The following is a 227860-nucleotide window of genomic DNA, read 5'->3' on the forward strand; positions in this document are numbered from 1 at the left end:
ACGACCCGGTCATGGGCGCGCGTCCGCTGCGCCGGACCATCCAGCGCGAGCTGGAGGACACGCTGTCGGAGAAGATCCTCTACGGCGAGCTGCGGCCCGGCCAGGTCGTCAAGATCGACATCGAGGGCGAAGGCGACGCGGCCAAGTTCACCTTCGTCGGCGAGGCGAAGAGCCCGTCGGTCCCGGACTCGGCGGCCTCGATCGCGGAGGCGATCCAGCACTGATCGGTCCGCGATAACCCGTTCCACCCGAGGGGCGCTCCGCAAGGAGCGCCCCTCGGTCGTTTCCGGCCTACCGTGTGCGATCACTGCGGGCCCGATAGGCGAGAACCGGTATCACGCCACCAAACGTAGTACTACACTGTGTAGAGTCAGCCGCGCGTCCGGCACACCGCGAGCGCGTGGGGACAGCCATGTCATCCCCGCGGCGTACCGGACAATCCGCTGCGGGGCGGACGCGCCGGACCGGGCGCACGGGGGAAGCTCGGTCCACCCGGGCGAGAGCCCGGTGGTAGGAGGACCGGAGTCCCGTGCGGTCGGGACACGCCCTGTGGGCGAAATGGCGGTCCGGAAAAGTGCACAAGCCTTGGAGGCAGCTGATGCGCCTGTTGCACGACGACGGGACGCTGGTTCACCTGGCCTACAACGCGGGCGTACATCCCGCCGAGGATCTGGAGAACCTGATCGCCCACCTCACGCGCTACGCCGTGCCGGTGCGCAGGAAGCTGGGAGTCGACCGGCTGGGGATCGGCCTGTGGCTCGCCCCCGCCGTGGCGGACCACCTCATCGCCGACCGCATCGAGCTCGTACGACTGCGCCGGTCGCTGGAGGAACGCGGCCTGGAGTGCGTGAGCCTGAACGGCACCGGCGGGCGCAACCAGGAGGTCCCGGGACCCGACTGGGCCAAGCCCGAGCGCTACCGCTACACCATGGCGCTGGCGAAGATCCTCGCGTTCCTGCTGCCGGACGACGTGCAGTCGGGCAGCATCTCCACCATTCCGATCGGCTGGCGCCGTGACTGGCCCGCCGACCTGCACTCCATCGCCTCTCGCCGGCTCGACCGGCTGTCGCGTGAGCTTCGCGGCCTCTACAGCGTCACCGGAAAGACGATCAGGGTCGGCTTCGAGCCCTGGCCCGGCTGCGTCCTGGAGACCACCGAGCAGGCCCTGGAGCGGGTCTGCGACATCGACTCCGATCACCTCGGCGTCTGCCTCGACGCCTGCCACCTGTCCTGCGGGGCGGGGGAGTCGGACGCGGCGCTGCGCGGGCTGGCCCTCGCCGGGGCTCCCGTGGTCAAGCTCAACCACGTGCACAACCACAGCCAGGAGATCCCCAGCACTCAGCCGGTGATCGCCGACACGCTCGCCGCGATCCTGTCCGGGGCGGTGAACGGCACCGCGCACATCGAGGTGGAGGCCCACGACGGGACCGCCCCCAAGACGAAGGGGCCGGCCGCCCTGGTGGCGAAGCTCGCCGACGAGCTCGACTGGACCCGCCGCAACCTCACCGCGCTCGGCCTCAAGCTCGCCGCCTGAGGAGGCGGCTCAGGAGGGCAACTGATAGGTGCCGTCGGGAAGGACCTCGGCCAGGCCGTCGTCCAGCAGGCCGTCCAGTGCGCGCTCACGCTGCACGTGGTCGGCCCAGACGGCGTCGAGCGCGTCCTTGGGGACCGGCCCGTGCGCCTCGCGGAGCACGGCGAGCAGGCGTCCGCGGCACTGCCGGTCGGTCCCCGCGTACGTCTGGCCCTGGCGCGCCGGGCCGTCGTGGGCCGGACGCCCGGCCAGCCGCCAGGCGCACTGCGCGGTGACCGGGCAGCGTTCGCAGCGGGGCGCCCTGGCCGTGCACACCAGCGCGCCCAGCTCCATCACGGCCACGGCCCAGCGCGGCGCGCCCACCGGGGGCACGAGCGACTCGGCGAGCCGCCGCTCGGCCGCCGTCGGCGCCTTCGGCGGGTACTCCTCGCCGCGCACCGCCCTGGCCAGCACCCGCCGCACGTTCGTGTCGAGCACCGCGTGGCTGCCGCCGTACGCGAAGCTGGCCACGGCCGCCGCCGTGTAGTCGCCGATCCCGGGCAGCGCCCGCAGTTCGTCGTACGTGGACGGCACGCGACCGGCATGGCCGGCCGTGATGGCCCGGGCGCACGCGTGGAGGTTGAGCGCCCTGCGCGGATAGCCGAGCCGCCCCCAGTGGCGTACGGCCTCGCCGGGGGACTCCTTCGCGAGCGCCTCCGGGGTGGGCCAGCGCTCCATCCACTCGGTCCAGATCGGCAGCACCCGCGCGACGGGCGTCTGCTGGAGCATGATCTCGCTCACCAGGATGCCCCACGGGGTCGCGTCGGGCCGCCGCCAGGGCAGGTCGCGGTTGTGCTCGGCGTACCAGTCGAGGATGGGCTCACGCAGGGAGGCGGACACGCACCGACTGTACCGGGCTGCCCGGGCTGCGAACGGGCGCCTGATTGCGCAAAGGTCCGGCGAGGCTCCGACCTGGGAAAGGGCAAGGTTCAGCGAGCCGTTCCCTCTGACCCGCCAGGGCTCTCCATACTGTCCGTATGGATCCGGACACATTCCGTGGCGACATGGGCGTCGAGGGGGCGGACGTCTACTGGCGCCGCCGCGTGTCGGTGCTCACGGGGATGCTCGTCGTGGTGGCGGTCGTGGCATGGGCGTGCAGCAGCGCCTCGGGACGGTCGGACGAGACCGCAGCGGCGGTCAGGGCGACCCCGTCCGACCGGCTGGTCGTCTCGCTGCCCGCCGGCCTGGCTCCGAAGACACCCGCCGCCGCCTCCGCCGCCGTTCCGGGGCATCCGTCGCCGTCCGCCTCCGCGGGCGTCTCGCCCTCGCCCGGCAGACCGCGGCGCCCCGGCGACCCCTGTGACGAGAAGGACCTCGTGCTCGCGCTGCAAACCGGCCAGGACGTGTACGGCAAGGGCGTCACGCCGAACTTCCTGCTGACGGTCGTGAGCACGGGCAAGGTCGAGTGCACCGTCGACGTGGGGCCGCGCACGCTGGAGATGCGGGTGCTGTCGGGCGGCGAGCGCGTGTGGTCGACGGCCGACTGTGTGGCGGGCGACGGCGTGGACAGGCAGTTGCTGCAGCGCGGCATCCCCTACGTCCAGAACATCCGGTGGGACCGTCACCGCTCGGGCAGCACGTGCGCGGGCAAGCGGTCGCCCGCAGACGCGGGGACGTACGTCGCGACGGCGCACGCGGGCCGGCTCAAGAGCCCGAAGATCGTCTTCCACCTGCGCTGAACGAGGTGCGCCCTCGTCAGAGATAGCGCTCCAGGATGGACGACTCGGCGAGCCGGGACAGGCCCTCGCGGACGCTGCGCGCCCGGGTCTCGCCCACGCCGCCGACGGCCTGGAGGTCGCCGGTGGTGGCCGCGAGCAGCTTCTGCAGGCCGCCGAAGTGGCTCACGAGGCGGTCGACGATCGCCCCGGGCAGGCGGGGGACCTTGGTGAGCAGCCGGAAGCCGCGCGGGCTGACCGGTGTGTCGAGCGCGTCGCCGCCGTGATGGCCGAGGACCTGGGCCACCTTCGACAGGTCGAGCAGGTCGCCGGAGGACAACTCGTCCAGCTCCCGCATGGCGTCGGCGTCCCCGTACGGCCGGGCGCCGAGCGAGCCGGGCGCGTAGTCACGGATGATCTGCACGCGGTCGGTCTCCACGCCCGCGAACAACTCGTCGAGCTGGAGGGACAGCAGCCGCCCGTCGGTGCCGAGCTCGACGACGTATCCCTCGATCTCACGGGCGATGCGCCGGACCATCTCCAGGCGCTGCACGACGACGGCCACGTCGCGGACCGTGACGAGGTCCTCGATCTCCAGGGCCGACAGGTTGCCGGCGACCTCGTCGAGCCGCTTCTTGTAGCGTTCGAGCGTCGCCAGGGCCTGGTTGGCCTTGGACAGGATCGCGGCAGACTCCTCCAGCACGTGACGGATGCCGTCGAGGTAGAGCGCGATGATCCGCATCGACTTGCTGATCGCGATGACCGGTAGCGAGGTCTGCCTGGCCACCCGCTGCGCCGTACGGTGCCGGGTGCCGGACTCGTCGGTGGGGATGGCCGGGTCGGGCACGAGGTGCACGGCGGCCCGCACGATCCTGAGATGGGCCGTGTCGAGCACGATCGCGCCGTCCATCTTGGCCAGCTCGCGCAGGCGGGTCGCGGAGAACTCGACGTCGAGCGTGAAGCCGCCGGTGCAGATGTCCTCGACCGTGCGGTCGTACCCGAGGACGATCAGGCCTCCGGTGTGGCCGCGCAGGATGCGCTCCAGGCCGTCACGCAGCGCCGTCCCCGGGGCGAGCGAGGCGAGCACGGCCCTTCTGCGGTCGTCGATCGCCTTGTCGTTGTCCAGCACATGCACCCCAGTGGGCTCGCCCGGTCGTATCCGTCAGATCGTCGTCCTACCGATCCCTTGTCGTGGCGAGGTCCGCGAGGCGCGCCGCGGACGGCCCTGTGAGAGCCCCTCGGGGGCGCGGGGGCGAGACCACGGCCGACGGGCAGGCAACAGAGTTTACCGGCGTAACGCCGTGCTCACCGGTGTCATGGCCGATCAGGGCGGCTACCGCATGAGGTTGAGCGCGTCCCACACGTTCTCCACCTCCGTGACCTCGAAGCCCGGAGCGAACGGCGTCGTACGGCCGGCCGGCGAGCGCAGCGCCACGAGACGTCCCCGGCTCGCCGAGGCCTCCAGGCGGGGGCCTTCCTCCTCGAGCGAGCCGGAGGGCACCAGCGCCTTGGTGAAGCCGAGCCGGGCCGCCTCGGCCAGCCGCCGCCGCACCTCCCGCACGGGCCGCAGCTCGCCCGCCAGGCCGACCTCGCCCAGCGCGACGAGCCCGGCGGGCAGCGCCTGGTCGCCGGCCGCGCTCACGACCGACAGCATCAGCGCCAGATCCACGGCGGGGTCGGTCAGGCGGATCCCGCCCACCGTCGCCGTGAAGACGTCGCACTTGCCGATCTTGGCGTGGAGCCGCCGCTCCATGACGGCGAGCACCATCGCCACCCGGTAGGAGTCGAGGCCGGAGGAGGTGCGGCGGGGCTGGGGAGCCTCGGTGGGGCCGACCAGGGCCTGCAGCTCGGCGGGAATGGGCCGGGTGCCCTCGATGGTCACGGTGACGCAGGTGCCCGGCACCGGCTCGGGATGACGGGAGACGAACAGCCCGCTCGGATCGGTGATCCCGGTGATGCCTCGCTCGTGCAGGTCGAAGCAGCCCACCTCGTCGATCGGGCCGAACCGGTTCTTCACCGCGCGCACCAGGCGCAGCCGTGAGTTGCGGTCGCCCTCGAAGTGGAGCACGACGTCGACCAGGTGCTCCAGCACCCGGGGCCCGGCGATCGTGCCGTCCTTGGTCACGTGGCCCACGAGCACCGTGGACATGGCCCGTTCCTTGGCGAGGCGCACCAGGTTGCCGGCGACCTCCCTGACCTGGGTCACGCCGCCGGGCACTCCGGTCGCGTCGGCCGAGCCGATCGTCTGCACCGAGTCGACGATGAGCAGGCTCGGCTGCACCTTCTCGACGTGCGCCACCAGGGCGGACAAGTCGGTCTCCGCGGCCAGGTAGAGCCTGTCCTCGATCGCGCCGATGCGGTCGGCCCGCATGCGCACCTGGGCCGCCGACTCCTCACCGGTCACGTACAGGACGGTCTCGCCCCGGGCGGTGCGGGCGGCGGCCTCCAGGAGCAGCGTCGACTTCCCGATGCCGGGCTCTCCCGCGAGGAGCACGGCCGCGCCCGGGACGAGGCCGCCGCCGAGCACGCGGTCGAGCTCGGGCACCCCGGTCGTCCGCGCGCTGACGGACTCGGCCTTCACCTGGCCGATCGGGACGGCGGGGGCGGAGACCGCGCCCGGCTTGACGACGTGGACGCCCTGCCGCGCCCCGGCCTCCTCGACCGTGCCCCACGCCTGGCACTCCCCGCACCTGCCGACCCACTTGACCGTGGTCCAGCCGCACTCGCCGCACCGGTACGCCGGTTTCGCTGCCTTGCTCACGTGCCGGAGGTTACCGGGCGCCGCCGACAATCCGCCTACTTCTCCGGGGTCTCCGGCTTCTCCGGCACGTAGAAGCCGGTGGTGCCGGCGACCGCGGCGGCCACCACGTCGTCCGGCGCGCCGGAGGCCCGGTACGCCTCGCCCCACAGGTCGCTGCTGAGCCGCATGAGCTCCCGTGCCTCCTCCGACTGCTCCCACGCCGAGGGGTCGTCGATCATCTCGCCGCGCAGATGCAGCCCGAGGCCGAGCAGCGCCAGGTCCCAGCCGACGCCCGTGGCCCCCGGCCCGAACCGGTCCCAGAACTCCGGCGGCACCACGGCGACGTGCTCCAGCTCGAACACGGTGCGCCCGTCGTCCTCCGCGCTCAGCCGCACCTCGACCTCGCTGAAGCCGGGGTTCTCACCGAACAGCCAGCTCACCCGCAGCAGCCGCGGCGGCTCGCAGGCCAGGATCTCCCCGCCCGCGTTGCCCTGGAGCTGGTAGTGCCCGCCGAGCTTCAGCTCGCCGCTCACCGGAAGGAACCAGCGGCCGATCCGCTCGGGGTCGGTGCAGGCGTCCCAGACGTCCTCGATGCCGGTGTCGTAGGTGCGGCGCAGCAGCACCGTGCGGGCCTCGCCCTCCGGCAGGTCGCGCCTGCCGACCGTGCGGTGGGCTTGGTTGATCAGGTCGGTGAAGTCGCTCATCGCCGTTCTTCCTCGTCGGTCCGCCCGTCGTGGGCTGTGTCATGGGCTGTGTGGTGGGCATCCCCGCCGCCGAGCCGCCGCTCCCGTTTTCCCCGCGCCAGCTCGGTCCCGAGCGCGTCGAGCCGCTGCTCCCAGAAGCCGCGGAACCGCTCCAGCCATGCGTCGACCTCCCGCAGGGGCGCGGGGTCGACGGCGTACAGCCGCCGCGTGCCCTCGGCGCGTACGGACGTGAGCCCGGACTCGCGGAGCACCCGCAGGTGCTGGGAGACCGCCGGCTGTGAGATCCCGAACTCGGCGCGGATGACCGAGGTCAGCGCGCCCGACGTCTGCTCGCCGTGTGAGAGCAGCTCCAGGATTCGGCGTCGCACCGGATCCCCCAGCGCGTCGAATGCGTGCACGCGCCCACTATGCCGAGAGCCACTTATAAAAGTCAATGCTTATATAAGTGGCTCTCGGTATCGGACGAGACCGGCTAGAAGTGGCCCGCGAGGTCGGCGAGCAGCAGGCGCTTCGGCTTGGCGCCCCTGATCTGCTGGACCACCTCGCCGTCCCGATAGAGGTTGAGCGTGGGGAAGCCCAGGATGTTGTACCGCTGCGCGATCTCCTGGTGCTCGTCGGCGTTGATCTTGGCGACCGTCAGCCGGTCGCCGTACTCGGCGGCGATCTCCTCGAGAATCGGGGCGATCATCTTGCAGGGCGGGCACCAGTCGGTCCAGAAGTCCACCAGCACCGGCTTGTCGCTGCGCAGCACCTGCTCGTCGAAGTTCTCCGCGGTCAGCGTGATCATGATTCTCCTCGTCGTGGCAAGAGGCAGCCGGGGCAGGCCTCGGCGAACTGGGCGGCCACCTCGGACCGGCGGGCCAGCAGGTCGCGGATCTGGTCGTCGATCTCGGCCAGCTTGCGCCGGTAGACCGCGACCGACTCGGGGCAGGAGCTCCCGGACGGATGGCCGGACCGCAGGCAGTCCACGAACGGACGGGCGTCGTCCAGCGTGAAACCGACCGACATCAGCCCCCGGATCTCGGTGACGATCCGGACGTCCGACTCGTCGTACTCGCGATATCCGTTCGCCGAGCGGCGCGACCGGATGAGCCCCCGCTGCTCGTAGTAGCGCAGCGCCCGGGTGCTCACTCCCGCGCGCCGGGCCATCTCGCCGATCCGCATCGGCCCTCCTCGGCCTCGTCCACCCGCTGCGGCCTTCGTACGAGACACCTCGTACGGGACACGACGGTAAAGCTTGACGCCAACGACAAGGTCAAGCGTGGCGCTCAGAATTCCCGCCAGCGCAGGACGTTCGGGTAGGCGATCTCCAGGCCGTCGATCTCGCGCAGCGCCTCGCCGGCCACCTCGGGCGTGAACTCGATGCGCAGCACCGCCTCGAGGTCGGCCCTGGACCGGAACGTCATCCGCAGGTCCAGCTCCTCGCGCCGCCAGCCCTGCCGGGACCAGAAGCGTTCCACGGCGTCGGGGGAGTACGACGGCAGCGACCGCCGGAACCAGCGGCCGAAGTCGCCGCGCGCGGCGTCCACGTCCACCACGAAGGCCGCGCCGCCCCGGCGCAGCACCCGCCCCAGCTCGCGCAGCCCCGGCTCACAGCCGGGCCCGAAGAAGTACGCCCAGCGCGCGATCGTCACGTCGGCCGACGCGTCGGGCAGGGGCAGCGCCTGGGCGGTGCCCGTACGGACCGTGACGTTGGGCAGCGGCGCGCAACGGTCGGCGGCCGCGGCGGCCAGGCCGCCGTGCGGCTCGACGCCCACGACCCGCCCGGCGGACGCGGCGAGCGCGGGCAGGTGGAAGCCCGCGCCGCAGCCGATCTCGACCACCGTCGCGCCGTCCCAGGGCCGTACGGCCCGCATCGCCGCCTCGGCCGCGCCCGCGGGTCCCACGGCGAGGTTCTCCAGCTCGTAGATCTGGGGAGTGTTCCAGATGTTCGGGCTGGGCACCGCCCCGCTCACGATCCGTGCCATGGCGCCCACATTAGTTCGCGACCTTGGGTAGTTGATTGTGGCGAAGCGGCGCACGGCGCGGGTGCGGCTTAGGCTGGATCCGTGAACGGGCGCAGGGAGCGAACGGACGGCCACGGCCACGGGACTGGAACGTGCCCGGGGGCCGCCAGGGGAGGCTGGCCTCATGAGTGACATCCGCGTGCCCAGCGGCAAGGTGGCGCTGTCGACGGCGTCGGTGTACCCGGAGCGTACGCCGGACGCCTTCGAGCTGGCCGCCAGGCTCGGGTACGACGGCGTAGAGATCATGGTCGGGCAGGACCCGGTCAGTCAGGACGTCGAGGTCCTCCAACGGCTGCGCGACCACTACCAGATTCCGATCCTGGCCGTGCACGCGCCCTGTCTGCTGGTGACCCAGCGGGTGTGGGGCCGCGATCCGTGGATGAAGCTGCGCAGGGCCCGCGAGGCGGCCGAGCGGCTGGGCGCGCAGACCGTGGTGGTCCACCCGCCCTTCCGCTGGCAGCGCGACTACGCCAGGGAGTTCGAGAAGGGCCTGGCGCGGATGCGCGAGGAGACCGACGTCGTCTTCGCGGTGGAGAACATGTTCCCGCTGCGGGCCAGGGGCAACGAGGTCGTGCCGTACGCGCCGGACTGGAACCCCGTCGACTACGACTTCCCCGACGTGACGCTCGACCTGTCCCACACGGCGGTGTCGGGCACCGACGCGATGGAGATGGCGACCAAACTGGGCGACCGGCTGGCCCATCTGCACCTGGCCGACGGCGTGGGCACCACCAACAAGGACGAGCACCTGGTGCCGGGCCGGGGTTCCCAGCCCTGCGCGCCGATCCTGGAGCGCCTGGCCGGCAACGGGTACCAGGGGCTGGTGGTCCTGGAGATCAACACACGCAAGGCCACGAGCCGCTCCGAGCGCATCGAGGACCTGACCGAGGCGCTCGCCTTCGCGAGACTTCACTTCGCCGCCTCGTCGACCGCCTCATGAACGAACGACTCGCCGACAGCCACCGGGTCTTCGACCGTGTCTCCCAGGAGTACGACGCGGCCAGGCCGCACTACCCGGAGGCTCTCTACCTGGCGCTGGAGACGCTGTCGGGGATCCGGCTCGCCGGGGCGACCGTGATCGACGTGGGAGCGGGCACGGGCATCTCGACCCGCGGCCTGCTCGACCGCGGCGCCCGGGTCGTCGCGGTGGACCGCGGGGAGCGGATGCTGGCGCGACTGCGTGTCCGTACGGACTGCCCGGCGTTGCTGGCCGACGGGAACGACCTGCCCCTGCGCGCGGGCGCGGCCGACCTGGTGACGTACGCGCAGTCGTGGCACTGGCTGGACCCCGCGCTGTCGGTGGCCGAGGCCGTACGGGTGGTGGGCGACGGCGGCGCGGTCGCGGGCTGGTGGAACACGGTGGACCCCGGCAAGGCGGACTGGCTGGCGGCCAACCAGGTGCGGCTCGCCGAGTCGTGCCCCGGCTACATCGGGCCCGTGCTGCCCGGATGGAGCATGCCGCCGATGGCGGCGGCGATGTCCGACTCGGGGCTGTCCGTGGCCGAGACCTGGGTCGACTGGACCAGGTCGGTGCCGCTTGAGGACTTCCTCACCGACCTGCGCTCGCACTCGTACATAGCGAGCATGGAGGGCGGTGTGGCGACGGAGCTGCTCGCCCGGGAGCGCGCCGAGCTCGGCCGGGTCTTCCCCGACGGGCGGCTGACCGTTCCCATGCGCGTCTACCTCGCGGTGGGCCGTAAGGGCCGGCGGGGAGCGATGTGACGACAGAGGTTCCCGAGGTCTCGGGGGGCAGGCGGCGGCCGGGGCGACGGCCCGGCCGGCGTCCCGGCGCGGCGGACACGCGCGGGGAGATCCTGGCCGCGGCGCGCCGGGTCTTCGCCGAGAAGGGGTTCGATAAGGCCACGATCCGCGGCATCGCCCGGGAGGCCGGTGTGGATCCGGCTCTCGTCCACCACTATTTCGACAGCAAGGAGGGGATGTTCGTCGCGGCCATGCGGCTGCCGATGGACCCCTCGTCGGCGCTTCCCCTCATCCTGTCGGGGCCGCGTGAGGAGGTCGGCGAGCGCCTCGTCCGCTTCATCCTGACGATGACGGCCGATCCGGCGGCCAGAGAGCCGCTGCTGGGGCTCGTACGGACGGCGATGGTGAACGAGCAGGCCGTCGGCATGGTGCGGGAGTTCTTCACGACGGCCGTCCTCGGCCGGGTGGCCGAGGCGCTCGACGTTCCGCCGCTGCGGATGGAGGCCGCCTTCGCGCAGTTGTTCGGCGTGGTGATGACGCGGTACATCCTCCGGTTCGAACCGATCGCCTCCGCCGACCTCGAGGAGCTCGTCGCGCTGCTGGCCCCGACCGTGCAGCGTTACCTGGCCGGATAAGTTGGGGCATCCCTCGCATACCCTCTTATAGAGCTTTGTTCTAGTATCGTGCCGTCGGCGGGAACCGCGGTGACCGGAACCACTCGCCGAGCGTGACGCAGGATAAGTTACTCGCCGGTACCATTCGGGAAGCGTAGGCGTTATCCACAGGGCGAGATCGGCCCGCCCCCCGCGAGGCGCCGCGCCCCTAGGCTGGCCGCCGACGTTCGACTTGGGAGGGACTCGTGCTCTGGGTAGCGATAGTGGGCCTCGTCGCGACCGCGGTGGCGGTCGCGCTGGCGGGCCGTCGCGTGCTGTTCCTCTACCGGCTCGCCCGCAGCGGCCAGCCGGCCCCCGAGCGGATCGAGTACGCCAAGGAGAACGCCGGCGCGGAGGTCAAGGCGCAGCTGGTCGAGGTCTTCGGCCAGCGCAAGCTGCTGAAGTGGACGCCGTCGGGCACCGCGCACTTCTTCGTGATGTGGGCGTTCTTCATCCTGGCCACGGTCTATTTGGAGGCCTACGGCGCGCTGATCCAGGGCGCGATCACCGGTAAGCCGGACTTCCACATCCCGCTGATCGGGACCTGGCCGGTGCTGGGCTTCCTGCAGGACTTCATCGCGGTCGCCGCGCTGCTCGGCCTGATCGCCTTCACCGTCATCCGGATCAGGAACTCGCCCAAGAAGCTGGGCCGCGGATCCCGCTTCTCCGGCTCCCACCTGGGCGGGGCGTGGTTCACCCTGTTCATGATCTTCAACGTGATCTGGACGATGTTCCTGTTCCGCGGGGCGGCGGTCAACACCGCCAACTTCCCCTACTCCTCGGGGGCGTTCGCCTCGGACGCGGTCGCGAAGGTCCTGCCCTCCAGCGAGGTGCTGGAGGAGATCGGCCTGCTGCTGCACATCGGCGTCATGCTGGTGTTCCTGGTCTTCGTGGTGAACTCCAAGCACCTGCACATCTTCACCGCGCCGCTGAACGTGCTGTTCTCCCGCCGCCCTGACGGCCTCGGCCCGGCCCAGCCGATGCGCAGCGACGGCAAGGTGCTCGACTTCGAGGAGGCCGACCCCGAGACGGACGTGTTCGGCCGCGGGAAGATCACCGACACGACGTGGAAGGGCTTCCTGGACTTCTACACCTGCACCGAGTGCGGGCGGTGTCAGTCGCAGTGCCCGGCGTGGAACACCGACAAGCCGCTGTCGCCCAAGATGCTCATCCTCGACCAGCGTGACCACGCCTTCGCGGTCGCGCCGTACCTGCTGGCCGGGGACAAGGAGAAGGAAAGCTTCCCGCAGGACGTGCTGGCCCTGCTGGACAAGCCGCTGGTCGGCGAGGACGGGGTCATCCACCCCGACGTGCTGTGGTCGTGCACCAACTGCGGCGCCTGCGTCGAGCAGTGCCCGGTCGACATCGAGCACATCGACCACATCCTCGACATGCGCCGCTACCAGGTGATGATCGAGTCGTCGTTTCCGTCCGAGGCGGGCGTGATGCTCAAGAATCTGGAGAACAAGGGCAACCCCTGGGGCATGTCCGAGATGAAGCGCGCCGAGTGGATCGAGGAGCTCGATTTCGAGGTCCCGATCATCGACGAGAAGATGCCCGAGGACGTCGAGTACCTGTTCTGGGTCGGCTGCGCCGGCGCGCTGGAGGACCGGGCCAAGAAGACCACCAAGGCCGTCGCGGAGCTGCTGCACATCGCCGGGGTGAAGTTCGGCGTGCTCGGCCCGATGGAGGCCTGCACCGGTGACCCGGCCCGCCGCCTGGGCATGGAGTTCCTCTTCAACATGCTCGCCCAGCAGAACATCGAGACCCTCAACGAGGCCGGGGTCAAGAAGATCGTGGCCACCTGCCCACACTGCTTCAACACCCTGGCCAACGAGTATCCGCAGCTGGGGGGCACCTACGAGGTCGTGCACCACACCCAGTTGCTGGCGCACCTGGTCGAGGAGGGCAAGCTCACCCCGATCACGCCGATCGAGGAGAAGATCACCTACCACGACCCGTGCTTCCTCGGCCGGCACAACAAGGTCTACGCCCAGCCGCGCGACATCATGGCCAAGGTGCCCGGCGTCCAGACCCAGGAGATGCACCGCTGCAAGGACCGCGGTTTCTGCTGCGGCGCCGGCGGCGCGCGGATGTGGATGGAAGAGCGGATCGGAAAGCGCATCAACACCGAGCGCGTGGACGAGGCGCTGACCACCGATCCCGACACCGTCTCGACCGCCTGCCCGTTCTGTCTGGTGATGCTCGGCGACGCGATCAACGAGAAGAAGAACGCGGGTCAGGCCAAGGAGTCGCTCGAGGTCGTGGACGTCGCCCAGCTCCTGATCAAATCCATCAAGCAGGGGTAAAGCCTTCTTTGCCATCAGTGTGAACTATTTGTCGAAATCCTTCGTCAAGGCGATGGAATGAACCGTGTTTCACGAAAGAGTGACAAAGGCTTTCTCCACATAACAGGAAAATCACGGTAACCTCAACGTTGGCTCAATCGACGGGGAGGGGGCTGGACGATGGGTGTGGTCGTCACCGACGCGGAGGTCACCCTGGCGGACGTCCTCTCCCTGCGTCTGTCCATCGCCGAGCCTCTGGCGGACGGCGCCCGCCTGGTCCTGCGCCGCCGGGGCTCGGGTGAGGAACGGCGGGTGACGCTCGGCGCGACCGGCGGGCGCACCGGGGACGCCAGCGTCGCGGTCTCCCTCGCGCCCCTCGACCTCGGTGCGGGACGCTGGGACGCCTATCTCGAACAGGACGGTGCCCGCGCCCGTATCCAGAGCGTCGATCCCGGGTTCTCGCTCGACCGCCTCGACGCGTACGCGCTGGGCCGGCGGACGCTGGCCTACCGGGCCTACCGCACGCGCAACGGCTTTCTGGCGCTGAAGATAGACCCGGCGGAGCCCGTGGCCGACGTCCGCGCGGTGTGGTTCCGCGAGGGGCGCTTCGAGGTGACCGGGCTGCTGGCCTACACCGGCCTGGACGACGACGACCAGCACCGTCGCGCCACCCTCGCACTGCGTCACAGCGATTCGGGTCACAGGGATCCGGGTCACAGGGATCCGGGTCACACCGATCGGGGCCACAGCGATCCGGCCGCGACCGTGCGGGTCGCCGCCACCGTCCAGGGAGTCCGGTTCCATGCCGCGCTCTCGCTGTGCGACGTGCTGGAGGCAACCCCCGACTCGCAGGGCTCCTGGGAGCCCTACCTGGAGGTCGACGGCGTCGACGGCGCCCTGCCGCTGGGCGCCCGGCTCGACGACGTCGAGGGTAAACGCCGCCGCGTCCACTATCCCCGGGCGCTCGTGGACGGCGTGCCGATCCGGCCCAGCTTCACTTCCGGCGACGAGCTGCTGCTGGAGGTGGGAGCGTGAGGATCGCCTTCCTGCTTCCCTCGGCGTACGGCATGCGCGGCGACGTGCGGGCGATGCTGAACCTGGCAGGAGGGCTGGCCTCACGGCACGAGGTGGAGGTGGTGAGCGTCCGGCGCACCCGGGAGACACCGTTCTTCCCGGTCGACCGCCGGGTGACGCTGCGCTGGCTCGTGGACGCCCGGCCCGGTGTCCATCACCTGCTGCCCCGTGGGCAGGTGCGCACCGAGGTGGCGCTCTGGCGGATGCTGCGCGGCCTGCGCGCCGACGTCCTGGTCACCAGCCGCCCGTCGCTGAGCGTCCAGGCCGCACGGTACGCCCCGCGAGACGTCGTCCGCATCGCCCGGGAGTGGGGCAGACCGTCGGTGCCCGCCCCGGTGCGCCGCTTCTATCCCCGCCTCGACGCCGTGGTCGCGAGCACCGCCGCCCGGCGGGACGAGTGGGTGCGGCTGCTCGACGACGACCTGTCGGTCCACGCCATCCCCGACGCCCTGCCCGCGGCGCCCTGGCCGCGCTCCCGCATGGACAACCGGATCGTCAGCGCCGGGGGCCGGCTGGTGGCCGGCAAGTCGTACGACCAGCTCGTGCGGGCCTTCGCGATCGTCGCCGACAAGCGGCCCGACTGGCGGCTGCGGTTGTACGGCGGGGGCCCGGAGGAACGGCGGTTGCGCGCCCTCGTCCGTGACCTCGACCTGCACAACCACGTGTATTTCATGGGCACCACCCCCGACCTGCCGGGCGAGTTCGCCAAGGCGTCCATCGTCGCGGTGCCGTCCCGGCACGAGGTGCTGGGCATGACCGTCCTCGAGGCGCTGAGCTGCGGAGTGCCGGTCGTGGGCTTCGCCGGGTCCCGTGGGCCAGCCGAGTTCCTCCGTCCGGGCCGCGACAGCGTGCTCGTACAGGAGGGGGAGGGCGGCGACGCCGAGTCGTTCGCCTGCGCGCTGCTCGGGCTGGTGGACGACGAACGCCGCCGCATGGAGCTGGCGGCGGGGGCGCTGGAGAGCGCGTCCGCGCACGCCGCGCCCGCCGTCGCGGTCCGCTGGGAAGAGCTGATGTACGGCCTGCGCTCCCGCCCCTGACGAGGAGCACTGACGAGGAGCACCCCTGAACGGGGTCCCGGCGCGTCCCGCCGGCAGCCGGCCATCCGCCCCGGACGGGGAGAGCAGCCGCGGTATTAATCGGATGCGGCGGCTGAGTGCGCTTTGCGAATCTTGAGGCATGCAGGCGACCCTGACCGTGACTCCCGCGCAGCTGCCGGAGGTGCTGCTGCACGTCGCCGTCGTGCGACCGGTCTTCCTGTGGGGCGCGCCGGGCATCGGCAAGAGCTCGCTCGTCCGGTCGTTCGCCGACTCTCTCGGTCTCGACTGCGTGACGCTCCTCGGCACGCAGCTGGCGCCGGAAGACCTGATCGGGGTGCCGCAGATCGTCGGGGACCGCAGCCGGTTCGCCCCGCCGGAGACGATCGCGCGCGACGAGCCGTACTGCCTGTTCCTCGACGAGCTCAACGCCTCGTCCCCGGAGGTCCAGAAGGCGTTCTACTCGCTGATTCTCGACCGGCGCATCGGCGCGTACGAACTGCCGGCGGGCTCGGTGGTGATCGGCGCGGGTAACCGCGCGGTCGACAACGCGCTGGCCAGGCCCATGCCGTCAGCCCTGGTCAACCGCATGATCCACGTTCACCTCCGGGCCTCGGCCGACGACTGGCTGAGCTGGGCGGCCGCGAACGGCATCCACCCGTGGGTCGTGGACTATCTCGTGCAGCGCCCCGACCACCTGTGGAGCGCGCCGCCGAAGACCGAGGAGCCGTTCTCCTCTCCCCGCGGCTGGCACATGCTGTCCGACGCCTTGCACTCCTACGGCGACCGGCTGGACGACGAGACGCTGGGCGTGCTGGCCTACGGCACGCTCTCGGCCGTGCATGCCTCGGGTCTGCGTGCGTACGTGAAGACCGTGCGGCACGCCTACGACCTCGACGCCGTGATCAAGGGGGACGCGGGGTGGCCGCGCCGGCCCGAGGACCGCGACCTGCTGTACTTCCTGTCCGAGACCTTCCGGGCCCGGCTGGTCAAGGAGCTGCCGCGGTCGAAGAATCACGCCTCGCCCGCCGGGCGGCAGCTCGCCTTCCGCGCCAAGAGCCTGCTCGTCGAGCTGGCGGAGATCTCGCTCGAATGCGCGCGGCTCGTCATCGCGGTGGGCGACGACGGCGCGCCGGTGCTGCCGTCGTGGTTCCTGGTCGAGGTCGGCCGGGACCTGCCGCGCCTGGCCGCCGCGCGGAGCTGAGGGGGCCGGGCGGCCGTGGCACGCGGGAAGCAGAAGGCGGACCCCCGGCGCGACGCCGTCGAGAAGGGCTGGGAGCTGGTGCGCGCCCACCCGCTGTTCCGCTCCCTCGGCGGATACCTGTACACGGCGGAGGACGGCGAGCTGCCGCACGACCGGTGGGCTTACATCACACCGGGCGGCAGCGTGCGTCACCATCCGCGCAGACGGGCCGAGCCGGACGAGTGGGCGTGGGTGTTCGCGCACTGCCTGCTGCACGCGGGGTTCGGGCACCTGGATCCCCGTGAGGCCGGGCCCGACGACCTGGGCAGGGAGGAGAGCCCCCGCGGGGGGCCGCCGCGGCGCGCTCCCCGTCATCCGTACCTGGCTGCCTGCTGCCTGGGCGTCGACCGGTTCCTGGCCACCCTCAAGATCGGCCGAGCGCCGGAGCCGCTGCCGCCGGTCTTCCCGCCCCAGGACGAACGCACTCTGGCCGCGATGTGGCGCACGTCAGGGGTGCCCGCGGAGTTCGACGTGCCGGCCTTCCCCGACTTCTTCGCTGGCAATGCCGAGACGGCCGACAACAGCGACCACCAGGGGGCGTTCGCGGTCGGGATCTCCGCCGCGGCGACGACGGCGATCGAGGTCGCGGGAGGCGTCCGCGCTTCGGCCGGGAGCCCGGTCAAGAAGCCGTGGGACCACGCCCTCGGCTGGTTCGTGTCGTCGTACCCCCTGCTGGGGGCCCTCGCGGCGGGCATGACGATCGTGGCGGACGTCGACCTCGCCCGGGGCTGGGACATCTCGGTGGCCGCGGTCAACGCCGAGGCCGCTGAGATCTACGTGAACCCGCTGGTCTCGATGACCACGGAGGAGTGGCGGTTCGTGCTGGCCCACGAGATGCTCCACGCCGCGCTGCGCCACGGTGAGCGGACCGGCGGACGGGAGCCCTACCTGTGGAACGTCGCCTGCGACTACGTCGTCAACGGCTGGCTGGTCGAGATGGGCGTCGGCGAGATGTCCGAGGGGATGCTGTACGACCCCTCGCTGCACGGGCTGTCCTGCGAGGCCGTCTATGACCGGATCGCGCACGACCTGCGCCGCCTGCGCAAGCTCGCCACGCTGCGCGGGCGCGGCCTGGGCGACGTGCTCGGCGAGCCGCTGCCGCGTCCCGGCGCGCCCGGACGCCACGTCGACCTGGACGAGTACTACCGCAACGCCCTCGTCACCGGTCTCGCCTACCACCACAACGGAGGCAGGGGGACGGTGCCGGCCGGGCTGGAGCAGGAGATCCGGGCCCTCGATCACCCGCCGCTGCCGTGGGACGCCGCGCTCGCGCGCTGGTTCGAGGAGCACGTGCCCGCGGTGGAGCGCCGCAGCACCTACGCCCGGGCCTCCCGCCGCCAGTCGGCGACGCCCGGCATCCCCCGCCCCGGCCGGCTGCGGCCCGAGGAGGCGGTGCGCCGCGCCACGTTCGGGGTCGTGCTCGACACCTCGGGGTCCATGAACGTGCGAGTCCTGGGCAAGGCGCTCGGCGCCATCGCCTCGTACGCGACCGCGCGGGACGTGCCGCGTGCCCGGGTCGTGTTCTGCGACGCCGTCGCCTACGACGCGGGCTACCTGCCCGTCGAGGACATCGCCGGCAGGGTTCGCGTGCGGGGGCGCGGCGGGACGATCCTCCAGCCGGGCGTCAACCTGCTCGAACGGGCCGAGGACTTTCCCGGGGACGGCCCGATCCTGGTCATCACCGACGGCGAGTGCGACGTGGTCCGGATCCGCAGGGAGCACGCGTTCCTCATCCCGGCCGGCGCCGTCCTGCCGTTCATCCCGCGCGGGCCGGTCTTCCGCATGACCTGACCGCGCCGTCGCTCCCCAGTGGGCCGCAACCGGGTCGCAAGAGCCCGTCGTGATGCTGGTGGCCGTACGGACGACCATGAAGATCGGGAGGAGAGCGGGATGACGAAAACGGCTGCGCGTCTGGGGCGTTCGGGGGCGGTGGCGGTCCTCGCCGTGGGCGTCGCGCTGGGCGGCGCCACGTCCGCGAGCGCGGCGGCGAGCGCCCCCGTGAATGCCCCCAAGAGTGCCCTCATGGATGCCGCTGTGAGCGCCGCCGGCAGGCTGGGGCCGTACGGCTACGGCGGCGTGACGCTGGGGATGAGCGCCAAGCAGGCCCAGAAGACCCGCGGAGTCGTCAAGAAGTTCGGCGGCGGCGGAGGCGGCTGCTCGGGCTGGGACCTGAAGGCGCATCCGACCGGCAAGGACGGGGCCGGCCTGTTCATCTCGAAGAAGCGAGGCGTCGCCGTGATCTTCGCGCCCAAGGGCGTCAGGACCCCCGAGGGCATCGGGATCGGCTCCACCCGCAAGCAGTTGGAGAAGGCCTATCCCCATCTCAGGACGGCCGCCAGCGGTTACCCCGTCACCACGGTCCCCGGCAACCGCAGGGCCGACTACGTCTTCCTGCTGTCGCGCGGCGGCAGGATCTACCAGCTGGCCCTGAGCCTCAAGACCCAGGACTGCGTCAACTAGGTCGTGTCCCGGGGCCGGGACGGGTGAGGTGTGCGGCGGCGTCGGTGGCGGTGTCGTGGATGGGCAGCTCCGAGTCGAGGCCGGTGATCCGGAGCATCCGGGCGAAGCGCCCGTGGGCGCCGCTGAGCGCCAGGCGCCCGCCGGCCGCCCTGACGGCGCTCAGGGCCCCCATGAGGACGCTCAGTCCGGTCGAGTCGCAGAATTTGAGCCCTTCGGCGTCGACCACGATGCGGGGCGGGGTGCGCAGCCCGACCGCCTCGGCCAGGCAGGCGCGCAGCGAGGGGGCGGCGACCAGGTCCAGGTCACCGAACATCCTGATGACCACGACGTTCTCGTCCAGAACGGTGAGCATGGAGAAGCTGTCGGGCTGTCCGTGCCTTCCCGGTTCCACTCGTGCTCGCCCCTGCTCACCTGGCCCTGCGATCCGGCCGTCACCGTACGGTGGGGGCCAGAACTGTCCGTCAATGATTGCACATGGCAAACGATGCCCCGGCCAGGCCGTCAGGGGCGTTCCCTGCGGACGAGCAGCATGGCCGCGTCGTCGGTGAGGGGCCCGCCGACGTGCGTGACCAGGTCGTGTTCCAGCAAGTCGAGCGTGATCTGCGGATCGTCGTCGGACCGCAGGAGGCGGGGTGCCCGGTCCTCAAGGGGATAGAAGGCGCCGTCCCGGTCCCGTGCCTCGATCACGCCGTCGGTGTAGAAGAGGATCCGGTCGCCCTGGCGGAACGCGCACCCGTACGGCCGCGGCCCGGCCGGGGCGAGCTCGACCAGGCCGAGCGGCGGCGTCTCCTCACGTGGTTCGAGCCGGCGGACCCGGCCGTCGCCCGTCAGCAGCAGAGGCGGCGGGTGGCCGTAGTTGAGCAGTTCGATCTCGTCCTCGCGCACCTCGGCGAGCACGGCGGTGACGAACTTCTCCCCGCCGAGCCGCCGCGTGAGGTGGTCCTCCAGGCACTGGCCGACAGCGGCGAGCGTCGGCTCGTCGTAGGCGGCCTCCCGGAAGGCGCCGACCACGGAGGCCGCCGTCTCCACGGCCGCCAGGCCCTTGCCCTGCACGTCACCGACGATCACCCGGACGCCGCCGGGCCCCCTGGTGATGTCGTACAGGTCCCCGCCGATGCGGGCCTCCACCGTGGCGGACGTGTAGGACAGGGCGACGCGCAGATCGCCCGCGTGCCGGGGCACCGGGCGCAGCAGCACGCGCTGGACCGCCTCGGCGACGAGGCGGACGTTCGCCAGCGTGCGCTCGCCCTCGGCGCGGAGCCGGCACGCCAGCGCGGCGGCCGCGGTGACCCCGACGATCGCGACCAGCGTGATCGTGATCACCGGGCCGCCGAGCAGACGGTCGTGGTAGGCCAGCGGCACGGACAGGGCGAGCGCGACCAGTCCGGCCAGCACCGTGTGGCGCGTGCCGCCCGTCACCGCGGCGAACGCGGGCCCGAGGGTCAGCAACGGCAGCAGGCCCAGGGTGGGCCCGGCGAGCAGGTCGAGCACCACCACCGCCGCCATGGCGGCGAACGGCAGCGTACGGAGGACAGCCTGTGTTCCCATCGCGACTCCAGCGCCGCTATGAGCCGGTCCATGGTGGCATTCCCGCGAGCGCCCGCCCTACCCGCCGGATCGGAGCGGCGCCCGCTGAATACCGGTAACGGGTATCGTTGAAGGATGCACGGGTACAGCGGGGACAAACAGGCCTACCTCACCCGCCTGCGCCGGATCGAGGGACAGATCCGAGGGCTGCAGCGGATGGTGGACGAGGAGGCCTACTGCATCGACATCCTCACCCAGGTCTCGGCGGCCACCCGCGCCCTCCAGGCGGTGGCGCTCGGCCTGCTGGAGGACCACATCGCCCATTGCGTCGCCGACGCCGTCAAGAGCGGAGGCCCGGAGGCGGGCGAGAAGGTGAAGGAGGCCTCGGCGGCCATCGCCCGGCTCGTCAGGTCGTGATCAGCGTTATCGATCATCGGCATCACCGCGCTTGAACGGATCGTCCGGTCGAGCAACCGTCCCGGGCCCCATCGGGTACCCGGGACGGTCCGTGCTCTCAATGCCTTCAGCGGCTCGCCGAAGTCCGCAATCCGAGCGCGTTGTCGAGCTCTTCCAAGGTCAGTCGGTTCTCCGTGATGTTCACGGCCTCCAGCACCTCGGCGTAGAGCGCGATCTCGTCCAACGCGACACGGTCGTGGACCCGAGAGTCCAGGTCGTCGTGCCCCACCGCGTCGTCCTTCCTTCCGCAGCCCACACCCATCACGAGGTTACGTCCGGGTACCTTCGCGCGACATGGCCCATCGTGACCATTCCGGCCGGCGTCCCTCGTCCCTCCGGGACCATTTCCCTGATACCGAGATCACGATTCGATGAAAAAGACGGTGATGAGGGGAAGGGATTGCTAAAGCGGAGGTAAGGACGAAATATCCGAATTAGAAGTTTCGAACAGCCAGCTCCCGGACTCCTCCAGGTCGCGCCTGTGCTCCGCCGCCTCCTGCGGGCGCGGATCGTCGCGCTGGTGGATCAGGCACTGCACGACCGCGGCGCACACCGGGAAGCCCACGGTGGGCGCGGGCGTGCCCGTCAGGGCGCACCAGGCCAGGCCGGTCGCATACGCGGAGCCGAGCAGGGCGGCGGCCGTCTCGCGGTCCGGCGGGACCAGCCCCGGCGGCAGCTCGCCGCCGGCCGGCCAGCAGCCCCGCAGCGGATGGGCGGGATCGGTGAGCGCGAGATAGAGCGACTGCCGGAGTTCGTCGTCCATCCACGGATACAGCGCGGTGACCACCTGCGCGGTCTGTGAACTGCCCGGCGCCGCCCAGGCGGGTTCGGACACGCCGCACACGCCCGCCACGTCGGCGGCGAGCAGCGCGGCCGCCACCGCCCGCGGATCCATTCCCCGGGCGGCCGTGTAGCCCAGGGCCTCGACGAGGTCGTACAGGGTGTGCCGGAAGTGCTCGCCCGGCGCCCACTCCGGGAGCGTGGCGGGGACGAGGTGCGGGGGGCAGCGCGCCAGCCAGGCCTGCCGTACGGCGCCGCCGGGCATGGCGTGCTGGTCCAGCCAGGGGCTGGTGAGCAGTGGCTCGGACATCGCGATCAGCGCGTCGGCCCGCGGGCGGAACCGGGGGTCGGCGCGCAGCACCGTGGCCGTCTCGGCCATCAGTCCGGCGAGGCGCAGGCCGGCGTCCCCCGCGCCGGAGCGCATCCGCTCGGCGTACAGGGCCACGAGCGCGTCGAGCGACCCCATGGGCAGCCAGCGCACCCAGTCGTCACCGGGCAGCGGCCGGGCCAGGAACTCGCCGAACATCGACAGCATGACCTCGTTGCCGTCGAAGGCGGGCGCGTAGGCGCACCACATGATCGTGCCCCACACGGTCGCCACCGTGGCGGCCACGTCGCGGGCGAAGATCTCCCGGTAGACGCTGTCGCCGAGGGGGAAGTCCTCCCGGCGCAGCCCGCGATGGGCCAGGAGCAGCGCACGGAGCCGTTCGGTGATCTCGTGGGGCACGTCCGGGCCGACGAAGGCCTGGGTGGACCCGCGGTCGTACGCGAAGTCGGGACCGGTGGGTATCAGCGCCGGCGGGATCGCGACCTCCGGCGGGTGCGGCCGGGCGGCGGTCCGGACGGCCGGGTGCAGCGGCGGCGCCGACAGGTGCCAGCGGCCGTCGACGCGGTCCAGGCGATACCAGCGGGCGTGCGCGCCGAACAGCCACCACACGCCGTCCGGGGTGACCAGCGCCCGCTGGGCCAGGGTGTGCGCCCGTGCGAGCGGCGGGAGCAGCGCCCACCGGGGGTCGCCGACGACGGCGCGCACGTCGCGCTCCATCGCCGTGAACCCGTCCCAGTACACGCGGCAGCGACTCCTCCGTCCTCTGGAGAGGACGGTCTCTCGCCTGCCCGGCCGGAGTGGGCGACGGCCGGACCCCGGCCGATGCCCCTCCGGGGCACCGATTGCCGGGACGATCTCCGGCGGTCCCCTCGCTGGATCCGATGGTAGCTCGCCGGTCCGACAGGCGGCGGGAGCCCGTGGCGCACCGGGGGGCCGTCGGTGAAAGTTTCATGGGCCGGGAGGCGTTGAGCAGCGCATATCCGTATTTCTAGGGATCGGGACGCATCCCGAGGGCGCCCGCCACTTGGCATGAACTGCCGTGGCGTATTCCATAGGTGCTCGTGACGGAGATCCAGCAGGCCGGGACCGCCCGGGAGCAGGGCGCGGACGAGGCATCGGAGAAGATGACGTCCGTGGACAGCTCTGGCGGCACGGCGACCGGCGAACAGACGGGGCCGCAGTCGGGCCGGACATGGCGGGCGGTGTGGTGGCTCGGCCGGCCGAGCGACCGCACGGCCCTGCTGATCTGGTTCTTCTGGCAGATCGCCTGCTACATCTACCTGATACTCGCGGCGCCCGGCCGTACGGAGGACCCGATCCTCGACCGGTTCAACCGGTACGACTCCTACAACTTCATGGACATCGCGCGGTACGGCTACGACGGCCGGCCGGAGGACCAGGACTCGCCGCGGCTCGTCGCGTTCTTCCCGGGGCTGCCGCTGCTGCTGCGCGCCGTGCAGTTCGTCATCCCGGACCTGAGGCTCGCCCTCGTCCTGATCTCGTTCGTCGCGAGTGCCGTCGTGGCGGTGGCGCTGTCGCGGCTGAGCGAGTCGTACCGGGAGGGCAGCGGCCACTGGACCGTGCTGGCGTTCTTCTGCAGCCCGTTCGCGGTGTTCCTGCTCGCCGGCTACACGGAGGCGCTGTTCCTCGCGCTGGCCATCCCCGCGTGGCTGCTGGCGCGCCAGGGCCGGTGGGAGGCGGCCGCCATCTGCGCCGCCTTCGCGTCGTCCATCCGTATCTCCGGGCTCTTCCTCGCCCTCGGGCTGGCCGTGCAGTTCCTCGTCGCGCGCAACGGGCTGCGTGCCCCGAAGGGGTGGCGGAAGGCGCCGTGGCTGCTGCTGCCGGGCGTGCCGGTGCTGGCGTACATGCTCTATCTCTGGAACCGCACGGGCGACCTGATGGCCTGGAAGGCGGCGGAGGCGCGGTATTGGGGCCGCTATCCCGAGGCGCCCTGGAACGTGTTCATCAACACCTGGCACCGGTCGTTCGACGAGCCGGCTCTGACGACGTCGTACCGCGAGGAGATCATCGCGGCGATCGTGCTGGTCGTGCTGATCCTCGCGCGGCTGGTCCGGCGCAGGTGGGCCGACTTCGCCTATCTGGCGCCGCAGGCGGTGGCGCTGCTGGCGATGTCGTCGTTCTACATGTCGGTGGGCCGGGCCTCGCTGCTGTGGTGGCCGCTCTACATCTCCGTGGGCGTCGTCGGCACCCGAAGGCCCTGGGTTCTCATGGCCTACATCGCGGTCGCCGCGCCGGTGATGGCAATCAATGTCGGAAATTTCACCACAGGCGCCTGGGTGGGTTGATCGCTGCTGACTAGCTTCTCCATGTATGGGGGCATATGTGGCAGTAGCGGCAATTGTGACGCTTGCGGTCGCGGGTCTTCCGTCGCCCGCCGACACCTACCGGGTGAGCGTGCTCACCTACAACGTCTGTGCCGCGGGCAACAGCGCCGGCACCTGCGTACGCGACCTGACGCCGCAGCGCCGCAGAACCTGGGCAGGCCAGGTCTCCGCGCTGATCCGGTCGAGGGACGTGGACGTCGCCTCCTTCACCGAGATGTGCTACGCGCAGGTCGGCCTGCTCCGGCGTGAGCTGCCCGGCTACCGCCTGGTCTGGTACGGCTACGCCAAGGGCGGCGGGCCGGGCCGAGAGGACCGGTGCCGCACGTTGTGGGGCGACCTCACCCCGGACACGGCGCCGCCGGACGGCAAGACATTCGGTATGGCGCTCGCGCTGAAGAACGGGGCCGAGGGTCCGCCGCCGCTGCGGCGGCTGCTGCGCGCCGACCACGCCCCGGCCGTGCCCGGCGAGACGATCCACCCGCGCGGCCTGCTGTGCGCCACGGGACGGGTCGGCCCGCGCCGCTCGGTCTGCTGCGTGACCCACATCTCCGACACCGAGACCCCGCGGCAGGTCACCGGACTGGTGGCGCGTTACGCCGGCGGCGCGCCGGTCATCCTCACCGGCGACTTCAACCGCGAGCCCGGCCACGACCAGCTCACCGGCGTGTACGGCATGGGCCTGGGCGACGGCGGCTACGTCGAGGCCGGCGCCGAGTCGTGCGGGCTCGCGCGCCGCGGCGGCGAACCGACCACGCGCGGCGGCCGGAAGATCGACTACATCTTCGCGACCGAGGCCGACTACCGGCCGGGCGGAGCCGAGGTCATCAGGACCGACCCGGAGCTGTCGGACCACCTGGCGCTGGCCGGCACGCTCATCGGGAGCGAACCGAGGCCGCGGCGTGACGGCGGGCCTTGGCGAGGTAGTTGTCCGGCGTACGCGCGAAGGAGGCGCGATCGTCGTCGGTGAGCTCACGGACGACCTTGCCCGGCACGCCCGCGACCAGCACGCCCGCCGGGACGCGGCGGCCGGGCGGCACGACGGCCCCCGCGGCGATCAGGGAACCGGCTCCGACGACCGCCCCGCCGAGCACGACCGCGCCGATGCCCACGAGCGCGCCGGTCTCCACGTGCGCGCCGTGCACCATCGCGCGGTGGCCGAGGCTCACCCGGTCCTCCAGGATGGCCGGCTCGCCGGGGTCGGCGTGCAGACAGCACAGGTCCTGGATGTTGACCTCGTCGCCGACCTCGATGCGCTCGTCGTCGCCACGCAGCACCGATCCGTACCAGACGTTCGCGCCGCGCCCGAGCCGCACTCTCCCGACGACCACCGCCCCCGGGGCCACCCATGCCTCCGGATGGATGATCGGCGCGGCGTCGTCGTCCAGGTCCGCTATGTACGGCATGCCGCCATGATCCCATGTGGCGCGTGCCGAGTTCGATGCGACGCCCCGTGATCCGCCCGGCGCCTGGGGCGTTCAGGTTGCGATGTGCGACGGATAGCAGGAAAGTCGTGTCCTGGCTGCGTTACCGTCGTTATCTCCAACCCCAGGGTTTCTCATGACGAATCAGACCGACAACTTCCCCGACCTCATGAGTGACGACTCCTTCGAAGTCGTGATGCGTGGGTACAGCCGCAGGCAGGTCCACGACTACATGATCCGGACCCGCAACCAGATCCGGGACCTGGAGGAACGGCTGGCGCGCACGATCGACCAGGCGGAGCAGAGCCGGCTGGAGCTGGCCGAGGCGCGGCGGAGGATGGCGGAGTCGCCGCAGAACCCCGACGAACTGGGCGAGCGGCTCAGCCAGATACTCAAGCTGGCGCAGGAGGAGGCGGCCGCCAACAAGGAGGCGTCCGAGGCGGAGGCCAGGAGGCTGCGCGAGAGCTCGGCGGCCGAGGCCGAGCGGCTGGTGACGTCGGCGCGAGAGCAGGCCGACGCCATCAGGACCGCCGCCCAGGACGAGGCCGAGCGCCGCGTCGCCGAAGCCACCTCCACGGCGGACCGGCTGCTGGCGCAGGCGGGCGCGAACGCGGAGGAGACGCTGGGCACGGCCCGCGCGGAGGCGGAGGAGATCATGCGCGCCGCCCGCGCCGAGGGGGAGCGGCAGCTCACCGCCGCCCGGATGGAGGCGGAGCGGATGCTCTCCGAGGCGCGCGGGCAGGCCGAGGCCATGCTGGCGGCGGCGCAGCAGCGCGTGAACGCGCTGGACGAGCACACCGGCCGCCGGGTGGCCTACCTCACCGACACCCACACGGAGGTCGTGCGGCGGCTCAACGAGATCGGCTCGGTGCTCGGCGACCTCATGCAGCGCGAGGCCGCGGCGGGACCGGTGATCGACGAGGCCGCCGTGCTGCCGCCGCCGCAGGTGCACGCCATCGCCGCGGGCGACCCGAACCAGCGGCACGAGCCGGGTGACGAGCCGCGGCAGGCTCTGGAGGCCGCGCCGTCCGGGCAGGAGGCGCACCCCGAGGACGCCACCGGTCAGGGACGGGCGGACGACGACGAGGACGACGCGGTTCTGATCGTGGACGACGGACGCCACCAGGACGGTCACGCCGTGGCGCCCTCGCCCGAGGACACCGACGTCAACCTCGGCCGCGTGCGGCGTGCCCTGCCGGACGGGCAGTCGGTCGGAGGCAACTGAGTCGCAGGTGCAGAAGTGGTAGCGGAAGCCCCCGCCCCCGATCGGGTCGGGGGCTTCCGCGCTCATGGATCGGCGGTGCGGGTCTCCTGCTCGCGCAGCAGCTCACGCAGCCCGTCGGCCTCGTCGGCGTCGATGGTCATCGCGCATCCCGCCGCACGCTGCGCCGACGTGAGCGGGTGGTGCCGGGTCGCCCACCACCGGCCCGCGTCGCTCCGCCAGATCGTCCACTCCGGAAACTCCCGGGCGATCTCGGCGAGGCGTCGGTCAAAGGACATCCGTACACCTTCCCTCGCCGTGTGCCCGGTGTTCTTGACGTCTCCTCCTCAAAGTGCGGGACATCTCTAGAGAAATCAATGATCGGGATGGTCAGGTCAACGTTGCCTCTTGACCTAGGCGTCCAAGTCGTACTGAAGTACATAGGACGCCGCGTCCAGGATCATCTCGTTGACCTCGACCGGCATGCCTCCCTCCGCGAAGGCCACCCGGGTGACGGAGATCACCGGCGTGCCGGCGGGTAGGTTCAGCGACTCGGCCTCGCCGGGCAACGGCATCCGCGCCCGCACCTCCTCGCTGAAATGGACGGGAGCCCGGCCGAGCTCGCCCAGCCGGGCGTACACCCCGCCGGGACCGGTGTCGGGCAGGACGATCGCCGTGCCCTCCACGAGATCGGCGGGAAAGCAGGAGGCCGCGAGCTGCACGGGACGGCCGTCCACGGAGTAGCGGCGCCGGCGCACCCACACCTCGCCCGCGCCGAGCACGCGGGCGACCTGCTCGCTCGCCGGCTCGCGCACGATGCTCACCTCGTCCACGACGTACGACCGGCCCCGGGTGTCGGAGTCCCAGATGGCCAGGCCCCGCGCCCACTGCTCACGGGAGAGCCGGCGGGACCCGTGGCGGCGGATGGGGCGGAACAGCCGCACGTAGACGCCTGATCCCCGCTTGGGCACGGCGAGCCCTTCGTTTATCAGTACGGCGAGCGCCTGCCGTGCCGTGGCCCGAGCGACGCCGTGCTCCTTCATGAGCGCGTTCTCGCCCGGTAGCCGGTCGCCGTCACCGAGCGCTCCGGACAAGATCTGATCGCGCAGCCTGTCGGCGATGCGGCGATAGATCGGGGCCTCGTGATGCACCGACGGGGATTCCGTCACGTTTGATCACCCTCTGTCACCAACGGGGGTTTGGCGTCTCCAGAGAACTTGCCCCGTCTTGTCCACGATCGCACAGAGCTTGGGGTGCGTCTTGTGCTTACTTTGCGCTGATCGTGCCGGTGTGGCGATCCCTGGGGGTTATAGCCGTCCGCATCCGTGGAACGGTCCTTTCCGGTATTGCCGGTACCGGGAACGCTCCGTCATCGCCATAACGACAACAACGGATATTTCGGTACATAATGCGGTGACGAAGGAGTTGCCGATGGTTCTCAGCCGTGCCGAATGCCAGGACCTCGACGCCAAGGATCCGCTCGGGGAGTTCCGCGACGAGTTCTCGCTGCCTCCCGGGGTCGTCTACCTGCTGGGCAACTCGCTCGGCGCGCTGCCCCGGCGGACGCCGGAACGGGTGGCCCGCACGGTCGAGACCGAGTGGGGGGTGCATCTCGGGGCCAGCTGGAACACGGCCGGCTGGTGGGACATGCCGCAGAGCACCGGCGACCGCATCGCGCCCCTGATCGGCGCGCGCCCCGGCGACGTGCTGGCCGGCGACTCCACCTCGGTGAACATCTTCAAACTGGTCACGGCCGCCCTTCCGCTGCGGCCCGGCCGCCGTGTGATCGTCTCCGACCTCGACAACTTCCCCACGGACCGGTACGTCGTGGAGGGCGCCGCCCGGGCGCTCGGCGCGTACGAGATCAGGGACATCGGCGAGGGCGGCCGCTCGCTGGAGGACGCCCTCGGCGACGACGTCGCGCTCGTGCTGCTGTCGCACGTGGACTACCGGACGGGCGCGGCCAGGGACATGGCGGCGGTGACCGAGCGGGTCCGGGCGGCCGGCGCGCTCATGATCTGGGACCTGTGCCACAGCGCCGGGGCGCTGCCCGTGCGGGTGGGCGAGGCGGACTTCGCCGTCGGCTGCACCTACAAGTACCTGAACGGCGGGCCCGGCGCCCCCGCGTACCTGTACGTCGCGCCCCGCCACCAGGACGCCGTCCAGAACGTGCTGTCGGGCTGGCACGGGCACGCCGCGCCCTTCGACTTCGAACCGCACTACCGCCCCGCGGCCGGTGTGCGGCGCTTCGCCACGGGCAGCCCGCCGATCCTGTCGTACGCCGCGCTGAACGCGTCGCTCGACATCTGGGAGCGGGCGGACCTCGACGAGGTCAGAGCCAAGAGCCTGGCCCTGACCTCGCTGTTCGTCGAGCTGCTCGACGACCTCGTCGACCCGGGGCTCGGGCTCGTCCTGGCCACCCCGCGCGACCCGGAGCGGCGGGGAAGCCAGGTCAGCTACCGTCACCCGCAGGGCTACCCCGTGGTGCGCGCGCTCGCGGACCGGGGAGTGGTGGGCGACTACCGCGAGCCGGACTTCGTCCGTTTCGGCTTCGCGCCGCTGTACCTGCGCTACGTCGACGTGTACGACGCGGCGGCCACGCTGGCCGAGGTGCTGGGCGAGGAGCTGTGGCGGGACGAGCGCTACGCGCGACGGCTCACGGTCACCTGACGTGCGTCAACGGCGGCGGCGGGCCAGCCCGGCGACGATGTCTCCGGCCAGCGCCACGCAGCGGTCGCAGATGCGCCCGCCCTCGCCGTGGACCATGTGGACGCGCGGGCCGGGCGGCCTGCGGCAGAAGGAGCAGGCGGCGTCGCGCTTCATGCGGCGGTTGACCAGGTGGCGGTGGGCGAAGGCGGGAGTGAAGCGCCGCCTGCGCGCGCTCCGCCTGATGTAGCCGAACCGCTCACCGATGGCGGTCCAGGACGCGCCGGCCTCACGGGCGCGGCGCACCGCCAGATCGAGCAGGGCGTCCGCCTCGCCGCCCAGTTCGGGAACCAGGGTGATCGCGGCGGACAGGATTTCCAGGGGATCTTCGGGGTCGCGTGCGCTCGAGCGGGCCCGCTCGAGTAAGTCAGATGCCTCCATGGCGGACACCATAGGCCGCCGTACAAAGACGATCAAGCGCGACCACGGTGCGTAGGCTGGCCTGGTGAGGATGCCCGAGGAGCGGGCCCGCGCCCTGTTCTCCGCGGCCCGCGTGGCCCGCCTCGCGACCGCCGGGGCCGAGGGGGCGCCGCGGCTCGTCCCGGTCACGTTCGCCGTGCTGCGGGAGGGTGAGAAGGGCGTCGTGGTGACGGCCGTGGACCACAAGCCGAAGGCCACCGCCGACCTGCGGCGGCTGCGCGACATCCGCGACAACCCCCGCGTCTGCCTGCTGGCCGACCACTACGAGGACGACTGGGAACGGCTGTGGTGGGTGCGGGCCGACGGGCGGGCCCGCGTCGTGGAGGGCGGCGCCGAGCATGAGCGGGCCGTGGCGGGGCTGGCGCGAAAGTACGCCCAGTATCGCGAGCGTCCCCCGGCCGGGCCCGCGATCCTCGTCCGGGTCGAGCGCTGGTCGGGCTGGTCGTACGGCGAGCCGTAGGCCGGCGGACGTGGTCAGGCGGGCGGGAAGGGGTCGTCTCCCCGGGCGATCGTGTCCAGCATGCGCGCGGTGAACGCCTGGGTCGCGCGGTGGACGCCGGGGCCGAAGCTGATCCTGGCCACGCCGAGGGCCGCGAGGTCGCGGACGGCCGGCACACCGGGCCGCATCAGCACGTTGATCGGTCCGCCGATCTCCCGGGCGAGCGCGCCGATCGCCTCGGGATCGCTCGCGAGGATCGGGTAGACGCAGTCGGCGCCGGCCGCGAGGTAGCGGCGGCCCCGGTCGATCGCCTCCGCGAGCCTGTCGCCGGGGCTGCCGGCACCGTGGATGAAGGTGTCCACCCGGGCGTTGACCACGAGGCCGGTCCCGGCCTCGGCCGCCGCCGCCCGCACGGCGGCGAGGAAGTCCGCCTGCTCGGTGGCGTCGATCATCGCCCCGGTCGCCGGGTCGGAGTCCTCCAGGTTGCAGCCCACGGCGCCCGCGGCGGCCAGCCGTTCGACGAGTTCGGCGGCCCTCAGCCCGTAGCCGCGCTCCACGTCGGCGGTGACGGGGACGGCCACGACCCGGGTGATGCGGGCCACGGCCGCGAACATCTCGTCCACGGGTGTGTCGTGCCCGTCCTCGTAGCCCAGCGAGGCCGCGACGGACTCGCTGCCGGTGGCGACGGCGGGGAACCCGGCCGCCTCGACGGCGCGCGCCGACGCGGCGTCCCAGGCGTTGGGCAGCACGACGGGGTCGCCGGGCACGTGGAGCGCGCGCAGGACCGCCGCCTTCTCGTGGATCTCAGCCATAGGGACACCCTAGAGACCCCGGCCGGTGAGAACGCCACCCGTCTACCGGGGAATGAGGGGAAATCGCCGTGAGTTTGAGGGGTCAAGTGTGGTGACGGTCGCGCGGAGCCCTCGGATACGCTCGCGGAACCGGCCCCCCGATCCCCCGACCATTCCCGTCAGGAGAGTTTCATGAGCGACATCGACAGCGCTGTCGACCAGGCCGGGGCGGACAGCCGTCCCAGGGTGGACTTCTACTTCGACCCCGTCTGCCCGTTCGCGTGGGTCACGTCACGGTGGATCCTGGAGGTCGAGAAGCAGCGCGACATCGACCTGCGGTTCCGCGTGATGAGCCTGTCCGTGCTGAACGAGGGCAAGGAGGACCTGTCCGACTTCTACCGCGAGGCGGTGCCCAGGTGGCGGGGCCCGGTCCGGGTGTGCGTCGCCGCCGCGCAGCACCACGGGGAGGCCGTGCTGCGCGACCTCTACACCGCGATGGGCACCCGCATCCACAACCAGGACAACAAGGACTACGGCGTCGTGGCCAAGGAGGCGCTCGCCGAGGTCGGGCTGCCGGTCGAGCTGGCCGACGCCGCCGGCACCGACGAGTACGACGAGGCCCTGCGCCGCATGCACCACGAGGGCATGGACCCGGTCGGCGACGAGGTCGGCACACCCACGATCCACATCGACGGCGTGGCGTTCTTCGGCCCGGTGATGACGCGCGTCCCGCGTGGTGAGGAGGCCGCCCGCATCTTCGACGGCGCCCTCGCCATGGCGAAGTTCCCGTACTTCTACGAGATGAAGCGCAGCCGCACCACCGACCCCGAGTTCGACTGACACAGTCCGGGCTGAGGGGCGCCGCTCACCTCGGCGGTTCCTCCGGGGACCGCCGGGGCGCCGCCTTGCCGGTGCTCCTGAACAGCGCACGCATGGTCGCCAGCGCGGGGGACCTGTCGTCGGACCGCCTGGCCAGGCTGATCGTGCGGTGCAGGCCGGGCGGGGCGAGCCGCCGTACGCCGAGGGGGTTTTCCGCTAGGTCGGCCACGGTCCTCGGCACGAGGGCGAGACCCATCCCCCCGCTGGCCAGAGCGCACGACATGCCGTAGTTGCCCGTCTCATACGCCACGACGGGCGGCGCCAGCCCCTCGCGGCGGAACAGCGCCTCCAGCGCCTCGCGGTTGGCCAGCCCGCGCGTGCCGCTGATCAGCGGCCGCCCGGCGAGCTCCGGCCACGGCAGCGGCTCGGCCGCGTCGGTGAGCGCGTGCCCGGGAGCGGCCACCAGCACCAGCTCCTCCACCAGCAGCGCCTCGACGGTGACCCCCGAGGGCATCGGCGGATCGGGCTGATGCTCGTAGGTGTGCGTGAGCACGAGATCCGCCTCGCCCGTGGCCAGTGCGGGCAGCCCGGACGGCGGTTCGTACTCCCTCACATTCACCTCGACGGCGGGGTGAGCCCGCCGGAACGCCGCGAGGACCGGCGGTAACAGGTGGATGCCCGCGGTTGTGAACGTGCCGATCGTGATGTGCCCGCCGGACAGGCCGGCGAGCGCGGCCAGCCCGTGGCGGGCCCGTTCCAGCTCGTCGAGCACCCGCCGGGCGTGCTCCACCAGCAGCTCGCCCGCCGCCGTGAGCGTGGCGCCGCGGCGGTGCCGGATCACCAGTACGGCTCCCGCCTCCCGCTCCAGCTTGGCCATCTGCTGCGACAACGCGGGCGGCGTGTAGCCGAGGCGGGCGGCCGCCCGGGTTATCGAACCCGCCTCGGCGACCGCCACCAGCGCCGCCAGGCGCGTGACATCGTGCATGAAGCAATGCTTAACACCACCTCGCCAAATGTGACATACCTCACGAAGACTCCGGTCCCGCATCCTCGACTCACGACAGACGGGAACTGGAGGAGCGGATGTCCACAACACGATCGACCCGGCCGTTCGAGGTGTGCGTGATCGGAGCGGGGCCGCGCGGCATGTCGGTGGTCGAGCGGCTGTGCGCCAACGCGCGGCGGCTGCCGCCGCGGGCACGGGTCCTGCTGCACGTCGTGGATCCCTACCCGCCGGGGGCCGGTCAGGTGTGGCGCACCGACCAGCCCGGCCAGCTGCTGATGAACACCGTCGCCTCGCAGGTCACGCTCTTCACCGACCCCAGCGTCGACATCCGCGGGCCGCTGGAGACCGGCCCCAGCCTGTACGAGTGGGCGCGCCACCTGGTGCTCTTCCCGGACGGCGTCGAGGAGGACGTGCTCGCAGAGGCGCGGCGGCTCGGGCCCGACACCTATCCCAGCCGCGCCTTCTACGGCCGCTACCTGCGCTGGGTGTTCGAGCGGGTGGTCGCGCGGGCGCCTCGGCGGGTGGAGGTGCGGGTGCACGCCACCCGGGCGACCACGCTCGACGACGTGCCCGGCACCGGCGCGCAGCGGGTGGTGCTGGAGGACGGCACCGTGCTCGGCTCGCTCGACGCGGTGGTCCTGGCGCAGGGGCACCTGCCGGTCGAGCCCACGGACGCCGAGCGGGAGGCAGCCGCGTACGCCGCCGCCCACGGCCTGGTCCACGTGCCGCCGGCCAACCCCGCAGACGCCGACCTGAGCGACGTGCGGCCGGGGGAGGCGGTGCTGCTGCGCGGCCTCGGGCTCAACTTCTTCGACCACATGGCGCTGCTGACGCTCGGGCGCGGCGGCCGGTTCGAGCGGGGTGAGGCGGGCCGCCTCGTCTACCGGCCCTCCGGCCGCGAGCCCCGCCTGTACGCCGGATCGCGCCGGGGCATCCCGTACCAGTCCAGGGGCGAGAACGAGAAGGGCGTCGAGGGCAGGCACGAACCGCTGCTGCTCACGCCGGGCAGGATCGCGTCGCTGGCCGTGCGCTCGGCCGCTCGCGGCGGGCTCGACTTCCGCGCCGACCTGTGGCCGCTGATCGCCAAGGAGGTGGAAACCGTCTACTACGCCACCCTCCTCGCGCGGCGGGAGTGCGAGTGCGTCGCCGCCCGCTTCCGCGCCGCCTACCTCGCCCGCCCCTGGGGCGACGCCGGGGAGGCCCTGGTGCTCGACGCCTTCGGCATCGGGCCGGCGGTCCGGTGGGACTGGGAGAGCGTGGCCGAGCCGTACCGGGGGATCGGCTTCACCGGCCCGGACGACTGGCGCGCGTGGCTGACCGCCTATCTGCGCACCGACCTGGCCCAGGCCCGCGCGGGCAACGTGAGCGGGCCGCTGAAGGCCGCCCTCGACGTGCTGCGCGACCTGCGCAACGAGGTCAGGCAGGTGGTCGACCACGGCGGGCTCACCGGGCGCTCGCACCGCGACGACCTCGACCGGTGGTACACGCCGCTCAACGCGTTCCTGTCCATCGGGCCGCCGGCCGAGCGGGTCGAGCAGATGATCGCGCTCGTCGAGGCGGGCGTGCTCACCGTCGTCGGTCCCGGCATGCGCGTCCACGCCCGCGACGGCGTCTTCGAGGCCGAGTCGGCCGCCGTGCCGGGGTCCGTCGTACGGGCCAGGGTGCTCGTCGAGGCGCGGCTGCCCGAGATCGACCTGCGGCGCACGGCCGACCCCCTGCTGCGCCACCTGCTCCGGACCGGCCAGTGCCGGGCGTACGTGATCGGCGGGCGGCGCGGCGAGGACGGCCACGAGACCGGTGGTCTTGCCGTCACCCGGCGGCCGTATCGGCTGCTGGACGCGGACGGGCGGGCCCACCCGCGCCGGTTCGCGTACGGAGTGCCGACCGAGTCGGTCCACTGGGTGACCGCGGCGGGGGTGCGGCCGGGGGTGAACTCCGTGATCCTGGGCGACTCCGACGCCATCGCCCGCAGCGTGCTGACGCTGACGCCGGCGCGGGCCCTCGCGGGTGGTCGCAGGGTCGCTCGTGTGGCCGCCGGACCGCGTACGGCTCTCGCCGCCTCCTGCGGCGCTACCCGGGCGGGTGTCCGGTGAACGACCTCGACGGTGACCTGGATGTGGGCCTGCTGTCCCCGGTCCGGGTGGGCACGGCGGCGGAGCGGGCGACCGGAGACGGCGCGTGGCTGCGCGCGATGCTCGACGCGGAGGCCGCCCTGGTGCGCGCGCAGGCCCGGCTGGGGGTGGTCCCCGTGGAGGTCGCGGAGACGATCGGCACGGTGATCGGCAAGGTGGCGGAGGGGGGCGGCCTCGACCTGACGGCCCTGGCGCTGCGCGCCCGCGAGGCGGCCAACCCCGTCGTGGCGCTGGTCGAGGACCTGACGGCCGCCGTGGCGGCGGTGGACCAGGACGCGGCCGAATACGTGCACCGCGGCTCGACAAGCCAGGACATCATGGACACGGCCGCCATGCTGGTGGCCGCCCGGACCCTCGACCTGATCACCGCCGACCTGGACCGGGCCGCGGCCGCGCTCGCGGGGCTCGCGGCGGCGCACCGCGACACGCTGATGCCGGGCCGCACGCTGACGCAGCAGGCGGTGCCCACGACGTTCGGGCTGAAGGCGGCCGGGTGGCTGCACGCCGTACGCGAGGCGGCGGCGCGGCTGCGGCGGGTGCGCGCGGAACTGCCCGCCGAGCTCGGCGGCGCGGCCGGCACGCTGGCGGGCTACGTGGAGTACGCGCGGATCGCCGGGGTGCCCGACCCCGAGGCGTACCCGGAGCGGCTGATCGCGGCCTTCGCCGCCGAGGTGGGGCTGGCCGAGCCGGTGGTCCCCTGGCACGTCCTGCGGATCCCGGTCGCCGACCTCGCCGGGGCGCTGGCGCTCACCTCCGGGGTGCTCGGGAAGATCGCCGTCGACGTGCAGTCGATGTCGCGGACCGAGGTGGCCGAGGTCGTGGAGCCGGCCGCCCCCGGCCGGGGCGTCTCGTCGGCCATGCCGCACAAGCGCAACCCGGTCCTCGCCACCCTCGTCCGGTCGGCCGCGATCCAGGTGCCCGCGCTCGCCGCGGCCCTAGGCCACTGCCTGCTCGCCGAGGACGAGCGCCCCGCGGGCGCCTGGCACGCGGAGTGGCAGCCGCTGCGCGAGTGCCTGCGGCTGGTCGGCGGCGCCGCCGCCGTGACGGCCGAACTGGCCGGAGGGCTGGTCGCGTTCCCCGAGCGCATGCGGGCCAACCTCGCGCTCACCGGCAGCCTGACCGTCACGGAACGGGCGGCCGCCGTGCTCGCGCCGGTCCTGGGGAAGGCCGCCGCCAAGCGGCTGCTCGGGGAGGCCTCCGCGGTCGCCGCCGCGTCGGGCCGTCCCGTGGCAGAGGTGCTGAGTGAGCTCACAGTCGTGCCCGAGGGGCTGGACCTGGCCGGGCTGTTCGATCCCGCCGGATACACAGGGGCCGCCGGAGCGCTCGTCGACCGCGTTCTACGCTGCTGTCACGACGAATGAGGAGGTCCCGTGACCGGTCGCGCCCTTCCCTTCGGGCCGTCGAGCCCGATCATCCAGGCGCCCATGGCGGGCGGCGCGTCCACCCCGGCTCTGTCGGCGGCGGTGTCCGGGGCGGGCGGTCTCGGGTTCCTCGCGGCGGGCTACCGTACGGCGCAGGACGTGCGCCGGGAGATCGCGGCGGTGCGCGGGCGGACGGACCGGCCGTTCGGGGTGAACGTCTTCGTCCCCGACGCCGAGGCCGCGCGGCAGGGGTCCGGTGACGACGCGGCGGTGGCCCGGTATCGCGACGAGCTCGCCCCCGAGGCCGGGCGGTACGGCGTGACGCTGCCCGAGGCGCCCGCCCGGGACGACGACGAATGGGACGCCAAGATCGACCTGCTGGTGGAGCAGCGGGTGCCGGTGGCCGGTTTCACCTTCGGCTGCCCGCAGCCCGAGGTGACGGCCCGCCTCCACGACGCCGGGAGCGTCGTCATGGTCATGGTGAACACCCCGTGGGAGGCGGTCGCGGCGGCCGAGGCCGGAGCCGACGCGGTGGTGGTGCAGGGCCCCGGCGCAGGCGGGCACCAGGCGGCCTTCCTCCCCCCGCCGCCCACCTGGAATGCGCCCGGCGACCTGCCGGAACTCGTGGCCCTCGTGCGGGAGGCGACCGGCGTGCCGCTCGTGGCCGCCGGAGGGATCATGGACGGTGCGGACGTCGCCGCCGTCCTCGCCGCGGGCGCGGTCGCCGCGCAGCTGGGCACCGCCTTCCTGCGCACCCCGGAGAGCGGGGCGCACCCCGTGCACAAGGCCGCCCTCGCCGATCCCCGGTTCACCCGCACCGCCTTCACCCGGGCCTTCTCCGGACGTACGGCGCGCGGCCTGGCCAACCGGTTCATGGCCGAGCACGAGGCGTCGGCGCCCGCGTGCTACCCCCAGGTGCATCACCTGACGAAGGGGCTGCGCCGCGCGGCGGCCGAGCACGGCGACCCCGAGGCGATGGCCCTGTGGTGCGGCGAGGGGTACCGCCGCTCCCGCGACCTCCCCGCCGCCGCCCTCGTCGAAGCCCTCATGAGGGAACTCGCGGCCGCCCGCGCCTGACCGCCCCTTGGATGTCCATGGTCGGAGTACTGACGTTGCTTCACGGCCTGGAAGAAGGGTGGGGACGACACGGCGGCGTAATGGGCGGGTAACCCGGAGATGCGACGGTGAAAGAGGTCGGCGGAGGGCACGGGTGCTTGTTTTCGCCTCTGAACTAAGATGACCGTGTCGACGGGGAGGTTGGTCATGGCGAGGCCTCAGCGCAGGACGGTGCGGGACATCCGCAGAGGCAACCGGGCCGTGTTGCTGCGCGCGCTCTACTTCTCCGGCCCGACCAGCCGCAACGACCTCACCGCGCGCACCGGCCTGAGCGCCGCCACGGTCAGCACGATGACCGCCGACCTGCTGGGCGAGAACATCGTGGTCGAGGCGGGCCAGGTGGAGTCGGACGGCGGCCGCCCCCGCGTGCTGCTGCGCGTCAATCCCGAGTACGGCTTCGCGGTGGGCGTCGACGTCGCCGAGACGCACGTCCGGGTGGGGTTGTTCGACCTGGAGATGACCGAGCGGGCCAAGGTGGACTACATGCTGCGCCCGGCCCGGCACGATCCCGAGCTGGTCGCCCGGCACATCCTTTCGGGCGTCGAGGTCGTGCTGTCCGACGCGGGCGTTTCCCCCGAGCAGGTGCTCGGCATCGGCGTGGGCGTCCCCGGCATCGTCGAGCCGGGCGCGGACGGTGTCATCCACGCCAAGACCTTCGGCTGGGACGGCGTCCCGCTTGGAGCGCTCCTGCGCCGCGGCACCTCGCTCCCGCTGTACGTGGACAACGGCGCCAAGACGATGGGCCAGGCCGAGCTGTGGTTCGGCTCGGGCCGGGGCGCCTCGGACGCCGTCATCGTGCTGCTCGGCGTGGGGGTGGGCGCGACGATCGTGGCCGACGGCACCACGTTCCGCGGGGTCAGCAGCAGCGCCGGGGAGTGGGGGCACACGAAGATCGTGGCGAACGGGCGGCCCTGCCGCTGCGGCGGACGAGGCTGCCTGGAGGCCTACATCGGGATCGAGGCCATCCTCGACCGGGCCGGGGTCACCTCGGGGGGCGACTGGGAGGAGGACCTCGCCCGCGTGCTCGCGTCGAAGTCGCCGGTGGTGGAGGAGACCGTCACCTATCTCGGCGTCGGCCTGGCCAATCTCGTCAACCTGGTCAACCCCGAGAAGATCGTGATCGGCGGCTGGGTGGGGGTCCAGCTCGGCGAGAGCCTGCTGCCCGGCATCCGCCGCGCCACCGCGGCCAACTCGCTGGCCGAGCCGTACGCCGCGACGTCTATCGTCTTGGGCCGTCTCGGTCCCGACGCGGTCGCGCTGGGGGCCGCCACGCTCGTCCTGGAGGAGTTCCTCAACGCGCCTCAGGTGGCCAGGATCACCGCGGCCGGCTGACGCCTCGGCCGAAATTCCCTCGATCTTGCACCCCCCTGCGAAGGTGGGGACCGATTCGCGCCCGGGGGGTCGCACCCGCGGGCGTTTCCCGTCTGCGCGGCCGTATCGGGGAGGAGGCGGCCGTGGGGAACGACCCGCATCGGCGGGGCGCGAATCGGTCGGGGACCGGATTGGAGAGCGCTCTCCCGGAGAGTAGCACCCGGAAGTCCATTTCAGTCAAGACATATTTCGCGGTGTGAACTAAGCATTGACATAAGCGGGTGAAGGAGCGCACTCTCGGTCCGCTGGACCTCTCTCATCCCCCAACCCTCGTCCGAGGGGCTCCGCACCCAAGGAGACGTGCATGCCTCCATCCTCATGGCCTCATTCCCGGCCCCGGCGCCGGCGGGCCGGCCTGGTCGCCGCCGGGTTCGCCGCCCTGACGACCTTCGCGGCCGTGGCCGGCGTCGTCCCCTCCACCTACAGCGCCGCGGCGGCGGCCTGCGGCACGACCAACGTCGCGCAGGGCAAACCGGCGTCGGCCTCCTCGACGGAGAACGCGGCGTCGCCGGCGTCGGCGGCCTTCGACGGCAACACCGGCACCCGGTGGTCGAGCGCGTTCAGCGACCCGCAGTGGATCCAGGTGGACCTCGGCAGCTCGCAGCAGATCTGCAAGGTGATCCTGAACTGGGAGGCCGCCCGCGCCCAGACCTTCAAGATCCAGGTGTCGGCCGACGGCTCCGCCTGGTCGGACGCCACCGCGACGGTGAACGGCGTGAGCGGGACGCAGTCGCTCGACGTGTCGGCCACCGGCCGGTACGTCCGGATGTACGGCCTGACCCGGGCCACCGCGTACGGCTACTCGCTCTGGGAGTTCGCCGTGAACACCACGTCGGGTGGCAGTGGGACCACGTGTGGCACCGCGAACGTCGCGCAGGGCAAACCGGCGTCGGCCTCCTCGACGGAGAACGCGGCGTCGCCGGCGTCGGCGGCCTTCGACGGCAACACCGGCACCCGGTGGTCGAGCGCGTTCAGCGACCCGCAGTGGATCCAGGTGGACCTCGGCAGCTCGCAGCAGATCTGCAAGGTGATCCTGAACTGGGAGGCCGCCCGCGCCCAGACCTTCAAGATCCAGGTGTCGGCCGACGGCTCCGCCTGGTCGGACGCCACCGCGACGGTGAACGGCGTGAGCGGGACGCAGTCGCTCGACGTGTCGGCCACCGGCCGGTACGTCCGGATGTACGGCCTGACCCGGGCCACCGCGTACGGCTACTCGCTCTGGGAGTTCGCCGTCAACACCACGGGCGGCGGTGACGACGGCCCCACCCTCCCGGGCGGCGGCGACCTCGGGCCGAACGTGAGGATCTTCGACCCCTCCATGTCTAGCGCGAGCATCCAGAGCACGCTCGACACCATCTTCAGGCAGCAGGAGTCGAACCAGTTCGGCAGCCAGCGGTACGCGCTGCTGTTCAAGCCGGGCACCTACAGCGGCCTCAACGCCCAGATCGGCTTCTACACCTCGATCGCCGGCCTCGGCCAGTCGCCGGACAACGTCACGATCAACGGTGACATCACCGTCGACGCCGGGTGGTTCAACGGCAACGCGACCCAGAACTTCTGGCGCTCGGCCGAGAACCTGGCCGTGGTGCCGGTCAACGGCACCGACCGGTGGGCCGTGGCCCAGGCCGCGCCGTTCCGGCGGATCCACGTGCGCGGCGGGCTGAACCTCGCCCCCAACGGGTACGGCTGGGCCAGCGGCGGCTACATCGCCGACAGCAAGATCGACGGCACGGTGGGCCCGTACTCGCAGCAGCAGTGGTTCACCCGCGACAGCACCATCGGCGGCTGGACCAACGGCGTCTGGAACATGGTGTTCTCGGGCGTCGTCGGCGCCCCGGCGCAGAGCTTCCCGAACCCGCCGTACACGACGCTCGCGACCAGCCCGGTCACCCGGGAGAAGCCCTACCTGTACGTGGACTCGGGCGGCGCGTACCGCGTCTTCGTCCCGTCGCTGCGGACGAACTCCAGCGGCGTGAGCTGGGCGAACGGCGCGACCCCCGGCACGTCGATCCCGCTCACGCAGTTCTACGTCGCCAAGCCGTCCGACAGCGCCGCCACGCTCAACCAGGCGCTGAGCCAGGGCCTCAACCTGCTGTTCACGCCGGGCGTCTACCACCTCAACCAGACGCTCAACGTGACCCGGCCCGACACGGTGGTCCTCGGGATCGGCTACGCCACGCTGATCCCGGACAACGGCGTCGTCGCGGTGAACGTCGCCGACGTCGACGGCGTGAAGATCGCCGGCCTGCTCCTCGACGCCGGCACGGTCAACTCGCCGGTGCTGATGCGAGTCGGCCCCGACAACGCCTCGGCGAGCCACGCCGCCAACCCCATCTCCATCCAGGACGTGTTCTTCCGGATCGGTGGCGCGGGTCCCGGCTCGGCCACCACCAGCCTGGTCGTGAACAGCGACAACACGATCATCGACCACATCTGGGCGTGGCGGGCCGACCACGGCGCGGGCGTCGGCTGGAACACCAACCCTGCCGACACCGGCCTGATCGTCAACGGCGACAACGTGACGGCGTACGGCCTGTTCGTCGAGCACTACAAGAAGTACGAGGTGATCTGGAACGGCCAGGGCGGCAGGACGATCTTCTTCCAGAACGAGCTGCCGTACGACCCCCCGAACCAGGCGTCCTGGATGAACGGCTCGACCCGGGGCTACGCCGCCTACAAGGTGGCCGACTCCGTCACCAGCCACGAGGCCTGGGGGATGGGCAGCTACTGCAACTTCAGCACCGATCCCTCGATCGTGGCCGAGCGCGGCTTCGAGGCCCCCAACAGGCCGGGTGTGAAGTTCCACGACCTGCTCACGGTGTCGCTGGGCGGCGTCGGCACGATCGCCCACGTCATCAACGACACGGGCGGCCCGGCCCAGGGCACGGCCACCGTCCCGGTCAACGTCGTCAGCTACCCCTGACGGCCCGCATCCCCTGAAAAGCCGGGCGCGGCGGGAGGCTCATCGCCTCCCGCCGCGCCCCGCATTCTCGGAAAGCCGCGCGTTCGCCGGGCTCACATCCGCAGGCCGGTGGGCTCGGGAGCGAGCGTGTGGATCCGCAGGGCGTGCCGTACGCGCATCTCGAGTTCGTCCAGCTCGGCCGGGGTGGGCGCGTCGATGAGGAACGTCACGGCGCGGTCGTCGGAGCTGTGCAGCGGGCCGAGCTCCGCGCCGCGGTCCTTGAGCACGAGCACCGCCCGCAGCGTGGGCGGGTCGTCCGGGGCGCCGGGCGCGATCTCGGGCCACAGGCCGCCCTCGCCCACCCAGACCGGCGAGATCCCCGGCCAGTCCACCGTCACGTCGCCGAGCCGCCCGGGCTCGTGCTCCAGGTAGACCTGCCGCGCGTACCGGCGCGGCGCGGGGTAGGCCGCGGGCTCCCCGAGGGCGATGCGGACGATCTCGGGCTCCATCGGAGCGCCGGTCGCGAGTGAGTAGAGGATCGACAGGCCGTCGCCGGGGGTGCGCGCGGCGACCTCCATCAGGTACGGCCGGCCCGTGCCGTCCACCCGCCACTCGGCGTGCGCGATGCCGCATCCGAAGGCCAGCCGTTCGAGCATGCGCCGGTTGGCGTCGAGGATGACCCCGTCCACGCCGTCCAGCTCGTTCGGGACCGAGTGGGACAGCTCGACGAAGGTGCGGGCGCCCGACTCGGTCGTCTCCTTGCGGGTCACCGAGGCGAAGACGATCCGGCCGTCCTGGACGAGGCTCTCCACGGAGAACTCCTGGCCCGTCACCTTCTCCTCCACCAGCACCGTCTCGTGCGGCAGGTACGCGTCGAGCTGGGCGCGCAGCTCGGCCGGGTCGCCCACGGTCTCCACGCCCGAGCTGGAGTGGCGGCCGGTGGGCTTGACCACGACGGGGAACGACACGCCGTCCGCGGGGAACGTGGCACGCGCGGCCGGCGGGACGACCGCCGAGGCCGGGCTGAACTCCGGCAGGTACCACCGCTGCAGATACTTGCTGCGGCAGGCGCGGGTGGCCCGCAGGCCGGGGGAGGGCAGCCCCAGGGCGTCGGCGAGCAGGCCGGTCGGCTCGACCAGCGTCTCGCCGACCGCGTAGACGCCCGCGATGTCGTAGCGGTCCCGCCAGGCGCGTACGCCGGAGATCACGCCGGCGGTGAACGAGTTCTCCGTGTTGACGTCGCCGTCGGTGAAGGCGATCTCCTCGATGACCGAGGCCGGGTGCGCGGGGTCGCGCATCTGGGCCATCGCCTGCTCCCGCCAGGACGCCGGGGTGACCACGAGGATCCGCAGCCCCCGGCGGGACAGTTCGCGCAGATATAGAGGGGCCCGGCAGATCACCAGGAATGATCCGGTAAGAACGAATGCCCGAGGTTTCACTTTCGCCACCGCCGTTTCTCTCACATGCTCACGCGACCGGAGGCTAGTTCCGTGGTTTCGGGCCGGTCAATAAAATTTCCCGATAATTCGGGACGAGTCGTTTCCCGATAGGGGTGAACCGGGGTCGCCGGCCACTCTTCCGCCGGACCGGGCCGGGGGCATCGAGAAGTCCGAGGTCACCTGGGATCGCCCGGCCGCGCTGTGGGGCCGTTAGGGGTTGTGAGAAATAGGCGCCAGATCGAATCCTGAATTAGCCCGACAGGGCCGGAACATCCCGTGCACCCCCGATTGGAGGGCTGTTCACATGGCTGGCAACGGCGCCGGAGAAGACGGTCTGGAGACGCTGCGGGCCTCGCTCGACCGTATCGACGCGTCGCTGCTCGACACGCTGCGCAGGCGTATCGAGTGCTGCGTCGAAATCGCGCATTTCAAACGCGAGCACGACGTCCCGATGATGCAGCCCCACCGCATCGGCATCGTGCAGCGGCGGGCCGCCTTGTACGCGCAGGACCACGGGATCGACCCCGACTTCCTGCGCCGGCTCTACGAACTCGTCATCGCGGAGACCTGCAGGGTCGAGGACCTGGTGATCGGCGATGTCGCCGCTCGGTGAGCGCGGCGCCGGCGGCTCACCCGGCTATTCCGACACGGCTTGGAGGAACCCCGGAATGAGAACGATCCTGATCGACAACTACGACTCGTTCACCTACAACCTCTACCAACTCCTGGGCGAGGTGAACGGGCAGCCCCCGGTTGTGGTGCGCAACGACGCCGACTGGTCGCAGGTGCCGATCCACGAGTTCGACAGCGTCGTGATCTCTCCCGGGCCCGGCCGGCCCGAGCGGGCCCGCGACTTCGGCGTCAGCGCGCGGGCCATCCGTGAGAGCGGGCTGCCCGTGCTCGGCGTCTGCCTCGGCCACCAGGGCATCTGCCACCTGTTCGGCGGGACCGTCACCCACGCCCCGCAGCCGATGCACGGCCGCGTCTCGCAGGTGCGCCACACCGGGGCCGACATCTTCGCGGGCCTGCCCTCGCCGTTCTCGGTCGTGCGCTACCACTCGCTGGCGGCCACCGACCTGCCGGACGAGCTGGAGGCCGTGGCCTGGACCGACGACGGCGTGGTCATGGGGGTCCGGCACCGCACCGAGCCCGTCTGGGGCGTGCAGTTCCACCCCGAGTCGATCAGCAGCGAGCACGGCCGCGAGCTGCTGGCGAACTTCCGCGACCTCGCGCTGGCCCATGGCCGCGCCAGACGGGAGGCCGCAGCGGCCGCCCGCTCGCCGTACCGGGTGCACGTGCGCAGGCTGCCGCTGCTGCCGGACGCGGAGACCGCCTACCGCGAGCTGTTCGCGGGCAAGGAGCACGGCTTCTGGCTCGACAGCAGCTCGGTGATCGAGGGGCTGTCGCGATTCTCGTTCATGGGCGACGGCTCCGGGCCGCTCGCCGAGTACGTCACCTACCGGGTGGCGGAGGGCGCGGTCACCGTCAGGCGGTCCGGCGGACCCGCGCAGCGCGTCGAGCAGCCGTTCTTCGAGTACCTGGACGAGCGGCTGCGCGAGCGCGCCGTGCCCGCGGGCGAGGGCCTGCCGTTCGACTTCAACCTCGGGTACGTCGGTTACCTGGGCTACGAGCTCAAGGCGGAGGCGGGCGGCCAGGCCGCGCACCAGGCCGAGGAGCCCGACGCGGCGCTGCTTTTCGCCGACCGGATGCTCGTGCTCGACGACGTGGAGGGTGTCAGCTACCTGCTCGCGCTCACGAAGGACGGGGGACCGGACGCCGGCGACGCGCTCGCCTGGCTGGACGAGACGGGCGCCCGGCTGTTCTCCCTGCCCAGGCGTGAGCCGTCCGAGCCGGCCGCCTTCGCCGGCGTCGGCATGACCGATCCGGCCATCGCGGACGCGGTGGAGCTGCGGCACGACAAGCAGGGCTACCTCAGCCGGATCGGCGACTGCCTGGAGGAGATCTACCACGGCGAGTCCTACGAGATCTGCCTGACCAACGCCGTCACCGTCCGCGCCGAGATCGACCCGCTGCGGACCTACAGCCACCTGCGGACGATCAGCCCGGTGCCGTACGGCGCGCTGCTCGACTTCCCCGACGTCGCGGTGCTGAGCGCCTCGCCCGAGCGGTTCATGACGATCGGCCCCGACCGGGTCGCCGAGTCCAAGCCGATCAAGGGCACCCGGCCGCGCGGCGCGACGCCCGAGGAGGACGAGGCGCTCCGCCACGACCTGCTCAGCCGCGAGAAGGACCGCGCGGAGAACCTCATGATCGTCGATCTGATCCGCAACGACCTCAACACAGTCTGCGAGGTCGGGTCGGTGCACGTGCCCCGGCTGTTCCACGTCGAGACGTACGCGCCGGTGCACCAGCTCGTCTCCACCATCCGCGGCACGCTGCGCCCGGAGGAGTCGGTGGTGAGCTGCGTGCGGGCCGCCTTCCCCGGCGGGTCGATGACCGGCGCGCCCAAGATCCGCACAATGGAGATCATCGACCGGCTGGAGGAGGGCCCGCGCGGCGCCTACTCCGGCGCGCTCGGCTGGTTCTCCCTGGGCGGGGCCGCCGACCTCAGCATCATCATCCGCACCCTCGTCGCCACCCGGGACCGGGTCAGCTTCGGCGTCGGCGGCGCGATCGTCGCCCTGTCGGACCCCGAGGAGGAGTTCGAGGAGACCGTCGTCAAGTCCCGTGCCATGATCACCGCGGTGCTGGCCACCGCGGCCCAGACCGTGGGGGCCTGACCATGACCCGCGGGGAGACGGACCTGCTGCGGCGCTGCGTCGTCGTGGGCGGCGCGGGCGCGGTGGGCGGCCTGTTCGCCGAACACCTGCTGAAGTCCGGCGCCGAGGTGGTCGTCGTCGACCCCGCGCCCAGAATCGACCAGTCCAGCGCAGAGCAGCCCGGAGCCGAGCAGCACAGTGCCGGGGAACCGAGGTTCCTGCGGGGCGACATCACGGACATCGGGCCCGATCTCGCCGAGGAGATCGGGCGGGCCGACCTCGTCCTGCTCGCGGTGCCCGAGCCGGTGGCCCTGGCGGCGGTGAAGCAGGTCGCCGCCGCGATGCGGCCGGGCGCGCTGCTCGCCGACACGCTCTCGGTCAAGGGCCCGATCGCCGAGGCGATCCGGGCGCACGCCGGGGACGTCGAGGCGGCCGGTCTCAACCCGATGTTCGCTCCCTCACTCGGCTTCGCCGGGCGGCCGGTCGCCGCCGTCGTGATCCACGACGGTCCCCGCACCCGGGCGCTGCTGCGGCTGGTCGACAGCTGGGGCGGCCGTGCCGTACGGCTCGGCGCGCACGAGCACGACCGGCTGGCCGCGGCGACGCAGGCGCTCACCCACGCGGCGGTGCTGTCGTTCGGCTTCGCGCTGGCCCGCCTCGGCGTCGGCGTCGCCGAACTGGCAGCCGTCGCCCCGCCGCCGCACGCCACGCTGCTCGCGCTGCTGGCCCGGATCGCCTCGGGCACCCCGGAGGTGTACTGGGACGTCCAGTCGGCCAACCCGCAGGCCGCCGCCGCCCGCGCGGCGCTCGCGGAAGGCGTGCGCACACTCGCCGGCCTCCTCGACGGCCCGGCGGACGGCCCGTCGGACGGGGAGGCGGAGTTCGCGGCGGCCCTGGGCGGGCTGCGCGATCTCCTCGGCCCCGATCTCGGCTTCTACCGCGACACCTGCGCCGAGATGTTCGGCGCACTGCGCCCGTACCAGCCCAACCCCTCTACGAGCACGTCACGCCCCGTCACGACCGACTGAAAGGTGAGACCGATGACCATCTCCCACGAGACCGTCCTCACGCCGGAGCAGCGCGCCAGGTTCGCCGCCGACCCGGACCTCGGCGGCGGCAACCTGCTGACGAAGGCCATCGCGGCGAACCCGCACCCGGAGCTGCCGTTCATCCACCTGGGCCGGCCGCTGACCAACACCCGGGGTGAGCAGCAGACCGAGTTCAGCCTGCTGGAGCTGGACGAGCTGGCCCAGAGCTGGTCGGTGTGGTACCTGCGCCAGGGCGTACGCCCCCGCGACCGCGTGGCCATCTACCTGGAGGACTCCTTCGCCTACTCCCTGCACTTCTACGCGCTGGCCCAGATCGGCGCGGTGGCGGTGCTGGTCAACAGCAAGGCGTCGCGGTACATCGCCACCGAGCTGTGCCGCCAGACCAACCCGGTCGGCATGTACACCGACATCGCCCACCTGGAGATCCTCGGCGAGGAGTTCCACCTGCTGCCCGGCCTGCGGTGGACGCAGGTGGCCGAGGAGCTGCCGGCGCCGCCGCACGCCGCGCTGCCGGAGGAGGCCCGCTTCCGCCACGTCGGCGAGGACCCGGTCTCGATCCTGCACTCCTCCGGCACCACCGGGCGGCCCAAGCCGGTCATCCAGACCCACCGCTCGTGTGTGGCCGGTCCCCGCTTCCGCCTCGTGGACCACCACGAGCAGCCGGGCGCCGTGATGATGACCGCTCTGCCGCAGTCGCACCTCGGCTGCATCGCCTACACGACGTACGCCGTGCTGGGCGGCACGCCCCTCGTGCCCTGGTTCGACACCAGCGGCCCCGAGCTGGCCAAGGCCGTGGAGAAGTACCGCCCGACGACCGTCATGGCCTTCGGCCACGCGTACGCCGAGCTGGCGGGCGCGGACCTGCCGGCCGGGGCGATCGACTCGGTCAACGTCTGGATCTCCATCGGCGACGCGGTCCACGAGAAGCACATCAAGGGCATCCTGGCCATGCGCGACCCGTCGCTGCCGCCGGCCGCGTTCTTCGACCGCCTCGGCACCACCGAGCTGGGCTGGGGCGTGCTGCTGAAGGTCCGCACGCTGGCCGACGAGCGCAACGACCGGTGCGTGGGCAAGCCGGTCGGCGTCGCCGAGGTCGCCGTGCTGCGCAGGGACGGCACGGTCGCCGACGTCAACGAGGTCGGGCTGCTCGGCGCGAAGGGCCCGGCGATCACCGCCGGATACTGGAGCGACTCCGACACCACCTACCGCAGCAAGCTGTCGGGCTACTGGCTGACCGGCGACATGGCGTACCGCGACGAGGCGGGCAACTACTTCCAGGTCGACCGGGCGGTGGACGCCATCGAGACCCCGAGCGGCACCGGCTACTCGGTCTTCATGGAGGAGCTGCTGCTCAACGACCTGCCCGAGGTCCTCGACTGCGCCGTGGTGGCGGGCATCCATCGCGGCCGCACGGTCCCGGTGGCGGTCGTGACGTCCAGCGCCGCCAGGCCGGACGCGCAGCGGCTGCTCAACGAGGCGAACGAGAAGCTGAAGGCCGCCGGCCACCCCGAGCTGACCATGCTGGAGGTGGCGCGCAACGACGAGGACTTCCCGGTCGGCGTCACCGGCAAGGTCCTCAAGCGCCGGCTGCGGGAGAAGTACAGCTCGCTGTCCACCTACATCCGCGAGAACGGCGGCAAGACGCTCGGCACGATCCTCACCGACGTCTTCGTCTGATCTCCCCGCACCCGGCGCCCGATCCCGCGATCGGCACGCGATCCGCACACGATTCACACCTGATCCGCGCCGCCGGGCCGGAGGTTCCCCCCAAGGCCCGGCCCGGCGGCGTGCACGCGGAAGCGACCGCCGGCCCGACCCCCATGACAGACCCGACCACACGGATGTGGAGAGGATTCCCATGACTGACGCCGAGCTGTTGCTGGTGTTCGACTCGACGATCGATCCGTCCGGCTTCGCCGGGTGGGCCCGGCACTTCGACTCCACCGGAACCACCGCCAGGACCTACCGGCTGGGCGGGGCGGACGTGATAGTGGCCCAGGGGCCCGCCACGTTGCTGCCCGCCCCGGCCGACCTGCCCCGGCCGCGGCAGACCGTACGGGCGGGCGGCGGCTTCCGGCTCGGCCGGCGTGAGCTGTTCCCCTCGGGCACGGTCGTCTCCATCGGCCCCGCCGTGATCGGGGACGGGGACATCGCGGTCTTCGCCGGGCCCTGCGCGGTGGAGAACCCCGGGCAGATGATGTCCACGGCCGCCGCCGTCGCCCGGCACGGCGCGGTCGGCCTGCGCGGCGGCGCGTTCAAGCCGCGCACCACGCCGTACTCCTTCCAGGGCCTCAAGTGGGCGGGCCTGGAGCTCCTGGCGAAGGCCAGGGAGGAGACCGGCCTGCCGATCCTCACGGAGGTCGTCGATCCCCGGCACGTCGACCGGATGGCCGAGGTGGTCGACGGCTTCCAGATCGGCACCCGCAACATGCAGAACTTCGAGCTGCTGATCGAGGTGGGCCGCAGCGGCATGCCGGTCGTGCTCAAGCGCGGCTTCGGCTGCACGGTCGACGAACTGCTCACCGCGGCCGAGTATCTCCTGGCCGAGGGCAACGACCAGGTCGTGCTGTGCGAGCGGGGGATCAGGACGTTCGAGGGGGCCACCCGCTTCACGCTCGACCTGTCGGCGGTGGCGCTGCTCAAGCGGCGCACCCATCTGCCGGTGATGGTCGACCCCAGTCACTCGCTCGGCATCCCCGAGCTGATCGAGCCGCTCACGCTGGCCGCCGTGGCCGCGGGCGCGGACGCCCTCCTGGTCGACGTGCACGTCCAGCCCGAGCAGGCGCTGTGCGACGGCAAGCAGGCGCTGCTGCCCGAGGACTTCGCCCGGCTGATGAACCGGCTGGAGATGCTGGCGCTCGGCGTCGGCCGCCGGATGGCCCCCGCCCCGGCCGCCGACTACTCCGAGATTCACGACGCCCTCACTCCCGACGTCGTCTAGGGAGTGTCCCGTGATCTTTTGCCGTAGCGAGGATCGTCCAGGTGGATGCCTCGCAAGGCCGAGGAGGAGGCCATAGCGGAGCTATGGGCGACGACGAGAACGCAGCGAGGCGCCATCTGGGCGACCGCAGTAGGCGAAAAAGATCACTGGACACGACCAGGCCCGGCTGCGTACGAGTGCCGGTCGAGGAGGTGGAGCGATGCGCGCGGCGACGAGCACGCGCCCGGCGGACGCCGCTGTCGGTGCCGTCGACACTCACTGCCCGTACTGCGCGTTGCAGTGCGGCATGACCCTCAGCCCGGCGGGCCGCGCCTCGGTCCGGGTGCGGCCCCGCGACCCGTCCGAGGGCGGCCTGTGCCAGAAGGGCTGGACCGCCGCGGCCCTGCTCGGCTCGCCGGCCCGGCTCACCACGCCGCTCGTGCGAGACGGCGGGACGCTGCGCCCGGCGAGCTGGGACGAGGCCCTCGGCCTGGTGGCCCGCAGGATCAAGGAGATCGTCGCGGCACGGGGGCCGGACGCCGTGGCGGTCTTCGGCGGCGGCGGGCTCACCAACGAGAAGGCCTATCTGCTCGGCAAGTTCGCCCGGGTGGCGCTCGGCACCTCCCAGGTGGACTACAACGGCAGGTTCTGCATGTCGTCGGCGGCGGCCGCGGCGCACCGCGCCTTCGGGCTCGACCGGGGGCTGCCGTTCCCCCTGGCCGACCTGGACGGCGCGGACGCGGTGCTGCTCGCCGGGGCCAACCCGGCCGAGACGATGCCGCCGTTCCTGTCGCACCTGCGCCGCGCCGTGGACGCCGGCGGGCTGATCGTGGTCGATCCCCGGCGCACCCTCACGGCCGAGCGCGCCGCGCTGCACCTCGCGCCGGCCCCCGGCACCGACCTCGCGCTGGCGCTCGGCATCCTGCACGCCGCCGTGGCCGACGGACACCTCGACCACGCGTACGTCGGCGACCGGACGACGGGGTTCGAGGAGGCCTGGCGGGTGGCCGCCGGCTGGTGGCCGGAGCGGGTGGAGCGGGTGACCGGCGTCGCCGCCGCCGACCAGCGCAGGGCCGCCGCGATCCTGGCCGGGGCCGCGAACGCGTACGTGCTGACCGGGCGCGGCGCGGAGCAGCACGCCACGGGTGTGGACACGGTCGGGGCCTGGATCAACCTGGCGCTCGCGCTGGGCCTGCCCGGCCGCCGGGGCTCGGGCTGGGGCTGCCTGACCGGCCAGGGCAACGGGCAGGGCGGGCGCGAGCACGGGCAGAAGACCGACCAGCTCCCCGGCTACCGGCGAATCGACGACCCGGCGGCCCGCGCGCACGTGGCGCGGGTGTGGGGAGTCGAGCCCTCCGCGCTGCCCGGCCCGGGACGGTCGGCGTTCGAGCTGCTCGACGCGCTCGGCACGCCGGACGGCCCGTCCGCGCTGCTGGTCTTCGGCAGCAACCCCGTGGTGTCGGCGCCGCACGCGGGCAGGGTGGCCGGCCGGCTGGCCGCGCTCGATCTCCTCGTGGTCGCCGACCTCGTGCTGTCGGAGACCGCCAGGGCCGCCGACGTGGTGCTGCCGATAACGCAGTGGGCCGAGGAGGACGGCACGATGACCAACCTCGAAGGGCGCGTGCTGCTGCGCCGCCGCGCGCTCGCCCCGCCGCCCGGGGTGCGCACCGACCTGGAGGTCCTGCACGACCTCGCCGTACGGCTCGGGCAGCCGCCCGGGCGCTTCCCCGCCGATCCCGAGACGGTCTTCACCGAGCTGCGGGCGGCCTCGCAGGACGGCCCGGCCGACTACTCGGGTGTGACGTGGGACCGGCTGCGGGCCGGGGAGCGGCTCCACTGGCCTGTCCCGACGGTGCCGGTCCCCCGGCAGCCCGGACACGAGGAGCAGGAACACGAGCGGCAGGGACGTCGGCAGCAGGGACATCGGGGGACGCCGCGGCTGTTCCTGGAGCGCTTCGCCCATCCCGACGGGCGGGCCAGGTTCGCTTCCGTGGACCACAGAGGGCCGGCCGAACCGCCGGACGAGGAGTTCCCGCTCTACGCCATCACCGGGCGGGTGCTCCAGCACTACCAGTCGGGTGCGCAGACCCGGCGCGTGGAGGAGCTCCGCGCGGCCGTGCCCGAGGCGTACGTCGAGGTGCATCCGGACACCGCGCGGCGGGCCGGGCTGCGGGACGGCGCGGCGGCGCAGGTCGTCGGCAGGCGCGGGCGGGTCCTCGCGAGGGTGCGCTGCGTGCCGTCGATGCGGCCCGACGTGGTCTTCCTGCCGTTCCACTTTCCGGGCGCCCAGCGCGCCAACCTCGTGACCAATCCGGCGCTCGATCCCGTCAGCCGGATGCCCGAATTCAAGGTCTGCGCCGTACGGCTGTCGCCGGCGGCGGAACGGGAGGCCGCGCGATGACCGGTGTCACCAAGGTCGTGATCGCCGGCTACGGCATGGCCGGCGCCCGGCTGGCGGAGGAGATCCGCCGCCGGGATCCGATGGGGGAGCGCGTCGCGATCGTCGCGATCGGGGAGGAGCCGCACCCGCCGTACAACCGGGTCCTGCTGTCGAACGTGCTGGCGGGCGCGATGTCCGCCGAGTCGGTGCGGCTGCAGGAGGAGGACTGGGGCGCCGGGCACGGCGTCGAGGTCCGGCGGGGCCGGACGGTCGTGTCGATCGACCGCGCCGGGCGCCATGTCGTGCTCGACGACGGCACACGGGTCGGCTACGACGTGCTCGTGCTGGCCACCGGCGCCCGCGCGTGGCTGCCGCCGGTGGAGGGCCTGCTCGGCGACGACGGCGGCCCGGCCCCCGGCGTGGCGACGTTCCGCACGCTGGACGACTGCGCCGCGATCACGGCCGGGGCGCGGGGCGGCGTGCGGGTGGCCGTGCTCGGCGGCGGCCTGCTCGGCCTGGAGGCGGCCAGGGGCCTGGCGGCGCGCGGCAACGCGGTCACCGTCGTCCACCACACCGGCCACCTCATGGAGCGCCAGCTCGACCACGGCGCGGGCCAGGTGCTCGCCCGGGTCCTCGGCGGTCTCGGCGTGCGGGTGCTGCTGAACTCGCGGGCGGCCCGCTACCTGCCGGGCGACGGGCTCAAGCTGGACGACGGCCGGCTGGTCGCCGCCGACCTCCTCGTCGTGGCGGCCGGGGTGCGCCCGCAGACCGAGCAGGCGTCCGCCGCCGGGCTCACCGTCGACGGCGGCGTGCTGGTCGACGACGACCTGCGCACGAGCGACCCGCTGATCCACGCCATCGGCGACTGCGCGCGGCATCCCGGCACGGTGGCCGGCCTGGTGCAGCCCGCCTGGGAGCAGGCCGCCGCGCTGGCCGCGCTGCTCACCGGCACGCGGTCGCCGTACCGCGGCACGAAGGTGGTCACCCGGCTCAAGGCGAGCGGGGTGGACCTGGCCGCGCTGGGCGACGTGCACGCCGCGCCGGACGACCCGCGCGCCGAGGTGCTGTGGCTGAGCGAACCGGCCCGGGGCCGCTACGCCAAGCTCGTCGTCCGCGACGAGCGGGTCGCGGGGGCCATCGCGATCGGCGTGCCCGACGCCGCCGCCGCGATCACGCAGTTCTACGACCGCGGGCTGCCCGTGCCGCCCGACCGGCTCGCGTTGCTGCTCGGCCGGGCCATGCCGTACGGCGAGGGCGCCGCCCCCGGCGAGGGGAACGCGGCGGCGCTGCCGGGGACGAGCGTGGTGTGCCGCTGCAACACGGTCAGCAAGGACGCCCTGGCCGCCGCGTGGCGGTCGGGGGCCCGTGACGTGACCGCGCTCGCCTCCGCCACCCGGGCCACCACGGGGTGCGGCACCTGCGCCGACGCGGTGTGCGGCATCGCCCGCTGGCTCGCCGAGTCCGAGAACGCCTGACCTCCGACAACGCCCGACTCCGACAACGCCCGACTCCGAGAACCGCCTGACGAGGAGACGCACATGAGCGCGCGAACCAGGGCCGCCCGGCGCGGCCGCGGCTGGATCGAGCACTGGAACCCGGAGGACGAGGAGTTCTGGGAGACCACCGGACGCCGGGTGGCCCGGCGCAACCTGATCCTGTCGGTCTTCACCGAGCACCTGGGCTTCGCGATCTGGGTGCTGTGGTCGGTGGTGGTGCTGAGCCTGCCCGCCGCGGGGCTCCCGATGAGCGTGTCGGAGTCGTTCTGGCTCGTCTCCGCGCCCAACCTGGTGGGCGCGGCGATCCGGATCCCGTACACGTTCGCGGTGCCGCGCTTCGGCGGCCGGGTGTGGACGACGATCTCGGCGGCGCTGCTGTTGATCCCGTCCTCGCTGCTGGCGTTCGTCGTGCCGAGCGGCTGGCTGGCCGCGCAGGACCACGACACGAGGTTCTGGATCCTGCTCGCCTGCGCCGCCGTGGCCGGCGTCGGCGGCGGCAACTTCTCCTCCTCGATGGCGAACATCTCGTTCTTCTATCCCGAGCGGCGCAAGGGCTTCGCACTCGGCCTCAACGCGGCGGGCGGCAACCTCGGCGTCGCGGTCGTCCAGCTCCTGGTGCCGCTGGTGGTCGTCGCCGGGGTGCCGGTGGCGGCGTCGGGCACGCGGGTCCACCTCGCGTACGCCGGGCTGGTCTGGATGCCGTTCATCGTGCTGGCCGCGGTCTGCGCCTGGCTGTTCATGGACGGCCTCGCCGAGGCCAAGGCCGACCCCCGGTCGTACGCCGCGGCGCTGCGGCACGGGCAGACCTGGATCGTGTCGCTGCTCTACGTCGGCACGTTCGGCTCGTTCATCGGGTTCTCCTTCGCGCTGCCGCTGGTGATCAGGACGACGTTCCCGGAGTTCCTCGCCCAGCACCCGTTCGTGCGCGACTACCTCGCCGGGCTCGGCTTCGTCGGAGCGCTGGCGGGGTCGGTCGCCCGGCCGCTCGGGGGCCGGCTGTCGGACCGGTACGGCGGCGCCCGGGTCACGCTGGCCGTCTTCGGCGGGATGGTGGTGGCGACGGTCGCGGCGGCGGGCGGGGTGATCCGCCATGACTTCGGCCTGTTCTTCTGCGCCTACCTAATCGTCTTCGCCTGCTCCGGCGTGGGCAACGGCTCGACGTACCGGATGATTCCGGTCATCTTCGGCGAGCTGGGGCGCAGGGAGGCGGCCGTACGCGGTCTCGACCCGGCGCTGACCGCGACGGACTACAAGCGCAGGGCCGCGGCCGTGATCGGCATCGCCGGGGCGATCGGCGCGTTCGGCGGGTTCCTGATCCAGCAGGTGTTCCGCCTGGCGAGCACCGAGGCGGCGAGCGCGATGAAGGGGGCGACCGGCGCCGCCGCGGCCCGCGTCGCCCAGGAGCACGCGGGCTGGTCGCTGCCCGCCCTGTGGATCTTCGTCGGCTCCTACGTGCTGCTCGCCGGGCTCACGTGGTGGACCTACCTGCGGCGCGGGCCGAGCCACGCGCCGAGCTTCGCCTACGCGCGGGTGTGAATTTTCGTAGCACTCCGGCGTAACCAAAGTTGTAGGCCGTGTGCCCCTTCCGTCATCCGGCCCGGTCATTAGGGTGCGCGGCCGTTGTGGCGGCCATGGGTGCGTGCCAACGTGCTGGTCATAGGGCCCGCGAAACAGGCTCGTACGGGGATTTGGAGGGATTTCGATGGCACGTCGCATCCGTGTGAGCAAGCCGACCAGGAAGCCCCAGTCGAACTCGCCCGATCTCCGCACGCCGTCCGGACGCGAGCTGCCCTACTGACCCCGACCGCCGCCACAGAAGAAAGGAGGATCCCGGATGAGCGACCTCGTCATGGTCATGCCCTACCGGGCGTTCGTCATCAAGGCCCGTGAGGAGGGGCACCGGATCTGCGCTATCTGGGATCCCACCCTGCAGACGCCGGACTACCTGGCCGGCATCGCCGACCTCGCCGACGCCCTCGTGCTCACCGACTTCGCCGACCCCGTCGCGTTCGACCGGTCCGTACGGCAGGCCGTGCGCGACTTCGGCGCCGACCTCGTCTACCACATCGGGGCCGAGGAGAGCATGCTCGCCACCTACCGCATCGCGGAGGACCTGGGCAAGGCGGTCAACCCGGCCAGGTCGGTCGAACTGCTCAACGACAAGCTCCAGCTGCGCCGGCTGCTCGCCGAGCACGACCTGTCCCCGGTGCGGTTCGCCCACGCGGCGCGCTGGCAGGACGTGCCCGGCCTGCTCGGCGGCTTCGAGCTGCCGGTGGTCGTCAAGCCGACCGAGCTGGCCGGCAGCCGGGGCGTGTACCTGCTGCGCGAGCCCGGCCAGGTCGCCGAATGGGGCGCGCTGCTCGACTCCTACGGCTACCGCGGCCCGGTCCTGGTCGAGGAGTATCTGCGCGGCCCCGAATACAGCGTGGAGTCGCTCAGCGACCACGGCCGCCACCAGATCGTGGGCGTCACCCGCAAGGTGCTCGGCCCGCCGCCGCTGTTCGTCGAGGCCGGGCACGTGCACCCCGCACAGGCCGGGCCGGACACGGCGGCGATGGCCGAGCTGACGGCCGAGATGCTGCGGCTGACCGGATACCAGACCGGCCCGGCCCACACCGAGATCATCTGGACCGCCGCCGGCCCCCGGATCGTCGAGTCGCAGGCGCGGCTCGGCGGCGACCAGATCCCGCGCCTGGTGCAGCTCGCCACCGGGCTCGACATCGAGCGGGCCGTCTTCCGGATCCTCGGCGGCAGGCCGCCGGGCGCGGTGGAGCGCCGGGCGGTCGCCCACATCTCCTACTTCAGCCTGACCCCCGGCGAGGTCCGCGCCGTGGCGGGCGTGGAGGAGGCCAGGGCGCTCGACTTCGTGGACATGCTGGAGTTCCCCTTCCGGCCGGGCGACCGGATCCCGGAGACGGTCGACTGGCGCACCCGGCACGGCTTCGTCGTGGTGACCGGGGAGACCGAGGAGCAGGCCGTCGCCCGGGCGCGGCACGTCCACTCGCTCGTACGCGCCGAGGTGGCCGAGCCCGTCGCGGCCGGGGCGGGCGTGCCGTCGTGAACCTGTCCGCGCTCCATCCCAATCTGAGGATCCGCATCGCGGTCGGGTTCCTGCAGCGCCTGCTCGACTCGATGGTCATGTCGTTCATGGCCATCTACCTCGCCTTCGAGTACGGCGTGGCGATCGCGGGCGTACTGGTCGTGACCGTCATGGTGCTCGGCGTCGTGGGCACGCTGGCGGGCGGGCACATGTCCGACACCCGCGGGCGGCGGCGCACGCTGCTGCTCGGCGAGACCGGCGTCTGCCTGACGTTCGCGCTGATGGCGGTCGCCGACTCGCCCGCCTGGCACAGCCCGGCGCTCGTCTACTGCGGCTACCTCGTCAACAAGTTCGCCGCGAGCTTCGCGATGCCGGCCAACGACGCGATGATCCTCGACGTCACGACCCCCGAGAGCCGCAAGCTCGTTTACACGATCAACTACTGGTCGATCAACCTCGCGCTGGCCTTCGGCGCGCTGCTCGGCGGTTTCCTCTACAACGGCCACTTCACGCTGCTGCTCGCCCTGGCCGCCGGGGGCACGGTCGCGATCGCCGCGGCCACGTACTTCCTGATCGCGGAGACCAAGCCGGAGCAGACCGAGGAGGAGACAGGCGCGGCGGCCCAGCCACGCGGCTCGATCCTGCGGGACTTCGCCTCCGGCTACCGGCTGGTGCTCCAGGACCGCGCCTTCGGCCGGTTGCTGGTGGCCGCCACGCTGTTCATGTCCATCGAGCTGCAGCTGATCAACTACATCGGCGTACGGCTGGCCAGGGACCTGCCGGAGCAGAACCTGCTGGCGATCGGGTCCTGGGCGGTCCGGGTGGACGGCGTCGAGATGCTCGGCATCCTCCGCGCGGAGAACACCGTGCTCGTCGTGGCGCTCGCGCTCGTCGCGCACCTGGTGCTGCGCCGGGTGCCCGACCGCGTCCGGATGTACGCCGGGGCCGGGCTGTTCACCGCGGGATACATGGTGCTGGCCGTCAGCGACACCGGCTGGGTCCTGCTCGTGGCCGCGCTGGTGCTCACCGTGGGTGAGCTCATGGACGTGCCGGTGCGGCAGGCCCTGCTCGCCGACATGGTCCCGGCCGCGTCCCGCACCCGCTACATGGCGGTCTACAACCTCAACATCCGGGTGGCCCTGGTCGTCGCGTCACTGTGCATCACGATCGGCTCGGTCCTCCCGCCGTGGGGCATGGCCGCGCTGTACGGCGTGTTCGGCCTGGTCATCATCTGGCAGTACCGCGCGATCCTCACCCCCTCCGCCGCCCGCGCCGAACTCGCGCGGGTGTGATCCGGGAGAGCCCCGATGAACCTGACCAGACATGAGACCGGCGCCAGGCATGGCACCGGCGCGGTGCTGCGGGCCGCGGAGCTGGAGTATCGGCGCCACGGCGACTGCTTCGTGAGCCCGGTGACCGGCCCGCACGCCGGCGCGCGGCACGCCGCCGTCGACGCGGTCCGCATTCCCGCGGGCCGCCAGTGGTCACCGCCCGGCGCGGCGGCGGCCGAGCAGATCGCGGTCGTGCTGGCCGGCGCGGGCGTGGGCACCGTCGGCTACGAGATCAGCCGGATGCGCGCCGCCTCGGCGCTGTACTCGCCCGCCGGCAGAACGTACTCGCTGTCGGCCGGCGACCGGGAGATGACCGTCTACGTCTGGAGCGCCGTGCCGTCCGAGGACGGCCCGGCCGGCACTGTCCGGCCCGGCGCCGGCCCGGCCCGGTTCCGCTCATTGTGGAACGGCGAGACCTGGCTGACCCCGCCTGCCGCGAACGTCCTGTTCCGGCCGGGGGCCGGCCGTGCGGGGCTCTGCCTGCGCTGCGGCATCATGCAGCCGGGGGAGACGCTCGGCGTCCGCCCGCACGAGGAGAACGAGGCGGCGTACTTCGTCTTCGAGGGAGAGGGACAGTTCTACCTGCACGACCGGTGGGTGGACCTGGGACCGGGCGACGGCGTCTTCGCGCCGCCGGGCGTCCGGCACGGCGCCCGCAACCCCCACTCGGGCCACCTCGCCAGCCGCTTCGTCGTGTTCGGCGGTTCCGTGGCAGGAATTCCGTCATATCTGGCCGATGATTTGCCGGATTTGTAGCACGAACGGTCGTAGCGGTGGGGAAAAATAGGGGTGGAAAATCCGCCTCATGCAATCCGAGAGGTATCGGGTGCATCCTCGCGTTTCTCATACCTCCATTACTTCCAGCGGTGTCCACGTGAATGACGAAGCGATATCGAAGCCCTTCAAGCGGTCACGGCCACGCCGGTCGCGGGCGGCGTCATGCGGCGCGTGAGCCTCGGCGGGCAGGGCCTCGTCGCCGCGAGCCTCGGGCTCGGCTGCACCGCGCTGACCGGCGCGTACGGCCCCGCCGACCCCGATGAGGCGCTGCGGGTCGTCCGGCGCGCGCTCGACGGCGGCGTGTCGCTGATCGATCTGACCGACGGCGGCGGCGAGGCCGAGCGCCTGGTGGGCAAGGCCGTCGCCCACCGGCGGGACGAGGCGCTGATCGCGGCCGGCCCCGGTACGGGCCCGGGCGGCCGCGTCTGCGGCCCCGAGGACCTCGGCAGGGCCTGCGACGCCTCGCTGTCCCGCCTGGGCGTCGAGCGGATCGACCTGTTCGTGGTGGACCCCGGCGCCGGCGACGCGCCGATCGAGGAGACGATGGGAGCCGCCGGCCGTCTCCAGGACGCCGGGAAGATCGCGCACATCGGCGTCCGCGGGCTGGACGGAAAGCGGTTGCGGCGCGCGCACGCGGCGCGGCCCGTCGTCGCGGTCGCGGTGGAGTACTCCCTGTGGCGACGCCGGGCGGAGCGCGAGCTGCTGCCGGTGGCGCGCGAGCTGGGAATGGGCGTCATCGCCGGCAGGCCGCTCGGCCGGGGCTTCCTGACCGGCAGGATCACCTCGCCGGTCCAGCTCGCCACGGGAGACGTGCGCCGCCGCGACCCGCGCTTCTCACCGAAGAGCCTGGAGACCGAGCTGCTGCGGCTGCGCGACGCCCAGCGGGTGGCGGCCGAGATGGACGTCGGCATGGGCCGGCTGGCGATCGCCTGGCTGCTGGCGCAGGGCGACGACATCGTGCCGGTGCCGAGCACGCGCGACCTGGTCCACCTCGAGATGAACCTCACCGCGACCGGCATCCTGCTGCCCGAGCCGGTCAAGGCCCGCCTCGCCGGGACGTTCCCCCTGGACGACGACTGAGGATCCCCGGCGCCCGCGGGTCAGGGGAACGACCGCTGCCCCCGCATGCCGGGGTTGGGCCGGGGCCGGGGCGCCGGCTGGTCGCGGCGCGGCGTGATGAGCGAGGCGGCCAGCGCCTTGTTGACCGCGTCGATCCGGGAGACGGCGCCGAGCTTGGTGAAGATGTTGTGCAGGTGCCGCTTGATCGTCGCCTCGGTGAGCGTGAGGCGGGTGGCGATCTGGTAGTTGCTCAGCGCCTGCGCGGCGAGCTCGAGGATCTCCCGCTCCCTGTCGGTCAGCACCACCTTCGACCCGCCCCCCTGCACCTGGGCGAACGAGTCGCGCGAGACGGCGAGCACGAGCCGGTCGGGCTCGGCCCTGACGCTCCTGACGGCCGACACCAGCTCCTGACGGTGCACGCTCTTGAGCAGGTAGCCGCGGATGCCCGCCGCCAGCAGGCGGCTGAGCAGCTGGGGGCCGTCGTACATGCTGAGGATGATGATCTGCGATTCGGGTGAGATCTGTCGCATGCGGGCCACCGTCTGGGTGGCGTCGTCGCCGGGGATCTCGACGTCCAGGAGGACCACGTCGGGCCGCTCCCGCTCGACCAGGGCCACGGCCCCGCCGGAGTCGCCCGCCTCGCCGACGACCTCGAAGTCATCCTGGGCCTCCAGGATCTCGCGCAGGCCCTCACGGAACAGCGCGTGGTCGTCGATGACGGCGATAGTGATCATGTTGTCCCCGATCGGGTCATGCGGTGAGCCCTGAGAAGGGCACGTACAGTTCGACGTGCGTGCCGTGGCCCGGCCTGCTCGTGATGGTGGTCGTCCCGCCGATGATGGCGGCGCGCTCCTGCATCGACAGCAGGCCCACGCCGTCCGACCGGCCGCAGCCCTCCGCGAACCCCAGGCCGTCGTCGTCCACGGACGCGCGCAGCTCGTGCGGGGCGAAGTCGACCCGGATCAGCACCTTGCTGGGGTTGCCGTGGCTGAGCGAGTTCCTGGCCGCCTCACGCAGGATGAGGAAGGACTCGTCGCGGACGGTGGGAGAGGCCCACGTCTCGTCCCCGCTGACCCGCAGCCGGATGTCCACCTCGTCCATGTCCACGGTCTCGAGGTAGTACAGCAGGGCCTTCTCCAGGCTGTTCATCGGCTCCTGCGGGTGCAGCTCGCTGGTGACCGCGCGCAGGTTCTGCATGGTCTCCAGGATGGCCTGCTGGGCGGTCTCCACCTTGGCGGTCGCCGTCGCGGGCTTGTTCGCCCGGTGCAGGTCGTACAGCTCGAGCTGCCGGTGGGCGACGCTGAGGCCGTGCCCGAGGCGGTCGTGCAGTTCGCGGGCGATCCGGCGGCGCTCCTCGATCTGGGCCTCGTGGACCTTGTCGAGGAGGAAACTCGAGTAGCTGGCCGAGGCCTCCCTGATCCGTGTCGTGATGCTGCGCTCCAGCCCCAGCACGACCAGCGTGAGCAGCCGCATCGACTCGGCGTCGCCGGGCATGCGCTCCAGCAGGCAGGTCACGACCGCCTGGAACCACACCGACGCCGCGCGGAGCGACTCGTCCGGGTGGACGCCGCTCGCCGCCCTGGTCGCACCCACCTCCCAGGCGATGATCTTGTGGGAGTCACCCACCCTGATGCTGCCGGACCGCAGCGTCTCCGCGACGTCGTCGAGGATCTGCTCGGCGTTCGCCAGCGCCTGCCGCAGGGCGGTCGGGTCGCGGCTGATCGGGCTGTCCAGTGCCGCCAGGTTCCGTGCGTACGCTTCCAGAATCTCGGAGCGATGCGCTTCGAGGAAACCCTCGAAGTCCGGGACCTCCGGTCCCAGTTCTCCATCTCCCGCCAATGGACCCTCCGAGAGGAAGCGGACGAGTGCCTCCATCCTGGACTAAGCCGCACGCCCAGACAATAAGAATTGTGACACCAGCGGGAGAAGAACAGCCAAATGCACAGCGTATTGCGTCGTCATGAACGCCCGGTAGGGCAGGCGGCGGCGCACCCGCGACCCCCGGGAAAGCGGAGTAAGGGTGACGACGGCGAGCAGCGTGGCGCCGGAGAGCATCGCGGCCGGGGCCATGCCGAGCGGCACCCGCAATAGCAGCGCGACCGCGCAGAAAGCGATCGCGACGGAGGCGGCGACGGCCGACAACAGCAGCCTGACCGGCCATTCTCCGTGGCTCACCGCGAACGAGGCGCGTCCGGCGGAGCGATCGCCCGCGATGTCGGGCAGGTCCTTCGCCGGTGTGCCGACCAGGCCCATCCACAGCGAGGCCGCGACGGCGAACGCGGGCAGCGCGATCGCCTCGCGCCCGGTGGGGCCGGTCCCGCAGGAGGTGTAGCCGGCGCAATAGGAGAGCAGTCCGGCCACGCCGCCGACCACGACGGTGGCGCTCGACCACCTCTTCAGCGGGAAGGGCGGCGCCGAGTAGAGGTAGCCCAGCACGAGCACCGCCGCGACCAGCCAGATCATCGCTCCGCCCAGCAGCAGCGCGCCGAGCAGGGCGGCCGCGGCGGCGGTCCAGGCGATGATCAGGGCCAGGCCGGCGTCGAGGTCGCCGCGGGCGATCGGCCGGTGTGAGCCGTTCACGCGGTCCTCCCGCATGTCCGTCACCCCGTTGAAGAGGTAGACGAAGAAGATCGCGCACTGCCACACCAGGGCCCCGGCCAGGAGGCGGAACGGATCGGCGGGGGCGAGGCCGGCGTCCAGCGCCGCTCCCGCGGCGAACCGCAGGAAGAAGATGGCGAGAACGGACGGGCGCGCCTCGGTCACGCACATTCCGAGGATTCGGAAAGGCGAAATCGAAATAGCCGGGAATACTGCTCTATTGATCGACATGATCCGGAGTATGTGTCCGATTCAGGGGGTCGTTAAGGGGGCCGCCCGGGAGGTTGTACCGGATCTACAACTTTCGATACCCCTACCGATCGTCCGGGTGATCCCGACCGCACTCTAGTTGCTTCTCTCTTGCCCCTTGACCAGCGCGCTTGTAGCTTCGGCAACGTACCGGTCAGCGAATCACCAGGAATTTCGGCGGCCCTCCGGAAGGGAGTCGGCGCGATTCGCGGACAGCTTCTCGGAAAACGGTCGGTCGCGAATTCGGTGACATGGTCGCCGATGAGAAAGGAATTCCTCATGAGCAGCTCTCCTTCCCGTTACTCGGCCTTCACCCCCGTCCGCCTGGCGGACCGGCGGTGGCCGGACCGGACGATCGAGGCCGCACCGCGATGGCTGTCCACCGACCTGCGCGACGGCAACCAGTCACTGGTCAACCCGATGAGCCCGGAGCGCAAGCTCGCGATGTTCGACCTGCTCGTACGGATGGGCTACAAGGAGATCGAGGTCGGGTTCCCGGTGGCGAGCCAGGACGACCACGACTTCGTGCGCATGCTCATCGAGGAGGACCGGATCCCCGACGACGTGCGGATCTCGGTTCTGGTACAGGCGCGGGACGAGCTGATCCGGCGGACCGTGGAGAGCCTGGCCGGCGCGCCCCGGGCCAACATCCACCTCTACAACGCGACCGCCCCGCTCTTCCGCCGGGTCGTCTTCGGCATGACCCGCGACGAGTGCCGGGATCTCGCCGTCGAGGGCACCCGGCTGATGATGAAGTACGCCGAGGCGACCCTGGGCGACTGCGACCTCGGGTTCCAGTACTCGCCCGAGCTGTTCAACGAGACCGAGCCCGAGTTCGCGCTGGAGGTCTGCGAGGCGGTCATGGACGTGTGGCAGCCGGAGGAGGGCCGGGAGATCATCCTCAACTTCCCGACCACGGTGGAGCGGTCGCTCCCGCACGTCTTCGCCGACCAGATCGAGTGGCTCGACCGCAACCTGTCCCACCGGGAGCACGTCTGCCTGTCGATCCACCCGCACAACGACCGCGGCACCGGCGTGGCCGCCTCCGAGATGGCGCTGCTGGCCGGCGCCCAGCGGATCGAAGGCTGCCTGTTCGGCAACGGCGAGCGGGCCGGCAACGTCTGCCTGGTCACGCTCGGCCTGAACATGTACACCCAGGGCGTCGACCCCGGCATCGACTTCTCCGACATCACCGAGATCCGCCGCACCGTCGAGTACTGCAACGAGATGCAGGTCAGCCCCCGCCACCCGTACGGCGGCGACCTCGTCTACACCGCCTTCTCCGGCTCCCACCAGGACGCCATCAAGAAGGGCTTCGACGCACTGGCCGTGGAGGCCGCCGAGGCGGACGTCAGCGTGGACGACCTGCCGTGGCGCATGCCGTACCTGCCGCTCGACCCCAAGGACGTCGGCCGCACGTACGAGGCGGTGGTGCGCATCAACAGCCAGTCGGGCAAGGGCGGCGTGGCCTACATCCTGAGCGCCTGGCACGGGCTGAACCCGCCCAAGGCCCTCCAGGCGGAGTTCGCCCGCGTCGTGCAGGCCCACGCGGACGGCTCCGGCGGGGAGATCACCCCGGGCGTGGTCCGCGACCTGTTCGACGAGGAGTACCTGTCGCGGACCGAGATCACCGTCCCGCTCGGGCTCGGCGGCCGGCCGTTGCAGACCACGTTGTACGTCGACGGCGCCCGCTTCGACGTCGCGGGTCCGCAGGCCGACGCCATCCGCACCCTCGGCGCCCGCCTGGCGGTCTGGAACGTGGACGTGCAGATGGTCCACCGCACCGGCGTCGAGGCCGCCGGCGGCGCGGGGGACCGGGAGGTGGCGGTCTACGCCGAGTGCGTGATCGACGGGCGGCAGGTCTGGGGCGTGGGCCTCGACCGCGACGTGGTCACCGCGTCGTTCGCGGCCGTCCGATCGGCGCTGGCCCGCTCGGGCGAAACGAGTGCGGACGGAACGCAGGAGCGAGCCGGCGGCGCCGTTTCCCCGCAAATGTCGCTGGTCGGCTGAACGACAGTCAACTCGCGATCTTTACTACTAGTCACGGCAATTGTGAATCCGGCCGCGCGGCCGCGTATCGAACGGAATTCGGGAGGCTCATTATGGCCCTGGTGGAGCGGGAAGAGGTGTTGGCCTCCCTTGAGGACATGCTGGCCGACGCCGTCACCGGCAGAGGAAAGATCGCGATCGTCGGAGGACCCGTCGCGACGGGGAAGACCGCACTGCTCAACACGCTCGTCGAGGACGCGCTGGAGCACGGCGCCCTGCCGCTGACCGCCACCTGCTCGCAGGCGGAGTCGGGACTGGCGCTGGCCGTGCTGTCGCAGATCCTGCACAACGCGCCGCTCACGCCCGAGGAGGAGGAGCGGACCCGCAACCTGCTGCACGAGGGCGCCCGCTGCGCCATGTCGGCCGACCCGCTGGCCGACTACGTCGACCAGGTGGACGCCCACATCGTGCACGCCCTGTGCATGGTGCTGCTCGAACTCGCCGAGCGGCATCCGCTGATGATCGTGGTGGACGACATCCAGTACGCCGACCGCGCCTCGCAGCTCTGCCTGGCCTACCTCGCCCGCAGGCTGCGCTTCGCCCACATCCTGGCGATTTTCAGCCAGTCGGAGGAGGCGTGGAACGCCCCGTCGCTGTTCCAGACCGAGCTGCTGCGCCAGCCGCACTGCCGCCGCCTGCCGCTGTCGGCCCTGTCCCGCCAGGGCGTCGAGATCATGGCGGCCGACGTCGTGGGCGACGAGGTCGCCCGGCGGTTCGCCGCGGACTGGCACGCGGTCAGCGGCGGCAACCCGCTGCTCGTGGGCGCGCTCATCGAGGACCACATCGCGGAGGCCGACGCCGCGACCGGCACCGCGGGCGCCCCGGCCGAGAGCGGACCGGCGGCGGAGGCGGACGAGGTCGCCACGGGCGACTCCTATCGCCAGGCGGTGCAGGCGTGCCTGCACCGCGGGCACCCGCTCGCGGCCCGCGTCGCGCGGGGCCTGGCGGTCGCCGGCGACCCCGGCCACCTCGACCGGCTGCTCGACCTCGACGCCGGCGTCGTCGTCCAGGCGCTCAACGCGCTGCACAACGCGGGGCTGGTCGGCGCCGACCTGCACCTGCGCCACCCCCAGGCGCGCGCCGCCGTGCTCGCCGACCTCGACCGGCACGAGCGGACGGACCTGCACCGCAGGGCCGCCGAACTGGCGTACGGCCAGGGCGCCCCGGCCGCCGTGATCGCCGAGCACCTGCTGGCCGCCTCGCACAACGGGGGCCCGTGGGCCGTGCCGATCCTGGAGGAGGCGGCCCGGCAGGCGCTCAGCGAGGGACGCGTCGAGCCCGCCGTCGACTACCTGCGGCTGGCCGACGGCGCGTGCACCGACGACCAGCGCCGGGCCACCATCAAGACGACGCTGGTGCGCGCGGAGTGGCGGCTCAACCCGAGCGCCCCCGCGGCCCACCTCGACGAGCTCACCGACGCCATGCACCGCGGCCACCTGCGCGGCTCCGACGCGGTCGTGCTGGCCAAGGCGCTGCTGTGGCACGGCCGCTTCGACGACGCCCGCGACGTGCTCGACCACCTGGGCAGGATCGGCACGATCATGGACGCCGAGACCGTGGCCGAGATCCGCGCCGCCCGGCCGTGGCTGCGCTGCTCCTACACGCCGTTCCTGGCGCACATCCCGCGGGTCACCGACGTGAGCACGCAGGCGCCGCCGTCCGCGCCGGTCATCGGCCGGCTGGAGGCCGCCACCGCGCTCGCGGCGGTGCTGACCAAGGGCCCGCACCCGCAGACGCTGGCCGACGTGGAACGCATCCTGCGCGGCTCCCGCCTGGACGACATGTCGATGGACGCCGTCGAGTGCGCCCTGCTCGCGCTCATCTACGGCGAGCGGCCCGACCTCGCGGCGCCCTGGTGCGACCTGTTCTTCGAGGAGGCCGCCAGCCGGCGCGCCCCCAGCAGGCAGGCCCGCCTCGCGGCGCTGCGCGCCGAGATCAGCCTCCGGCAGGGCGACCTGGAGGGCGCCGAGGGCCTCGCCCAGATGGCCGTACGGCTCATCCCGCCCACGAGCTGGGGGGTCGCGATCGGCGGGCCGCTGTCGGTGCTGCTGACGTCGGTGACCGCGATGGGCCGGCTCGACGAGGCCGTGCAGCTGGTCAACCAGCCCGTGCCCGAGGCCATGCTCCAGACCAGGTACGGCCTGCACTACCTGAACGCGCGGGGCCGCTACCACCTGGCGACGGGCGACCTCGGCATGGCCCTGCGCGACTTCCAGACCTGCGGCGAGCTGATGGGCTCCTGGAGCCTCGACACGCCGGGGCTCATCTCGTGGCGGACGGGCGCGGCCGAGGCGCTGATCGCCATGGGCCGCCCGGAACGGGCCCGGCCGCTGCTGGACGAGCACGTGACCCGCTGCGCCCCCGGCCCGGTCCGCGCCCGGGGGATCGGGCTGCGGCTGACGGCCGCCGCGAGCGAGCCACGGCAACGTCCCCCGCTGCTGCGCCGCGCCGCCGACATGCTGCAGGCGAGCGGCGACCAGTACGAGCTCGCCCGGGCCCTGGTCGACCTGGCCGACGCCTACCAGGCGGTGGGGGAGCTGCGCCGCGCCCGTACGGTCGCCAGGCAGGCGCAGCGGATCGCGGAGGAGTGCGAGGCCGTCCCGCTGGTCAACGCGCTCACCCAGGGCGGTCCCGGGCAGCCGGCCGAGCCGCCCAGGACCGAGAGCGGCTCCGGGGCGCTGAGCGAGGCCGAGCGCCGCGTGGCCTCGCTCGCCGCCGTCGGCTACACCAACCGCGAGATCGCCGACAAGCTGTACATCACGGTCAGCACGGTCGAGCAGCACCTGACCAGGATCTACCGCAAGCTCAACGTCACCCGGCGGTCCGACCTGCCCGCCAGCCTCGAGTTCAGCACCTCCGGCTGAAACGGGCGTGACCACCCCGGCCGGCCGGTCACCCCGGCCGGCCGTACCCCTGACCGGTCACGACTCCCTTGACCGGTCACGACTCCCCCGACTGGAAGGTGTACGCGAATGGCTCGGACGAGCGTCACATCCGGCGTCACCCCTGCCGTCACCCGTGCCGTCACGCCTGCTGCCACACCGGGTGCCGCCCCGGCGGGCCGCCTCACGGCGATGCAGGGCACCGCCATGTACGTCGGCGCGGTGCTCGGCACGGGCGTCATCGCCCTGCCCGCGCTCGCGGCCCAGGCGGCCGGGCCGGCGTCGCTGCTGGCCTGGCTCGGCCTGGTCGTGCTGTCCGCCCCGCTGGCCGCGGCGTTCGCCGCGCTCGGCGCCCGCCACCCCGACTCCGGGGGCGTGTCGACCTATGCCCGCCTCGCCTTCGGGGACCGGGCCGCGGTCGTCGTCGGCTGGTGCTTCTACTTCGCGATACCGCCCAGCGCCGCCGCCGCGGCGCTGTTCGGCGGCGAGTACGTCGCGGCGGCGGTGGGCGGCGGAACCGGCACCGCGACACTGACGGCGGCGGGGCTGATGGCGGTCGTGACCGTGTCGAACGCCTCCGGCCTCCGGGTGACCGGCAGGGTCCAGCTCGGGCTGGCCGGGCTGCTGGTCGCGTTGCTCGTCGTCGCCGTCGCGCTGTCGCTTCCGCACGCCGATGTGGCCAACCTCCGGCCGTTCGCCCCGCACGGCTGGACGGCCATCGCCCCGGCGGCGGCCCTGCTGGTGTGGAGCTTCGCCGGCTGGGAGGCGATCACGCACCTCGCCGCCGACTTCCGCAGGCCCGCCAGGGACCTGCCCAGGGCCGCCGCGGCCGCCGTCGTGCTGGTCGGCGTGCTGTACCTGTCGGTCGCCTTCGCCACCGTCGCCGTCCTCGGGCCGGCCGCCGGATCCGCGCGGGCGCCCCTCGGCGACCTGCTGGCCCTCGGCCTCGGCGGCAACGCGCGGCTGCTCGCCGCCGTGGCCGCGCTGCTGCTGACGCTCGGCGCGATGAACGCGTACTGGGCCGGGGCGGCGAAGCTCGGCGCGGCCCTCGGCCGCGACGGGGCCCTGCCCCCGTGGCTCTCCCGCGGCAGCGTCGCCGGGGAGGTGCCCCGTCGCAGCCTCGGGGTCGTCGCCGTGCTGTCCTTCCTGTCGCTCGCCGTCGTGTACGTGGCGGGGACGGGCATCCGTCCCCTGGTGCTGATGACCAACGGGTCGTTCGTGGTGGTCTACGCGATCGGCGTGGCGGCCGCCATCCGGCTGCTGCCGCGCGGCCGGGCCAGGGCCGCCGCCCTGCTCGCGCTCGTGGCGGTCGCCCTGCTGGTCGCCGCGTCGGGGGTCTACCTCGTCTGGCCGCTGCTGGTCGGCGGCGCCGCCCTGGCGTACGCGCGGTTCACCCGCCGGGAGGCGGCCGTCCCGGCCGGGATACGAGAGAAGGAGACCGTGCCGGCGGACCATTGACGAAAGTGAAGGGCCATCGGCGACTTTCCGCGAGTGCGCACCGGTCCGTCCGGTCCCTAGGGTCGAGGGGCCGGACGGACCGGCGGAACACGGCACGGAGGGGAAACGGTGGGCACCGAGATCGAGGACGTCCCGGACATCAGCGCCGAGTGGTACCGGGAGGTCACCGCGTTCGCCCGGGAGACCCCGGGGTGGGTGCGCGACGCGGCGGAGGTCGCGACGGACGCGGTTCCCGCGATCCTCTTCGCCCTCCTCGTCTTCGGCTGGTGGCGGGCGCGGCGCGGGGACGACCGCCGGATGGCGCTCGCGCTGCTCGCGCCGGTCGCGGTGGTGGTGGCGTACCTCGTGAGCGAGGGCCTCAAGAGCCTGCTGCGGCTGCGGCGCCCCTGCTGGGATCTGACCGACGTGGTCACGGTGGCGACCTGCCCGCCGTACGGCGACTGGTCGCTGCCGAGCAACCACGCGACCTTCGCCGCGGCGGGCGCCGTCGCGCTGGTCGCGCTGTGGCGCGGCACGGCGGTGGCGGCGCCCGTGCTCGCGCTGCTGGAGGCGTTCTCGCGGGTCTTCGTCGGCGTCCACTATCCCCACGACGTGGCGGCGGGGCTGCTGCTCGGCGCGGTGGTGGCGCCGGTGGTCCTGCTGGCCCTGCGGAACCCGGCGACCGCCCTGGTCGCCGCGCTGCGGCGGCGGCCCGCGCTGACGGCGCTGCTCGTTACGGCTCGCCCGCCAGCCCCGCCTCGTGGGCGATGATCGCCGCCCGGACGCGGTTGGGCACGCCGAGCTTGGCCATGATCGTGCTCACGTAGGTCTTCACGCTGCCCTCGGCGAGGTGCAGGCGGGCGGCGATGCCCGCGTTCGGCATGCCCTCGCCGACCAGGGCGAGCACCTCGCGCTCCCGGTTCGTCAGTCCCGCAACGCGCTCGCGGGCCGCGGCCGAGCGCGTCAGCCGGTCCCCGGCGAGCCCCCGCACGACCCGCGCGGCCACCTGCGGCGACAGGTACGCCCCGCCCTCGGCCGCCGCCCGGACCCCGAAAGGGAACTCGCGCGGATCCCCGGTCTTGAGCAGGAACCCCGCGGCGCCGTCGCCCAGGGCCCGGGCGACGTAGGCGTCCTCGCCGAAGGACGTCATGATCAGTACGGCGGTGCCCGGGGCGGTCCTGCGCACCTCGGCCGCGGCGGCGAGCCCGTCCAGCCCGGGCATCCGGATGTCGACCAGCGCGACGTCGGGCCGGTGCGCCAGGACGGCGTCCACCAGCTCGCGCCCGTCGGCGGCCTCGGCGACCACGTCGATGCCCGGGTCCGCCGCCAGGATCGCCCGGACCCCGGCGCGGATCACCGGTTCGTCGTCGGCGAGGACCACCCGGATGACGTGCACGACCCGATGCTACGGAACCGCTGCCACCGGGATCGTCCGGACCGGCGTCCGGGCAGCGTCGGACGGGGGGGTTCCGCTGTCCGGCGTACTGGCGCGGCCCGGGCTCAGGCGGGCAGGTGCGCCTTGCTCACCAGCCGGCCTCCGGCGAAGCACAGCCGATAGAGCTCCAGCTCGCGGAACGGGTCGGAATCGGTGCTGTAGTAGCGGCACCGCGCGCCGGGAGGGATCGGCGGCTCGGGCCAGGACGGGTCGTCGATCCGGGTCCTGACCGGCAGCACCGCCGCGACCTCGGACTCGGCCTGACCGGCTCGCAGCTTCGCGAACTCGGCCGGCGGCAGGACCGAGGTGGCCGCGTCGTAGACCGTGAACCCCAGCACGAACGCCGCCACGCCGGCCGCCGCGGCCAGGGCGACCAGCGCCGCGGCCAGCCGTGTACGGCGCACCCGCCGCCGGGCCAGCGCCAGATCCAGCTCCACGGGCCGCGCTCCGGTCGGCAGGTCGTCCGGCACACCCGGGTCCGCGCTGCCGGGCCCACCCGCGGCGACGGCGAGGCCGGTTCCCCCGGTGTCGCTGACTCCGGAAGACAGATCCACGGCGGCCATCGGGGCCCTGGACCACCACGGCGTCGGTTCCGGCCCCGGCCGTCGCGACCGCCTCCCGAAGGGTGTCGACCATGACGACAGCCCGGGAGCATGCCCGGCGGCGGGAGGGCAGGCCCGCGAGGGGACGTCGCGGCAGGACACGTCGTGGGGCAGACGGACGGTGAGAGTGAATCCGCCGTCGGCGCGGCCGCTCCGCAGGGACCCGCCCTGCAGGCGGACCCGCTCCGCGAGCGCGCGCAGCCCGTATCCGCCCGAGACGCTCGGCCCGGACTGTTCCGTGGCCTCGTTCAGGAGAGTCACCACGGTCTCGTCCGGCGTGTGCGCGAGCCGTACGGTGACCGGGGCGCCGGGCGCGTGCTTGGCCGCGTTGGTGAGCCCCTCCCGGACGACCCGCCGCACGGTGACGAGCGCGGGCGCGGGGATCCGCGCCTCCTCCTGCACGCCCTGCAGCGTGACCGGCATCCCGGCGGCCGAGGCGCGCCGGACCAGTTCGCCCACGGTCTCCACGGCCGGACCCGCGTGCGCGGCGTCCCGCTGTGCCGTGTCCGCGTGTGCCGTGTCCGCGTGTGCCGTGTCCGCGTGTGCCGTGTCCGCGTGTGCCGTGTCCGCGTGTGCGGTGTCTTCGTGTGCGGTGTCTCCGCGTGCCGTGTCCGCGTGCGCAGCGTTCTCGTGGGGGATGCGCGCGTGCGCGGCGCCGGGACCGTCGCCGTCTCTGAGCACGTCGACGATGTCGCGCAGACGCTCCGCCGCGGCCGTGACCGCCACGCGGGCCTCGCCCGCCGCCCGGCGGTGCGTCTCGGGCAGGCCGGCGGCGACCTCCAGAGCGCCGATCCGCAGCGCGACCAGGCTCAGGTCGTGACCGAGCAGGTCGTGCATGTCCCTCGCGATGGCGGCCCGCTCGCGCAGCCTCGCCTGCTCGGCGAGCATGCGCCGCTCACGCTCCAGATGCCCGGCGCGTGCCCAGCCCGCCCTGGTCAGGGCCAGGCTCTGGTGCCGCGCGTGGCCCGCGAGCCAGGGGACGAGGCCGAACAGCCCGATCCCCGTGACGGCGAAGAACCACGCGCCCGGATCCCACTGGGCCGCGAGAAGCCACCGTACGAGCGGGACGACGACCGCGGCGATGACGGCGGCGGCGGACAGGCCGAGCAGGGCGGGCCGGGCGCGGGCCATGCGCACTCCGGCCAGGTAGCTCATCACCACCAGGGCCAGGAAGAAGACGGTGGGGTCGCCCCGTACGGCCACCGAGCCCGCCCACAGGGCGGCCGCCACGAGCATCGCCCCGAGCGGCCGGGGCCGGGCGAGTGCGACGGCGGCGCCGATCGCCGCCAGCCCGGCGATCACCTCCGACCAGGTGTAGGCGTCGGCCAGGGTGTGGGTGAGGCTCGCCCACACCACCGGTACGCCGAGGACGGCCCACAGCAGGACGTCCTTGAGATATGCCGCTTTCCTCCCCACTCAGGCAACGGTATCCGCAGGTCGCGGGACCCGGACGAATCCGTGCAGGGTCCGGGCGCTGGCGTGGCCGGACAGGGACATCAGCATCGGCGCGGACCAGCCGTCCTCACCGAGATGCGCCAGGCGCGAGTGGCGCAGGCGGTGGAGCGTGTAGCCGCCGCCCTCCGGGTCGAGGTCCCTGGTGGCCCGTTTGAACAGGTACTCCGCCCGTTCGTACGACAGGCGGCCCCGGCCGGTGTGCGGGCAGAGGTCGGCCGCGGCCGGCATGCGGCCCGGTCCCGGTCTGCGGTCGGCGAGGAACAGCGGTCCCCGGCGGCGGTCCCCGACGAGGAGGGGCAGGAGCGCCGCCGTACCGGACTGCCAGCGCAGCCGGTGTCCCCTGGTCCTCACCTCACCGCGCATGCCGGGCAGGTCGAGGTCCTCCACGTCGAGCGAGAGCGCCCATTCGGCCGGAGCCGCACTCTCGTACAGCAGCAGCCACAGTGTGCGCTCGCGCGGCGGAATCTCCGGCCGCTCCCACAGGACCCGCAGCAGCGACCGGTCGATGGGGCGGATGCGGGCGCGGGGTTCGGGCCGTCGGTCGAGCGGGGCGGCGAGGCCGGCGGCGGCCCAGCCGCGCTCGGCCGCCCACGACGCGAACGACCGCAGCGCCGCGCGATGGCGGTTCCAGGTCGCGCCCGCCGCCGTGCCCCAGGCGGCGGCGAAGACCTCGGCGACCAGGCGGGACGTCACGTCCCGCAGCGGGACGTCCTCGCCGAGGTGCCGGCACAGCCGTGACAGGGTCTGGTTGTAGGAGCGGACGGTGTCGGCGCTCAGATCGGGACGCGCGAGGAAGAGCCGCATGGCTTCGCCGAGCGTGACTCCCGCCTCCGCCGCCCGCCTGCCGCTCGCCCGCCCGCCCGGCGTGGCGGGTGTGACACGCTTCCCCGAGTCCGCCGGCCCGGCCGCTGGGCTTGGCTGACCAGCGGATTCCACGGGCCCGGCCATCCCAGCTTCCCCGGTACGCACTATCTCCGCGGGTTCGGCCTGCCGGGTCCGGCCGGTCTTCACGGTCTCCGCGGTGTTCGCGGTGTTCGCGGGTCCGGCATCCTCGGCGCAGGTCGCGGCGCGGCGCAGCAGCACCGCCCGTTCCGCGGCGTTGCGGGTGAGGGACGCCGCGCGTTCGAACTCCGCCCGGGCCTCGCCGTGCCACCCGAGCCGGGCCAGCAGGTCCCCGCGTACGGCGGGCAGCAGGTGATACCCCTTCAGCGCGGGTTCCCCGGTCAGCGTCTCCACCAGCGTGAGGCCGGCGCGCGGCCCGTAAGCCATGGCGAGCGCGACCGCGCGGTTGAGCTGGACGACCGGTGTGGGCAGCACCCTCACGAGGGCCTCGTACAGCGCCGCGATCTGCGGCCAGTCGGTCTCCTCAGGCGTGGCGGCCCGCGCGTGGCAGGCCGCGACGGCCGCCTGCAGCACGTACGGGCCGAGGGGGCCGCCCGCCTCCCGGGCCCGCAGCAGCGCCGCGACGCCACGCCGGATGAGCAGCGGGTCCCAGCGCCCGCGGTTCTGCTCGTGCAGCGGCACGGGCTCTCCCGACGGGCCGGTGCGTGCGGCCGAGCGCGACTGCTGCAACTCCATCAGCGCGACCAGGCCGTGCACCTCGGCCTCGCCCGGGGCCAGCTCGGCCAGGACGCGGCCCAGGCGCAGCGCCTCCAGGCAGAGGGACGGGCGCATCAGGTCGTCGCCCGCCGTCGCCGCGTATCCCTCGTTGAACACCAGATAGATCACTTCGAGCACCGACGACAGCCGGGCCGCCCGTTCCGGCCCCGACGGAACCTCGAAGGGGACCCGCGCGTCGGCGAGCGCCCGCTTGGCCCGCACGATCCGCTGGGCGACGGCGCTCTCGGCGACGAGGAAGGCCCGCGCGATCTCGTCGGTCCGCAGGCCGCCGATCAGGCGCAGCGTGAGCGCCACCCGGGCCTCGGTGGACAGCACCGGATGACAGGAGACGAACATCAGCCGGAGGACGTCGTCGCCGACCTCCCCGTCGAGCGCGCCCAGCACGTCGTCCACGTCGCGGGCGCCGTCGTCCGCGCGGGTGACGAGATCGTGGGCGAGCCGCTCCTGACCGCGGTCGCGCCGCTCCTCCCGGCGCAGGTGGTCGACGGCGCGCCGCTTGGCGATGGCCATGAGCCAGGCGCCCGGATTGTCCGGGACGCCCGCCTCTGGCCACTGTTCCAGTGCGGCGAGGACCGCGTCCTGGGCCAGTTCCTCCGCCCGGCCCACGTCGCCGACCATCCGCACGAGGCCGGCCACGATCCTCGCGGACTCCATCTTCCAGACCGCGTCCACGACGCGATGGGCGTCCAGGGACGTCATCGGTCGATGACATCACCGGCCCGCCCGCCGCGCAACCCGGCGCGTACGTCAGCGGGAGTCGGGCCCGGGAACGTCCTCGGGGCCGAACACCTGCTGGACCATGCCCTCGCCGTCGCCGACGATCCGCCAGAAGCGGCGGGCCAGCTCCACGGCCTCCTCGCGAGAACGCGCCTCGATAAGGGCGAAGCTGACGATCGCCTCCTTGGCCTCGGTGAAGGGGCCGTCGGTCACGGTGATCTCGCCTGCCGCAGAGATCATCCGTACGCCGCCCGGCTCCAGCCCGCCGGTGGCCAGCAGCACGCCGGCCCTGGTCATCTCCTCGATGAAGGCGCCCATCTCGGCCATCATCGCCGCGTCCGGGTTCGGGTCGGTGCCCTTGGTGGTCATCAGGAACCGCATCGGTCGTTCTCCTTGTCTCCTGATCTGTGGCCGGCGGGAGCCGGTCGCCGGTTCCCGCCGTCACCTACACGTCGTAGGGGAGGGGCCGTGATCGACGGACTCCGATCCTGACACGCTCTGACCAGGGCCTTCGCCAGGATGTGACAGGGAATGCGCATGTGACAGGGAATGCGCGTTCCCGGCTCGCGCCGCAGGTCGGCAGGGGAGAGCAGGGGTGGACGTCACAGGTGGTCGAAGCGCGCGGCGGCCGTTCGACGCGTAAGCGAAGGCCGGACGACATGCCGGCCGGGACACCGAGCCGGCACGAGGGCCGGACACCGACGAAGGGAACGGCCATGACCACCACGCAGCGCACCGCCCAGCCCACCACGCAGCCCACCACGCAGCCCACCGCTCCGGCCACGCTCGAACCCGGCGCGGCGGCCTCGACGAGGTCGACGCGTGCGCTGCTCACCTGCGCCGTGCTCGCCACGCCCGTCTTCGGGATCGTCTCGCTGGCGCAGGCGTTCACCCGGGAGGGGTTCGACCTGCTCCGTCATCCGCTGAGCATGCTGAGCACCGGCGACCTCGGCTGGCTGCAGATCGCCAACTTCTGGATCACAGCCTTGCTGACGGTCGCCGGGGCGATCGGACTGCGCAGGGCTATGCGCGGCACCCCCGGAGGGATCTGGGCGCCCCGGCTGCTGCTCGTCGAGGGCGCCGGACTCGCGGCGGCCGGGGTCTTCGTCATGGACCCGGGGGACGGCTTCCCCACGGGCACCCCGCTGGGAGCCCCGGCCGGGATGAGCTGGCACGCGATGCTGCACATGGCGGCCGGGTCGGTGGCCTTCACCGCGCTCATCGCGGCCTGCTTCGTCCTCGGCCGCCACTTCGCCCGCGCCGGGCGGGGCGGGCACGCCGTCGCCTCCCGTCTCGGCGGCCTGGCTCTGCTGTTCGGCAACGCCTGGGCCATGTCCGGCGGCCGGGCGGGCTCCCTCACCCTGTGCGTCGGCGTGCTGGTCGCCATGGCCTGGGTCTCGGTGGTCGCCGCGGCCAGGCGCGCGGACCTCGCCGCCCGACGCTGACCTCCGCGACGCTGACCCTCGCGACGCTGAGGCCAGCCGTACGCGGGCCGGCCGATCTCGGTGGAAAACCACTGGGAGGTCCGCGAGGCCCGGTGGTACGTTCGGCGTCGCCGTGCGCCGCTGCGATCCGAGGAGGTGAGACCGATCAACGCTGTGACAGGTCGGGGCTCCCTCCGTCGCATGGTCTAGGGAGCGCCCGAAAGAAGGCATCCCGAAAGGCGTGGAACGCTTTGCGCTTCAGCTCCAGGACGTCGTCCGACGGCGTCACCGAACAGCTGTTCATCCTCGGCGAGATCCCCGGTGTGCTGTGGACGCCGGAAGGCGCCGCCGGGGCTCGGCCCCTGATCCTGATGGGTCACGGCGGCGGGCAGCACAAGAAGGCCCCGGGCATCGTGGCTCGCGCGCACCGCTTCGTCACCGAGGGCGGTTTCGCGGTCGTCGCGGTCGACGCGCCGGGCCACGGCGACCGGCCGAAGACCGACGAGTTCACCCGGGTCCTGGCCGAACTGCGGGCCGGCATGGCCGAGGGTGGGGACCTCGCCCCGCGACTCGCCGCCATGCACACGTTCCTGGCCGGTCAGGCCGTCCCGGAATGGCAGGCGGTGCTGACCGCGGTGCGGGAACTCGACGTCGTCGGCGCCGGCCCCGTGGGTTACTGGGGCATGTCGATGGGCTGCGGGGTCGGCCTCCCCTTCGTCGCCGCGGAGCCCCGGGTCCGCGCGGCGGTGCTGGGCCTGCTCGGCGTGGACGGGCTGGCCGAGGCCGCCGCCCGGGTCACCGTCCCGGTGCGGTTTCTGCTCCAGTGGGACGACGACCAGGTGCCCCGGGGCCGGGGCCTGGCGCTGTTCGACGCTCTGGGGTCGGCCGACAAGACGCTGCACGCCAACCCAGGCAAGCACGGGGAGATCCCCGAGTTCGAGACCGACAGCTCGTTGCGGTTCTTCACCCGGCATCTGGGTTAGCGCGGGCCGCCTGACGATTCCCGCCGCGCCGGTCGGGTCTCGTGCCCGGCCGGCGCGCCGGCTCAGCCCCGCGCCTGCCCGCCCCCGCAAAGGGAAGCGGCCGCTCAGCCGACGTCGCGGTGCTGGCCGCGCCGTTCTCGCAGCCGAACGGCCACGAACCGGACGACGACGAGCACGACGGCCGCCACGAATACCTTGGACACGATGCCCATGTACTCCTCGACGAGGTGCCAGCTCTCGCCGAGGAGGTAACCCGCCAGCACGAACACGGTGTTCCAGATCAGGCTGCCGAGCGTGGTGAACAGGAGGAAGGTGCCGATCGGCATGCGTTCCACGCCGGCGGGGACCGATATCAGGCTGCGGACAACCGGGACCATGCGCCCGAAGAACACCGCCTTCACACCGTGCCGGGCGAACCACGCCTCCGCCTTCTCGATGTCGGCGGTCTTGACCAGCGGCAGGCGCCGCGCGAGGGCCAGCGTGCGCTCCCGGCCGAGCAGCGCGCCCACGCAGTACAGCGCGAGCGCGCCCACGACGGAGCCCGCGGTCGTCCACAGGAGGGCGGCGACCAGGCTCATGTCCCCGCGCGACGCGGTGAATCCCGCCAGCGGCAGGATGATCTCGCTGGGCAATGGCGGGAACAGGTTCTCCAGGGCGATCGCTACACCTGCGCCCGGCGCGCCCAGGCTCTCGGTGAGCTCCATCGCCCACCCGGCGATTCCTCCGATTTCTGGCGTGTTCATGGGAGTGACACTAGAAGCCGGGAAGCCAACCCGCGTGAGGTGCGCCGCCGGGCCTGCCCCGGGGCGGCTCACCCCCTCCTGGCCGGCCGAAGGGCCGCATGGTCGTCCACAGGCTGTGGACAGCCGGTGCCGGTCCCGCGAGAACGCCTGCGGGCCGTACGCGCGTGCGCCCCTACCGGTCGTCCTTCGGCGTCTGGGTGAGCACCTGGTCGGCGGTCGCCGTCACCACCGCCGCGGCCGCCGAGATGTCCCTGACCTGCTCGGCGGGGAGGGCCCGGAGCACCTGCTCCAGCGCCTCGAGGTCCGCCTGGTAGGCGGCCGCCATCGCCGCCTGGGCCTTGGCGGTGCGCTGTGCCTGCTCCACCGCCTTGCTGAGGGCGCGGCCGGCGCGCTCGACGGCCCTGGCCGCCTCGATCGCCGCTTTCTCAAGATTTCTCGCCCACTCGGGCGGCTGGTCGCTCATCGATGTCCTCTGTGTGAGGGTGGGTCCCGCGGGCATGAGCCGCCCACGAAGAGTGCCGGATCAGGCCCTTAATGCCCGCCCTGCGGGCTCTACACCCCGCGGAGCCCAAGCTCTCAGAAATCTCTCAGACCCCGTGCGAGGGCCCCCGCGCGATGCGGCGCGCGGGGGCCCGAAGAAGATGCCGGAAGCGGTCAGCCGCAGTGCTCGAAGGGGCTGTCGTAGCCGGACGACCCGGCCTTGCCGCCCCACTTCACGCACTTGTCGGCCGCGGCCGCCCGTACCGGTCCGGCGTAGTAGCCGTAGGTGCCGGAGTCGGTCACCCGGGTTCTGCCCTGGACCTCCAGATACGCGCTGGTCGCGGTGGCCGTGCCCAGCGACGTCTTCTTCAGCGTCACCACGCAGTTGTAGCCGTTGCCGGAGTTGTAGAGCAGGTAGACCGTGCCCGCCGTGCCGAGGGCGGCCGAGTCGATCACCGAGTAACCCGCGCCGCACACCTGCTCGGGCGTGTACGGGTTGCCGGTCCCGCCGCCGCCCGTGACGTACTGCATGTACTTGTTCCAGTCCCAGTGCGGCCCGGGATCGGTGTGGTCGCTCCCGGGGACCTGGTTGTGCCCCACGATGTGCGACCGGTCCATGGGGATGCCGTAACGGGTGGCGATGGAGCGGACGAGGGCGGCCGAGGAGCGGTACATCGCGTCGGTGAACCAGGACGCGTCGTCCACGTAGCCCTCGTGCTCGACGCCGACCGAGTGGTGGTTGTAGTCGGAGTTGCCCGCGTGCCAGGCCCGGTCCTTCTCCCGCACCATCTGGGTGACCGCGCCGTCGGAGGACCGTACGACGTAGTGCGCCGACACCTGGGCGGCGGGATTCTGGAACCAGGAGATCGTTCCGGCGTACGAGCCCTGGGTGACGTGGATGACGATGCGGTCGATCGAGTCGCTCGCCGGCCGGTTGGACGCCGTGTAGTTGGCACTGCTGGCCGCCACCCACGTCGCGCCCGGATAGTCGACGGCCGCCGCGGCGAGCGTGCGGTTCTCGGGCCGGTCCAGGTCGCGGGCGCCCGCGAGAACTCCCCGGTCCGGGGTGACCGGGCGGGCGGCCACGGTGATCGTCTCGCCCGCCGGGGTCCGCGCGGTGAACCCGGCCGACAGCAGGTCGTAGACGGCGTCCGCGTACAGCCGGGCGACCTCGAGGGTGCTCGCCCCGCCGTACCGCGCGACGGCGGTGTACCAGCGTCCGGCGTCGGCGCGGGCGGCGGCGTCCAGGCCCAGGGCGTCGGCCCTGGCGCGCAGGACGGCCGCCGCGCCCGCGACGTTGGCCGCGTCGTCGGTCCTGAGCGAGGCGATCGGCGCGCCGGTGAGCCGCGCCGCCTCCTCCAGGGTGTGCGCCGTGGGGTTGCTGACCAGGTGCGCCACGCCGTACCCGCCGCTCGCACTCGGCCGGCCGTCGTGACCGTCGAGGTGGGTCTCGGCGTAGGCGAGCGCGACGAGCAGGTCGCGGGGGACGCCGTGGTCCGCCGCCGCCCGCGTGAAGGCGGTGGCGAGCGGGCCCTCGGCGGCCGAGGCGGGCCCGGCCGGGACGAGCCCGGCAGGAACGAACCCGGCAAGGCACAGCAGGAACGTCACGACGCCGGCGGCGGTCAGGGCCGTACGTCGGGACACGCGGACGACCAGGGGTTCGGTCATGACGGTCAGCCGCAGTGCTCGAAGGGGCTGTCGTAGACGGACGAGCCCGCCTTGCCGCCCCACTTGACGCAGGTGTCGGCGGCCGACGCGCGGACCGGTCCGGCGTAGTAGCCGTAGTTGCCGGAGTCGGTCACCCGGCTTCTGCCCTGGACTTCCAGGTACGCGCTGGTCGCGGTGGCGGTCCCGAGGGAGGTCTTCTTCATCGTGACCACGCAGTTGTTGCCGTTGCCGGAGTTGTAGAGCAGGTAGACCGTGCCCGCCGTGCCGAGGGCGGCCGAGTCGATCACCGAGTAGCCGCTGCCGCAGACCTCCTGCGGGGTGTAGGGGTTGGCCGATCCGCCGCCGCAGTTGTGCGAGGTCACGGTCTGCGCGGGGTAGCCGAAGGTGACCCCGTTGAACACCGCCTTCTGGATGTTGGCGGGGTAGGACGTGTCGGTCGTGCGGACCTCGTAGTGCAGGTGCGGCGCGATGTTGTTGCCGGGCTTGCTGGTGTTGCCGACCTCGCCGATCTTCTGGCCCTGGGAGACCTGCGCCCCCTGGCTCACCGACCGGACGCGCAGGTGGGCGTAGTAGGTGGACCATCCGCCGCCGTGGTCGATCTTCACGAGGTTGCCGAAGCCGTTGGCCGAGCCCTGGTGGGCCGAGATGACGACCGTGCCGGCCGCCGCCGCCACGACCGTGTCGCCCAGGTCCGCGTCGGCCGTGCCGCCCCGGTTGAAGTCGATCTCGTACGACTGGTGGGCGCTGCTGGCGCTCGAGTTGCCGGTCCACGCCTGACCGCAGGGGAACGGCATCTGGAAGTCCGGCCGCGGACCCGCCGCGGAGGCCGCCGGGGCGGTGGCGGCGCCGAACGCGAGGCCGAGGACCACCGCGAGGCCCGCCGTGACAAGCGATTTGAGTCTCATGACCCAAAAGAGTCGGAAACCGGTGCACAAAAAACATCAAGAGTCGGTACAAAGGGTGGGCGAGTCATGGCGAACCGGTCCTTCGAGGAGCAACGCGGTCATGACAGTCGATCAGCCCATGTTCAGCGTGCTCGGTCCGCTGGAGGTCCGCCTGCCGGGGGCGTCACCACGGCTCGGCGGCCCGAAACCCCGCATGCTCCTGGCCACCCTCCTCCTCCACGCCGGCCACACGGTCGGCGGCGGCGAGCTCGCCGAGGTGCTGTGGCCGGACCGTCCGCCGCGCTCGACGGCGGCCAACCTCCGCACGTACGCGAGCGCCCTGCGCGCGGAGCTCGCGGCGACGCCGGCCCGCATCCGGGCCGTCGGCGCGGGGTACGCGATCGAGCTGCCGCCGCACGAGCTCGACCTGCTGCTGTTCGAGGAGCGGGTGACCGCGGCGCGGGAGTGCCGGGCGCGAGGGCGGCCGGACGAGGCGGCGGAACTGCTGGCGCGGGCGCTCGCGCTGTGGCAGGGCGTCCCGCTGGCCGACCTGCCCGGCAGCCCGCTGTGGGACCGGCGGCTCGACCGGCTCGCCCAGGCCCGGCTGCGCGCCGCCGAGGACCTGGTCGAGCTGCGCATGGCCGCAGGGGAGTACGGCGAGGCGGCCGGGGAGCTGCGCGCGCTGCTCGCCGACCACCCGTTCCGCGAGGACCTGTGGCGCCGGCTCATGCTGGCCCTGCACTGGTCGGGGCGGCAGGGCGAGGCGTTGCACGCCTTCACGGCGATCCGCGAGCAGCTCGTTGACGAGCTCGGCATCGAGCCGGGGCCGGAGCTGCGCCGGGCCCACGAGGCCGTGCTCGCCGGGGAGCCGCCCCCTCGACCGCCCGCGCCGCCCGGCTTCCTCGCCGCCCCCGCGCTCGCGGCCGCTTCGGCTTCTCCCGGCGCCACGGGGTCTCCCGGCGAGTCCGGTCCGCCCGCCGGCCCGGCGCCGCCGGCGGTCCCCGCCCCGCCGGACGGCAGGGCCCTGGTCGTGCCACGTCAGCTGCCGCCGGACCTCGTCGACTTCACCGGGCGGGCCGCCGAGGTCGTGGCGCTGACCCGGGCGCTCGCCCCGGGCGGGGTCGCGGTCGTCACCGGACCGCCGGGCGTCGGCAAGACCGCGCTCGCGGTGCGGTGCGCGCACGCCGTCCACGAGGCGTACCCCCACGGCCAGCTCTTCCTGTCGCTGGGCGGCACCGCGCCGCCCGACGGCGCCGCCGGGTCGCCGGCCGGGCCGGGGGAGCTGCTGGCCGAGGCGCTGCGCGCGCTGGGCGCGGCCGAGCCGCCTCCGCCCACCGTCCACGAACGCGCCGCGCTCTACCGCACGCTGCTCGCCGAACGGCCGATGCTCGTCGTGCTCGACGACGCGGCCGGAGCCGCCCAGGTGCGGCCGTTGCTGCCCGGCGGCGCCAGTGCCGTCGTCGTGACCGGCAGGCGCCGCATCACCGAACTGCCCGGCGCCGCCCGGATCGACCTGGACGTCCTGCCGCAGGCCGAGGGGCTGCGGCTGCTGACGGCCATCGTCGGCGCGGAGCGGCTGGAACGCGAGCCGGAGGAGGCCGCCGCCATCGTGCGGGCCTGCGGCCGGCTGCCGCTCGCGATCCGGGTGGCCGGGGCGCGGCTCGCGGCCCGCCCCGGCTGGTCCCCGGCCGTGCTGCGCAGGCGGCTCGACGACGAGACGGCCAGGCTCGGCGAGCTGCGCGCCGGGGACCTGGAGGTGCGCGAGTCCTTCGACCGCAGCTACCGCCTGCTGCCGGACGACGCCGCGCGCACCTTCCGCGCGCTCGGCCTGCTCGGCACCCGGCCGCTGCCCGGCTGGGTGGTCGACGCCGTGCTCGACCGGCACCGCAGCGACGACGTGACCGACGAGCTGGTCGACGCGAACCTGCTGCGCCCGGTCGGGACCGACCCCCTCGGCCAGCCCCGCTACCGGCTGCCCGACCTGCTGCGCGTCGATGCCAGGGACAAGGCGGGGGAGGTGGACATGCCCGCGCTGGCGCGCGTGCTCGCGGGCTGGACGGCCGCCGCCGAGCACGCCACGGCCCGGCTGCCCACCACGGTCTTCCGCCTTACCTCGCCCGCCGCCCGGCGCTGGCGGCTGCCCGAGGACGCCCTGCGCCGGGTGGCCGCCGACCCGGTCTCCTGGTTCGGCGCCGAGCACGAGACCCTCGTCGAGGCCGTACGGCTGGCCGCGGACGCGGGGCTGTCCGGCGCCGCCTGGGGCCTGGCGGCGGCGCTCGTGCCGTACTTCGACCTGCGCTGTCATCCCGGCGCCTGGGAGGAGACCCACCGCGTCGCCCTGGAGGCCGCCCGCGCCGCCGGGGACCGTGCGGGTGAGGCCGCGATGCTGCGGGGGCTCGGCCAGGTGGCCCTCTACCGGGACAGGTACGCCCAGGCCGCGAACATGTTCCGCCGCTCCCGGGTGATCTTCCGTACGCTCGGGGACGTCAGGGGCGAGGCCGTGTCGGTCTGCGGGCTGGGCGCGGTAGGCCAGTTCCGGGGCGATCCGGCCGCCGCGTCCCGGCACTTCCGCAGGGCCCTCGGGATATTCGTGTCGCTGGACGACCGGTCGGGCGAGGCGTACGCCCGGCAGGCGCTCGGGCGCACCTGCCTGAGCACGGGCGACCTGACCGGCGCCGCCGACTGGCTCGGCGGCGCGCTGCGCATGGCGCGGGAGCTCGGCGACGCCCACCGGGAGGGCTGCGTGTCGCTGCAGATGGGCCGTCTGCACGACCTCGCGGGCGAGACCGGCCGGGCGATGCGCGCCCAGGGCCGCGCGCTGACGATATTCGAGGGGTTCGGCGACCGGCACTGCGCGGCGTACGCGATGCAGGGCCTGGGCGGGCTCCAGGCGGCCAGGGGCGACTGGCGGCACGGCTCGGCCCGGCTGGAGAGCTCGCTGGCGATCTTCCGGCAGCTCGGCGACCGGAGCGGGGAGGCCGCGACGCGGCGGATGCTCGGCGAGCTGCACCGTTCGTCGGGACGTCGTGCCCTCGCCCGCGGCTATCTGCGGGCGGTCACCTCCCGCCAAACCGGCCAATTCCCATGATTAGGGCGCGGCGGCCGGGGCAGGACAGGCGTCGTGGGTGGTGGATGGCTCTCCCGCTGGCCGGTGATCCGGCAGCTCAAGGGAGAGGACGGCAGGGGACGGGCGGCGCGCTCGGCGCGTACGGACGCCCTCCGGCCCCGGGTCGAGGACGCCGAGACCGTCGCGCGTTCCGTCTGCCCGTACTGTGCCGTGGGCTGCGGCCAGCTCGTCTACGTCAAGGACGGCAAGGTCACCCAGATCGAGGGCGACCCCGGCTCGCCGATCTCCCGCGGACGGCTCTGCCCCAAGGGATCGGCCAGCAAGCAGCTCGTCACCCACCCCGGCCGGCAGACGAAGGTCCTCTACCGCAGGCCGTACGGCACCGAGTGGGAGCCGCTCGACCTCGAGAGCGCGATGGACATGATCGCCGACCGCGTCGTGCGGACCCGGCGCGAGACCTGGCAGCAGACGCATGAGGGGCAAGAGGTCAGGAGGACTCTGGGCATCGCCAGCCTGGGCGGGGCGACGCTCGACAACGAAGAGAACTACCTGATGAAGAAGCTCTACACCGCCCTCGGCGCGATCCAGGTCGAGAACCAGGCGCGCATATGACACTCCTCCACCGTCCCCGGTCTGGGGACCAGCTTCGGGCGTGGCGGTGCGACGCAGTACCAGCAGGACCTGGCCAACGCTGACTGCATCGTCATCCAGGGCTCCAACATGGCCGAGTGCCATCCGGTGGGGTACCAGTGGGTGATGGAGGCACGTGAGCGCGGCGCCAAGGTCTTCCACATCGACCCGCGCTTCAGCCGGACCAGCGCGACCGTGGACAGGTACCTGGCGATCCGCGCCGGCACCGACATCGTGCTGCTCGGCGCGCTGATCAACTACGTGCTGTCGAACGGTCTCGACTTCCGGGAGTACGTCCTCGCGTACACGAACGCCGCGACCCTGGTGAACAGGGACTTCCGCGACACCGAGGACCTCGACGGCCTGTTCTCCGGCTTCGACGAGGAGACCGGCAGGTACGACCCGTCGACCTGGGCGTACGAGGGCGACGTGCCCGAGGAGGAGGAGCCGGTCGAGGGCGGCGAGCGCCATGCGGAGGCGGCGGGGTCCGACTCCTACGGCGCGCGCGGCGCGGGCGCGAGCGCGTCTCCGCCGAGCGACCCGACGCTGACCGATCCGCGCTGCGTCTACCAGATCCTCAAGCGGCACTACTCCCGCTACACGCCGGAGATGGTCGAGGAGCTGTGCGGCATCCTGCCGGAGCGGTTCCACGAGCTGGCCGAGGCGATCACGGCCAACTCGGGCCGGGAGCGGACCACGGCGTGGGTCTACTCGGTGGGCTGGACGCAGCACTCGGTCGGCGTGCAGTACATCAGGGCCGCCGCGATCCTGCAGCTGCTGCTGGGCAACATGGGCCGCCCGGGCGGCGGCATCATGGCGCTGCGCGGCCACGCCAGCATCCAGGGCTCCACGGACATCCCGACGCTGTTCAACCTGCTGCCGGGATACATCGCGATGCCGCACGCCCATCGGCACGACGGCCTCGACCACTACCTGGAGCGGGAGGGCGCCGACACCGGCTGGTGGGGCAACCGGCGGGCGTACATGGTGAGCCTGCTCAAGGCGTGGTGGGGCGACGCGGCGACCGAGGACAACGACTACCGCTTCGACTACCTGCCGCGCCTGACCGGCGACCACGGCCACTACGCGACGGTGATGGGCCAGATCGACGGCACGGTCAAGGGCTACTTCGTCGTGGGCGAGAACCCGGCCGTCGGCTCGGCCAACGGCAAGGCGCAGCGGCTGGGCCTGGCCAACCTCGACTGGCTGGTGGTCCGCGACCTCATGCTGGTGGAGACCGCGACGTTCTGGCAGGACGCGCCCGAGATCGAGACGGGCGAGCTGCGGACCGAGGAGATCGGCACCGAGGTCTTCTTCATGCCGGCCGCGAGCCACGTGGAGAAGGAGGGCACGTTCACCAACACCCAGCGGCTGCTGCAGTGGCGGGAGAAGGCCCTCGACCCGCCGGGCGACTGCCGCAGCGACCTGTGGTTCTACTACCACCTCGGCAAGCGGATCAGGCGGCGTCTCGGCGACGACGAGATCGACCGGCCGGTGATGGAGCTGACCTGGGACTACCCGGAGATCGGCGAGCAGCGTGATCCCGACGCCGAGGCCGTCCTGCGCGAGATCAACGGCACCGCCGCCGACGGCCGGCTGCTGGCGTCGCTGCGCGAGCTGAAGCCCGACGGCTCGACGAGCTGCGGCTGCTGGATCTACTGCGGGGTGTACGCCGACGGCGTCAACATGGCGGCCCGGCGCAAGTCGCACACCGAGCAGGGGCCGGTCGCCCTCGAATGGGGCTGGGCCTGGCCGGCCAACCGGCGCATCCTCTACAACCGCGCCTCGGCCGACCCGCAGGGCCGCCCGTGGAGCGAGCGGAAGAAGTACGTCTACTGGGACGCGGAGAAGGGCCGGTGGACCGGACCCGACGTGCCGGACTTCGAGGAGGACAAGGCGCCGGACTACCGGCCGCCCGAGGGGGCCAAGGCCGAGCACGCGCTGGCCGGCACCGACCCGTTCATCATGCAGTCGGACGGCAAGGGCTGGCTGTACGTGCCGGCCGGCCTGTCCGACGGGCCGCTGCCCACCCACTACGAGCCGCACGAGTCGCCGGTGCGCAACGCGTTGTACGGGCAGCGGGCCAACCCGGCCCGGCGGACCGTCGACCGGCCGGAGAACCCGTACAACCCCGCGCTGTCGCCCCGGTTCCCGTACGTCTACACCACGAGCCGGCTCACCGAGCATCACACGACGGGCGCCATGAGCAGGCCCCTGCCGTACCTCGCGGAGCTCCAGCCGGAGGCGTTCTGCGAGGTGTCGCGGGAGATGGCCGAGGAGATCGGGCTGGAGAACGGCGGCTGGGCGACGATCGTCACCGCCCGCACCGCGATCGAGCTGCGGGTGCTCGTGACCGGCCGGGTGCGGCCGCTGCGGCTGAACGGGCAGGTCGTTCACCAGATCGTCATGCCGTACCACTGGGGATACAGCAGCGGCGGGGTCGTCACCGGCGACGTCGTCAACGACCTGTCGTCGATCGTGCTCGACCCGAACGTCTACATCCAGGAGAGCAAGGCCGGCACCTGCGACGTCCTGCCGGGGCGGCGCCCGCGCGGCAGGGCGCTGCTCGACCTGATCGAGAGGTATCGCGATGGCTGAGCGGATGGGCTTCTTCACCGACACGACCATCTGCATCGGCTGCAAGGCCTGCGAGGTGGCCTGCAAGGAGTGGAACGACGTGCCCGACGACGGGTTCGTGTTCCGGGCCACCTCCTACGACAACACAGGCGCGCTCGGCGCGAGCACGTGGCGGCACGTCGCGTTCGTCGAGCAGGACGGCCGCTGGCTGATGATGTCGGACGTGTGCAAGCACTGCACGCACGCCGCCTGCCTCGACGTCTGTCCCACCGGCGCGTTGTTCCGCACCGAGTTCGACACCGTCGTCGTCCAGTCCGACATCTGCAACGGCTGCGGCTACTGCGTTCCCGCCTGCCCGTACGGCGTGATCGACCGGCGAGAGGACGACGGCCGGGCCTGGAAGTGCACGCTCTGCTACGACCGGCTGCGCGGCGGCATGGAGCCCGCCTGCGCCAAGGCGTGCCCGACGAAGTCGATCCAGTTCGGGCCGCTCGACGAGCTGCGGGAGCGGGCCGAGGCGCGGGTCGAGCGGCTGCACGCCGAGGGCGTCACCGAGGCCCGGCTGTACGGCGAGAACCGGGACAACGGGGTGGGCGGCACGGGCGCGTTCTTCCTCCTGCTCGACGAGCCGGAGACGTACGGCCTGCCGCCGGATCCCGTGGTGACCACGCGCGACCTGCCCGCGATGTGGCGCTGGGCGGGGGGCGCGGCGCTCGCCCTCGCCGCGGGCGTCGCCGCCTGCTTCCTCGGGAAGAGGAGCTGACGGGGTTGGCCGGGAAGCGGGCGAGTGCGATGCCGACACTGGGGAGGGCCTGATGCCGAGGCGCCGGGACGAGATGGTGCCGGACGCCGAGTTCCGGTCGTACTACGGCCAGCCGATTATCAAACGGCCCATCTGGCACGAGCCGCACATGCCGGCGTACCTCTATCTGGGCGGGCTGTCCGGCGCGGCGGGTGCGATGGCGGCGGCCGCCCGCCTCGCCGGCCGGGATCGGCTGGAACTGGCCGCCCGGGTGGCCGCCTTCGCCGGGGCGAGCGCCGGAACCGTCTTCCTGGTGGCCGAGCTGGGCAGGCCGATGCGCTTTCTCAACATGCTGCGGGTGTTCAAGCTCACCTCGCCGATGAGCGTGGGGTCCTGGACGCTGGCCGCCCACAGTGGGCTGACCGGCATCGCGGCGGGCTCCGCGGTGACCGGCCTGCTGCCCCTCGCGGGTGACGCCGCGACGTTGGCGAGCGGCCTGAGCGGGGTGGCGATGGCCACCTACACGGCCGTCCTGCTGGCCGACACCGCCGTTCCCGCCTGGCACGAGGGGATGCGCGAACTGCCGTTCCTGTTCTCCGGAAGCGCGCTCGCCTCCGCGGGTGCGACCCTGATGCTGACGACGCCCCGGGCGCAGGCGGCGCCCGCCCGCGCGGCCGCGGCGGCCGGCGCCATGGCCGAGGTCGTCGCGGGCGGGCTGATGGAGCGCCGCCTCGAACTGGTCGGCGAGCCGTACCGGCAGGGCAGGGCGGGCAGGCTCATGCGGGCGTCCCGCATGCTCACGCTGGGCGGCGGGCTGCTCGCCACGGTCGCCGGGCGCAGCCGTGCCCTCACCGCCCTGTCCGGGCTCGCCATCACGGCCGGGGCCCTGTGCACCCGCTTCGGCGTGCTGGAGGCGGGCCGGGCCTCGGCCGAGGACCCCAAGTACACCGTCGTCCCCCAGAGTGAGCGGGTGACCGCCGGCCGCCCCGCCTCCGTCCCCGGCCGCTAGTGCTGTGACCGCGAACGATCACCGGGTTCACGCGATCCGGCCGAGCGCGTGATCGTCTCGAACTGCGGCGGGTCGTGTGTCAGTTCGGCGTGACGGTCACCGGGGCGTCGTCGTCCCCGGCGTGCACGTCGTCCATGCCCTCACCGAGTTTCTTGGGCAGGGGGCACTTGGCGTGCGCCGGCTTGCCGTCGACGTAGATCTTCTCGTCGCTCGTGCCGAACTCGCCGCGTTCGTCGCCCTTGACGTGCACGACGCAGACGACGCCCTTGCCGGGCAGCCGGGGCTCCTTGCACAGGGTGCGCAGCTTGCCCTTCGGGGCCTCCTTGCCGTCCCGGAAGACCTTGCCGCCCCTGAGCGTGTCCCTTCCGAACGTGTCCCCAGTGAACTCGCCGTCCATGGCGGCCCTGCCGGCCTTGGCTTTCATGATGCAGGTGACCCCCTTGCCGGGCAGCGGGCGCTGCGTGCAGAGGATGCGCAGCTTGCTCTTCGGGACCTCCTTGCCGTCCACGAAGACCTTGCCGTCCTGGTCGACCCTGACGGTGGTCCTGCCCTTCTCCGTGGCCGTCGGCCCACCCTTCACGGCGCAGGCGACCCCCGGCTTCGGGGCGCCGGTGGCGGTCGCGGACGCGGCCGTGGCGCCGCCGATGCCGAGGCCCACTGTCATGACGACCCCCGCGAGGATCATGCTCCTCTTCTTCATTCTCTGGTCACTCCCTGGATCGGCTGCCCGTGGGGGGCTGCGCGTGATCGGTTGACGGAACGCTCAGCAGTTTGGGCTCCTACACCTGAAGCGATCCTGAAGAGGTAAGCGACGATCTTCATGTTTGCCTTAGGTGCGTACCTTCACCCTGTCGACGTGCGCTTACTTCTGGTGGAAGACGAACGCAGGCTGACCGAACTGCTCAAAGACGGCCTGACCAAAGAGGGCTTCGCGGTCGATCTCGCCTACGACGGGCGCGAGGGCCTGTGGATGGCGACCGAGCATTCGTACGACGTGATCGTGCTGGATGTGATGCTGCCGTTGCTGCACGGCTATGGGATCTGCGCGAAGCTGCGGGAGGCCGGAAACTGGACGCCGATCCTCATGCTGACCGCGAAGGACGGAGAGTACGACGAGGCGGAGGCGCTGGACACCGGCGCGGACGACTATCTGACCAAGCCGTTTTCGTACGTCGTACTGCTGGCGCGACTCAGGGCACTGGCCCGGCGCAAGGTGCGGGAGCGGCCGACGGTGCTGAGCGCCGGGGATCTCCGGATCGATCCGGCGGGGCTGAAGTGCAGTCGCGGGGACGTGCAGATCGCGTTGACGCCCAAGGAGTTCGCGATCCTGCACTGCCTGACGCGGCACGCGGGCGAGGTGGTGACCAAGGCCGAGCTGCTCGCCCAGGCGTGGGACTTCGCGTACGACGGCGATTCGAACGTCGTCGAGGTCTACATCAGCGCGCTGCGCCGCAAGATCGACAAACCGTTCGGACGGACGACGCTGAAGACCGTGCGGGGCGTGGGCTACCGGCTGGAGGGCTGACATGGGAGTCCGTCTACGCACGACGCTCACGGCCACCGCCGCGGTGGCGGCGGCCCTCTGCCTGGCCTCGATCGCGCTGTTCACCGCGCTGGACTCGAGCCTGACGGCCTCCACAAAGGAGTTGGCGGCGAACGACGCCAAGGAACAGATGCGACATCTGAAGGCGGAGTCGGGGCCGGGTAACGCGGGGAACGGAAAGGGAATGGTGCCGCTGCTCGAAAAGGGAGCGGTGCCGCCGGGCGGGAAGGGACCGATGCCGGGCTCGGCTGCCACCGGCGAAGACGACGGCCCTCCGTTACCCGACGAGGCCGTGTTCGTGGTCAGGCGGACGTTCGAGACCGAGGACGGCCCGGTCACCGTCCTCGGTAAAGCTTCCAAGGCACCCGCCCTGGCGGCGATGACCACGCTGAGGAACCTGCTGATCCCGGGGGTACCGGCGCTCCTCGCGGTGGTCGCGCTGTTCACCTGGCTGGCGGTCGGCCGAGTGCTACGCCCGGTCTCCGCGATCAGGGCGAAGGTCGCCGACATCACCGCGCACGGCCTGCACGAACGCGTGCCGGTGCCGGACACCCGAGACGAGATCGCGGCACTGGCCCGTACCGTCAACGCCACCCTCGACCGGCTGCAGACCTCCGTCGACGCGCAGCGACAGTTCGTCGCCGACGCCGCACACGAACTCCGCAGCCCACTGGCGATCCTGCGAACCCGGCTGGAGCTGGCCCTTCCCGCCGAGAAGCCGCTGGCGACTGCGGCACTGGACGATGTCGCACGCCTCCAGTCCCTTTCCGCCGACCTCCTCCTGCTGGCCCGGCTCGACGCCGGCGAACCCCTGTCGCGGGCCGGGGAACTGGACCTGGCCCAGGTCGTCGCCGAGGAGGCCGTCCGCAAACGCCCTCGTCCGGACGTCCACGTGTACCTCGACCTCACCCCCGACCTGCTCCTCGACGGCTCCGCCGACCAACTGCGCCGCCTTGTCGCGAACCTCGTCGACAACGCGGTCCGCCACGCCTCCACGTCAGTCCACGTCACCCTCACCGCTCGGGGCGACCACGCCGTCCTCGACGTCGCGGACGACGGCCCCGGTATCCCAGCGGAACACCACGCCATCGTCTTCGACCGATTCACCCGCCTGGACCACGCCCGCACCCGGGACACGGGAGGCTCAGGGTTGGGGCTGCCGATCGCCCGGGATATCGCGCGGGCTCACGGGGGGACCCTCCAGGTGGTCCCGCACGGCCCGGGCGCGAGGCTGCGTGCGGTCTTCCCGTTGTCCGGGAGGTCTGCCGCGTACCCGCTGGGTGATCTCGCGGTGCGCGCGCGACGTCGCGAACGCGCCTGACGACCACCCGACCCGATGCCGGGCAACAGCACTGGCCAGTGCCGGTCACCCTGCGCCGGTGACGGCTCGGCGCCTGCCCAGGCCGGCCGGGGCCAGGCGTTGCGGAGTGCGTGACGACGATGCCCGCCGAACGCCCCGGCTTGCCGGCCACCGCCGGCGAGGCGTCTGGTCACGTCCGAAACGTGCCGGTGCCCGCTGCCTGCTCACCGCTTGGCTGGGTGCACGCCCTCCACCCGCACCTGGCCGAACGGACACCATGTCGACCATCACGCTCACCCGGCCACGCTCGCCTCTCATCGGCTGGCTCGCCGTCACCTCGCTCATGCTGGGCATCTTCACCATCGTCACCAGCGAGATCCTGCCCATCGGCCTGCTGACCGCCATCGGTGCCGACTTCGGCATCTCCGACGGCACCACAGGGCTGACCATGGCCCTGCCCGGTCTCGTCGCCGCGGTCGCCGCGCCTACCGTCACACTGACCACCGCGCGCCTGGACCGGCGTGTGATGTTGTGTGTCCTCATGGGGGTGCTCGCCCTGGCCGACGTGCTGGCCGCAGTGGCGACCTCCTACTGGATCATGCTGATCTCCAGGGTGCTCGTCGGCCTCACTATCGGCGGCTTCTGGTCCATCGGGGCCGGACTGGCCGGCCGTCTGATGCCGCCGCACGCCGTCGGCGCCGCCACCGCTGTGATCTTCTCGGCCGTGCCGTTGGGCTCCGTGCTCGGCGTACCAACCGGGACCTTCATCGGCAACCTCGCCGGCTGGCGTACCGCCTTCCTGGCCCTGGCGGTGCTGGCACTCCTGGTCCTCGCGGCCCTGATACTGCTGGTGCCGCCGCTGCCCGCCCATCAGGTCACCAGCCCTCGCGTCCTGCTCGACCTGCTGCGCACCCGGGGTGCGGCCATCGCCTTGCTGGCCACTTTCCTCATCGTCTTGGCCCATTTCGGCACCTACACCTACGTCACACCCTTCCTCCAGAACGTCACCGGCCTGCCTCCCGCCGCCGTCAGCGCCATCCTGCTGGCGTACGGCATCGCCGGAATCGTCGGCAACTTCCTGGCCGGCAAGGGCACTGCGACGCGGCTGCGAACCTCCTTCGTGACCTGCGGCTTCCTGATCGCGGTCACCACTCTGCTGCTGCCCTCGGCCGGCGGCACGACCATCGGCGCCGTGATGTCACTCGTGGTCTGGGGCTTGGCCTACGGAGGCGTACCCGTCTGCTCGCAGGCATCGTTCGCCGCCGCCGCCCCGCGCGCGCCCGAGGCCGCGACGGTTGTCTTCACCTCCTCCTTCCAGGGGACCTTCGCCCTCGGCGCGTTCCTCGGCGGACGCGTCGTCGACGCTTTCTCGGTCTCCACCGTGATGATCTGCGGCGGGCTGACCGCTCTCCTCATGGCGGCATCCCTGTGGTCACTCGGCAGACCCCGCTGACTCCCGCGAGATCACGCGCCGTGCGCCACGGAACCGCGATTCTCGTCGCCGCGATCGACGAATGGCTGTGAGCGCCGGGGGCGGGCGTTGCGGAGGCGGATGCCGCTCCAGCCCAGGGAACTGGTGGTCACCGAGTCCCAGAACGGCCACAGATTGTCCAGCAGCCTGAGCTGGATGCCGGCCTCCTCGTGCAGCCGCAGCAGGTCGCCGACGGGTTCCGGCGGCCCGAGCGGTTCGACGGGCTCGGTCGCGACCACCGCGTTCGGCACCGGCTCGCCGAACGGGACGAACTGCTCCGCCGGGAAGCGGTAGGCGTACAAGCGGACGGTCAGGAACGCCTCCAGCCAGCCGTACTCGATGGCGTGGACCCGCTCGCCGCAGCCCGGGCCGATGACGCGTTCCCGGTCGTCGTCCGTGGTCGCCGGGGTCGTCCAGGCCATGGCGCGCGGACACTGGCGGGGGAACCAGTAGTCGGGGCAGCGCTCGGCCGTGACCGCCCAGACGTACGCCTCCGGCTGCCGCGCGGTGGCCGCCACATGCGGGACGAACCGCGTGATCTCGGGGTCCTCGGAGAAATGCAGCACCTCACCGGGCTCAGGTCGCATGTCCCGGGTCTACCACGTGACATCCCGGGGGATCACGGGCGAGCGTGGGCGACGGCCGGCGTCAGGCGAGCCGGATCGCGGTGGCCTCCGCCGGGACGAGCTCGCCGACGACGGGCGCGCCGGGGACCTCGCCGGCGACCAGCAGGCCGCCCGAGGTCTGGGCGTCGGCCAGCAGGAGCAGATCCTCCTCCGCGTACCCGTCCGGGTCGAGGTGGGGCCGCACCCACGCCAGGTTGCGGCGGGTGCCGCCGCTGACGTAGCCGTCGTGGATCGCCTGCCGCGCCCCCTCCAGGTAGGGCACGGCCGCCACGTCGACCACCGCGGTGACGCCGCTCGCCCTGGCCAGCTTGTACAGGTGGCCGAGCAGGCCGAAGCCGGTCACGTCGGTCGCGCACCGGGCCCCGGCCGCCAGCGCCGCCCGGGAGGCGTCCCGGTTGAGTGTCGTCATCACCTCGATCGCCTGCGGGAACACCTCGCCGGTCGCCTTGTGCCTGGTGTTGAGCACCCCGACGCCGAGCGGTTTGGTGAGGGAGATCGGCACACCGGGCCGGCCGGCGTCGATGCGCAGCAGCCGGTCCGGGTCGGCCAGGCCGGTGACCGCCATGCCGTACTTCGGCTCGGGGTCGTCCACGCTGTGACCACCCGCGACGTGGCAGCCCGCCGCCCGCGCCACGTCCAGCCCCCCGCGCAGCACCTCTCTGGCGAGGTCCATGGACAGCTTCTCCCTGGGCCAGCCCAGCAGGTTCACCGCCACGACGGGTTCGCCGCCCACCGCGTACACATCGGAGAGCGCGTTGGTGGCCGCGATCCGCCCCCAGTCGTACGGGTCGTCCACGACGGGGGTGAAGAAGTCCGCCGTGGCGACGACCGCCCGGCCGCCCTCGATCCTGACCACGGCCGCGTCGTCGCCGTCGTCCAGCCCGATGACGAGTTCGTTCGCGTACGCCGACGGATCGGGGGCCACGAGCCCGGCCACGATGCTCTCCAACTCGCCCGGCGGGATCTTGCAGGCGCAGCCGCCTCCGTGCGCCTGCTGGGTCAGCCGGACTCCGGCCCGCTCCGCCGTCTCGGTCATGCCGCCCCCGCTCCGGGTCGTCGTTCGTCCGCCGCGCCACACCGGGGCGTCGGGAGGTCCCTACCCCGTTCCGGCTAGGTTTCTCCCTGGAGGTGTGTGGGTGCCTGGTGGCCCCCGCGGTCTTCAAAACCGACGAGGCCGAGGTCCTCGGCCTGGCGGGTTCGATTCCCGTCCACCTCCGCTCGCCTCCGGCCATCGCGCGCGGCCGCGGTTTCCGCCGTGACGGCGATTGGCTGAGGATCAGGCATCGAATCGATCTTCACCCGGACACCGTGATCACGGTAGGCCCTCGGCATCATCCGGTGCATGCGATCGTCGTGGAGATCCAGCAGCGGCAGGACGCCGCCAAGAGGGAGGCGCTGCCCCGTTATGCGGCCGCGTTGTGGCTGCAGGTGAACTGCCCGGTCACAGTGCTGGTGATCTGCCCGGACGGGCGGACGGCCGAGTGGGCCGCGAAGCCGATCGACACCAGCCTGCCCGGCTTCCAGTTGCGGTGCGGAGTGATCGGCCCGGCCGAGATCCCGGTGGTCACCAAGGTCGAACAGGCGGCTGAGCATCCGGAGTTGGCCGCATTGTCCGTGATGAGCCATGGTGGCGACATCTCCGTCGTCAGGGCATTCATCTCCGCGCTGGAGTACCTCCCGGACGATCACGCTCCGCAATATTATGAATACGCTTACCGCTTGGCCTCTGAGGCTGCCCGACGTGTCATGGAGGAGATGATGGAGTCCACTGCCTGGCCGGTCTACAGCCCCTTCGCTCGTGAACACTACGGGAGAGGTCGCGAGGAGGGCCGAGAGGAGGGCCGAGAGGAGGGCCGCGCCGAGGGGGAGGCGCGGGCGGTGCTGACCATTCTGGATGTGCGGGATATTCCGGTCTCGGACGCCGATCGTGATCGCATCACCGCCTGCACCGATCTGGAGCGGCTCGACGAATGGGCACGGCGGGCGGTCACCGTGACCTCGGCCGCCGATCTGTTCGCCGACGAGCCCTGATCGGCGCGACGGGCGGGCATTCCATCCGCTGAGTCCTGGTGGTGGATCACCGCCCGCCGATCGGACGGGGGAGCAGGGCGGGGCCGGTGCGCCAGTCGCCGAGGTAGGCGCGGGGGGTGTGCTCGGCGGCCTGCTGAGGAGTGAGCTGGGGGCGGTTCTCGGGGACGGGGATCGCGGCGCCCGGGCCGGTGTCGCGGAACTCGGCGAACCGCGCGTCCTGCCAGTGGTACCCCGAACTCATGTCCACGTACGGCGTGGCAGCGTCGATCGAGGGTCCCATCCAGGTCTCGCGTACGACCAGTGACGGGAGGGCGGTCGGGTCGCTGCTGGGCCGCCAGGGCCGGGCCAGGCCGAAGGACGCGTCGGCCGCCGTCCCGTTGACCACGCAGTGCACCGCCAGGTAGCCGTGGGGGTTGGCGGCCGCCGTGCTCGGCGCGAACACGAAGCCGTACGGACGGAACGTCACGTCCCTGGCCAAGGTGGTCAGCTCGCATCGCTCGAAGACGGCGGTCGCGCGGCCGAAGACGAAGTCGACGTCCCCCTCGATGTGGCACTCGCGGTAGTACTGCCGGGCGAAGGACGTCAGGGTGCGGGTGTCGGCGTACAACGTGTCCTGGTGGCCGAGGAACCGGCACCTCTCGAAGTACGACCGGTCGCCCATGACCTTCGCCGCCACCGCCTGGGTGCCCGTGATCTCCGGATGGCCGGCCCGCAGCCAGTCGTTGGCGAACGTGACGTGGGCGGCGGCGAAGCCGTCGGCCTGGATCGTGGTGGTGGCGCTGCCGCTGGTGCCGTACGTGCCGCCCTCCGGCTTGGGCGTGCCGGCCGCGTTGCCGTAGACGATCACGACGTCGCGCGCGTCGCCGGTCGCTCCCAGGAGGCACAGGCCGGTCTTGGCCTGCGGCACGAGGACGGTCTCCCGGTAGGTCCCGGCCGCGATCACGAGAGTCCAGCCCTCGGCAGGCGAGTCCGGGGTCGCGTCGACGGCCGCCTGGACGGTGGTGTGGTCCCCTCGGCCCTGCGCGTCCACGTACAGCGTCCGGGTGTTCCGCCGGTGGCGGGGCGAGCCGTACCGGCCGAAGGGGTGAACGTGGGCGGCGCGTGCGGGTGACGCGACAACGAGTCCGAGGATTGCGCCGGCGGCGCCGGCCAGCGCCTGCCGCCGGCCTATCGACGGGGTCAGGGGCGGCATAGCGAGCTCCTATCGGTCACATATATGAACTGATTCCTCAAATGAGAACACCAGCACCGTAAGATCCGCCTCCGGTCGTGTCAATGACGTGCTGTGGCCCGAGTTACAAGACGATGTCAAGTGATCTCCAAGCCGGATCGGCAAGCATGGCCGTCTCCCGTCAAGGAGGAAGGACCCCGCTGAGATCGAGGTCCTGAACCGCGACGAGCCGGTGGTACAGACGACGTCTCCCGTCCGCTGCCAGAGCCGACAAGCCGGCGCGCCGTCGTGCCCCCGGTCGGCGCGCCCCGACGGCGCACGGCACCGCCCTGCGGGGCGGGCCGTGCGCCGTCGCTGTAATTTGAAGTGTGGATCCACGGAGGCGGGTGCCGCGCACCGACGCCGTGCTGGCCGATCCAAGGCTGGCCGCCGCCGTCGAGCGGCTCGGCCGCCCGGCGGTCAAGGACGCGGTCGCGCGGGCGCAACAGCGGGTGCGGCAGGGCGAGATCGAACCGGAGGACGTCGCCGGCGTCGCGCTGGCGGCGCTGCCGCGCCACGCCACGAGTCTGCGTCCTGTGCTCAACATGACCGGGGTGCTGCTCCACACGAACCTGGGACGTGCGCCGCTGTCCCCGGCCGCCGTCGAGGCGGTGACGGTGGCGGCGGGAGCGACGGACGTGGAATTCGACCTGGTCACAGGGGCACGGGCGCGCCGTGGGCGCGGCGCGGTCGAGGCGCTCGCGCGGGCCGTGCCCGCCGCCGAGGGCGTGCACGTGGTCAACAACAACGCCGCCGCCCTCGTGCTGGCCGCCACCGCGCTCGCGGCCGGGCGGGAGATCGTGATCAGCAGGGGTGAGCTGGTCGAGATCGGCGACGGTTTCCGCATTCCCGACCTGCTCGTGTCCACCGGCGCGCGCCTGCGCGAGGTGGGCACGACCAACCGCACCGCCCTGGCCGACTACCGGGACGTGATCGGGCCGCAGACGGGGTTCGTGCTCAAGGTCCACCCGTCGAACTTCCGCGTCGAGGGCTTCACCGGCTCGGTCGAGGTGGCCGAGCTGACCGGGCTGGGCGTGCCCGTGGTCGTCGACATCGGGTCCGGCCTGCTCGACCGTGACGCGCTGCTGCCCGAGGAGCCCGACGCGACGAGCGTGCTGCGGGCCGGCGCCGACCTGGTCACCGCGAGCGGCGACAAGCTGCTCGGCGGCCCGCAGGCGGGCCTCCTGCTCGGCCGCCGCGACCTCGTCGAACGGCTCAGGCGGCACCCGCTCGCGCGGGCGCTGCGGGTGGACAAGCTGACGCTGGCCGCGCTCGAGGCGACGCTGCGGGGCCCGGAGCCCCCCGTACGGCAGGCTCTCCATGCCGATCCGCTCATCCTCGGCGAGCGGGCCGAGGCGCTGGCGAAGGCGATGTGCCAGGCGCGCGTGGACGCGGCGGCCGTGCACGCGGACGCCACTGTGGGCGGGGGCGGGGCCCCCGGCGTGCGCCTGCCGAGCGTGGCCGTGAGCCTGCCGGAGCGGCTCGCCGTACCGCTGCGGCTAGGCGAGCCGCCGGTCGTCGGCCGGGTCGAGGGCGGCCGTCTGCTGCTCGACCTGCGCGCCGTGCCGCCGGAGCGGGACGGCGAGGTCCTGCAGGCCGTCCTGAGGGCGGCCGGCTGATGCACGTCGTGGCCACGGCGGGGCACGTCGATCACGGCAAGTCGACGCTGGTGCGTGCGCTGACCGGGATGGAGCCCGACCGGCTGGAGGAGGAGCGGCGGCGCGGCCTCACGATCGAGCTGGGCTACGCCTGGACGGCGCTGCCCTCCGGGGAGCGGGTGGCGTTCGTCGACGTGCCCGGGCACGAGCGGTTCCTCGGCACGATGCTCGCCGGGGTCGGCCCGGTGCCCGCCGTGATGTTCGTCGTCGCCGCCGACGAGGGGTGGATGCCCCAGTCGGAGGAGCACCTGGTCGCGCTGCGCACCCTCGGCGTACGGCACGGCCTGCTCGCCGTCACCCGCGCGGACCTCGCCGACCCCGCGCCCGCGCTGAATGACGCGTGTGACCGGCTGGCGGAGGCCGGGCTGGGCCCGGTGGAGGCCCTGGCGGTGAGCGGGCGTACCGGCGAGGGCCTGGACGGGCTGCGCGCCGCCCTCGACCGGCTGGTGGCGGCGCTGCCCGCGCCCGATCCGCACGCTCCCGTGCGGCTGTGGATCGACCGGGCGTTCAGCGTTCGCGGCAGCGGGACCGTCGTGACCGGCACGCTGCCCGCCGGGCGCGTCGAGGCCGGCGACGAGCTGGAGCTGGACGGCGAGCCGGTGCGGGTGCGCGCCCTGGAGTCGCTGAAGGAGCACGTCGAGTCGGTCACCGGGGTCGCGAGGGTGGCGCTCAACCTGCGCGGGCGGGTCGCGCCGGAACGCGGACGCGCCCTCGTCACGCCCGGCGCGTGGACGACGACGGACCTGGCCGACGTGCGCGTGACGATGGCGGTGGGCGCCCGCGGGCCGCTTCCCGCGCGGCTCACCGCCCACATCGGCTCGGCGTCGGTGCCCTGCGAGGTGCGTTCGCTCGGCGCCGAGGCCGAGGGGGTGGCGGCCCGGCTGCGCCTGGCCCGGCCGCTTCCCCTGCACCTGGGAGACACGCTGCTGCTGCGGGACCCGGGCCGCGGGCACGGCGAGCTGCGGGTGCTCGCGCGGGCGACCGTGCTGGACGTGCGGCCCCCGGAGCTGCGCCGCCGGGGGGCGGCCAGGGAGCGGGCCAGGGCGCTGGCGGACGCGTCGGCGGACGCCGCCTCCCTGCTGCGTACGCACCTGCTGCTGCGCGAGGGCGAGCTGGTCGCGATGGGCTGCCCGCCCGGGGGACGGCCGGTGGCCGCCGGCTGGCACGCCGACCCCGATCACTGGTCGGCGCTGTCCGCCCGGCTCCCGGAGGTCGTACGGCGGTACGCCGCCGATCACCCGCTGGAGCCCGGGATGCCGGTGGAGGCCGCCCGCCACGAGCTCGGCCTGCCCGACCGCAGGCTCGTGGCGGCGCTCGTACGGCCGCCGCTGACGGTGGCCGACGGGCGGATCAGCACGACGGGCCGCGTCACCGCGGGCATCGCGGGGCTGCCCGCTCCGGTCGCCCGCGCGGTGCGGACCCTGCTGGACGACCTGGCCGGGGCTCCGTTCCAGGCGCCGGAGGCCGGGCGGCTGACCGAGCTGGGGCTCGGGCCGCGCGAGCTCGCCGCCGCCGTACGCGCCGGGGCGCTGCTGCGTGTGGCCGAGGGCGTCGTGCTCGCGCCCGGGGCCGACGCGCGGGCGGCGGCGCTGCTGGCCCGGCTGCCGCAGCCGTTCACGGTCAGCCAGGCCAGGAGCGCGCTCGGCACCAGCCGCAGGGTCGCGGTGCCGCTGCTGGAGCACCTCGACCGCAGGGGCCTCACCGAGCGGGTGGACGAGGTCCACCGCCGGTCCGTCTGACGGGTCCGGCGGGGTCAGCCCCTGAGCTCGCCGCCGAGAGGCGAGGCGGGGTAGCCGGGGATCGGGCCGCGGGCCTTCCACGGCTCGTGGACGAGGTCGCCGGGAAGGGACGCCAGCTCGGGGACATAGCGCCGCACGTACTCGCCCTCGGGGTCGAACTTCTTGGCCTGCCGGAGGGGGTTGAGTTTGCGGTAGGGCCGGGTGTCGTTGCCCGTCCCGGCGACCCACTGCCAGTTGCCGCAGTTGTTGGGCATGTCGCCGTCGAGCAGCCATTCGGCGAAGTGTTCGAGCCCGGCCCGCCAGTCGATGCCGAGCCGCTTGGTCAGGTAGGAGCCGGTCACTAGGCGCACCCGGTTGTGCATCCAGCCCTCGGCGAGAAGCTGGCGCATGCCCGCGTCCACGATGGGAACCCCGGTCAGGCCCTCCCGCCAGGCGGCCTCCGTCTCCTCGTCGCGCCGCCACTCCACGTCTCCCGGCCGGTAGTCGCGCCGGCCCATCTCGGGGAAGGCGTTCACCACCTGGTAGTGGAAGTCGCGCCAGCACAGCTGCCTGACGTACTCCTCGCCGCCCGGCCGTTCGCAGGAGCGGTCCACCACCTCCAGGGGCGACACGCAGCCGAAGTGGAGATAGGCGCTGAGCATCGAGGTGCGTCCCGCCATCCGGTCGCGCGTCTCGGCGTAGGCGGCGAGACCGCCGCTCACCCACTGCCGCAGCCGCCGCCGCGCCTCGCTCTCCCCGCCCCGCACGATCCCGTACGGCTCGGGGGACGCCTCGGGAAGGACGCCGGGGTCGATGCCGGGCGGCAGGCGCATGCGGTGGGGCGCGCCGAGGACCGGCCGTTTCGCGGTGCCCGACCAGGCACGCCAGTACGGCGAGAAGACCCGGTAGTGGCTTCCGCCGCCGGGCCGCAGTGCGCCGGGGGGCACCACGGTCACGCCGGGGAAGAGGCGGAACTCCAGCCGGTGGGCCCGGCACTCGTCCGCGAGGCGCCGCTCCCGGCGCCGCGCCAGCGGGCTGACGTCCTCACTCGCCCAGATCGCCGACGCGCCCGTCTCTCCGGCCGTGCGTACGGCCTGGGCCACGGGATCGCCGTGCCGTACGACGAGGTCGCCGCCGAGCGAGCGCAGGGACGCCCGCAGGTCGTGGAGCGACGCGTGGAGGAAGTCGCGGCGATGCCGGGCGGCGATCGCGGAATCGAACACGAACATCGGAACGACGTGCCGGGCCACGGCGGACGCCTCGAAGAGCGCCGGGTGATCGTGAATTCGCAGGTCCCGGTTGAACAGCACGACGACGGTCTCCACGCGTACCTCTTCGCGGCCGATCCCGCCCGCGGTTGCGGCTCGCGGGTAAATCGCGAGATCGTTTCGCCGGGCGGCCGGGGCTGCTTCACCCCGAGACCGGTCGTACGCATGCTGTAATGCCGGAAAAGTGCGGAACCCTGGTTATTCCCCGGGTATATGAAGGCTATTCACATCGGATGTGTCTATCGGGTGGCCGGGGAAAGACGGGCATGGGAACCCGTGCGCCACTGGACGCGTCCGATGGTGTGAAAGCAGAATGAAACACCAGGTCATCCGCCTGGCGAGACGGTCGAACCAGGTGGAATCCGGCACTTCTCCAGACAAGCGGAGAGAAGATAACGGGCACCTCTTCTGGGTCCCTTTCGGATGACCATATCGGTGTTATTTGCGGCTTATCCTCAACTCGTGATTTCTATGGTTCTTTTCCTTCCCAACACATCGCAGTCAGTCTAAGATCTCGTTCTATGTATCGGTATGCATCAAGATTTCCTGTTAGGCAAGTGCGACGCCTAAGTCACAGTGATGCTCTGGCCGAACATGCCGCCGTCGCCACCCTCCTCACCCTGTTCCGGTGCGCATGAACCCGCCCGCCGGGGATGTGACGCTCGACCCCGGCCGGGGGATGGCATGGGTGGACGAGCACGGCGCCCACCTCGTCGACTACGCCTCCTGCCACCTCGAGCCCGCCCCCATGCTCGCGGCGGTGATCGCCGCGCTGGAGTCGTGCGCCGCCCGCGAACTGCCCGGGAACGTTTCAGATCGGGCCTGGCTGCTGTCCGCGCTGCGCCGTGAGTGCGCCACCGGCCCGGGGCGGGGATTCCTGCCCGGGCCCGGTTCCGGCGGGCCCGACCCCCGGGCGGTGCGGCGTGCGTGGAGCCTGGCGGATCCGCTGGGCGCCGAGGCGCTGCGCCTGCTCTACCGTCACGAACTCCCGCTGCGGGATCTCGTGTACGTGCTCGCCCTGCCGGCCAAGGAGACCGGCAGGCTGATCGCGCGTACCCAGGACGTGGTGGAGATCCTCGTGAGCGGCCTGGACGGCCTCGCCCGGGGTCGTCCGATCTGCCCGGAGTTGGGTCCGCTGGCCGCCGCCGTCTTCCCCGACGAGCACGGCGAGGCGGCCGACTTCGGGGCCGCACGCACGGCGCTGCTCCGGCACATCGTGACCTGCGTGGTGTGCAAGCGGCCCATCAACATCCGATACACCGTTCCGCAGATTCTCTCCCGTCCCCCGGTGGCCGACCTCACGACCGAGACCAGGCAGCGGCTCCTGGACGCGCTGAACAGGCCGGCCCCCGCCCGGGCGCAGCGGCCGGCACACCGGCCCCCCTCGTCGTTCGGCATGCCGCTCGCCGCTCCCGTGAACACCGCCCCCGCCCCGGCCGCGCGGCGGGAATCCCCGCCGGCGTCCGTCCCGTCGCCCCGGACGGGTGGCCCGGTGACTCCGACGCCACCGGTGCCGCCGCTGGTGCCACCCGACTCCGGTCTGTCGACGGCCGTGCCCCGGGAGGAGCCCGGCACGCCGTTCCGGGACGCCACGGCGGACAGGGAGCACACGGAGCACCGGGGGGACCGGGAGCACACGGGGCACACGGGGCCCGGCCGCCTGGCCCCGCCCCCGCAGCCGGGAGCGGCACGTCCCACCGGTGCTCCCGTCGACGCTCCCTCCGGCGCTCCCTCTGGCGCCTCTTCCGGCGGTCCGGCCGCCCCCGAACTGCCGGAGCGTCCGGTGCGGCCCATCTCCCAGGAGGACACCCAGCCGGGCCTGGCGTGGCCGTCGAGGGCGTCGAAGTCGCGCGCCGCGCAACGGCCCGCGCCGTCCCCCGGCCCTTCCGGCGCCGCCGGTCCCGCGAACCCGCCCGGCCCTGCCGGATCGACGCGTCCGCCGGAACCGCAGGGCCCGGCGACGTCAGCGGGCTCGCCCGGATCCGCCAGGCGGGCGGGTTCGGCCGGCTCACCGGCGGCTGCCGCGACTGGGACGCCCGGGACGGCTGGGGAGGCGCGTCCGGCTCTCGGACCGGCCGCCCTGCAGCCGGGGCAGGACACGCCTCTCTACAACGCGCTGCTCTCGCAGATCAGGGCCAGGGAGGCCCTGGCGCACGCGGCCGAGGCGGTCCCCGCCCCCGGCGACCGCGTCTTGGCCGACCGCGCCACAGCCGACCGCGCCGGTGTTGGCAACGTCGTGGACGTGCCCGGGGAGGTGGACCTTCCCGACAGGCCGCTGGCCGGTGCGCAGATCAGGATCGTTCAGGTGCTGGCACGGGTCGGCTCGCTCTTACGGGCGACCGCCCTGCGGATCGTCATCGTCGTCGTCGCGGGGGCGGCGGGCACCGTGACGGGGATCAACCTCTTCGCCCCCGCGCCCCCGTCCCCACGAGGGTCGCTGGAGGCGAACATCGCGCCGACGTCCGCCGACCCCGCAGGAGCGAGGACAGGAGCGGCAGCGAACCCCTCGGCAGCCGGTGCGGCAGCCGGCGCCGCGACAGGCGCCGCGGCGGCGGGCGGGGCCGCGGCGGGTACGGCCTCGGGTGCGCCGCAAGCCACGGTGACCGCGACCGCCGCGACCGGAGACGCCGCGGAGCCCGGCGGCCAGAACACCACAGGGGGCGGCACGACCGGGGGCGCCGCGCCCGGGGATGCAGCGCGGCCCGGCGGACAGGACTCGGCCGGGGGTGGCACGACCGGAGGTGCCGCGCAGCCCGGCGGCCAGAACACCGCGGGGAGCGCCGCGACCGGGGACGCAGCGCGGCCCGGCGGACAGGGCGCCGCTCAGGACGCCCCCGTCACCCCGGGTGTCTTCCTGATGGGGGCCTGGGGCGTTCAGACGCCGTCCGTCATCACCCTCGACGCGTTCGGGAGAGGCACCCTCACTCTCTCGACAACCTCCGGAAAGCCCGTGAAATGGCGGATATCGGCTCCCGGCCTGGTGGTCGAGCCGTCCAGCGGAACGCTCAAGCCCGGGGATACCGACGTGCTCACCGTGCGCGCGCTGCGCGTCCGCTACTGGTGCGGGGCCCCCTCGCCCGTGACGGCGCCGCTCGAACTGCATGGCCCGAAGGGCAAGAAAGGCACCGCCACCGTGCGATGGAGCACCTGCTGATCACGCCCCCCGTTTCCTTCCGTCCTCGGTGAAAGGACCCGACATGACCGAGATCCACACTTCGGTGCCTACTCCCGCCGAGCAGTTCCCGGAGAGCGTGCCTCTCACGGCCGAACACCTGTTGACCAACCGCCGTGTGGAGCCCACCGGCGGCTGGCGGCGGCTCGTCTACCAGCTCTCCGGCGGCCGCATCATTCCCTCGGAGTCGGCGGCGGAGATGGAGCGCCGCACGCTCATCGCGCAGGCCCAGACGCCCGTCGCCAGCGGTCACCACCGGATCGCGGTCATGAGCCTCAAGGGCGGGGTGGGGAAGACCACGACGACGGCGGCGCTGGGCAACACGCTCGCCTCGCTGCGCGGCGACCGGGTGATCGCCATCGACGCCAACCCCGACCGGGGAACGCTCGGTATCAAGGTCAAGTCGGAGACCGCGGCGACCATCCGGACCCTCCTGGCCGAGGCGCCGCACATCGTGCGGTACGCCGACGCCCGCGCGTTCACCTCGCAGTCGTCCGCGCGGCTGGAGGTGCTCGCCTCCGACACCGACCCGGCCGTCAGCGAGGCGTTCAACGCGGAGGACTACCGTACGGTCGCCAATCTGATCGAGCGCTACTACTCCATCTGCATCACCGACTGCGGCACCGGGCTCCTGCACGGCGCCATGGGCGCCACGCTGGAGCTCGCCGACCAGATCGTGCTGGTCACCATGGTCGCGGTGGACGGTGCGAGCTCGGCCGCCGCGACCCTCGACTGGCTCACCGCCCACGGCCACGGCCACCTCGTCAAGAACGCCATCGTCGTGCTGAACGCGGTCGAGCCCAAGTCACACGTCGACGTCGACCTGCTCGAACGACACTTCTCCGGGCGTTGCCGCACGGTGGTGCGGGTGCCGTTCGACCCGCACCTGAAAGAGGGCGCGGAGGTCGACCTCGCCCGGCTGCGGCCCACCACCCGCGGGGCGTACCTGCGCCTCGCCGCGGCGGCCGGGCAGGCGTTCGGGCAGCGGCCGGACCGGAGCAAGTAGTGGGACCCGTCATCCCCGATCCGGCGCTCGACTGGGACCTGGGACCACCGCGTCGGTGGGATCCCCGGCACCTGGTCGTCGCCATCGCGGGGGTCGTCACCGTGATCGCCGTCGCGGTGATCGTGCTGCAGACGCGGCAGACGGAGGCGCCGCCGTCCACGCCGGTGCGTGTCGCGGCGCCGACCGTCGCGCTGGCGGCGCCCGCCGGGCACGAGGGCGACGGAGGCTATCCCGTCGGTTTCCCCCACAGCGAGATCGGGGCGGCCTCCGCGGCGGCCGCCGCGTTGGAAGCCGCCTGGACGCTCGACGTCGGCCAGGCCGAACAGGCGGCCGCGCTGTACGCCCCGCCGGACCAGCGCAAGGAGGCACGCGAGGGTGCGCGCGATGCCGTACGCGGCTGGCGGGAGACCCTCGGCCTGCCCGCCGAAGGCGACCTCCCCGCCGGGGCGGCGCTGCGGACGCAGACGATCGGCGTCCAATGGAAGGTCCGCTCCGAGGACCAGGTGCAGGTCTCCGTCCTGGTCCAGGTGACGGCGACCACGGGCGCCGGCGCCACCGGCCCCGTCTACTCCAGCCCTTACGCCATGAGCCTGCTCATGGCGTGGAAACCCGATATGCGCGGGGCGGACAAGGGCGACTGGGTCAACATCCCCGACCCGACGCCTCCGTCCGTGCCCGCAGCCGCTCTCCCAGGGACGCCCGAGTTCGCCGCGGCGGGCTGGAAGTCCCTCATCGGTCCCCGGCCCACTCCCTAGATCGAGGAAGAGCCTCTCAATGACCCCCCGAATGTCCACCCGGCGCGCCACCCTGGTCTCCGGCCTGCTCCTGGCCGCGGTCTCCGCCACCGGCGGCGCCGTGGCCGCGCAGCCCTGGGCCGCCGTGGCCGAGCCCGGCTGGGACGCCCCTCCACCGGTAGAGGGCGCCGGTCCCATGGCCGCGCCCACCTCAAACGACTCCGCGGACGACTCCGCGGAGTCCTCGTCGTCCTCCTCGGATTCCGCGTCGGACTCCGGGTCGGACTCCGCGTCGGATTCCTCCCCGGGCGGCTCCGGGAACGCGCCGGACCAGGCCGCGCCCGACACGCAGACGGCGAACAAGGCAGGCCCCGGTTCGTCAGGTACGGCCCATCACTCGTCGGGCGACTCCGCTGGTGCGCCGGGTACGCCGCAGGACTCGTCCGGTGGTCCGGATGGTCCGTCCGGTCCGGCCCACGACCATTCCTCGGACGGCGCCGCCGACACACCCGACAGCACTCCCGGCGGTGCTCCCGACAGCGCCGGAGACGCACCGGACGACGGCGCGAAGGCCTCGAACGACGAGGGGAACGGCACCGGCGCGAACGCGCCGAACGGCGCCGGGCCGGACTCCCAAGCGGCGAACAAGTCCGGCCCCGATTCCTCCGCCGGCTCGTCCGGCACCGCCCACGACTCCGCCGGTGGTCCCGGCGGCCCGTCGGGGAAGTCGCACGACTCCGGCGGATCCGCAGGCGTCCCCCTGAGCGCCGGTTCCGACGGCACCTCCACTCGGGACCGGACGGCCCACGCGTCGCGCGATCGGGACGCCGGCGGCCGCAGCCGCGACAGGAATGATCGGACGGCCCGCGACTCCCGTGATCGCACGCGTGACCATCACCGCACCAGAGGAGACCGGCCGGGCGGCGGTCCCCTGACGAAGGCCCAGCCGACGCCGAGCGGACAGGGAAAGCCGGGGCCGAACGGCGGGCCGGGAACCGCCACGACTCCGCAGCCGACGGCCGGCGGCGCGGCCACGGCGACTCCCGGCCAGAGCGGTCAGGGGGCGCCGCCGCCGACCGCGAGCAGCGGGCCCACCGCGACCGCGACCCCCGCACCGGCCGGGAGCGGCGCTCCCACGCCTGCGCCCAGCGGGGCCACCGCTGCGGCGACATCGCAGGCCACCCCGGCGGCGACCGTCGCGGTGAGCGTCTCGCCCGCGCCGGGCACCACGGCGAGCACCCAGCCGAGTCCCACGGCCACCGGCAAGCCGACCGACAAACCCACTGACAAGCCCACGGGGAAGCCGACCGACAAACCGACGGGGAAGCCCGGCGACAAGCCGACGCAGAAGCCCACCGGGAAGCCGACCGATAAACCGACGGGGAAGCCGACGGCCAAGTCCGCGCCGCAGCCGAAGACCACGGCCACAGCCAAGCCGACGCACAGGCCGGTGCAGCAGCCACCGCAGAAGCCGCCGCAGCCCAGGGCGAGCGTGGCCGTCACCTCGACCGCGCTCCCCACCGCCGCCCCGCCCACCAACCGGCCCACCACCCCGCCCACAGTCCCCACGGCGTCGGGTGCGGCGCCCGGCACCGCGACATCGGCGCGGACGGCCTTCCCGGCCGTGACGCCGACGGATGTCACGGCCGCGCCGGCGCCTCCGGACGATTCGACGTGGGTGATCCCCGTGCCGTCGCTCACCGGTCGTGCCGTGGCGGCGCCTCCACCGGCCGCACAGCCGCCGGCCGCACCCCTCGTGATCCCGGGATATGTGCCGTTGCCGCCGCTGGTCGCTCATGCGCAGCACCGCTGCGGGGACGACGGCACCGCCGACTGCTGGAGCCTGGCGCCCTGGCGGAGCCGTACGGCGGGGCACTCGCACGCCCTCCCGGGCGGCGAGCAGGCGGGCGGGACGGCGACGCCGCGATGGGCCTTCGCCCCGCCGAGCGTCAAGGCGGACGTGCCCAGCCCGTCGGGCGTACCCGGCGCGACCAGGGCGCCGTTCGCCGGATCGGTGTTCGCGGCGCAGGAACCGGCCGCGGCCCGGGCCGGATGCTGGGCCTTCAGCCCATCCGCGCACTGCGCGCGATGGGACTGACCGTCCGTCGCCGACCAGGTGTTACGCCGTCACCGTCCCGGGCACGCTGCTCCGCATGGAGCACATGGCGGAGGACCCGGCCCCGGTGACGGCGGTCACCGTGACGCCCTGCGAGGACGGCCCGCTGCTGGTGCGCGGGCCGTTCACGCTGACGACGCAGGACGGGCGGCACATCGACCCGGGCAGGGCCACGGTCGCGCTGTGCCGCTGCGGCCGGTCCTCGACCAAGCCGTTCTGCGACGGCTCCCACAAGGTGGTCGGCTTCCGGGCGACGAGCGAGCCCGACCCGCCCAGCTGACGGAAGCCGGAATCGAGGGAGCGGAGCGGAAGGGAGCGAGGACCGCAGCGAAGGTCCAGTCCGGGCCCCGCGGAAATTTTGAGCTTGCGAGGAATTTTCGTGGGTGGAGCGGAGCGGACTTCGCGAGGACCGGAGGTTCCTTCCGGCGCAGTGATCGGGGCCCACCCAAGACTCGTAGTCGTCAGGCAGTGATGAGGATCGGCCCGTGGTGCTGAGTGATTGGGGCGCAGTTTCAAGGCGTTGGTGGACCCGCCCAGTGCTTGTGGTCCTGGTTGATCTGCCCAAGGAACCTGAAGCCGATCAGGCCGGAGTTGGTGCCCTTGCTAGGCGGGTGCGGCGGTCGGGGGTTCGGCGCTGAGTGCGCGGCGGCGGAGGCGGCGGGTCGAGTGGGCGGCGGTGCGCAGGCGGCGTCCGGCGTACGGCACGCCGCCGAGCAGGAACCTGGCGGTCAGGGCCGCCCAGCTGCAGGTGGCGCGTTCGAGGACCCAGACCGGGGCGAACAGGCTGGAGGTGGCGGGGAAGATCCGGCGGCCCCCGGCGCGGCGGCGTCCGATCTCGGCCAGGCCGACCACCGCCGCGGCGCCCGCTGCGATCAATTCGGGCCGGCGCCGCCACAGAGCCACGCCCACGCAGGGGAGGACGGCGAGGAAGGCCGTCATCCGGGCGGGTTGTGCGAGGTCGTCGTATGCCTGCCGGATCCGCTGGGACCAGAACCGGCGGGTGTCGGGCGGCAGGCGCCGCACGTAGAGGTCGAGCGGGCGGACCTCGCGGCCGCCGTAAGCGCGGACGGTGCGGATGAGCTCCAGGTTCTCGAACAGCACGTCGCCGTCGTAGCCGCCCATCTTCTCGAACGTCGAACGGCGCACGCCGAAGGTCCCCGGGTAGTCCGCGCCGAGGCCGCGGTTGAGCAGGGTGCGGGCGCTGTCCCAGCGGGCGTGCCAGGGGAGCGGGTGGAAGTGGTTCTGCGGGCGGACGAGATCGGCGCGGCCGAGCAGGGCGTGGACCCGGGCGAGTGCGTCCGCGTCGTAGCGCACGTCGTCGTCGGCGATGACGACGTGCTCGTTCCGGACGCGGCGCATGCCGCTCAGCACCCCCGCGACCTTGCCGTTCGCGACCGTCAGGTCGTCGTCGGGCCGCACGTGCTCGGCGATGCCGCGCCACTCACGCGCGTGCCGTTCGAACAGCGGGGACGGTGAACCATCGATCACCACGATCCGAGCATGCCGGGCAAGGCCGCGCAGATAACCGGTCAGTTCCGCGAGCCCCGCGTCGTCGTTCCAGCGCAGGGGCAGCACGTAGTCGATCTCCGGCGTGACCTGGCTCGGTTCTGCGGTGGCGGAGACGGACGGCGGCACGAGGCTGCCCGGTGCGGGCACGCGGGCGGGCGCGCCGGCCGGGTCGTCGCTCCGGCGGGCGGGCATGCCGGCAGGGTCGTCGCTTCGGCGGCCGAGCGTGGTCATCGGGTCGTCACCTCGGCGTCCGCGTGCCACAGGGAGGTGCGCCCCTCCCGCCAGCGGCCCAGCAAGTGCTCCGCGAAGAGCCGGTCGAGGGTGAGCGCGCAGGCGGCGCCGTACAGGATGTCCCCGGCCAGGCCGGCATGCTCGGCGGCGAACGCGCCGCACATGTCGTGCGTGGCGATCTGCTCGTGTACGGCGTCGGCCTGCACGTGCTCGTCGTAGTAGCGGCGTACGCCGGCGTCCCCGCCCAGCCGCCGCAGGCCCTGGCTGTAGCGGCGGTTGGGGATCGACGAGGTCATCTCGAACGCCGCGAGGTGCCCGAGGAGCGCGGCCCGGTGGTGGCGGTGCAGCCCGAACAGCGACATGACGTTGCTGATCGCCAGCGTCACACCCGGGACGCTGCCCAGGTAGGCGCCGTAGGCGTCGTCGAGGCCGAGCCCCCGCATGGTCGCGCGGAACAGTTCGGCGTGCATGCGTTCCGGCCTGCCCCCGCCGTACTCGTCGGACTGGATCTCCACGAGCGCGGCCTTCGGCCGGCCGAGCAGGCGCGGGATCCCCCAAGTGTGCGGGTCGGCCTCCTTGAGCTGGTAGATCGAGCGGTGGATCACGAACTCGCGGAACTGCTCCGCGTCGGCTCCGGCCCGCATGAACGCCGACAGCGAGGGGCCGTGGTCGGCCGCCACCAGCGCCGCCAGGGCGCGGGGCACCTCCCGCGGCGGCGGAGCGGGCGGGCGGGGCACGCGCCGGGCGAGCCAGCGCTCGAACCAGCGTTCCAGGCGCTCCCGCAGGGCCAGCACCGACGGGTTCCACTCCCAACGGTCGTCGACGCCGTCGAAGCCCTGGTAGTGCAGCTCGTAACAGGCGAACAGCGCGAGCTGGGCGTCCTCGTCGTCGAACGGGCCGCCGTACGGGACGGTGGGCGGCGGGGCGAAAGCGTGCGGCGGCCGGGCCAGCTCCGTGAAGAGCCGCTCGGTCAGCGGGCCTCGGGGCGCGGGCAACTGCATCAGCTCTCCAGCAGGCGGTAGACGGACACGTGGGCGCGGCTGTCATCGGTGAACGGAGCGCAGGACCAGTCGGCCCAGCGGTGCTCCCGCTCCATCCCGGCGAGGCGGGCCATGAGATCCAGCTCGCACGGCCAGGCGTAGCGGTGGTCGGCCGGCAGCAGCCGCAGGCCGTCCGTGGTCATCCGCAGTTTCGTGGTGTGCATGAACTGCTCGGCCGGGCTCAGCCTGGCCGCCTCGACGACGACCTCGTCCTCGCCGAGCGACAGCAGCCGCAGCGCCGTCCGGTCCCGGAAGGCCGCCGGGTCCGGCACCCAGGTCTCGATCACGAAGCGTCCACCGGGCCGCAGGTGGGCGGCCGCGTTGCGGAAGCATCGCACCTGGGCGTCCTGGGAGGGCAGCGCGAAGACGGTGTTGAAGGCCAGCAGGACGAGCGCGAACCGTCCCTCGACGTTCACCTCGGAGAAGTCGCCCACGGTCACCGGGATGCGGTCTCCGCCGGTCTTGCCCCGCAGGACCGCCACCATGTCGGAGGACCCGTCGACGCCCGCCACCGTCAGGCCGCGGGCGGCGAGGGGGAGCGCCAGCCTGCCGGTGCCGATCCCGAACTCCAGGACGGGCCCTCCCTGGGCCAGCCGGAAGACCCGCTCGACCGCCGGTCCGGTGGGCAGGTGCCCCACCATCTCGTCGTATATGTCCGCGATGGTCCGCCCGTACGCGGCCGCATCGAACTCCCCCATATGTTCCCCCCTGTGTCACGGGGGCCGCCCGGGCCTCCTGTCACGCCCCCAGGTCGCGGGCCACCGTGTCGAGCCGGTCCGCCAGCTCGCCGAGCCGCAGGTCGTCCACCGGTTCGTCCCCCACCAGGCTCTTCAGGTCGCGCCGGCTGGTGATCACCAGGCCCTCGGCCCGTTCCTCCGGCACGATTTCGCACCGTCCGCCCACCAGCACCAGCGTCGCGTCGGGCGACGGCGACTCCAGCAGCGCACGGACCTCGTCCCGGCCGACGACACTCATGACGACTCCTCCGCTCCGATCGATTTCCTCCGCCTACCCCTGCCACCTGGCCGTACACACCGCCGGTCACGGCCTGTCGGTGGGCAGCAGCGTGCCGAGGGGGCCCAGGTCGAGGTTGAGCTCGGACGGCGAGACGTCGAACCGCTCGCACAGCTCGGTCATGGCCTCCTCCAGGCGCATCAGCGTCACGCCCAGCGTCTCGACCTGCTCGTCCGACAGGTCGCCCTGGTCCATCCGCCGGATGGCCTGCCGTTCCACGAGCTGGCGCACCAGCTCGACGAGCGTCAGCACCAGGCGGCTCAGGTCGCGCCGCACCGCATCCGGGTCGGTGTTCAGCCGCCAGGGGCCCGCCCTCGCGGTCCCCGCGCTGTCCGTCCCGTTCGCGCTGTCCGCGCTGTCCGCGCTGTCCGTCTCGGTCGGCGCGCCCACCCGCCACGGCCCCCGCGTGGTGTCCCACGCTCCGTTCCCGGTCCCACCACCGGCGCCGGTCATGCTCGCTCTCCCTCCTGGCGGGGCCGATGCCGCCCGCTCTCCGCGTCCGGCTCGCCGAGCGGGTCGAACGGCTCGGTGCCGCGTACGGAGCCGAGCAGCGCCCGCAGGGAGATGCGGACGAGGTCGATGTCGGCGATCGACAGCACGATGTCACCAGTGATCACCACGCCGCCCGCGAGCAGCCGGTCGAGCAGGTCGACGAGCGCCACGCGCTCGGGCGGCAGGCGGCCTCCGGCGGTGAGGGAGGGCTCCCTCTGCCGCTCCGGCAGGTACGCCGGGGTGCCGCCGGGCGTCATCGCGGACCTCCGGCCCGGCCGGCCCCGAGGTCGACCGAGGTGAAGGAGTAGGGCGCCCACGGGCCGGTGAGTTCGACGTCCAGGAACCGGTCGCGGAAGCCGTCGAGCACGGCGGCGAACTCCTCCTCGCGGGCAGGGTCCAGCAGATAGGCGCCGTTGAGCACCATCGCCTCGCTTCGCCCGGACAACTGGGGGTCCTGCGGGCGGTGGCGGAGGCTCGCCACCGCGAACCGGCCCAGCTCGGCGTGCAGGTGCTCGGCCCGCTCGGCCGCCGCGCGCCACAGGTCCTCCCGGCCACGCAGGTTCTCCTTCTTCCGGCGCAGGTACGCCATGCCGGGGCTGTCGCCGCCGGCCGTGGCGGTGGCCGTGGTCGTGGCTGTGGTCGTGGCGGGAGGCACCGGTGCGGGCTGCGGCGTCTGCCTGCGCAGATACGCCTTGACGCCCCACTCCCGCCGCCCCGCGACCCGCGACAGGATCGCGGCGAAGTCGTCGTGCCGCCGGTCGAGCAGGTCGCGGACCTGCTCCTCGCCGGTGTAGACGGTCACGAGGCGCACGGGGGCCGTCGGCCCGGCCGCCGCCAGCGCCTCGACGACCCGGTGGTGGGCGCGGGCGACTCCCTCCACCCAGTCGAGGTCCTCCAGCGAGCGGCGCAGCGGTTCCTCCCCGAACCGGTCAAGGGGCACGTCGCTGACATGGGCCACGAGCCCGCCGTGGGAGACGGGCCGGACCACCCCGTCCAGCACGCCACGCAGGTCACGAGGGGGCTCCCTGCCGGGCGTCACCGCGTACAGGTAGACCCCTTGGCCGCGAGCGCCCATGTGGATCTCACTCATAACCCGGCTCCGATCCGGGGGGACGGCCGAGCCGCCTGTCGCGGGCCTCGGCCTGGCGGTCGCCCCGCCGCTCACCCGCACCACGTTCACCCGCCCGTTCACCCGCACGCTCGCCCGCAGGCCCGCCCGCTTCGAGCTCCGTCCGCTCCTCCCAGGCGAGCAGGCGCTCCTCGACCGCGTTCAGGCGCTCGCGCAGCCGCCGGTTCTCCTCGACCAGTTCGCGGTCCTTGCCGCTGAGCCACGGGTCGCGCTCCCACCAGTCGATGCCGATCTCCCGCGCGGTGTCCACCGAGGCGATGACCAGCCGCAGCTTGATGGTCAGCAGCTCGATCTCCAGCAGGTTCACCCGGATGTCGCCGGCGATCACGATGCCCCGGTCGAGCACGCGCTCCAGGATGTCGCCCAGGTTGGTCGACTCCCGGCCCATCACGGGCGTCGGTGCGTACGACTCACGCAGGACGGGACGCGAGCGGGGATCGGTCATAGCCCACCGCCGTAGGCGCCCGTGCCGCGCCGGTAGGTCCGGGTGCGCCGGTAGGACGTGAGGTTGCCCTCGTCGTCCACCTGGCACTCGTAGATCGAGAGCATGTCGCTGGTGGACGGGATCCTGCGATCCTCGACGACCTCGACGTCCACCAGCCAGCCGTTCTCCACGGGTTCCACCGACGTGACACCCTCGGTTTCCTTGGAAGTCAGGTCCGCGATGTACCGCAGGCCGAGCCGGCCGGCGGACACCGCGTTCAGCGCGGCCCTGCGCCGGCGCGGCTCGGCCCCGCGCTCACCCCTGCGCTCGTCCTCGTCGTCGCCCGCGGACTCGTCGTACGGCCCGTCCTCCCCGGCGGGCACGCCGGAGGAGGCCCGCCGCCGGTACGGCGCGGCGTCCTCGTCGTAGCGGGCTCTCCGCCGGGGAGGCATGGACGATCACCCCCTCCGCGGGCCGCTCATGAGCCTGAGGATCTCCTCCACGGCCTGGGCCTCCTCCTCTTCGGAGATCTGGCCCGAGCGCCGGGCCTCCTCGATGGCCTCCAGCCGCCGCCGGACCGCGGCGGGGTCCCTCAGCTCATGCTCGACCTGCTTCTGGATCAGCTCACCCAGCCGGATCACGCCGTGGACCGGGGCGAGCGGCCAGGTGAACAGCGCACTGATCAGTCCCACGGCGGCCTCCCCTCATGAGTCAGGTGGTGACGAAGTCGTACGGCGCCATCGGCCCGAGCAGGCGGACCTCGACCCGGTCGCCCCACTCGGAGCGCAACTCCCCGACGGCGCGTTCGAAGTCGGTCTGGCGGTCGTTCTCGACGAGGAACGCGACGTGCGCGGCGTCCCGCTCGTGACTGGGGTCGCGGACGACCACGCCGGCGGTGAAGGGCTCGAAGCGTTCGACGACGGCCTGCGTGTCGGCCTCGCGCTTCGCGGCGATGATCTGCGTGATCAGCTCGCCGAGCCGGATCCGTTCGTTGCGGGTCACCTCTTCCGGCAACTGCCTGATCCGGTCGCGCAACTGTCTGGCCTCGGCGTTCTCCGTCAGCACCTCGACCAGCACCGGCTGCTCGGCGTACCGCGCCTTGAGGACGAACTGGGCGCGCCCCTCGATCTGCTTGAGGGCGGCCGCGAACGAGTCGTGGTGCGGGGCGAGCAGTTCCTCCACGACCGCCTCGGGCGTGGTCATCACCGCGCCGAACCGCAGGGGGAGCACGGGGACCTCGGCCGCGGCCTCGTCGAGCAGCTGCTCATGGGCCACCAGGTCCTGTGCGCGGCCGAGGGGACGGTCCACGTCCACGTCGCTCACCAGGGCGGCGATCTCGCCGTGGCGGATGATCGTGACCCGGCCGGGGGGCTCGCCCACGCCGACGGCGTCCTCGCTGATCTCCACGTCCTCGGGGAGGATGCCGTAGACGTAGCACGCGGTGTTGGGCCGGGCGGCTTCGGCCCGGTCGCCCGCCCCGGACTGCTTGATGGAGCCCGACATCTCAGTCATCCTCCCGTCGACGACGGCGGGTACGCGGGGCGGGTTCCTCCTCCGCGTAGCTCGCCAACATGTCCTGCAGCTTCTCGCCGGCCGCCTCCAGCACGCCCTGGGCCACGCCCTTGGACTTGCCGCGAGCGATGCTCTGGGGCGCGCTCGACAGGAGGTCGGGCAGCCCCTGCTGCTGGGATGCCAGGTCCAGCCGGTTCACCGCCTCGGCGAAACGGAGGTAGGTGTCGACGCTCGCGACGACGACGCGTACGTCGATGGTGAGAATCTCGATGCCGACCAGTGAGACCCGTACGTAGGCGTCGATAACGAGGCCCTTGTCCAGGATCGTGTCAATGACGTCGGCCAGGCCCGATCCCGATGACCGGCCCGGCAGTCCGCCGCCACCCGCTGGTGGAACGGCTACCGTCATGCGTTTCCCCTCCTCGGTTGTGTGATGTCTGCGATCATTGGCCGTCGCCGCCGCTCGTATCCGCTACTGCGAGGGCCGGCGGCGCCGGATCAGCGGACGGCGCGCCGGCTTCCGCCGCTCGCCCGTCTCCTCGGTTTCCTCGTCCCCGCGCGTCTGCCCGCCCGGCTCCTCGGCTTCCTCGTTCCCGCGCGTCTGCTCGCCCCTGCGGGGCTCGTCGCCGCGGCCCTGCCCGGCCTCCGCTTCGCGCCGCCTGTCCGGTGCCCGCGTGCCGCGCTGCTCGCGCTCGGCCTCGCGGCCGCGGGTGGCCGACCCGCCTTGTCCGCCGGTCGCGGCGCCCGCGTAGGCGGGCCTGCGTGCCCGCCCGGGCTCCTCTTCCTCTTGCTCTTCCTCCTCCTCTTCCTCGTACGGCTCCTCCTCGTACGGCTCCTCTTCTTCGGCCTGCTCCTCGAACTCCTCGGGCTCCTCGGGCTCCTCGTACTCCTCGGCCTCCTCGGGGCCCTCCTCCCGCTCGCGCTCCTCGCGCAGCGCCGTCTCGTGGTCCTTGACGACCTGGCTGTCGCGGATCTCGCCCCGCCAGCCCTCGATGTCGTCGGGGTTCAGCACGGCGTTGGTCATGACGTGCCGTCTGAAGTGCTTGAACTCGAGCCGGACCCGGCGGCCCTGGGCGCGCCAGAGGTTGCCGATGCGCTCGAAGAGACCCTGCGGGTGATACTCGACGACGAGGAGCACCCGGGTCATTTCGGGGGTGACCTCGTGGAAGGTCACCGCGCCGTCCGGGAAGCCCTTCGGCCCCTGCGAGCGCCAGACGATCCTGCTGTCGGGGACCTGCTCGATGATGGTCGACTCCCAAGTGCGGTGGGACCAGAAGACCTGGGCCTTCCACCCGAGCTTCTCGTCGGACTTCTGCTCGACGGTCTCGACCTTCTTCATGAAGCTCGGCCAGTCCTCGAACTGCGTCCACTGGTTGTAGACCAGTCGGATGGGCGCGCCGACGTCGAGCGACTCGACGATGTTGGTGACCTTGAGCTTCTTGCCCTTACGGCCCTTGCCCCCGCCGCCGCCGCCGAACAAGCCCTTGATCTTCTCTTTTCCGTACGCCATGAGGGCCGCGCGTACGGGGTGACCGCCCCCGCCGCCCTCGGTGAGCGCGCTGAGCAGGCCGCCCCCGCCCGTCGCGCCGAGCCGGTCGGCGACCGTCTTGAGCAGCGTGCGGGCGTCCCGGCCGCCGGTGAGGCCGCCGAGCACCCCGCCGAGCACGTTCCGTCCGCCGCCCTCCTTGCCGGTGAGCGCGCTGAGCAGCCCCGAGCCGCCGTGTTCCACGTAGTCGGTGAGACGGCCGGCCAAGCCGTCGATCTTGTCGGCGACCCGGGAGAGGGCGCGTTCCGCGACAGCCGTGGCGAGGTTCTGGAACTCCTGCCCGAGCCGCTGGGTGGGCAGCGTCCCCTCGTCGGGCGCCCGCGTGCCCTGGGCGCGTTCCCGCGTCTGTTCGGTCATCGGTCTCACCTCCTCCGCAGCACGGGACGGGTGGGACGGATCCGGGGCCGGCGCCGCTCCTCGGGTTCGGGCTCCTCGGCCTCCTCCTCGTAGGGCTCCTCCTCGTACTCGTCTTCCTCGTCGTAGGCCTCCTCGGGTTCGGGTTCGGGTTCGCGCTGCGGCGGGCGGCGGCGGGGGGCGCGGCGGCGGCTCTCCTCCGGCCGCTCCTGCTCTTCCTCTTCCTCCTCCGCGGCCCGGCCCTTGCCCTTGGGGTGCCGCAGCGCCTCGGCGCGCTCGTGCAGCTTGTCGCTCAGGTTGTCGATCTGCTTGCTGGTGGCGCGCATGGCCGCCGCCTTGCCGATGTCCAGCAGATCGCCGCGCACGCGCTCAGTGATCTTGCCGACGTCGGGGGCGGCTCCACCCAGGATCTTGGGAACCTGCTCCAGCAGGGCGCCCGCCGCTCCCTCACCCTTCAGGCGGGCGGCGAGGATGGCCAGCGCCAGCATCAGCGCGAAACGGAGCTTCTGGTGCCGGCCGAGGTAGTAGCCCGCGATGACCGCCAGAGCCACCTTCAGTCCGTCTTTCATGATCGCGCCTCCTACTGGCCCGCCCCCGAAGCGCCGGCCCCCGGACGATCTCCCGGTTCGCCGCGCGGCGCTGCGACCCGACTGAACGGTATGAATGCCCTAGACAGACACAGAAAAACTCGATCTCGGACATACCGGGCAGTTTTGGTTGGGCTTGATCTCCGCGTTAGGGCCGTCGGCCTCTGTTGCGCCGAGGCCCACCCCTCTTGGGGGGTTCGAGGGTTTCCGCTGACCCAACCTCGCCCTGCCTGGTCTGATTACTGTGCGCGAATTGGGTATCACGGGCATGTATCGGCGGGAAGCGGCACGAACCGCGCGTACGAAGCGGGGGAGTCACATGACCGAAACCAAAACGTCGACCGCGACCGTCGAGCAGGCGTCCGGACGGTCTTTCGGGGTGCAGGGCGGCTCCGGCCTGGTGACCGAGCGGGGCCGCACCACGATCGCCGACGGCGTGGTCGCCAAGATCGCAGGCATGGCGGCCCGCGAGATCGACGGGGTCCACGATTTCGGCACCGGCACGGCCCGCGCGTTCGGCGCGATCAGGGGCGCGTTCGGCGGCGAGGACGGTGTCACCCGGGGCATGGCGGTGGAGGTCGGCGAGCGGCAGGCCGCCGTGGACATCCACCTCATCGTCGAGTACGGCGTCGCGATCCCCGACCTCGCGCAGGCGGTGCGGAGCCACGTGATCCGCGCGGTGGAGCGCATGTGCGGGCTGGAGGTCACCGAGGTGAACATCGCGGTCGACGACGTCCACCTGCCGAGGCAGGAGGGGGCGCAGCAGCCCGCCGAAGGGGAGCCGCGAGTCCAGTGAACACCGTTCCCGAGAGGGCGGACATGGAGCCGGAGGGCGAGGAACACGAGGTGTCCGCCCGGCGGCTCGCCGACCGTGTGTTGTCGTGCCCCGACGTCGCCGGCCTGTCCCGGGGGCCGTTCGGGGTGGTCGCGACGTACCTGCCCGGTGGTCAGGTCCCGGGCGTGGCCGTACGGGACGACGCGATCGAGGTCGACGTCGTCGCCCGGTACGGCAGGCCGTTGCCGGAGGTGGCCGACCTGGTCCGCGACGCGATCGGCGGCCTGGCGGGCGGCCGCAGGGTGGACGTGACGATCGCCGACGTGGTCACTGACGACAGTGGAAGGGATGGTTGATCATGGAAGGGTATCCGGTCTGGGCCCTCGTCGGACTGCTGTTCGGCGTCGTGCTGGGGATCGTCGGGGCCTTCGGCGGCCTCAGCGCGTTCCTCATCGTCCTGGTCCTCGGGATCGTCGGGTTCTTCGTCGGCATGGTGCTCGAAGGCGGCGTACACATGCCGCAGATGCACCCGAGACGGCAGTGAGCGAGCCGGCGGCGCGCGGGACGACGACGATCTCGGACCGCGCCTTCAGGAAGATCGCCGAGAGGCTGGCGAGCGAGGACGACCACGTGACCGGCCGGCCCCACGTGTCGGCGTCGGTGAGCGGGGCGGTCGCGGCGGTCCACTGCGACCTGGCCGTGCGCTACCCCGCGCCGGTGCCGCGGCTGGCCGCCGAGATCCGCGAACACGTGCGGCGGCGGCTGCGGGAGCTCACCGGCATCACCGTGGAGAACGTGGACATCGAGGTCGTGGAGCTGGTGCCCGAGCAGGGGCCCGGGCCGAGGAGGGGGCATGACCGAAGGACGAGGCCCGTCTGAGAGGCTCCCGCTCTTCGTCCCGACACGGGGCTTCGAGGGTGCGAGAGCCACCCGGGCCTTCCGGCCCAGCCGGGGGCTGCCCGCCGCGGTCGCCGCGCTCGCGCTGCTGGCGATCGGCGGGCTGACCGCCGCCCATGTGGTCGCCGCGCTGCTGGGGCGTCCCATCGGGATCGTGCCGTACGAGCAGTGGGCGCGCTGGGCGAGCACCACGGCCTGGAACGACGACCGGGCCCTCGCGGTGGCGGCCGCGCTGGTCCTGATCGGCCTGGTGCTGATGCTGATCGCGGCGGTACCCGGACGGGGGCGGATGGTCGCGCTGCGCACCGGGGACCCCGACCTGATGGTCGGCCTGCCGCGCCGCACGTTGGCACGGGCGCTGAGAGCCAGGGCGAACGCGGTGGACGGGGTGCGCGCTGCCGGGGCGCGGATGCGCGGCTGGCACGCGGACGTGTCGGTCCGGACCGACCTGCGCGACACGGCGGCGATCGGGGAGCGCGTGCGGGCGGCCGTCGGCGACGAACTGGCCCGGCTCGCCCCCGCCCACCCCATCGCGCTGCACGTCCGGGTCCACGGTCCGTCCTGACCCGCGAGGCCGTGTGGCATAGGAGGCCCGCTGCGCACGCCGGCGGACAAGCGCTGGAGGAGATCGGCTGTGAGGACGAGATCGGGCAAGGGCAACCGCATCGGGCTCGCCCTGTGCGGGCTGGTGCCGCTGGTCGCGGGCGGCCTCGCACTCGCGCGGGCGCTCGGCGCCTTCGGCGGCGCCGCCGCGCGGCGCCCCGTGCTGGACGCCGGGACCAGGAGCTTCGCCGCGGCGACGCCGTGGTTCTGGCCGGTCCTGGCCGCCGTGGGCGTCGTGCTCGCGCTCATCGGGCTGGCCTGGCTGCTGGCGCTGCTGCGGGTCGACCGGCCGCGCAGACTGCGCCTCGAGTCGGGCACCGCGGGGGTCACCGAGGTCGACGCGCATCCCGCGAGTGAGGCCCTCGCGGAGCAGGTCAGCGCCTATCCGGACGTGCGCAGGGCGCACGCCGTGCTGCGCGGCCCGTCCGAGCACCCGCGCCTCGACCTGGGTGTGTCCGCCGCGGAACCGGCCGACCTCGGGGCGCTGGTCACGCGGTTGCACGACGAGGCCGTCCCGAACCTGCGCACCACGCTCGGCCTGCACCGCCTTCCCGCGATGGTCCGGCTCCACCTCACCGGCGGCCACCGGACCCGCGCGACCCACTGAGCGAACCCGCGGGTGGAGAGCGGCCCCCGGCTCGAGTGCCCGCCCTCCGGAGCCGTCACAGGTCGTGCTGCGTGCCGCAGGTCACGGCGAAGGTGCTCTGGCCCGGCGCCGACGTATGGGCCACTGCGAGGACGGGTCAGCCGGACAGGACCTCGGCGAGGACGGCGGCCTGGCTGTGCTCGGCGTCCCTGGTCGCGGTGAGCAGGGTCAGCGGACCGTTCTCCATGAGCCGGCGCAGCCGGTCGAGGGCGGCGCGCCGCTCGGGGTCGCCGAGCTCGGCCAGGTAGCGGCTGCGGAACTCGGCGAACCTCTCCGGGACGTGGCCGTACCAGGAGCGCAGCTCGCCGGACGGCGCCACGTCCTTGACCCATTCGTCCAGATGAGCGGCCTCCTTGGTGAGGCCGCGCGGCCACACCCGGTCGACCAGCACCCGCGTCCCGTCCCCGGGCGCGGGGTCCTCGTACACACGACGCACCGTGACGGCCATCGCCTCACCTCCTGCGGCCATCCTCCCCAGCGGGTGACGGCGTACGCCGGGCGTCCGGCAGCCGGACAGGACGTGTAAGTGAAACTTTCACTCACGGTAAGGATGTTGTCGCTGGTCGGGATTTCGTCCACGATGTCGATCAAAATGTCCCATGTCGCCCGTCTCGGCCCGTGTCTATGGTCCGGAACATGAGGATGCGAATGATCACGGCGGGCCTCGCCATGCTCGGCTCCGTCGCCGCGTCGCTCGTCGTCGGTCAGGCGGCGCACGCGGACACCACGATCTGCGAGAAGTACGGATCGACCACGATCCAGGGCGGCAAGTACGTCGTCATCAACAACGTCTGGGGCAGCGACGCCCAGCAGTGCATCAACGTCACCAACACCGGCTTCACGGTGACGCAGGCGGGGCACAACAAGGCGCAGAACGGCGCGCCCGCGTCCTATCCCGCGGTCTACGCCGGCTGCCACTACAACAACTGCTCCAGCGGCAGCGGACTGCCCCTCGCGGTCAGCAACAGCCAGTTCAACACGGTCCAGACCAGCGTCAGCATGAGCTACCCGGGCTCGGGGGTCTACGACGCCGCGTACGACATCTGGTTCGATCCCACGCCGCGCCGCGACGGCCAGAACACCGGCGCCGAGCTCATGGTCTGGCTGAACCACACCGGCTCGGTCCAGCCCGTCGGCTCGAAGGTCGGCACGGTCAACCTCGCCGGCGGGACATGGGACGTCTGGTACGGCAACACCGGCTGGAACGTCGTCTCCTACGTCCGCACCTCCCCGACGAACTCCATCAACTTCGCCGTGCGGACCTTCTATGACGACATGGTGAACAGGGGTTACGGCCAGCGGTCGTGGTATCTCACCAGCGTCCAGGCCGGATTCGAGCCCTGGGTGGGCGGCGCCGGCCTCGCGGTGAACAACTTCTCCTACAGCATCGGCGGCGTGGTCCAGAACCCCTCGCCGTCCCCCGCCGTCTCGCCGACCGGCGGCAACGGCAGCGGCGCCTGCCGGGTGAGCTACAGCAAGAACGAGTGGCAGGGCGGGTTCACCGGCAACGTGACCGTCACCAACACCTCCTCCAGCGCGGTGAACGGCTGGAATGTCGGCTTCTCCTTCCCGAACGGGCAGAGGATCACCGGCTACTGGGGCGCCGACGTCACCCAGAACGGGTCGTCGGTGACCGCGAGGAACCTGTCGTACAACGGCTCGATCCCGGCGGGCGGCAACGTCTCGTTCGGCTTCCAGGGCACCTGGAGCGGCTCGAACGGCAACCCGACCGGCTTCACCCTGAACGGCACCCGCTGTTCGTGACACGTCCCTGAGGAGTGTTCTCGAGAAGCAGGCGCCGCCGGAGAGAAGCCTCTCCGGCGGCGTTTCTCATGTGATCAGGGGGTGATGTCGATGGTGAAGGTGGACGTCGTGTTCCTGACGTCCTGGTAGTTGTCGCTGAGCCTCAGGTTCTTGAAGGTCACCGACCCGACCGCCGGGCCCTGGCCCGGCTCCGGCATCTCGTTCGCCCACAGGCCGAAGCCCGACTTCGCGTCGAACGCGTCGCCGCTCTTGCGCGCTCCGGAGATCGAGACGTTGGTGAAGACGGTGTCCTTGATCGGGTTGACCGGCTGGCCGCCGAGGTACTGCGTCTGGAACATGATCCCCGAGTACGTCGGGTCGACGATGTCCACGTTGCTGACCCGGATGCCCTGGAACACCTTCGAGGCGGAGAACAGCCAGATCGCCGGGAAGGTCTGCTGGCCCCAGAAGTGGCCGCCCGCGCGGACGATCGAGATGTTGTCGAACACGGTGGGCGGGCTCGCGCCGAAGCCGTTCATCGGGTAGCCGAAGTCGAGCGAGCTGATCGTGATGCCGGAGTAGGTCAGCGTGTCCGCGATGTAGATGTTCCTGAACGTGTTCGCGTACCCGCCGTAGACGGCGATCCCGGCCGCGCGCCACGGCAGGATCGCGGTCAGGTTCTCGTAGACGTTGTTCTTCTCGTCGGCGCCTCCCGCGTCGATCGCCGAGAACAGTGCGAAGCTGTCGTCGCCGGTCGTCCTCGCCTCGATGTTCGAGACCAGGTTGTCCGTGCTGCCGTTGGTCATGTTGACGCCGTCGGCGAAGGTGTCGCGGATCCGCGAGTTCTTGATCGTGATGTTGTCGGTGTTCGCGCCCCAGTACATGCAGACCTGGTGCTCGACCCAGATGTTGTCGATCGTCATGTTCGCGACGTTCTGCCAGTCGAACACCTTGCCCGGCCCGTCGATTCGGGTGGTGTAGTTGCCGAAGTAGGCGAACCCGGAGAACACCGAGCCGTTGGCCGACGACTCCGCCCGGAAGCCGACGTCGGTGTTCTCCTGCGTCGACGGGGCGTGGAACCGGGTGAACCACGGCCCGGCGCCGGCCACCTTGACCGCCTTGCCGTACACCTGGAACTTGCTCGACGTCTGGTAGTCGCCCGGCGGCAGGTAGACGCCCACGAGCTTGCCCGTGGTGTCCATCCGCACCTTGTCGAGCGCGTTCTGCACGTCCTGGTGGGTGAACCCGGCGGGCACGGCGTACGCCGCGGGGTCGGGGTTGGGGATCGCCGACACCTGCTCCAGGTTGACGAAGTCGATCGCGTACGTGGAGGTGTTGGCCGCGTCCTTCTGCAGCCGGATCTTGCTGCCCGCCGGGACGGTCGTCCCGAGCATCACGTTGGCCTCGTCGTAGATGTGCCGCGGGCCGCCCGCGCCCGGCGAGTTGCCGGGGCTCGCCTCGGCGCCGTACAACCAGGCGTACTTCGAGGTCAGGTTGACGGCCTTGAGGAAGCTGCCGTTGACGTAGACGTTCAGCGTGGCGTCGGTGCCGCCGCCGCCCGGCGCGTCCGGGATCGAGAAGCGGGTGACCAGGGTGTTGGTGCTTGCCCTGGTCGTCCACTCGACGTAGCTGCCCGTCGTGGTGAGCCGCACGGCCCTGCGGCCGGACGCCTCGCCGGCCAGATCGCCGATGGTCCGGTTGGGGCCGACGACCGTCGCCCCGCCGCCGGTCACGCCGTCCTCGGCCTCGTACATGTCATACGGCATGTTCGCGCCGCGGCCGGCGAAGAACGGCAGGCTGGAGGTGTTGTTGGCCTGCTTGACCGGCAACTCGTTCGCGTCGGCGGCGAGCACCGTCTTCACCGTGTATCTGCCGTTGACCGCCGTCCATGTGCCCAGGTTCACCGGGCTCGTCGTGGCGCCGGCCGCGATCGCGCCGCTGTAGGAGCCGGTCAGCGTCTTCACCACGGTCCCGGCGTCGTTGACGATCGTCAGCGTGATCCCGTGGGCGCCGCCCGCCGACGCGACCGTGCCCTGGTTCTTGATCGCCACGGTGAACGTCACCGGATTCCCCCCGGCCGGGTTGCCCGGCGACCAGCTCACCGGAGAGGCCACCAGGTCGGAGCTGTCCACCGGCCGCACGACCAGCGGCGACGAGGCGGTGAAGGAGTTGTTCGTCTCGTTCTGCTCGATCACCGCGTTCGACTCGTCGGCCTTGGCGCTCAGCGGGTAGCTGCCCGCGTCGCGCCGGCCGATGTCGGCCGTCACGGTGGCCGAGGCGCCGGCCGCGAGCGCGCCCACGTTCGCCGTGCCGACCTTGGTGGTGCCGAAGTAGAAGTTCACGTTCGTCGCGCCGGAGGCGGCGTTGCCGATGTTCTTGACGGTCGCGGTCAGCGTGACCGGATCGGTCTCCACCGGGGAGGCCGGGGACGCGCTGAGGGCGCTGATGGTCAGGTCGGGGTTGGGGGCGGGGACGCCGACGACCTGGAACTCGGCCGCCTGGCCCGCCGGGGCGCCGGAGTTGCCGGTGAACTTCAGCTGCACGTCCGCGACCCGGCCGCTCACCGGGATGGACACCGAGTTGCCGGTGGCCGGGCTGAAGGAGTACTGGGTCGCGCTGGTCAGGTTGGTGAACCCGGCCGCGCTCTGCTCACGGCCCAGCACCTGGATGGTCTGCGTGCGCGGTCCCCAGGAGCTGTCGGGGTTGAGCTTGACGTTCACCTGGGAGATGTCGGCGTTGGCGCCGAGCGCCACGGTGAGGGTGTTGGGGTAGCTGCCGCTCGCGCCCTCCCAATAGGTGGCGGTGTTGTTGTCGTTGGCGTTGGCGGCCACGAAGGTGAACACAGAGCCGTTGGCCGTGATCGGCTTGCCGAGTGCCAGGTTGGTGCCGCCCGGCCCGCCGGTCCCGGTGCGGGTCACGGTGGTGGACGGGCCGGACTCGTTGCCGGCGGCGTCCTTGGCGGTCACGTAGTAGGACACCGTGGCGGTGTCGGGCTGGTTGTCGGTGTAGGTGAGCACGTTGCCGGCCACCGTGCCGCGCTGCGTGCCGTTGGCGTAGACGGTGTACCCGGTCACCCCCACGTTGTCGGTGGAGGCGTTCCAGGTGAGCCGGATCTGCCCGGAGGCGGGCTGGGTGTAGGCCAGGTTGCCCGGAGCGGTCGGCTTCTGATCGTCACCGCCGGGGTTGCTCGGGCCGTAGACCTCGAACTCGGAGATCTGCCCCGCGGGCCAGCCGGTGTTGGCGGTGATGTTCAGCCGTACGTACCGCGCGGTGGTGGCGGTGAAGTTGATGGTGACGGTGTTGCCGCCGGCCGGGTTGAAGGTGTAGCCGGCGGAGGGGACCGTCGTGGTGGTCGGGTTGTCGGTGGTGCCGGTCAGCACCGACAGCGTCTGCGTGCGGGTCTGCCAGGCCGACAGGTTGGGGAGCTTCAACACCAGCTGGTCGATGCTGACGGCCGAGCCGAGGTCCACCTGGAGCCACTGCGGGAAGGCGTTGTTGGCGCTCTCCCAGTAGGTCGCCTGGTTGCCGTCGTTGGCGTTGCCCGCGCCGTACACGTCGGCGTGGGCGCTTTCCTTCATGGTCTTGCCGGCGGCGAGGTTGGGGCCGCCGGCGGCCGAGGCGGGGGAGAGGGGCGCGGCCACGGCGAGCAGACAGGCCGCGATCAGCACAGCGATCAGGCGCGATAAGGGGACGTGCGTTTTCGACATTGGCGTTCCTCTGTCCGGCAGGAACCGACCGCGGGCCATCCGATCCGCGGTCGTGGGGGGATTTGGAGACCGAGGGCGTACGAGGTCGCGGCGGCGACCGGTTGCCCACTGCCGTGGCCGACATCACCTCAGGTCCTTTCACACACGAAAGGTGACGGTGGCGGGGCGCACGGACGCAGTGCTTCCTGCCGGAACTTGCGGAGAACCGCAAAGTCTCGATTTAGAACTGCAAATTTTTTACATCAGGTTGCCCAGATGTTACATACGGCCCACGTCGCCGTCAACGGGGAAGGTAAGTCGGGCCGAAAGGCCCGTCCCCGATCCGTGTCCACCTGGGGATACTTCAATTGGGCGCCGGTGCCGGAAACGGGTCCGGCGCCCGCTCGCGGGTCCCCCAACTCGCGAAAGGAACCCGGCAGAGGAGCCCTCATGTTTCTGCCCCCCAAGCGCTCGCTCGCGGCGTTGGCCGTGCCGCTGGTGAGCGCGACCACCCTGCTGGCGGTCCCGGCCACCCCGGCCGCCGCCACGTCCGTCCGTCCGGCCGCCGCTCATGCGGCTCCCCGCGTGGCGACCCTGGTCGACGTACGCGCCTCGCATCACCCCGGACTGGACCGGGTCGTCTTCGAGTTCAGCGGGCCGCTCCCGGCGCGGCGGAGCGCCCACTACGTGTCCCGGCTGATCGCCGACGGCTCGGGCCGCACGGTCCCGGTGGCCGGTGACGCGATCCTCGGGCTCCGCTTCGGCGGTGCGGCCGGCCACGACGGGAACGGGCGCCCCACCTATGGGCCCGCTCGCGAGACCTTCGCGCTGCCCGGCGTGATCCAGGTCGTCAACGCGGGCGACTTCGAGGCGGAGCTCACGTTCGGCATCGGCCTGGCCCGGAAGTCGTCCTACCGCGTCTACACCCTCACCCGCCCGAGCCGGGTGGTCGTGGACGTCAAGACGCCCTACCGGACCGTGCCGGTGAGGACGTACTTCCTCGACTCCCGGGCGTACGCCGCGGGCCGGCGGCCGTACACGGTGGCGGTGTCGCGGCCGGTGACGCCGCCGTCCACCGCGCGCGGCGCGCTCCAGCGGCTGTTCGCCGGGCCGACGCAGGCCGAGTACGCCAAGGGTCTGCGTTTCGTCGCGTCGGGAGCCACGGGCGTCCGTTCGGTCGTCGTGCGGGACGGGGTCGCCCACGTGCGGCTCACCGGTTCCGTCACGAGCGGGGGGTCGGCGTTCACCGTCGCCGACGAGATCATGCCCACGCTCAAGCGGCTTCCCGGCATCCGCTGGGTGAAGATCTACGACGCCCGCGGCCGCACCGAGCGCCCGAAGGGCCGTTCCGACTCCATCCCGGACAGCCTCGAACCGTGACGGCATGAGGGCCGGGCTCGTCAGGGCGGGGGCGAACCCCCTCTCCGGGACCGGCCCTCGATCGGTGCACGCCGCCTGCCGCTCGCCCCCCGAGTCGCATTCGAAGCGGCACCCGCGAGTGGCCTTTCGGTCGTATCGACAGGGTGAGCGCCCTGCTACGCAGGTATTTCCGTCCCGTCATCGGTCCGTAACGATCCGTGGCGATCGTCATGGGCACGAGGTCACGCAGGTGCGGGAGGAAAGCGTATGGGGTCCATTTTCGATCGGATCGGCGGTTCGGACGCGGTCGCGGCCGTGGTCGACGTGTTCTACGCGCGGGTCGTCGCCGACCCGATGCTGCGCGGCTACTTCGCGGACGCGGACATGGCCAAGCTCAAGGCGCACCAGCGCAGCTTCGTCGCCGCGGCGCTCGGCGGCCCGCAGGAGTATCGGGGCAAGTCGATGGGCGAGGCGCACGCCGGGCTCGGCATCACCGCGGAGGAGTTCGGCCAGGTGGTCCTCCATCTGGCCGGGGCGCTCGAGACGTGCGGCGTCGACGCCGAGACGATCGGATCCATCGCCGGCGCCCTGGCTCCGTTGAAAGATCAGATCGTGGAGAGCGCCGTCGCCGCCTGAGGCTTGGGCGCTCCGTCCACGCGGTGAGACAGATCTTGACCCTTAACCGGTTCATGGCTGGACTGGTCGTGATGAGAATCGCGACCGAGGACATCACCACACTGGACGTGGACCCGGCGAGGGCCCGCGTGTACGCCGAGGGCTGGCAGTCCTGGAGCCTGACGGCCCCCCTCCCGCTGGCCGAGACGCCGTACCGGGTGACGCTGCCGAACTCGCTCGTCATCGACTGCCACTACTGCTCGGCCCCCGACGAGGGCGTGTTCCGGGGCGAGGGGCTGCTGGCGGTCGATCCCGGAGACGGCGGGCCGGTCCACGTGTTCGGGGCCGAGAGCGCCGCCGCCCGCGTCCCGGTGGTCGAGGCACGGCCGTACGGGCGGCGGGTCGTGATCGCCGCGGACGCCCCCGTGCGCCATACGACGGCCGACGACGGCCTGGAGGCGGCGCTGGCCCGCTGGGGCGACGCCTTCGCCGAGCAGGCCGGCGGTGTGCGGCCGCGCCCGTCGCCCACGGTCTGGTGCTCCTGGTACCAGTACTTCTCCGGCGTCACGCAGCGGGACGTCGAAGAGAACCTCGCGGCCATGGACGACCTGGCGCTCCCCGTGGACGTGGTGCAGATCGACGACGGCTACCAGGCGGCGCCGGGCGACTGGCTGGTCTCGTCGGGCCGTTTCGACGACCTGCCCGGTCTGCTGCGCCGCATCCGCGACCACGGACGGCGGGCCGGCATCTGGATCGCCCCCATGGTCGTGGCGCGCGAGAGCGGGTTGTTCTCGGCCCACCCCGAATGGCTGGTCACCGATCCGGAGAGCGGAGAACCCGTCGTCGCGGGAGACGTCCTCGGCGACTCCTGCGCCGCGCTCGACCTCACGCACCCCGGCGCGGCCGAATACCTGACGGACGTGCTGCGCACCATGCGCGGCTGGGGCGTCGACTACGTCAAAATCGACTTCGTGTACGCCGGGGCGCTGGAGGGCCGCCGCCATGAGGACGTGACGGGCGTGGAGGCCTACCGGCGCGGCCTGCGGCTCATCCGGGAGGCGATCGGGCCGGAGGCGTACCTGCTGGGCTGCGGCGCCCCGATCCTGCCCTCGGTCGGCATGGTCGACGCCATGCGGGTCGGCCCCGACATCGCCGCCTACTGGCAGAGCCCCACAGGTCATCCGACCGAGCCCAGCCAGGCCAACGCGACCAGGAACACCGTCGCCCGCGCCTGGCAGCACGGCAGGTTCTGGATCAACGACCCCGACTGCCTGATGCTCCGCCCGGAGGTCGAGCGCCGGGAGGACTGGGCCCGCACAGTGGAGCGCTACGGCGGCCTGCGCGCCTCCAGCGACCGCCTGTACGGCCTCGACGCGTGGGGCCTGGAGACCACCCGGCGCCTGCTCACGCCCGGGGACCCCGCCCCGCTCGTCTGATTGAGACGCCGCTCAGGGGACGAGTCTCAGCTCCGGGCGGTGGGCGGGCAGGCCGATCAGCTCCCGCACCCTCGGAATCGGCCAGGCGAGCTCCCGGGCGAGCGCGGGCACGGTGAGCCCGGTCTCGGCCGCCGCCATCTCGAACGCCCGGCTGAGCAGGACGGGCTGCTCGCCGGGGTAGCCCGACACCGGCTCGGTGGCGAAGCCCGGCTGGTCGCGCAGCGCGGCGAGCCGCTGGTAGGCGCGCCCGGCCGCGGAGTCGGACAGCAGTCCCACCTCGCGGCACCGGTACAGCAGCGAGTCGACCGACACGCCCCAGACGCGGCGCAGCTCCGCGAGCCGCCGCAGGTCGGCCCGGGCGGGCAGCCTCGGCAGGATGCTCTCGCGCGGGGTGAGGAACTCCGCGGCGAACGAGTCCGCCTCGCGCTCCTGCTGGCTGTCCCCGGCCGCGGCGTCCCCGTGCAACACCAGGTGTCCCAGCTCGTGGGCGGCGGTGAACCGGTGCCGGTAGACGTCGTCGAACCGGTTGGGTGTCAGCACGACGATGGGCCGCGGCAGGCTGGAGGTGGAGAACGCGTCCACCGTCACCGCGTCCTCGTCGGCCTCGGGGAAGACGACGACGATCCCACGGGACTCCATGTGCCGCACCAGATGGCTGATCGGCCCGGTGCCGAGCCCCCAGTGCGCGCGCAGCGCGCGGGCAGCGCCCGCCGGGTCGCGCGGCAGCGCGCTGCCCGAGTCGACCTCGCCACCGGCGAACCCCGGCAGGTCGGCGTGCGGGAGCCGCACCCGCTTCTCCAGCGCGTACGTCAGCTCCCAGACCTGCTCGACGAAGGCCGCCGCCTTGGCCCGTTGATAGGCGCGGGTGGAGCGAAGGCTGCGGAAGTGCGCCATCGAGCCGTCCAGCTTGCCGTGCGGGCGGCCGGGCAGGAAGAAGGCCGCCGGGACGGCGAGCACCTCGGCGAGGAGCGGGACCAGGTCGGGACGCGGCCGGGTGACCCCCGCCTCGTACTGGCCGACCGCCGCGGGCGACACCCCGATGCGCTCGGCGACCTCCTTCTTGGTGAGCGCGGCCAGCCGCCGCGCCTGCGTGAGCCGAGTGCCGTCGAAGGCGTCCGCCACGGCCTGCGGGCTCGGTCCGGGCGGGAAGCCTCCGTCCCCGGCCGGGCGGAGCCGCCTACCGTCCTTCATGAACCGCGGCGTCCGGTGCGTACGGCGCCTCGCCGGTCGTGGGCAGGGCCGTCGCGCGCTCGTGGCGTGGCCGGGGGTTCAGCGCCGGAGCCGGCATCGCGCCCCCGGCGAACGGGGCCTCCTGCCCGGCCGGGGTCACCAGGGGCAGCCCGGCGGGCAGGGCCCCGGCGAGCGGGATCTCCTCGCAGTGGTGCCAGTGCAGGCTGCCGGTGCGGTCCAGCAGCTCGGCCTCGCCCCACCACACGTCGAGGAGACCGGCCCGCGCGTTGCAGGCGTACGCGATGAGGACCAGGCGGGTGTCCTCGGGCAGCCGGGTGAGCGCACGGGCGGCCGGAGTCGCGGGCTCCGGCAGGGCGGCCTCGACGCCGCCGAGCGCGAGCTGCTCGGCCCACGGCTGCGGGCCGAACCGGGTGAACAACGCCTGGACCAGCCCGGACGGCCTGCCGTCGCCGATCCGGGCGTTGACCACGCTCACCGAGCGGTCCTTGGCGTAGCGGAAGGGGAACAGCAGGTTGCCGCCGAGCACGACGAGCTCGTGCTGCGAGCCGGGCGGCTTGACGGTCACGACGTCGGGCATGTCCGCGAACGTGCTGGCGAGCGCCTCGAACTTGCGCGACATGAGCGTGAAGCCGAACGGGTGGAGGAGCTCGGTCCGCGCCGTCTTCTGGGCGTCCTGGGCGTTCTCCAGCGCGAGCGCCAGCGCCTCGGTCACCCCCTGGCGGATCTGCTCGGCACGCGGACCGAACGTCTCCAGGGCCCAGGTCGACAGCATCGCCACCTCCGGTGTGCATGCTTCGAGTGCCGCCGGGACACCGGGGGCACTTTATTTTCCGACATCATAGACCCGCCGCCGCTTCACGGGTCACTCCTGCCGCAGCGATCCCGGCCGGTCGGGGCGACGCGATCTCCCGGCATCGTCCCGCCGCCGCGACGGAGCCGGCGGCCCGGATCGGGTGGCCCGCCGGCGCGCGAACCGGGCAGGTGAAGCTTTCATTTGGTGTACATCGGCAACTAATCGCAGCCGGGGCGCACGGACGGTGTGCGGACCGTGACACGCATGCGTCGCCGCACGTCAGCGTCCTGCGTCAACGCAGGCCGCAGGCGTCGCGACGACCAAACGGCTGACCGTTTCCGGGTGTCCGTCATTTCCTGTAAACGAATACAGAACATCGTTGACACATGATCGACAGGCGCATACCGTCCCTGGGAGCGCTCCCACCATCCGGGAGCGAAGTCGGGGAGGGGTGGATGCGCCTCAGGTTCGGCATTCTCGGTCCGGTTCAGGTGTGGCAGGGCGGAGAACCCGTCCACCTCGGTGCGGCCAAACAGCGTCTACTCCTCACCTGCCTGCTGCTCGAACCGAACAGACCCGTCTCCATCGAGCGGCTCTTCGCCGCGCTGTGGGAGGACCGGCCACCGAAGTCGGCGCTCGCCAACGTCCGCAGCTACGTCAACCTGCTGCGCAGGCGGCTGGACGACCACCGTCTGCGGGCCCGGCCGCCGGGCTACTCGCTCAGGGTCTGCGACGAAGAGCTCGACGTGCTGGAGTTCCGTGAGTCGCTGCGCCACGGACGGGAGGCGATGGCGAGGAGCGACCACACGGAAGGGCTGCGTCACTTCACCGCGGCGCTCGGGCTGTGGCGGGGCGGCGCGGCCGAGGACGTTCCCCGCACGGTGGGAGTCGCGGCCCAGCTCGACGCACTTGAGGAACAGCGATTCCTGGCGGTCGAGGAGGCGGCGCGGGCGAGACTGGCTCTCGGTCGACACGCCGAGGTCATCGGCGGGCTACGGGAGACCCTGGCGCTGCGTCCCACACGTGAGCGGCTCTGGGGCCACCTCATGGTCGCCCTCTACCGGACGGGAGACGTGGCGGGGGCGCTGACCGTCTACGGCGAGGCGCGGGAGGCGCTGAATCTGCACCTCGGCATCGAACCGGGGCCCGAGCTCACCGAGCTGCACCATCTCATGCTGAACCGCGACCCTCGGCTGGCCGGGCCCGCCATCGGGTGGCGGCCCAGGAAGACGGCCTGCCCCCGCCCCCGGCGCCCGAGCCGCCGCTGACCGCCGCGACCGGATCTCACGGTCCCGCCCATCCGCCCGGAAGGGATTCCACGCTCTGCTCCTGGTAACCCTGTGCCTGCAGGAGGAACAGCCGGTGGTAGAGGCCGCCGAGCCGCATGAGCTCCTCGTGCGTGCCGCGCTCGGTCACCCGCCCCTCGTCGAGCACGACGAGCAGGTCCGCCTCCCGGATCGCGCCGAGCCGGTGTGAGATCAGCAGGCTCGTGCGCCCGGCCCGGTGCGCCCGGAGCCTCGTGTGGATTTCGTGCTCCGCCTCGGCGTCCAGGCCCGAGTTCGGTTCGTCCAGGATGAGCAGGTCCTGCCGGTCGCGCAGCAGCGCACGGGCGAGCGCCAAACGCTGCCATTGGCCGCCGGACGGCACGATCCCGCTCTCGGCGTCCGCCCCCTCGCCGGGTGGGCCGAAGAACATGCGCGTGAGCATCGTCCGGTAGCCGCGCGGCAGCGCGGCGACGGTCTCGTGCACGCCGGCGCGGCGCGCGGCCGCCTCGATGCGGCCGTCGTCGAGGTCCATCCGGCCGTCGCTCAGGTCGCCGACCGCGATGTTCTCCGCCGCCGTCAGGTCGTACTCCATGTAGTCCTGGAACACCGCGCCCACACGCCGCCGCAGCTCGGCGGGGTCGAGGTCGCGCAGGTCCACGCCGTCCCACAGGATCGAGCCCCGCACCGGGTCGTAGAACCGGCACAGCAGCTTGACGATCGTGCTCTTGCCCGCGCCGTTGCGGCCCACCAGTCCGACCGCCGTGCCCGCGGGGATGGTGAAACGAACCCCGCGCAGCGTCCACGGATGGCCGGGGGAGTAGCGGAACCAGACATCGCGGAACTCGATGCCCTGCCGCAGGTTCCCCGGCGCGATCGCCCGCTCGCGTACGGGGAGGTCCGGCCCGGCCCGGACCACGGCCAGGTAGTGGCCGAACGTCAGCACCTGCTGGTGGGCCGTCGTCACCTCGCCGACCAGCGCCGCGACGGCGGCCTGGACGCCCACGATCGAGGCGGTGAGCAGCGCGACGTCGCCCGCGGTGATGCGTCCGCCGGCGGCGGCGAACAGCGCCCAGATCAGGCCGCCGCCGGCGATCGCCGCCGACAGCAGGCCCAGCCCGCCCTCCGCGGTGAGTTCGCGGCGGTCCTGCCCCCGCCGCTCGGCGTCGGCGGCGGCGCGTTCCGCGATCATCCGTTCGCGGAAGTATCGTCCCGCGCCGAACAGGCGCATCTCCTTGGCGGCCCGCACGCTGGTCAGCAGCTGACGGTAGAACAGCTCCCGCCGCTCGACCGGTCCGATTCGCCACAACATGGTGGCCCGCTGCCGCGACAGCCGCAGCTCGGCGAGGAACGCGGGCACCGCGGCGGCCAGGACGGCCACCGCCAGCACGGCGTTGATCACCAGCAGCGAGCCGAGGAAGCCCAGCACGGTGACCAGTCCTCGGGCGGTCGCGAGGGTGCCCCCGACCACCGCGTTCGGCGCCACGCCGCCCGACTGGTAGGCCAGGCTCAGGCGGTCGTGGAACACCGGGTCCTCGAAGCGGCCCAGGCCGGCGAACCGCTCCACGGCCGCGAACAGCCGGTCCTGGGCGAGCCGTCCGGTGCGACGGGCCAGCTCCTGACGCAGATACCCGGAGGTGTGCGGCAGCACGGTCGACGCCAGGCCGGTGGCGGCCAGCCCGGCCCCGACCGTCCAGAAGGCACTGCCGGGCGCCCGGCTGACGAGCAGGTCGAGAGCGGACTTGGTCAGCCAGGCCGTGGCGACCGGCAGAGCCGCCTCCACCAGCACCAGCAGCCCGTACGCGAGGGTGTGCCAGGGGCCCGCCCGCCAGGCCAGGGCGAGCGCCGCGGCCAGGGCGGCGGGGGTGGCCCTGGGCGGCACGGGCGGCTCGGGCGGCTCGGGGGAGCCCGCGGGGCCGTTCTGCGGGGGCGTGTCCGACATCGGCGCTGCTCCGTGGCTGGACGGGATGGGACTCGACGGGATCGGCAGGGACGCGGGCGTTCAGGCGGATGCGGTGGTGAGGACCTGCTCCAGGCGCAGGCCGCTGGACATCACCCTGCCGCCGGGACCGACGAGGCCGAACGAGGGGAGGGCCCGGACGTGCAGCGCGGAGCTGACCGGACCGCCCAGCTTCTCGACCACCACACGGGCGACCGGTTCGAGCGACTCGCGCTGCTCGCCCGGCTCGCCGTTCTCGTCCAGGATGACGGCGAGCACCTGCCCGGGACCGCCGGGGAAGCGCGCGGCCAGGGCGAGGAAGTCCGGCAGCGCCTCGTGGCAGGCCGTGCAGCCGGGGGAGAAGAAGCCGACCAGCGTGGGCTGCTCCAACCGGTCGCGTGAAACGACGCTGCCGTCGGTGGAGACGGCCTCGAACGGCTCCGCCACCTCCCCTTCGGGAAGGATGGCCCGCCGGTTCTGTTCCTGCGCGCTTCTGTCGGCGAGGGCCTCGCCGTGCTCGCGCAGCCGCCGGATCACGCCGACGATCAGGACGAGGTTCACCAGGCAGAGCACACCCACGAGGACGACGAGCGTGACGAGGTACGGCATCGGGCGGCCTTTCCGATCTCAGGCGACAGGGGTGAACAGGTCGATGAAGTCGTCGGCGAGGGACACGAGGAGGGCGCCCGCCGCGCCGGCCGCGACGGCCGTCAGGACGCCCGCGGTGTCGGCCGATCCGTCCGCCGCGAACGCCGATCCCAGAAGACCGAGCCCCGCGACGACCAGCAGGAGGAGGTTGCGCACCACGTGGCCGCCCCCCAGACGACGGCGGGAGCGGCCGAAGCAGGCGCACGGCGTCCGTTCGTCGCGCCGCAACGCGGCCAGGATCGCGAGCGTGAACGCGCTGAGAAGGACGGCGGCCAGGAGGAACCCGGCCGTGGCCGTCGCGGGCACGGCGACCAGCGCCGCGACGGCGATCTCCGTGGCGACCACCGCGACCGCGGCCCAGCGGGTGGGGAGGAACCGCGGGGCGAGTCTGCCGGTGGCCGCCACGAAGTCCCGGTAGGCGCCGGCGCCGCGCAGCTTGCCCCCGGCCGAGGCCAGGAACAGCAGCGCCAGCAGGCTGCGGCAGCCCACAGTGAGATAGTCCACCGTTGCTCCTTCGGTCAGCTCATCCGCCGCAGCACGACCCCGAGGATGAGGTCCGCCGGGAGGAATCCGAACTGGCGTGAGTCGTAGCTGGCCCCCGGGTTGTCCCCCAGGACGACCAGCCGGTCGGAGGCCACCCGTGGCTGCGCGACCACGGGGAGGACCGAGCCGGGCACCGGGTCTCCCGGAAGCGCCGCCACCCGCTTGACCATCCACCGCTCCTCGACCGGCAGGAGTTCTTCGCCGGCGTAGCGGCTGGGCCGGGCGAACACGACGACGTCTCCGACCTTGAGCCGGGACGGCCCGGACCGGCGGACGAGGAGTCGGTCGCTCGCGTGGAAGGCCGGCTCCATGCTGACGCCGGACACCACGACGACGGCGAGAGTGCGCCGCAGCCACAGCAGAACCAGGCCGGCGACGACGACGAGTACGGCCGTCCACGCGAGCATCGTCACTCCGTCCGGGCTAGCAGTTCAGGATCCAGTTGCCGCAGGACTCGCCGGTGCCGCAGGACGCGCCGTAGGTGCAGCACTTGCGGAAGAGACAGGCGGTGCCCTCATACCAGCAGGGGCACGCGGCCTGGGCCGAGTGCTTCGGCGCCAGCCGGGAAATCAGCCGGTCGGCCATTTTGGTGAACATGTCGAACCGCCTCTCAATGGAGAACCGTTCAGGGTCACCGAAACTGTAAAAAAGGGCCGAACAATATCGATACCGGCCGAATACGTTCTTCGTACATCGACTCCGCGTGTTCACCGGCGTACGGCGGACGCGCCTATCGTTAGATATGGGGACGATCCTGGTCGGCACCGCGTCGTGGACGGACAAGACGCTGCTGGAGTCGGGGTGGTATCCGCCCGAGGTCACGACGCCCGAGCAACGTCTGCGCCACTACGCGAGCGTGTTCCCGGTGGTGGAGGTCGACTCGACCTACTACGCGCCGCCCGCCGAGGCCACCGCACGGCTGTGGGCCGAGCGCACGCCCACGGACTTCACGTTCGACGTCAAGGCGTTCTCGCTGCTCACGCGGCACCCGACCCGGCCGGCCGCGCTGCCGAAGGACCTGCGGCCGAGCGGCGCGGGCAAGAACCTGTACGCCCGCGATCTCGACCCGAAGGTCGTGGACCAGGTCTGGGAGCGGTTCGTCGGCGCCCTGCTGCCGCTGCGGGAGGCGGGCAAGCTCGGGGCGGTGCTCTTCCAGTTCCCCCGGTGGTTCCCGATCGGCAGGGCGAACAAGCAGTACATCCTGGAGTGCAAGCGGCGCTGCGAGCCGTTGCGGATCTCGGTGGAGTTCCGCAACCACACGTGGATGAGCGAGGAGAACCAGGCGGAGACCCTCGACTTCCTCCGCTCGTACGCCATCCCGTACGTCTGCGTGGACATGCCGCAGGGCTACCCGGACTCGATCCCGCCGGTCGTCGCGGCCACGTCCGACCTGGAGGTCGTCCGGTTCCACGGCCACAGCGACAAGTGGACCAGCCACGACATCCACGAGCGCTTCGGCTATCGCTACTCGCTGGAGGAGCTGAAGCGGTGGGCGCCGAGGCTGCGCGAGCTCGGCGGCCGGGCGGCCACGACCCACGTGCTGATGAACAACTGCTACCGCGACCACGCGCAGATCAACGCCCGCCAGCTCGCCGCCGTCCTGGCGGGCCTGCCGGACTGCGACGTACGCCCGAGGTCCGGCGGCACGCCGGGAGCGTGAACGCGCCCCGCCGGGGACGTCAGGCCGTGGGCGCGAAGTGCGGCCGGCGGTCGATGCGGGCGCGGTCGGCGTCCGAGCCGAAGCGGTAGTCGATCTTCCGGGTCGCCTCCGCCCACTGCTCCATCGTGTGCACGGACCTCAACGTCTCGACCACGAAGGGGTCGCGCCAGCGCTCCAGCGCGCGTTCCCACAGCCGTTCCGGCGTGTCCGTCAGCAGGTTGCCGACCGTGCCCTCGTACGCCGGCATGGCCCGGACCGCTCCGTCGGGCTCGACCTGCAGCACGGGGAGGAACGGACGGTCCGGGTGCATCTGCAACGCGAGGTTGTCGGTCGCGCTCACCTGGACGGACGGCGGCGCCAGCGCGCGCAGGCGGCGCGTGAACTCGCGGCTGCCGAGCAGGGCGACCTGGGCGTCGGAGAGCAGCTCGTGCTCCACGACCCCCGTACGGCTGGCCAGCCCCTCCGGGATGACCGCGCCGAACGACACGTACTCCAGCTCGGGGAACCTCGGCGCGATGTCGGTGCAGAACTGGTCGATCTGGTCGAAGTTGCTGCGCACGACGACGCAGTCGATCCCGAAAGACAGCGGTGTGTCTCCGGTTAGACGTCGCTCCCGCGCGGCGGCGTCGAGCAGCGCGAGGGCGTCCATCGCCCGGTCGAACGAGCCGCGGCGGCCACGGACGCGGTCGTGCACCTCGGCCGTGGCGCCGTCGAGGCTCACGCTCACCCTGGCGGCGGTCCGCACGAGGTCCCCGACCATCGGCGGGCGCAGCGTCCAGCCTCCGGTGAAGAGGGAGACCCGCACACCCGCGGCCGTCATGCGGCCGGCGACGTCGAGCACGCCCGGCACCAGGAGGGGCTCGCCGCCGGCCAGGCAGACGCCGTAGGGCCGCATCGCGATGATGGCGTCCGCCGCCCGCAGCATCTCGGCCCGCTCCAGCTGCCGGGAGGGACGGCGGCCGGACTCGGAGTAGCAGTGGAAGCACCGCAGCGGGCAGGCATACGTGATGTCCCAGATGATCTCAAGCGGACGGTCGGGCGTTTCCATGGATGCTCCAAAGAGGGATGTTCACGCGGTCACGGGGGAAGCGGCGAGGAACTGGGTGGCGGCCAGCTCGGCGTAGAGGGGGTCGGCGCCGACCAGCTCCTCGTGCGTGCCGACGGCCCGCACCACGCCCGCGTCCATCACGACGATCCGGTCGGCCAGCGTGACCGTGGACAGCCGGTGCGCCACGACCAGGACCGTCGTCGTACGCGCGATCTCGGCGATCGTGTCGCGCAGCGCCGCCTCGTTGACGGCGTCGAGCTGGGAGGTGGCCTCGTCCAGCAGCAGAAGGCGGGGGCGGCGCAGGAGCGCGCGGGCGATGGCCACGCGCTGGCGCTCACCACCGGACAGGCGGGTGCCGCGATGGCCGACCAGGGTGTCCAGGCCCGCGGGCAGCCGCGCCACCAGAGCGTCGAGGCGGGCGACGCGCAGGACGCGCTCGATCTCCTCGCCGGTGGCCTCGGGCGCGCCGAGCAGGAGGTTGTCCCGCAGGGAGCCCGACAGGACGGGAGCGTCCTGCTCGACGTAGCCGATGGCCGCCCGCAGGCGCGGGATGTCCCAGGTGGCGATGTCGTCGCCGTCGATGAGGATGCTCCCCGAGGCCGGCTCGTAGAACCGCTCGATGAGGGAGAACACCGTGGTCTTGCCCGCGCCGGAGGGCCCGACGAAGGCGGTCATGCCCCGGGCGGGCACGCGGAAGCTGATCCCGTGATGGACCGGCGGCAGGTCCGGCGAGTAGCGGAAGTGCACGTCGCGGAACTCCAGCTCCGCCGGGGCCGCGCCGGACGCGGGGAGCGTCGCGGCCGGCGCGGCCGGTTCCGCGGGCAGCCGCTCCGCCTCGGTGATGCGGGCGACCGCGGCGGCGCCGACCTGGTACTGCCCGGCCGCGCCGATGAGCTGCTGGAGCGGCGGCACCAGGAAGAAGACGTACATCAGGAACGCGATCAGCGTGCCCACGTCGATCGCACCGGCGGCCACGCGGCTTCCTCCCACGGACAGGACGACGAAGAAGGCCACCTGGAGGGCCAGTTCGGCGGTGTGCCCGGCGATCGCCAGCCACTTGCCGGCGCGTACCGAGGCCCGCCACGACTCCTCCGCGGAGCGGTGGACGGCGGTCTCCTCCCGGTGCTCGGCGCCGGACGCCTTGATCGTGCGCAGTGCCCCGAGCGCGCGTTCGAGGGCGGCGCCCATCGCCCCGACGGACTTCTGCGCGTCCTTGCTCATCCTGCCGACGCGCGGCATGACCACCCGGATGAGCGCCCCGGCGAGCACCAGCACGCCGAGCGTGACCACGAGGAGCACGGGGTCGAGCAGGCCCATCAGCGTGGCGGTCGCGAGGACCGTGAGGCTCCCGGTGACGATGCCGATCACCGAATCGGTGGTGACCTGGCGCAGCAGGATCGTGTCGGAGGTGACCCGGGACATCAGGTCGCCGGGTTCGGCGCGGTCGAGGGCCGGCACCCGCAGCCGCAGCAGATGCGAGACCAGGCGCCGGCGGGCGGTGAGCACGATCGACTCGCCGGTACGGCGCAGCACCCACTCGCCCAGCGGGCCGACGCCCGCGGTCACGACGACGAGCAGGCCCATCAGCAGCAGCACGCCGGTCAGCGGCCGGTCGGCGCCGAGATCGTCGATCAACCGCCTCGCGACGAGCGGGAGCGTCAGCCCGACCGCTCCGGTCGTGAGGTTCAGCAACCCGCCGAGGGCGAGCCAGCGCCAGGACGGGCGCATGTAGCGCAGCAGCACCCGCCACGTGGGCGGCGTCGCCGTCGGCGCGCCGGACTGGTCGCGCTGCGTGTCCACGGGTTCCTCGCAAAGACTGTGGGGAGAGGAAAGAGGGGATAATCCGGCCCCGGCCGGGCCGCGCCGGGCGCGACCGGCCAGGGCCGGGTGTCTCACCGTCCGCGAGCGTTCACCGGGTGGTCACCGGCGGCGACCACCCGGGTGCCCGCTCGACCGGCCTCGGTCAGACGCAGATGTAGCAGGCGGTGCCGTTGTACGAGGTCACGATGCTGGAGCACGGGTGCGCCTTGGCCTCGTTCGGGTTGAGGGTCTGGAGCTGCAGAACCTGAGCCATTTCCTATTTCCTTTCTGTCGTCTCGAACGCGGGGGTCCGCAGATCGAGAACCGGCATTACCGACGCGCTCTGGTCGAACGCGACGCTGAGGGCGGCCAGCACACCGGCGGAACCCGTTTCGAGGTCCATGGAGAGCCGCATGAGCTGATTGCCGGGGAAGGCCAGGTGGCCTTCGTAGGACAGGGCGTGCCAGGAGAGCCGGCGTACGTGCTCGTCGACGAGCGGCCGGTCCTCCGGCAGACCCATGAGGCGGAGGGTCGCGATGGTGCCCGCCCGGCCCTCCATCAGGGCCGGGTGGCGGGTGAACGGCGCGCGCAGGGCACGGCGGACGCCGCCGATCACGTCGGCGAAGCCCGGCTCCTCACGCCGGCCTAGATACTGGGATAGCACCAGGGCCAGCCCGCCGCTGCCGGTGCCGAGGTAGAGCAGGTATCGGTTGCTGTCCAGGAGGCAGAACCCGCCGTCCGGCAGCGTCTGGCCGCGGCCGATCTCGCGCCGCAGCGCCGTACGGGCCAGGTCGAGATACTCCGGCTCCCCGGTGACGTCGTGCAGCCGCAGGAAGTAGGACGCGACTCCGGTCAGGCCGTGCTGCAGGCCGACCCTGCCGTCCGGGCGGAACACGCGCGACGCGTCGTCGCCGAGCTCGCGGGCGAGCCGGTCGGCGATGCGCACGGCCTCCGCGCGCAGGTCCTCGTCGCCGGTGATCGCGAAGAAGTGCAGAAGATTGAGGCCGGCTCCGGCCAGGCCGCCGTGGAGGCCGGGGACCTCCAGGCCGTCGTGCAGTTTGCGGGCCCGGTCGAGCACGTCGAGCGCGTCGTCGCGGCGGCCGAGCGACTCGAGCGTCGCGGCCACGCCGTGCAGGCCGTTCAGCAGGCCGGGACGCGGATCGGGCGCCCGGCGCACGGCCGTGACGAGCCAGTCCACGTGCTCCTCCGGCACCGGGACGCCGGCCTGCCGCAGGGCCCACAGCACACCGGCGGCGCCGTTGGCCACGGTGAACCCGCCGGTCGCGAACTGCTGCGGATCGCCGGGGAAGAGCCGGTCCTTCCGGTCGGGGGTCGCACCGGCCGTGATCCCCGCCGCGATCGCGTCGCGGATGGCCGGCCAGTCCGGTTCGGTGAACATCCGCGCCGCGACGTCCTCGCCGAGGGGGCCCTTCACCGCCTCGAAGTTGCGGACCATGCGCGCCCCGAACCCCGGCGGGAGGGAAAAGTGCTCGGTGATGACGCCGGTGAGGCTGCCCAGCTTGACCGGGTCCCGGTCCTGCAGCGGGCTGATCGGCAGGAACATCCACTGCCGCAGGCAGTTCAGCACGTAGTTGTCGGCCGCCCGGCCACTGAGGTTCTTGGGCGCGGCGAACCCGGCCGCGGCGAGGCCGGGGGGCCGCGTGTCCGCGAGGTCGGAGGCGATCTCGAAGTCGATGAGCGCGACGCGGCCGTCGGGCCGGACGATGATGTTCTCGGGGTGCAGGTCGGCGATCCGCACGCCTCTGGCGTGGATCGACATCAGGGCGTGGTCGACCTTGGCCAGGATGTCGATCGCCCAGCGGGTGTAGGCGGCCAGCGTCTCGGGGGCCGGGTCGGGGGTGGCGAGCGGATAGCGCTCGAACACCTCGTCCAGCAGGGTCTTGCCCTCGATGTACTCCTCGACCAGGAAGTGGTGCTCCCAGATCACCATGTGGCCGAGCAGCCGGGGCACGCAGTCGAGGCCGCTCAGCCGCTCCAGGATGTCGCGCTCGTGCGCCAGCCTGGTGACCGCGTCCACGCCCCCGGCGTCCAGGCCCGCGTGGGGCCGGGCCTCCAGCAGCACCACGTACCCGCCGGACGCCTCGTCACGGGCGAGGTACACGCCGCCGCCGTTGGAGAAGTGCAGCGCCCGCTCGATCTGGTACGGGAACTCCTGTCCGTCGCCCGCCGTGTGCTTCTCGTACGACCCGCGCAGCACCTCGGGGAGGGTGACCCACTCCGGCACGGTGAACGCGGGAGTGCGCTGGTCGGGCACCAGCCGGCCGTCCGGCGTGCGGATCGCGTATCCGAGGCTGCCGTCCGACTTGGTGTACGTCATCGGCTGGAACGCGCCGTATCTGACGTAGACCGGCGAGTCCTCGTAGCGCAGGTCGCTGAGGATGTACGGCCCGGTGTATCCCCTGAGGAGCTCGGCCAGCGCGGGCAGCACCTCGGCGAACTGCTCCTCGTCCACCGGATACAGGGTGACCAGTTTGCCGCTGCTGCCCCGGTCGGCGTACTTGTTGTTCATCAGCCGCACCGCCATCCTGCTGCGCAGGAACTTGACGGCGATGCCGCGGTCCAGGCAGAAGCCGGCCACGAGGTCGCAGACGGCGGCGGCGTCGGCGTCGGTCGCCGAGACGTGGATCTTCCACCCCTGCTCCGGGAGCGCGAGGTCCGGCGGGAGCAGCACGACCCACAGCTCGCTCTCGCCCCGGCGCCATCCGTCGGGCAGCGGCCGGGAGCCCGCCGGGAAGCGGTTGTCGTCGTCGGGGATGCGCCAGACCGGCTCGAAGAACAGCGGGTCGGCCTGACAGTAGGCGACTAACTGCGGAATCGTCTCTTTCATCGGATCGGCTCCTGGCTGCTGAGGGCGTGCGTGGGGAACGGTTCTGGTGAGACGGGCGCCCGTTTCTCGTCAGGCGGCGGGCTCCCCGCGGCGATCCGGCCGCAGGACGACCGGCAGGCCGAGGAGGTAACGCACGCTGCTCTGCCGGTAGTGCAGGCTCCGCGAGTCGCGGGCGAGCTCGACGTCGGGGAAGCGCCGCGCGAGCGTGCCGAAGGCGACCCGCAGTTGTGCCCTGGCCAGGTCCGCGCCGAGACAGTGGTGGTGACCGCGGCCGAACGCGAGGTGCGGGTTGTCCCGGCGCCCGACGTCCAGCAGATCGGGGCCGGGGAAGAACGACGGGTCGCGGTTGGCGGCCACGAGCGACGCGGCGAGCAGATCGCCCTTCGGGATCGGGGTGCCTCCCACCTCGATCGGGGCCGTCACCTGACGGGCGATGGTGACCGGGAAGGGCGTGACGAGCCGCAGCAACTCCTCGACCGCGGTGGCGACCAGCGCGGGCTCGGCCACGAGCCGGGCCCACTGCTCCGGGCGCTTCAGCAGGGCGGCCAGGCCGCTCGCCAGCACCGTCGTCGGGGCGCGGTGGCCGTTCACCATGAGGAACCTGGCCGCCGACACGAGGTCGTCCTCCGCCAGGTCGTCCCCCTCGTCCGCGACGACCCAGCCGAGCAGGTCGTCCGACGGGCTCTCGCGCCGAGCCGCGATCAGGTCCCGCAGGAACTCGTCGATGTCGGGGTGCGCCTTCGGCGGCGGAGTGACCAGCCGCTCCAGGATCCACTCGCGGATGTGGCCCCGCCGATCCTCCGGCACGCCGAGCAGCTCGCACAGCACGAGGACCGGCAGCGGGTAGGCGAACGCGTGGAGGAAGTCCACCACCTCCCCGGCGGGGATCGCGTCGAGCAAGGCGTCGGCCGCGCGCTGGATCCGCGGGCGCAGCGCCTCGACACGCTCGGGGGTGAGGTGCCGCTCGACGAGCCGGCGCAGCCGGGCGTGCTCCCGGCCGTCGATCGTGATGAGGTCCAGATCGCCCTTGTGGGAGAGGGCCGGGTCGTCCGACTGGAGCCGGAACCCCGCGGTGATCTCCACCTCTCCGGCGAGGCGCGGGTCGGTGAGCGTCCGGGTGGACGCCGCGTGGCCGGTCAGGATCCAGGTCGTCGCGGCGCCCTCCGCGTTGAGCCGGTGGATCGGCCCGATCTCACGGAACCGCCCGAGCAGTTCGGCGTCGTTGAGCAGCGCCGGCGTGAGCGGCCGGAGCGTGGCGGGCAGGTCCGGGGGAACCTCCGCCTGCGTGTCCAGCGCGGCCAGGAAGGGGACGACCGCCGTGGCCACGGGCTCCCGCCCCGAGGCGGGCAGCGTCAGCGTCGGGCAGGACAGCTCCCCGGCGAGGTCGTGATCCGCCATGCCCACGACGACCACGGCGGTGACCCGCTCCGGGTGGCGGTCGGCGATCTCCAGCGCCGCCAGGCCCGCCTCGCCGAATCCGAGGATCGCGGTGCGGTCCGGGCTGCCGGGCGCGGCCAGCAGGTCCGCGACCTGTTCCACCAGGCCGGGAAGGTCTCCCGCGGCCAGGTCGGCCCTGCCCGTGTGCCAGCCCAGGCCGGCGAGTTCGCTCTCCAGGCGGCCCGTCCCGTCCTCGGCGTTGAGGATCAGCAGGGTCCGGCGCCCGCCGACGATCGTTGTCATCTGGTTCCCCCCGTTCCTGCCCGTTGGAACCGCTGCCGTTCCCTGCCCCTTGGAACCGCTGCGACGGGGTCCATTTCTCCTGACGACTCTTGTGGCCTGCTTGTGACCTACTTGTGAATCACGTGTTATGCGCGATGAACTGCGCGGATGCCGGCAAGACCGTGCGGCCGGGCCCTTTCCGGCGCCCTCCGCGACGGCTGGGGCTGATTCGCTGCCGGGTGGCCTCCGGATATGACAGGATCCGCCTGGTTGATCGACATACCGACGGCATCGTGGGGGAGTGGAACGAATGCGGGAACGGCCGGAGCCGATCACGTGCGGCCGCCGCCCGTGACGGACCGCGTCGTGCCGCCGTACCCTCTCGACCCCGGTGATCCCGAGCGCATCGGCGATCACCGGCTCGTCGGCGTCCTCGGCGAGGGCGGCCAGGGCACCGTCTACCTCGCACGGGACGCCTCGGGAGCCCAGGTCGCGATCAAGATGCTGCACGCCAGGGCCGCCATGGACGCCACGAGCCGCCGCCGCTTCCTGCGGGAGGCGGAGACGGCCCGCAGGCTCGCCCCCTTCTGCACGGCCCGCGTGCTCGACGCCGGGTCCCATCACGGGCGGCCGTACATCGTCACCGAGTACATCCCCGGGCCCTCGCTGGCGACGGCGGTCGCCGAGGACGGCCCGCGTACGGGCAGCGGGCTCCACCGCCTCGCCGTCGCCACGCTGACGTCCCTCGCCGCGATCCACCGGGCCGGGATCGTGCACCGCGACTTCAAGCCGGGCAACGTGATCCTCGGCCCCGAAGGGCCCGTGGTCATCGACTTCGGCATCGCGAGCGCCGCCGACCACACCGTCAGCGGCGGCGGCATGGCGGGCACGCCCGCCTTCATCGCCCCCGAGCAACTCGCCGGGCAGCGGCCCGGCCCGTCCTCCGACGTGTTCAGCTGGGCCGTGACGATGGCGTACGCCGCGACCGGGCGCCTGCCCTTCCCCGGGCCGACCGTCCCGGCCATCCTGATGGCCATCTCGGCCCGCGATCCCGACCTGTCCGGTGTGCCCGCCGACCTTCGCCCGCTGCTGGAGGCATGCCTGGCGAAGGATCCCGCCGCCCGGCCCGCCGCCTCCGGCCTGCTGCGCGCCCTCACCGGCGGCGACGGCGCCACGGCCGCCACGCGCCCGGCCGATCCGGTGCGTACGCCGGTCCCCGGGACCGGCCCGCGGCGACGGTGGGCCGTGGGGCTCGCGGCGGGCGTGACGGCCGTACTCGTCACGGGCGGGATCCTCCTGCTGTACGCGTCCCGCGGCGGCGACGAGGCGGTTCCCCCGGGCGGGAGCCTGCTGTACGGCGACGACTTCGGCGAGCGGGGCAACTGGGACGGGTACACCTTCGATCCCGGCGCGGCCGGCGACCGGCGCACGACGCGCGGCTACGAGATCGAGCGCGGTGTCTTCACGGTCCGCGCCGACCGCTCCGGCCCGGTCAACACCGCGCTGTCGCCCGTGCCCGCCAAGACCGACGCCGCGGCCGGGCGCGACGTGCTGGTCGGCGTGACGGCCGAGCTGCGGGAGGGGGCGGGACAGGGCGGCTTCGGGCTCGTGTGCCGGTGGGACGAGGACGTCCCCAGCGGATACGCGTTCCTGCTCGGCCTGGACGGCACGGCCCGCGTCGTGCGGCAGTCCGGGGGCACGCGTCTCGACGTCGTGCCGCCGGTGAAGGCGGCCCCGCCGCGCGCCGGGCGCGCGGTGCGCCTCCAGGCCGCCTGCCGGGGCTCCCGTCTGACGTTCTGGGTCGACGGCACGCGCGCTCTCGACGCCGAGGACGCCCATCCCCTGTCGCCCGGCCCGCACAACCAGTCGGGGATTCTCGCTCGCGTGTCCGAGGCCGGAAGCAGCGCGGTCACCGTCTCGTTCGACGATTTCAGCGTCCATAAGGCGGGCTGACGCGGGGGATCACGTCCCCACTTATCGCCTAAAGTCACCTGAATGGCATCAAACCGCTCCCGGCTGGTATGGCTGGACGCCTTACGGGGGGTCGCCGCTCCGGCCGTGGCGCTGCACCACTCGGCCTGGACCTTCGTCCCGGCCGTCTGGGCGGAGGTCGACCGCAGGGTCGACGTCGGCACCTGGGGCGTCTTCGTGTTCTTCCTGGTCAGCGGCTACATCATTCCGGCCTCGCTGGAGCGGCGGGGCGACCTGCGGGCCTTCTGGACCGGCCGGGCCTTCCGGCTCCTCCCGCTGCTGCTCGCCGCGCTGGCCCTCGCGCTGCTCCTCGCGTACGCCGGGGTGTTCGAGACGTCCCCGGGCCTCGACAGCCGGCCGCCGCCGCTCGTCGCGCTGGCCAACCTCACGATGCTGCAGGAACTCCTCGGCGTCCCCTCGGTGATCGGCGTCATGTGGACGCTGTCGTACGAGATGGCGTTCTACCTGATGACGGCGGGACTGTTCGCCGTACGGCAGGCCCACAGGCCGGCGCCGATCGCCGTGGTCCTCGCGGTGGCGGCCGTGCCGCTCGGGCTGCTCATGCCGTACGCGACGATCAACGGCGGCGCGGACCTGGCCGCCGCGATCCTGGGCGTCGCGGTGGTCCTGGTCATCGCCGTGACCATGCTCGCGAACGGGCGCCTCAGGACGGCGGCCGCGGTGTTCGGCGGCCTTCTCGGCCTGGCCCTGGTCGTCCTGGGCAGCAGGATCGGCGCGGGACAAGGGCTGGTCATCGCGGCCATGATGTTCGCCGGGACGGCCGTCCACCGTGCGGAGCGGGGCATGCTCCGGTGGAGGTGGGCCGTCGCCGCCCTGCTGACGGTCCTCGCCTGCGGCGTCCTGGTGGCGCGCGAGCCCGCCTGGGCCTCGGCGGTCCTGCTGGCGGCGGGGTTCTTCGTGCTCGTGTTCGCGCTGCGGCGCCGGTCGTTCCCCCGGTGGCTCGCCTACCTCGGGGTGATCAGCTTCTCTCTGTATCTGCTGCACCCGCTCCTGCTGCGGATCGTCCCGAACCTGCCGGTGTTCTTCCTCGCCCTGCTGGTCCTCGGCCACGTGGCGTACCGGCTCGTGGAGGCCCCCGGCCAGCGCCTCGGCCGCCGCCTGAACACCAGGCGTGGCGCCGCCGGATCCGAAGCCGTGCGGGGTGAGCAGGGTGAGCGGGGGCGCCTGCCGGACGGCGCGTGAGCCTCGGCGCCCGTGGTCAGAGGAGGACGGTGAGGGTGAGCCACGTCGCGGCGCCGCCCGCCACGGCTCCCGCGACGGTCTGGGCGGCGGTGTGATCGCGGATGACCACCCGGGACCAGGCCAGCGCCGCCACCAGCACGGCGCCGGCCGCGTAGACCGGAACCGGCGGCAGGACCCACGCGAGCATCACCACGCCGCCCGCCGTCACCGCCGTGTGGAAGCTGATCTTCCACCAGAGCGTGACCGGGCCGGTCACGGCCAGTGTGGCCAGCATGGCGGTCGCGCCGGCGACCATCAGGCGCGGAGCGCCGAGCAGGACCATCAGGGTCAGCGCGGTGACCACCAGGACGACGATCAGGCCGATCAGTTTCGGCCGCTGGGCACGGTCCCTGACGTGCCTGTCGCCGAAGCGGCCCGACCGGACGCCCGCCAAGAGCATCCCGAGGGGAATCCCCCCGCACAGGGCCGCGGTCAGCGCGCCCCAGGCGACGCCCGACCAACCGCCGGTGACCGCGCCCATCACCAGCGGCAGCCCCATGACGATGTGCGCGGGCGCGAAGACCTCGGTCAGCCCCCGGGCGAACCGGTTCTCTCTCCGAGGATCTGCGTGCATGCTGTCGCGACCCACCGAAGCCACGTCGTCTCCCCCTCGATGTCGCCGGCGAATCCCGGCCCCGCAATGATCCCCGGGCGGCCGGCCGGAACCGGAGCGGGCCGCCCATCCTCAGCGTGGTCAGGTTGACCACTGTGACATGACCACGGTCGAGCACGCCCGCGGCCATGCCGATCGTGGACGGCGCCGTCGGCGGACCGTCGTGACCACCACGCCGCCGGCCTTGACCGCCCTGTCGAGAGCGGTCTCCCGGCGTCGCGTGACACGCAGGTTTGCGGTATTCGTCTTCAGGGCTCGCGGAAACCCCACGTGGGTCCGTTCCGAATCGGGAAATTATCCTGAAGATGAATCGTCCGCGTCGTCGGGAGGAATTCGACTGTGCCGGGGACACCCGAGGGCCAGGTGAAAGCGAGACCGTCCGGAACGCGTATCGCGCGAATCCTGCTGGAATCATTCGCGGGCTGGATAACGCGGCGGCCGGTGCCCGGGACCTCCGGCGGAGTGCGGCTGCCTCATTCGTCGGAACTGCGGCTGATCATCGTCGTCCTGGCCGCGGTGGAAAGCGTCACGGCCCTTCTCGTCTCCGGCATGCTCCCGCCCGAAATCAAGCCGCCGCACGCGGTGTTCGAGATGCTGCTGGTGCTCACCGCCCTGGGAGCGGCGGCGGCGACCGCCCGCCATCCGCATCTGGTGTCGTCGTCGCACCTGATCCTGCGAACGGGATTCCTGGGGGAGCTCGCGGTTCCGCGGGATTGCGTCCGTTCCGCCTCGCGGGTCCTGCAGACGATAAAGGGGCGTGGACCGCGTCCTGTTCCCGGAGACCCCGACGCGGTGGCGTGCTCCGTGCTGAGCACGGTCAACGTCCGCGTCGAACTCGATCCTCCCGTGCACGTCGACCTTCCCGGGACGGGGAAAAGGGCGGTGCGGAGAATCTACTTCTCGACCGACTCCCCGGACGTCGTTCCCGGCATCGTGAGAAAAACCGGCTGACTCGGCCGCCGTGGGAAATCACGCGAACTCTGGCGGGCGCGGGCGGCCCGACGGGGCCGCCGCTCGCGTCTTCGGCCCGTACGAGCGGGTCAGCCGGCCTCGGTGAGCGCGTCCAGGCGGGCCATGTCCTCGTCCGTGAGGCGCAGCGCGGCGGCGGCCATGTTCTCGGCCAGGTGATCGGGGTTTCCGGTGCCCGGAATGGCCAGCACGTGCGGCCCCTGCCGGAGTGTCCAGGCCAGCCGCACCTGCGCGGGTGTCGCCTCGTGCGCTTCGGCCACGGCGCGCACCTCGTCCTGATCCGTGCCGCTCGCTCCCGACTCGCGGCCCTTCCCGGCGATGGCGAAGAACGGCACGAACGCGATGCCCTGCTCACCACAGGCGCGCAGCAGCTCGCGGCTCCGCGTCGCGCCCACGCCGTACCGGTTCTGCACGCTCACCACGGGGGCGATCGCCTGGGCCTGGGCGAGGTGCGCGGGCCGGATGTTGGAGATCCCGAGGTGCCGGATGAGCCCGGCCTCACGCAGCTCGGCGAGCGCCCCGAAGTGCTCGGCGATCGAGTCGAGCCCCGGCTGGCGCAGGTACACCAAATCCAGGTGGTCCCGGCCGAGCTGACGCAGGTTCTCCTCGACCTGGCCGCGCAGCTGGTCCGGCCGGGCGAACGGCAGCCACTCGCCGGACGGATCCCGCCCCGGGCCCACCTTGACGGCGATGACCAGGTCGTCCGGGTACGGCGCGAGCGCCCGGTTGATCAGCTCGTTGGCGGACCGTAACCGGGAGAAGTAGAACGCGGCGGTGTCGATGTGGTTCACGCCGAGCTCGACGGCGCGTCGCAGCACCGTGAGCGACCGCTCGCGGTCGCTCGGCGTGCCGAGGTCGAAGGCCGCGCTGCCCGTCAGGCGCATGGCGCCGAACCCCATCCGGTTGACCGTCAGGTCGCCGAGCTTCCAGGTCCTCCTCGACGGCTCCGTGCCCGCCGTGGCCGCGTCGATGCTGTCTCCACCCATCCCTGCAGAGTGCCACAAATCCCCGTGAACCGGTCGAAGCTGTGAGGAGAGCGGTCGCGGGCGCTCGGAGCAGGCCGCCTACAGATCCAGCATGTCAGCGAGGCCGTCCATGCAGGCGGCGAGCAGGGTGGCACCGTCGTGGCCCATCCCGGCGAACTGCCCCTGGACCTCCAGGCTCACCACGCCTTGGAGCTGGGCCCAGGCCAGCACGGTTCCGGTGAGAGCTGTCGCGGGGTCTCCCTGCGGGGCGAACGCCCGCACCCATCCGGCCACGGCCGGGGTCTCCTCCACCCACCGCCGCATCTGGTCGCGCAGCCCTTCGGCCCCCGGACGGCAGCGTCCCCCGGCGAACACCGGGAGGAAGGGCCCGAGCACGTCGCGGGCCCGCAGCACGCTCTCCGGGGGCGCCTGGTGGCCGGGCGAGGGGGCGCCGGCCAGCAACTGGAACAGGTGCGGGTTGGCCACGGCCCAGTCGCGGAAGGCCCGGGCAAGCGCGTGCAGCCGCTCCCGCGGCGCTCCCTCGCGTACGGCGGTGCGTACGGCCGCGCCGACCTCGTCGAAGCCCTGCAGGATCAGCTCGGTCAGCAGCTCGTCACGGCTGCGGAAGTACTTGTAGATCGCCGGGCCGGTGACGCCGAGCTGCTTCGCCACCGCGTTCAGGCTGAGCGCCGCGGCCCCGCCCTCGCCGATCTGGACGAGCGCGATCTGCTTGATCTCCGAACGGACCTGGTCCCGGTAGCGCTGCCGCGGCGTTGACATCCCCTCATTATGGTGAGTGCCTCTCATCGGCGCCCCCCGAGGCGGATCAGGCCGGCCGTGATCGGCGGGGCCGGTCAGGGGGTGTAGATCTCCTGGACCTTGACGATCCTGCCGCGGTAGACGGTGATGAGCGCCGGGCGATGGCCGTCCTTCATCCGGGAGACCAGCACACTCCGGGAGCACCGCTTCGACCCGAGGCTGTCGTTCTCGACCGTCACCGTGGTGCCCTTGCATCCGGTGGCGCTGTAGAACACGACGTTCTTCGCCAGGGGAGAGGCGTAGGCCATGGCGTCACCCTCGGCGGGACCCGTGAAATACCCCTCCGTGTGGCCGCTGGTGTCCTTCACCCACTTGATCGGCTCGTATTCCGCCGTCCCGGACCGGTAGTACGTGACCCAGCCCCGCAGGATGCCGTCATGCCGGGGCGAGATGTGCCTGGTGAAGTCGTGACGGGGATCGGTCTGGAACGAGGTCCCGAAGACCTTGGGCTTGGCGAACTTCGGCATGGCGGCCGCGCCGGCGGGCAGCGCCGCGGCGGAGACCAACGCGGCGGCCACGGTGGCGGCCACGGTGGCGGCCACGGTGGTGGCCACGGCGGCGGGGAGGACGACACGGAACGAGGTCGTGAGCTTCATGTCCTGTTGGAGTCCGTGCCCGGCGGAGAAGTTCGCGGCCCGATGTCGGCGACGGCCGGAATCCCCTCCCTCAGGGAGGGGAGAGGTCAAGACATGGGCAAGATCTTGGTCGGTACGGCCTCCTGGACGGACAAGTCGCTGCTCGCGTCGGGCTGGTATCCCGCCGAGGCCTCCACTCCCGAGAAGAGGCTCGGCTACTACGCCGGCCGGTTCCCCCTGGTCGAGGTGGACGCCACCTACTACAACCCGCCGGCCCGGCGTACGGCCGAGTTGTGGCGGGACCGCACGCCGAAGGACTTCACCTTCAACGTCAAGGCGTTCTCCCTGCTCACCGGGCACCCGACCCGGCCTGCCGCGCTGTACAAGGACCTGCGGGCCGTGCTGGGGGAGCCCACGCGGACGCTGTACCGGCGCGACCTCCCCCCGGAGGTCGTCGAGGAGGTGTGGCGCCGGTTTCTCGGCGCGCTGGAGCCGCTGCACGAATCGGGGAAGCTCGGCGCGGTGCTGTTCCAGTTCCCGCAGTGGTTCCCGCCGAGCGAGGCGAACCGCCGATACATCCTGCGCTGCCGTGACCGCTGCCTGCCAATGCGCATGTGCGTCGAGTTCCGCAACGCGGCCTGGATGGACGAGGCCACCCGGAGCGGCACCCTCGGCTTCCTGGCCGCCAACGACGTGCCGTATGTCGGAGTGGACATGCCGCAGGGACATCCCTCGTCGGTCCCGCCGGTGCTGGCGGCCACCTCCGACCTCGCCGTCGTCCGCCTCCACGGTCACTCGGAGAAGTGGACGAGCCGCGTGATCGAGGAGCGGTTCGGCTACCTCTACTCGGAGGAGGAACTCCGGCTTTGGGCCGGCAGGATCGCCGATCTGGCCGCCCGTACGACCACCACACACGTCCTGACCAACAACTGCTGCGCCGACAACTCCCAGCGCAACGCGGCACGCCTGGCCGAGCTGCTCGACGAACGAGGCGCCGACGTCGTCAGGCCTCCCGGCGCAGTGACCTGAGGCGCTGGTACTGCGCGGCGGGCGGCACGACGATGCGGGCCGCCCGGACGGTTCCGGGCGGCCCGCGAGGAGCGTCAGGCGGGGTTCAGGTACCAGATCTGGTCACCCGCGACGATGCCGAGGTTACCGTCGGTGTTGCCGGTGATGGTCTGCTGCTCCAGGGTGGTGCCGCCGCCCGGCGGGCTGTCGAGCACCTTCCCGCTGAAGCGGTTGACCAGGTAGAACGTGCCGTCGGCGACCCGTCGCAGCGTCCACTGCTGGCTGGTGGCCGTGCCGCAGGTCACCTGTCTGATCTGCGTGCCGTTCGAGGTGCTCGCCGAGACCAGGTCCAGGCACTTGGAGCTGTTCACGTTCACCAGGTTCCAGTACGACCCGGTGGCCTGCAGCCGCCACCGCTGGCTGGTCGCCCCCGACGGGGCGTTGTGGGTGACCAGCGCGCCGGAGGCGGTCGAGCCGCCGGCCGGCTCGGCGTTGTCGCGGCTGCCCAGGCCCTGCAGGTAGTAGACGCTGTTGTTGACCGGCGCGATACCGGTGACCTGGTTGAACACCCACTGCTGGTTGGTGGCGCCGGTGTAGGTCTGCTGGGTGACCGGCGAGGGATGGGAACCGGTCGCGGTCAGCGCCAGGCCCGACAGCCAGTCGAAGATGGCGTACGTGTTGGTGCCGACCGGCAGGTAGGCGAAGCGCATGCCGTCCTGGCCGTTGCAGATGTACTGCAGCAGCGTCGTGCCGGGCGTGGTGCCGCTGTAGGAGCTGTCGGCGCACAGGCGGCTGCCGACGTTGATGAACTGCAGCCCGGTGGTGTAGCCCATCAGCCACTTCTGGCTGGGAGTGTCGACGCGGGTGCGCTGGCTCAGCTCCGTGAGGGCGCCGGTGGACCCGCCGATGGGCTCCAGCGCCCCGCCGGTGGCCACGTTGGTGATGACATAGGTGTTGCCGACCTTGGGATGGGGGTCGCTGTCGGCCGTGTTCCCGGCGATGAGGTAGGCGCTGTTGGCGGTGTTCCAGTGCGTGGCCAGGTAACTCCCGGCGGCCGGGGCGGCGTTGTAGTAGTCGTCCCGGTTGCAGTCGGGCAGGCGGTAGTCGTTCCACTGGAGGCAGTTCCACGACGGGGTGCCGCCGTAGCACATGAGGTCCCACTGATCCAGGCAGTGCCAACTGCCGTCGGAGTGCGGCGCGCTCATCTGTACGGCGCCGAACGTGTGCCCGAGTTCGTGGGCGATGGCGTTGGCGCCGAAACATCCGGGGATGGCGTCCACCCGGGCGTAGGCCAGGCCGTTGTTGAGGTTGGCGGACCCGGTCGTCAGGTCGTCGCCCTTGATCTCACCCATGCCGCAGATGACGGTGGCCTCGGTGAGCATGAGGTAGTGCCGGTCCGTGCTGGTGTAGCCGAGGGCCTTCACCGCGTTGACCCCCGAGTCGAAGTCGACCAGCGACCCGGCCGGGACCACGAGGTTGCGTACGACGGGGGCGCAGCCGCCGGACACGGCTGTGGTCGCGTAGCGGATGTGCCGGCTGCGGTTGGAGGTCGCCGCGGCGTCGTTGAACTGGTCGTCCGCGTCGGCCAGCCAGGCCCGGATCATGGGCAGCAGTTGCGCGTACCGGTCGGGCATGGACGCCTCGCGGACGTACAGCACCTCCACCCGCTTGCCACTGGTGCCGTCGCCGTCGCAGGCCACCAGCTGAGGGGACGCCTGCGCCTCGGCCGCCGAGGCGGACGCGAGCGGGGCCGGGCCGGCCCGATGGCCGACCTTGGCGCCGGGGAACACGTCGGACGCGACGCGGGAGGGGCCGTCGTCCGGCGGTGCGGCGGCCGACGCCTGCGAGGGTAAGACGATCAGGGCGGTCGCGAGCGCCCACATTGCCGCCAGGGAGAGGGTTCGCCTGAACTGCATTCCGATGAACTCCCATCGGTACGGATACGCCCTCATGGGGCGATTCACGAGAATGATCACATCGGGCAGGCGAACATTTCGATCTTTGTGCGATATCTCTCAATGTGTTGACAGAAATGGTCAAGTGGCAGATCAAATGTCTGTTCCGGCGTTTCGGTCTGTTTCGGTGACGCGGTTCTGCCTGGGAGGACGCATCGCGCGGGAAGAGAGCGGATACAGGCTCGGGAAAGACAGACGGTGTCAAGACGCGGAACTGCCGGAGAAGTTTCGGACGGCAAGCCGGGACGAGCGCGTCCACGGATTCCCTGGGCCGTCGGTTCCACTGGGGTCGTCGAAAAGCGAAGCCGGCCGGCGTGAGAAGCCGATCTGAACGGCCCTGAAAGACCGGCCGAAAACCAGGGCCGAATATGCCCGGGTATCCGCCGGAGGGGGCACGGCCCGACGGCGCGGCGAGCTCCGGCTGCCGGGCGCTGCGTCACCGCATCCGCGGCTTCCGAAGATGCCGGCACCGGCGACTCTGAAACTTTCGTGTACGAAGACGAAACTTCGGTGCGCACGGTCGATGCGACAGCCCCGAACAGCGCTGTTCCGTCGGGACGGGGACGATCATTACCTCGCGCGATTTGGGCCTTGTGAAGATCGCAAGTTTTCGGCAATTCTCCGAAACTACCCACCTACTCGCCTGTGGTCATCACGGCACCTGATGGCAGGTCCGGGATCCTCAGGAGGAAGGACGAGTCACCTTGAAACTTCTCACGGTCTCGCCTGCACAAGTGGAGAGTCCGCCGCAGGCCGGACGCATGCCCACCACCGGTGCAGACCGGTCCTGCCCGGGGAGCGCCCGGTGATCGGCACCGTCGGCTCGGACGGCGGGAGCCGAACCCCGGGCGTACGCCGCGCGCTCGTCATCGGCGCCGTCGCGGCGCTCTCGCTGGGCCTCGCGATAACAGAGATCCCAAGGGCGGACGCCACCACCGCCACGCTCGTCGCGGCGGCCGCGGCCGGCGTCGAGGACGAGGGCGCCGACTGCCCGGTGCCCGACCTGGGGTCGCCGACGTCCAGTTCCCGGCTTCCCGATCCCTTCAAGAAGATCAACGGGCAGCGCATCACGTCCAAGTCGGAGTGGCGGTGCCGCCGCGAGGAGATCAAGAAGCTGGCCGAGCGCTACGTCTACGGCGAGAAGCCCGGCAAGCCGGCGAGCGTCACGGGCACGGTCTCGCGGACCGGAATAACCGTGAACGTGTCCGCCAACGGCAGGAGCGCCGGCTTCTCCGCGACGGTGGACCTGCCGAGCGGCACCGGGCCGTTCCCGGCCGTCATCGTGTACGGAGGATTCGGCGCGGACACCGCCACCATCAAGGCGAGCGGTGCCGCGGTGATCAGCTATGACCCGTTCACGGTCGGCAAGGAAGGCACGGCGCGCAACAACAAACAGGGTGCTTTCTACAGCATCTACGGCTCTTCGAGCAGCACCGGGCTGCTCGCCGCCTGGGCCTGGGGCGTGAGCCGCATCATCGACGTCATCGAGCAGTCGGGCGGGAGCATCCTCAAGGCGGACGCGACCGGCGTCACCGGATGCTCGCGGTACGGCAAGGGCGCCTTCACGGCCGGAGTGTTCGACCAGCGCATCGCGCTGACCATGCCGATCGAGTCCGGTAGCGCCGGTGTTCCCATCCTGCGCGGCGTCGCCCAGGAAAGCGGCGCGCAGCCGCTGAGCAGCGCCTACTCCGAGCAGCCGTGGCTGGGTGACGCGTTCGGCTCCTTCACCGGCAACCCGAGCCAGCTGCCGGTCGACACGCACGAGATGGTGGGGATGATCGCCCCACGCGGGCTGTTCATCATGGAGAACCCCCACGTCGACTGGCTGGGCGCACAGTCGGGCAGCGTGTCGGCCCTGGCGGGTGCGGAGGTCTACAAGGCGCTCGGCGCGGGGGACAACATCAGCTACTGGTCCGACGTGCAGGACGGCACCCACTGTGCCACGAGGTCGGAATGGCGGACGCCTCTGCAGCAGAACATCCAGAAGTTCCTGGTGAAGTCGGGCAACGCCGCCGGGGTGTTCCGGATCTCGTCCAGGAAGTCCGGCAACCTGTCGCAGTGGAGGGACTGGACCACCCCTGTCCTGACCGACAACAGCCCGAGCCCGTCCCCGTCTCCGAGCCCGAGTCCGAGCCCTTCCCCGACTCCTTCGCCCAGCGGGAGTCCCAGCACCAGCCCAAGCCCGTCCCCGTCTCCGAGCCCGAGCCCCTCGCCGTCCGGCGGAGTGACCGGCGCGTGCTCGGCGACGATGCGCGTGGTCAACTCCTGGTCCGGCGGCTGGCAGGGCGAGGTCACGGTGCGTGCGGGCACCTCCTCGATCAACGGCTGGACCGCGAACTGGACCTGGCCCGGCGGGCAGACCGTCACCCAGGTCTGGGGAGGCGTACGTTCGGGCTCCGGCTCGGCCGTGACGGTGCGCAACGAGGCCTGGAACGGCTCGGTCGCGGCCAACGGGAGCACGACCTTCGGCTTCATCGCCGGAGGGTCCTCGGCCACTCCGGCGATCACCTGCACCAGCCCGTGACCGCACCGGCCACGACCGGGTGAACCATGAATCGATCGGGCCCGCGGCGACCATGCCGCGGGCCTCCACATGTTCCGCACGACGCACAATTGGGTCATGATTTCTGCCCGGGTTGCCGGCGGGCTCGTCCTCGCCGTTGTGGGCCTCACGCTGGTCGCGGGCTGCCGGAACGGCGAGACGAAAACGTCTCTTCCCGACAGCGCCTCACCTCGGCAGGTGGTGGCCGCGTACCTCGACGCGATCAACGCGCACGACGTGGAGGCGGGGCGGCGATTGTCGACACGGCGCTTCGCGGAGCGGGAGGAGAACGTCACGGGCAGCCTGTTCGACGATGCCGAGCTGTCCGACGTGAAGATCGAGGTACCGCGGCCCGAACCCGGCTACGGTTCGCGGAACGGCGGGCGCCACCGGGAGGCGGTGTACGTTCCGGTGTCGTTCACGCTCCGCCACAGTGACGACGTCTCGATGCCGGACAGCCCAACGGTCTGGGGATACGTCCTGGTCCGGGCGGGCGAGGATGAGCCCTGGCGGATCGACGACGCGGGAGTGGGCTGACATCCGCGGCGGGGCGCCGTCTCGGTCAGCCGCCCAGCAGCATGACGATGCCGACGATGACGAAGTGAACGAGCACCGCGAACACCAGCACGCTGGCGAAGATCCACTTGGCGGGGCCGTGCTCGAAGTGCTTGCTCTCCTTCATCGGCGGGCGCTTGGCGACGCGATCGGCGATGCGCTCTTCGAGACTCTTCCTACGGGCCATGGCACTTCCTGTGTTCTCGGCGCTGGCGCTTAGTCCACTAATCGTTAGTGTACTAACCCGGTACCATGGCAGTGGAGGTGCGTAGTGAGTGAGATTGGCGACACCGTCGACCCGCTGGCCCTGGAGAACCAGGTCTGCTTCGCCCTGGCGGTCGCCTCGCGGTCGGTCATCGGCCTCTATCGGCCCGTGCTCGAACCGATGGGGCTGACCCATCCGCAATACCTGGTGATGCTGGCCCTGTGGCAGCACGCGCCGCTGTCCGTCAAGGACCTCAGCCGGCTGCTGCAGTTGGAGCCTGCCACGCTGTCGCCGCTGCTCAAGCGACTGGAGTCCGCCGGTCTCGTCGAGCGCCGCCGCGCCAGCGACGACGAGCGAGCGCTCGCGGTGGTGCTGACCGACGAGGGACGCGCGCTGCGCCGGCAGGCCGAGAAGGTGCCCGCGACGATCGTCGAGCGACTGGGCATGGAGCTGACCGAACTGCAGCACCTGCACCAGGCGCTCACCCGGGTGATCGCCGCCGCCACCGGCGCGCACCTCGCCGGACATCGATAACGGCCCGCGTCGCCGTTCGCCTCAGGCCGGTGCCACCGTTCACCCCGCGCCGGCATCGCCGCCCATCCCGGGCCGCCGTTCACCCCGGACCGGCGCCGACGATCCTTCCCTCCGCCGCGAGCAGCCGGAACGGCGCCGCCCGGTCGGGGGCGTCGAGGGCGACCGCGCGGCGTTCGAACACGCGGACGCCCAGCCCGAACGCGGCGAGCCGCAGGTGCAGGGCGCCGCCGGGCGGCACCCTCATGACCGTGACGGCCTGTGGCGGATGCGCCGCCGACGGCGGACGGTAGCCGGGGTAGACGTCGTCCTCATGGCCGGTCCCGCGCTCGTGGCCGCGCAGCGACGCTTCGAGCTCGTCCCATCCCGACGGGACCAGGAGACGGGCCACGCCGTCCAGCAGCCGGTCGAGGGTCGGCGCGACGCGCGCCCCGCCGGTGCTGCCGGACGCCAGCCACCCCTGCGGGACGGGACGGACCGTCACTCCCTTGCACACGGCGCCGACGAACCGGGCGATCGCCGCCCGGCGCCGGTGCCCGGAGACGAGGGGCCCGGCCCAGTCCGCGGGCGGACCTCCGCACGCACCGCACATCCTGTTCGCGCTCCCTCTCCGAGACGGTTACGCCCGGGGGCGGCGGGCCTTGAAGTCGTCCGCGATGGCGTCGAACGTGGACCACCGCACGCCCTCGTGCTTGTTGATGTGCTCGATGAGGCGCTCCAGCATGAGCAAAACCTGCGGACGGCCCGAGACGTCCGGGTGGATCGTGAAGGTGAAGACGGCGTAGTCCGACTCCCGGTAGACCCAGTCGAACTGGTCCCGCCACATCTCCTCGATGTGGCGCGGGTTGACGAAGCCGTGGCTGTTCGGGCTGGTCTTGATGAACATCATGGGCGGCAGGTCGTCGAGGTACCAGCTCGCCGGGATCTCGACGAGGTCGGTCTCCTGCCCGCGCACGAGCGGCTTCATCCACTCGCGGGCGTCCTTGTCATAGTCGATCTTCGACCAGGTGTCGCCGACGCGCACGTAGTACGGCTCGAAGTCGCGGTGCATGAGCGAGTGGTCGTACTTGATGCCGCGTTCGAGCAGCAGCTCGTTGGTGACCGGCGAGAACTCCCACCACGGCGCGACGTACCCCGTGGGGCGCCGGCCGGTGCGCGTCTGAATGAGGTCGATGCAGTAGTCGAGGATCGTCGACTCCTGCTCGCGGCTCATCGCGATCGGGTTCTCGTGGCTGTAGCCGTGCAGGCCGATCTCGTGTCCGGCGGCCACGACCTGCTCGAACTGCTCGGGGAAGGTCTCGATGGAGTGCCCAGGCCAGAACCAGGTCGACGGCAGGTCGTACTTCTTCATCAGGGCGTTGAGCCGCGGGACGCCCACCTCCCCGGCGAACAGGCCACGCGAGATGTCGTCCGGGGAGTCCTCACCGCCGTAGGAGCCGAGCCAGCCGCCGACGGCGTCGACGTCGATCCCGAACGCTACGAAGATTTCCTTGGCCACAGCGCATCCTCTTCTCTTGGTATCGATGGATCAGACATGGGCGGCGAGGGCCTGCCGTGTGACGGAGACCCCCTGGGAGAGCAGCAGCGCCAGCAGCAGCCTCGCCTGGTAGACGGGCAGCCCGCCCATGCTCAGCGCCCCGGCGCGTACGAGGTCCACCCCGCCGCCGTTGCCGTACGTGGGCACGACGGGCCCCTCGGCCACCCGCGTGGACAGCGCCACGACCGTTCCCGCGGCCACGGCCTCGGTAATCCAGTCCAGCAGAGCGTGGTTGGCGTTGCCGACGCCGGTCCCGGCGAGCACGACCGCCCGCGCCCCGGCGCGTACGGCGGCCCGGGCGAGCGCGGCGTCGGCGCCGGGATGGACCGTCACGACGTCCACCCGGGTGTCGTCGAAGCGGGGGCCGGGCGGGTCCAGCGGCGCCGGCCGCACCGGCCTCGCCGTGATGTGTACCCCCGTCGAGTCGACGCGGCCGATGTGACCGCCGTCCAGGGTCCTGAACGGCTGGGCGGCGACGGTGTGGTGCTTGCGGGTGCCCCGGGCGGCGAAGATCCGCCCGGCGAAGGAGATGAGCGCACCGCACCCGCGCGCATCGGGAGAGGCGGCGACGGCGACGGCCTCCCGGAGATTGCGCGGCCCGTCGCTGTCGGGCTGGTCGGCCGCCCGCTGGGCGCCCGTGAGGACGACGGGCTTGTCGCCGCGGTGGACGAGGTCCAGGAGGAACGCCGTCTCCTCCATGGTGTCGGTGCCGTGGGTCACCACGACGCCGGTCACGTCGTCCCTGGCGATCTCCGCCGCGACGGCCTCCGCGACGAGGCGGAGCTCACGGTGGCCGAGCAGGTAGGAGCCGAGGCTGAACAGGTCGCGGCCCTCGACCTCGACGTCCCCGTAGCCGGTGGAGCCGAGGAGTTGCGCGGCGGTCCTGCGCGCCACCGCCGGGCCGCCGGGTTCGCTGCTCGACGCGATGGTCCCGCCGGTCGCGATGACGACGACGCGCGCCTTCCGCGAGCCGTCTTCCGCGTGAGTGCTCACGGCATCACGTCGCCGGAGTTGGGACCGAGCGTCTGGCCGACGTAGATGTCCCCGCCGGGCGAGCTCGCCAGGAGCAGCGCGGTCGGCGCGACCTCCTCGGGCCGGCCGAACCTGCCGAGCGGCAGCTCCGCGGCCTTGCTCCGCTTCCACTCCTCCGACAGCCCGTCGATGAGCGGCGTCACGATCGGGCCGGGCGCGATCGCGTTGACGAGCACGCCCTTCGGCGCGAGTTCGAGGGCGAGGGCCTTCGTCAGGCCGATCACGCCCGCCTTGGCGGCGACGTAGTGGGCGAGGCCCGTGCCGCCCTTGATCCCGAGCTGGGAGGCGATGTTGACGATGCGGCCCCGGCCCGCCTCCACCATGTACGGCGCGGCGTAGCGGGCGGCGAGGAAGACCCCGCGCAGGTCAACGGCGATGGTCCGGTCGAAGCGCTCCGGGGTCATCTCCAGGAAGGGGACCTCGTCGAGGATGCCGGCCGCGCTGACCAGCACGTCGATCCGGCCGTGCCGTTCGACCACCTCGGCCATGGCACGCTCGACGGCGGCGGAGTCGGTGATGTCGACGATATGGCCCGTGGCCTGGCCCTTCGCACGGCCTGCGTCCGTGCCGAGGCCGAGCAGTTCCCCGGTGACGGGCTTGACGTCGAGCAGGGCGAGACGGGCGCCTTCCGCGGCGAACAGCCGGGCCGTCGCGGCCCCGATCCCGCTCGACGCGCCGGTGATGACGGCGACCTGGCCGTCGAGAGCTCCCATGGTCCGTTCCCCTCAGCTCGGCCAGCGGACGGTGAGCCCGCCGTCCACGATCACGCTCTGCCCGGTCACGTACGCGGCGTCGTCGGAGGTGAGGAACCGGATCACTCGGGCCGCCTCGTCGACCGTGCCCACCCGTCCGGCCGGGATGATGTTCCCTGCCTCCCGCAGGCCCTGCGGGCCGAGCGAGTTGACCTCGTCGAGCGACTGGGGGCTCTCGATCAGCCCGGGGATCACCGCGTTCACGCGGATCCCGCGCGGCGCCAGCTCGACGGCCAGGGAACGGCACAGCCCGAGCACGCCGGCCTTCGCCGCCGCGTAGTGGCTGTGCTCCTCCCATCCGTACACGCCACCGGCGATGGAGGAGGTGGCGGCCATCGCGCCGCCCTGCGCCATATGGGCCGCACAGGAGCGGAAGATCCGAAGGACGCCGCCGAGGTCGACCGCGAGCATGTCGTCCCACGCGCCGTCGGTCATCTCCGCCAGCGCCTGGCGGCGCAGCACGCCCGCGGCGGCCACGGCGATGTCGAGGCGGCCGAAGGCGTCGACCGCCGCCTGGGCGAAGCGCTCGGTCTGCTCATGCGACCGGACGTCGAGCTCCACGGCCACGCAGCGCCCGCCCGCGGCCTCGACGGCGGCGACGGTGTCGCCCGCGTCGTGCGGGTCGCCGGGGTAGTAGCCGACGACCGAGTGCGCCCCGGCCCTGGCGTAGGCGACGGCCAGGGCCCGGCCGATGCCGCTGGCCCCTCCCGAGATGACCGCGACCTTGCCCTCGAGCCCGTCGTCCCTGGTCATGCGAGAACCTCCTTCTGCTGTGCCGCGTGGTCGCCGAACCGGTTGGTGGTGTTCGTGCCGAGCATCAGGAAGCCCGAGATGAGCATGAACACGGAGCCGGCGCTGATCGCGGCGACGGTCATGGACAGCCCGGCCGCGAGGAGCACGCTGAGCAGCGCCGATCCGGCGATGCCGCCCAGCGGCGCCATGACGTGCGCCACGTTGGCTCCCGTTCCCCGCACGTGCGCGGGGAACGACTCGCCCATGTAGAACAACATCGCGGCGTAGGGGCCGTTGAGGAAGAAAAGCGTCAGCGCGTAGAGCGCGACGGTGAGCCCCTGCCCGGTGGGCAGCAGGAGCATGAGAAGGCTGACGGAGCCGCCGATGAGCCAGCCGAGTGTGATCGTCAGCTTCCGCCCGATCCGGTCGCCGATCCAGCCGTGGAAGAGGTATCCGGCGAATCCGGCGATGTTGGACAGTACGAGGACGATGAGCGCGCTCTCGAACGTGACGCCCTTCGCCTCCACCAGCACCGTGGTGCCGAGGACGGAGAACACCTGGATGCCCATCCAGTTGGTGAGCCACGCGAGCGCCAGGCTGATGGTGTGCCGCCGCAGCCCGGGAGCGAGGACGTCCTTGAGCGCGCCGCTCGTCCTGCCGTCCACCAGTTCGGTGACGTCGTGTTCCCCGGCGAGCAGGCGCGCCCCGTCGTGATCACCCTGCTCCTGCCGGCGCTTGACCTCCTTCATCGCGAGGAACGTCGGAGACTCGGGCAGCTTGAGCGCGAGCAGGATGATCGGGATGGAGAAGGCGAGGGCGAAGAAGAAGGACCACCGCCACCCGGCGAGCGGCAGGAGGACCGCCGTGATGCCCGCCGACAGCAGAGCGCCCACCGGCCACCCCGCCTGCACCAGGCTGAAGACGAAGCCCCGGTTCTTCACCTTCTTGAACATCTCGTTGAGGTAGACGGCGTTGACCACCTCTTCGGAGAGGGACAGGCCGGTGAACGCCCGGATGACGATCACGCTCGCGGCCCCGACCGCGAGTCCGGTGAGCCCCGAGGCGAGCGCGCCGCCGGTCATCAGCAGGACCAGGGCCTTCTTCCGGCCCATCTTGTCCAGGACCGGGCCGACGACGAGGGAGACGACGAACACGCCGACCGTGGCGAAGGTGTTGACCATCGTCGACTGGCTCGTGGACCAGCCGAAATGCTCACCGATCTTGGGCAGGAGTGTGCCGAAGAGGGTGTAGTCGTACACGGAGGCGACCCAGGCGAGGAAGGCGATGACGCTGACGTAGGCGACCGCCCGCTTCGTCACCGGCCGGTTCCAGGGTTCGTTCGCCGGCGCTCGCAGGGACGCGCCCGGCGCTCCCTGGGATGGGACAGCTCCCATGTGGGGGACTCCTCCTAGTTGGGCCCAAGAAGGCACACAAAGGTTTGTGTAACGTTGCACAAAGGTTTGTGTGAGGAGCGAAGACGAAACCCTGACCTTTTCGCGTGCGATGAGACGTGGCCGCCCGCTTGTCGCGCGCCCGTCACGTATGCGTACATCGGCGTCACGCCGGCCGACGGTGGAATGGTCTACCCCACGCGCCTGGCCGGGTGGGCCGCACCTGGGGACCGGTGCGTCCCGGGTCACTACCCAAACCTTTGTGTAACCTGCAGGCAGGTTAAATGTGGCATCCGCCCATGTCAAGGGTCACATGGACGGGCCGGACCCGTCCGTGCCGGCAAACCGGGAGGCCTCCGCCGGCACCGCCGACACCGCCGACACCGTCGACTCGCGGACGACGAGCGTGGGCGGCAGGCGCAGCGGCTCGACCTCGATGCCCTGGAGCAGGTCGAGCAGCATCTCCAGCCCGCGCCGTCCGATCTCGTGCATCGGCGACCGTACGGTGGTCAGCGGCGTGGGCAGCTCCGCCGTCAGCGCGGTGTCGTTGTATCCGACCAGCGCGACGTCGTCGGGGATCGACAGCTTCCTGTCGCGCAGCGCACCCATGACGCCGATCGCCGCGAAGTCGTTGGCGGCGAAGATCGCGTCCGGCAGCGGGCGGCTGTCGAGGATCCGCTCCGCCGCCTCGCGCCCGCCCTGCGCGTCGAAGTGGCCGTGGACGACGCGGTGCGGCGGGACGTCCACACCCGCCTCGCGGAGCGCGTCGATGACGCCCCGCGTCCGGTCGAGGCCGGTGGAGGCGTACGGCTCACCCGCCAGGATCGCGACGTCGCGGCGTCCGATGGAGACGAGGTGCTCGCCCACCAGCCTGCCGCCGAGGTGGTCGTCGCAGGTCACGGACGGGAAGTCGCGGGCGCGCCGGGAGACGAGGACGAACTTCATCCCGCGCTCGGCGACCCCCTGCAGGAACTCGCCGTCGAACTGCGCGTCACCGAAGATCATGCCCTCGACCCGGCGGGACAGCAGCGTCTCGGTCGCGCGTGCCCGCTTCTGCGGGTCGTCGAGGGAGTTGGTGACGAAGGTGGCGAAGCCCTTCTCCGTGGCCGCCTCGTCGATCCCCTCGTAGATGGTGGCGAGCACGTAGTCCTGGAGCCGGGGCACGATCACGCCGATCAGCCGGGAGCGCTGCGTCCGCAGCCCGACGGCCTGCGGATTGGGCGTGTACCCGTGCGAGACCGCCGCGGCCCGGATCCGGATGATCGTCTCCGCGGACGCCCAGCGGCGCGCCGACGCCTCGGAGGCCGAGTTCAGCACCCGGGAGACCGTCGAGGGGGTGACGCCCGTCTCATCGGCGATCATCTGGAGCGTGGCGTGGGGCGTCCGCCTGCCCATCGACACTCCCTGCACCCGCGATCGTCTGCCGGCCCGCGCCCATACACGCGCCGGACATGCCCATTGTCCCCTCCGGGACCGTGCCCATTGTCCCGCCTGGGACCGTGCCCATTGTCCCGCCTCCGGGCCGGTCCGGGAACCGCGCCCGCGCTTCGGATCCCCGAGGACGGTCACTCTTGGTAGTGGAGTGACAGGAAAATCGTTCGCCCTTCCGTCGGGCCCTGCGGCAGCATGGCCACGGCGACGCCGGCATTCGGGAGGGGCTGATGGCTGTGCTCGGATCAGGTGAGGAGGTCGGAGACGGCCCATCTGCGCGGAAATCGGCGGTTCTGCTGGTGCTGCGCTACTACGGCGCCGAGCTGAGGCGTCAGTGGCGGGTCGCGGTGCCCACGCTGACGTTGCCGGCGATGGGGAACATCTGCCTGTTCTACCTGGCGCCCCTGGCGGTGGCCGGGCTCGTGGGGCACCTGTCCGGAGGCGGGGACGGCTCCGTCGGTGCGCTCCTGCCGTACGTGCTCGGCTTCGGCGCGGTGCTGCTGGCGGGTGAGGCGCTGTGGCGGGTGGGGCTGCACTTCCTGAACCGCACCGACGCCCGGGGCATCGAGCGGCTCGGCGTGGTGGGCATGGACGCGTTGCTGGCCAAGGACGCCGCGTTCTTCCACGACAACTTCGCCGGCTCGCTGACCAAGCGGGTCATCGGGTTCTCCTCCAGGTTCGAGGAGTTCGTCGACACGCTCACCTTCTCGATCATGGCCAAGCTGGTGCCCCTCGTCTTCGCCTCGGTGGTGCTGTGGCGCTATCACCCGCTGCTGGTTCTCGTCCTCGTGGGCCTCATCATCGTCACCGGATTCCTCGTCGCCCCGCTCATCCGCCGCCGTCAGGCCCTGGTGGACGAACGCGAGGCCGCCAGGGTGCTGGTGTCGGGCCACGTCTCCGACGTGCTGGCCAACATGGAGACGGTCCGGGCGTTCGCCGCCGAGGAACGCGAAGCCGCGGAATACCGGGCGAGGATCGCCGAGCAGCGCAGGTCGACGCTCCGCTCCTGGGATTACGGCAATCTCAAGGTGGACACCGTCGTCGCCCCGCTGTCGGTGCTCACCAGCTCCGTGGGCCTGCTCCTCGCCGTGGCGCTGCGCGGCGGGCTCGGCGTCGAGGCCATCGTGGTGACGTTCACCTACTACTCGAACGCGATCAGCATCATGTTCGAGTTCAACCAGATATACCGGCGCGTGGAGAGCGTGCTCACCGAGGCGGCCCAGTTCACCGAACTGCTCCTCGAGCCGCCGACCGTGGTGGATCCGGTCGATCCGCAACCGCTGCGCCCGGCCGACGCGAGCGTCCGCTTCGACCGGGTGAGGTTCGCGCACGGCCGCGGCCCCCTCCTGTTCGAGGACCTGGACCTGGACATTCCGAGCGGTGCCAAGATCGGGCTGGTCGGCCAGTCCGGCGGCGGCAAGACCACCCTCACCCGCCTGTTGCTGCGTCTCATGGACATAGACGGAGGCAGGATCCTGATCGGCGGCCAGGACATCGCCCGGCTGCGTCAGGCGGACCTGCGTAGCCTCATCGCCTACGTCCCCCAGGAACCCGCCATGTTCCACCGGTCCGTACGCGACAACCTCCTGTTCGCGCGGCCGGGCGCCACCGAGGCCGAGATCCTCCGGGCCGCCCGGGCGGCGCACGTCACGGAGTTCGTCGAGGCCCTGCCGGACGGCTTCGACACCCTGGTCGGCGAGCGCGGCGTCAAGCTCTCCGGCGGCCAGCGGCAACGCATCGCACTCGCGCGCGCCATCCTGCGCGACGCCCCCATCCTCCTGCTGGACGAGGCGACCAGCGCCCTGGACTCCGAGAGCGAGATCCTCGTCCAGGAGGCCCTGTGGCAGTTGATGCAGGACCGGACCGCGCTCGTGGTCGCGCACCGCCTGAGCACCGTCGTCCGTATGGACCGGCTCGTCGTGCTCAACCGGGGACGCATCGTGGAGCAGGGCACCCACGGCGAACTGCTCCAGGCCGACGGCCCCTATGCCCGGCTCTGGCACCACCAGTCCGGGGGCTTCCTCATCGACGACGACACCCCCGAATCGCTCGACCGTCAGCCCACCCAGACCGTCACCTGAGCAGGCCTGTCCGCCGATCACCCCCGGGGTGACCGGCGGACGGGCCGGGTAGGTGCCCCGCAGCCACCCGAAAAGGCGTCGTCAGCTTCCGTAGATGAGAAGGACGAGATATCCGGCTGGGCATATCGCCCAACCGCACCAGAACGACAGACGCGAGAGGTTCGCCACCCTCGGCGACTGTGTCCGCCTCAGCGCCTTCACGGATAGGGCGGCCCCCAGGACGCCGATCACCAGGAAGACAAGCGGCGTATAAACGACGAGAATCGGGATCGTATAAAGGCTCAACGTCGCAATGAAGAGAAAGAACGCCACGACGACATAGGTGGCGAAAGCTGCGACCACACCGGCTAGGCCCCATAACAGTTGTCTCACCGGCACACGCATGATCGGATGATCCTCCTGTCCGAGAGGAGTCGCATGACCGGCAGAGGCGGCGTGCGATCGCTGTGTATGCCCGGGCAGACTGATTCGGCCGCATTGCCGGGTCTTCTCACGCGGTGCGGCGGCGCGCGGCGCTGCCATACGAATGTTTTCGTTCAGGGCAGTTCGCGGCGCACCAGAGCTTTGGAGAAAGGTTCTCCGGTTCTCCGGGCGAACGTCATACGTGCGCGCACCTCGCTGAGCGAGCGCGGGCGGAACCCAGGGCCCCCGCAACAACTCTTGTTGAAGCGGACACCCGCGTGCAGCAGCACCGAAAGGGTCCGCCAGCCTGCGCTGTCCCTACGACGTGGAGCCGCGAAGGCGGAGCCGACATGGATGAGCGGCTGGGCACACCGGGGGCAGCGCCGATCGTCGAGGTCCGGGCCTGGATATGGCTGCTTGTACGAGGCACGGCACGGCAAACAGACGAAAGACGTCTTTCCAGAGGCCATACGGTCAGAGTAGGCCGATCATGCAGCAGGAGCGACAGATTTTCGATCCGCTTTCCCGGAGGCTTGGGGCGTTCAGGGAAGTCGCTCGCGGAGAGCCAGCCACTGATCGAGCGCTTCTGCTGTGGGCGTCACTGACAGATGGCCACGGATGGCCTGGGCCGGGGCCAACAGGTTCTTGCACTGGCGGAGGGCCAGGATCTCCGCGTGTGGCCGCTGCCGCCAGGTGGTGACCCACTCTGCGGCGTCCTCCAGTCGCAGGGGGAGAGCCGCAAGGATGTCCACGGCGAGGGCAGCCGGGTTGAAAAGCGGTTCGTCTGTGGAGCCGACGTTCTCGATAAGAAACGCGCGCAGGTGGAATCTGCGCGCGTTGGCAGAAATGGCGTCCAAACCCGCGGCCTCGGCTCTCGCGAGCGCGTACATGGCCGTCTGCGCCCACAGCCACCGCCCTTCGCCTTGCTCGGGCTGACGGGCGTAGAAACTGTTCACATCCCACACCGAGAGCCAGCGGTTGACGGATTCAGGCGGGTGGGCGACCACATGGTCACTCTCTCACGCGCCGCGCGAGCCTCGGGGATGTGCCTTCAGGGCTTTCGTAGTAATGGGCGATGGAGGCGCGATGAGGTAAGCCGCCAGGCCGGAGGTGGCCGGGTTCCAGCCGGACGCCGGTACGTAGTTCGGCGAGCGCCGGAGCGAACCGATGCTCATGCAGGTCAGGGATGCGGCCCTTGCTGCGGATCGATTCAGCCGGGCCGGCATAGATCGGCGCCGTGTCCGCGTCCTTGGCTGGTGACACCGCGAGGAGGACAGGTGGATCCAGGATTCGAGGAGGACTTCCGGGCCTTCGTCATCGATCGATCAGGGGCGCTGTTCCGCACCGCGTACCTGCTGACCGGTGACCGGCACGCCGCCGAGGACCTGGTGCAGTCGGCGTTGGCGAAGACGGCCGCGAAGTGGCGCGGCCTGCGCGATCCCGCGTCGATCGAGGGTTACGTCCGCCGCGTCATGTACCACGAGCAGGTGAGCCGGTGGCGGCGCCGTTCCCGCGTCGCGGAAGTGCCCACCGCATGGCTGCCCGACCGGATCGGCGGTGAGCACGCCGAGATGGTGGACCTTCGCCTGGTGATGCGTACGGCTCTCGCCCGGCTCACGCCCCGGCAGCGGACCATGCTCGTGCTCCGTTATTTCGAGGACCTGTCGGAGACCGAGATCGCCCGATTGCTCGGCGTCGGGGTGGGGTCGGTCCGTAGCCAGATCTACCGGTCGTTGGAGCGTCTGAAGAAGGCGGCGCCCGAACTGAGCACCGTGAGGGAGTTCGGATGAACATCGAGGATCTGCTGCGCGAGACCCTCTCCGAGATGGCCCACGAGGAGCAGCCACCCCCGCCGGGCCGGTTCCTCCGCGTCGACGGGGGCCGATCCCGTCGCCGCGGCCTCGCGCTGGCGTCGGCGGCGACCGTCACCGTGCTGGCGGTCGGATCCACGCTCGCGGTCCAGGGCCTGTCCTCGCGTACGGCGGCCCCCGAGGTTCTCACCGGGCAGGGCCCCGGCGAGACGCGCACGGCTAACCGGATCACGGTGCACGAAGGACTGCGGCTCTCCAGGGTGTTGACGGATCTGTCGGCCGCCACCGGCAAGCCGTTGGAGGAGTTCGAGCGGGCCGCCGAGGACGGTGCGGCGCTCGGCCTTCCCGCGTACGCCAAGGGTGCCCTGGAAGGATTCGCCTTCCCCGGGACCTACGACGTCTCGTCCACGTCGAGCCCGGAGAAGGTCCTCGCCGCGATGGTGACACGCTTCAGGAGCGTCGCCGAGGACACCGGCCTGGTGGAAGGCGCCAGGCGTCTCGGCCGTACGCCCTCGGAGATCATGACCATCGCCAGCATCGTGCAGGCCGAGTCGCGCGACAAGCGCGACATGCCCAAGGTTGCGCGAGTTGTCTACAACCGGCTGAACCGCACGCCCGAGATGAGGCTGCAGATGGACAGCACGGTTCTGTACGGCCTGAACAAGTTCGGCAGCAGGGCCTCGAACGAGGACCTCAAGAGCCGGTCGCCGTACAACACCTACGCACGCCTCGGCCTGCCGCCCGGTCCCATCTGCAACCCGGGCGCGGACGCCATCGAGGCTGCCCTGAACCCGGCCTCCGGTCGCTGGTTGTGGTTCGTGGTGACCGACCCGAAGAAGGGCGTCATGAAGTTCGCCGACACCCACTCCGAGTTCGTCAAGCTCATCGAGGAGCACAAGAAGAACCTGAAGACCGGCTGAGCGAGTGGCGCGCCGGGCCCGTCATGACGGAGCGCCGCCGAATCCGATCTCGTTCCCGTCGGGATCGCGGTACGTGGTCTTGCGCACGCCGTTCGAGTAGGTCTCCTGCTCCACCGGGTCCAGTCCTCGATCGGCGATTTGCGCGACGATCGCATCGAGGTCATCGACGAAGATCGTGTGCATGGCGTGGCCGGCATGCTCGGGCCGTCGCTCGATGAACACGTATCGATGCTCCGCCAGCTCCCACACGGCCTCCGTGTCGTTCGGGAAGAACGCCGGCGGCGAACCCAGCAGCTGTTCATACCACCCCAGTGCCACCGTGTAGTCGGCCACCGGGATTCCCGCAAACAGGTCAAGGGTCATGACGTGATCGTATGAATTCCGGAGGGGATGCCGAGGGCAGGCTCAGGCGCTCGAGTCGCCCGGCCGGCGGATGATCGGCCGGACGTCGATGACCGCCATGTCAGCCGCGTGGGCAGCGGCGATGCCTTCGTCGCTGTCCTCGTACACGGTGCAGCGATGTGGAGGGACCCTCAGCAGCTTCGCCGCGTGCAGGAAGATGTCCGGCGCGGGCTTGCCCCGTTCGACGTCGTCGCGGGTGACCAGGGTGGCGAACCGGTGGCGGATCGGCAGGTGGCGGAGCGTCGTCTCGATCACTTTCCGGGCGCCGCCGGAGGCTACCGCCATGGGCAGCCTGCCGTGAAAGGAGGAGACCACCGCCTCGATCTCCGGGTGGACGCGGATCTCGTGCGCCGTCCGCAGGAACCGTTCGTCACGGTCCGCCACGATCTCCTCCACGGTCCGTCGGAGCCGGAGGCCGCCCTCGCGTGCCAGCAGACAGATCATCTCGGCGGAGGATAGGCCGGTGCGCGCGTCGAACCACTTCTGGTCCAGCCGCACGCCCTCCTCCTTCAGCGCTCTGGCCATCGCGAGATAGTTCGCCCGCTGGGTGTCTACCAGCGTTCCGTCCCAGTCGAAGAGCAGGGCGCCGGCGTCTCCCGGATGGAGTTCAGGCAACACGTCGTCCGCCTTCCCGCGAGGGTGATCGGCTCTCATCCTCGCACCGTGGGCGTCTTGACGATCAATGGTCACGGCGCTGGCCCCCGCTCCGCACAGGTCCGGCTCCGGCCTCCGAGAACGTACGGCCTCGTGTCTCCGGCATCGTCCTCCACACAGGACGGCGACGGAGACGGCGGTGATGGCCGCGTACACGGTGAAGGCACCGGCGAGGGAGAGCCGTTGGGCCATCGGAAGGAACGTGGTCGCCGCCAGGAAGTCCGCCGCCCAGTGCACCGCGGTGGCCAGGCTCATCAAGGTCGCGCGTACCGATCGCGGATATACGTCGCCCCCAGATCGAGCCAGACGAGGAACCTCCCCGCGACGAGCGACACCGCCATCCCCTGGACCCGGGGGCAGGTTGTGTTCCGCTGCGGTCAGAGGCAGCGCGCCGGCGATCACTCCGGTGCCGTACCCGAACAGCAGCCCGCACACCGAGGCGAGGAGCGCCGCGAGGACGAGACGCCCGGAACGGAGCGTCGTGACGATGCTCACCGTTCGGTCTCCATCACGGCGTCCCCTGTCTGGTGCCGGCATCCGGTGTCACCGTGCTGTCTTCACCGTCCGCGTGGACACGACGGCGCCTTCCATGGCTGCCGAGGCGACCAGGGCTTCGCCGATGCGCCACACGCCGCGAGTGGGAGACAGTCGCGGGAGCCGGCCCGCCGTCGAGCACGGCACGGGCGAATTCGGCGACCTGCAGCTGGTAGTGGTCCGTTGCCGGTACGCGCTCCTCTCACTACGCCGCTGGTTGTGGCGCTCGCGCTCGGTCTGCGGTGGAAGTACGTGGACCTCAAGCGGGGACAGCTCCGGATCTTCTGGCAGATCAAGCACGAGCGTTACCGGCACGGCTGCGCAGATCCGCACGCCTGCGGGGCCGCCCTCCACCGGTACCCGTGCCCGGCCGACTGCCCCGAGGCGAAGCGGACGTCCGGGCGGCGGCACACCTGCGTCAAGCAGCGGTGCCCGGCCTCCTGCGACCGGCACGGCGGCAGGTGCCCGAACTTCTGCGAACCCGGCTGCACCAAGCACGCCCCCTCATGCCCTCAGCGCGTCGGCGGATGGACCTTCGTGAAGCCCAAGGGCAAGAGCAGGCGCGTGGTTCCGCTTCCTCCGCCGTTGATCCCGCTCCTCAAGCTGCACCGTGAAGCCCAGGAACCCGAACGGGCGGCGGCGGGGGAGAAGTGGCAGGACCGAGATCTCGTCTGGTGCGAGCCGGACGGCAGCCCGATCGACTCTCGGCAGGACTGGGAGGAATGGAAGGAACTGCTCCGCCTGGCCGAGGTCGAGAAGGACGCCAGGGTCCACGACGCCCGGCACACGGCGGCGACGCTGCTCCTGGAGCAGGGGATAGACATGCGAGTCGTTCAGGTGATCCTCGGCCACTCCCAGCTCACCACGACGAAGCGCTACACCCACGTCACCGAGAACCTGGCCGGCGACGCCATGGCGCGGATGGGCCGGGCGCTGTGGGACGAGTGAACCGGCGACTGCACAACTGCAACCGGAAATGCAACCGGGCAGGCTTCCGAACGATCACGATTCGGGAGTCTGCCCAGCTCATTGAGGGTGGGGCGCCAGGGACTCGAACCCTGAACCGACGGATTAAAAGTCCGCAGCTCTGCCATTGAGCTAGCACCCCGTGGTCATGCTCCTCGGACCCGCCGCGTCGCGGTGTGATCCGCGGAACACTCCCCACAATGCAGGGTACAGAGAGTACCGCGTCTTCGGCGACGCCATTGTCCCTGATCGCCCCGCCGGGGCGACCGGAGGCGTCAGCGGAAGGCGTCGAGACCCGTGAGCGCCTTGCCCAGCGTGAGCAGGTGCACTTCCTGGGTGCCCTCGTACGTGAGCACGGACTCCAGGTTGGTCATGTGCCTGATGACGGGGTACTCCAGCGTGACGCCGTTGGCTCCCAGCACAGTACGCGCCTGGCGGGCGATGTCCAGCGCGGCCCGGACGTTGGCGAGTTTGCCGAAGCTGACCTGGGTGGGCTTCAGCTTCCCGGCGTCCTTGAGCCGGCCGAGGTGGAGGGCGGTGAGCCCGGCCTGGCCGAGTGCGACCGCCATCCAGGCCAGCTTCTCCTGCGTGAGCTGGAACCCGCCGATCGGCTTGCCGAACTGCACCCGCGTGGTGGCGTAGTCCACGGCCGCCTCCAGGCAGGCCCGGCCCGCGCCGACGACGCCCCACAGGATGCCGAATCGCGCCTCCGTGAGACACGACAGCGGGCCCTTCAGGCCCACGACGCCCGGCAGGACCGCGGAGGCGGGCAGCCGTACGTCGTCGAAGTACAGAGAGGAGGTGACCGAGGCCCTCAGGGACAGCTTCCGGTGGATCTCAGGGGCGGAGAAGCCCGGCGTCGAGGTGGGGACGACGAACCCCCGGATGCCCTCGTCGGTCTGCGCCCACACGACCGCCACGTCGGCGATCGAGCCGTTGGTGATCCACATCTTGGCGCCGTTCAGGATCCAGTCGCCGGACGGGTCCTGCTTGGCGGTGGTGCGCATGCCCGCGGGGTCGGACCCGTGGTCGGGCTCGGTCAGGCCGAAGCAGCCGATGGCCTCCCCTGAGGCCAGCCGGGGCAGCCATTCCTCCTTCTGCTCGTCCGAGCCGTACTTCCAGATGGGGAACATCGCCAGCGACCCCTGGACGGACACGAACGACCGCAACCCCGAGTCGCCCGCCTCGAGCTCCCGGCAGGCCACGCCGTACGAGACGGCGTCCAGCCCGGCGCAGCCGTACCCCTCCAGGTGCATGCCGAGCAGGCCGAGCGAGCCCAGGACCGGGGCGAGCTCGCGGGCGGGGAAGGTGCCCTGCTCGAACCACTCGCCGACATGGGGCAGGACCTTGTCGGAGACGAGTTCCCTGACGGAGTCCCTGATCATGCGGTGCTCGGGGTCGAGCTGGTCGTCGAGTTCGAGGAGGTCGTCCATGTCCGTCAGGGTATCCGGGCCCCCTCGGGGTAGGGCCAGGGGGAATCCCGATGTGCGCCCACCCCCCGGACAGGCACTGTGGAGGTATGAACGAGATGAACACCAACGGTTCGGTCAAGCAGCTCCACCGCACTCGGAACGGCAGGATCGTCGCCGGGGTGTGCTCGGGCGTCTCCGAGTACACCGGCATCGACGCCAACATCCTGCGCCTCGGGCTCGCCGTCGCGAGCTTCTTCGGCGGCCTCGGCGTCGGCGTCTACGCCGTCGCCTGGCTCCTCCTCCCCGAGGAGGGCAAGAACACCTCCATCGTCCAGGACCTCATCAACAAGAACAAGGACGGCCACGTCTGGCAGGACGCCAAGGCCAAGTGGGACAACGTCCAGCAGGGCTGGAACCAGGGCGGCCGCCCCACCGGCACCCCCTACCCCCCGCAGGCTCCCCAGGCCCCCGGCTACGAGCAGCACCCGTACGGCCGGTCCTCCACCGGCGACTCGCAGAACCAGGGTCCGCAGGCCTGACTCAGGTAGCGGCAGCCCGGACCTTGGCGATGATCTCCCTACGCGACTCGGTCCAGAGCATGGTGAGCACGGCCGCGGCGCACAGCCCGGCCACGCCCGCCAGCGTCACCACCGGCTCTGGGCCGAGCCTCTGGGCGGCGGCGCCCCCGGCGAGGATGCCGGCGCCCTGTGCGGCCAGCAGCCCCGACTGCACCAGCCCGAACGCCGCGGCCCGCCCTGACGCCGGGACGCATTGGACGAACGCCGCGTTCGCCGCGAGCTGGTAGGCCCCGCCGACTCCGGACAGCACCCACAGGGCGAGCACGCCCTCCAGCGGGGGCCGGATCACGCACAGCACGAGCGGCGCGCAGGTCAGCATGGCCAGCCAGCCCATGCCCCGCAGCCGCCCCGAGGGCGTGACGAACCGCCCGAAGAAGAACGCGCCGATGACCGTGCCCGTCGGCATCGCCGCCATCAGCAACCCCGTGATCACTGGGACGGGCAGCCTCCCGTCGGCGAGCGCCGCCGCGTACGGCGCCGCGATGCCCTCGGGGATCACGTAGAAGCCGCACAGCCAGGCGAACAGCACAAGCGTGCGCAGCCGCCGTTCGCCGAACACCAGACGCGCGCCGGACAGCGTCATCCGCCACATGGACGGCCGGCCGTCCTCCCGCACCGGCGCCGGGCGGTGCCGCACTCCCGCCACGATGACCAGGGCGGAGCCGAGGAACGTCGCGCAGTCCAGCGCCAGTGCCCGGTACGGCCCGAGCACGGCGATCGCCGCGCCCCCGGCGGCGAACCCCAGCATCTGCACCGCCTGGTTGGTCACGTTCTGCAGGGCCGACCCCACGACGTACCGGTCGCCGTCGAGCACCTCGGGCAGCAGCGCCGCGCGGGCGGCGGAGAACGGCGCCCCGAGCAGGACCACGCAGAAGACCAGCGCGCACAGCACCGGGAACGGTGTCGAGGGCAGGGCCATCACGGCGAGCATCAGGGCGCGCAGCACGTCGCACCAGAGCATGACCCGCCTGCGCGGGTACCGGTCGGCGAGCCCGGCCAGCAGGGGCCCGCCGAGGATGGGCGGCAGGTAGGTCAGCGCGTAGACGGCGGCCGTGGCCAGCGGTGACGCGGTCCGGCTGTAGACGAGCACGGCGAGCGCCACCTGGGCGAGCTGGTCGCCGAGCAGCGACATGCCCTGCCCGAGCCACAGGGCCCGGAACTCGGGGATCGCGGCGACCTCCCGGTAGGTGGTCCGCACCTCGGGAGGACGACGATGGCGGCCGGACAGCCTGCCGGGCTTGGGGGCCGCCATCTCACTCCGCAGAGGTCGCTCCGCCGGCCGTGTCCGCCGGTGTCCGTCGCGACGACTGGATATGACAGCCCGTGGTCAACATGTCACTTACAGTGCCGGTCGGATGCGACTTTTGCAAGCCGCTGACGATCCGCTTTCGCGGAACGCGAACGCGAACCGTCGCCTGACGAGGGGAAAGGGCCCTACCAGCCGAGTTCGTGCAGCCGCTCGTCGTCGATGCCGAAGTGGTGGGCGATCTCGTGGACGACGGTGATGCGAACCTCCTCGACCACGTCGTCCTCGGTCTCGCAGATCTCCAGCGTCGGGTTCCGGTAGATCTCGATCCGGTCCGGGAGCACCCCCGAGTACCAGTCGCCCCGCTCGGTCAGCGGAATGCCGGTGTAGAGCCCGAGCAGGCCGGGCTCGGGCGGGTCGTCCACCACCACGACCACGACGTTGTCCATGACCTTGGCCAGATCCGGGGGAATCGTGTCCAGCGCCTCGGCCACGAGCTCCTCGAACCTCTTCAGCGGGACGTCGATCACGTGCTCATCGTGTCATCGCGAGGTGGCGGTGCGGTAGCGCCGTACGGCGAGTGGCCCGAACACCGCGATGATCAGCAGCGACCAGCACAGCGAGGCCGTCACGGGATGCCGGAGAGGCCAGGAGGCGGCGGCCGAGCCGGGGTTGCCGAACAGCTCGCGGGCGGCCGAGACGACCGCGCTCATCGGGTTCCAGTCCGCGATGGCCCGCAGCCATCCGGGCAGCCCCTCCAGCGGCACGAACGCGTTGGCCAGGAACGTCATCGGGAACAGCCAGCCGAACGTCGCGGCGTCCGCCTGCGCACCGCTCTTCACGAACAGCCCGATGTACGTGCCCAGCCAGATCATCGCGTACCCGAACAGGGCGAGCAGCGCGAAACCGGCGAGCGTCTCCAGCGGCGTGCCGCGCGGGCGCCAGCCCGCGATCAGTAGGCCGCACGCGGTCATCGTGGCGAGCGACAGCCAGTCCTTGGACAGGTCCGCGAGGCTGCGCCCGGCCAGTACGGCGCCGCGGGCGATGGGCTGGACGCGGAAACGGTCGATGATGCCACGGGCCATGTCCTCGGCGACCGATGTGGCGGAGGCGACCGCCGACAACGCCATGACCTGCATGAAGATGCCGGGCATGAGGTAGCTCCGGTAGTCGCCCCCGCCGGGCAGGCTGATCGCGCTGCCGAAGACGTACCCGAACAGGATGGTCATGATGACCGGCGCGACCAGTTCGGCGGCGATCTGGCCGGGCTGGGCGCGCAGCTGGGCGAAGCTGCGGCCCGCGATGACGAACGTGTCGCTCAGGGCCCGGAGCAGCCTTTGCGTCCCCGTCGCGGGAGGTTCCACGGTGATCACGCCGCCTCCTTCTCTCGGGCGGGCGCGTCCGTGAGGGCCAGGAACACCTCGTCCAGCGTCGGCCGGCGCAGCCCCAGGTCCTCCACGCCGACCCCGGCGGCGTCGAGGGCCGCGGCGACCCTGACCAGGGAGGCGGCGCCGTCCGGGACGGGCATGACGAGCCTGCGCCCGGCGAGGTCGATCTCGGGCTCGCCGGGCAGCACGCGGCGGACCGCCTCGACGCCCGGCGCCACGTCGCCGGCCTCGCGGAAGGCGACGCTCACCCGGTCGCCGCCCACCGTGGCCTTGAGCGCGGCCGGCGACCCTGACGCGACCACCCGGCCCGCGTCGACGACCGCGATCTGGCCGGCCAGGTGGTCGGCCTCGTCGAGGTACTGCGTGGTGAGCAGCAGGGTGGTCCCCTCGGCGACGAGTCCGCGCAGCACGTCCCACAGCGCGAGGCGGCTGCGGGGATCGAGGCCGGTGGTCGGCTCGTCCAGGAAGAGCACCGACGGGGCGACGATCAGGCTGGCGGCCAGGTCGAGCCTGCGGCGCATGCCGCCCGAGTAGGTCCGCACCGGCCGGTTCGCCGCCTCGGTGAGGCCGAACCGCTCCAGCAACTCCTCGGCCCTGCCGCGGGCCGTACGGCGGGGCAGGTGGTAGAGCCGGGCGAACAACTCCAGATTGCGGCGTCCGGTCAGCAGCTCGTCCACGGCCGCGTGCTGGCCGGCGAGGCCGATGCGGTAGCGGAGCCGTTCGGCGTCCCGCACCACGTCGCACCCGGCGACCCGGGCCCGGCCGCCGTCGGGGCGCAGCAGCGTGGTGAGGATGCGCACCATCGTGGTCTTGCCCGCGCCGTTGGGCCCGAGCAGGCCGCACACCGAACCGCCCGGCACGTCGAGGTCGACGCCCCGCAACGCCTCGGTCGTGCCGAAGCGCTTGCGCACTCCCTCCGCAAGGATCACGGCATCTCCTTAACGCAGTTAAATTTAACAACGTTAAGGATGCATTGAACGCCGTTAAGCTGTCAACCGTGGCACTCGAACGCGACACGATCGTCAGGACCGCGATCCGGCTCCTCGACGAGGTGGGGCTGGAGAAGCTGACCCTGCGCAGGCTGGCGACCGAGCTGGGCGTGCAGGCGCCCGCCCTCTACTGGCACTTCAGGAACAAGCAGGAGCTCCTGGACGAGATGGCCGAGGCGATCTCCGTACAGGAACCGCTGGCTCCGCTCGCCGAGGGGGAGTCGTGGGAGGAGTGGCTCGCGGAGTGGTTGCGAGGCCAGCGCCGCGCGTTCAAGTCGCACCGCGACACCGCGCGCCTGACCGCCGGCACGCACCCCGGCACGGCCACGTTGCGGACGGTCGAGACCATCCTGGAGTCGCTGCTGCGGGCCGGGTTCACCCGTACGGACGCGATGTGGGGTCTGGGCACGCTCGCGAGCTTCCTCGGCGGATTCGTGCTGGAGGAGCAATCCGACCAGGAGCGGGGAACGAACGACCCCGCCCTGTTCGAGGGAGCGCTGGAGAGCCTCGCGCCCTACCCGAACGTGCGCGCCGTCATGGCCGAGACCGGCGGCCCGCAGACGGACGCGTCCTTCGAGCACGGCATGGCGCTGATTCTGTCCGGCATGCGGGCGCGTCTGGAGGCTCAGGCGGACGGTCGGTAACCGGAACACCGTGTTCTGGTAACCAAAAAGGCCGCATCTTCGGGTAGTCAGGAAGGGATGGAGATTTCGCGGTTGCGGGCGCTCGCCCGGAGAACGGTCGGCGGCCGGTTCGCCCGTGTGCTCGTTCGCGTGCTCGCGGTCGTGCTGGCGGCGGTGGTCGGCGGATGGCTCGGCATGGCCTTCGGCGCCAAGGTGGACACACCGGTCGGGCCCGCGGACATCGGCATGTCCCTGACCCCGTCCTGGAGCGGGGAGACCGTCATCGACGTACGGCCTCTCGGCACGCTCAGCTTCGACAGCCACAGCGGCCCGTTGCGGCTCGACCTGTCGATCGAGGCGGTGCATCCGGAGGTCGCGGAGGAGATCCTCAAGAACCCCCGGTGGGCCGACCGCCTCCCGACGACGATCGAGGCAGACGTCATCTCGGGGCTGCGGAGCCTCGTCGTGCGGGCGGTGCTGTTCGCCGTCGCCGCCGGGTTCCTCACCGGCCTGGTCGCCTTCCGCCGGCTGTCCCGGGCGGCCTGGACCGCGGCCGGCTCGCTGGCGATGGTCGTCGCCCTCGGCGGCGTCGCCGCGCTGACGTTCAACCCGCGCTCGATCGCCGAGCCCCGGTACACCGGGCTGCTCACGGGCGTGCCGTCCCTGGTCGGCAGCGCCCAGTCGATCGTGACCAAGTTCTCCGAATACCGCGGCCAGCTCGCCAAGCTGGTGACCAACGTGTCCCAGTTGTACGAGGCGGGGTCGAATCTGCCGATCTTCGACCCCGACCCGGACACCATCCGCGTCCTGCACGTCTCCGACCTGCACATCAACCCGCTGGCCTGGAACATGATCAAGTCGCTGAAGGAGCAGTTCAAGGTCGACCTGATCATCGACACCGGCGACATCGCCGACCACGGGACCAAGGCCGAGAACGAGTACGTCAAGGAGATCGACTCCCTCGGCGTCCCGTACGTCTACGTGCGCGGCAACCACGACTCCATGACGACCCAGCGGGCGGTCGCGAAGCAGAAGAACGCGATCGTGCTGGACGGAGCCGCCGCCACGGTCGAGGGGCTCAGCGTCTACGGCATCGGCGACCCGAGGTTCACCCCCGACAAGTCCGTCCAGGCGGCGGGTGACGAGAGCAAGAGCCTCCTCGACCTCGGCCGGGCCAACGCGGGCAAGCTGGCGCCGCGTGACTGGCCCAGGTCCGCCTCCACCTCGGCCCCGGACAAGATCGCCGCCGACATCGTGGCGGTGCACGACCCGACCGTGGGCCGGGGTCTGTCCGGGTACGTGCCGCTCGTGCTCAGCGGACACGTCCACGCGCGGTCCACCGAGCTGATGCCCTCGGGCACCCGGCTGATGATCCAGGGGTCGACGGGAGGCGCCGGTCTGCGCGGCCTGGAGCACGACGAGCCGACCCCGCTGACCGCCTCGGTGCTCTACTTCGGCAAGAGCAGCCACCGCCTGGAGGCCTGGGACGACATCACCGTCGGAGGCCTCGGCGAGCAGTGGATCCAGTGCGAGCGTCATATCGAGCCGGACCCTGGTCGTACAATTTTTCCCGAGTCGCCGCAGGCGCCGTCGCCGACGGCAACCGGCAGCGGCTCGCCGTCGCCGGTCGCTTTGGCATCAGGGGCAAACGTCCCCTATGCTTCAGAGGTCTCCGACGGAAGGCGTCACGGAACAGGGCGGAAGCCTTGAGCCCCCATCGTCTAGCGGCCTAGGACACCGCCCTTTCAAGGCGGCGGCACGGGTTCGAATCCCGTTGGGGGCACGTGGAGCGCGTCGAGCGCACCGGATGACGGAAGGTCGAAGACCTCCCGGAAGCTGGTAAGCTAGGCGAGCCGAACAACACGGGGAAGCGAAAGCTCCCCCGGACATAAAGGTCCTGTAGAGCAGTTTGGAGTGCTCGCCACCCTGTCAAGGTGGAGGTCGCGGGTTCAAGTCCCGTCAGGACCGCGTACAGCGGCAGTAGCCGAGGTCAGGTAGCTCAGTTGGTACGAGCGTCCGCCTGAAAAGCGGAAGGTCGGCAGTTCGACCCTGCCCCTGACCACCACCCTTGAACAGCCCAAACGCCCCGAGCGATCACGCTCCGGGGCGTTTTCGATGTCCAGGCATTGCGACGTCGCTCGACAGCCGGGACAGTGTGATGCCTATGGAGGCTGCTGTCCTGCCGAAGTTCCTGCTGCTCGACCAGGACGACCGCGTCCTGGGCCACTGCCTTGACGCCGAAGGTGTCTTCGTGGAGACGCCGCACGATGACCAGGACGTGACGATCGAGCTTCTGGGTTGCCTTCCGTCCCAGCCGATGCGCGACTACCTGAGTGGATCCAAGCGCTATCGCCAGCGGAATCCGCTGGATGTGGGAGGGCTGCGGATGCTCGACCTCGCTGGGGAGCCACTCGCAGATTTCTGGGTGGGCGAGCTCTTTGACTGGCGACCCTCGACGATCGATCCTCGGCGGGTAGACGTGGTCGCCGACTGGGGGTGGGACAGTCCACATGCCAGTTCACGTCATGTATGGGAGCACTGGCTTGCCGCCAGGCCAGACAGACCCGATCTTTGGGCCGGCTACACAGGAGCGGACAGAGAGGAATGGCTGACCATCGTCCGTCTTCAGGACCGGTGGCGGACAAGACAGCCTGATCGTCTGTCAGGCCGTACGTATGATCTCAGTGGATCACATGTCACTGATAAGGCCGGCTTCTACCTCGCGGTCGGAGAGGCGATCAACGGGCCGGGCGGCTACTTCGGCTGCAACCTCGATGCGCTGAACGACTGCCTGCGCGGGAGGTTCGGGGCGCAGACGCCGTTCACATTGATCTGGCACGAATTACAGGTCGCTCGGGAGTCGCTGGTGACTCCCTTTGATGGTCCGGACGAGCCCTCCACCTATTACGACGTCATCCTTTCCATCCTTCAGGACCACGATGTGGCCGTGGTGTTGAGGTGATCTGGCGAGCGGGCCCGGGTGTCTTACTTCCGGTTCAGTCAGCTGATCCAGCGCACCGGTTGCCCGGTTAGGCGGGCGATGGCGTCAAAATCGGCGTCTGCATGCAACACGGTGAGCTTGTGATGGCGAGCCGTTACCGCCATGAGGAGATCGACGGGAGAGGCACACTGGTGCCATCCCCTGTCAGCGAGTTCGCGCTGCAGCCGACTTGTCTCGTCCCAAGCCGATTCGGGAATGAAGTAGTACGGAAAGGTCTCCCGAAGCAGGCTGTCGGCTTCGTAGAAGGCCGGCCGGCCGCCGACTGCTCTGAGGTACTCCTGCCTGATCGGCTCGCAGATGCCGACAAGCCCGGCGGAAACCGTGATATCCCATTCCGCACCCACCTGACCGCGGTAGAAGCGGACTAAGGCACTGGTGTCGATGAGGTAGAGCTCTGTCACGTCACAGCCTGTTGTGCGCTGTCACCCTTCTCGACGACCGAGAAATCGATCTCTCCCTCAGCCACCATTTCGCGCATACGAGCTATGGCGGCTGCACGTCTGCGTCGGTCGACGATCTCTCGTAGAGCGGCGTTGACCGTGTCTTTCTTGGAAGAAGTGCCGAGCAGCTTCGCGGCCTCGGCCAGGGCCTCGTCATCGAGGTCGATCAGGGTCTTGGTCATGGGCACCGCCACGCTCGTATATATAAATCCAGATTAGTATATCAGTAGACGCTGGCCGATGAGAGTTCTCAGCGGCAGAATCTCTGCGAAGACCTGGCCGGGTGCCACCCTGCCTTGGCTGTGTCGCCGGTTGCCTGTGCGTATGGGCTGGCCTGATCAGCTCGACTGGGGCGCCTTCGAGAGGGCATGGCATGACAACGGATGCCGCATCCTGAGGGACCTTGCAGCGGCGTGTCCAGGCGAGCGGCTGTACAGCGCGGCCTTTCATCTCTTCTACCTGGACGACGTCAAGATCCTCCCGCCTGCCCTGGCCGCCAACACCGAGGCAGCGGTGCACGAGGACGACGGGTACTCGACGCGGTTCACCCCGCCGGAGTGGCGGTGGGACGTCCTGGACTCGGGCTCTCGCCGACGCGATCGAGTCCGGTAGGCGGCCTGAAGCCTTCGCCGAGCAGGCGACTCGGACGGCGACGACCCCTCGTCATCTGGCCACCGACCCCGTCTGAGCGCGGGTTATCGCGCCATCGTCCGGCCTGCCAGGACGGCGTCCCAGTCGACCGTCCGGGCCCACTGGGCGTAGCTGTGCCAGGCCACGTCCGGGTACGTGGCGTGCAGCCCGTCGACGTCGAGGAAGTCGGTGTTCTCCTCGAACCGTTGGAACATGTCGGCGATCTCGTCGCCGGCCCACTGGCGGACCTGGTCCAACGGCAGTCGGTAGTACGGGATCTCGCGGCCGAGGACATCGCTGAGAATTCGGGCCGCCTCCTCGCCGGTCACCCGGTCGGAAACGACGTCGATCCGCTCGCCGACGAACCGGTCCGGGTGCTCGATGGCGTGTACGGCGAGGCCGGCGATGTCTCGGACGGTCACCTGGTCCAGCGGCTTGGCCGCGGACAGCGGGTTGGCCAGGACGCCGTCACCGAGGCGGCTGAAGCCGACGTTGAAGACGTTCTCCATGAAGTACACGGGCCCCAGGACGGTCGCCCGTACCTCCTGCTCTCGCAGATACGCCTCGACAAGCTGCTTGCTGTCGGCATGGTCGATGTCGGTCGCCGTGAGCCGGTCGGCGCCGCGGACCGAGGAGTACACCAGGTGCGCGCCGGCGCGCATCGCGACATCGACCAGGAGGCGGCCCTGGGCAACCTCCTCGTCCTTCCCGCCGGATCCGAACGGCACCGAGAGGCCGAAGATCGCATCGACGCCCCGGGCGGCGCCGGCGAGGGCCTCCGGATCGGCCAGGTCGCCGGGGACGAGCCGGACTCCGGCAGCGGACAATGCCCGCGCGGACGGCGCCTCGGGCGACCGGACGTAGGCGATGACCTCGTGGCCGTGGCCGAGCAGCAGCTCGGCGACGGCGCCGCCTTGCTTCCCGGTGGCGCCGATGACGAGAACAGTGGCCATGAAAAAGCTCCTTCGCGGCGACTCGTGGACAGCGCCGATCCTTTGGCCTCAACCTTGGTTGAGGTCAAGTGTTAGGGTCGGCCCGTGTCTCGGGCCCGCACCACGTTCCATGAACTCACCGTCGGACAAGTCGCGGACCGCAGCGGCGTCGCGATCTCCGCGCTGCACTTCTACGAACGCCAAGGCCTCATCCGTAGTACCCGGACGTCGAGCAACCAGCGGCGATACAGCCGCGACACGCTGCGCCGGGTCGCCTTCATCCGGGCATCCCAACACGTCGGGATCTCGCTCGCGGCGATCCGGGAGGCCCTGGGTCAACTCCCGAGTGAGCGCACTCCGACCCCCGACGACTGGGCTCGCCTGTCCGCGAGCTGGCGAACCGAGCTCGACGCACGCATCGCGCACCTGCGGGCGCTCCGCGACGACCTCACCGAGTGCATCGGATGCGGCTGCCTGTCGCTGCGGTCCTGCCATCTGACCAATCCACGCGACGTGCTGGGACGCGAAGGTCCGGGCGCGCGACGCCTGCCGCCAAGGCGATAACCGGCGCCTGCGCCCGTCCCGGGCGCGCACCGGCCCGGTCCGGCCGACAGTTGACTGTGTCACTCCGGGTAGTTGTGGCGACACGGAAAGTAGTACCAGGATCTGGGGTGACCACCACAACTGCCGAGGAGGCTTTCTTGACGCTGTCCAGCGTTCCCGCTCTCGCCCGCCGCCTGGCTGGTACCGCCGCCCTGGTCCTGACGGTCGGCGCCGTCGGCCTGCCGGCCACGGCGGCCACCCTGCCGGCGCAACCGCCGCACGGTGTAGCCGCGCAGAACGGCGCTCCCCGGCTGCCCGCCGGAGACGATGTGTACCGCACCTGGTACACGAGCCACTCCAAGTGCGTGGCGGCGGGCCAGGGAGGGATCGATCGAGGCCACTGGGAGCACTACACGTGCTCCGAGGGCGACTGGTTCTGGCACCTGTGGACCAACCGCTGAGCCGGCGGGACGACAGGCATACGGGAGACGGCCGCGAGCCGGGCGTGACGTCCGGTTCCGCATGGTCGGTGTAGGAGCCGTAGGCGCAGGCGCCGTGTGAAGCGGTGCCTGCGCGCTCGGGCGTCGACTCCGGAGGTGGTTCCAGCAGCCCGAACGTGACGGGCGGTCACGCTCCGGGGCGTCCTGTGCCGGGGAAGATGCGGTCCAGGTGGCGGTCGACGGCGTCGACGACGGTCTCCTCGGTGTAGTGGCCGATCAGGGTCGGATTGACCAGCCCCTGGGTGATGGCGAAAAGGATCACGGCCTCTCGCTCGGGGACCAGATCGGCCGGAGCCTCGCCGTTCTGCTGAGCGCGCCGGATCTGCTCCGCGAAGAAAACGGCGTGGTAGGGGTATCCCTCGCGCAGGGTCGCGGCGTACACCGGCTCGACCGCCGACCGGGCGAGGAACGCCAGCGCGATCCGGGCCTCGGTGCGCCGCTCGTCGTCGAGGGGCAGCATCTCGATGATCGCGCTACGGACGAGATCACGGGGTGAGCGGGGGTCGAGGCAGGCGTTGACCCGCTGGTAGATGCGCTCGTGTACGTGGATCAGCGCGAAAATCATCATCTGATCCTTGGTGGCGAAGTAGTGCTGGATCCTGCCCATGGAGACACCGGCCTCCGCCGCCACGTGTCGCAGGCTGACGCCTTCCATTCCCTCGCGATCGATGATCCGCAGCAGCGCGTCCGCTATCTGCCTGCGCCGAGCCTGGTGATCCACCTGTTTGGGCATGCCGGTCCAATTTCTCAATGCAGTCGCATTGCAATCTGCCTGTGCCGCTTTTACGATGCGAGTGCATTGTAATCCTGCTCGAGGAGGACCATGCCCATCCGGACGACGCGCCACGGTGCGGTGGAGATCGCTTACGAGACGTTCGGATCGCCGGATGGCGAACCGCTACTGCTGATCATGGGTACGGCCCTGCAGATGGTGATGTGGCCCGACGACCTGTGCGCCATGCTGGCCGATCGCGGATTCGCCGTGGCCAGGTTCGACAACCGCGACGCCGGCCTGTCGACCCACTTCTCCGAGTCCGGGCGGCCGGGCCTGGCCAAGGACTGGTTCAGGGCCGGCAGAGCGGCGGCGTACCGGCTGGAGGACATGTCCGACGACGCCGTCGCGGTGATGGACGCGCTCGGCTGGAGCAGCGCGCACCTCTTCGGGGCGTCGCTGGGCGGCGCCATCGCCCAGCTCACCGCGCTCCGGCACCCCGAGAGGGTGCGCACCCTCACGGTCTCCTCCAGCTACGCCGGCTACAGGCGCGGCAGGGTGAACATGTCCACCGTGCTCAGGCTGATGCTCAGCCAGGGTCTCAGGAGGTACCCCGCCGGGCGGGAGGGGGCCGTCCAGCGCGTCGTCGACGCGATGCGCATCCTCGGATCGCCCGGCTATCCGCTCGACGAGGCATGGTGGCGGCACGCCGCGGGAGTGTCCTACGAGCGCGACTCCGGCGCCGCGGGCGGGGAGATGCGCCAGTCCGCCGCGGCCGGGGCGACCGGTGATCTGCTGCCTCGGCTGGCCACGATAGACGTGCCCACCCTGGTCATCCACGGCGAGGACGATCCCATGATCCGGCCGCGCGCGGCCAAGGAGATCGCGGCCGCCGTTCCCGGCGCCCGCCTCGTCCTCTATCCGGGCATGGGCCACAACCTTCCGCGCGAGCTCTGGCCCGCCATAGCCGACGAGCTCTGCGCTCTGGCCGGCCGTACGCTGCCGGCCCCCGACTGAGAAGCGGGCGATCCCCTGAGGTGATCAGCGGGCCGGGCGGCTACTACGGTCGCGATCTCCACCGCGCTGGGCGACCGCCCGCGCGGAAGAGGGGTCGAGGCCCGCCGCCGAACCAGGTCCGGTCAGCGGCCATCTAAGGAACCATGACGGCAGACGCGCTGCGCCCGGGGGACCCGGTGATGCTGGGCCGCTATCGGCTGGCCGGCAGACTCGGCTCGGGCGGCCAGGGCGTCGTCTACGAGGGCTACGACGAGGTGGCCAACCGCGTGGCGGTCAAGGTCCTGCACGCCTACCTGTCCGGCGACTCCCCGCTGCGCCGCCGCTTCACCCGGGAGGTCACGGCGGCACGGCAGGTGGCGTCGTTCTGCACGGCCCGGATCCTGGATCACGACCTCGATGGCGAACGCCCCTACATCGTCACCGAGTTCGTCCCCGGTCCGAGCCTGCGCGCCGCGGTGCGGGAGGAGGCACCGCTCTCGGGTGACCCGCTGCACCGGCTGGCGGTGGGCATCGCCACCGCGCTGGCCGCCATCCACCAGGCGGACGTGGTGCACCGCGATCTCAAGCCGGAGAACGTCCTGCTGGGGCCCGACGGGCCACGCGTGATCGACTTCGGCGTCGCCCGGGCCGCGGGTTTGTCGTTGACCTCGATGGGGGAGCTGGCGGGCACCCCGACGTACATGGCGCCGGAGCTGTTCTCCGGAGGACGCGCCGAGCCGGCGGCCGACGTGTTCGCCTGGGGCGCGGTGGTCCTGTTCGCCGCGACCGGACGCGACGCGTTCACCGCCCCGACGACGTTCGCGGTCATCAACCGGCTGCTCAATTACGACCCCGACGTCGATGTCCTGCCGGAAAGGCTGCGGGAGCTGGTTCGCGCCGCTCTGACGAAGGACCCGGCGGCGCGGCCGTCCGCGGAGCGCCTGCTGCTGGCGCTGCTCGCCGGTGGTGGTGACGACGGCGGCGGTGGTGGAGACGGCGGTGGTGGAGACGGCGGCGGTCGCGCGACGCTGGCCGAGGGCGCCAAGGCCGCCGCCGACGTACGGCCGCCCGGCGCGCCGGGCGACGAGCCGACGCTCGGCGCGGTGGCCGAGCAGTGCTACGCCGGGCTGCCGCCGTCCGAGCGCCAGGTGGCGCGCGACCTGCTGCTGCGCCTGGTGGACGTCCGCGACAGCGACGAGGCGCCGCGCGCCGCCGCCCTCGACGAGCTGGTCGAGGTGCGGCACGCCGAGCGGGTGCTCGCCGCGTTCGAGCAGGCCAAGGTGGTCCGCCGCCAGGGAGACGCGGTCGCCATCGGGAACGCCGCTCTGCTGTACGCCTGGCCCAGGCTCCACGAATGGGTGACGGTCGACCGCGAGGCGCTCGGCCGGCACCGCGAGCTGGGCGAGTCCGCCCGGCGATGGGCGCGGAACGGCCGCCGCCCGGAGGACCTCCTCCGCGGCACCGCACTGCGCCAGGCGCTGGAATGGACGGCCGCCACGCACTTGACGCTGAACACCACCGAGCAGACGTTCGTCGAGGTGAGCAGGACCGCCTCGGTGCGGCAGACCAGACGGCGCCGCCTGAGCACCATCGGTCTGGTGGTCCTGCTCGTCGCCTCGCTCACCGCCGGCGCCCTCGCCTGGCGGGAGTCGGTCAGGAGCGACGAGGCCGGCAGGCACCTGGCCGACGCGCGGGCACAGGCCACGGCCCGGCGGGTGGCCCTGCAGGCGGACGCACTGCGCGGGATCGACCCGGTGAAGGCGATGCTGCTCAGCGTGGCCGCCTACCGCATCGCGCCGGTCCCCGAGAGCGCGTCCGCGGTGCTGAGCTCGCTCGCCCAGCGGGAGCAGTCGGTCTTCACGGATCCCGCCCCGGCCAACGAGGGACGGGCGCTGAGCCCCGACGGACGGACGCTGGTCAGCGCCGGCGCCGGGCGGGTGACGGCCTACGACGTGGTGACGGGACGGCAGGTCAGGACCTTCGGCGGGATCGGCGAGGCGCCCGTCACCGCCGCGATGGGCCCTGACGGTGACACGCTGGCGCTCGCGCGGGGCAGACAGCTGGAACTGTGGAGCCTGCGGACCGGCAAGCGGCTGGGCGGGGGCCGGTGGGGGCCGGAGGAGATGAAAGGCGACGACGGCCGCCCGGAAAGCATGGAATTCAGCCCCGGCGGGGGCTACATCGTCCTACGGGACAACCTCGGCGGGCCGTACGTCGCGCTGTGGAACGTGGCACGGGGGGCGCTGGAGAACGAGGGCGGGGCGGGCGACGCGCGGCTCGCACCGGACGACCGCTTCGGCATCGTCAACGGAGCACTGCGGGAGTTCCCCGACGGGGGAACTCCGGCGGGCAAGCGTCTTCCCCGCGCCCTGGCGGGGCCGGTCCTCGCCTTCAGCCCCGACGGTGAGCTGGCCGTCGTGCAGGGGACCAGAACGCGGCTGTGGAACCTGTCCACCGGCACGTGGGACCGGCGGGTCCTCCCCGGGCTCTCCACCGGCGCCGTCTTCAGCCCCGACGGCCGCTTCCTGATCACCTTCGTGGACGCCGCGGGTGGGCGCCTCACGCTGTGGCGGCTGGACGACGCGGTCCCGATCCTCCGGCTCACCGCCGCCTCCGGGATCGTCGGATCCCCGCGGCTCGATGCCGGGAATCGCAGGCTGAGCATCCTGGACGACGCCGGCCGGGTGACCGTCTACGACGTCAGCCGGCTGACCGGTCCCCGGCGTGTCCTGTCTCCCGATGCTTCGCACCCGCGGTTCACCGCCTCGGGAGACGCGCTGTTCGCCCTGACGGGCGACACGGTGCGCGCATGGTCGGTCCCCGGCTTCACACAGGCCGGGCGGCTCGACGTCGCCGGAAAAGGGCTGATCCTGCGGGTCGGCCCCGACGGACGCACCGTGGTCACCATCCCCGCACACGACCTCCTGGGCCCCGTACGACTCTGGGACGCGAAGTCCGGGCGCGAACTGGGCGAGGTGCCCGTGACCTCGGAGCACGAGAGGGCGGACATGCAGGTGAGCCCCGACGGCCGCCTGCTCGCCATCAGTCACGCCCTGCCCGGCGACTACTACGGCCAGGGCAGCGTCGTCATCGTCGACCTCGCGCGGCGTGAGCGGGTGATGCGGTTCGGCGCCGTCGCGGGAGGCGCCCTGTCCTTCAGCTCCGACAGCAGGTTCCTCGTGACGGCTGATCAAGGGGGCGTCGACGTCATCGACCTCGTCGCCCGTAGGGTGCTTCCGCCACAGGAAGGTCCCGGGACGCTCGCGAAAAGGTGGATGACGCTGGCGCCGAAAGGCCGGCTGGGCGCCTCGCCGTACGGGAGCAGGGCAGTGGCCCTGTGGGACACCCGCACCTGGCGTACGACGGGCCGGGTGCTCCGGGTGCCGGGAGACGTGGTGGGGGCCGAGTTCTCGCCCGACGGACGGATCCTGGCCGTCGCGCACGACACCAGGGTGACGCTGTTCGACGCGGTCGCGGGCCGCCAGCTCGGCGCCGGCTGGACCGTGAGCACCGGCACGTTCGATCCGAATGCGATGGCCGGTCCCATGCCCGCGCTCGCTTTCACGGCCGACGGCGCACTCCTCCGCGTGGTCGGGCAGGACGGCGCGTTCCAGGAGCTGCCGGTCGACCCCGCGAAAGCCGTCCCTGCCGTGTGCGCGCGGGCGGGGCGTCCGCTCGCCCGGGAGGAGTGGCGCGAGCACGTGGGAACGGACCCGGGCTACCAGGAGGTCTGTCGCGCTTAGATCAAGAAACAGGCAACCCCCGCCCTACGACCGGGCGATTCGCGGGTTGAACCGAGGCGAGGGTGATTACGTGGTGTGAGGCATGAGACTACGAATGATCCTGCTTATGGCGGTGACGGCGCTGACCGCGGCCTGTGGAGGAGTGGAACCTGACACGTCGGCGGCCGCGGCTGACGACGGGCCGGCGAAGCCGGTCGCCTCGTGGGGCGCGGAAGGCGGATTCGTGACCGCGACCATGAACGTGCTGCGTCCGCCGAGGGTGGTGCTGTACGGCGACGGCCTGGTGATCGCCGACGCGAGCAAGCAGCTGACGCTCCCCGATGCCGAGACGGGCGAGGTGGTCGCGCGGATGCGGGAGTACCTGGGTGGGCAGCCGCCGACTGCCGCGCCGAAGCCGGGTGCGCCGTCGGTGACGGACGTGCCGGACACCGTCCTCGCCGTACGGGGGGAGGACGGGAAGATGCTGGAGGTCCGGGTCCCGGCTCTGGAACAGCTCGCGGACTTCTACCCGAAGCAGCTGCTGGACGCGAAGAAGCTGATGGACGACCTGGGAACCCGGGCCGCCGCGGAGGGCGCCGACTATGTCGCCGGCCGTGTCCGGCTGGTCGCCGACGAGGCCCCGTCGGCGGAGGGCGAGCCGTCGCCGTGGCCCGAGGGCGTTCCGGAGCCTTCGGGCGTGGTGGACCCGGTCTGGCAGAAGGACGTCGAGGGGGAGACGGCGAGTGCCGTCACCAAGGCGGTTCCCGCCGGGCAGGAGTATGGCCGGTCGCTCTTCAGGACCGGATCGGGGACCGTCTTCGTGCTGTCCTGGCGGTACCTGCTGCCCGGCGAACAGTGACGGGCCGTCCCGGCGCGGCGCCGAAAGGACGGTTCCCCGCACCCGGGGCGCCTGCGGTGTGTCATGGGGTGCGCCGGGCCTGATGATCCGCCGGTGGCGGTGGTGGCCACCGCGCCGGCGACCGTCCCAATGAATCCAGAAATGCGACATTTGTCAGGTTTATTCGCTCGTTCACGTTCACGACACACGTGCGAGGCGGACCGTTTCACCTGCCCTGATTTCTATGATCGGCACGCTTGAACCATTGAAACGGTAGAAACATGACGCGCAGCAGCGCACCACGCACATCCACCTGGCCCGGCGCCATCACCGCCGTCGCACTCGCGGCCGGCGCGGTCATCGGCGCCCCGGCCTCCCCGGCCTCGGCGGCCGGCGAGGATCGGCCGGCCTTCCTCGGCAGGACCCTGTACACCGGCGAGTTCCACGCGCACACCTCCGTGAGCGACGGCGTCCGGCTGCCGTCCGACGCCTACGACCATGTCCACGACGAGACCGACGCGGACTTCTTCGCGGTCACCGAGCACGACGTCATGTGGGACATCCGCAACGGCGACGACTTCGTCGAGGACTGGCGGGACGCCGACTCCGCCGAGTGGCGTTACCTCCACGAGAGCGCCGCCCGATTCAACGCGGGACAGGACGACCTGATCGCCGTTCCGTCGATCGAGAACACCTGGTACGACGGCACCGGCCACATCAACGTGTTCGGCACCGACTGGCACGTGACGGCGCGGGCGACCGAGAATGGCAGCGTCGACGGCTACGGCAACGCGTTCGGCACCGGCGACATGAAGTACGACTACTTCACGTTCCTGGCCCGTCTGAAGCAGGACCCGGACGCGATCGGCCAGTTCAACCATCCGTCCACCAAGGACAAGGGCGACTTCTTCGGCTTCAAGGGCCTCGACCCCGTCGCCGACGACCGGATGGACCTCATCGAGGTGAAGTCCGCCGACGCGGTGGGCGAGTTCCAGAAGGCGCTGGACGCCGGCTGGCACCTGGCCCCGACGTGGAACGGCGACGAGCACTCCGCGACCTGGGTGTCGGGGAACCCGTCGATCACCGGAGTATGGGCCAAGGAGCACTCCCTCGACGCGTTGTACGCGGCGATGCGGGACCGCAGCCTCTACTCCACTGGCGACACCAACGCGGTCCTCGGGTTCGGCGGCAATGGAAAACTCATGGGCTCGATCCTGCCGGGCGACACCACCGGCCTGGACGTCGAGCTCCGCCTCGCCGACCCGGACGCCGGGGACTCCTTCACCTCCGCGCGCCTCATCACGAACGGCGGCGCCGTCGCCCACGACTTCGGCGCGATCAGCGGCAACGACCTCACGCTGAAGACGAAGCTGAACGTCCGGGACGGCGACTTCTACTACGTCCGCGCCGACCAGGCCGACGGCAACTTCCTGGTCTCCGCGCCGATCTGGATCGGGAAGACCACCCGCGGCGCGAACTACGCCCCGAAGATCACCGTCCCGGGCGACTTCCCCGCCACGGCGCGGTACGGCGACACGGTCACGCTGCCCCTGGCGACGGCCACCGACGACTCCGGGACCCGACCGGCGGTGACCTACGAGGTGTTCGACTCCGCGGGCGAGGTGCCGGTCTCCGGCGGCGCCTTCCGCATCCGCTCGTACGACGACGCGTTCGTGGTCGTCAAGGCGACGGACGACCTCGGCAACACCAACGCCGAGCTGCTGCGCGTCCGGGTCTCCCAGACGGAGCCGGACCCCGCGGGCGTCTTCCGCTTCGGCAGTAACGCGACCGTGGGCGACAAGCCCGGCTCCGCCGGTGTCGCGGTCACCACCGACCGCGCCGTCGAGCGGGTCTACGCGCAGGTCCTGCCCGAGGGCTCGGACGACTGGTCCACGGCCGAGGTGCTCACGTCCACGAACGACCGGCCGTACGAGGTGAACACGGTCGGCAACGACGAGCCGGTCTACCAGCACTCCATCACGGGCCAGACCCTGCGCTCGCACGAGTTCCGGCTGACCGGGCTGAAGGTCGGCACGACCTACCGGTTCCGGTTCGGCGTGGCCCGCGACGGCCGCGCGCCCGCCGCCGGCGACACGCCGGCCTGGACCGGCGTACGCGGCGGGTTCCGCGCCGGCGGCGCCAAGGGCGAGCCGGTCTACATCTTGGGCGACGTGCAGGTGCCCGACGGCGACGCCGACGAGCTCACCCTGCCGGGGCGGGTGCTCGACCGGCTGAAGAGCCAGGTGCCGGGCGGCGGCACGGTGCTCCAGGTCGGCGACCTCGTGGACCGCGGCGGCCGGGGCGAGAAGTGGGCCGAGATCCACAACGCCTTCCTGTCCAGGCTCGACCTGCAGTACGCGGGCCTGGCCGGCAACCACGAGACCTACGAGGACCTCGACTACGACGCGGTCGGCGGGCAGCCGGGTGCGATCTTCACCAACACGTTCGCGCTGCCGGGCAACGGCGTGATCGGCGAGAGCAACTACTCCTTCGACCGCGGCGACGTCCACTTCTCCGTGCTGAACTCCAACGCGCGCCTCGACGAGCAGCTCGACTGGCTGGTCGACGACGTGCGCGCCTCGGACGCGACGTGGAACGTCGTCGTGGGGCACTTCTCCTACTACGGCGGCCAGCACGCCGACGACGGCGGCATGGACATCGACCGCGACAAGGTCACGCGCGTGCTAGACCGGCTCGGCGTCGACCTGTACGTCGGCGGGCACGACCACGTCTACAAGCGGTCCACGATCTACGACGGGCGCCTGGCCACCACCCGCGTGGAGGAGGCCGCGGGCACCACGTTCGTGACCATGGGGTCGTCCGGCCCGAAGTTCTACGACAACCAGAAGTTCTGGTGGGACGACAAGGTCTTCGACGAGAACGTCCAGATGGGCGGCGTCCTGACGGTGACCGACGCCGGACTGCGGCTGTCGACGTACACGATCGACGGGCGCCTGGTCGACGAGGTGACGGTCGCCAAACCGCACGGCTCCTGGAAGGTCTCCTCTGCCGAGATCGAGGACCGTGAGCTGAAGGGCGTGGGTCTGCTGTCCTCCCCGGGCAGCCTGGACAAGGTCGCCGTCATGGCCGCGACGTACGACAACGCGCAGCAGCGGATGCTCGACGTGCGCAGCGTCGACGTCACGCTCGACCACCGCGGGCGCGAGCAGTACGTGCGGTTCGGCACGCCGCTGCCGGTGGCCCCGAGCTCCACGGTCAAGCTCTTCACATGGGACTCACTAGGGTCGGGGAAGCCGCTCCGGCCTGCCGTGACCCTGCGCGAGGGCCTGGCAGGTGAGGGCAGCGAGCAGTCGCCGTACCTGATCGACTCGCCCGACGACCTGGCCAAGGTCGACAACGACCCGGCCGGGCACTACCGGCTGACCGCCGACCTGAACCTGACCGGCCTGGCCCGCGCCCAGATGGGCCGCACGACCACCTTCACGGGCGTCTTCGACGGCGACGGGCACCGGATCTCCGGGCTGGCCGCCCTGCCCGATCAGGGGCCGGGCCTGTTCGCCGACAACCAGGGCACCATCGAGGACCTGGTGGTCCAGGGCGACGTCACCACCGACCGTTCCACCGCCGGCCTGGTCGCCGACGCCAACCACGGCACGATTGAGCGCGTCCGCGTCGAGGGCTCGCTGACCGCGAACAGCTACGTCGGAGGCATCACCGGCCACCACTTCGGCACCGTACGCGACAGTGTCTCCACGGTGGACGTGCGCGCCACGACCCAGTACGCCGGCGGGGTCGTCGGCGTCTCGGTCGGCGGGTCGGTCACCGAGAACGTGCTGGCCACCGGGGCCGTCGTCGCGAACGGCGCGTCCGCGGGCGGTGTGGCCGCCTACGGCTACACCGACACCCGGGTGCGCCACACGGTCGCGCTGAACGCGAACGTCTCCGCGTCGAGCTACGCGCACGCCATCGTCGGCCGCGTCTACACCGGGCAGACCGCGACGCTCGAGGACAACCACGTCAGCCGGTCCGTGCCGGTCAGCGGGCAGTCGCTGACCGGTCCGCCCGCGGCCGACAACCAGAAGGGCAACGTGGTCGCGCCCGCGGAGATCCAGAGGCAGGCCTTCTACGAGGAGCGTGGCTGGGACTTCGCGACCGTCTGGCAGTGGAACGACGTCGCCAGACGCCCGACCCTGCGGATGGCGCCCGAGACGCTCGAACCGGTCCCGGCCCCCGGGCTGCCGGCCGACGAGCGCGGCTTCTACAAGGTCGGCAGCGCCGAGGACCTGGCCTTGATGGGCAAGCACCCGTCCTACGACTACGTGCTCGCCGCCGACATCGACCTGACCGGCACGCCGTTCACCAGCCTGCCGGGGCCGTTCACGGGCGAACTCGACGGCGCGGGCCACACGATCAAGGGCCTGACCTCCACCACCGGTGGTCTGTTCACCCAGATCTCCGGGCACGTCCACGACCTCGCGGTCCTCGACGCCACGGTGGACACCACCATCGCTCGCGCCGGCATCCTGGCCGGCAGCAGCACCGGCACCGTCGAGCGCGTGCAGGTGTCCGGGTCCGTGACCGCGGGCTCGCGCGCGGGTGGTCTCGTCGGCGATTCGCAGGGCATCGTGCGCGACGCCTATTCCGCCGCGAACGTGCACGTACGCGGCACCGAGGCGGGCGGTGTGATCGGCGTGGCCCTGGCCGGCTCCACCACGGAGCGAGTCTTCGCCACCGGCTCCGTCACCGCGGACAGCCGCAACGACGGCGGCGTGGCCGGCTACGGCTACACCGGCACGACCATCCGCGACTCGATCGCGCTCAACCCGGCGGTGACGGCGCCGTCCTGGGCGCATCGCTTCCTGGGCCGGGTGCTGGCGAACAACGTCGCCATGCTGAGCAACAACTGGGCGGCCGAGACCGTCGAGGCGAAGTCACAGACCGAGACCGCGATCGGTCCGGTCACGCTGAACGGCGCCACCGCGACCCGGGACGAGGTCGCCACCCAGGCGTTCTGGACGGGCAAGCTCGGCTTCGACTTCGAGCGCGTCTGGCAGTGGGACGCCGGCCTGGGCCGGCCGGTGCTGCGCGGCATGGCCGCACCCGGGGCGCCGGCGACGCCCACCGCCGAGGCGGCGGCCGGATCGGGGGTCGCACCGGAGACCAGCGCCGAGGCCGGGGCGGCGCGGACCGTCGCGCCCGCCGGCGCACCCACCACGGCGTCCACTGCCGCGGTTCCGGCGGCGGCCCAGGTCGTCGAGACCGGCGGCATCCGCCATGAGGCGGTCGTGAACGACGACGGCACCGTCACCGTGACGGTGTCCGCCGGGACCGCGGCGGCGGCCGAGCAGCTGTCGTTCCTCCTGCTGGAGGCCGGCGCCTCGACGTCGGCTCCGGCCGAGGGCGACATCGCCTACCTCGGAGAGGCAGCTCTCGACGAGCAGGGCGACGCGACGCTGACCGTGCTCCCGGACCGGGCGGACGGGACGACCCTCGCGCTCAACACCTCGGGCGACACGCCGCGCCACGTCGCCTCGCTCCTCCCGGGCACGCCCGGAACCCCGGCGATGAGGGTGCTCGACGACACCGTCACCGCCACGGTCAAGACGAAGGGGAACGCCCCCGCCCAGGTGACGATCACCCTGGTCTGCGCGGGTGCGGACAAGTGCCGGGAGCAGGTCGCCGTCTCCCATGACGGCCAGGTGCTCGACACCAAGAAGGTCACGCTCCAGCCCGGCAGGACCAGGGATCTGAAGCTCGGCCTCCGGGACGAGGCCCGAGCCGCCCTCCTCGCCGGCAGGCCGGTCACCCTGGACGTACGGATCGGCGCGGCCCCGGCGGTCCGGGTGACCGTCACTCCGTGACGTACCGGCCGGAGACGTGCCAGACGCTCCGGTGATCCGAACGCATGGCGCCCGCGGCCCCGGCCTCGGGCGCCATCGCTGTAACGGAACAGTCACTCATTGTCTACTGTCACCCAAAGTGACCTCTCGGCAGCATGGAGTCCCCCGAAGAACGGAGACGGATGTGGCCAGTGAGTTCCAGCGGAAGAAGGTCAGCGGAGTTTTCCGGGCGATGGACGTGGACGGCGACGGCCGGCTGACCGAGTCCGACTTCCAGGCGCTCGCCTGCCGCTGGACGGCCGTCGCCGGATCCGCCGATCCGGAGCGGCTCGCCTCCGTCATGACCGGCTGGTGGCCGGTGCTCCGGGCCGCCTCCGGCCGGGACGGCGGCGACGCCGTCACCATCGACGAGGTGCTCCTCGTCGTGGAAGGCCTCGGCGACCGGGCGGACGCCGTCTCCGCCACCGCCGACGCGATGTTCGAGGCCGTCGACATCGACGGGGACGGGCTGATCTCCCGTTCGGAGTACGGCGCGCTCATCGAGACGTGGAACGGGACGCCGACGGCGATCGACGAGGTCTTCCCCCGCCTGGACCTGGACGGCGACGGCCACCTCACCCGCGACGAGTTCCGCACCCACTGGACGGAGTTCTGGGCGGGGGACGACCCGGACGCTCCCGGGACCTACGTCTTCGGCGCACTGGTGGAGTGACGACGGCACCGCCGCGGACGCGGCGCGAGGGGACGGGTCAGCTCGCGGCCGACAGTGCGGCGATCTTGGCGGGGTTCATCAGCCACAGCACCTGGTCGATGCCCTCGTCGGAGGCGTTGACGGTGAGGACCGTGAACAACTCGCCGTCGCGGCGCAGCAGAGCGGCGGACTGCCCGTTCACGTCGGCCCATTCCACCTCGACCCCGGCCCAGAACCGGTCCGCGAACGCTCTGACGTACTTCGCGACCCGGAACGCGCCGATCACGGGGATGCGCGAGGCCCGGACGGCGCCACCGCCGTCGGAGTAACTGATGGCATCCGTCGCGAGGAGGTCCTCCAGCGCGGCCAGGTCGCCGGAGCGGGCGGCGGTCACGAAGGCGGTGAGCAGCCTGCGCTGCTCGGCCCGGGTCACCGGCGCCCGGCGCTCGGAGACGATGTGTTTGCGCGCCCTGCTGACGAGTTGCCGCACCGCGACCTCACTCGTCTCGATGATCTCGGCGATCTGCCGGTAGGGATAGTCGAACGCTTCTCGCAGCACGTAGGCCGCGCGTTCGGTGGGCGAGAGTTTCTCCAGCAGGAGCAGGACCGCGAAGCCGAGGGCTTCGCCCCGCTCGGCGCCGAGGTGAGGGTCGTCACCGGTGTCGACGGGTTCGGGCAGCCACGGTCCGACGTACGTCTCGCGGCGCACCCGAGCGGACTGCAGGGTGTTGATGGCGAGGCGCGTGGTCACCGTCGCCAGGAACGCCGCCGGGTCGGCCACGATGCCGCGGTCGTACGCCTGCCAGCGCAGCCAGACGTCCTGCAACAGGTCTTCCGCCTCGGTGGAACTGCCGAGGATCCGGTACGCGATTCCGAACAGGCGTGGCCGCACGCTCTCGAAGGCGGCCGCCGCCTGGTCGAGGTCTTCGGTCCCGCTGCGATGGCTCCCCGCACCGACATCCACCATGGTCATGGCCCCGTTCCTCCGGCGGACGGACCTCTACAGCTTTCCACCTGCCCGTCCGGAGGCTTCGGCGGGGGATCGGCGATCGGGGCCGATCCTTCTCGGAATCGCCGTCGTATGGATCGATCTCCACGGGCATTCTCGTACGCCTTCGTTTTTTCGGTGGATTTGACGGGAGGGTGATTGACCGCTTGTCGCTTCCCGTGAGTCGTGGGGCCGGAGGTGAGGCCGGTGTTTATCGATCCCGGGCGCGGGGATGGTCGGCGTCGTAATCGCCCAATTCGGGCGAAATCGACGGATCCAGGAGGCTGACATGACTGGATACCTGCCGTATCGCGATTCCACTCCCGCCGCCCGTATCGGGGGCGTACGCGGCTGGCAGGCGGACATTCTCCGCGGCGAGTCGTAGCTGAGTGAATCGAGGTACTGCGGCGCGTATGGGCCGCAGTGCCTCGACATATCACACGACGTATCGGGGGACGTCCATGGCGCGATTGTTCTACCCTGCCGCCCGGCGCGACGACGTGGTGGAGAATCTGTTCGGAAATCCCGTGCCCGATCCCTATCGCTGGCTGGAAGACGGCGATGACGCGCGCGTGCGGGAGTGGGTCGCGGCCCAGGATCGTCTCTTCCGCGCCCACCGCGAGCAATGGCGTGACAAGGAATCCTGGGCGTCCCTGGTGGACGAGGTGTCCTCCTTCGGCGTGTCGGAGCCCCCGATGGTGCGGGGTCCGGTCATGTTCCTCGCCGAGCAGCGGCGCGGGGACGAACAGCGGCGCCTGCTCGTCGTCGACGCCGGAGGCAGGCGGGTGCTGGTCGACCCGATGGAGGCCGATCCGTCCGGCCACACCGGGCTGTACGCCTGGTGGCCGTCCCGTGAGGGCGAACGGGTGGCCGTGCAGATGGAGGTCGCCGAGCAGCCCGGCAGCGACCTCATCGTGCTGGACGTGCGCACCGGTGAGATCGTGGACGGCCCCTTGCCGCGCGCCCGCAACACCTCGGTCGCCTGGCTGCCGGGAGGGGACGCGTTCTACTACGTCAGCCGTGTTCCCGACGAGGAGCTGGCCTCCGGCGACCTGCGGCTGCACCGGCGCGTGCGGTTGCACCGGATCGGCACACCCTGGCAGGCCGACACGGTGGTGTTCGGCGGCGAGGACGCGCCCGACCACTACTACGGGCTCACGGTCAGCCCCGACGGCCGTCGTCTGGCCGTCACCGCGGCGGCCGGGCCCGCCCCGCGCAACGACGTGTACGTGGCCGAACTCGCCGATCCGGAAGCTCCGCGCTTCGTCAGGGTCGTGGACGGAGACGCCGTACACGCGCGGGTCCTCCCGCGCTTCCTCGCGGACGGCCGCCTGCTGCTTGTCACCGACTACCAGGCTCCGTGCGGCCGCGTCTGCCTGGCGGACCGGCATGATGCCGGCCCGGCCGCCTGGCGCACGCTGGTGCCCGAAGATCCCGAGGCTCCCCTGGACGAGTGCGTGGTCCTGGACGGCCCGGCGCTCGCGCGGCCGCTCCTGCTGGTGGCGCGCGCCCGTCACGGCACCTCCACGCTGACACTGCACGACCTGGCCGACGGCCGGCCGCTCGCCGATCTGCCCCTTCCCGGCGCGGGCATCGTGTCGTCCCTGCGGACGAGCGTCCCGCACGGGCACCGCGCGTGGTTCAGCTACTGCGACGCAGGCACGCCCCCGACCATCTACCGGTACGACGCCGTCCGGGGGAGGACGGAACGGGAAGCCGGTGCGGCGACGGCCGGGCAGACGTCGGCGATCCACAGCCGCCGGGTCCGCTACCGGGCCGGTGACGGCACCGCGATAACGCTCTTCCTGTTCACCGCGGACGAGGAGGACCGGGGCCCCCGTCCCACCCTCCTGTACGGCTACGGCAGCTTCGGCATGCCGATGCGCCCGTGGTTCTTCCCTCTGGCGGCCGCATGGGTCGGCGCCGGCGGGACGTACGCGGTCGCCTGCGTGCGCGGCGGCGGCGAGGAAGGCCAGCGCTGGCACGACGCCGGTCGCGGGCCGCACAAACACCGCGCGGTCGGCGACTTCGTCGACGCCGCGGCCTGGCTCATCGAGACCGGCGCGACCACCGCCGGCCAGCTGGCGATATACGGCCAGTCAGCCGGGGGTCTCCTGGTCACCGCCGCCGCCATGCGGCGGCCGGACCTGTACGCCGCGGTCGTCGCCGAAGGCCCGCTGTGCGACATGGTGCGCTACGAGCGGTTCGGCCTGGGATGCACCTGGACCGACGAGTTCGGCAGCGCCTCCCGGCCCGAACAGCTCCAGTGGCTGCTCGGGTACTCGCCCTACCACCACGTCACGCCCGGCGTCCGCTATCCCGCGTTCCTGCTCACCGGCGCGGTGACCGATCTGCAGACCGGAGAGGCCCATGTCACCAAGATGTGCGCGGCCCTCCAGCATGCCACCAGCGGTGGCCGGCCGATTCTCATGCGCAGGGAACCCGACACCGCCCACGCCGCCTCGCCCGCGAGCAAGGAGCGCGCCCTGACCGCGGACATCCTGGCCTTCGCCGGTGAGCACACCGGCCTGTCACCGGCATGGGCGGCCGTACGTCTTCACGAGACGGCCGCGGAACGGTGAGGAACCCGCTCCGGGCGGCTGCCGGCCTTACGGCGGCGCCGGGCGGCGACAGCCGCGACGACGAGCCCGCAGACGACGAGAAGGACGAGCAGCAGCGCCCACGGCGGGGTCCACGTGTGCGTGGTGCTCTCGACGGCGGCGAGCGGGGCGACCGAGCCGGCCGCGTCGGTGAGCAGCGGGACGAGGGTGACCGTCCCCGTCAGTCTCAGCGCGGGAGTCACCTCGTGGACCGGTACGGAGACCTTCCAGGTGTCGCCCGGGAGCAACTGGGGCGAATCGTCGACGTGCGTCGCTCGGCCGCCCCAGCGCCCGAAGGGCCCGGAGAGGGACACCGTCTGCCGGGCGGCGAGGACGGCGTTGCCGGTGTTGCGGATCGTGTACGTGACGGTGGCGTCGCCCTTCCCCAGCGGATTGGGCGTGCCCGAATAGCCGACGTGCAGGTTCTCGACCGACAGGCTCGGCTTCAGCTCTCCGCCCACGCGCAGACGGATCCGGATGCCGAGGCGGCGCCCGTCCGCCGCGCCGGCCGCGGCCGGTGAGGTGACGACGCCGCCCATGTACTCGCCGGGCTCGGCGTCCCGCGGAAGAGCGACCGTGAACGGCACCTCGGCCGACTCGCCGGGCGGGACCGTCACGTCGGGGCGGTCCGTGCGGACCCACGCACCCACCCCGGCCGGCTTCGCGTCCCTGCCGCGCAGGTCGAGCCGGCCCTGCTCGGTGGTGAACCCGTCCGCGGCGTACACGGCCAGGTGGAGAGGGGTGGTGCCGTGGTTGGCGATCACGATGCCGTCCCGGAGCCGCCCGCCCGGGTTCAGGGTGTAGCTGTAGTTCCGCCGGCCGGATCCGAAGTCGCCGGAGGCGGTGGTGACCGTCCAGGGGGTCTCGCCGTCCGCCGCCGCCGCGGGGGCCGCCCCCACGTCGAGGAGGCCGAGCGTGGCGAGCAGCACCACGGCGACGGCCCGGGCGAGGAAGCCGGCCGCGGTTGTCGCGGGCGGTCTTAGCGGGTGCATCTGATTGGTCCTCGGTGGTCTCTTGGGCGGGGACGGGCGACGTGCCGTGGGGCGGGCGTCATGGCGACGCCCACCCCACAGCCGATCGGGGCGAGAGGCCCCCATCACCCTCGGTCGTCTACTGGAGCCAGTCCGACTCGGCGGCGGCCGGTGTGTCCTCGCCGGCCTTGCCCTCGTTCGTGTGGATCACGACCTTGTCGACGAGGGAGCCGACTTCGGGAGCGGCGGTGGCGCCGTTGTCCGGGCCGCACCACTTCACCTTGCCAAGCTCCACCGCGGCGTTGGGGGCGGCGCAGGTGCCGCTGCGGATGTTCTCGACCACGAGCTTGTTGCCGCGCACCTGGACCCGCACGTACGTGCGGACGTGCTCCTGGTTCTCGACCGAGTTGGCCCAGTGGCTCTTGGGGTTCAGCGGGTCGGGGCCGAAGTCCGAGCCCACGACCGGAGCGGTCAGGTCGTAGTACTTCGAACCCGACGCGGAGTTCGCCGTCACGTAGATGACGCCGCCCGGGCCCTTGGACACCTCGGTGGCGCCCGGCTGCTCGTCCTGGTTCGCCTTCTGACCGTTCTTGAGCACGTAGCTGCGGGAGTAGCTGTGGTCGTGACCCTGCAGGACCAGGTCGACGCCGAGCTTCGAGAAGGCCGTCGGGAAGTCCTGACGGCGCACCTTGTTGTCGCTGTCGTTCGCGTGAGCGGCCGGCGAGTAGATCGCGTGGTGGTAGATGAGCACCGTGTGCTTGGCCTTGGCGCCGTGGGCCTTGACGACGTCGGTGATGTAGCCGACGTGCGCGGCGTCGGAGCCGTTGGAGTAGGCGTTGCTGTTGATGTCGATGAACAGCACGTTCTTGTACATGAACCAGTAATTGCCGCCCGACCGGGTGGTCGAGGCGCCGTTGTAGTACGGCGCGGAACGGTCGGTGTTCGGCGTCCAGAAGTGCTGCTCGTACGCCTTGCCGCCGACGTCGTGGTTGCCGATGGTGGCGGCCCACGGGTGCTGCCGCAGCTTGTCGGGCGCGAGGAACGCGTCCCACTGTGTCTCGGTGTTGGCGGTCTCGACCTGGTCGCCGCCGGAGACCAGCAGCTCGGCCTTCGGGTTGGCGGCGAGGGCGACGTTCAGAGTGTCCTCCCACCCGGCGCCGTCCTTCGCCACGTTGCCGGACGAGCCGATCTGCGGGTCGCCGAAGAACAGGAAGTCGAGGTTGTTGCCGTTGAAGTCCTGGGTCGTGAAGGAGTACGTCGGGGACCAGCTGCCCTCGGCGCCGACCCGGTAGGCGTACGCGGTGTTCTGCTTCAGGCTGTCGATCGTGGCGTGGGCGTTGTAACCGCCGTTGACGACGTTCGCGGCGACCGTGGCCGGAAACGTGACGGCGTTCGCGGGGAACCGGCCGTCGACGACCTTGGACGCCGGCGCGACCTGGACCACCTGCGCGGTGCCGGCCGAGGAGTACCACGACACGACGCGCTGCGTCTCGTCGGCGCCCACGCCGAGGACGACACCGGTGAGCGTCACGCTGTCGGCGTGGGCCGCGGTCGCCAGGCCGCCGCCGAACACGGCGCCGGCGGTGAGAGCCGCCGCGGTGGCGCCGAGGGCCACCCGGCGCAGGACGAGCCCGGGATTATGTGTCCCCTTGTCGAGCTTCATGCTTTTCCATCCATGTGGGGGAATTAGAGCGATTTGCACGATTTCGGCAGTTGATGTCGCGGAGATGAACGTGGGGCAGGCGGACCGTTGCGCTTGCCGGAAGTTGTGATCTCAGGTTCCGGGCACTCGCTGCACGAACCACACCAGGCCCATCGCGGCCACACCCGCCGCGATCGCTCCGGTCGTCCACAGCCCCGCGATCGGCCGCCGGTGACGCAGCAGGGCGAGCAGCGGGAAGACGGCGACGATGATCGACAGCTGGACGGCCTCGATGCCCACGTTGAAGACGAGCAGCGACCACAGGAGCGTCCACGACCAGGCCTGGTCGATGCCCAGTGCCGAGGCGAAGCCGAGGCCGTGCACGAGGCCGAAGCAGAAGACCACCGCGAGCCGCGTCCGGCCCGCGCGGTCCAGTCCGAGGCGGCCGTGACCGGCCGTCTCGAGATCCGTGGCGTGTGAACGGCGGCGCCGGATCCGCCACAGGTGCCAGCCGGCGACGATCGCGATCGACAGGGCGATGACGGGCTCGACGAACGTCGCGGGCACCTCCACGAGGCCGAGGGCGGCGAGGACGAAGGTCACCGAGTGGGCCAGCGTGAAGGTCGTCGCCGCCAGCACGATCTCGCGCAGGCGGCGTGACCCGGCGATGAGCGCCAGCAGGAACAGGATGTGGTCGAGCCCGCCGAGCAGGTGCTCGGCCCCGAGCCGGAAGAACTCCCAGAACCGCTCGAACCGGGACTGCTGGGTGGAGAACGACGGATGCTGGGCGTCGAGGGCCGTGCTTCCGGATCTCAGGTCGAGGTCGTAGGTGACGATCGTCTTGCTGTCGCGCACGTACCCCTCGGAGCCGGCGAACAGCCCGCTGCGCACCTCGTGCGCCTCCGCGGACTCCGGGCACCGGTAGTCGAGGACCAGGCGCGCGTACGGGACGCCTTCGCGCCGCCCGATCGTGAAACCGCCGTCCTTGACCGGGGCGCACGCCGTGCCGCCCGCGGTGACGCCGAAGCGCTCGGTCACGTACGCGGCGACCGTCCCGGCGTGGGCGTCGAGCGCGGCGGCCTGCCGCGCGGCGTCACCGGCCTCGAACGCCGCGGTGCCCGCCCGGAAGAGCGGGTCGTCCTTCTCGTAGTCGGCGGCGGAGACGACGAGCAGGTCGTACTCCAGCTGGAGTTCGGCGCGGACGTGCCCGGTCGCGGGCGAGACGAGGTTGACGTAAACCGTCGAGGTGAACCCGTGGGCGAGAGCGGGCAGGGCGCCCAGCGCGGCGGAGAGGGCGCTGAACAGGACGGCCACGGCTGCGGCGGCGATGACAGCACAGACACGACGCCGAGCGGCGGGGGACATATGACTCCTTTTGGCTTTGGCGTACGAAATCTGGTCGATTGAGGTGAACGAGCGGTATCTCGGGCACGAACCGACGGCGAATCACGTTCGGCGGACGCGGTCTTCGCATCGGACATGAGGTAGGAAATAGGCGCAGTCCCCCGCCGCCCTTCGAAGGACGATCCCCATGCGCTCTCGGCTTCTGCCTGCCTGCACCCTGGCCGCGGCAGTCGCGACCGCCCTGCTGGCCGCCGGATGCGGCTCCGGCGACGACTGGTCCCGGCCGCACGCGAAGCCCACCGCCGTCGGCACCCCCGGCCCCGGGTTCTTCCCGGCCACGTCACCCGCGCCGGAGGCGACGATCACACCCGGGCCCGGCTCCTGGAACGGGGTCCGCCCGCCGGAGGGCTACCGCGTGGTGCTGCTCACCGCGGGGGAGGACCGCCAGACCAGGACGCTGGTGAACGCGGTGACGGCGTGGGCCGAGGAGACGCGCGTCAGCCTCAGAACCGTCACGGCCACGCGGCCGGACCAGTTCGTCGCGAGCATCAGCAGGGCGATGGAGATGAAGCCCGATCTCATCGTGAGCGCCGGCGACGACCTCGTCGACCCCCTGGCCCTGGTCACCCCCAACCACCTCGACCGGCAGTTCCTCGTGGTCGGCGCGGAGCTGGCCGAGCCCACCGCGAACGTCACCGCCGCCGACTGGGCCGGTGCGTCGTTCCGCGGCGAGGGCCTCGGCATGTCCTCGACGTACGACCCGGCCAGCTTCACGCCCGAGCGGGCCGGACGTGCCGTACGGGCGGGCGTCGCGGCCGTCCTCACCGGCATGACCGGCATCGTCATCTTGCTCGATTAGGGCCGCTCGGGGGCCGGCGGCGGGACGGGCGGCGGCCCAGCGATTAGCATCCGATCATGACCGGTGGCGGCCGACCGCCCCCGGCCGCGTTCGACATCGCCGAGCACCAGCGTCACCCGCACCACGGACCAGCCCCCGCCCCGCGCAGACCACGCGCGCCGGGCCGTTTCGATCGGGAGTAGACCTTGTCGCAGACGACTCAGCCGCCTCAGCCGATGTTCGGCGTCTCCGTGACGCCCACGCCCGACGTGGCACTCGTCCGGGAGCTCACGGTCACCGCCGAGCGCCACGGCCTCGACCTCGCCGGTGTGCAGGACCACCCGTACGCGGCGCAGCTGCTGGACGCCTTCGCGGTGATCGGTGACCTGCTCGCGCACACCGAGCGGATCCGGATCTTCCCGGACGTCGCGAACCTGCCGCTGCGCCCGCCGGCCGTGATGGCCCGCACCGCCGCCGCGCTCAACCTGCTCTCGGGCGGCCGGTTCGAGCTCGGCCTCGGCGCCGGCGGCTACTGGGACGCCATCGCGGCGATGGGCGTGCCGCGGCGCTCTCCGGCCGAGGCGCTGCACGCGCTGGAGGAGGCGGTCACGATCATGCGGGGCCTGTGGCGCCCGGGCCGGAGCGTGACCTTCCACGGCAAGTACTACGACGTCTCCGGCATCCAGGGCGCCGACCCCGGGCCGTCCCCCGTACGGATCTGGCTCGGGGCCCAGGGGCCGCGCAGCCTCGCCCAGACCGCGCGGATCGCCGACGGCTGGGCGGCGCCGATCCCCTCCTACCTGCCGTACGAGCGCTGGCCGTCGTGCAACGAGATCGTCGACCGGGAGGCGGTGGAGCACGGACGCGACCCCCGCTCGATCCTGCGCATCGCCCAGATCCCGGGAGTGGTCACGGCGGGCGGGCGGCCGGGCACGACGCCGCTCCTGCGCACCGGCGCCGACCCGCTGCGCGCCGACGCCGACACGTGGGTGGCCGAGCTGACCCGCCTCGGCACGGAGCAGCCCTTCGGCGCCTTCGTCTTCTGGCCCGAGGAGCAGTCGGCCGACCAGGTCAAGCGCTTCGCCGAGGACGTCGTGCCCCGCGTGCGGGACAACCTCACCCGCTGAGCGCGCGATCCGGGCCCCGCGTCCGCCGGTCGGTGGACCGTACGCGGACGGGGCCCGGAGCCGCACGGGGCCTGGAGACGTGCGGGTCACGGAGACGTGCGGGTCACGGAGACGTGCGGGTCACGGAGACGTGCGGGTCACGGAGACGTGCGGGTCACGGCCGGACGGCCAGCACCCGGAAGCCGATCCCACGTGTCGTCCGCGTCACCGACTCGAGCTCGAAACCGGCCTGTTCCAGGAACGGCCGGGGATCGCGGGTGAGGTAGTCGGCCGCGGACCGCACGAACAGCGGTTCGGCCAGCCGCATCCCGGCCCGGATCACCGGGTTGCTCGACGGCCCGTGCTCGGCCAGCACGAACCGCCCGCCGGGCCGGAGCACCCGGTGGGCCTCGCGCGCCGCGGCCGCCGGATCCGGGATCGTGCACATCGTGAACGTGGACACCACGGTGTCCGCGACGCCGTCGGCCAGGTCGAGGCGCTGCACGTCGCCCTGCCGCAGCTCCACCCGCTCACCGAGGCCGGCCCGCGCCGCCCGCCGTCGCGCGAGCTCCAGCATGCGCTCGGACAGCTCGATCCCGACGACCGTGGTGCCGGCGTCGTACAGCGGGAGGTTGAGCCCGGTGCCGACCGCGATCTCCACGACGTGACCGCGCGCCTGCCCGACGGCCCATTCGCGGCTGCCCGGGAGAAGACGGCGCTCCCAGGTCAGCATCTGGCCGTCGTATCGATCCGCCAGCCGGTCGAACACACGGCGTACGTCGTCATCCGTGGTGGCCCGCATGAATCGACCCTACCCAACGGGCGACCTCGCGGATGGTTTCACCGAATGGTGACGACGTTGCGATTCAACACGTTCTCGAGAAGGCCGTCGAAGACGACGACGCGGGATGCCGGAGGGGCCGTGATCCTCACCTTCGCACCCCAGTGGTGATACCGCGTGTCCACGACGTTGGTGTAAACGGTGCTGACCCATTCGTCGTCGCGGGTGAACTCGTAATCCTTTTCCTCCCACCGCGTGACCAGGCGAACCGGCAATCCGTTCTCACCGACGAACAGCCTGAACGAGACCTTGTGCTTGTCCGGATTACTGGGACCCTGCTCCGCGTACAGATCCTGCGTCCTGAGGGTGCCGCGATATTCGCCCGGGCGGTGGACCACCGCCTTCGAGATCACGAATTTGAGCCTCGCGGGGCTCAGCACGTCGACGACCTGGTCCCCGCGCTGGCCGTAATCTCCCCAGGTCGCGGTATTCCTGCCGAATCTGGTCCAGGTCTTCCCCGCGGGCATCGGACCCCAGCCGAAACCCTGGACATAGGTGTCGGGCCCCACGTTGACCACGCGGAGCGGGTCGCGCAGGTCGTCCAGGTGCTCGCGAGGAGTGCTGGCTTGGAGCGCGGGGGTGATTTCCAGCCTGGAGGTGAGGTCGTAGCCGGATACTCCGGATTTCCCGAATCCCATCGAGCCGGTGGTGTGGCTGACGTAGGTCTGCCTGGAACTGCTGGAAGTCACCCGGGCCGTTTCCGAGACCAGCACTCCACGTCCGGGCGCGAACTGCTGCCCGAGCGCCTTGACCGGCTGAGTGGGCGAATCGGCGTGCGCGGCGCCGGAGAACAGCGCCGTGAGCATACCGAACACGACGCCGGCGACCGTGAGACGTTTCATTTCTCCCCCTGGGCTGAAAGCACGCTCGAAATCCTGTCGGCTTCGAATCACGAATCGATCTCGATATCGGCAGGGCTTCGATTCCCGGCGTGCGGCACACCCGGTGCGCCGGGTGAAATGTGCGGAGAGCCGCTGGGTGAAGCTGACCAAGGAGTCCGCGCAGCTTGTCGACAAGTACGGGCTGAGGACAAGCTCGAAGTCGGGTCTCAGTACCGGTGTGCTGGAGGGGAACAGCGGCCAGATCAAGGGATTCGTCGAATTCGCGAAAGGGCCCCGATCGGTTCTGAGCAACCCGGCGGTTCTGGCCGGAGCCGCGGGGATCATGGCTCAGCTCGCGATGCGACAGACCATGGACGAGATCACCGACTATCTCGCCGCCATCGACGAGAAGGTCGACGACGTGCTCCGCGCCCAGAAGGACGCCGTGCTGGCGGACATGATCGGAGTGGACCTCGTGATCGAGGAGGCCATGACCATCCGGGAGCAGGTGGGCCGGGTCTCCGAGGTCACGTGGTCGAAGGTGCAGGCCACGTCGGTGACGATCGCACGGACCCAGGCGTACGCGTTGCGTCAGCTCGACGCGCTCGCGGAGAAGACGGAGCACAGCACCAGAATCGGCGATCTCGCCAAGACGTCCAAGGAGGCCGAGCCGAAGGTTCAGGAGTGGCTCGCCGTCCTGGCTCGCTGCTTCCAACTGCAGGACGCGATCGCCGTGCTCGAACTCGACCGGGTGCTGGACACCTCTCCGGAGGAGCTGGACCGGCATCGCCTCGGGCTTCGGGCCGCACGGCGGAACCGGCTGGATCTCATCTCACGGAGCACCGGGCGTCTGATGGCCCGCATGGAAGCGGCCGCCGGCACGGCCAACGCGAAGGTGTTGCTGCATCCGACCGCGTCCCGGGCCGTGGTGCAGTCGAGCGACCAGGTCGCGATCGCCGTCGTCGACTTCCACGGGCGGCTCGGGATCGAGCGCGACCGGCGGTCGTTGGAAGCGAGACGATGGGTGGACGCGGCCGCGGAGGTGCGGGACAAGGTGCTCGAGACGGGGGCGGAGGTGCGGGACAAGGTGCTCGAGACGGGAGCGGAGGGCGTCGATGTCGCCAGGCAGCTCGGTAACGAGACCCTCGACCGGGCCAGATCGGTGACGGGCAGGCTCTCCAGCGGGATCGCCGAGCGGGCGCTCCGCCGCCGCGGGGACGACGGGCGAGCCTGAGGGAGCGCCGGTCGCCGGCCACCTGAGCTCTCATCCGGCGCCTCCGCGACACTGCGCCGCCGGTGGGAGGCGGATCAGTACGCCACGGTGAAGCGGGTCCGGTGGTGGCGCGGCCGTTCGGCCTCGTCCAGCAGCGCCACCGCGAGGTCCTCCATCGAGATGCGGGACTCGCCGTCGGCGTCGACGACGAGTTCGTCGGCGCCCACGCGATACCGGCCGGTCCGGGCGCCGGGGACGAGCACGTCGGCCGGGCTCAGGTAGGCCCAGTCCGCGGTGGTGTCGGCCCGGCAGGCCGCCAGCTGGGCGACGCACGCCGACGCGATGGGCAGCAGGAAGGACGGGTAGCCCGGCCGGTCCATCAGCGGGCCGCCGCCCTCGACGGTCAGGCTGCCCGCGCCGCCGACGAGCAGCAGGCGCACGCCGGTCTTGGCGCATGCCGCGAGCAGCGTGGTGGCGACCGCGACCAGCTCGCCCTCGGCGCCGGGGGCCGGGCAGGTCGCCGTGATCGCCAGGTCCTGCCCGGCGATCGACGCGACGACGTCGTCCATGTCGGTCGCGTCCCCGGTACGCACGCGCACCCCACCGTCGACCCCGCCGGGCAGCCCGGCGAGCCGCACCGCGGTCCTGGCCACGGCAGTCACCTCGTGTCCGCGGGACACGGCCTCGGCGACCACACGCCTGCCCACGTTCCCCGTCGCGCCGAACACCGTGATGCGCATGCTGTTACTCCCTCTCGATCCGGGTGGTTGCCGTGGCGGTAACCTTGCGGTGTGCCCGATCATGTGGACCACGTTCTGCAGCAGTGGGCCCATGCCCGCCCCGACCTGGACGTGTCTCCGATGGCGGTCTTCGGCCGGCTGTCGCGGCTGACCCAGCTCGTCAACAACGAGCTGCGCCGCACGTTCGCCGAGCACGACCTGGACCCCTCGTCGTTCGACGTCCTGGCCACCCTCCGCCGTGGCGGCCGGCAGGCCCCGGCCGAGCTGATGCGCTCAGCCATGATCACTTCCGGGGCGGTCACCCAGCGCCTCGACCGGCTGGAGGCGCGGGGCCTGGTGACCCGGACGCCGAGCGACGTCGACGGCCGCGGTGTCCACGTCGATCTGACCGAGGCGGGCCGCGAGCTCATCGACCGCGCCCTGCCCGACCACGTGGACACCGAACGGCGCCTGCTCGCCGGGCTCACCCCCGCCCAGCGGGAGAACCTGGCCGAGACTCTCAGGCAACTGCTGGTCTCGCTGGGCGACGAGCGGGCGTCCTAGACCCGCTTGGCGCCGGACACCACGAGCGACGTCAGGACCACGAGCCCCGCGGCGACCCACAGCACGCCGGTCACGGCGACCGCGCCCACGATGAGGCTGGCGAACAGCGCTCCCAGGGCGATCGCCAGGTTGAACATGCAGGTGTTGAGCCCGGTGGCGGCCTCGACGCCCTGCGGCGCCGCCTTGATGATCCAGGTCTGCACGCTCACGGGCAGGCCGCCGAACGCGAAACCCCACGCGATCAACAGGATCGACCCGGTGACCGCGTTGCCGCCGAGGAACGGGAACGCCGCCAGGACGACCGCGAGCGCGACGCTGACCACGACGATCGTGCCGCGCACGTTGCGGCCCGCCCACGAGCCGGCGATGAGGTTGCCGGCCATCCCGGCCACGCCGTACGCCAGCAGCAGCGGGCCGACGAACGTCGCGTCCACACCGGAGACGTCCTGCAGGATCGGGCTCACGAACGTGAAGGCGCCGTAGTGCCCGGACACCAGCAGGAACGTGGCGATGACGCCGATCCGGACGGCGGGCGTGCGCAACTGCTCGCCCAGCGTGCGCAGCCGGACGGGCTCGGTCGCCGGCATCCGCGGCAGCAGCACGGCCAGCGCGATCACCAGCAGGAGCGCGATCGCGGCGACCACGCCGAAGGCGACGCGCCAGCCGGTGAGCTCGCCGACGAGCGTGCCGGCGGGGACGCCGAGGACGTTGGCGGCCATGGCGCCGAAGAAGATCAGCGAGGTGGCCCTGGCGACGTGCGCCTCGGGGACCAGGCGGACGCCGAGGCCCGCGGCGAGCGCCCAGAACCCGCCGATGCTGACGCCCACGAACAGCCGCGCCACCATGAGCACGGCGTACGTGGGGGTCAGCGCGGACACGACGTTGGCCACCAGCGCCAGCAGGATCAGGCCGAGCAGGACCACCCGCCGGTCCAGCCCCCGGATCGCCACGGGCAGCAGCGGGGCGGTGACGGCGGCGACCAGACCGGACACGGTCACCATGAGACCGACTTCGCCGTCGGTGACGTTCAGGCCGCCGCCGATGGCCGTGAGCAGGCCCATGGGCAGGTTCTCGACGGTCACCACCAGGAAGGTCCCCAGCGCGACGGCGATCACCGCGAGCCAGTTCTTGATGGGCACGCGATCCGGTCTGCCGGCTTCGGCGGAGACGGACTCGATGACGGTCATCTGGTTCCTCCTGTGCGCGTGGCCCGGTCCGGGCAGGGGAGAGCGGACGTTCGTGCGTCGGCTGGGCAACTTCGCTTAGCACTAAGTGACTTTAGCTTAGTGCTAAGCGATTGACCAGAGGGGCCGGTGACGGCACCCGGCGGCATGTGGCGGTACGGGCGGGCGCGCGATCCGGCGATCGCGCGCCGGAGGGCGGGGAGCCGCGCCGGCGGATGATCCGGGGAGAGCGATTGTCCGTGGCGCATTGTCACCACCGCCGTTTCTCGCGCGTGCTCTGGGCACTCCGAAACGGAGGCTAGTTCCGCGTTTTCCGCCGGGTCAACGAAAGTCGTCCACGATGCGGGGCGAGCCGTTTTCCGGTAGGGGTCGAGTGGGGTTGGCCGCCGTATTTCCCCGCCCGGCTCTGGGGCACCCGAAAAGTCCGCAGGTGTCCAGGATTGTCCTGACATGCTTATGGGGCTGCTAGGGGTTGTGAGAAAAGTGCGCCGCGGCCAATTCTGAATACGCCTCGCCAGGCCAGAGTATTCGCGCCGCAGCTGATCCGGCGCGAAAGGCCGAACTGTCGCGGGCAGCTCAATGCCATCGTTCGTGGCCGATTGCAATTCGTTTCCGACCGAGGCCGCTAAGGCCGGTTCGAAAGGCGGGTCAACATGCAGGGACTTATTCAGGTGGCCGGTGTCATCGACCAGGCCGAGGCGGACCTCATCCGCGAGGAGGGCGCGGACTGGCTCGGCTTCGCCCTGCGGCTGCCGGCGAAGAACGAGGACCTGTCCGAGGAGGACGCCGCGGCGATCGTCAAGGAGATCCAGCCGGAGCACAGGGGTGTCGTGATCACCTACCTGACCGACGCCGAGGAGATCAAGACCTTCTGCGCGGAGCTCGGCGTCACCGCGATCCAGCTGCACGGCGACGTGACGGGCGAGGAACTGCGGAAGCTGCGGCGCATCGCCCCCGACCTGTACGTGCTCAAGAGCCTCGTGGTCAAGCAGGACAACCTCGACGAGCTGGCCACGATCGTGGACGAGGCGGCCGAGTGGGTCGACATGTTCATCACCGACACCTTCAACCCGGCCACCGGTGCCAAGGGCGCCACCGGTCTGCTGCACGACTGGTCGATCAGCGCGGAACTGGTCCGGATCTCGCCCAAGCCGCTGATGCTCGCCGGCGGGCTGAACCCGGACAACGTCGCCGCCGCGATCGCGGAGGTCCGCCCGGCCGCCGTCGACGCGCACACCGGACTGGAGGACCCGGTCACCCGCCGGAAGGACCGGCTGAAGGTGCGCAAGTTCGTCGACGAGGCCCGCAGGGCCTTCGCCGAGCTGCAGGCGGGTGAGAAGGCATGACGATCACGACAGCGACCACGACCGGGCCGGCGCTCGACACCGTGCACCTGCTGCCGCAGACCAGGCAGCTCCGGGCGCTGCACACGATCATCCGGGACCGGCACGCCGACCCGGAGCGCTTCGTCACCACGTCGGGCCGGATCATCCGCCAGCTCATCGAGACGGCCCTGGACCTCCTGCCGTACGAGCCGTTCGACGTGCAGACCCCGGTGGGGCGCACCTACCACGGCCTGCGGCCGGCCACCGGGATCTGCGGGGTGTCCGTCCTGCGCGCCGGGGAGAGCATGGAGCACGAGCTGCGGGCGATGTCGCCGGGAGTGCGGATCGGCAAGATCCTGATCCAGCGCGACAAGGTGACGAAGCTGCCGCGGTTGTACTACTCCGCGCTGCCCGCGGACATCGACCGGCGGAGCGTGCTGCTGCTGGACCCGATGCTGGCCACCGGCGGGACCGCGCTGGCCGCCGTCGAGGTGCTGCTCGGCCACGGGGTCGCCGTGGACGACATCGTCTTCGTCACCCTGCTGTCGGCGCCGGAGGGCATCGACGCGGTCCACGCGCGTCACCCGAACCTGCGGATCGTGACCTCGGCCATCGAGGAACGGCTGAACGAGAACGCCTACATGATCCCCGGCATCGGCGACTTCGGCGACCGGTACTTCGGCACCGACATCACACGATGAACGCCGGCGCCGCGTGATCGGCGCGGCCGGCGTCTCGCCGCCGGTCATCCGGCCCACGGCCGCGCCGGGCGCGGCCGTGGCCGCCACGGCGCCGAGGGCCGCGGCTTCCCACCAACTCTTGTCCGCTCATCGCAGGGGGAGGAAATGACCACCACTCCAGTCACTGAGGCGAGGCGGGAATCACCCGAGGACGTCTGTCTTCCCGATCTGCTCGACGCACAGGCCCGGACGCGCCCGGACGACACGGCGGTCGTCTGCGGGGACCGGCGGCTGAGCTTCCGCGAGCTCGCGGAGGGCGGCGCGGCCCTCGGCGGGCACCTGCGGGAGCTCGGCGTGGACCTCGACGAATGTGTGGGGCTGTTCGTCGAACCGTCGATCGACCTGATGGTCGGGGTGTGGGGCATCCTGCGGGCCGGCGGCGCCTACCTCCCGCTGTCCCCCGAATATCCGGAAGAGCGCCTCCGCTACATGATCGAGGACGCCGGCGTGCGGGTCGTCGTCACGCAGGACGAGCTCGTGGCCAGGCTGACCGAGCTGGCGCCCGCCGGGACGAGGATCGTCACCCTGAAGGACGCGGCGCGGCCCGCGGGCTCGCCCGGGGGCGACCGTCACCCGGGCCTCCGGCCGGGCAACCTCGCGTACGTCATCTACACCTCCGGCAGCACCGGCAAGCCGAAAGGGGTGATGATCGAGCACCGCAGCATCGTCAGCCAGATGCGGTGGCTGCGGGCCGGCTACGGGATCGGCCACGACAAGACCGTCCTGCAGAAGACGCCGATGAGCTTCGACGCGGCGCAGTGGGAGATCCTCGCGCCGGTCTGCGGCTCGGTGGTCGTCGTGGGCCCGCCGGGGGTCTACCGGGACGCCGAGCGGCTGATCGAGGTCATCAGGACGCACGACGTCACCACGCTGCAGTGCGTCCCGACGCTGCTGACCGCGCTCGTGGACACCGAGGAGCTGCACGGCTGCACGTCGCTGACGCAGGTCTTCACCGGCGGAGAGGTCCTGTCCAAGACGCTGGCGACGAGCTTCTTCGACACCCTGCCGGGGTGCGAGCTGGTCAACCTGTACGGCCCCACCGAATGCACGATCAACTCCTCGGCGTACACGGTGGACCGGGCGAGCGTCGGCGAGGGCCCGCACGCGATCTCGATCGGCGCGCCGGTCGACCGCACCGACTACCACATCCTCGACCTGGGCGGGTCGCCGGTGGCCGTCGGCGAGATCGGCGAGTTGTTCATCGGCGGCGTCCAAGTCGCCCGCGGCTACCTGCACCGGCCCGAGCTGACCGCGGAGCGGTTCGTGGACAACCCGTTCGGCGAGGGCAGGTTGTTCAGGACCGGCGACCTCGCGTACTGGAACACCGACGGCACCGTCCAGTTCGTCGGCCGCGCGGACAACCAGATCAAGCTGCGCGGGTTCCGGGTCGAGCTGGACGAGATCAAGCTGGCGATCGAGACCCACGACTGGGTCAAGCACGCCGCGGTCATCGTCAAGGACGACCCGCGCACCGGATTCCAGAACCTGATCGCCTGCGTCGAGCTGAATCCCAAGGAAGCGGCGCTGATGGACCAGGGCAACCACGGAGCCCACCACCAGTCCAAGGCGAGCAGGCTCCAGGTCAGGGCGCAGCTGTCCAACCCCGGGGTCCGGGACGCCGCGGAGCTCGACGGCAGGCCGGTCGTCGACCTGCCGGGCAGGCAGGCGACCGCGCGGCAACGCGCACTGGCCTTCGCCCGCAAGACCTACCGGTTCTACGAGGGCGGGGAGGTCGGCCGGGGCGACATCCTGAAGCTGCTGGCCAGGCGGGCCGAGGGCGCGGACTCCCGCGGCCTGGACACCCTCGGCCTGGCGGAGCTCGGCGAGATCCTGCGGCACTTCGGGCAGCACATCAGCGAGGAGCGCCTGCTGCCGAAGTACGCCTACGCCTCGCCCGGGGCGTTGTACGCGACCCAGCTGTACCTCGAGATCACCGGGTTGGACGGCCTGCGGCCGGGCTACTACTACCACCACCCGGTGCTCCACCGGCTCGTGCTGATCGGGCCGGCCGAGGAAGGGCCGCAGCCGCGGGTGAAGGTGCACTTCGTCGGCAAGAAGCGGGCGATAGAACCGGTCTACAAGAACAACATCCGCGAGGTCCTGGAGATCGAGACCGGCCACATGGTCGGCCTGTTCGAGGAGGTGCTGCCCGGGCACGGCCTGGACATCAGGGCCCTGGAGTACGCGCCGGCCACGAAGGACCACCTGGACTGCGCCGACGAGGACCACTACCTCGGCACGTTCGAGCTGGTCCCGTACGCGGGGCCGCGCCCGGACGACGTCGACCTCTACGTCCAGGCGCATCCCGGCAGGGTCCCCGACCTGCGGGCGGGCCAGTACGCCTACGAGAACGGGCGGCTGCGCCTGATCTCCGACGAGCTCATCCTCAAGAAGCAGGTCATCGCGATCAACCAGCAGGTCTACGACCGGGCCTCGATCGGCGTCTCGGTGGTCAGCAGGAACGACGAGGACTGGCTGCGCTACATCGACCTGGGCCGCACGCTGCAGCACCTGTCGATGAACGACGTCAACATCGGGTTCATGTCGTCCGGATACAGCTCGAAGTCCGGCGACGCCCTGCCCTCGGCGCGCCGGATCGACGGCATCCTGCGCTCGGTCGGCCGGCCCACCGGGCCGTCCTACTTCTTCATCGGCGGCCGCGTGAGCGACGAGCAGCGGTTGAGCGAGGGGATGAAGGAGGACCTGGTCCACATGAAGGGGCCGGCGGAGATGATCAGGGACGACCTGATCAACTTCCTGCCGGACTACATGATCCCGAACAAGGTCGTCGTGCTGGACCGGCTCCCGTTCACGGCGAACGGCAAGATCGACATCAAGGCGCTGGCCGGGTCCGAGGCGACGAACGTGGACAACGACGACCGGCCGTACGTCGCACCGCGGACCATGACGGAACGCCGGATCGCCGACCTGTGGAAGAAGGCGATGAAGCGGGAGACCGTCTCGGTGGAGGACGACTTCTTCGCCTCCGGCGGGAACTCGCTCATCGCCGTCGGGCTGATCAACAAGATCAACCGGGAGTTCTGCGGCTCGCTGCCCCTCCAGGTGCTGTTCGAGTGCCCCACGATCGAGAAGCTCGCCCGCAGGCTCGACGGACGCGGCTCCGAGGCGTGCTCCCGGCTGGTGCCGCTGCAGCGGGAGGGCGCGGGCCGGCCCGTCTACTGCTGGCCCGGCCTCGGCGGCTACACGATGAACCTGCGCACGCTGGCCGCCAGGATGGGCGCCGCCCGGCCCTTCTACGGCGTCCAGGCGTACGGGATCAACCCCGAGGAGATTCCGTACGCGACCATCAGTGAGATGGCGGCCGAGGACGTCAAGGCGATCCGGCGGGTGCAGCCGTCCGGGCCGTACACGTTGTGGGGCTACTCCTTCGGCGCGCGCGTCGCGTTCGAAGCCGCCTACCAGCTGGAGCAGGCCGGCGAGCGGGTGGAGCACCTGTTCCTGATCGCGCCGGGCTCGCCGAAGGTCCGCTCCGCCGCCGCGCCCGGGCACGAGCGCGAGGCCGGCTTCGGCAACGAGGCGTACGTGACGATCCTCTTCTCGGTCTTCGCGGGCACGATCACCGGGCCGCTGCTGGAGCGGTGCCTGGCCGAGGCCGTGGACGAGGAGAGCTTCGCGGCCTTCGTCCACCGCAGCTTCCCCGACCTGGACATCGACCTGGTGCGCCGGATCATGCGCGTGGTGGCTGAGACCTTCGAGTTCAGCTACACCTTCCGCGAGCTGGCCCGGCGCCGGATCGACGCGCCGATCACCATCTTCAAGGCCAGGGGCGACGACTACTCGTTCCTGGAGAACAGCAGCGGCTACTCGGCGACGCCCCCGGTCGTCGTCGACCTGGAAGCCGATCACTACGGCCTGCTCAAGGAGCCGGACATCGACGAGCTGGCCGGAGCCATCGGGGATCGTCTCGGGACCCACCGTAAGGAGATCATCATGCCGCACGTCAGCATCAAGCACTTTCCCGTCCCCCTCACCGAGCAGCAGCACTCCGACCTGGTCGCGGCCGTGACCAAGGCGATGACGAGCGCCTTCGGCTGCGAGGAGGGCTCGGTGTCGATCATCCTGGAGCCGGTCGCGCAGGAGCAGTGGGACGAGAAGGTCTACATCCCGGAGATCCTCAACCAGAAGCACAAACTGAACAAGCTGCCGAACTACGGCCCGGCCGCGGCGAACTGAGGGGCCGGCGATGACCAGGGAGCACGGACGCATCCCGCTGGTCTACAGCGAGGAGGTCGCGGACGCCCTCGCCGAGGGCCGGCCGGTGGTGGCGCTGGAGTCGAACGTCATCACGCACGGCCTGCCCTATCCGGACAACGCCGCCACCGCGCGGAAGGTCGAGGACGCGGTGCGCGCCGGGGGTGCGGTCCCGGCCACGATCTGCGTCGAGGGCGGCCGGTTCAGGGTCGGCATGACGGACGAGGACGTCGAGCGGTTCGCCTCGACCCCCGGCATCCCCAAGGTCAGCAGCCGGGACCTGCCGGTGATCCTCGCCCAGGGCGGGCTCGGCGCGCTGACGGTGGCCAGCTCGGTGGTGGCGGCCGAGTTGGCCGGCATCCCGTTCTTCTCGTCGGCCGGCATCGGCGGCGTGCACCGGGGCGCGGAGAAGACGATGGACGTCTCCTCCGACCTGATCCAGTTCACCCGGTCGAAGGTGGCGGTCGTCTGCGCCGGGGCCAAGAGCATCCTCGACCTGGGCCTGACGCTGGAGTTCCTGGAGACCCACTGCGTGCCGGTGGTGTCGTACCGGTCGGACGACTTCCCCGCGTTCTACTGCGTGTCCAGCGGCTTCCGCAGCCCGCAGCGGCTGGACGACGAGCAGGTGATCGCGCGGGCGGTGGAGAACCACTGGGCGCTGGGCAACCGCAGCTCTTTCCTGATCACCACGCCGGTGCGGGAGGAGGACGCGATCGACGCGTCCGAGGTGGACGCCGCCATCGCCGGCGCGATGGCCGCGGCCGACCGGGACGGCGTCCGCGGCAACGCGATCACGAAGTACCTCATGCGCGCCGTGGACGCGGCCACCGAGGGCAGGTCGTCCAGGGCGAACATGTCCGTGCTCGTCAGCACGGCCGAGGTCGGCGGCCGGCTGGCCGCGGCCCACGCGCGGTACCTGCGGGAGACCGACTGATCCGCCGCAGACCGCCCCGGAGCCCCGAAGGCTCCGGGGCGGTCCGCTGTGCCGGGGCCGCACGAACCGGAAATCAATGGCGCTCGGGGCATAGCGCCGGAGCCGGTTCGCGCGATAGAAACGTCCCACACATTTTTCAGGGCTTGATGTAAGTCAGGCTCGCGGAGAGAGCGCTCTCTCGCTGCGTGACGCAGCGGAAAGGACGACCCGTATGACGACCCAGACTCCTGGAACCGGGAGTCCCACCGGGCGGCGCCCCGGCCGCCGGCTGATCGGCCGGGCGTTCACGGCCGGTCTCGTGCTGACGACCGCCGTCGTGACGGCGGGAGCGACGGCCGCCACCGCCGCACCGGTCCATGGAGACCACGGCAACCACGGCAACCACGGAAACCCGGGGGCCGTCGACCTCGGGCCGAACGTCACCGTCTTCGACCCGAGCATGCCCGTCGACCAGATCCAGGCGACCCTGGACGCGGCGCACGCCGCCCAGGTCGACAACGAGATGGGCACCGAGCGCCACGCCTACCTCTTCAAGCCCGGCACGTACGGCACCGCCGAGCGCCCGCTTCAGATCAAGGTCGGCTACTACACCGAGATCGCCGGTCTGGGCGCCTCGCCCACCGACGTCGTCGTCAACGGCAAGATCGAGGTCTACAACCGCTGCCTGGAGAACAACGGCACCGGCAACTGCCTCGCGCTCGTCAACTTCTGGCGCACGCTGTCGAACCTCTCGATCAACGTCAACGCGGCGGGCCAGGACGGCTGCCGCCAGTCGGCGAACTTCTGGGCCGTCTCCCAGGCGGTCTCCATGCGCCGTCTCAACGTCACCGGCGGCACCCTGTCGCTGATGGACTACTGCACGGCCGGCCCGCAGTACGCCAGCGGCGGCTTCATCGCCGACTCCCGGCTGCCGTCCGTCACGAACGGCTCCCAGCAGCAGTGGCTGACCCGCAACACCGAGGTCGCCGGGTGGTCCAACGGCGTGTGGAACCAGGTCTTCTCGGGCGTCGTCGGCGCGCCGGACGAGTCCGGCTTCCCGGACCCGCCCTACACCACGATCGAGAACACCCCCCTCAGCCGGGAGAAGCCCTACCTGTTCACCGACGCGCAGGGCAGGCTCGGTGTCCGTGTGCCGGACGCCAGGAAGAACACGCGCGGCGTCTCCTGGGCCGACGGCATGACGCCGGGCCGTACGGTGCCGCTGTCCGACTTCTTCGTCGCGAAGCCGTCCGACTCGGTGCAGGCCATCAACAGCCAGCTCGCGCGTGGCAAGAACCTGCTGCTCACGCCGGGCGTGTACGACATCGCGCGGAGCATCGAGGTCAAGCGGCCCGGCACGGTGGTCCTCGGCATCGGGCACGCCACGCTCACCGCCGTACGCGGTGCGGTCCCGATCGACGTCGCCGACGTCCCCGGCGTGATCGTCGCGGGGGTCACCGTCGACGCGGGCACGCAGAAGTCGCCGGTCCTGCTGCGGGTGGGCAAGGAACACGGCGAGCACGGCGGCCACCGGGCGCCGGCGGACGACCCGACGACCCTGTCCGACGTGTACTTCCGGGTCGGCGGCCCGCACGTCGGCAAGACCGAGACCGCTCTCGAGGTCAACAGCGACAACGTGCTCATCGACCACACCTGGGTGTGGCGCGCCGACCACGGCGTCGAGGGCTTCACCGACACGCAGCGCTGGAACACCAACATCGGCCGCTACGGCGCCGTCATCAACGGCGACCGCGTGACGGCGACCGGCCTGTTCGTGGAGCACTTCCAGCGCTACAACACGGTCTGGAACGGCGAGGACGGCACGACGATCCTCTACCAGAACGAGCTGCCGTACGACCCGCCCACCCAGGCCGACTGGATGAACGGCAAGGTCGAGGGCTACGCCGGCTACAAGGTCGGCGACCGGGTGAAGAGGCACAACCTCTATGGCGCGGGCGTCTACGTCTTCAACCAGAACAACCCGCAGATCCACACCGAGAACGGCTTCGAGGTCCCGCAGACCCCGGGCGTGCGGCTGCACCACATCATGACGGTCAACCTCAACGCCGGGACGATCGACCACGTCGTCAACGGCGTCGGCGACGCGGCCGACACGACCAAGGTCGGCGTGCCGCAGTACATCGCGGACTACCCCGCCAAGTAGCCGGTGGGCCGGAGTCCCCGCGACTCCGGCCCATCCCTTTCACCGGTCGTCGCCGGACTCGCAGCGCCGCTTGAGGCCCTCCGCCTCCGTGCGTACGTACCTGCGGGTGCGGCCGCCGACCAGCAGGCCCATCAGCGGCGCCAGCGGTCCGGACTGGACGATCCCGAGCACGACCGACACCCCGCCGTCCCGGGGCGTGAGCACGTGCGTCCCGAGCGTGGTCACGCCCCCGCCGGCCGCCTGCCAGGCGAAGGACCGGCCTTCGGTGAACTCCGTCACCTGCCAGACCATCGAGGGAAGCCCCGGCTGCTTGATCCGTACGCGGCCGCCGAGGTGCAGCGGGCCGTCCCCGAGATGCTCCACCGTGGTCATGGTGGGCGTGAACTCGGGCCATCTGACGACGTCCGCCATGACCCGCCAAACCCGCTCCGCGGAGGCGTCGATGTCGACGCCCGTCTCGAACCGCATGTCAGCTATCACTCCTTCGCCCGCCGGGGGATCTCCCGCGCGGTGCCGGTGGTCGACGTGGGCGCCGGGGTTGATCGGCACGGCGACCACGTAATCGCACATGTGTCCCACTTCGCAATGTGATCCGGGAAGCGCCCGCCGCCCAACTGCCCGCCGTTCCTGCCGAACTGCTAGGTCCTCGGGTGCGGCGCCGTCACCGTCGTAGTCAGGGGTTGTCGTGTCGAATATCGTGGTGGCGCTCGTCTGCGCCATCGGTCCGGTGTGCGTGCTGAACCTCGTCTTCACCGTGGGGACGGCCCGGCGGCTGCGTGCCTCCGCCTTCTCCGTGGGGTGCGGGGCGTGCGAGGAGCGCCTGCCGGAGTTCGTCCGGTTCGCCGAGACCTTCCCGGGAGGCCGGGAGCGGGTGCCGGCCCTGGTGGTCGGCACCGACGGCGTCGCCGAGAAGCTCGCGCGGCTGTCGGCTGGGAGGCCGGCCCGCTGTTCACCGCCGCGTGCGTCACGCTCACGCTGCCGACCGCGCCGGCGCCGGTGGTGACGGCCTGACTGACCAAGCTGGTGCTGGACGCGATCGCCACGCCCTCGGGTCGCTCGTGGCCGGTGTCGCGTCATCCCTTCGCGGTCGACCGACGGGAGAGGGCGCCGTCCTGCGGGCGGTTCCCGGCGACGAGATGGGCGTAGACGATGACGTTGTCGCGGTAGTGCCCACGGGCGGTGTCGAAGTCCCCGCCGCACGTGATCAGGCGTAGTCCGGGGAACCCGACCATCCCGTAGACCTTGCGGGTGGGAAAGCGGTCCTTCGGCACGCGCTCCAGGGAGTCCACCTCGAAGACCACCTGGGAGCGGTCTTTCCTGGAGATCCTCACCGTGTCGCCCGGACGCAGGTCGCCGAGGCGGAAGAAGACACCGGGCCCCTCTTTCGAGTCGACGTGGCCGGCGATGACGGCGGGACCGCGGGAGCCCGGCGACGGGCCGAGCCGGTACCAGCCTGCCTCGTCGACCCTGTCGAGGGGCGGGACCTCCAGTGTCCCGTCCGGGTTCTTGCCCAGCGTCATCAGCGTGGTCCGCACGCCGATCTTCGGGATCTCCAGCATGACCGGCGGTGACGACGGCAGCGCGCGCGCCGTGGCCTTCGGCTGCGCCCGCGGGGTCGAGACGCTCACGGGAGGCGCGGGCGGCGCCGCCTGACGGTCGCCGGAGCGCCCGGCGGCGACCGCGACGGCGACCATGACGGCGACGGCGGCCGCGGACAGGACCAGGAGGACGGCGACCGTAACCCTGCCCAATTAATCACCGTTCCTGCGCCAAAAACTTCGGAACACATCCTACGTCGCCTTGATGTAAACCAGTCACTCCCGTCACGCGTGTAACCTCTTGGATGTAGTCACCGATATGCGGCGGTTTGCTGGGAGCTGGACGGTTTTAAGTGGTTCAGTCAGAAATTCTGCCCAGGCCGTCAGAGACCGCGTGCGGCCACGCGACCGATGCCGGAGGCCGCGGACACGCCGTGACGCCGGTCCATCCGGTGGACCTCGCGCAGATCCGTACGGGCCGCCATCGCGCCGTGAAGGGCGCGGACGGCAAGCGTGACCTCCCGGAGGTCGATCCCGCGCGCATGCACGTCACCGTGCTGGTCCCGGCTCACGACGAAGAGGCCCAGATCGCCGAGACGATGACGTCGCTGCACGCACAGCGGCGCAGGCCCAACCGCGTCATCGTGATCGCGGACAACTGCACCGACAGGACCGAGGACATCGCCCGCGCGCACGGCGCCGAGGTGATCAGGACGATCGGCAACCGCCACAAGAAGGCGGGCGCTCTCAATCAGGTGCTCGAAGTCCTGCTGCCCCAGCTGGGGTCCCGGCACGCCGTACTGGTCATGGACGCGGACTCGGCGCTCGATCCCGGTTTCATCCACCATGCCGTCCTCAGGATGGCCACCGGCGCACTGGCCGCGGTGGGAGGCACCTTCACCGGCAAGCCGGGCGGCGGCCTGGTGGGCATGTTCCAGCGCAACGAGTACGCGCGCTACGCCAGGGACGTGCGGCGGCTGCACGGGAAGGCGCTGGTGCTCACCGGGACGGCGACGCTTTTCCGCGCGATCGCGCTCAAGGAGGTCGTCAGGGCCCGCCGGGGCGGTCGCCTCCCCGGCCGCGACCAGGTGTACGACGTACGTGTCCTGACCGAGGACAACGAGCTCACCCTGGCGCTGCTGCACCTGAGGTTCCGCATCCTGTGTCCCGCGGAGTGCACGCTCACCACCGAGGTCATGGAGACCTGGAAGGACCTGTTCAAGCAGCGGCTGCGGTGGAAGCGGGGGGCGCTGGAGAACCTCACCGACTACGGCTGGACGCGGGTCACGTTGCCCTACTGGGGCCGTCAGCTCCTGTCGCTGGTCGGGATCGTTGTGATCTTCGCGTACCTGGGCGCCACCGCCTGGTCGATCGCGGTCACGGGCACGCTCACCTTCCATCCGCTCTGGCTGGCGGTCACGGGCGTCTTCATGGTCGAGCGGATCGTGACCGTCCGCAGCAGGGGCGCCAGGCAGATGGCTGTCGCCGCCCTGCTGTTCGTAGAAATGATCTTCGATGTCTTCCTGCAGTTAGCACAGGCGAAAGCCTTCTGGGACGCCGCATGGCGTCGGGAAAGGAAATGGTGAACATGTACAACAACCCACCCATCGGAGGCGTCGCAGCGGGCTTCGGCGGCGCGGCGCTGACCGCCCCGTTCATGGGCTGGAACGCGCTCTGGATCGCCCTGGGCCTGTTCACACTGGTTTCGGCCGCCGTGGCGGTCAAGCGGATCATCCCGAAGCGGGAGGCCTGACCCGGCGGGCGGGACGGCCCGGTCAGCCGGAGCCGGTGTCGGCGGGGTGGGCGCCGCGACCCACGGCCTGCTCGGGCCGTTCTCCGGCCCCGGTCCCGGTGCCGGCGGCGGGGGAGCCGCTTCGGCGGAGGACGGCGGCCGTCGCGACGGCGGGCACCAGGATGACCGCCGCCGCGGCGTTGACCGCGTGGAAG

At 71.8% G+C, this 227860-nt stretch carries 207 protein-coding genes, 5 tRNA genes and 2 pseudogenes (1 of these 214 cut by a window edge); 109 read left to right on the plus strand and 105 right to left on the minus strand.

The window, feature by feature from the left end; genetic code table 11:
• Positions 1 to 224, plus strand: a 224-nt coding sequence (locus tag ACWEQG_RS27915) for a hypothetical protein (protein WP_363467916.1), incomplete at its 5' end; no start/stop codon positions are given.
• Positions 225 to 598: 374 nt separating this feature from the next.
• A complete protein-coding gene (locus ACWEQG_RS27920) occupies positions 599 to 1534 on the plus strand; it encodes a TIM barrel protein (RefSeq protein ID WP_452289178.1) in 936 nt (311 codons plus the stop codon).
• A gap of 9 nt (positions 1535 to 1543) precedes the next feature.
• On the opposite strand, the gene ACWEQG_RS27925 is transcribed toward ACWEQG_RS27920, so the two are convergent.
• Positions 1544 to 2410, minus strand: coding sequence for an A/G-specific adenine glycosylase (locus tag ACWEQG_RS27925; protein ID WP_363467920.1), 867 nt, complete (start codon positions 2408 to 2410; stop codon positions 1544 to 1546).
• Positions 2411 to 2547: 137 nt separating this feature from the next.
• Here ACWEQG_RS27925 and ACWEQG_RS27930 point away from each other — a divergent pair, with 137 nt between their 5' ends.
• Positions 2548 to 3249 (plus strand): hypothetical protein, encoded by a 702-nt coding sequence (locus ACWEQG_RS27930; protein ID WP_452289180.1) that lies wholly within the window; start codon positions 2548 to 2550, stop codon positions 3247 to 3249.
• 16 nt (positions 3250 to 3265) lie between these two features.
• On the opposite strand, the gene disA is transcribed toward ACWEQG_RS27930, so the two are convergent.
• The 7 genes from disA to ACWEQG_RS27965 form a co-directional block, all read right to left on the minus strand.
• Positions 3266 to 4354: a DNA integrity scanning diadenylate cyclase DisA gene (gene disA / locus ACWEQG_RS27935; RefSeq protein WP_452289182.1), complete on the minus strand. Its 1089-nt coding sequence runs from the start codon at positions 4352 to 4354 to the stop codon at positions 3266 to 3268.
• 204 nt (positions 4355 to 4558) lie between these two features.
• Positions 4559 to 5986: a DNA repair protein RadA gene (radA, locus tag ACWEQG_RS27940; protein ID WP_363467933.1), complete on the minus strand. Its 1428-nt coding sequence runs from the start codon at positions 5984 to 5986 to the stop codon at positions 4559 to 4561.
• A gap of 35 nt (positions 5987 to 6021) precedes the next feature.
• On the minus strand, positions 6022 to 6669 hold the full coding sequence (locus ACWEQG_RS27945; RefSeq protein ID WP_452289184.1) for an SRPBCC family protein: 648 nt from the start codon (positions 6667 to 6669) through the stop codon (positions 6022 to 6024).
• Positions 6666 to 7067 carry an ArsR/SmtB family transcription factor gene (locus ACWEQG_RS27950; protein WP_452289185.1) on the minus strand — a complete coding sequence of 134 codons (402 nt, stop codon included), beginning with the start codon at positions 7065 to 7067 and terminating at the stop codon, positions 6666 to 6668. The genes ACWEQG_RS27945 and ACWEQG_RS27950 overlap by 4 nt, the downstream gene beginning before the upstream one ends.
• 74 nt (positions 7068 to 7141) lie before the next feature.
• A complete protein-coding gene (trxA, locus tag ACWEQG_RS27955; RefSeq protein ID WP_452289187.1) occupies positions 7142 to 7456 on the minus strand; it encodes a thioredoxin in 315 nt (104 codons plus the stop codon).
• The gene (locus ACWEQG_RS27960; RefSeq protein WP_363467942.1) at positions 7453 to 7833 is read right to left on the minus strand and encodes a MerR family transcriptional regulator; all 381 of its coding nucleotides are present in this window, start codon (positions 7831 to 7833) and stop codon (positions 7453 to 7455) included. Before ACWEQG_RS27960 ends, trxA begins: the two co-directional genes overlap by 4 nt.
• 104 nt (positions 7834 to 7937) lie before the next feature.
• The gene (locus ACWEQG_RS27965) at positions 7938 to 8636 is read right to left on the minus strand and encodes a class I SAM-dependent methyltransferase (RefSeq protein WP_452289189.1); all 699 of its coding nucleotides are present in this window, start codon (positions 8634 to 8636) and stop codon (positions 7938 to 7940) included.
• A gap of 163 nt (positions 8637 to 8799) precedes the next feature.
• Here ACWEQG_RS27965 and ACWEQG_RS27970 point away from each other — a divergent pair, with 163 nt between their 5' ends.
• The 9 genes from ACWEQG_RS27970 (at position 8800) to ACWEQG_RS28010 (ending at position 19128) form a co-directional block, all read left to right on the plus strand.
• The gene (locus ACWEQG_RS27970) at positions 8800 to 9615 is read left to right on the plus strand and encodes a sugar phosphate isomerase/epimerase family protein (protein ID WP_452289191.1); all 816 of its coding nucleotides are present in this window, start codon (positions 8800 to 8802) and stop codon (positions 9613 to 9615) included.
• Positions 9612 to 10397: a class I SAM-dependent methyltransferase gene (locus ACWEQG_RS27975; RefSeq protein ID WP_363467949.1), complete on the plus strand. Its 786-nt coding sequence runs from the start codon at positions 9612 to 9614 to the stop codon at positions 10395 to 10397. The genes ACWEQG_RS27970 and ACWEQG_RS27975 overlap by 4 nt, the downstream gene beginning before the upstream one ends.
• Positions 10394 to 11011, plus strand: a complete 618-nt coding sequence (locus ACWEQG_RS27980; protein ID WP_452289193.1) for a TetR/AcrR family transcriptional regulator — start codon at positions 10394 to 10396, stop codon at positions 11009 to 11011. The genes ACWEQG_RS27975 and ACWEQG_RS27980 overlap by 4 nt, the downstream gene beginning before the upstream one ends.
• 224 nt (positions 11012 to 11235) lie before the next feature.
• Positions 11236 to 13338, plus strand: coding sequence for a (Fe-S)-binding protein (locus ACWEQG_RS27985; protein ID WP_452289195.1), 2103 nt, complete (start codon positions 11236 to 11238; stop codon positions 13336 to 13338).
• A gap of 159 nt (positions 13339 to 13497) precedes the next feature.
• Positions 13498 to 14352 carry a hypothetical protein gene (locus tag ACWEQG_RS27990; RefSeq protein WP_452289197.1) on the plus strand — a complete coding sequence of 285 codons (855 nt, stop codon included), beginning with the start codon at positions 13498 to 13500 and terminating at the stop codon, positions 14350 to 14352.
• Complete coding sequence (locus ACWEQG_RS27995) at positions 14349 to 15428, plus strand: glycosyltransferase (protein WP_452289198.1); 1080 nt, start codon at positions 14349 to 14351, stop codon at positions 15426 to 15428. Before ACWEQG_RS27990 ends, ACWEQG_RS27995 begins: the two co-directional genes overlap by 4 nt.
• 139 nt (positions 15429 to 15567) lie before the next feature.
• The gene (locus ACWEQG_RS28000) at positions 15568 to 16629 is read left to right on the plus strand and encodes an ATP-binding protein (protein WP_452289200.1); all 1062 of its coding nucleotides are present in this window, start codon (positions 15568 to 15570) and stop codon (positions 16627 to 16629) included.
• Positions 16630 to 16644: 15 nt separating this feature from the next.
• The gene (locus tag ACWEQG_RS28005) at positions 16645 to 18459 is read left to right on the plus strand and encodes a vWA domain-containing protein (protein WP_452289202.1); all 1815 of its coding nucleotides are present in this window, start codon (positions 16645 to 16647) and stop codon (positions 18457 to 18459) included.
• A gap of 99 nt (positions 18460 to 18558) precedes the next feature.
• Positions 18559 to 19128, plus strand: coding sequence for a hypothetical protein (locus ACWEQG_RS28010; protein WP_452289204.1), 570 nt, complete (start codon positions 18559 to 18561; stop codon positions 19126 to 19128).
• Here ACWEQG_RS28010 and ACWEQG_RS28015 read toward each other — a convergent pair.
• The gene (locus tag ACWEQG_RS28015; protein WP_452289206.1) at positions 19121 to 19480 is read right to left on the minus strand and encodes an anti-sigma factor antagonist; all 360 of its coding nucleotides are present in this window, start codon (positions 19478 to 19480) and stop codon (positions 19121 to 19123) included. The genes ACWEQG_RS28010 and ACWEQG_RS28015 overlap by 8 nt on opposite strands.
• 149 nt (positions 19481 to 19629) lie before the next feature.
• Complete coding sequence (locus tag ACWEQG_RS28020) at positions 19630 to 20676, minus strand: PP2C family protein-serine/threonine phosphatase (RefSeq protein ID WP_452289208.1); 1047 nt, start codon at positions 20674 to 20676, stop codon at positions 19630 to 19632.
• A gap of 114 nt (positions 20677 to 20790) precedes the next feature.
• Between ACWEQG_RS28020 and ACWEQG_RS28025 the strand changes: the two genes are divergently transcribed.
• Positions 20791 to 21072 (plus strand): metal-sensitive transcriptional regulator, encoded by a 282-nt coding sequence (locus ACWEQG_RS28025; RefSeq protein WP_079314359.1) that lies wholly within the window; start codon positions 20791 to 20793, stop codon positions 21070 to 21072.
• Positions 21073 to 21178: 106 nt separating this feature from the next.
• On the opposite strand, the gene ACWEQG_RS28030 is transcribed toward ACWEQG_RS28025, so the two are convergent.
• Together ACWEQG_RS28030 and ACWEQG_RS28035 are read right to left on the minus strand one after the other, a co-directional pair.
• The gene (locus ACWEQG_RS28030; RefSeq protein WP_142574679.1) at positions 21179 to 21367 is read right to left on the minus strand and encodes a hypothetical protein; all 189 of its coding nucleotides are present in this window, start codon (positions 21365 to 21367) and stop codon (positions 21179 to 21181) included.
• 147 nt (positions 21368 to 21514) lie between these two features.
• Positions 21515 to 22960: a hypothetical protein gene (locus ACWEQG_RS28035; RefSeq protein WP_452289210.1), complete on the minus strand. Its 1446-nt coding sequence runs from the start codon at positions 22958 to 22960 to the stop codon at positions 21515 to 21517.
• Positions 22961 to 23280: 320 nt separating this feature from the next.
• On the opposite strand from ACWEQG_RS28035, the gene ACWEQG_RS28040 reads away from it, so the two are divergent.
• Together ACWEQG_RS28040 and ACWEQG_RS28045 are read left to right on the plus strand one after the other, a co-directional pair.
• On the plus strand, positions 23281 to 24525 hold the full coding sequence (locus ACWEQG_RS28040) for a mannosyltransferase family protein (RefSeq protein WP_452289212.1): 1245 nt from the start codon (positions 23281 to 23283) through the stop codon (positions 24523 to 24525).
• Positions 24526 to 24580: 55 nt separating this feature from the next.
• Entirely contained in the window at positions 24581 to 25531 is a 951-nt protein-coding gene (locus tag ACWEQG_RS28045) for an endonuclease/exonuclease/phosphatase family protein (protein ID WP_452289214.1), read from the plus strand.
• Here ACWEQG_RS28045 and ACWEQG_RS28050 read toward each other — a convergent pair.
• Positions 25437 to 25967, minus strand: coding sequence for a gamma carbonic anhydrase family protein (locus ACWEQG_RS28050; protein ID WP_346225388.1), 531 nt, complete (start codon positions 25965 to 25967; stop codon positions 25437 to 25439). The genes ACWEQG_RS28045 and ACWEQG_RS28050 overlap by 95 nt on opposite strands.
• A gap of 154 nt (positions 25968 to 26121) precedes the next feature.
• On the opposite strand from ACWEQG_RS28050, the gene ACWEQG_RS28055 reads away from it, so the two are divergent.
• Positions 26122 to 27210 carry a hypothetical protein gene (locus tag ACWEQG_RS28055; RefSeq protein ID WP_452289215.1) on the plus strand — a complete coding sequence of 363 codons (1089 nt, stop codon included), beginning with the start codon at positions 26122 to 26124 and terminating at the stop codon, positions 27208 to 27210.
• A 62-nt stretch (positions 27211 to 27272) separates the two neighbouring features.
• Here the strand turns inward: ACWEQG_RS28055 and ACWEQG_RS28060 are convergent, their stop codons facing one another.
• Both ACWEQG_RS28060 and ACWEQG_RS28065 read right to left on the minus strand, forming a co-directional pair.
• A complete protein-coding gene (locus ACWEQG_RS28060) occupies positions 27273 to 27485 on the minus strand; it encodes a hypothetical protein (RefSeq protein ID WP_346225386.1) in 213 nt (70 codons plus the stop codon).
• Between the two features lie 114 nt (positions 27486 to 27599).
• On the minus strand, positions 27600 to 28355 hold the full coding sequence (locus ACWEQG_RS28065) for a GntR family transcriptional regulator (protein WP_452289217.1): 756 nt from the start codon (positions 28353 to 28355) through the stop codon (positions 27600 to 27602).
• Positions 28356 to 28617: 262 nt separating this feature from the next.
• Here ACWEQG_RS28065 and kynU point away from each other — a divergent pair, with 262 nt between their 5' ends.
• Complete coding sequence (gene kynU, locus ACWEQG_RS28070) at positions 28618 to 29856, plus strand: kynureninase (RefSeq protein WP_452289219.1); 1239 nt, start codon at positions 28618 to 28620, stop codon at positions 29854 to 29856.
• 6 nt (positions 29857 to 29862) lie between these two features.
• On the opposite strand, the gene ACWEQG_RS28075 is transcribed toward kynU, so the two are convergent.
• Complete coding sequence (locus ACWEQG_RS28075; protein WP_363467979.1) at positions 29863 to 30273, minus strand: ClpX C4-type zinc finger protein; 411 nt, start codon at positions 30271 to 30273, stop codon at positions 29863 to 29865.
• Positions 30274 to 30343: 70 nt separating this feature from the next.
• Here ACWEQG_RS28075 and ACWEQG_RS28080 point away from each other — a divergent pair, with 70 nt between their 5' ends.
• Positions 30344 to 30772: a TIGR03668 family PPOX class F420-dependent oxidoreductase gene (locus tag ACWEQG_RS28080; protein ID WP_452289598.1), complete on the plus strand. Its 429-nt coding sequence runs from the start codon at positions 30344 to 30346 to the stop codon at positions 30770 to 30772.
• A gap of 14 nt (positions 30773 to 30786) precedes the next feature.
• Here the strand turns inward: ACWEQG_RS28080 and ACWEQG_RS28085 are convergent, their stop codons facing one another.
• Positions 30787 to 31563, minus strand: coding sequence for an isocitrate lyase/PEP mutase family protein (locus ACWEQG_RS28085; protein ID WP_452289220.1), 777 nt, complete (start codon positions 31561 to 31563; stop codon positions 30787 to 30789).
• A gap of 171 nt (positions 31564 to 31734) precedes the next feature.
• Here ACWEQG_RS28085 and ACWEQG_RS28090 point away from each other — a divergent pair, with 171 nt between their 5' ends.
• Positions 31735 to 32382 (plus strand): mycothiol-dependent nitroreductase Rv2466c family protein, encoded by a 648-nt coding sequence (locus ACWEQG_RS28090; protein ID WP_452289222.1) that lies wholly within the window; start codon positions 31735 to 31737, stop codon positions 32380 to 32382.
• Between the two features lie 25 nt (positions 32383 to 32407).
• Here the strand turns inward: ACWEQG_RS28090 and ACWEQG_RS28095 are convergent, their stop codons facing one another.
• On the minus strand, positions 32408 to 33346 hold the full coding sequence (locus ACWEQG_RS28095; protein WP_452289223.1) for a LysR family transcriptional regulator: 939 nt from the start codon (positions 33344 to 33346) through the stop codon (positions 32408 to 32410).
• 98 nt (positions 33347 to 33444) lie between these two features.
• Here ACWEQG_RS28095 and ACWEQG_RS28100 point away from each other — a divergent pair, with 98 nt between their 5' ends.
• The 5 genes from ACWEQG_RS28100 (at position 33445) to ACWEQG_RS28120 (ending at position 42270) form a co-directional block, all read left to right on the plus strand.
• The gene (locus ACWEQG_RS28100) at positions 33445 to 35460 is read left to right on the plus strand and encodes an FAD/NAD(P)-binding protein (protein WP_452289225.1); all 2016 of its coding nucleotides are present in this window, start codon (positions 33445 to 33447) and stop codon (positions 35458 to 35460) included.
• Entirely contained in the window at positions 35457 to 36860 is a 1404-nt protein-coding gene (locus ACWEQG_RS28105) for a lyase family protein (protein WP_452289227.1), read from the plus strand. The genes ACWEQG_RS28100 and ACWEQG_RS28105 overlap by 4 nt, the downstream gene beginning before the upstream one ends.
• Positions 36861 to 36869: 9 nt before the next feature.
• Positions 36870 to 37937: a nitronate monooxygenase gene (locus ACWEQG_RS28110; RefSeq protein WP_452289228.1), complete on the plus strand. Its 1068-nt coding sequence runs from the start codon at positions 36870 to 36872 to the stop codon at positions 37935 to 37937.
• A 186-nt stretch (positions 37938 to 38123) separates the two neighbouring features.
• A complete protein-coding gene (locus ACWEQG_RS28115) occupies positions 38124 to 39308 on the plus strand; it encodes an ROK family protein (protein WP_452289230.1) in 1185 nt (394 codons plus the stop codon).
• A gap of 343 nt (positions 39309 to 39651) precedes the next feature.
• Entirely contained in the window at positions 39652 to 42270 is a 2619-nt protein-coding gene (locus ACWEQG_RS28120; protein WP_452289231.1) for a discoidin domain-containing protein, read from the plus strand.
• A 92-nt stretch (positions 42271 to 42362) separates the two neighbouring features.
• Here the strand turns inward: ACWEQG_RS28120 and ACWEQG_RS28125 are convergent, their stop codons facing one another.
• Positions 42363 to 43649, minus strand: coding sequence for an ATP-grasp domain-containing protein (locus ACWEQG_RS28125; protein WP_452289233.1), 1287 nt, complete (start codon positions 43647 to 43649; stop codon positions 42363 to 42365).
• A 343-nt stretch (positions 43650 to 43992) separates the two neighbouring features.
• Here ACWEQG_RS28125 and ACWEQG_RS28130 point away from each other — a divergent pair, with 343 nt between their 5' ends.
• The 12 genes from ACWEQG_RS28130 (at position 43993) to ACWEQG_RS28185 (ending at position 60481) form a co-directional block, all read left to right on the plus strand.
• The gene (locus tag ACWEQG_RS28130; RefSeq protein WP_363466441.1) at positions 43993 to 44301 is read left to right on the plus strand and encodes a chorismate mutase family protein; all 309 of its coding nucleotides are present in this window, start codon (positions 43993 to 43995) and stop codon (positions 44299 to 44301) included.
• Between the two features lie 55 nt (positions 44302 to 44356).
• Positions 44357 to 46429, plus strand: coding sequence for an aminodeoxychorismate synthase component I (gene pabB / locus ACWEQG_RS28135; protein WP_452289235.1), 2073 nt, complete (start codon positions 44357 to 44359; stop codon positions 46427 to 46429).
• A gap of 2 nt (positions 46430 to 46431) precedes the next feature.
• Complete coding sequence (locus ACWEQG_RS28140; RefSeq protein WP_452289237.1) at positions 46432 to 47436, plus strand: prephenate dehydrogenase/arogenate dehydrogenase family protein; 1005 nt, start codon at positions 46432 to 46434, stop codon at positions 47434 to 47436.
• A gap of 12 nt (positions 47437 to 47448) precedes the next feature.
• A complete protein-coding gene (locus ACWEQG_RS28145; RefSeq protein ID WP_452289239.1) occupies positions 47449 to 49134 on the plus strand; it encodes a class I adenylate-forming enzyme family protein in 1686 nt (561 codons plus the stop codon).
• A 181-nt stretch (positions 49135 to 49315) separates the two neighbouring features.
• The gene (aroF, locus tag ACWEQG_RS28150) at positions 49316 to 50398 is read left to right on the plus strand and encodes a 3-deoxy-7-phosphoheptulonate synthase (protein WP_363466431.1); all 1083 of its coding nucleotides are present in this window, start codon (positions 49316 to 49318) and stop codon (positions 50396 to 50398) included.
• Between the two features lie 199 nt (positions 50399 to 50597).
• Positions 50598 to 52778 (plus strand): molybdopterin oxidoreductase family protein, encoded by a 2181-nt coding sequence (locus tag ACWEQG_RS28155; RefSeq protein ID WP_452289241.1) that lies wholly within the window; start codon positions 50598 to 50600, stop codon positions 52776 to 52778.
• On the plus strand, positions 52775 to 54232 hold the full coding sequence (locus ACWEQG_RS28160; RefSeq protein ID WP_452289243.1) for an FAD-dependent oxidoreductase: 1458 nt from the start codon (positions 52775 to 52777) through the stop codon (positions 54230 to 54232). The genes ACWEQG_RS28155 and ACWEQG_RS28160 overlap by 4 nt, the downstream gene beginning before the upstream one ends.
• Before the next feature lie 63 nt (positions 54233 to 54295).
• On the plus strand, positions 54296 to 55789 hold the full coding sequence (locus ACWEQG_RS28165; RefSeq protein WP_452289245.1) for an MFS transporter: 1494 nt from the start codon (positions 54296 to 54298) through the stop codon (positions 55787 to 55789).
• A gap of 298 nt (positions 55790 to 56087) precedes the next feature.
• Positions 56088 to 57314, plus strand: coding sequence for an ATP-grasp domain-containing protein (locus ACWEQG_RS28170; protein WP_363466422.1), 1227 nt, complete (start codon positions 56088 to 56090; stop codon positions 57312 to 57314).
• A complete protein-coding gene (locus tag ACWEQG_RS28175; RefSeq protein WP_363466419.1) occupies positions 57311 to 58585 on the plus strand; it encodes an MFS transporter in 1275 nt (424 codons plus the stop codon). Before ACWEQG_RS28170 ends, ACWEQG_RS28175 begins: the two co-directional genes overlap by 4 nt.
• A 15-nt stretch (positions 58586 to 58600) precedes the next feature.
• Positions 58601 to 59380: a cupin domain-containing protein gene (locus tag ACWEQG_RS28180; protein WP_452289246.1), complete on the plus strand. Its 780-nt coding sequence runs from the start codon at positions 58601 to 58603 to the stop codon at positions 59378 to 59380.
• Positions 59381 to 59563: 183 nt separating this feature from the next.
• Positions 59564 to 60481 (plus strand): aldo/keto reductase, encoded by a 918-nt coding sequence (locus tag ACWEQG_RS28185; protein ID WP_452289248.1) that lies wholly within the window; start codon positions 59564 to 59566, stop codon positions 60479 to 60481.
• Positions 60482 to 60501: 20 nt separating this feature from the next.
• Here the strand turns inward: ACWEQG_RS28185 and ACWEQG_RS28190 are convergent, their stop codons facing one another.
• Genes ACWEQG_RS28190 through ACWEQG_RS28200 form a run of 3 tightly spaced genes read right to left on the minus strand, consistent with a single transcriptional unit; the run spans position 60502 to position 63223 of the window.
• Positions 60502 to 61194: a response regulator transcription factor gene (locus tag ACWEQG_RS28190; RefSeq protein ID WP_452289250.1), complete on the minus strand. Its 693-nt coding sequence runs from the start codon at positions 61192 to 61194 to the stop codon at positions 60502 to 60504.
• Positions 61195 to 61210: 16 nt separating this feature from the next.
• The gene (locus tag ACWEQG_RS28195; protein ID WP_452289252.1) at positions 61211 to 62299 is read right to left on the minus strand and encodes a sensor histidine kinase; all 1089 of its coding nucleotides are present in this window, start codon (positions 62297 to 62299) and stop codon (positions 61211 to 61213) included.
• 42 nt (positions 62300 to 62341) lie between these two features.
• Positions 62342 to 63223: a UbiA family prenyltransferase gene (locus tag ACWEQG_RS28200; RefSeq protein ID WP_452289254.1), complete on the minus strand. Its 882-nt coding sequence runs from the start codon at positions 63221 to 63223 to the stop codon at positions 62342 to 62344.
• Positions 63224 to 63586: 363 nt separating this feature from the next.
• Here ACWEQG_RS28200 and leuA point away from each other — a divergent pair, with 363 nt between their 5' ends.
• From leuA to ACWEQG_RS28220, 4 genes are all read left to right on the plus strand, one after another.
• Positions 63587 to 65317, plus strand: coding sequence for a 2-isopropylmalate synthase (gene leuA, locus ACWEQG_RS28205; RefSeq protein WP_452289255.1), 1731 nt, complete (start codon positions 63587 to 63589; stop codon positions 65315 to 65317).
• A 92-nt stretch (positions 65318 to 65409) separates the two neighbouring features.
• Positions 65410 to 68220 carry a helix-turn-helix transcriptional regulator gene (locus tag ACWEQG_RS28210; protein WP_452289257.1) on the plus strand — a complete coding sequence of 937 codons (2811 nt, stop codon included), beginning with the start codon at positions 65410 to 65412 and terminating at the stop codon, positions 68218 to 68220.
• Between the two features lie 108 nt (positions 68221 to 68328).
• Positions 68329 to 69696: an APC family permease gene (locus tag ACWEQG_RS28215; protein ID WP_452289259.1), complete on the plus strand. Its 1368-nt coding sequence runs from the start codon at positions 68329 to 68331 to the stop codon at positions 69694 to 69696.
• Positions 69697 to 69804: 108 nt separating this feature from the next.
• Positions 69805 to 70446: a phosphatase PAP2 family protein gene (locus tag ACWEQG_RS28220; protein WP_452289261.1), complete on the plus strand. Its 642-nt coding sequence runs from the start codon at positions 69805 to 69807 to the stop codon at positions 70444 to 70446.
• Here the strand turns inward: ACWEQG_RS28220 and ACWEQG_RS28225 are convergent.
• From ACWEQG_RS28225 to ACWEQG_RS28245, 5 genes and pseudogenes are all read right to left on the minus strand, one after another.
• Positions 70409 to 71071 carry a response regulator transcription factor gene (locus ACWEQG_RS28225; RefSeq protein ID WP_452289262.1) on the minus strand — a complete coding sequence of 221 codons (663 nt, stop codon included), beginning with the start codon at positions 71069 to 71071 and terminating at the stop codon, positions 70409 to 70411. The two genes, ACWEQG_RS28220 and ACWEQG_RS28225, sit on opposite strands and share 38 nt — an antisense overlap.
• A gap of 104 nt (positions 71072 to 71175) precedes the next feature.
• Positions 71176 to 73128 carry a sensor histidine kinase gene (locus ACWEQG_RS28230; protein ID WP_452289264.1) on the minus strand — a complete coding sequence of 651 codons (1953 nt, stop codon included), beginning with the start codon at positions 73126 to 73128 and terminating at the stop codon, positions 71176 to 71178.
• A complete protein-coding gene (locus tag ACWEQG_RS28235) occupies positions 73129 to 74115 on the minus strand; it encodes a tyrosine-type recombinase/integrase (RefSeq protein WP_452289600.1) in 987 nt (328 codons plus the stop codon).
• Positions 74116 to 74217: 102 nt separating this feature from the next.
• Positions 74218 to 75486 (minus strand): annotated as a pseudogene (locus ACWEQG_RS28240) (RNA polymerase sigma factor); the annotation flags it as partial.
• Positions 75487 to 75534: 48 nt separating this feature from the next.
• Positions 75535 to 75885 (minus strand): YciI family protein, encoded by a 351-nt coding sequence (locus ACWEQG_RS28245; protein ID WP_452289266.1) that lies wholly within the window; start codon positions 75883 to 75885, stop codon positions 75535 to 75537.
• Positions 75886 to 76220: 335 nt separating this feature from the next.
• Between ACWEQG_RS28245 and ACWEQG_RS28250 the strand changes: the two genes are divergently transcribed.
• Both ACWEQG_RS28250 and ACWEQG_RS28255 read left to right on the plus strand, forming a co-directional pair.
• Positions 76221 to 76949, plus strand: coding sequence for a DUF998 domain-containing protein (locus ACWEQG_RS28250; protein WP_452289268.1), 729 nt, complete (start codon positions 76221 to 76223; stop codon positions 76947 to 76949).
• 230 nt (positions 76950 to 77179) lie between these two features.
• Positions 77180 to 77911: a dienelactone hydrolase family protein gene (locus ACWEQG_RS28255; protein WP_452289270.1), complete on the plus strand. Its 732-nt coding sequence runs from the start codon at positions 77180 to 77182 to the stop codon at positions 77909 to 77911.
• Between the two features lie 104 nt (positions 77912 to 78015).
• Here the strand turns inward: ACWEQG_RS28255 and ACWEQG_RS28260 are convergent, their stop codons facing one another.
• From ACWEQG_RS28260 to ACWEQG_RS28275, 4 genes are all read right to left on the minus strand, one after another.
• Positions 78016 to 78654, minus strand: a complete 639-nt coding sequence (locus ACWEQG_RS28260; protein WP_452289272.1) for a DedA family protein — start codon at positions 78652 to 78654, stop codon at positions 78016 to 78018.
• Positions 78655 to 78826: 172 nt separating this feature from the next.
• Positions 78827 to 79117, minus strand: a complete 291-nt coding sequence (locus ACWEQG_RS28265; protein WP_363468426.1) for a hypothetical protein — start codon at positions 79115 to 79117, stop codon at positions 78827 to 78829.
• 191 nt (positions 79118 to 79308) lie between these two features.
• Complete coding sequence (locus ACWEQG_RS28270; RefSeq protein ID WP_452289274.1) at positions 79309 to 80802, minus strand: N-acetylmuramoyl-L-alanine amidase; 1494 nt, start codon at positions 80800 to 80802, stop codon at positions 79309 to 79311.
• Between the two features lie 5 nt (positions 80803 to 80807).
• Positions 80808 to 81707 (minus strand): M23 family metallopeptidase, encoded by a 900-nt coding sequence (locus ACWEQG_RS28275; protein ID WP_452289276.1) that lies wholly within the window; start codon positions 81705 to 81707, stop codon positions 80808 to 80810.
• A gap of 100 nt (positions 81708 to 81807) precedes the next feature.
• Here ACWEQG_RS28275 and ACWEQG_RS28280 point away from each other — a divergent pair, with 100 nt between their 5' ends.
• The 4 genes from ACWEQG_RS28280 to nrfD are packed head-to-tail and all read left to right on the plus strand — an operon-like array spanning position 81808 to position 89711.
• Complete coding sequence (locus tag ACWEQG_RS28280) at positions 81808 to 84774, plus strand: AfsR/SARP family transcriptional regulator (protein WP_452289278.1); 2967 nt, start codon at positions 81808 to 81810, stop codon at positions 84772 to 84774.
• A gap of 33 nt (positions 84775 to 84807) precedes the next feature.
• The gene (gene fdh, locus ACWEQG_RS28285) at positions 84808 to 87981 is read left to right on the plus strand and encodes a formate dehydrogenase (RefSeq protein ID WP_452289279.1); all 3174 of its coding nucleotides are present in this window, start codon (positions 84808 to 84810) and stop codon (positions 87979 to 87981) included.
• Positions 87974 to 88723 (plus strand): 4Fe-4S dicluster domain-containing protein, encoded by a 750-nt coding sequence (locus ACWEQG_RS28290; RefSeq protein WP_452289281.1) that lies wholly within the window; start codon positions 87974 to 87976, stop codon positions 88721 to 88723. Before fdh ends, ACWEQG_RS28290 begins: the two co-directional genes overlap by 8 nt.
• 52 nt (positions 88724 to 88775) lie before the next feature.
• Positions 88776 to 89711 carry an NrfD/PsrC family molybdoenzyme membrane anchor subunit gene (gene nrfD / locus ACWEQG_RS28295; RefSeq protein ID WP_452289283.1) on the plus strand — a complete coding sequence of 312 codons (936 nt, stop codon included), beginning with the start codon at positions 88776 to 88778 and terminating at the stop codon, positions 89709 to 89711.
• A 79-nt stretch (positions 89712 to 89790) separates the two neighbouring features.
• On the opposite strand, the gene ACWEQG_RS28300 is transcribed toward nrfD, so the two are convergent.
• Entirely contained in the window at positions 89791 to 90411 is a 621-nt protein-coding gene (locus tag ACWEQG_RS28300; protein ID WP_452289285.1) for a hypothetical protein, read from the minus strand.
• A gap of 156 nt (positions 90412 to 90567) precedes the next feature.
• Between ACWEQG_RS28300 and ACWEQG_RS28305 the strand changes: the two genes are divergently transcribed.
• The 3 genes from ACWEQG_RS28305 to ACWEQG_RS28315 all read left to right on the plus strand — a co-directional run bounded on the left by ACWEQG_RS28305 (position 90568) and on the right by ACWEQG_RS28315 (position 94007).
• A complete protein-coding gene (locus ACWEQG_RS28305; protein ID WP_452289287.1) occupies positions 90568 to 91236 on the plus strand; it encodes a response regulator transcription factor in 669 nt (222 codons plus the stop codon).
• A gap of 1 nt (position 91237) precedes the next feature.
• Entirely contained in the window at positions 91238 to 92575 is a 1338-nt protein-coding gene (locus ACWEQG_RS28310; RefSeq protein WP_452289289.1) for a sensor histidine kinase, read from the plus strand.
• A gap of 256 nt (positions 92576 to 92831) precedes the next feature.
• Positions 92832 to 94007 carry an MFS transporter gene (locus ACWEQG_RS28315; RefSeq protein WP_452289291.1) on the plus strand — a complete coding sequence of 392 codons (1176 nt, stop codon included), beginning with the start codon at positions 92832 to 92834 and terminating at the stop codon, positions 94005 to 94007.
• Positions 94008 to 94018: 11 nt separating this feature from the next.
• On the opposite strand, the gene ACWEQG_RS28320 is transcribed toward ACWEQG_RS28315, so the two are convergent.
• Positions 94019 to 94612: a DUF6886 family protein gene (locus tag ACWEQG_RS28320; protein WP_452289293.1), complete on the minus strand. Its 594-nt coding sequence runs from the start codon at positions 94610 to 94612 to the stop codon at positions 94019 to 94021.
• Between the two features lie 61 nt (positions 94613 to 94673).
• The gene (gene selD, locus ACWEQG_RS28325) at positions 94674 to 95687 is read right to left on the minus strand and encodes a selenide, water dikinase SelD (RefSeq protein ID WP_452289295.1); all 1014 of its coding nucleotides are present in this window, start codon (positions 95685 to 95687) and stop codon (positions 94674 to 94676) included.
• Positions 95688 to 95775: 88 nt separating this feature from the next.
• Between selD and ACWEQG_RS28330 the strand changes: the two genes are divergently transcribed.
• Positions 95776 to 95868: transfer RNA gene (locus ACWEQG_RS28330), tRNA-Sec, on the plus strand.
• Between the two features lie 121 nt (positions 95869 to 95989).
• A complete protein-coding gene (locus ACWEQG_RS28335; protein WP_452289297.1) occupies positions 95990 to 96682 on the plus strand; it encodes a hypothetical protein in 693 nt (230 codons plus the stop codon).
• A 46-nt stretch (positions 96683 to 96728) separates the two neighbouring features.
• On the opposite strand, the gene ACWEQG_RS28340 is transcribed toward ACWEQG_RS28335, so the two are convergent.
• Entirely contained in the window at positions 96729 to 97874 is a 1146-nt protein-coding gene (locus ACWEQG_RS28340; protein WP_452289299.1) for a pectinesterase family protein, read from the minus strand.
• 347 nt (positions 97875 to 98221) lie between these two features.
• On the opposite strand from ACWEQG_RS28340, the gene selA reads away from it, so the two are divergent.
• Positions 98222 to 99511, plus strand: coding sequence for an L-seryl-tRNA(Sec) selenium transferase (selA, locus tag ACWEQG_RS28345; RefSeq protein WP_452289301.1), 1290 nt, complete (start codon positions 98222 to 98224; stop codon positions 99509 to 99511).
• Positions 99511 to 101289 carry a selenocysteine-specific translation elongation factor gene (selB, locus tag ACWEQG_RS28350; protein ID WP_452289303.1) on the plus strand — a complete coding sequence of 593 codons (1779 nt, stop codon included), beginning with the start codon at positions 99511 to 99513 and terminating at the stop codon, positions 101287 to 101289. The genes selA and selB overlap by 1 nt, the downstream gene beginning before the upstream one ends.
• 14 nt (positions 101290 to 101303) lie before the next feature.
• Here selB and ACWEQG_RS28355 read toward each other — a convergent pair whose 3' ends face one another.
• On the minus strand, positions 101304 to 102593 hold the full coding sequence (locus tag ACWEQG_RS28355; RefSeq protein WP_452289305.1) for a cryptochrome/photolyase family protein: 1290 nt from the start codon (positions 102591 to 102593) through the stop codon (positions 101304 to 101306).
• Positions 102594 to 103164: 571 nt separating this feature from the next.
• On the opposite strand from ACWEQG_RS28355, the gene ACWEQG_RS28360 reads away from it, so the two are divergent.
• Genes ACWEQG_RS28360 through ACWEQG_RS28370 form a run of 3 tightly spaced genes read left to right on the plus strand, consistent with a single transcriptional unit; the run spans position 103165 to position 107469 of the window.
• A complete protein-coding gene (locus ACWEQG_RS28360; RefSeq protein ID WP_452289307.1) occupies positions 103165 to 105690 on the plus strand; it encodes a hypothetical protein in 2526 nt (841 codons plus the stop codon).
• A 43-nt stretch (positions 105691 to 105733) separates the two neighbouring features.
• Complete coding sequence (locus tag ACWEQG_RS28365) at positions 105734 to 106714, plus strand: MinD/ParA family ATP-binding protein (RefSeq protein WP_363462821.1); 981 nt, start codon at positions 105734 to 105736, stop codon at positions 106712 to 106714.
• A complete protein-coding gene (locus tag ACWEQG_RS28370; protein ID WP_452289309.1) occupies positions 106714 to 107469 on the plus strand; it encodes a hypothetical protein in 756 nt (251 codons plus the stop codon). The genes ACWEQG_RS28365 and ACWEQG_RS28370 overlap by 1 nt, the downstream gene beginning before the upstream one ends.
• Positions 107470 to 107841: 372 nt before the next feature.
• Here the strand turns inward: ACWEQG_RS28370 and ACWEQG_RS28375 are convergent, their stop codons facing one another.
• Entirely contained in the window at positions 107842 to 108096 is a 255-nt protein-coding gene (locus ACWEQG_RS28375) for a hypothetical protein (RefSeq protein ID WP_452289310.1), read from the minus strand.
• A 408-nt stretch (positions 108097 to 108504) separates the two neighbouring features.
• Positions 108505 to 109149, minus strand: coding sequence for a hypothetical protein (locus ACWEQG_RS28380; protein ID WP_452289312.1), 645 nt, complete (start codon positions 109147 to 109149; stop codon positions 108505 to 108507).
• A 70-nt stretch (positions 109150 to 109219) separates the two neighbouring features.
• Here ACWEQG_RS28380 and ACWEQG_RS28385 point away from each other — a divergent pair, with 70 nt between their 5' ends.
• Positions 109220 to 109546: a hypothetical protein gene (locus ACWEQG_RS28385; protein WP_452289314.1), complete on the plus strand. Its 327-nt coding sequence runs from the start codon at positions 109220 to 109222 to the stop codon at positions 109544 to 109546.
• A gap of 55 nt (positions 109547 to 109601) precedes the next feature.
• Positions 109602 to 109844 (plus strand): CDGSH iron-sulfur domain-containing protein, encoded by a 243-nt coding sequence (locus ACWEQG_RS28390; protein ID WP_452289316.1) that lies wholly within the window; start codon positions 109602 to 109604, stop codon positions 109842 to 109844.
• Positions 109845 to 110167: 323 nt separating this feature from the next.
• Here the strand turns inward: ACWEQG_RS28390 and ACWEQG_RS28395 are convergent, their stop codons facing one another.
• The 14 genes from ACWEQG_RS28395 to ACWEQG_RS28460 all read right to left on the minus strand — a co-directional run bounded on the left by ACWEQG_RS28395 (position 110168) and on the right by ACWEQG_RS28460 (position 119384).
• On the minus strand, positions 110168 to 111304 hold the full coding sequence (locus tag ACWEQG_RS28395; RefSeq protein ID WP_452289318.1) for a glycosyltransferase: 1137 nt from the start codon (positions 111302 to 111304) through the stop codon (positions 110168 to 110170).
• The gene (locus ACWEQG_RS28400) at positions 111301 to 112305 is read right to left on the minus strand and encodes an iron-containing redox enzyme family protein (protein ID WP_452289320.1); all 1005 of its coding nucleotides are present in this window, start codon (positions 112303 to 112305) and stop codon (positions 111301 to 111303) included. The genes ACWEQG_RS28395 and ACWEQG_RS28400 overlap by 4 nt, the downstream gene beginning before the upstream one ends.
• Positions 112305 to 113042: a class I SAM-dependent DNA methyltransferase gene (locus tag ACWEQG_RS28405; protein ID WP_452289322.1), complete on the minus strand. Its 738-nt coding sequence runs from the start codon at positions 113040 to 113042 to the stop codon at positions 112305 to 112307. Before ACWEQG_RS28405 ends, ACWEQG_RS28400 begins: the two co-directional genes overlap by 1 nt.
• Before the next feature lie 40 nt (positions 113043 to 113082).
• Entirely contained in the window at positions 113083 to 113319 is a 237-nt protein-coding gene (locus ACWEQG_RS28410; RefSeq protein ID WP_452289323.1) for a hypothetical protein, read from the minus strand.
• Between the two features lie 66 nt (positions 113320 to 113385).
• Entirely contained in the window at positions 113386 to 113811 is a 426-nt protein-coding gene (locus ACWEQG_RS28415) for a gas vesicle protein K (protein ID WP_452289325.1), read from the minus strand.
• Positions 113808 to 114107, minus strand: coding sequence for a gas vesicle protein (locus tag ACWEQG_RS28420; protein WP_452289327.1), 300 nt, complete (start codon positions 114105 to 114107; stop codon positions 113808 to 113810). The genes ACWEQG_RS28415 and ACWEQG_RS28420 overlap by 4 nt, the downstream gene beginning before the upstream one ends.
• Positions 114104 to 114940, minus strand: coding sequence for a GvpL/GvpF family gas vesicle protein (locus ACWEQG_RS28425; RefSeq protein WP_452289329.1), 837 nt, complete (start codon positions 114938 to 114940; stop codon positions 114104 to 114106). The genes ACWEQG_RS28420 and ACWEQG_RS28425 overlap by 4 nt, the downstream gene beginning before the upstream one ends.
• Positions 114933 to 115424, minus strand: coding sequence for a gas vesicle protein (locus tag ACWEQG_RS28430; protein WP_452289330.1), 492 nt, complete (start codon positions 115422 to 115424; stop codon positions 114933 to 114935). The genes ACWEQG_RS28425 and ACWEQG_RS28430 overlap by 8 nt, the downstream gene beginning before the upstream one ends.
• A complete protein-coding gene (gene gvpO, locus ACWEQG_RS28435) occupies positions 115421 to 115855 on the minus strand; it encodes a gas vesicle protein GvpO (RefSeq protein WP_452289332.1) in 435 nt (144 codons plus the stop codon). Before gvpO ends, ACWEQG_RS28430 begins: the two co-directional genes overlap by 4 nt.
• A gap of 6 nt (positions 115856 to 115861) precedes the next feature.
• Positions 115862 to 116095 carry a gas vesicle protein GvpG gene (locus ACWEQG_RS28440; protein ID WP_169981626.1) on the minus strand — a complete coding sequence of 78 codons (234 nt, stop codon included), beginning with the start codon at positions 116093 to 116095 and terminating at the stop codon, positions 115862 to 115864.
• Between the two features lie 19 nt (positions 116096 to 116114).
• A complete protein-coding gene (locus tag ACWEQG_RS28445) occupies positions 116115 to 116906 on the minus strand; it encodes a GvpL/GvpF family gas vesicle protein (RefSeq protein WP_452289334.1) in 792 nt (263 codons plus the stop codon).
• A gap of 1 nt (position 116907) precedes the next feature.
• Complete coding sequence (gene gvpJ / locus ACWEQG_RS28450) at positions 116908 to 117324, minus strand: gas vesicle protein GvpJ (protein WP_346225314.1); 417 nt, start codon at positions 117322 to 117324, stop codon at positions 116908 to 116910.
• A gap of 63 nt (positions 117325 to 117387) precedes the next feature.
• Positions 117388 to 118818 (minus strand): SRPBCC family protein, encoded by a 1431-nt coding sequence (locus ACWEQG_RS28455; protein WP_452289336.1) that lies wholly within the window; start codon positions 118816 to 118818, stop codon positions 117388 to 117390.
• Between the two features lie 5 nt (positions 118819 to 118823).
• A complete protein-coding gene (locus tag ACWEQG_RS28460; protein ID WP_452289338.1) occupies positions 118824 to 119384 on the minus strand; it encodes a hypothetical protein in 561 nt (186 codons plus the stop codon).
• 337 nt (positions 119385 to 119721) lie between these two features.
• Here ACWEQG_RS28460 and ACWEQG_RS28465 point away from each other — a divergent pair, with 337 nt between their 5' ends.
• The 6 genes from ACWEQG_RS28465 to ACWEQG_RS28490 all read left to right on the plus strand — a co-directional run bounded on the left by ACWEQG_RS28465 (position 119722) and on the right by ACWEQG_RS28490 (position 122284).
• Positions 119722 to 120198, plus strand: coding sequence for an Asp23/Gls24 family envelope stress response protein (locus ACWEQG_RS28465; protein ID WP_452289340.1), 477 nt, complete (start codon positions 119722 to 119724; stop codon positions 120196 to 120198).
• On the plus strand, positions 120195 to 120533 hold the full coding sequence (locus ACWEQG_RS28470; protein WP_452289342.1) for a hypothetical protein: 339 nt from the start codon (positions 120195 to 120197) through the stop codon (positions 120531 to 120533). Before ACWEQG_RS28465 ends, ACWEQG_RS28470 begins: the two co-directional genes overlap by 4 nt.
• A gap of 2 nt (positions 120534 to 120535) precedes the next feature.
• Positions 120536 to 120721: a hypothetical protein gene (locus tag ACWEQG_RS28475; RefSeq protein ID WP_452289344.1), complete on the plus strand. Its 186-nt coding sequence runs from the start codon at positions 120536 to 120538 to the stop codon at positions 120719 to 120721.
• Positions 120718 to 121056: an Asp23/Gls24 family envelope stress response protein gene (locus ACWEQG_RS28480; protein WP_452289346.1), complete on the plus strand. Its 339-nt coding sequence runs from the start codon at positions 120718 to 120720 to the stop codon at positions 121054 to 121056. The genes ACWEQG_RS28475 and ACWEQG_RS28480 overlap by 4 nt, the downstream gene beginning before the upstream one ends.
• The gene (locus tag ACWEQG_RS28485; protein ID WP_452289348.1) at positions 121031 to 121639 is read left to right on the plus strand and encodes a DUF6286 domain-containing protein; all 609 of its coding nucleotides are present in this window, start codon (positions 121031 to 121033) and stop codon (positions 121637 to 121639) included. Before ACWEQG_RS28480 ends, ACWEQG_RS28485 begins: the two co-directional genes overlap by 26 nt.
• A 69-nt stretch (positions 121640 to 121708) precedes the next feature.
• Positions 121709 to 122284 carry an alkaline shock response membrane anchor protein AmaP gene (locus ACWEQG_RS28490; protein WP_452289350.1) on the plus strand — a complete coding sequence of 192 codons (576 nt, stop codon included), beginning with the start codon at positions 121709 to 121711 and terminating at the stop codon, positions 122282 to 122284.
• Between the two features lie 136 nt (positions 122285 to 122420).
• On the opposite strand, the gene ACWEQG_RS28495 is transcribed toward ACWEQG_RS28490, so the two are convergent.
• On the minus strand, positions 122421 to 122771 hold the full coding sequence (locus ACWEQG_RS28495; protein WP_363462843.1) for a DUF488 domain-containing protein: 351 nt from the start codon (positions 122769 to 122771) through the stop codon (positions 122421 to 122423).
• 188 nt (positions 122772 to 122959) lie between these two features.
• Between ACWEQG_RS28495 and ACWEQG_RS28500 the strand changes: the two genes are divergently transcribed.
• The gene (locus ACWEQG_RS28500; RefSeq protein WP_452289352.1) at positions 122960 to 124087 is read left to right on the plus strand and encodes a GH12 family glycosyl hydrolase domain-containing protein; all 1128 of its coding nucleotides are present in this window, start codon (positions 122960 to 122962) and stop codon (positions 124085 to 124087) included.
• A 74-nt stretch (positions 124088 to 124161) separates the two neighbouring features.
• Here ACWEQG_RS28500 and ACWEQG_RS28505 read toward each other — a convergent pair whose 3' ends face one another.
• On the minus strand, positions 124162 to 127773 hold the full coding sequence (locus ACWEQG_RS28505; RefSeq protein ID WP_452289353.1) for a galactose-binding domain-containing protein: 3612 nt from the start codon (positions 127771 to 127773) through the stop codon (positions 124162 to 124164).
• 429 nt (positions 127774 to 128202) lie between these two features.
• On the opposite strand from ACWEQG_RS28505, the gene ACWEQG_RS28510 reads away from it, so the two are divergent.
• From ACWEQG_RS28510 to ACWEQG_RS28520, 3 genes are all read left to right on the plus strand, one after another.
• Entirely contained in the window at positions 128203 to 129132 is a 930-nt protein-coding gene (locus ACWEQG_RS28510) for an AMIN-like domain-containing (lipo)protein (protein WP_452289355.1), read from the plus strand.
• 246 nt (positions 129133 to 129378) lie between these two features.
• On the plus strand, positions 129379 to 129747 hold the full coding sequence (locus tag ACWEQG_RS28515; RefSeq protein WP_363462847.1) for a group I truncated hemoglobin: 369 nt from the start codon (positions 129379 to 129381) through the stop codon (positions 129745 to 129747).
• A 71-nt stretch (positions 129748 to 129818) separates the two neighbouring features.
• Positions 129819 to 131162 (plus strand): glycoside hydrolase family 36 protein, encoded by a 1344-nt coding sequence (locus ACWEQG_RS28520; RefSeq protein ID WP_452289357.1) that lies wholly within the window; start codon positions 129819 to 129821, stop codon positions 131160 to 131162.
• A gap of 12 nt (positions 131163 to 131174) precedes the next feature.
• Here ACWEQG_RS28520 and ACWEQG_RS28525 read toward each other — a convergent pair whose 3' ends face one another.
• Positions 131175 to 132353: a helix-turn-helix domain-containing protein gene (locus tag ACWEQG_RS28525; RefSeq protein ID WP_452289359.1), complete on the minus strand. Its 1179-nt coding sequence runs from the start codon at positions 132351 to 132353 to the stop codon at positions 131175 to 131177.
• Positions 132340 to 133125 (minus strand): hypothetical protein, encoded by a 786-nt coding sequence (locus ACWEQG_RS28530; protein ID WP_452289361.1) that lies wholly within the window; start codon positions 133123 to 133125, stop codon positions 132340 to 132342. The genes ACWEQG_RS28525 and ACWEQG_RS28530 overlap by 14 nt, the downstream gene beginning before the upstream one ends.
• 476 nt (positions 133126 to 133601) lie before the next feature.
• Between ACWEQG_RS28530 and ACWEQG_RS28535 the strand changes: the two genes are divergently transcribed.
• On the plus strand, positions 133602 to 134414 hold the full coding sequence (locus ACWEQG_RS28535; protein ID WP_363462851.1) for an AfsR/SARP family transcriptional regulator: 813 nt from the start codon (positions 133602 to 133604) through the stop codon (positions 134412 to 134414).
• A gap of 16 nt (positions 134415 to 134430) precedes the next feature.
• On the opposite strand, the gene ACWEQG_RS28540 is transcribed toward ACWEQG_RS28535, so the two are convergent.
• The 5 genes from ACWEQG_RS28540 to ACWEQG_RS28560 are packed head-to-tail and all read right to left on the minus strand — an operon-like array spanning position 134431 to position 138135.
• Positions 134431 to 136350 carry an ABC transporter ATP-binding protein gene (locus ACWEQG_RS28540; RefSeq protein WP_452289363.1) on the minus strand — a complete coding sequence of 640 codons (1920 nt, stop codon included), beginning with the start codon at positions 136348 to 136350 and terminating at the stop codon, positions 134431 to 134433.
• 60 nt (positions 136351 to 136410) lie between these two features.
• Complete coding sequence (locus ACWEQG_RS28545; RefSeq protein WP_452289365.1) at positions 136411 to 136956, minus strand: TlpA family protein disulfide reductase; 546 nt, start codon at positions 136954 to 136956, stop codon at positions 136411 to 136413.
• Positions 136957 to 136974: 18 nt separating this feature from the next.
• Entirely contained in the window at positions 136975 to 137499 is a 525-nt protein-coding gene (locus ACWEQG_RS28550; protein ID WP_452289367.1) for a MauE/DoxX family redox-associated membrane protein, read from the minus strand.
• Between the two features lie 14 nt (positions 137500 to 137513).
• Positions 137514 to 137945: a signal peptidase I gene (gene lepB / locus ACWEQG_RS28555; protein ID WP_452289369.1), complete on the minus strand. Its 432-nt coding sequence runs from the start codon at positions 137943 to 137945 to the stop codon at positions 137514 to 137516.
• Positions 137946 to 137961: 16 nt separating this feature from the next.
• Complete coding sequence (locus tag ACWEQG_RS28560; RefSeq protein WP_346225289.1) at positions 137962 to 138135, minus strand: hypothetical protein; 174 nt, start codon at positions 138133 to 138135, stop codon at positions 137962 to 137964.
• 145 nt (positions 138136 to 138280) lie between these two features.
• Between ACWEQG_RS28560 and ACWEQG_RS28565 the strand changes: the two genes are divergently transcribed.
• On the plus strand, positions 138281 to 139198 hold the full coding sequence (locus tag ACWEQG_RS28565; RefSeq protein ID WP_452289371.1) for a DUF72 domain-containing protein: 918 nt from the start codon (positions 138281 to 138283) through the stop codon (positions 139196 to 139198).
• A 19-nt stretch (positions 139199 to 139217) separates the two neighbouring features.
• Here ACWEQG_RS28565 and ACWEQG_RS28570 read toward each other — a convergent pair whose 3' ends face one another.
• From ACWEQG_RS28570 to ACWEQG_RS28585, 4 genes are all read right to left on the minus strand, one after another.
• Positions 139218 to 140246 carry a radical SAM protein gene (locus ACWEQG_RS28570; protein WP_452289373.1) on the minus strand — a complete coding sequence of 343 codons (1029 nt, stop codon included), beginning with the start codon at positions 140244 to 140246 and terminating at the stop codon, positions 139218 to 139220.
• Between the two features lie 21 nt (positions 140247 to 140267).
• Positions 140268 to 142046 carry an ABC transporter ATP-binding protein gene (locus ACWEQG_RS28575; protein ID WP_452289375.1) on the minus strand — a complete coding sequence of 593 codons (1779 nt, stop codon included), beginning with the start codon at positions 142044 to 142046 and terminating at the stop codon, positions 140268 to 140270.
• A 277-nt stretch (positions 142047 to 142323) separates the two neighbouring features.
• On the minus strand, positions 142324 to 144894 hold the full coding sequence (gene lanKC, locus ACWEQG_RS28580; protein ID WP_452289377.1) for a class III lanthionine synthetase LanKC: 2571 nt from the start codon (positions 144892 to 144894) through the stop codon (positions 142324 to 142326).
• A 69-nt stretch (positions 144895 to 144963) separates the two neighbouring features.
• Entirely contained in the window at positions 144964 to 146574 is a 1611-nt protein-coding gene (locus ACWEQG_RS28585; protein ID WP_452289379.1) for a cytochrome P450, read from the minus strand.
• 330 nt (positions 146575 to 146904) lie between these two features.
• On the opposite strand from ACWEQG_RS28585, the gene ACWEQG_RS28590 reads away from it, so the two are divergent.
• Together ACWEQG_RS28590 and ACWEQG_RS28595 are read left to right on the plus strand one after the other, a co-directional pair.
• Entirely contained in the window at positions 146905 to 148506 is a 1602-nt protein-coding gene (locus tag ACWEQG_RS28590; protein ID WP_452289381.1) for a serine/threonine-protein kinase, read from the plus strand.
• A gap of 42 nt (positions 148507 to 148548) precedes the next feature.
• A complete protein-coding gene (locus ACWEQG_RS28595) occupies positions 148549 to 149727 on the plus strand; it encodes an acyltransferase family protein (RefSeq protein WP_452289382.1) in 1179 nt (392 codons plus the stop codon).
• A gap of 16 nt (positions 149728 to 149743) precedes the next feature.
• Here ACWEQG_RS28595 and ACWEQG_RS28600 read toward each other — a convergent pair whose 3' ends face one another.
• Positions 149744 to 150364, minus strand: coding sequence for a hypothetical protein (locus ACWEQG_RS28600; protein ID WP_452289384.1), 621 nt, complete (start codon positions 150362 to 150364; stop codon positions 149744 to 149746).
• A 456-nt stretch (positions 150365 to 150820) separates the two neighbouring features.
• Between ACWEQG_RS28600 and ACWEQG_RS28605 the strand changes: the two genes are divergently transcribed.
• Positions 150821 to 151330 carry a hypothetical protein gene (locus tag ACWEQG_RS28605; protein ID WP_452289387.1) on the plus strand — a complete coding sequence of 170 codons (510 nt, stop codon included), beginning with the start codon at positions 150821 to 150823 and terminating at the stop codon, positions 151328 to 151330.
• 89 nt (positions 151331 to 151419) lie between these two features.
• On the opposite strand, the gene ACWEQG_RS28610 is transcribed toward ACWEQG_RS28605, so the two are convergent.
• The 3 genes from ACWEQG_RS28610 to ACWEQG_RS28620 form a co-directional block, all read right to left on the minus strand.
• A complete protein-coding gene (locus ACWEQG_RS28610; RefSeq protein WP_452289389.1) occupies positions 151420 to 152334 on the minus strand; it encodes an oxidoreductase in 915 nt (304 codons plus the stop codon).
• A 78-nt stretch (positions 152335 to 152412) separates the two neighbouring features.
• Positions 152413 to 153093 (minus strand): TetR/AcrR family transcriptional regulator, encoded by a 681-nt coding sequence (locus tag ACWEQG_RS28615; protein WP_452289391.1) that lies wholly within the window; start codon positions 153091 to 153093, stop codon positions 152413 to 152415.
• A gap of 74 nt (positions 153094 to 153167) precedes the next feature.
• Positions 153168 to 153728 carry a hypothetical protein gene (locus tag ACWEQG_RS28620; protein WP_452289393.1) on the minus strand — a complete coding sequence of 187 codons (561 nt, stop codon included), beginning with the start codon at positions 153726 to 153728 and terminating at the stop codon, positions 153168 to 153170.
• Between the two features lie 93 nt (positions 153729 to 153821).
• Here ACWEQG_RS28620 and ACWEQG_RS28625 point away from each other — a divergent pair, with 93 nt between their 5' ends.
• The gene (locus tag ACWEQG_RS28625) at positions 153822 to 154736 is read left to right on the plus strand and encodes a DUF72 domain-containing protein (protein ID WP_452289395.1); all 915 of its coding nucleotides are present in this window, start codon (positions 153822 to 153824) and stop codon (positions 154734 to 154736) included.
• A gap of 74 nt (positions 154737 to 154810) precedes the next feature.
• Here the strand turns inward: ACWEQG_RS28625 and ACWEQG_RS28630 are convergent, their stop codons facing one another.
• The gene (locus tag ACWEQG_RS28630; protein WP_452289397.1) at positions 154811 to 156631 is read right to left on the minus strand and encodes an RICIN domain-containing protein; all 1821 of its coding nucleotides are present in this window, start codon (positions 156629 to 156631) and stop codon (positions 154811 to 154813) included.
• Positions 156632 to 157475: 844 nt separating this feature from the next.
• Here ACWEQG_RS28630 and ACWEQG_RS28635 point away from each other — a divergent pair.
• Complete coding sequence (locus ACWEQG_RS28635) at positions 157476 to 159194, plus strand: glucuronyl esterase domain-containing protein (RefSeq protein WP_452289399.1); 1719 nt, start codon at positions 157476 to 157478, stop codon at positions 159192 to 159194.
• Between the two features lie 69 nt (positions 159195 to 159263).
• A complete protein-coding gene (locus ACWEQG_RS28640; RefSeq protein WP_452289401.1) occupies positions 159264 to 159749 on the plus strand; it encodes a DUF4829 domain-containing protein in 486 nt (161 codons plus the stop codon).
• Positions 159750 to 159774: 25 nt separating this feature from the next.
• On the opposite strand, the gene ACWEQG_RS28645 is transcribed toward ACWEQG_RS28640, so the two are convergent.
• Entirely contained in the window at positions 159775 to 159954 is a 180-nt protein-coding gene (locus ACWEQG_RS28645; RefSeq protein WP_452289402.1) for a hypothetical protein, read from the minus strand.
• Between the two features lie 93 nt (positions 159955 to 160047).
• Here ACWEQG_RS28645 and ACWEQG_RS28650 point away from each other — a divergent pair, with 93 nt between their 5' ends.
• Entirely contained in the window at positions 160048 to 160506 is a 459-nt protein-coding gene (locus tag ACWEQG_RS28650; protein ID WP_452289602.1) for a MarR family winged helix-turn-helix transcriptional regulator, read from the plus strand.
• Between the two features lie 79 nt (positions 160507 to 160585).
• On the opposite strand, the gene ACWEQG_RS28655 is transcribed toward ACWEQG_RS28650, so the two are convergent.
• The 7 genes from ACWEQG_RS28655 to ACWEQG_RS28685 form a co-directional block, all read right to left on the minus strand.
• Positions 160586 to 161095, minus strand: a complete 510-nt coding sequence (locus tag ACWEQG_RS28655; protein ID WP_452289404.1) for a hypothetical protein — start codon at positions 161093 to 161095, stop codon at positions 160586 to 160588.
• A 27-nt stretch (positions 161096 to 161122) separates the two neighbouring features.
• Positions 161123 to 162001 (minus strand): polysaccharide deacetylase family protein, encoded by an 879-nt coding sequence (locus tag ACWEQG_RS28660; RefSeq protein ID WP_452289406.1) that lies wholly within the window; start codon positions 161999 to 162001, stop codon positions 161123 to 161125.
• A 30-nt stretch (positions 162002 to 162031) separates the two neighbouring features.
• Positions 162032 to 163033 (minus strand): asparaginase, encoded by a 1002-nt coding sequence (locus tag ACWEQG_RS28665; RefSeq protein ID WP_452289408.1) that lies wholly within the window; start codon positions 163031 to 163033, stop codon positions 162032 to 162034.
• Positions 163030 to 163785 (minus strand): SDR family NAD(P)-dependent oxidoreductase, encoded by a 756-nt coding sequence (locus ACWEQG_RS28670; RefSeq protein ID WP_452289410.1) that lies wholly within the window; start codon positions 163783 to 163785, stop codon positions 163030 to 163032. Before ACWEQG_RS28670 ends, ACWEQG_RS28665 begins: the two co-directional genes overlap by 4 nt.
• 12 nt (positions 163786 to 163797) lie before the next feature.
• Positions 163798 to 164577, minus strand: coding sequence for an SDR family NAD(P)-dependent oxidoreductase (locus ACWEQG_RS28675; protein WP_452289411.1), 780 nt, complete (start codon positions 164575 to 164577; stop codon positions 163798 to 163800).
• Positions 164574 to 165950 carry an MFS transporter gene (locus ACWEQG_RS28680; RefSeq protein ID WP_452289413.1) on the minus strand — a complete coding sequence of 459 codons (1377 nt, stop codon included), beginning with the start codon at positions 165948 to 165950 and terminating at the stop codon, positions 164574 to 164576. The genes ACWEQG_RS28675 and ACWEQG_RS28680 overlap by 4 nt, the downstream gene beginning before the upstream one ends.
• 306 nt (positions 165951 to 166256) lie before the next feature.
• Positions 166257 to 167342 (minus strand): LacI family DNA-binding transcriptional regulator, encoded by a 1086-nt coding sequence (locus ACWEQG_RS28685; protein ID WP_452289415.1) that lies wholly within the window; start codon positions 167340 to 167342, stop codon positions 166257 to 166259.
• A gap of 266 nt (positions 167343 to 167608) precedes the next feature.
• Here ACWEQG_RS28685 and ACWEQG_RS28690 point away from each other — a divergent pair, with 266 nt between their 5' ends.
• Positions 167609 to 169459 (plus strand): ABC transporter ATP-binding protein, encoded by a 1851-nt coding sequence (locus ACWEQG_RS28690; RefSeq protein WP_452289417.1) that lies wholly within the window; start codon positions 167609 to 167611, stop codon positions 169457 to 169459.
• Between the two features lie 81 nt (positions 169460 to 169540).
• Here the strand turns inward: ACWEQG_RS28690 and ACWEQG_RS28695 are convergent, their stop codons facing one another.
• The 3 genes from ACWEQG_RS28695 to ACWEQG_RS28705 all read right to left on the minus strand — a co-directional run bounded on the left by ACWEQG_RS28695 (position 169541) and on the right by ACWEQG_RS28705 (position 171124).
• Positions 169541 to 169843, minus strand: a complete 303-nt coding sequence (locus ACWEQG_RS28695; RefSeq protein ID WP_452289419.1) for a hypothetical protein — start codon at positions 169841 to 169843, stop codon at positions 169541 to 169543.
• A gap of 560 nt (positions 169844 to 170403) precedes the next feature.
• Positions 170404 to 170868 carry a hypothetical protein gene (locus ACWEQG_RS28700; protein WP_452289421.1) on the minus strand — a complete coding sequence of 155 codons (465 nt, stop codon included), beginning with the start codon at positions 170866 to 170868 and terminating at the stop codon, positions 170404 to 170406.
• A 4-nt stretch (positions 170869 to 170872) separates the two neighbouring features.
• On the minus strand, positions 170873 to 171124 hold the full coding sequence (locus ACWEQG_RS28705; RefSeq protein WP_452289422.1) for a hypothetical protein: 252 nt from the start codon (positions 171122 to 171124) through the stop codon (positions 170873 to 170875).
• Positions 171125 to 171138: 14 nt separating this feature from the next.
• Here ACWEQG_RS28705 and ACWEQG_RS28710 point away from each other — a divergent pair, with 14 nt between their 5' ends.
• Both ACWEQG_RS28710 and mltG read left to right on the plus strand, forming a co-directional pair.
• On the plus strand, positions 171139 to 171651 hold the full coding sequence (locus ACWEQG_RS28710) for a SigE family RNA polymerase sigma factor (protein WP_452289424.1): 513 nt from the start codon (positions 171139 to 171141) through the stop codon (positions 171649 to 171651).
• Positions 171648 to 172592 (plus strand): endolytic transglycosylase MltG, encoded by a 945-nt coding sequence (mltG, locus tag ACWEQG_RS28715; protein WP_452289426.1) that lies wholly within the window; start codon positions 171648 to 171650, stop codon positions 172590 to 172592. Before ACWEQG_RS28710 ends, mltG begins: the two co-directional genes overlap by 4 nt.
• A 21-nt stretch (positions 172593 to 172613) precedes the next feature.
• Here mltG and ACWEQG_RS28720 read toward each other — a convergent pair whose 3' ends face one another.
• The 3 genes and pseudogenes from ACWEQG_RS28720 to ACWEQG_RS28730 form a co-directional block, all read right to left on the minus strand.
• A complete protein-coding gene (locus ACWEQG_RS28720) occupies positions 172614 to 172955 on the minus strand; it encodes a VOC family protein (RefSeq protein ID WP_452289428.1) in 342 nt (113 codons plus the stop codon).
• Between the two features lie 42 nt (positions 172956 to 172997).
• Positions 172998 to 173612: an HAD family hydrolase gene (locus tag ACWEQG_RS28725; RefSeq protein WP_452289604.1), complete on the minus strand. Its 615-nt coding sequence runs from the start codon at positions 173610 to 173612 to the stop codon at positions 172998 to 173000.
• A 216-nt stretch (positions 173613 to 173828) separates the two neighbouring features.
• A pseudogene (locus ACWEQG_RS28730) lies at positions 173829 to 174185 on the minus strand (hypothetical protein); the annotation flags it as partial.
• Positions 174186 to 174401: 216 nt separating this feature from the next.
• Here ACWEQG_RS28730 and ACWEQG_RS28735 point away from each other — a divergent pair.
• A complete protein-coding gene (locus tag ACWEQG_RS28735) occupies positions 174402 to 175130 on the plus strand; it encodes a tyrosine-type recombinase/integrase (RefSeq protein WP_452289430.1) in 729 nt (242 codons plus the stop codon).
• Positions 175131 to 175218: 88 nt separating this feature from the next.
• Here ACWEQG_RS28735 and ACWEQG_RS28740 read toward each other — a convergent pair.
• Both ACWEQG_RS28740 and ACWEQG_RS28745 read right to left on the minus strand, forming a co-directional pair.
• Positions 175219 to 175290 (minus strand) — tRNA-Lys (locus ACWEQG_RS28740).
• A 133-nt stretch (positions 175291 to 175423) separates the two neighbouring features.
• Positions 175424 to 176581, minus strand: coding sequence for an acyl-CoA dehydrogenase family protein (locus ACWEQG_RS28745; protein WP_363461762.1), 1158 nt, complete (start codon positions 176579 to 176581; stop codon positions 175424 to 175426).
• An 86-nt stretch (positions 176582 to 176667) separates the two neighbouring features.
• Between ACWEQG_RS28745 and ACWEQG_RS28750 the strand changes: the two genes are divergently transcribed.
• Positions 176668 to 177099: a PspC domain-containing protein gene (locus tag ACWEQG_RS28750; RefSeq protein WP_452289432.1), complete on the plus strand. Its 432-nt coding sequence runs from the start codon at positions 176668 to 176670 to the stop codon at positions 177097 to 177099.
• A 1-nt stretch (position 177100) separates the two neighbouring features.
• On the opposite strand, the gene ACWEQG_RS28755 is transcribed toward ACWEQG_RS28750, so the two are convergent.
• From ACWEQG_RS28755 to ACWEQG_RS28770, 4 genes are all read right to left on the minus strand, one after another.
• The gene (locus tag ACWEQG_RS28755; RefSeq protein WP_452289434.1) at positions 177101 to 178390 is read right to left on the minus strand and encodes an MFS transporter; all 1290 of its coding nucleotides are present in this window, start codon (positions 178388 to 178390) and stop codon (positions 177101 to 177103) included.
• A gap of 182 nt (positions 178391 to 178572) precedes the next feature.
• Positions 178573 to 178914, minus strand: coding sequence for a metallopeptidase family protein (locus ACWEQG_RS28760; protein WP_363461756.1), 342 nt, complete (start codon positions 178912 to 178914; stop codon positions 178573 to 178575).
• Between the two features lie 12 nt (positions 178915 to 178926).
• Entirely contained in the window at positions 178927 to 179757 is an 831-nt protein-coding gene (locus ACWEQG_RS28765) for an ABC transporter permease (protein ID WP_452289436.1), read from the minus strand.
• Positions 179754 to 180701 (minus strand): ATP-binding cassette domain-containing protein, encoded by a 948-nt coding sequence (locus ACWEQG_RS28770; RefSeq protein ID WP_452289438.1) that lies wholly within the window; start codon positions 180699 to 180701, stop codon positions 179754 to 179756. The genes ACWEQG_RS28765 and ACWEQG_RS28770 overlap by 4 nt, the downstream gene beginning before the upstream one ends.
• 68 nt (positions 180702 to 180769) lie before the next feature.
• Between ACWEQG_RS28770 and ACWEQG_RS28775 the strand changes: the two genes are divergently transcribed.
• From ACWEQG_RS28775 to ACWEQG_RS28800, 6 genes are all read left to right on the plus strand, one after another.
• Positions 180770 to 181405: a TetR/AcrR family transcriptional regulator C-terminal domain-containing protein gene (locus ACWEQG_RS28775; RefSeq protein ID WP_452289440.1), complete on the plus strand. Its 636-nt coding sequence runs from the start codon at positions 180770 to 180772 to the stop codon at positions 181403 to 181405.
• 57 nt (positions 181406 to 181462) lie between these two features.
• Positions 181463 to 183094, plus strand: coding sequence for a metallophosphoesterase family protein (locus ACWEQG_RS28780; protein ID WP_452289442.1), 1632 nt, complete (start codon positions 181463 to 181465; stop codon positions 183092 to 183094).
• Positions 183095 to 183167: transfer RNA gene (locus ACWEQG_RS28785), tRNA-Glu, on the plus strand.
• 110 nt (positions 183168 to 183277) lie between these two features.
• Positions 183278 to 183352, plus strand: a tRNA-Asp gene (locus ACWEQG_RS28790).
• Positions 183353 to 183372: 20 nt separating this feature from the next.
• Positions 183373 to 183449, plus strand: a tRNA-Phe gene (locus ACWEQG_RS28795).
• Between the two features lie 99 nt (positions 183450 to 183548).
• Entirely contained in the window at positions 183549 to 184346 is a 798-nt protein-coding gene (locus ACWEQG_RS28800; protein ID WP_452289444.1) for a barstar family protein, read from the plus strand.
• 38 nt (positions 184347 to 184384) lie between these two features.
• On the opposite strand, the gene ACWEQG_RS28805 is transcribed toward ACWEQG_RS28800, so the two are convergent.
• On the minus strand, positions 184385 to 184786 hold the full coding sequence (locus ACWEQG_RS28805; protein ID WP_452289446.1) for a PIN domain-containing protein: 402 nt from the start codon (positions 184784 to 184786) through the stop codon (positions 184385 to 184387).
• Positions 184783 to 185007, minus strand: a complete 225-nt coding sequence (locus ACWEQG_RS28810; RefSeq protein ID WP_452289448.1) for a type II toxin-antitoxin system VapB family antitoxin — start codon at positions 185005 to 185007, stop codon at positions 184783 to 184785. The genes ACWEQG_RS28805 and ACWEQG_RS28810 overlap by 4 nt, the downstream gene beginning before the upstream one ends.
• A gap of 142 nt (positions 185008 to 185149) precedes the next feature.
• On the opposite strand from ACWEQG_RS28810, the gene ACWEQG_RS28815 reads away from it, so the two are divergent.
• On the plus strand, positions 185150 to 185437 hold the full coding sequence (locus ACWEQG_RS28815) for a hypothetical protein (RefSeq protein ID WP_452289450.1): 288 nt from the start codon (positions 185150 to 185152) through the stop codon (positions 185435 to 185437).
• A gap of 83 nt (positions 185438 to 185520) precedes the next feature.
• On the opposite strand, the gene ACWEQG_RS28820 is transcribed toward ACWEQG_RS28815, so the two are convergent.
• Positions 185521 to 186408, minus strand: a complete 888-nt coding sequence (locus tag ACWEQG_RS28820) for an NmrA/HSCARG family protein (protein ID WP_452289452.1) — start codon at positions 186406 to 186408, stop codon at positions 185521 to 185523.
• 84 nt (positions 186409 to 186492) lie between these two features.
• On the opposite strand from ACWEQG_RS28820, the gene soxR reads away from it, so the two are divergent.
• On the plus strand, positions 186493 to 186951 hold the full coding sequence (gene soxR / locus ACWEQG_RS28825; RefSeq protein WP_452289454.1) for a redox-sensitive transcriptional activator SoxR: 459 nt from the start codon (positions 186493 to 186495) through the stop codon (positions 186949 to 186951).
• A 137-nt stretch (positions 186952 to 187088) separates the two neighbouring features.
• A complete protein-coding gene (locus ACWEQG_RS28830) occupies positions 187089 to 187391 on the plus strand; it encodes a hypothetical protein (protein ID WP_452289455.1) in 303 nt (100 codons plus the stop codon).
• A 166-nt stretch (positions 187392 to 187557) separates the two neighbouring features.
• Here ACWEQG_RS28830 and ACWEQG_RS28835 read toward each other — a convergent pair whose 3' ends face one another.
• Positions 187558 to 188163, minus strand: coding sequence for a TetR/AcrR family transcriptional regulator (locus ACWEQG_RS28835; RefSeq protein ID WP_452289457.1), 606 nt, complete (start codon positions 188161 to 188163; stop codon positions 187558 to 187560).
• A gap of 90 nt (positions 188164 to 188253) precedes the next feature.
• On the opposite strand from ACWEQG_RS28835, the gene ACWEQG_RS28840 reads away from it, so the two are divergent.
• The 5 genes from ACWEQG_RS28840 (at position 188254) to ACWEQG_RS28860 (ending at position 200211) form a co-directional block, all read left to right on the plus strand.
• Entirely contained in the window at positions 188254 to 189159 is a 906-nt protein-coding gene (locus ACWEQG_RS28840; protein WP_452289459.1) for an alpha/beta fold hydrolase, read from the plus strand.
• Between the two features lie 143 nt (positions 189160 to 189302).
• Positions 189303 to 192881, plus strand: coding sequence for a WD40 repeat domain-containing serine/threonine protein kinase (locus ACWEQG_RS28845; protein ID WP_452289460.1), 3579 nt, complete (start codon positions 189303 to 189305; stop codon positions 192879 to 192881).
• Between the two features lie 94 nt (positions 192882 to 192975).
• Positions 192976 to 193719, plus strand: a complete 744-nt coding sequence (locus ACWEQG_RS28850) for a hypothetical protein (protein WP_452289462.1) — start codon at positions 192976 to 192978, stop codon at positions 193717 to 193719.
• A 260-nt stretch (positions 193720 to 193979) separates the two neighbouring features.
• Positions 193980 to 199520, plus strand: coding sequence for a metallophosphoesterase (locus ACWEQG_RS28855; protein ID WP_452289464.1), 5541 nt, complete (start codon positions 193980 to 193982; stop codon positions 199518 to 199520).
• A gap of 163 nt (positions 199521 to 199683) precedes the next feature.
• Positions 199684 to 200211 carry an EF-hand domain-containing protein gene (locus tag ACWEQG_RS28860; RefSeq protein WP_452289465.1) on the plus strand — a complete coding sequence of 176 codons (528 nt, stop codon included), beginning with the start codon at positions 199684 to 199686 and terminating at the stop codon, positions 200209 to 200211.
• A gap of 37 nt (positions 200212 to 200248) precedes the next feature.
• Here the strand turns inward: ACWEQG_RS28860 and ACWEQG_RS28865 are convergent, their stop codons facing one another.
• The gene (locus ACWEQG_RS28865) at positions 200249 to 201163 is read right to left on the minus strand and encodes an RNA polymerase sigma-70 factor (protein WP_452289467.1); all 915 of its coding nucleotides are present in this window, start codon (positions 201161 to 201163) and stop codon (positions 200249 to 200251) included.
• 476 nt (positions 201164 to 201639) lie between these two features.
• On the opposite strand from ACWEQG_RS28865, the gene ACWEQG_RS28870 reads away from it, so the two are divergent.
• Positions 201640 to 203760: a prolyl oligopeptidase family serine peptidase gene (locus ACWEQG_RS28870; RefSeq protein ID WP_452289468.1), complete on the plus strand. Its 2121-nt coding sequence runs from the start codon at positions 201640 to 201642 to the stop codon at positions 203758 to 203760.
• Here the strand turns inward: ACWEQG_RS28870 and ACWEQG_RS28875 are convergent.
• From ACWEQG_RS28875 to ACWEQG_RS28885, 3 genes are all read right to left on the minus strand, one after another.
• The gene (locus ACWEQG_RS28875) at positions 203736 to 204770 is read right to left on the minus strand and encodes a hypothetical protein (protein WP_452289470.1); all 1035 of its coding nucleotides are present in this window, start codon (positions 204768 to 204770) and stop codon (positions 203736 to 203738) included. The two genes, ACWEQG_RS28870 and ACWEQG_RS28875, sit on opposite strands and share 25 nt — an antisense overlap.
• A gap of 118 nt (positions 204771 to 204888) precedes the next feature.
• Positions 204889 to 206412 (minus strand): fibronectin type III domain-containing protein, encoded by a 1524-nt coding sequence (locus ACWEQG_RS28880; RefSeq protein ID WP_452289472.1) that lies wholly within the window; start codon positions 206410 to 206412, stop codon positions 204889 to 204891.
• A gap of 111 nt (positions 206413 to 206523) precedes the next feature.
• On the minus strand, positions 206524 to 207756 hold the full coding sequence (locus ACWEQG_RS28885; RefSeq protein WP_452289474.1) for a HupE/UreJ family protein: 1233 nt from the start codon (positions 207754 to 207756) through the stop codon (positions 206524 to 206526).
• A 166-nt stretch (positions 207757 to 207922) separates the two neighbouring features.
• Here ACWEQG_RS28885 and ACWEQG_RS28890 point away from each other — a divergent pair, with 166 nt between their 5' ends.
• Together ACWEQG_RS28890 and ACWEQG_RS28895 are read left to right on the plus strand one after the other, a co-directional pair.
• On the plus strand, positions 207923 to 208594 hold the full coding sequence (locus tag ACWEQG_RS28890) for a hypothetical protein (RefSeq protein ID WP_452289476.1): 672 nt from the start codon (positions 207923 to 207925) through the stop codon (positions 208592 to 208594).
• Between the two features lie 185 nt (positions 208595 to 208779).
• Positions 208780 to 209700, plus strand: coding sequence for an LLM class flavin-dependent oxidoreductase (locus tag ACWEQG_RS28895; RefSeq protein WP_452289477.1), 921 nt, complete (start codon positions 208780 to 208782; stop codon positions 209698 to 209700).
• A gap of 154 nt (positions 209701 to 209854) precedes the next feature.
• Here the strand turns inward: ACWEQG_RS28895 and ACWEQG_RS28900 are convergent, their stop codons facing one another.
• The gene (locus ACWEQG_RS28900) at positions 209855 to 210481 is read right to left on the minus strand and encodes a class I SAM-dependent methyltransferase (RefSeq protein ID WP_452289479.1); all 627 of its coding nucleotides are present in this window, start codon (positions 210479 to 210481) and stop codon (positions 209855 to 209857) included.
• 38 nt (positions 210482 to 210519) lie between these two features.
• On the minus strand, positions 210520 to 211362 hold the full coding sequence (locus ACWEQG_RS28905; protein WP_452289481.1) for a hypothetical protein: 843 nt from the start codon (positions 211360 to 211362) through the stop codon (positions 210520 to 210522).
• Between the two features lie 136 nt (positions 211363 to 211498).
• Here ACWEQG_RS28905 and ACWEQG_RS28910 point away from each other — a divergent pair, with 136 nt between their 5' ends.
• The gene (locus tag ACWEQG_RS28910; protein ID WP_452289483.1) at positions 211499 to 212575 is read left to right on the plus strand and encodes a hypothetical protein; all 1077 of its coding nucleotides are present in this window, start codon (positions 211499 to 211501) and stop codon (positions 212573 to 212575) included.
• A gap of 74 nt (positions 212576 to 212649) precedes the next feature.
• On the opposite strand, the gene ACWEQG_RS28915 is transcribed toward ACWEQG_RS28910, so the two are convergent.
• A complete protein-coding gene (locus ACWEQG_RS28915; protein ID WP_452289485.1) occupies positions 212650 to 213294 on the minus strand; it encodes an NAD(P)-dependent oxidoreductase in 645 nt (214 codons plus the stop codon).
• Positions 213295 to 213345: 51 nt separating this feature from the next.
• On the opposite strand from ACWEQG_RS28915, the gene ACWEQG_RS28920 reads away from it, so the two are divergent.
• Positions 213346 to 213837 (plus strand): MarR family winged helix-turn-helix transcriptional regulator, encoded by a 492-nt coding sequence (locus ACWEQG_RS28920; RefSeq protein WP_452289487.1) that lies wholly within the window; start codon positions 213346 to 213348, stop codon positions 213835 to 213837.
• Here ACWEQG_RS28920 and ACWEQG_RS28925 read toward each other — a convergent pair.
• Positions 213834 to 215024, minus strand: a complete 1191-nt coding sequence (locus ACWEQG_RS28925) for an MFS transporter (protein WP_452289488.1) — start codon at positions 215022 to 215024, stop codon at positions 213834 to 213836. The two genes, ACWEQG_RS28920 and ACWEQG_RS28925, sit on opposite strands and share 4 nt — an antisense overlap.
• Before the next feature lie 650 nt (positions 215025 to 215674).
• Here ACWEQG_RS28925 and ACWEQG_RS28930 point away from each other — a divergent pair.
• From ACWEQG_RS28930 to ACWEQG_RS28950, 5 genes are all read left to right on the plus strand, one after another.
• Positions 215675 to 216367, plus strand: coding sequence for a phosphoribosylanthranilate isomerase (locus ACWEQG_RS28930; RefSeq protein WP_363461692.1), 693 nt, complete (start codon positions 215675 to 215677; stop codon positions 216365 to 216367).
• Positions 216364 to 217047, plus strand: a complete 684-nt coding sequence (upp, locus tag ACWEQG_RS28935) for a uracil phosphoribosyltransferase (RefSeq protein ID WP_363461690.1) — start codon at positions 216364 to 216366, stop codon at positions 217045 to 217047. Before ACWEQG_RS28930 ends, upp begins: the two co-directional genes overlap by 4 nt.
• A 144-nt stretch (positions 217048 to 217191) precedes the next feature.
• Positions 217192 to 221280: an amino acid adenylation domain-containing protein gene (locus ACWEQG_RS28940; protein WP_452289490.1), complete on the plus strand. Its 4089-nt coding sequence runs from the start codon at positions 217192 to 217194 to the stop codon at positions 221278 to 221280.
• Positions 221281 to 221290: 10 nt separating this feature from the next.
• Positions 221291 to 222232 (plus strand): pseudouridine-5'-phosphate glycosidase, encoded by a 942-nt coding sequence (locus ACWEQG_RS28945; protein ID WP_452289492.1) that lies wholly within the window; start codon positions 221291 to 221293, stop codon positions 222230 to 222232.
• 211 nt (positions 222233 to 222443) lie between these two features.
• Positions 222444 to 224375 (plus strand): adenylyl cyclase, encoded by a 1932-nt coding sequence (locus tag ACWEQG_RS28950; protein WP_452289494.1) that lies wholly within the window; start codon positions 222444 to 222446, stop codon positions 224373 to 224375.
• Between the two features lie 39 nt (positions 224376 to 224414).
• Here ACWEQG_RS28950 and ACWEQG_RS28955 read toward each other — a convergent pair whose 3' ends face one another.
• Positions 224415 to 224945 carry an SRPBCC family protein gene (locus ACWEQG_RS28955; protein ID WP_452289496.1) on the minus strand — a complete coding sequence of 177 codons (531 nt, stop codon included), beginning with the start codon at positions 224943 to 224945 and terminating at the stop codon, positions 224415 to 224417.
• Positions 224946 to 225060: 115 nt separating this feature from the next.
• Here ACWEQG_RS28955 and ACWEQG_RS28960 point away from each other — a divergent pair, with 115 nt between their 5' ends.
• Positions 225061 to 225378 (plus strand): hypothetical protein, encoded by a 318-nt coding sequence (locus tag ACWEQG_RS28960; RefSeq protein WP_452289498.1) that lies wholly within the window; start codon positions 225061 to 225063, stop codon positions 225376 to 225378.
• A gap of 70 nt (positions 225379 to 225448) precedes the next feature.
• On the opposite strand, the gene ACWEQG_RS28965 is transcribed toward ACWEQG_RS28960, so the two are convergent.
• Positions 225449 to 226126, minus strand: coding sequence for a class F sortase (locus tag ACWEQG_RS28965; protein ID WP_452289500.1), 678 nt, complete (start codon positions 226124 to 226126; stop codon positions 225449 to 225451).
• A gap of 221 nt (positions 226127 to 226347) precedes the next feature.
• Between ACWEQG_RS28965 and ACWEQG_RS28970 the strand changes: the two genes are divergently transcribed.
• On the plus strand, positions 226348 to 227499 hold the full coding sequence (locus tag ACWEQG_RS28970) for a glycosyltransferase family 2 protein (protein ID WP_452289502.1): 1152 nt from the start codon (positions 226348 to 226350) through the stop codon (positions 227497 to 227499).
• A 2-nt stretch (positions 227500 to 227501) separates the two neighbouring features.
• The gene (locus ACWEQG_RS28975; protein WP_165900532.1) at positions 227502 to 227666 is read left to right on the plus strand and encodes a hypothetical protein; all 165 of its coding nucleotides are present in this window, start codon (positions 227502 to 227504) and stop codon (positions 227664 to 227666) included.
• Between the two features lie 22 nt (positions 227667 to 227688).
• On the opposite strand, the gene ACWEQG_RS28980 is transcribed toward ACWEQG_RS28975, so the two are convergent.
• Positions 227689 to 227860: the 3' portion of an MFS transporter gene (locus ACWEQG_RS28980; RefSeq protein ID WP_452289503.1), read on the minus strand. Its footprint extends 1199 nt past the window's final position; 172 of the gene's 1371 nt are visible here — the last part of the coding sequence; its start codon lies off the right edge, out of view; its stop codon occupies positions 227689 to 227691.

Source organism: Microbispora sp. NPDC004025, assembly GCF_053604425.1.

Bases quoted from the DNA above. Each gene is read 5' to 3' on its own strand.
- ACWEQG_RS28465 (WP_452289340.1), top strand. From the start codon at position 119,722: ATGACCGAAACCAAAACGTCGACCGCGACCGTCGAGCAGGCGTCCGGA.
- ACWEQG_RS28095 (WP_452289223.1), bottom strand. From the start codon at position 33,346: ATGCACGATGTCACGCGCCTGGCGGCGCTGGTGGCGGTCGCCGAGGCG.
- ACWEQG_RS28080 (WP_452289598.1), top strand. From the start codon at position 30,344: ATGCCCGAGGAGCGGGCCCGCGCCCTGTTCTCCGCGGCCCGCGTGGCC.
- gvpJ (WP_346225314.1), bottom strand. From the start codon at position 117,324: ATGACGGTAGCCGTTCCACCAGCGGGTGGCGGCGGACTGCCGGGCCGG.
- ACWEQG_RS28085 (WP_452289220.1), bottom strand. From the start codon at position 31,563: ATGGCTGAGATCCACGAGAAGGCGGCGGTCCTGCGCGCGCTCCACGTG.
- ACWEQG_RS28180 (WP_452289246.1), top strand. From the start codon at position 58,601: ATGAACCTGACCAGACATGAGACCGGCGCCAGGCATGGCACCGGCGCG.
- upp (WP_363461690.1), top strand. From the start codon at position 216,364: ATGACGATCACGACAGCGACCACGACCGGGCCGGCGCTCGACACCGTG.
- ACWEQG_RS28120 (WP_452289231.1), top strand. From the start codon at position 39,652: ATGCCTCCATCCTCATGGCCTCATTCCCGGCCCCGGCGCCGGCGGGCC.
- ACWEQG_RS28640 (WP_452289401.1), top strand. From the start codon at position 159,264: ATGTTCCGCACGACGCACAATTGGGTCATGATTTCTGCCCGGGTTGCC.
- ACWEQG_RS28455 (WP_452289336.1), bottom strand. From the start codon at position 118,818: ATGACCGAACAGACGCGGGAACGCGCCCAGGGCACGCGGGCGCCCGAC.
- ACWEQG_RS28800 (WP_452289444.1), top strand. From the start codon at position 183,549: ATGGAGGCTGCTGTCCTGCCGAAGTTCCTGCTGCTCGACCAGGACGAC.
- ACWEQG_RS28050 (WP_346225388.1), bottom strand. From the start codon at position 25,967: ATGCCGTACATAGCGGACCTGGACGACGACGCCGCGCCGATCATCCAT.
- ACWEQG_RS28975 (WP_165900532.1), top strand. From the start codon at position 227,502: ATGTACAACAACCCACCCATCGGAGGCGTCGCAGCGGGCTTCGGCGGC.
- ACWEQG_RS28280 (WP_452289278.1), top strand. From the start codon at position 81,808: ATGACAGTCGATCAGCCCATGTTCAGCGTGCTCGGTCCGCTGGAGGTC.
- ACWEQG_RS28750 (WP_452289432.1), top strand. From the start codon at position 176,668: ATGAACGAGATGAACACCAACGGTTCGGTCAAGCAGCTCCACCGCACT.
- ACWEQG_RS28475 (WP_452289344.1), top strand. From the start codon at position 120,536: ATGGAAGGGTATCCGGTCTGGGCCCTCGTCGGACTGCTGTTCGGCGTC.
- ACWEQG_RS28630 (WP_452289397.1), bottom strand. From the start codon at position 156,631: ATGCAGTTCAGGCGAACCCTCTCCCTGGCGGCAATGTGGGCGCTCGCG.
- ACWEQG_RS28810 (WP_452289448.1), bottom strand. From the start codon at position 185,007: ATGACCAAGACCCTGATCGACCTCGATGACGAGGCCCTGGCCGAGGCC.
- ACWEQG_RS27960 (WP_363467942.1), bottom strand. From the start codon at position 7,833: ATGCGGATCGGCGAGATGGCCCGGCGCGCGGGAGTGAGCACCCGGGCG.
- lanKC (WP_452289377.1), bottom strand. From the start codon at position 144,894: ATGAAAGAGACGATTCCGCAGTTAGTCGCCTACTGTCAGGCCGACCCG.
- ACWEQG_RS28235 (WP_452289600.1), bottom strand. From the start codon at position 74,115: ATGGCCGGGCCCGTGGAATCCGCTGGTCAGCCAAGCCCAGCGGCCGGG.
- ACWEQG_RS28685 (WP_452289415.1), bottom strand. From the start codon at position 167,342: ATGGGCAGGCGGACGCCCCACGCCACGCTCCAGATGATCGCCGATGAG.
- ACWEQG_RS28460 (WP_452289338.1), bottom strand. From the start codon at position 119,384: ATGAAAGACGGACTGAAGGTGGCTCTGGCGGTCATCGCGGGCTACTAC.
- ACWEQG_RS28945 (WP_452289492.1), top strand. From the start codon at position 221,291: ATGACCAGGGAGCACGGACGCATCCCGCTGGTCTACAGCGAGGAGGTC.
- ACWEQG_RS28315 (WP_452289291.1), top strand. From the start codon at position 92,832: ATGTCGACCATCACGCTCACCCGGCCACGCTCGCCTCTCATCGGCTGG.
- ACWEQG_RS28755 (WP_452289434.1), bottom strand. From the start codon at position 178,390: ATGGCGGCCCCCAAGCCCGGCAGGCTGTCCGGCCGCCATCGTCGTCCT.
- ACWEQG_RS28510 (WP_452289355.1), top strand. From the start codon at position 128,203: ATGTTTCTGCCCCCCAAGCGCTCGCTCGCGGCGTTGGCCGTGCCGCTG.
- ACWEQG_RS28655 (WP_452289404.1), bottom strand. From the start codon at position 161,095: ATGTGCGGTGCGTGCGGAGGTCCGCCCGCGGACTGGGCCGGGCCCCTC.
- nrfD (WP_452289283.1), top strand. From the start codon at position 88,776: ATGCCGAGGCGCCGGGACGAGATGGTGCCGGACGCCGAGTTCCGGTCG.
- ACWEQG_RS28025 (WP_079314359.1), top strand. From the start codon at position 20,791: ATGCACGGGTACAGCGGGGACAAACAGGCCTACCTCACCCGCCTGCGC.
- ACWEQG_RS28540 (WP_452289363.1), bottom strand. From the start codon at position 136,350: ATGTCGGACACGCCCCCGCAGAACGGCCCCGCGGGCTCCCCCGAGCCG.
- ACWEQG_RS27975 (WP_363467949.1), top strand. From the start codon at position 9,612: ATGAACGAACGACTCGCCGACAGCCACCGGGTCTTCGACCGTGTCTCC.
- ACWEQG_RS28890 (WP_452289476.1), top strand. From the start codon at position 207,923: ATGCGCTCTCGGCTTCTGCCTGCCTGCACCCTGGCCGCGGCAGTCGCG.
- ACWEQG_RS28190 (WP_452289250.1), bottom strand. From the start codon at position 61,194: ATGATCACTATCGCCGTCATCGACGACCACGCGCTGTTCCGTGAGGGC.
- gvpO (WP_452289332.1), bottom strand. From the start codon at position 115,855: ATGCCTCCCCGGCGGAGAGCCCGCTACGACGAGGACGCCGCGCCGTAC.
- ACWEQG_RS28260 (WP_452289272.1), bottom strand. From the start codon at position 78,654: ATGAACACGCCAGAAATCGGAGGAATCGCCGGGTGGGCGATGGAGCTC.
- ACWEQG_RS28365 (WP_363462821.1), top strand. From the start codon at position 105,734: ATGACCGAGATCCACACTTCGGTGCCTACTCCCGCCGAGCAGTTCCCG.
- ACWEQG_RS28545 (WP_452289365.1), bottom strand. From the start codon at position 136,956: ATGCCGTACCTCGTCACGCTCGTCGTCCTCGTGGGTGTGCTCTGCCTG.
- ACWEQG_RS28100 (WP_452289225.1), top strand. From the start codon at position 33,445: ATGTCCACAACACGATCGACCCGGCCGTTCGAGGTGTGCGTGATCGGA.
- ACWEQG_RS28400 (WP_452289320.1), bottom strand. From the start codon at position 112,305: ATGCAGTTGCCCGCGCCCCGAGGCCCGCTGACCGAGCGGCTCTTCACG.
- ACWEQG_RS28055 (WP_452289215.1), top strand. From the start codon at position 26,122: ATGACGAATCAGACCGACAACTTCCCCGACCTCATGAGTGACGACTCC.
- ACWEQG_RS28695 (WP_452289419.1), bottom strand. From the start codon at position 169,843: ATGCGTGTGCCGGTGAGACAACTGTTATGGGGCCTAGCCGGTGTGGTC.
- ACWEQG_RS28930 (WP_363461692.1), top strand. From the start codon at position 215,675: ATGCAGGGACTTATTCAGGTGGCCGGTGTCATCGACCAGGCCGAGGCG.
- ACWEQG_RS28850 (WP_452289462.1), top strand. From the start codon at position 192,976: ATGATCCTGCTTATGGCGGTGACGGCGCTGACCGCGGCCTGTGGAGGA.
- ACWEQG_RS28625 (WP_452289395.1), top strand. From the start codon at position 153,822: ATGGGCAAGATCTTGGTCGGTACGGCCTCCTGGACGGACAAGTCGCTG.
- ACWEQG_RS28530 (WP_452289361.1), bottom strand. From the start codon at position 133,125: ATGCTGTCGACCTGGGCCCTGGAGACGTTCGGTCCGCGTGCCGAGCAG.
- mltG (WP_452289426.1), top strand. From the start codon at position 171,648: ATGAACATCGAGGATCTGCTGCGCGAGACCCTCTCCGAGATGGCCCAC.
- ACWEQG_RS28505 (WP_452289353.1), bottom strand. From the start codon at position 127,773: ATGTCGAAAACGCACGTCCCCTTATCGCGCCTGATCGCTGTGCTGATC.
- ACWEQG_RS28420 (WP_452289327.1), bottom strand. From the start codon at position 114,107: ATGACGCCCGGCGGCACCCCGGCGTACCTGCCGGAGCGGCAGAGGGAG.
- ACWEQG_RS28865 (WP_452289467.1), bottom strand. From the start codon at position 201,163: ATGACCATGGTGGATGTCGGTGCGGGGAGCCATCGCAGCGGGACCGAA.
- ACWEQG_RS28340 (WP_452289299.1), bottom strand. From the start codon at position 97,874: ATGCCGCCCCTGACCCCGTCGATAGGCCGGCGGCAGGCGCTGGCCGGC.
- ACWEQG_RS28405 (WP_452289322.1), bottom strand. From the start codon at position 113,042: ATGGGGGAGTTCGATGCGGCCGCGTACGGGCGGACCATCGCGGACATA.
- ACWEQG_RS28845 (WP_452289460.1), top strand. From the start codon at position 189,303: ATGACGGCAGACGCGCTGCGCCCGGGGGACCCGGTGATGCTGGGCCGC.
- ACWEQG_RS28130 (WP_363466441.1), top strand. From the start codon at position 43,993: ATGGCTGGCAACGGCGCCGGAGAAGACGGTCTGGAGACGCTGCGGGCC.
- ACWEQG_RS28610 (WP_452289389.1), bottom strand. From the start codon at position 152,334: ATGGGTGGAGACAGCATCGACGCGGCCACGGCGGGCACGGAGCCGTCG.
- ACWEQG_RS28495 (WP_363462843.1), bottom strand. From the start codon at position 122,771: ATGGCCGTCACGGTGCGTCGTGTGTACGAGGACCCCGCGCCCGGGGAC.
- ACWEQG_RS28425 (WP_452289329.1), bottom strand. From the start codon at position 114,940: ATGAGTGAGATCCACATGGGCGCTCGCGGCCAAGGGGTCTACCTGTAC.
- ACWEQG_RS27920 (WP_452289178.1), top strand. From the start codon at position 599: ATGCGCCTGTTGCACGACGACGGGACGCTGGTTCACCTGGCCTACAAC.
- ACWEQG_RS28390 (WP_452289316.1), top strand. From the start codon at position 109,602: ATGGAGCACATGGCGGAGGACCCGGCCCCGGTGACGGCGGTCACCGTG.
- ACWEQG_RS28185 (WP_452289248.1), top strand. From the start codon at position 59,564: ATGCGGCGCGTGAGCCTCGGCGGGCAGGGCCTCGTCGCCGCGAGCCTC.
- ACWEQG_RS28140 (WP_452289237.1), top strand. From the start codon at position 46,432: ATGACCCGCGGGGAGACGGACCTGCTGCGGCGCTGCGTCGTCGTGGGC.
- ACWEQG_RS28415 (WP_452289325.1), bottom strand. From the start codon at position 113,811: ATGACCGGCGCCGGTGGTGGGACCGGGAACGGAGCGTGGGACACCACG.
- ACWEQG_RS28515 (WP_363462847.1), top strand. From the start codon at position 129,379: ATGGGGTCCATTTTCGATCGGATCGGCGGTTCGGACGCGGTCGCGGCC.
- ACWEQG_RS28820 (WP_452289452.1), bottom strand. From the start codon at position 186,408: ATGGCCACTGTTCTCGTCATCGGCGCCACCGGGAAGCAAGGCGGCGCC.
- ACWEQG_RS28445 (WP_452289334.1), bottom strand. From the start codon at position 116,906: ATGTCGGGCTCCATCAAGCAGTCCGGGGCGGGCGACCGGGCCGAAGCC.
- selD (WP_452289295.1), bottom strand. From the start codon at position 95,687: ATGACCGAGACGGCGGAGCGGGCCGGAGTCCGGCTGACCCAGCAGGCG.
- ACWEQG_RS28690 (WP_452289417.1), top strand. From the start codon at position 167,609: ATGGCTGTGCTCGGATCAGGTGAGGAGGTCGGAGACGGCCCATCTGCG.
- ACWEQG_RS28090 (WP_452289222.1), top strand. From the start codon at position 31,735: ATGAGCGACATCGACAGCGCTGTCGACCAGGCCGGGGCGGACAGCCGT.
- ACWEQG_RS28720 (WP_452289428.1), bottom strand. From the start codon at position 172,955: ATGACCCTTGACCTGTTTGCGGGAATCCCGGTGGCCGACTACACGGTG.
- ACWEQG_RS28675 (WP_452289411.1), bottom strand. From the start codon at position 164,577: ATGACCAGGGACGACGGGCTCGAGGGCAAGGTCGCGGTCATCTCGGGA.
- ACWEQG_RS28870 (WP_452289468.1), top strand. From the start codon at position 201,640: ATGGCGCGATTGTTCTACCCTGCCGCCCGGCGCGACGACGTGGTGGAG.
- ACWEQG_RS28745 (WP_363461762.1), bottom strand. From the start codon at position 176,581: ATGGACGACCTCCTCGAACTCGACGACCAGCTCGACCCCGAGCACCGC.
- ACWEQG_RS28060 (WP_346225386.1), bottom strand. From the start codon at position 27,485: ATGTCCTTTGACCGACGCCTCGCCGAGATCGCCCGGGAGTTTCCGGAG.
- aroF (WP_363466431.1), top strand. From the start codon at position 49,316: ATGACTGACGCCGAGCTGTTGCTGGTGTTCGACTCGACGATCGATCCG.
- ACWEQG_RS28535 (WP_363462851.1), top strand. From the start codon at position 133,602: ATGCGCCTCAGGTTCGGCATTCTCGGTCCGGTTCAGGTGTGGCAGGGC.
- ACWEQG_RS28905 (WP_452289481.1), bottom strand. From the start codon at position 211,362: ATGAAACGTCTCACGGTCGCCGGCGTCGTGTTCGGTATGCTCACGGCG.
- kynU (WP_452289219.1), top strand. From the start codon at position 28,618: ATGGTTCTCAGCCGTGCCGAATGCCAGGACCTCGACGCCAAGGATCCG.
- ACWEQG_RS28395 (WP_452289318.1), bottom strand. From the start codon at position 111,304: ATGACCACGCTCGGCCGCCGAAGCGACGACCCTGCCGGCATGCCCGCC.
- ACWEQG_RS28780 (WP_452289442.1), top strand. From the start codon at position 181,463: ATGGAGATTTCGCGGTTGCGGGCGCTCGCCCGGAGAACGGTCGGCGGC.
- ACWEQG_RS28320 (WP_452289293.1), bottom strand. From the start codon at position 94,612: ATGCGACCTGAGCCCGGTGAGGTGCTGCATTTCTCCGAGGACCCCGAG.
- ACWEQG_RS28940 (WP_452289490.1), top strand. From the start codon at position 217,192: ATGACCACCACTCCAGTCACTGAGGCGAGGCGGGAATCACCCGAGGAC.
- ACWEQG_RS28300 (WP_452289285.1), bottom strand. From the start codon at position 90,411: ATGAAGAAGAGGAGCATGATCCTCGCGGGGGTCGTCATGACAGTGGGC.
- ACWEQG_RS28615 (WP_452289391.1), bottom strand. From the start codon at position 153,093: ATGTCAACGCCGCGGCAGCGCTACCGGGACCAGGTCCGTTCGGAGATC.
- ACWEQG_RS27990 (WP_452289197.1), top strand. From the start codon at position 13,498: ATGGGTGTGGTCGTCACCGACGCGGAGGTCACCCTGGCGGACGTCCTC.
- ACWEQG_RS28075 (WP_363467979.1), bottom strand. From the start codon at position 30,273: ATGGAGGCATCTGACTTACTCGAGCGGGCCCGCTCGAGCGCACGCGAC.
- ACWEQG_RS28145 (WP_452289239.1), top strand. From the start codon at position 47,449: ATGACCATCTCCCACGAGACCGTCCTCACGCCGGAGCAGCGCGCCAGG.
- ACWEQG_RS28020 (WP_452289208.1), bottom strand. From the start codon at position 20,676: ATGGGAACACAGGCTGTCCTCCGTACGCTGCCGTTCGCCGCCATGGCG.
- ACWEQG_RS28010 (WP_452289204.1), top strand. From the start codon at position 18,559: ATGACGAAAACGGCTGCGCGTCTGGGGCGTTCGGGGGCGGTGGCGGTC.
- selB (WP_452289303.1), top strand. From the start codon at position 99,511: ATGCACGTCGTGGCCACGGCGGGGCACGTCGATCACGGCAAGTCGACG.
- ACWEQG_RS28565 (WP_452289371.1), top strand. From the start codon at position 138,281: ATGGGGACGATCCTGGTCGGCACCGCGTCGTGGACGGACAAGACGCTG.
- ACWEQG_RS28925 (WP_452289488.1), bottom strand. From the start codon at position 215,024: ATGACCGTCATCGAGTCCGTCTCCGCCGAAGCCGGCAGACCGGATCGC.
- ACWEQG_RS28620 (WP_452289393.1), bottom strand. From the start codon at position 153,728: ATGAAGCTCACGACCTCGTTCCGTGTCGTCCTCCCCGCCGCCGTGGCC.
- ACWEQG_RS28430 (WP_452289330.1), bottom strand. From the start codon at position 115,424: ATGACCGATCCCCGCTCGCGTCCCGTCCTGCGTGAGTCGTACGCACCG.
- ACWEQG_RS28170 (WP_363466422.1), top strand. From the start codon at position 56,088: ATGAGCGACCTCGTCATGGTCATGCCCTACCGGGCGTTCGTCATCAAG.
- ACWEQG_RS28955 (WP_452289496.1), bottom strand. From the start codon at position 224,945: ATGTGCGATTACGTGGTCGCCGTGCCGATCAACCCCGGCGCCCACGTC.
- ACWEQG_RS28270 (WP_452289274.1), bottom strand. From the start codon at position 80,802: ATGACCGAACCCCTGGTCGTCCGCGTGTCCCGACGTACGGCCCTGACC.
- ACWEQG_RS28265 (WP_363468426.1), bottom strand. From the start codon at position 79,117: ATGAGCGACCAGCCGCCCGAGTGGGCGAGAAATCTTGAGAAAGCGGCG.
- ACWEQG_RS28250 (WP_452289268.1), top strand. From the start codon at position 76,221: ATGACCACCACGCAGCGCACCGCCCAGCCCACCACGCAGCCCACCACG.
- ACWEQG_RS27965 (WP_452289189.1), bottom strand. From the start codon at position 8,636: ATGGCACGGATCGTGAGCGGGGCGGTGCCCAGCCCGAACATCTGGAAC.
- ACWEQG_RS28310 (WP_452289289.1), top strand. From the start codon at position 91,238: ATGGGAGTCCGTCTACGCACGACGCTCACGGCCACCGCCGCGGTGGCG.
- ACWEQG_RS28485 (WP_452289348.1), top strand. From the start codon at position 121,031: ATGACCGAAGGACGAGGCCCGTCTGAGAGGCTCCCGCTCTTCGTCCCG.
- ACWEQG_RS28215 (WP_452289259.1), top strand. From the start codon at position 68,329: ATGGCTCGGACGAGCGTCACATCCGGCGTCACCCCTGCCGTCACCCGT.
- ACWEQG_RS28915 (WP_452289485.1), bottom strand. From the start codon at position 213,294: ATGCGCATCACGGTGTTCGGCGCGACGGGGAACGTGGGCAGGCGTGTG.
- ACWEQG_RS27945 (WP_452289184.1), bottom strand. From the start codon at position 6,669: ATGAGCGACTTCACCGACCTGATCAACCAAGCCCACCGCACGGTCGGC.
- ACWEQG_RS28275 (WP_452289276.1), bottom strand. From the start codon at position 81,707: ATGAGACTCAAATCGCTTGTCACGGCGGGCCTCGCGGTGGTCCTCGGC.
- ACWEQG_RS28885 (WP_452289474.1), bottom strand. From the start codon at position 207,756: ATGTCCCCCGCCGCTCGGCGTCGTGTCTGTGCTGTCATCGCCGCCGCA.
- ACWEQG_RS28520 (WP_452289357.1), top strand. From the start codon at position 129,819: ATGAGAATCGCGACCGAGGACATCACCACACTGGACGTGGACCCGGCG.
- ACWEQG_RS28880 (WP_452289472.1), bottom strand. From the start codon at position 206,412: ATGAAGCTCGACAAGGGGACACATAATCCCGGGCTCGTCCTGCGCCGG.
- ACWEQG_RS28015 (WP_452289206.1), bottom strand. From the start codon at position 19,480: ATGCTCACCGTTCTGGACGAGAACGTCGTGGTCATCAGGATGTTCGGT.
- ACWEQG_RS28570 (WP_452289373.1), bottom strand. From the start codon at position 140,246: ATGGAAACGCCCGACCGTCCGCTTGAGATCATCTGGGACATCACGTAT.
- ACWEQG_RS28500 (WP_452289352.1), top strand. From the start codon at position 122,960: ATGAGGATGCGAATGATCACGGCGGGCCTCGCCATGCTCGGCTCCGTC.
- ACWEQG_RS28645 (WP_452289402.1), bottom strand. From the start codon at position 159,954: ATGGCCCGTAGGAAGAGTCTCGAAGAGCGCATCGCCGATCGCGTCGCC.
- ACWEQG_RS28670 (WP_452289410.1), bottom strand. From the start codon at position 163,785: ATGGGAGCTCTCGACGGCCAGGTCGCCGTCATCACCGGCGCGTCGAGC.
- ACWEQG_RS27930 (WP_452289180.1), top strand. From the start codon at position 2,548: ATGGATCCGGACACATTCCGTGGCGACATGGGCGTCGAGGGGGCGGAC.
- ACWEQG_RS28410 (WP_452289323.1), bottom strand. From the start codon at position 113,319: ATGAGTGTCGTCGGCCGGGACGAGGTCCGTGCGCTGCTGGAGTCGCCG.
- ACWEQG_RS28855 (WP_452289464.1), top strand. From the start codon at position 193,980: ATGACGCGCAGCAGCGCACCACGCACATCCACCTGGCCCGGCGCCATC.
- ACWEQG_RS27970 (WP_452289191.1), top strand. From the start codon at position 8,800: ATGAGTGACATCCGCGTGCCCAGCGGCAAGGTGGCGCTGTCGACGGCG.
- ACWEQG_RS28875 (WP_452289470.1), bottom strand. From the start codon at position 204,770: ATGCACCCGCTAAGACCGCCCGCGACAACCGCGGCCGGCTTCCTCGCC.
- ACWEQG_RS28525 (WP_452289359.1), bottom strand. From the start codon at position 132,353: ATGAAGGACGGTAGGCGGCTCCGCCCGGCCGGGGACGGAGGCTTCCCG.
- ACWEQG_RS28595 (WP_452289382.1), top strand. From the start codon at position 148,549: ATGGCATCAAACCGCTCCCGGCTGGTATGGCTGGACGCCTTACGGGGG.
- leuA (WP_452289255.1), top strand. From the start codon at position 63,587: ATGAGCAGCTCTCCTTCCCGTTACTCGGCCTTCACCCCCGTCCGCCTG.
- ACWEQG_RS28000 (WP_452289200.1), top strand. From the start codon at position 15,568: ATGCAGGCGACCCTGACCGTGACTCCCGCGCAGCTGCCGGAGGTGCTG.
- ACWEQG_RS28155 (WP_452289241.1), top strand. From the start codon at position 50,598: ATGCGCGCGGCGACGAGCACGCGCCCGGCGGACGCCGCTGTCGGTGCC.
- ACWEQG_RS28245 (WP_452289266.1), bottom strand. From the start codon at position 75,885: ATGCGGTTCCTGATGACCACCAAGGGCACCGACCCGAACCCGGACGCG.
- ACWEQG_RS28115 (WP_452289230.1), top strand. From the start codon at position 38,124: ATGGCGAGGCCTCAGCGCAGGACGGTGCGGGACATCCGCAGAGGCAAC.
- ACWEQG_RS28680 (WP_452289413.1), bottom strand. From the start codon at position 165,950: ATGGGAGCTGTCCCATCCCAGGGAGCGCCGGGCGCGTCCCTGCGAGCG.
- pabB (WP_452289235.1), top strand. From the start codon at position 44,357: ATGAGAACGATCCTGATCGACAACTACGACTCGTTCACCTACAACCTC.
- lepB (WP_452289369.1), bottom strand. From the start codon at position 137,945: ATGCTCGCGTGGACGGCCGTACTCGTCGTCGTCGCCGGCCTGGTTCTG.
- ACWEQG_RS28210 (WP_452289257.1), top strand. From the start codon at position 65,410: ATGGCCCTGGTGGAGCGGGAAGAGGTGTTGGCCTCCCTTGAGGACATG.
- ACWEQG_RS28840 (WP_452289459.1), top strand. From the start codon at position 188,254: ATGCCCATCCGGACGACGCGCCACGGTGCGGTGGAGATCGCTTACGAG.
- ACWEQG_RS28835 (WP_452289457.1), bottom strand. From the start codon at position 188,163: ATGCCCAAACAGGTGGATCACCAGGCTCGGCGCAGGCAGATAGCGGAC.
- ACWEQG_RS28290 (WP_452289281.1), top strand. From the start codon at position 87,974: ATGGCTGAGCGGATGGGCTTCTTCACCGACACGACCATCTGCATCGGC.
- ACWEQG_RS28560 (WP_346225289.1), bottom strand. From the start codon at position 138,135: ATGTTCACCAAAATGGCCGACCGGCTGATTTCCCGGCTGGCGCCGAAG.
- ACWEQG_RS28950 (WP_452289494.1), top strand. From the start codon at position 222,444: ATGACGACCCAGACTCCTGGAACCGGGAGTCCCACCGGGCGGCGCCCC.
- ACWEQG_RS28585 (WP_452289379.1), bottom strand. From the start codon at position 146,574: ATGACAACGATCGTCGGCGGGCGCCGGACCCTGCTGATCCTCAACGCC.
- trxA (WP_452289187.1), bottom strand. From the start codon at position 7,456: ATGATCACGCTGACCGCGGAGAACTTCGACGAGCAGGTGCTGCGCAGC.
- ACWEQG_RS28900 (WP_452289479.1), bottom strand. From the start codon at position 210,481: ATGCGGGCCACCACGGATGACGACGTACGCCGTGTGTTCGACCGGCTG.
- ACWEQG_RS28165 (WP_452289245.1), top strand. From the start codon at position 54,296: ATGAGCGCGCGAACCAGGGCCGCCCGGCGCGGCCGCGGCTGGATCGAG.
- ACWEQG_RS28815 (WP_452289450.1), top strand. From the start codon at position 185,150: ATGGGCTGGCCTGATCAGCTCGACTGGGGCGCCTTCGAGAGGGCATGG.
- ACWEQG_RS28160 (WP_452289243.1), top strand. From the start codon at position 52,775: ATGACCGGTGTCACCAAGGTCGTGATCGCCGGCTACGGCATGGCCGGC.